At 53.0% G+C, this 230,686-nt stretch carries 211 protein-coding genes, 2 tRNA genes, 1 other RNA gene, 3 pseudogenes and 1 other annotated feature (2 of these 218 only partly in view); of the genes and pseudogenes, 120 read left to right on the top strand and 97 right to left on the bottom strand.

Going from position 1 to position 230,686, the window contains the following annotated elements; genetic code table 11:
• The 4 genes from C3432_RS06740 to yeaG form a co-directional block, all read right to left on the bottom strand.
• Positions 1–28, bottom strand: partial view of a YbaK/prolyl-tRNA synthetase associated domain-containing protein gene (locus C3432_RS06740; protein WP_103775885.1) — the 5' end (the start) only. Its footprint begins 476 nt before the window's first position; only the first 28 of its 504 coding nucleotides appear in the window; it begins with the start codon at positions 26–28; the stop codon falls past the left edge of the window.
• Between the two features lie 45 nt (positions 29–73).
• Positions 74–1,561 (bottom strand): diguanylate cyclase DgcJ, encoded by a 1,488-nt coding sequence (gene dgcJ / locus C3432_RS06735; protein ID WP_103775884.1) that lies wholly within the window; start codon positions 1,559–1,561, stop codon positions 74–76.
• Between the two features lie 161 nt (positions 1,562–1,722).
• On the bottom strand, positions 1,723–3,003 hold the full coding sequence (locus C3432_RS06730) for a YeaH/YhbH family protein (protein ID WP_103775883.1): 1,281 nt from the start codon (positions 3,001–3,003) through the stop codon (positions 1,723–1,725).
• 112 nt (positions 3,004–3,115) lie between these two features.
• Entirely contained in the window at positions 3,116–5,050 is a 1,935-nt protein-coding gene (gene yeaG / locus C3432_RS06725; protein WP_103775882.1) for a protein kinase YeaG, read from the bottom strand.
• Positions 5,051–5,496: 446 nt separating this feature from the next.
• Between yeaG and C3432_RS06720 the strand changes: the two genes are divergently transcribed.
• Positions 5,497–6,243, top strand: a complete 747-nt coding sequence (locus C3432_RS06720) for a MipA/OmpV family protein (protein ID WP_103775881.1) — start codon at positions 5,497–5,499, stop codon at positions 6,241–6,243.
• A gap of 90 nt (positions 6,244–6,333) precedes the next feature.
• A complete protein-coding gene (locus C3432_RS06715) occupies positions 6,334–7,188 on the top strand; it encodes an aldo/keto reductase (RefSeq protein ID WP_103775880.1) in 855 nt (284 codons plus the stop codon).
• A 42-nt stretch (positions 7,189–7,230) separates the two neighbouring features.
• On the opposite strand, the gene C3432_RS06710 is transcribed toward C3432_RS06715, so the two are convergent.
• On the bottom strand, positions 7,231–8,115 hold the full coding sequence (locus C3432_RS06710) for a D-hexose-6-phosphate mutarotase (RefSeq protein ID WP_103775879.1): 885 nt from the start codon (positions 8,113–8,115) through the stop codon (positions 7,231–7,233).
• A gap of 254 nt (positions 8,116–8,369) precedes the next feature.
• Positions 8,370–9,365, bottom strand: coding sequence for a glyceraldehyde-3-phosphate dehydrogenase (gene gapA / locus C3432_RS06705; RefSeq protein WP_012132666.1), 996 nt, complete (start codon positions 9,363–9,365; stop codon positions 8,370–8,372).
• 341 nt (positions 9,366–9,706) lie between these two features.
• On the opposite strand from gapA, the gene msrB reads away from it, so the two are divergent.
• The 10 genes from msrB to C3432_RS06655 all read left to right on the top strand — a co-directional run bounded on the left by msrB (position 9,707) and on the right by C3432_RS06655 (position 19,817).
• Complete coding sequence (gene msrB, locus C3432_RS06700; RefSeq protein WP_103776926.1) at positions 9,707–10,120, top strand: peptide-methionine (R)-S-oxide reductase MsrB; 414 nt, start codon at positions 9,707–9,709, stop codon at positions 10,118–10,120.
• A 41-nt stretch (positions 10,121–10,161) separates the two neighbouring features.
• A complete protein-coding gene (locus C3432_RS06695) occupies positions 10,162–10,440 on the top strand; it encodes a YeaC family protein (RefSeq protein ID WP_103775878.1) in 279 nt (92 codons plus the stop codon).
• Between the two features lie 460 nt (positions 10,441–10,900).
• Complete coding sequence (locus C3432_RS06690) at positions 10,901–11,977, top strand: zinc-binding dehydrogenase (RefSeq protein ID WP_103775877.1); 1,077 nt, start codon at positions 10,901–10,903, stop codon at positions 11,975–11,977.
• A 26-nt stretch (positions 11,978–12,003) separates the two neighbouring features.
• Positions 12,004–13,383 (top strand): MFS transporter, encoded by a 1,380-nt coding sequence (locus C3432_RS06685; protein WP_103775876.1) that lies wholly within the window; start codon positions 12,004–12,006, stop codon positions 13,381–13,383.
• A 10-nt stretch (positions 13,384–13,393) separates the two neighbouring features.
• Positions 13,394–14,437, top strand: coding sequence for an NAD(P)-dependent alcohol dehydrogenase (locus tag C3432_RS06680; RefSeq protein ID WP_103775875.1), 1,044 nt, complete (start codon positions 13,394–13,396; stop codon positions 14,435–14,437).
• A gap of 144 nt (positions 14,438–14,581) precedes the next feature.
• Positions 14,582–15,418: a ketose-bisphosphate aldolase gene (locus C3432_RS06675; RefSeq protein WP_103775874.1), complete on the top strand. Its 837-nt coding sequence runs from the start codon at positions 14,582–14,584 to the stop codon at positions 15,416–15,418.
• Between the two features lie 4 nt (positions 15,419–15,422).
• On the top strand, positions 15,423–16,370 hold the full coding sequence (locus tag C3432_RS06670) for a carbohydrate kinase family protein (RefSeq protein WP_103775873.1): 948 nt from the start codon (positions 15,423–15,425) through the stop codon (positions 16,368–16,370).
• Positions 16,371–16,379: 9 nt separating this feature from the next.
• Entirely contained in the window at positions 16,380–17,363 is a 984-nt protein-coding gene (gene ydjG, locus C3432_RS06665) for an NADH-dependent methylglyoxal reductase (protein WP_103775872.1), read from the top strand.
• Between the two features lie 135 nt (positions 17,364–17,498).
• Positions 17,499–18,257, top strand: coding sequence for a DeoR/GlpR family DNA-binding transcription regulator (locus C3432_RS06660; RefSeq protein ID WP_103775871.1), 759 nt, complete (start codon positions 17,499–17,501; stop codon positions 18,255–18,257).
• Between the two features lie 201 nt (positions 18,258–18,458).
• Positions 18,459–19,817: an MFS transporter gene (locus C3432_RS06655; RefSeq protein WP_103775870.1), complete on the top strand. Its 1,359-nt coding sequence runs from the start codon at positions 18,459–18,461 to the stop codon at positions 19,815–19,817.
• A 40-nt stretch (positions 19,818–19,857) separates the two neighbouring features.
• On the opposite strand, the gene pncA is transcribed toward C3432_RS06655, so the two are convergent.
• From pncA to sppA, 3 genes are read right to left on the bottom strand one after another with little or no spacing between them, the layout of a single operon-like run.
• Positions 19,858–20,499, bottom strand: a complete 642-nt coding sequence (gene pncA, locus C3432_RS06650) for a bifunctional nicotinamidase/pyrazinamidase (RefSeq protein WP_103775869.1) — start codon at positions 20,497–20,499, stop codon at positions 19,858–19,860.
• Between the two features lie 10 nt (positions 20,500–20,509).
• Positions 20,510–21,526 carry an asparaginase gene (ansA, locus tag C3432_RS06645; RefSeq protein ID WP_103775868.1) on the bottom strand — a complete coding sequence of 339 codons (1,017 nt, stop codon included), beginning with the start codon at positions 21,524–21,526 and terminating at the stop codon, positions 20,510–20,512.
• Positions 21,527–21,583: 57 nt separating this feature from the next.
• Positions 21,584–23,440 (bottom strand): signal peptide peptidase SppA, encoded by a 1,857-nt coding sequence (gene sppA / locus C3432_RS06640; protein WP_103775867.1) that lies wholly within the window; start codon positions 23,438–23,440, stop codon positions 21,584–21,586.
• Between the two features lie 164 nt (positions 23,441–23,604).
• Here sppA and C3432_RS06635 point away from each other — a divergent pair, with 164 nt between their 5' ends.
• The 3 genes from C3432_RS06635 (at position 23,605) to topB (ending at position 27,261) form a co-directional block, all read left to right on the top strand.
• The gene (locus C3432_RS06635; protein ID WP_103775866.1) at positions 23,605–24,156 is read left to right on the top strand and encodes an NAD(P)H nitroreductase; all 552 of its coding nucleotides are present in this window, start codon (positions 23,605–23,607) and stop codon (positions 24,154–24,156) included.
• A 116-nt stretch (positions 24,157–24,272) separates the two neighbouring features.
• The gene (gene selD, locus C3432_RS06630; RefSeq protein WP_103775865.1) at positions 24,273–25,316 is read left to right on the top strand and encodes a selenide, water dikinase SelD; all 1,044 of its coding nucleotides are present in this window, start codon (positions 24,273–24,275) and stop codon (positions 25,314–25,316) included.
• 4 nt (positions 25,317–25,320) lie between these two features.
• Positions 25,321–27,261, top strand: a complete 1,941-nt coding sequence (gene topB / locus C3432_RS06625) for a DNA topoisomerase III (protein ID WP_103775864.1) — start codon at positions 25,321–25,323, stop codon at positions 27,259–27,261.
• Between the two features lie 55 nt (positions 27,262–27,316).
• Here the strand turns inward: topB and gdhA are convergent, their stop codons facing one another.
• The gene (gene gdhA / locus C3432_RS06620; protein ID WP_103775863.1) at positions 27,317–28,660 is read right to left on the bottom strand and encodes an NADP-specific glutamate dehydrogenase; all 1,344 of its coding nucleotides are present in this window, start codon (positions 28,658–28,660) and stop codon (positions 27,317–27,319) included.
• 239 nt (positions 28,661–28,899) lie between these two features.
• Between gdhA and C3432_RS06615 the strand changes: the two genes are divergently transcribed.
• Positions 28,900–29,175 carry a YnjH family protein gene (locus tag C3432_RS06615; RefSeq protein WP_103775862.1) on the top strand — a complete coding sequence of 92 codons (276 nt, stop codon included), beginning with the start codon at positions 28,900–28,902 and terminating at the stop codon, positions 29,173–29,175.
• Here C3432_RS06615 and C3432_RS06610 read toward each other — a convergent pair.
• The gene (locus C3432_RS06610) at positions 29,150–29,548 is read right to left on the bottom strand and encodes a pyrimidine (deoxy)nucleoside triphosphate diphosphatase (protein WP_181012909.1); all 399 of its coding nucleotides are present in this window, start codon (positions 29,546–29,548) and stop codon (positions 29,150–29,152) included. The two genes, C3432_RS06615 and C3432_RS06610, sit on opposite strands and share 26 nt — an antisense overlap.
• A gap of 77 nt (positions 29,549–29,625) precedes the next feature.
• Here C3432_RS06610 and C3432_RS06605 point away from each other — a divergent pair, with 77 nt between their 5' ends.
• Both C3432_RS06605 and C3432_RS06600 read left to right on the top strand, forming a co-directional pair.
• The gene (locus C3432_RS06605) at positions 29,626–30,195 is read left to right on the top strand and encodes a carboxymuconolactone decarboxylase family protein (RefSeq protein ID WP_103775861.1); all 570 of its coding nucleotides are present in this window, start codon (positions 29,626–29,628) and stop codon (positions 30,193–30,195) included.
• Entirely contained in the window at positions 30,188–30,811 is a 624-nt protein-coding gene (locus tag C3432_RS06600) for a CDP-alcohol phosphatidyltransferase family protein (RefSeq protein WP_103775860.1), read from the top strand. Before C3432_RS06605 ends, C3432_RS06600 begins: the two co-directional genes overlap by 8 nt.
• A gap of 62 nt (positions 30,812–30,873) precedes the next feature.
• On the opposite strand, the gene C3432_RS06595 is transcribed toward C3432_RS06600, so the two are convergent.
• The 6 genes from C3432_RS06595 to xthA form a co-directional block, all read right to left on the bottom strand.
• Complete coding sequence (locus C3432_RS06595) at positions 30,874–32,181, bottom strand: rhodanese-like domain-containing protein (protein ID WP_103776924.1); 1,308 nt, start codon at positions 32,179–32,181, stop codon at positions 30,874–30,876.
• Positions 32,182–32,277: 96 nt separating this feature from the next.
• Entirely contained in the window at positions 32,278–32,901 is a 624-nt protein-coding gene (locus C3432_RS06590) for an ATP-binding cassette domain-containing protein (RefSeq protein ID WP_103775859.1), read from the bottom strand.
• Positions 32,901–34,436: an ABC transporter permease subunit gene (locus tag C3432_RS06585; RefSeq protein ID WP_103775858.1), complete on the bottom strand. Its 1,536-nt coding sequence runs from the start codon at positions 34,434–34,436 to the stop codon at positions 32,901–32,903. The genes C3432_RS06590 and C3432_RS06585 overlap by 1 nt, the downstream gene beginning before the upstream one ends.
• Complete coding sequence (locus C3432_RS06580) at positions 34,409–35,572, bottom strand: ABC transporter substrate-binding protein (RefSeq protein ID WP_103775857.1); 1,164 nt, start codon at positions 35,570–35,572, stop codon at positions 34,409–34,411. Before C3432_RS06580 ends, C3432_RS06585 begins: the two co-directional genes overlap by 28 nt.
• A gap of 2 nt (positions 35,573–35,574) precedes the next feature.
• Positions 35,575–36,249 carry a TVP38/TMEM64 family protein gene (locus tag C3432_RS06575; protein WP_103775856.1) on the bottom strand — a complete coding sequence of 225 codons (675 nt, stop codon included), beginning with the start codon at positions 36,247–36,249 and terminating at the stop codon, positions 35,575–35,577.
• A gap of 9 nt (positions 36,250–36,258) precedes the next feature.
• Positions 36,259–37,065: an exodeoxyribonuclease III gene (xthA, locus tag C3432_RS06570; RefSeq protein ID WP_103775855.1), complete on the bottom strand. Its 807-nt coding sequence runs from the start codon at positions 37,063–37,065 to the stop codon at positions 36,259–36,261.
• A gap of 57 nt (positions 37,066–37,122) precedes the next feature.
• Between xthA and C3432_RS06565 the strand changes: the two genes are divergently transcribed.
• The 8 genes from C3432_RS06565 (at position 37,123) to ves (ending at position 45,223) form a co-directional block, all read left to right on the top strand.
• Positions 37,123–37,380, top strand: a complete 258-nt coding sequence (locus C3432_RS06565) for a hypothetical protein (protein ID WP_146050875.1) — start codon at positions 37,123–37,125, stop codon at positions 37,378–37,380.
• A 130-nt stretch (positions 37,381–37,510) separates the two neighbouring features.
• Complete coding sequence (gene astC / locus C3432_RS06560) at positions 37,511–38,731, top strand: succinylornithine/acetylornithine transaminase (RefSeq protein ID WP_103775853.1); 1,221 nt, start codon at positions 37,511–37,513, stop codon at positions 38,729–38,731.
• The gene (gene astA / locus C3432_RS06555; protein ID WP_103775852.1) at positions 38,728–39,777 is read left to right on the top strand and encodes an arginine N-succinyltransferase; all 1,050 of its coding nucleotides are present in this window, start codon (positions 38,728–38,730) and stop codon (positions 39,775–39,777) included. The genes astC and astA overlap by 4 nt, the downstream gene beginning before the upstream one ends.
• Positions 39,774–41,252 carry a succinylglutamate-semialdehyde dehydrogenase gene (astD, locus tag C3432_RS06550; RefSeq protein ID WP_103775851.1) on the top strand — a complete coding sequence of 493 codons (1,479 nt, stop codon included), beginning with the start codon at positions 39,774–39,776 and terminating at the stop codon, positions 41,250–41,252. The genes astA and astD overlap by 4 nt, the downstream gene beginning before the upstream one ends.
• A complete protein-coding gene (gene astB, locus C3432_RS06545; protein WP_103775850.1) occupies positions 41,249–42,586 on the top strand; it encodes an N-succinylarginine dihydrolase in 1,338 nt (445 codons plus the stop codon). The genes astD and astB overlap by 4 nt, the downstream gene beginning before the upstream one ends.
• On the top strand, positions 42,586–43,554 hold the full coding sequence (gene astE / locus C3432_RS06540; RefSeq protein WP_103776923.1) for a succinylglutamate desuccinylase: 969 nt from the start codon (positions 42,586–42,588) through the stop codon (positions 43,552–43,554). The genes astB and astE overlap by 1 nt, the downstream gene beginning before the upstream one ends.
• Before the next feature lie 376 nt (positions 43,555–43,930).
• A complete protein-coding gene (gene spy / locus C3432_RS06535; protein ID WP_103775849.1) occupies positions 43,931–44,416 on the top strand; it encodes an ATP-independent periplasmic protein-refolding chaperone Spy in 486 nt (161 codons plus the stop codon).
• 231 nt (positions 44,417–44,647) lie between these two features.
• A complete protein-coding gene (ves, locus tag C3432_RS06530; protein ID WP_103775848.1) occupies positions 44,648–45,223 on the top strand; it encodes an environmental stress-induced protein Ves in 576 nt (191 codons plus the stop codon).
• Here the strand turns inward: ves and cho are convergent.
• Positions 45,183–46,070: an excinuclease Cho gene (cho, locus tag C3432_RS06525; RefSeq protein ID WP_181012882.1), complete on the bottom strand. Its 888-nt coding sequence runs from the start codon at positions 46,068–46,070 to the stop codon at positions 45,183–45,185. The two genes, ves and cho, sit on opposite strands and share 41 nt — an antisense overlap.
• Before the next feature lie 117 nt (positions 46,071–46,187).
• On the bottom strand, positions 46,188–47,015 hold the full coding sequence (nadE, locus tag C3432_RS06520; protein WP_103775846.1) for an ammonia-dependent NAD(+) synthetase: 828 nt from the start codon (positions 47,013–47,015) through the stop codon (positions 46,188–46,190).
• Positions 47,016–47,230: 215 nt separating this feature from the next.
• On the opposite strand from nadE, the gene osmE reads away from it, so the two are divergent.
• The 7 genes from osmE (at position 47,231) to chbG (ending at position 53,155) form a co-directional block, all read left to right on the top strand.
• Positions 47,231–47,569, top strand: coding sequence for an osmotically-inducible lipoprotein OsmE (gene osmE / locus C3432_RS06515; protein ID WP_103775845.1), 339 nt, complete (start codon positions 47,231–47,233; stop codon positions 47,567–47,569).
• 302 nt (positions 47,570–47,871) lie between these two features.
• Positions 47,872–48,192: a PTS N,N'-diacetylchitobiose transporter subunit IIB gene (chbB, locus tag C3432_RS06510; RefSeq protein WP_003030620.1), complete on the top strand. Its 321-nt coding sequence runs from the start codon at positions 47,872–47,874 to the stop codon at positions 48,190–48,192.
• 83 nt (positions 48,193–48,275) lie between these two features.
• A complete protein-coding gene (gene chbC / locus C3432_RS06505; RefSeq protein ID WP_103775844.1) occupies positions 48,276–49,634 on the top strand; it encodes a PTS N,N'-diacetylchitobiose transporter subunit IIC in 1,359 nt (452 codons plus the stop codon).
• Positions 49,635–49,686: 52 nt separating this feature from the next.
• On the top strand, positions 49,687–50,034 hold the full coding sequence (gene chbA, locus C3432_RS06500; RefSeq protein WP_103775843.1) for a PTS N,N'-diacetylchitobiose transporter subunit IIA: 348 nt from the start codon (positions 49,687–49,689) through the stop codon (positions 50,032–50,034).
• A gap of 10 nt (positions 50,035–50,044) precedes the next feature.
• Positions 50,045–50,887 carry a transcriptional regulator ChbR gene (chbR, locus tag C3432_RS06495; protein ID WP_103775842.1) on the top strand — a complete coding sequence of 281 codons (843 nt, stop codon included), beginning with the start codon at positions 50,045–50,047 and terminating at the stop codon, positions 50,885–50,887.
• Positions 50,888–51,028: 141 nt separating this feature from the next.
• Complete coding sequence (locus C3432_RS06490; protein ID WP_103775841.1) at positions 51,029–52,384, top strand: 6-phospho-beta-glucosidase; 1,356 nt, start codon at positions 51,029–51,031, stop codon at positions 52,382–52,384.
• A 12-nt stretch (positions 52,385–52,396) separates the two neighbouring features.
• Entirely contained in the window at positions 52,397–53,155 is a 759-nt protein-coding gene (gene chbG, locus C3432_RS06485; protein ID WP_103775840.1) for a chitin disaccharide deacetylase, read from the top strand.
• A 38-nt stretch (positions 53,156–53,193) separates the two neighbouring features.
• On the opposite strand, the gene katE is transcribed toward chbG, so the two are convergent.
• Complete coding sequence (gene katE, locus C3432_RS06480) at positions 53,194–55,449, bottom strand: catalase HPII (RefSeq protein ID WP_103775839.1); 2,256 nt, start codon at positions 55,447–55,449, stop codon at positions 53,194–53,196.
• A 192-nt stretch (positions 55,450–55,641) separates the two neighbouring features.
• On the opposite strand from katE, the gene cedA reads away from it, so the two are divergent.
• A complete protein-coding gene (gene cedA, locus C3432_RS06475; protein WP_103775838.1) occupies positions 55,642–55,896 on the top strand; it encodes a cell division activator CedA in 255 nt (84 codons plus the stop codon).
• A gap of 54 nt (positions 55,897–55,950) precedes the next feature.
• Here the strand turns inward: cedA and tcyP are convergent, their stop codons facing one another.
• The 4 genes from tcyP to hxpB form a co-directional block, all read right to left on the bottom strand.
• Complete coding sequence (gene tcyP, locus C3432_RS06470) at positions 55,951–57,342, bottom strand: cystine/sulfocysteine:cation symporter (RefSeq protein ID WP_103775837.1); 1,392 nt, start codon at positions 57,340–57,342, stop codon at positions 55,951–55,953.
• A 135-nt stretch (positions 57,343–57,477) separates the two neighbouring features.
• Complete coding sequence (locus C3432_RS06465; RefSeq protein ID WP_103775836.1) at positions 57,478–58,065, bottom strand: metal-dependent hydrolase; 588 nt, start codon at positions 58,063–58,065, stop codon at positions 57,478–57,480.
• Positions 58,066–58,160: 95 nt separating this feature from the next.
• Positions 58,161–58,922 carry a 2-dehydro-3-deoxy-D-gluconate 5-dehydrogenase KduD gene (kduD, locus tag C3432_RS06460; protein WP_103775835.1) on the bottom strand — a complete coding sequence of 254 codons (762 nt, stop codon included), beginning with the start codon at positions 58,920–58,922 and terminating at the stop codon, positions 58,161–58,163.
• Between the two features lie 148 nt (positions 58,923–59,070).
• Positions 59,071–59,739 carry a hexitol phosphatase HxpB gene (gene hxpB / locus C3432_RS06455; protein WP_103775834.1) on the bottom strand — a complete coding sequence of 223 codons (669 nt, stop codon included), beginning with the start codon at positions 59,737–59,739 and terminating at the stop codon, positions 59,071–59,073.
• A 148-nt stretch (positions 59,740–59,887) separates the two neighbouring features.
• Here hxpB and C3432_RS06450 point away from each other — a divergent pair, with 148 nt between their 5' ends.
• The gene (locus C3432_RS06450; protein ID WP_103775833.1) at positions 59,888–60,424 is read left to right on the top strand and encodes a YniB family protein; all 537 of its coding nucleotides are present in this window, start codon (positions 59,888–59,890) and stop codon (positions 60,422–60,424) included.
• Between the two features lie 101 nt (positions 60,425–60,525).
• On the opposite strand, the gene C3432_RS06445 is transcribed toward C3432_RS06450, so the two are convergent.
• The 3 genes from C3432_RS06445 to pfkB all read right to left on the bottom strand — a co-directional run bounded on the left by C3432_RS06445 (position 60,526) and on the right by pfkB (position 62,808).
• Positions 60,526–61,386, bottom strand: a complete 861-nt coding sequence (locus C3432_RS06445) for a fructosamine kinase family protein (RefSeq protein ID WP_103775832.1) — start codon at positions 61,384–61,386, stop codon at positions 60,526–60,528.
• Between the two features lie 105 nt (positions 61,387–61,491).
• Entirely contained in the window at positions 61,492–61,782 is a 291-nt protein-coding gene (gene ghoS / locus C3432_RS06440; protein ID WP_103775831.1) for a type V toxin-antitoxin system endoribonuclease antitoxin GhoS, read from the bottom strand.
• A 93-nt stretch (positions 61,783–61,875) separates the two neighbouring features.
• Entirely contained in the window at positions 61,876–62,808 is a 933-nt protein-coding gene (gene pfkB, locus C3432_RS06435) for a 6-phosphofructokinase II (RefSeq protein ID WP_103775830.1), read from the bottom strand.
• 435 nt (positions 62,809–63,243) lie between these two features.
• On the opposite strand from pfkB, the gene C3432_RS06430 reads away from it, so the two are divergent.
• Positions 63,244–64,002 carry a DUF481 domain-containing protein gene (locus C3432_RS06430; protein WP_103775829.1) on the top strand — a complete coding sequence of 253 codons (759 nt, stop codon included), beginning with the start codon at positions 63,244–63,246 and terminating at the stop codon, positions 64,000–64,002.
• Positions 64,003–64,265: 263 nt separating this feature from the next.
• The gene (locus C3432_RS06425; protein WP_103775828.1) at positions 64,266–64,487 is read left to right on the top strand and encodes a hypothetical protein; all 222 of its coding nucleotides are present in this window, start codon (positions 64,266–64,268) and stop codon (positions 64,485–64,487) included.
• A 156-nt stretch (positions 64,488–64,643) separates the two neighbouring features.
• Here C3432_RS06425 and yniD read toward each other — a convergent pair whose 3' ends face one another.
• Complete coding sequence (yniD, locus tag C3432_RS06420) at positions 64,644–64,751, bottom strand: small membrane protein YniD (RefSeq protein ID WP_103775827.1); 108 nt, start codon at positions 64,749–64,751, stop codon at positions 64,644–64,646.
• 330 nt (positions 64,752–65,081) lie between these two features.
• On the opposite strand from yniD, the gene C3432_RS06415 reads away from it, so the two are divergent.
• The 15 genes from C3432_RS06415 to selO all read left to right on the top strand — a co-directional run bounded on the left by C3432_RS06415 (position 65,082) and on the right by selO (position 78,550).
• Complete coding sequence (locus tag C3432_RS06415; protein WP_103775826.1) at positions 65,082–65,294, top strand: hypothetical protein; 213 nt, start codon at positions 65,082–65,084, stop codon at positions 65,292–65,294.
• A 248-nt stretch (positions 65,295–65,542) separates the two neighbouring features.
• Positions 65,543–67,471 (top strand): threonine--tRNA ligase, encoded by a 1,929-nt coding sequence (gene thrS, locus C3432_RS06410; protein WP_103775825.1) that lies wholly within the window; start codon positions 65,543–65,545, stop codon positions 67,469–67,471.
• Positions 67,472–67,474: 3 nt separating this feature from the next.
• The gene (gene infC / locus C3432_RS06405; RefSeq protein ID WP_103775824.1) at positions 67,475–68,017 is read left to right on the top strand and encodes a translation initiation factor IF-3; all 543 of its coding nucleotides are present in this window, start codon (positions 67,475–67,477) and stop codon (positions 68,015–68,017) included.
• A 95-nt stretch (positions 68,018–68,112) separates the two neighbouring features.
• Positions 68,113–68,310: a 50S ribosomal protein L35 gene (rpmI, locus tag C3432_RS06400; RefSeq protein WP_001124225.1), complete on the top strand. Its 198-nt coding sequence runs from the start codon at positions 68,113–68,115 to the stop codon at positions 68,308–68,310.
• Positions 68,311–68,430: 120 nt separating this feature from the next.
• A complete protein-coding gene (gene rplT / locus C3432_RS06395; RefSeq protein ID WP_000124850.1) occupies positions 68,431–68,787 on the top strand; it encodes a 50S ribosomal protein L20 in 357 nt (118 codons plus the stop codon).
• A gap of 118 nt (positions 68,788–68,905) precedes the next feature.
• Positions 68,906–69,029 (top strand) — a sequence feature (Phe leader region).
• Positions 68,911–68,955 carry a pheST operon leader peptide PheM gene (gene pheM / locus C3432_RS06390; RefSeq protein WP_001386830.1) on the top strand — a complete coding sequence of 15 codons (45 nt, stop codon included), beginning with the start codon at positions 68,911–68,913 and terminating at the stop codon, positions 68,953–68,955. (Overlaps the previous feature by 45 nt.)
• 62 nt (positions 69,030–69,091) lie before the next feature.
• Positions 69,092–70,075, top strand: a complete 984-nt coding sequence (gene pheS, locus C3432_RS06385) for a phenylalanine--tRNA ligase subunit alpha (protein ID WP_103775823.1) — start codon at positions 69,092–69,094, stop codon at positions 70,073–70,075.
• 15 nt (positions 70,076–70,090) lie between these two features.
• On the top strand, positions 70,091–72,478 hold the full coding sequence (gene pheT / locus C3432_RS06380; RefSeq protein ID WP_103775822.1) for a phenylalanine--tRNA ligase subunit beta: 2,388 nt from the start codon (positions 70,091–70,093) through the stop codon (positions 72,476–72,478).
• 4 nt (positions 72,479–72,482) lie between these two features.
• A complete protein-coding gene (gene ihfA, locus C3432_RS06375; RefSeq protein ID WP_001229266.1) occupies positions 72,483–72,782 on the top strand; it encodes an integration host factor subunit alpha in 300 nt (99 codons plus the stop codon).
• Positions 72,783–73,004: 222 nt separating this feature from the next.
• Positions 73,005–73,985, top strand: a complete 981-nt coding sequence (gene btuC / locus C3432_RS06370) for a vitamin B12 ABC transporter permease BtuC (RefSeq protein ID WP_103775821.1) — start codon at positions 73,005–73,007, stop codon at positions 73,983–73,985.
• A 63-nt stretch (positions 73,986–74,048) separates the two neighbouring features.
• Positions 74,049–74,600 carry a glutathione peroxidase gene (locus C3432_RS06365; protein WP_103775820.1) on the top strand — a complete coding sequence of 184 codons (552 nt, stop codon included), beginning with the start codon at positions 74,049–74,051 and terminating at the stop codon, positions 74,598–74,600.
• Positions 74,600–75,349, top strand: a complete 750-nt coding sequence (gene btuD, locus C3432_RS06360) for a vitamin B12 ABC transporter ATP-binding protein BtuD (protein ID WP_103775819.1) — start codon at positions 74,600–74,602, stop codon at positions 75,347–75,349. Before C3432_RS06365 ends, btuD begins: the two co-directional genes overlap by 1 nt.
• A gap of 78 nt (positions 75,350–75,427) precedes the next feature.
• Positions 75,428–75,892: a C40 family peptidase gene (locus C3432_RS06355; RefSeq protein ID WP_103775818.1), complete on the top strand. Its 465-nt coding sequence runs from the start codon at positions 75,428–75,430 to the stop codon at positions 75,890–75,892.
• A gap of 440 nt (positions 75,893–76,332) precedes the next feature.
• Positions 76,333–77,046, top strand: coding sequence for an EAL domain-containing protein (locus C3432_RS06350; RefSeq protein WP_103775817.1), 714 nt, complete (start codon positions 76,333–76,335; stop codon positions 77,044–77,046).
• Positions 77,047–77,107: 61 nt separating this feature from the next.
• Positions 77,108–78,550 carry a protein adenylyltransferase SelO gene (selO, locus tag C3432_RS06345; RefSeq protein WP_103775816.1) on the top strand — a complete coding sequence of 481 codons (1,443 nt, stop codon included), beginning with the start codon at positions 77,108–77,110 and terminating at the stop codon, positions 78,548–78,550.
• Between the two features lie 2 nt (positions 78,551–78,552).
• Here selO and hemP read toward each other — a convergent pair whose 3' ends face one another.
• From hemP to ppsR, 3 genes are all read right to left on the bottom strand, one after another.
• Positions 78,553–78,744: a hemin uptake protein HemP gene (gene hemP / locus C3432_RS06340; RefSeq protein ID WP_103775815.1), complete on the bottom strand. Its 192-nt coding sequence runs from the start codon at positions 78,742–78,744 to the stop codon at positions 78,553–78,555.
• 136 nt (positions 78,745–78,880) lie between these two features.
• Positions 78,881–79,927, bottom strand: a complete 1,047-nt coding sequence (gene aroH / locus C3432_RS06335; protein ID WP_103775814.1) for a 3-deoxy-7-phosphoheptulonate synthase AroH — start codon at positions 79,925–79,927, stop codon at positions 78,881–78,883.
• Positions 79,928–80,204: 277 nt separating this feature from the next.
• Positions 80,205–81,038: a posphoenolpyruvate synthetase regulatory kinase/phosphorylase PpsR gene (gene ppsR / locus C3432_RS06330; RefSeq protein ID WP_103775813.1), complete on the bottom strand. Its 834-nt coding sequence runs from the start codon at positions 81,036–81,038 to the stop codon at positions 80,205–80,207.
• A gap of 654 nt (positions 81,039–81,692) precedes the next feature.
• Here ppsR and ppsA point away from each other — a divergent pair.
• Entirely contained in the window at positions 81,693–84,071 is a 2,379-nt protein-coding gene (gene ppsA / locus C3432_RS06325; protein WP_103775812.1) for a phosphoenolpyruvate synthase, read from the top strand.
• 90 nt (positions 84,072–84,161) lie between these two features.
• On the opposite strand, the gene fadK is transcribed toward ppsA, so the two are convergent.
• The 5 genes from fadK to C3432_RS06300 form a co-directional block, all read right to left on the bottom strand.
• Positions 84,162–85,802 (bottom strand): medium-chain fatty-acid--CoA ligase, encoded by a 1,641-nt coding sequence (gene fadK, locus C3432_RS06320; protein ID WP_103775811.1) that lies wholly within the window; start codon positions 85,800–85,802, stop codon positions 84,162–84,164.
• A gap of 128 nt (positions 85,803–85,930) precedes the next feature.
• On the bottom strand, positions 85,931–86,224 hold the full coding sequence (locus C3432_RS06315; RefSeq protein WP_103775810.1) for a ferredoxin family protein: 294 nt from the start codon (positions 86,222–86,224) through the stop codon (positions 85,931–85,933).
• Positions 86,221–87,510, bottom strand: a complete 1,290-nt coding sequence (locus C3432_RS06310) for an FAD-dependent oxidoreductase (RefSeq protein ID WP_103775809.1) — start codon at positions 87,508–87,510, stop codon at positions 86,221–86,223. The genes C3432_RS06315 and C3432_RS06310 overlap by 4 nt, the downstream gene beginning before the upstream one ends.
• 56 nt (positions 87,511–87,566) lie before the next feature.
• Entirely contained in the window at positions 87,567–88,502 is a 936-nt protein-coding gene (locus tag C3432_RS06305; RefSeq protein ID WP_103775808.1) for an electron transfer flavoprotein subunit alpha, read from the bottom strand.
• Between the two features lie 19 nt (positions 88,503–88,521).
• Positions 88,522–89,286 carry an electron transfer flavoprotein gene (locus tag C3432_RS06300; protein WP_103775807.1) on the bottom strand — a complete coding sequence of 255 codons (765 nt, stop codon included), beginning with the start codon at positions 89,284–89,286 and terminating at the stop codon, positions 88,522–88,524.
• A gap of 330 nt (positions 89,287–89,616) precedes the next feature.
• Here C3432_RS06300 and C3432_RS06295 point away from each other — a divergent pair, with 330 nt between their 5' ends.
• Entirely contained in the window at positions 89,617–90,507 is an 891-nt protein-coding gene (locus C3432_RS06295) for an AraC family transcriptional regulator (protein WP_103775806.1), read from the top strand.
• Positions 90,508–90,616: 109 nt separating this feature from the next.
• On the opposite strand, the gene C3432_RS06290 is transcribed toward C3432_RS06295, so the two are convergent.
• The 9 genes from C3432_RS06290 to ydiK all read right to left on the bottom strand — a co-directional run bounded on the left by C3432_RS06290 (position 90,617) and on the right by ydiK (position 100,248).
• Positions 90,617–91,768, bottom strand: coding sequence for an acyl-CoA dehydrogenase (locus C3432_RS06290; RefSeq protein ID WP_103775805.1), 1,152 nt, complete (start codon positions 91,766–91,768; stop codon positions 90,617–90,619).
• A gap of 13 nt (positions 91,769–91,781) precedes the next feature.
• On the bottom strand, positions 91,782–93,377 hold the full coding sequence (locus C3432_RS06285; protein WP_103775804.1) for an acyl CoA:acetate/3-ketoacid CoA transferase: 1,596 nt from the start codon (positions 93,375–93,377) through the stop codon (positions 91,782–91,784).
• Positions 93,378–93,505: 128 nt separating this feature from the next.
• Positions 93,506–94,264, bottom strand: coding sequence for a type I 3-dehydroquinate dehydratase (gene aroD / locus C3432_RS06280; protein ID WP_103775803.1), 759 nt, complete (start codon positions 94,262–94,264; stop codon positions 93,506–93,508).
• A 42-nt stretch (positions 94,265–94,306) separates the two neighbouring features.
• A complete protein-coding gene (gene ydiB / locus C3432_RS06275) occupies positions 94,307–95,173 on the bottom strand; it encodes a quinate/shikimate dehydrogenase (protein WP_103775802.1) in 867 nt (288 codons plus the stop codon).
• Between the two features lie 55 nt (positions 95,174–95,228).
• Positions 95,229–96,464, bottom strand: coding sequence for an MFS transporter (locus tag C3432_RS06270; RefSeq protein ID WP_103775801.1), 1,236 nt, complete (start codon positions 96,462–96,464; stop codon positions 95,229–95,231).
• A gap of 312 nt (positions 96,465–96,776) precedes the next feature.
• Positions 96,777–97,994 (bottom strand): MFS transporter, encoded by a 1,218-nt coding sequence (locus C3432_RS06265; RefSeq protein ID WP_103775800.1) that lies wholly within the window; start codon positions 97,992–97,994, stop codon positions 96,777–96,779.
• A gap of 131 nt (positions 97,995–98,125) precedes the next feature.
• Positions 98,126–98,482, bottom strand: a complete 357-nt coding sequence (locus tag C3432_RS06260) for a YdiL family protein (protein ID WP_103776922.1) — start codon at positions 98,480–98,482, stop codon at positions 98,126–98,128.
• A gap of 362 nt (positions 98,483–98,844) precedes the next feature.
• Positions 98,845–98,952, bottom strand: an RNA gene (rprA, locus tag C3432_RS06255) — antisense sRNA RprA.
• Positions 98,953–99,135: 183 nt separating this feature from the next.
• The gene (gene ydiK, locus C3432_RS06250; RefSeq protein ID WP_103775799.1) at positions 99,136–100,248 is read right to left on the bottom strand and encodes an AI-2E family transporter YdiK; all 1,113 of its coding nucleotides are present in this window, start codon (positions 100,246–100,248) and stop codon (positions 99,136–99,138) included.
• 419 nt (positions 100,249–100,667) lie between these two features.
• Here ydiK and ydiJ point away from each other — a divergent pair, with 419 nt between their 5' ends.
• The 3 genes from ydiJ (at position 100,668) to C3432_RS06235 (ending at position 104,420) form a co-directional block, all read left to right on the top strand.
• Positions 100,668–103,724: a D-2-hydroxyglutarate dehydrogenase YdiJ gene (gene ydiJ, locus C3432_RS06245; RefSeq protein WP_103775798.1), complete on the top strand. Its 3,057-nt coding sequence runs from the start codon at positions 100,668–100,670 to the stop codon at positions 103,722–103,724.
• Positions 103,721–104,131: a 1,4-dihydroxy-2-naphthoyl-CoA hydrolase gene (gene menI / locus C3432_RS06240; RefSeq protein WP_103775797.1), complete on the top strand. Its 411-nt coding sequence runs from the start codon at positions 103,721–103,723 to the stop codon at positions 104,129–104,131. Before ydiJ ends, menI begins: the two co-directional genes overlap by 4 nt.
• 100 nt (positions 104,132–104,231) lie before the next feature.
• Positions 104,232–104,420 (top strand): YdiH family protein, encoded by a 189-nt coding sequence (locus C3432_RS06235; protein WP_103776921.1) that lies wholly within the window; start codon positions 104,232–104,234, stop codon positions 104,418–104,420.
• 69 nt (positions 104,421–104,489) lie between these two features.
• On the opposite strand, the gene C3432_RS06230 is transcribed toward C3432_RS06235, so the two are convergent.
• Positions 104,490–105,341, bottom strand: coding sequence for a Vmh family MBL fold metallo-hydrolase (locus C3432_RS06230; protein ID WP_103775796.1), 852 nt, complete (start codon positions 105,339–105,341; stop codon positions 104,490–104,492).
• An 87-nt stretch (positions 105,342–105,428) separates the two neighbouring features.
• On the opposite strand from C3432_RS06230, the pseudogene C3432_RS28305 reads away from it, so the two are divergent.
• The 9 genes and pseudogenes from C3432_RS28305 to ldtE all read left to right on the top strand — a co-directional run.
• A pseudogene (locus C3432_RS28305) lies at positions 105,429–105,641 on the top strand (helix-turn-helix domain-containing protein); the annotation flags it as partial.
• Positions 105,642–105,767: 126 nt separating this feature from the next.
• Positions 105,768–106,340 (top strand): substrate binding domain-containing protein, encoded by a 573-nt coding sequence (locus tag C3432_RS06225; RefSeq protein WP_374755465.1) that lies wholly within the window; start codon positions 105,768–105,770, stop codon positions 106,338–106,340.
• Positions 106,341–106,808: 468 nt separating this feature from the next.
• The gene (gene sufA / locus C3432_RS06220) at positions 106,809–107,177 is read left to right on the top strand and encodes a Fe-S cluster assembly scaffold SufA (RefSeq protein ID WP_103775795.1); all 369 of its coding nucleotides are present in this window, start codon (positions 106,809–106,811) and stop codon (positions 107,175–107,177) included.
• An 8-nt stretch (positions 107,178–107,185) separates the two neighbouring features.
• The gene (sufB, locus tag C3432_RS06215) at positions 107,186–108,673 is read left to right on the top strand and encodes a Fe-S cluster assembly protein SufB (RefSeq protein WP_103775794.1); all 1,488 of its coding nucleotides are present in this window, start codon (positions 107,186–107,188) and stop codon (positions 108,671–108,673) included.
• A gap of 159 nt (positions 108,674–108,832) precedes the next feature.
• Entirely contained in the window at positions 108,833–109,579 is a 747-nt protein-coding gene (gene sufC / locus C3432_RS06210; RefSeq protein WP_103776919.1) for a Fe-S cluster assembly ATPase SufC, read from the top strand.
• Complete coding sequence (gene sufD, locus C3432_RS06205) at positions 109,554–110,825, top strand: Fe-S cluster assembly protein SufD (protein WP_103775793.1); 1,272 nt, start codon at positions 109,554–109,556, stop codon at positions 110,823–110,825. Before sufC ends, sufD begins: the two co-directional genes overlap by 26 nt.
• Positions 110,822–112,042 carry a cysteine desulfurase SufS gene (gene sufS / locus C3432_RS06200; protein ID WP_103775792.1) on the top strand — a complete coding sequence of 407 codons (1,221 nt, stop codon included), beginning with the start codon at positions 110,822–110,824 and terminating at the stop codon, positions 112,040–112,042. Before sufD ends, sufS begins: the two co-directional genes overlap by 4 nt.
• Positions 112,043–112,054: 12 nt before the next feature.
• Entirely contained in the window at positions 112,055–112,471 is a 417-nt protein-coding gene (sufE, locus tag C3432_RS06195) for a cysteine desulfuration protein SufE (RefSeq protein WP_103775791.1), read from the top strand.
• 81 nt (positions 112,472–112,552) lie between these two features.
• Positions 112,553–113,548, top strand: coding sequence for a L,D-transpeptidase LdtE (ldtE, locus tag C3432_RS06190; RefSeq protein ID WP_103775790.1), 996 nt, complete (start codon positions 112,553–112,555; stop codon positions 113,546–113,548).
• Positions 113,549–113,615: 67 nt separating this feature from the next.
• Here ldtE and lpp read toward each other — a convergent pair whose 3' ends face one another.
• The 3 genes from lpp to ynhH all read right to left on the bottom strand — a co-directional run bounded on the left by lpp (position 113,616) and on the right by ynhH (position 115,815).
• Positions 113,616–113,852 carry a murein lipoprotein Lpp gene (lpp, locus tag C3432_RS06185; protein ID WP_001082307.1) on the bottom strand — a complete coding sequence of 79 codons (237 nt, stop codon included), beginning with the start codon at positions 113,850–113,852 and terminating at the stop codon, positions 113,616–113,618.
• 309 nt (positions 113,853–114,161) lie between these two features.
• Complete coding sequence (gene pykF / locus C3432_RS06180) at positions 114,162–115,574, bottom strand: pyruvate kinase PykF (protein WP_103775789.1); 1,413 nt, start codon at positions 115,572–115,574, stop codon at positions 114,162–114,164.
• Positions 115,575–115,581: 7 nt separating this feature from the next.
• A complete protein-coding gene (gene ynhH / locus C3432_RS28525) occupies positions 115,582–115,815 on the bottom strand; it encodes a protein YnhH (RefSeq protein ID WP_445432937.1) in 234 nt (77 codons plus the stop codon).
• Between the two features lie 335 nt (positions 115,816–116,150).
• Between ynhH and C3432_RS06175 the strand changes: the two genes are divergently transcribed.
• The 3 genes from C3432_RS06175 to C3432_RS06165 are packed head-to-tail and all read left to right on the top strand — an operon-like array spanning position 116,151 to position 118,668.
• Positions 116,151–117,173, top strand: a complete 1,023-nt coding sequence (locus C3432_RS06175) for a methionine ABC transporter ATP-binding protein (RefSeq protein WP_103775788.1) — start codon at positions 116,151–116,153, stop codon at positions 117,171–117,173.
• Positions 117,166–117,834 carry a methionine ABC transporter permease gene (locus C3432_RS06170; RefSeq protein ID WP_103775787.1) on the top strand — a complete coding sequence of 223 codons (669 nt, stop codon included), beginning with the start codon at positions 117,166–117,168 and terminating at the stop codon, positions 117,832–117,834. Before C3432_RS06175 ends, C3432_RS06170 begins: the two co-directional genes overlap by 8 nt.
• A 21-nt stretch (positions 117,835–117,855) precedes the next feature.
• Positions 117,856–118,668: a MetQ/NlpA family ABC transporter substrate-binding protein gene (locus C3432_RS06165; RefSeq protein ID WP_103775786.1), complete on the top strand. Its 813-nt coding sequence runs from the start codon at positions 117,856–117,858 to the stop codon at positions 118,666–118,668.
• A gap of 34 nt (positions 118,669–118,702) precedes the next feature.
• On the opposite strand, the gene ttrA is transcribed toward C3432_RS06165, so the two are convergent.
• The 3 genes from ttrA to ttrB are packed head-to-tail and all read right to left on the bottom strand — an operon-like array spanning position 118,703 to position 123,515.
• A complete protein-coding gene (gene ttrA, locus C3432_RS06160; protein WP_103775785.1) occupies positions 118,703–121,771 on the bottom strand; it encodes a tetrathionate reductase subunit TtrA in 3,069 nt (1,022 codons plus the stop codon).
• Positions 121,764–122,786 carry a tetrathionate reductase subunit TtrC gene (ttrC, locus tag C3432_RS06155; RefSeq protein ID WP_103775784.1) on the bottom strand — a complete coding sequence of 341 codons (1,023 nt, stop codon included), beginning with the start codon at positions 122,784–122,786 and terminating at the stop codon, positions 121,764–121,766. The genes ttrA and ttrC overlap by 8 nt, the downstream gene beginning before the upstream one ends.
• Entirely contained in the window at positions 122,787–123,515 is a 729-nt protein-coding gene (ttrB, locus tag C3432_RS06150) for a tetrathionate reductase subunit TtrB (RefSeq protein WP_103775783.1), read from the bottom strand.
• 176 nt (positions 123,516–123,691) lie between these two features.
• On the opposite strand from ttrB, the gene ttrS reads away from it, so the two are divergent.
• The 3 genes from ttrS (at position 123,692) to fumD (ending at position 126,344) form a co-directional block, all read left to right on the top strand.
• On the top strand, positions 123,692–125,461 hold the full coding sequence (gene ttrS, locus C3432_RS06145; RefSeq protein ID WP_103775782.1) for a tetrathionate respiration histidine kinase TtrS: 1,770 nt from the start codon (positions 123,692–123,694) through the stop codon (positions 125,459–125,461).
• Positions 125,439–126,023: a tetrathionate respiration response regulator TtrR gene (gene ttrR, locus C3432_RS06140; RefSeq protein WP_103775781.1), complete on the top strand. Its 585-nt coding sequence runs from the start codon at positions 125,439–125,441 to the stop codon at positions 126,021–126,023. Before ttrS ends, ttrR begins: the two co-directional genes overlap by 23 nt.
• Before the next feature lie 111 nt (positions 126,024–126,134).
• Positions 126,135–126,344, top strand: coding sequence for a fumarate hydratase FumD (gene fumD, locus C3432_RS06135; protein WP_103775780.1), 210 nt, complete (start codon positions 126,135–126,137; stop codon positions 126,342–126,344).
• Between the two features lie 52 nt (positions 126,345–126,396).
• On the opposite strand, the pseudogene C3432_RS06130 reads toward fumD, so the two are convergent.
• Positions 126,397–126,552 (bottom strand): annotated as a pseudogene (locus C3432_RS06130) (amino acid ABC transporter permease); the annotation flags it as partial.
• Between the two features lie 113 nt (positions 126,553–126,665).
• Here C3432_RS06130 and C3432_RS06125 point away from each other — a divergent pair.
• Positions 126,666–127,562, top strand: a complete 897-nt coding sequence (locus C3432_RS06125) for a LysR family transcriptional regulator (protein WP_103775779.1) — start codon at positions 126,666–126,668, stop codon at positions 127,560–127,562.
• Here the strand turns inward: C3432_RS06125 and C3432_RS06120 are convergent.
• The 3 genes from C3432_RS06120 to C3432_RS06110 all read right to left on the bottom strand — a co-directional run bounded on the left by C3432_RS06120 (position 127,559) and on the right by C3432_RS06110 (position 130,413).
• Positions 127,559–128,368 (bottom strand): MBL fold metallo-hydrolase, encoded by an 810-nt coding sequence (locus tag C3432_RS06120; RefSeq protein WP_103775778.1) that lies wholly within the window; start codon positions 128,366–128,368, stop codon positions 127,559–127,561. The genes C3432_RS06125 and C3432_RS06120 overlap by 4 nt on opposite strands.
• 207 nt (positions 128,369–128,575) lie before the next feature.
• Positions 128,576–128,716: a hypothetical protein gene (locus tag C3432_RS06115; protein WP_095281773.1), complete on the bottom strand. Its 141-nt coding sequence runs from the start codon at positions 128,714–128,716 to the stop codon at positions 128,576–128,578.
• An 89-nt stretch (positions 128,717–128,805) separates the two neighbouring features.
• On the bottom strand, positions 128,806–130,413 hold the full coding sequence (locus C3432_RS06110) for an FAD-NAD(P)-binding protein (protein ID WP_103775777.1): 1,608 nt from the start codon (positions 130,411–130,413) through the stop codon (positions 128,806–128,808).
• 678 nt (positions 130,414–131,091) lie between these two features.
• Between C3432_RS06110 and tssB the strand changes: the two genes are divergently transcribed.
• The 22 genes from tssB to C3432_RS06000 all read left to right on the top strand — a co-directional run bounded on the left by tssB (position 131,092) and on the right by C3432_RS06000 (position 160,551).
• A complete protein-coding gene (tssB, locus tag C3432_RS06105; protein ID WP_103775776.1) occupies positions 131,092–131,586 on the top strand; it encodes a type VI secretion system contractile sheath small subunit in 495 nt (164 codons plus the stop codon).
• A 39-nt stretch (positions 131,587–131,625) separates the two neighbouring features.
• On the top strand, positions 131,626–133,170 hold the full coding sequence (gene tssC, locus C3432_RS06100) for a type VI secretion system contractile sheath large subunit (protein ID WP_103776918.1): 1,545 nt from the start codon (positions 131,626–131,628) through the stop codon (positions 133,168–133,170).
• Positions 133,171–133,182: 12 nt separating this feature from the next.
• Positions 133,183–134,523: a type VI secretion system baseplate subunit TssK gene (gene tssK / locus C3432_RS06095; protein WP_103775775.1), complete on the top strand. Its 1,341-nt coding sequence runs from the start codon at positions 133,183–133,185 to the stop codon at positions 134,521–134,523.
• On the top strand, positions 134,520–135,185 hold the full coding sequence (tssL, locus tag C3432_RS06090; RefSeq protein WP_103775774.1) for a type VI secretion system protein TssL, short form: 666 nt from the start codon (positions 134,520–134,522) through the stop codon (positions 135,183–135,185). The genes tssK and tssL overlap by 4 nt, the downstream gene beginning before the upstream one ends.
• Positions 135,182–136,888, top strand: a complete 1,707-nt coding sequence (locus tag C3432_RS06085) for an OmpA family protein (RefSeq protein ID WP_103775773.1) — start codon at positions 135,182–135,184, stop codon at positions 136,886–136,888. Before tssL ends, C3432_RS06085 begins: the two co-directional genes overlap by 4 nt.
• Positions 136,889–136,892: 4 nt before the next feature.
• The gene (gene hcp / locus C3432_RS06080) at positions 136,893–137,384 is read left to right on the top strand and encodes a type VI secretion system effector Hcp (protein WP_103775772.1); all 492 of its coding nucleotides are present in this window, start codon (positions 136,893–136,895) and stop codon (positions 137,382–137,384) included.
• A 186-nt stretch (positions 137,385–137,570) separates the two neighbouring features.
• Entirely contained in the window at positions 137,571–140,204 is a 2,634-nt protein-coding gene (gene tssH / locus C3432_RS06075) for a type VI secretion system ATPase TssH (RefSeq protein WP_103776917.1), read from the top strand.
• On the top strand, positions 140,201–142,576 hold the full coding sequence (locus tag C3432_RS06070) for a type VI secretion system Vgr family protein (protein ID WP_103775771.1): 2,376 nt from the start codon (positions 140,201–140,203) through the stop codon (positions 142,574–142,576). Before tssH ends, C3432_RS06070 begins: the two co-directional genes overlap by 4 nt.
• A gap of 2 nt (positions 142,577–142,578) precedes the next feature.
• Positions 142,579–143,436 carry a hypothetical protein gene (locus C3432_RS06065; RefSeq protein ID WP_103775770.1) on the top strand — a complete coding sequence of 286 codons (858 nt, stop codon included), beginning with the start codon at positions 142,579–142,581 and terminating at the stop codon, positions 143,434–143,436.
• A gap of 1 nt (position 143,437) precedes the next feature.
• Positions 143,438–146,002: a T6SS effector BTH_I2691 family protein gene (locus C3432_RS06060; RefSeq protein ID WP_103775769.1), complete on the top strand. Its 2,565-nt coding sequence runs from the start codon at positions 143,438–143,440 to the stop codon at positions 146,000–146,002.
• 10 nt (positions 146,003–146,012) lie between these two features.
• Positions 146,013–146,951 carry a DUF6708 domain-containing protein gene (locus C3432_RS06055; protein ID WP_146050876.1) on the top strand — a complete coding sequence of 313 codons (939 nt, stop codon included), beginning with the start codon at positions 146,013–146,015 and terminating at the stop codon, positions 146,949–146,951.
• A 34-nt stretch (positions 146,952–146,985) separates the two neighbouring features.
• A complete protein-coding gene (locus C3432_RS06050) occupies positions 146,986–147,921 on the top strand; it encodes a DUF6708 domain-containing protein (RefSeq protein WP_103775767.1) in 936 nt (311 codons plus the stop codon).
• 34 nt (positions 147,922–147,955) lie between these two features.
• Complete coding sequence (locus C3432_RS06045) at positions 147,956–148,885, top strand: DUF6708 domain-containing protein (protein WP_103775766.1); 930 nt, start codon at positions 147,956–147,958, stop codon at positions 148,883–148,885.
• Between the two features lie 161 nt (positions 148,886–149,046).
• Positions 149,047–149,304, top strand: coding sequence for a PAAR domain-containing protein (locus C3432_RS06040; protein ID WP_103775765.1), 258 nt, complete (start codon positions 149,047–149,049; stop codon positions 149,302–149,304).
• Entirely contained in the window at positions 149,301–150,395 is a 1,095-nt protein-coding gene (locus tag C3432_RS06035) for a hypothetical protein (RefSeq protein WP_103775764.1), read from the top strand. The genes C3432_RS06040 and C3432_RS06035 overlap by 4 nt, the downstream gene beginning before the upstream one ends.
• A gap of 21 nt (positions 150,396–150,416) precedes the next feature.
• Positions 150,417–153,788 (top strand): ImcF-related family protein, encoded by a 3,372-nt coding sequence (locus C3432_RS06030; protein ID WP_103775763.1) that lies wholly within the window; start codon positions 150,417–150,419, stop codon positions 153,786–153,788.
• Positions 153,788–155,380, top strand: coding sequence for a type VI secretion system protein TssA (gene tssA, locus C3432_RS06025; protein ID WP_103775762.1), 1,593 nt, complete (start codon positions 153,788–153,790; stop codon positions 155,378–155,380). Before C3432_RS06030 ends, tssA begins: the two co-directional genes overlap by 1 nt.
• 33 nt (positions 155,381–155,413) lie before the next feature.
• Positions 155,414–157,168, top strand: a complete 1,755-nt coding sequence (gene tssF, locus C3432_RS06020) for a type VI secretion system baseplate subunit TssF (RefSeq protein ID WP_103775761.1) — start codon at positions 155,414–155,416, stop codon at positions 157,166–157,168.
• A complete protein-coding gene (gene tssG, locus C3432_RS06015) occupies positions 157,132–158,217 on the top strand; it encodes a type VI secretion system baseplate subunit TssG (protein ID WP_103775760.1) in 1,086 nt (361 codons plus the stop codon). Before tssF ends, tssG begins: the two co-directional genes overlap by 37 nt.
• Positions 158,195–158,734 carry a type VI secretion system lipoprotein TssJ gene (gene tssJ, locus C3432_RS06010; protein ID WP_103775759.1) on the top strand — a complete coding sequence of 180 codons (540 nt, stop codon included), beginning with the start codon at positions 158,195–158,197 and terminating at the stop codon, positions 158,732–158,734. Before tssG ends, tssJ begins: the two co-directional genes overlap by 23 nt.
• Complete coding sequence (gene tssE / locus C3432_RS06005) at positions 158,734–159,177, top strand: type VI secretion system baseplate subunit TssE (RefSeq protein ID WP_103775758.1); 444 nt, start codon at positions 158,734–158,736, stop codon at positions 159,175–159,177. The genes tssJ and tssE overlap by 1 nt, the downstream gene beginning before the upstream one ends.
• Positions 159,178–159,210: 33 nt before the next feature.
• Positions 159,211–160,551, top strand: a complete 1,341-nt coding sequence (locus C3432_RS06000) for a VasL domain-containing protein (RefSeq protein WP_103775757.1) — start codon at positions 159,211–159,213, stop codon at positions 160,549–160,551.
• 153 nt (positions 160,552–160,704) lie between these two features.
• Here C3432_RS06000 and C3432_RS05995 read toward each other — a convergent pair whose 3' ends face one another.
• The gene (locus tag C3432_RS05995; RefSeq protein ID WP_103775756.1) at positions 160,705–161,010 is read right to left on the bottom strand and encodes a monooxygenase; all 306 of its coding nucleotides are present in this window, start codon (positions 161,008–161,010) and stop codon (positions 160,705–160,707) included.
• Between the two features lie 165 nt (positions 161,011–161,175).
• Between C3432_RS05995 and fabV the strand changes: the two genes are divergently transcribed.
• The 4 genes from fabV (at position 161,176) to torA (ending at position 167,780) form a co-directional block, all read left to right on the top strand.
• On the top strand, positions 161,176–162,369 hold the full coding sequence (fabV, locus tag C3432_RS05990) for an enoyl-ACP reductase FabV (RefSeq protein ID WP_103775755.1): 1,194 nt from the start codon (positions 161,176–161,178) through the stop codon (positions 162,367–162,369).
• 161 nt (positions 162,370–162,530) lie between these two features.
• Positions 162,531–163,565, top strand: coding sequence for a DUF1176 domain-containing protein (locus tag C3432_RS05985; protein WP_103775754.1), 1,035 nt, complete (start codon positions 162,531–162,533; stop codon positions 163,563–163,565).
• A 522-nt stretch (positions 163,566–164,087) separates the two neighbouring features.
• Positions 164,088–165,251: a NapC/NirT family cytochrome c gene (locus C3432_RS05980; protein ID WP_103775753.1), complete on the top strand. Its 1,164-nt coding sequence runs from the start codon at positions 164,088–164,090 to the stop codon at positions 165,249–165,251.
• A 9-nt stretch (positions 165,252–165,260) separates the two neighbouring features.
• Entirely contained in the window at positions 165,261–167,780 is a 2,520-nt protein-coding gene (torA, locus tag C3432_RS05975) for a trimethylamine-N-oxide reductase TorA (RefSeq protein WP_103775752.1), read from the top strand.
• Between the two features lie 203 nt (positions 167,781–167,983).
• Here the strand turns inward: torA and C3432_RS05970 are convergent.
• From C3432_RS05970 to mdtK, 3 genes are all read right to left on the bottom strand, one after another.
• Positions 167,984–168,060: transfer RNA gene (locus tag C3432_RS05970), tRNA-Val, on the bottom strand.
• 4 nt (positions 168,061–168,064) lie between these two features.
• Positions 168,065–168,141, bottom strand: a tRNA-Val gene (locus C3432_RS05965).
• A 151-nt stretch (positions 168,142–168,292) separates the two neighbouring features.
• Positions 168,293–169,666 carry an MdtK family multidrug efflux MATE transporter gene (gene mdtK / locus C3432_RS05960; protein WP_103775751.1) on the bottom strand — a complete coding sequence of 458 codons (1,374 nt, stop codon included), beginning with the start codon at positions 169,664–169,666 and terminating at the stop codon, positions 168,293–168,295.
• Positions 169,667–169,882: 216 nt separating this feature from the next.
• Here mdtK and C3432_RS05955 point away from each other — a divergent pair, with 216 nt between their 5' ends.
• Complete coding sequence (locus C3432_RS05955; protein WP_103775750.1) at positions 169,883–170,524, top strand: riboflavin synthase subunit alpha; 642 nt, start codon at positions 169,883–169,885, stop codon at positions 170,522–170,524.
• A gap of 39 nt (positions 170,525–170,563) precedes the next feature.
• Here the strand turns inward: C3432_RS05955 and cfa are convergent, their stop codons facing one another.
• Together cfa and punC are read right to left on the bottom strand one after the other, a co-directional pair.
• On the bottom strand, positions 170,564–171,712 hold the full coding sequence (cfa, locus tag C3432_RS05950) for a cyclopropane fatty acyl phospholipid synthase (RefSeq protein WP_103775749.1): 1,149 nt from the start codon (positions 171,710–171,712) through the stop codon (positions 170,564–170,566).
• Positions 171,713–172,004: 292 nt separating this feature from the next.
• Complete coding sequence (punC, locus tag C3432_RS05945) at positions 172,005–173,210, bottom strand: purine nucleoside transporter PunC (protein ID WP_103775748.1); 1,206 nt, start codon at positions 173,208–173,210, stop codon at positions 172,005–172,007.
• A gap of 112 nt (positions 173,211–173,322) precedes the next feature.
• Here punC and punR point away from each other — a divergent pair, with 112 nt between their 5' ends.
• Positions 173,323–174,255 carry a DNA-binding transcriptional activator PunR gene (gene punR / locus C3432_RS05940; protein ID WP_103775747.1) on the top strand — a complete coding sequence of 311 codons (933 nt, stop codon included), beginning with the start codon at positions 173,323–173,325 and terminating at the stop codon, positions 174,253–174,255.
• Here punR and purR read toward each other — a convergent pair.
• Positions 174,252–175,277: an HTH-type transcriptional repressor PurR gene (purR, locus tag C3432_RS05935; RefSeq protein WP_103775746.1), complete on the bottom strand. Its 1,026-nt coding sequence runs from the start codon at positions 175,275–175,277 to the stop codon at positions 174,252–174,254. The two genes, punR and purR, sit on opposite strands and share 4 nt — an antisense overlap.
• A gap of 297 nt (positions 175,278–175,574) precedes the next feature.
• Here purR and cydH point away from each other — a divergent pair, with 297 nt between their 5' ends.
• Both cydH and C3432_RS05920 read left to right on the top strand, forming a co-directional pair.
• Positions 175,575–175,664: a cytochrome bd-I oxidase subunit CydH gene (gene cydH, locus C3432_RS05925; RefSeq protein ID WP_086512609.1), complete on the top strand. Its 90-nt coding sequence runs from the start codon at positions 175,575–175,577 to the stop codon at positions 175,662–175,664.
• A gap of 165 nt (positions 175,665–175,829) precedes the next feature.
• Positions 175,830–176,996, top strand: a complete 1,167-nt coding sequence (locus tag C3432_RS05920; protein WP_103775744.1) for an MFS transporter — start codon at positions 175,830–175,832, stop codon at positions 176,994–176,996.
• 45 nt (positions 176,997–177,041) lie between these two features.
• Here C3432_RS05920 and sodB read toward each other — a convergent pair whose 3' ends face one another.
• Together sodB and C3432_RS05910 are read right to left on the bottom strand one after the other, a co-directional pair.
• On the bottom strand, positions 177,042–177,623 hold the full coding sequence (gene sodB, locus C3432_RS05915; protein WP_103775743.1) for a superoxide dismutase [Fe]: 582 nt from the start codon (positions 177,621–177,623) through the stop codon (positions 177,042–177,044).
• A 127-nt stretch (positions 177,624–177,750) separates the two neighbouring features.
• A complete protein-coding gene (locus tag C3432_RS05910) occupies positions 177,751–178,596 on the bottom strand; it encodes a C40 family peptidase (protein ID WP_103775742.1) in 846 nt (281 codons plus the stop codon).
• A 324-nt stretch (positions 178,597–178,920) separates the two neighbouring features.
• Between C3432_RS05910 and grxD the strand changes: the two genes are divergently transcribed.
• The gene (gene grxD, locus C3432_RS05905; protein ID WP_103775741.1) at positions 178,921–179,268 is read left to right on the top strand and encodes a monothiol glutaredoxin 4; all 348 of its coding nucleotides are present in this window, start codon (positions 178,921–178,923) and stop codon (positions 179,266–179,268) included.
• Positions 179,269–179,330: 62 nt separating this feature from the next.
• Here the strand turns inward: grxD and C3432_RS05900 are convergent, their stop codons facing one another.
• From C3432_RS05900 to C3432_RS05880, 5 genes are all read right to left on the bottom strand, one after another.
• Entirely contained in the window at positions 179,331–184,010 is a 4,680-nt protein-coding gene (locus tag C3432_RS05900) for an ATP-dependent helicase (protein ID WP_103775740.1), read from the bottom strand.
• A gap of 146 nt (positions 184,011–184,156) precedes the next feature.
• Positions 184,157–184,804, bottom strand: coding sequence for a ribonuclease T (rnt, locus tag C3432_RS05895; RefSeq protein ID WP_103775739.1), 648 nt, complete (start codon positions 184,802–184,804; stop codon positions 184,157–184,159).
• 101 nt (positions 184,805–184,905) lie between these two features.
• Positions 184,906–185,313: a lactoylglutathione lyase gene (gene gloA / locus C3432_RS05890; protein WP_103775738.1), complete on the bottom strand. Its 408-nt coding sequence runs from the start codon at positions 185,311–185,313 to the stop codon at positions 184,906–184,908.
• Between the two features lie 144 nt (positions 185,314–185,457).
• Positions 185,458–186,555, bottom strand: coding sequence for an alkene reductase (locus tag C3432_RS05885; protein WP_103775737.1), 1,098 nt, complete (start codon positions 186,553–186,555; stop codon positions 185,458–185,460).
• 63 nt (positions 186,556–186,618) lie between these two features.
• A complete protein-coding gene (locus C3432_RS05880; protein WP_103775736.1) occupies positions 186,619–187,218 on the bottom strand; it encodes a TetR/AcrR family transcriptional regulator in 600 nt (199 codons plus the stop codon).
• Between the two features lie 101 nt (positions 187,219–187,319).
• On the opposite strand from C3432_RS05880, the gene C3432_RS05875 reads away from it, so the two are divergent.
• The 3 genes from C3432_RS05875 to sodC all read left to right on the top strand — a co-directional run bounded on the left by C3432_RS05875 (position 187,320) and on the right by sodC (position 189,106).
• Positions 187,320–187,559 (top strand): DUF1289 domain-containing protein, encoded by a 240-nt coding sequence (locus tag C3432_RS05875; RefSeq protein WP_103775735.1) that lies wholly within the window; start codon positions 187,320–187,322, stop codon positions 187,557–187,559.
• Between the two features lie 49 nt (positions 187,560–187,608).
• Positions 187,609–188,505, top strand: coding sequence for an aldo/keto reductase (locus C3432_RS05870; protein ID WP_103775734.1), 897 nt, complete (start codon positions 187,609–187,611; stop codon positions 188,503–188,505).
• 79 nt (positions 188,506–188,584) lie between these two features.
• A complete protein-coding gene (sodC, locus tag C3432_RS05865; RefSeq protein WP_103775733.1) occupies positions 188,585–189,106 on the top strand; it encodes a superoxide dismutase [Cu-Zn] SodC in 522 nt (173 codons plus the stop codon).
• Here the strand turns inward: sodC and C3432_RS05860 are convergent.
• The 3 genes and pseudogenes from C3432_RS05860 to C3432_RS05850 all read right to left on the bottom strand — a co-directional run bounded on the left by C3432_RS05860 (position 189,082) and on the right by C3432_RS05850 (position 192,223).
• A pseudogene (locus tag C3432_RS05860) lies at positions 189,082–191,122 on the bottom strand (FUSC family protein). The gene sodC and the pseudogene C3432_RS05860 sit on opposite strands and share 25 nt — an antisense overlap.
• Positions 191,123–191,126: 4 nt before the next feature.
• Positions 191,127–191,984: an efflux RND transporter periplasmic adaptor subunit gene (locus tag C3432_RS05855; RefSeq protein WP_103775731.1), complete on the bottom strand. Its 858-nt coding sequence runs from the start codon at positions 191,982–191,984 to the stop codon at positions 191,127–191,129.
• A gap of 2 nt (positions 191,985–191,986) precedes the next feature.
• A complete protein-coding gene (locus tag C3432_RS05850) occupies positions 191,987–192,223 on the bottom strand; it encodes a DUF1656 domain-containing protein (protein ID WP_103775730.1) in 237 nt (78 codons plus the stop codon).
• 195 nt (positions 192,224–192,418) lie between these two features.
• Here C3432_RS05850 and slyA point away from each other — a divergent pair, with 195 nt between their 5' ends.
• The gene (gene slyA, locus C3432_RS05845) at positions 192,419–192,859 is read left to right on the top strand and encodes a transcriptional regulator SlyA (protein ID WP_103775729.1); all 441 of its coding nucleotides are present in this window, start codon (positions 192,419–192,421) and stop codon (positions 192,857–192,859) included.
• A gap of 48 nt (positions 192,860–192,907) precedes the next feature.
• Here slyA and slyB read toward each other — a convergent pair whose 3' ends face one another.
• Complete coding sequence (slyB, locus tag C3432_RS05840; protein ID WP_103776916.1) at positions 192,908–193,375, bottom strand: outer membrane lipoprotein SlyB; 468 nt, start codon at positions 193,373–193,375, stop codon at positions 192,908–192,910.
• A gap of 274 nt (positions 193,376–193,649) precedes the next feature.
• On the opposite strand from slyB, the gene anmK reads away from it, so the two are divergent.
• The 5 genes from anmK to pdxY all read left to right on the top strand — a co-directional run bounded on the left by anmK (position 193,650) and on the right by pdxY (position 198,231).
• The gene (gene anmK / locus C3432_RS05835; protein ID WP_103775728.1) at positions 193,650–194,771 is read left to right on the top strand and encodes an anhydro-N-acetylmuramic acid kinase; all 1,122 of its coding nucleotides are present in this window, start codon (positions 193,650–193,652) and stop codon (positions 194,769–194,771) included.
• A 95-nt stretch (positions 194,772–194,866) separates the two neighbouring features.
• Positions 194,867–195,190: a C-type lysozyme inhibitor gene (gene mliC, locus C3432_RS05830; protein WP_103775727.1), complete on the top strand. Its 324-nt coding sequence runs from the start codon at positions 194,867–194,869 to the stop codon at positions 195,188–195,190.
• A gap of 58 nt (positions 195,191–195,248) precedes the next feature.
• Positions 195,249–195,908 (top strand): pyridoxamine 5'-phosphate oxidase, encoded by a 660-nt coding sequence (gene pdxH / locus C3432_RS05825; RefSeq protein WP_103775726.1) that lies wholly within the window; start codon positions 195,249–195,251, stop codon positions 195,906–195,908.
• A gap of 126 nt (positions 195,909–196,034) precedes the next feature.
• Positions 196,035–197,309, top strand: a complete 1,275-nt coding sequence (tyrS, locus tag C3432_RS05820) for a tyrosine--tRNA ligase (RefSeq protein WP_103775725.1) — start codon at positions 196,035–196,037, stop codon at positions 197,307–197,309.
• A 61-nt stretch (positions 197,310–197,370) separates the two neighbouring features.
• Complete coding sequence (gene pdxY, locus C3432_RS05815; protein WP_103776915.1) at positions 197,371–198,231, top strand: pyridoxal kinase PdxY; 861 nt, start codon at positions 197,371–197,373, stop codon at positions 198,229–198,231.
• 41 nt (positions 198,232–198,272) lie between these two features.
• Here the strand turns inward: pdxY and gstA are convergent, their stop codons facing one another.
• The 12 genes from gstA to blr all read right to left on the bottom strand — a co-directional run bounded on the left by gstA (position 198,273) and on the right by blr (position 208,648).
• On the bottom strand, positions 198,273–198,878 hold the full coding sequence (gene gstA, locus C3432_RS05810; RefSeq protein ID WP_103775724.1) for a glutathione transferase GstA: 606 nt from the start codon (positions 198,876–198,878) through the stop codon (positions 198,273–198,275).
• Positions 198,879–198,983: 105 nt separating this feature from the next.
• The gene (dtpA, locus tag C3432_RS05805; protein ID WP_103775723.1) at positions 198,984–200,489 is read right to left on the bottom strand and encodes a dipeptide/tripeptide permease DtpA; all 1,506 of its coding nucleotides are present in this window, start codon (positions 200,487–200,489) and stop codon (positions 198,984–198,986) included.
• 614 nt (positions 200,490–201,103) lie between these two features.
• Positions 201,104–201,739 carry an endonuclease III gene (gene nth, locus C3432_RS05800; protein WP_103775722.1) on the bottom strand — a complete coding sequence of 212 codons (636 nt, stop codon included), beginning with the start codon at positions 201,737–201,739 and terminating at the stop codon, positions 201,104–201,106.
• A complete protein-coding gene (rsxE, locus tag C3432_RS05795) occupies positions 201,736–202,431 on the bottom strand; it encodes an electron transport complex subunit RsxE (RefSeq protein ID WP_103775721.1) in 696 nt (231 codons plus the stop codon). Before rsxE ends, nth begins: the two co-directional genes overlap by 4 nt.
• Positions 202,432–202,433: 2 nt before the next feature.
• Positions 202,434–203,054 (bottom strand): electron transport complex subunit RsxG, encoded by a 621-nt coding sequence (gene rsxG, locus C3432_RS05790; protein ID WP_103775720.1) that lies wholly within the window; start codon positions 203,052–203,054, stop codon positions 202,434–202,436.
• Positions 203,055–203,057: 3 nt separating this feature from the next.
• Positions 203,058–204,116 carry an electron transport complex subunit RsxD gene (gene rsxD, locus C3432_RS05785; protein WP_103775719.1) on the bottom strand — a complete coding sequence of 353 codons (1,059 nt, stop codon included), beginning with the start codon at positions 204,114–204,116 and terminating at the stop codon, positions 203,058–203,060.
• Entirely contained in the window at positions 204,117–206,273 is a 2,157-nt protein-coding gene (rsxC, locus tag C3432_RS05780) for an electron transport complex subunit RsxC (protein ID WP_103775718.1), read from the bottom strand.
• Complete coding sequence (gene rsxB, locus C3432_RS05775) at positions 206,266–206,844, bottom strand: electron transport complex subunit RsxB (RefSeq protein WP_103775717.1); 579 nt, start codon at positions 206,842–206,844, stop codon at positions 206,266–206,268. The genes rsxC and rsxB overlap by 8 nt, the downstream gene beginning before the upstream one ends.
• Positions 206,844–207,425: an electron transport complex subunit RsxA gene (gene rsxA, locus C3432_RS05770; protein ID WP_103776914.1), complete on the bottom strand. Its 582-nt coding sequence runs from the start codon at positions 207,423–207,425 to the stop codon at positions 206,844–206,846. Before rsxA ends, rsxB begins: the two co-directional genes overlap by 1 nt.
• Positions 207,426–207,501: 76 nt before the next feature.
• Positions 207,502–207,942, bottom strand: a complete 441-nt coding sequence (locus tag C3432_RS05765) for a DUF2569 domain-containing protein (RefSeq protein WP_103775716.1) — start codon at positions 207,940–207,942, stop codon at positions 207,502–207,504.
• A gap of 83 nt (positions 207,943–208,025) precedes the next feature.
• The gene (gene ydgT / locus C3432_RS05760; RefSeq protein WP_103775715.1) at positions 208,026–208,241 is read right to left on the bottom strand and encodes a transcription modulator YdgT; all 216 of its coding nucleotides are present in this window, start codon (positions 208,239–208,241) and stop codon (positions 208,026–208,028) included.
• A gap of 281 nt (positions 208,242–208,522) precedes the next feature.
• Entirely contained in the window at positions 208,523–208,648 is a 126-nt protein-coding gene (gene blr / locus C3432_RS05755) for a division septum protein Blr (RefSeq protein WP_103775714.1), read from the bottom strand.
• 405 nt (positions 208,649–209,053) lie between these two features.
• Here blr and C3432_RS05750 point away from each other — a divergent pair, with 405 nt between their 5' ends.
• The gene (locus tag C3432_RS05750) at positions 209,054–210,097 is read left to right on the top strand and encodes an oxidoreductase (RefSeq protein WP_103775713.1); all 1,044 of its coding nucleotides are present in this window, start codon (positions 209,054–209,056) and stop codon (positions 210,095–210,097) included.
• 171 nt (positions 210,098–210,268) lie between these two features.
• On the opposite strand, the gene add is transcribed toward C3432_RS05750, so the two are convergent.
• The 3 genes from add to malX form a co-directional block, all read right to left on the bottom strand.
• The gene (gene add, locus C3432_RS05745; RefSeq protein WP_103775712.1) at positions 210,269–211,270 is read right to left on the bottom strand and encodes an adenosine deaminase; all 1,002 of its coding nucleotides are present in this window, start codon (positions 211,268–211,270) and stop codon (positions 210,269–210,271) included.
• A gap of 101 nt (positions 211,271–211,371) precedes the next feature.
• Entirely contained in the window at positions 211,372–212,544 is a 1,173-nt protein-coding gene (locus C3432_RS05740; protein WP_103775711.1) for a MalY/PatB family protein, read from the bottom strand.
• Positions 212,545–212,554: 10 nt separating this feature from the next.
• A complete protein-coding gene (gene malX / locus C3432_RS05735; protein WP_103775710.1) occupies positions 212,555–214,147 on the bottom strand; it encodes a PTS maltose transporter subunit IICB in 1,593 nt (530 codons plus the stop codon).
• 175 nt (positions 214,148–214,322) lie between these two features.
• On the opposite strand from malX, the gene C3432_RS05730 reads away from it, so the two are divergent.
• Complete coding sequence (locus tag C3432_RS05730) at positions 214,323–215,351, top strand: Mal regulon transcriptional regulator MalI (protein ID WP_103775709.1); 1,029 nt, start codon at positions 214,323–214,325, stop codon at positions 215,349–215,351.
• A 26-nt stretch (positions 215,352–215,377) separates the two neighbouring features.
• On the opposite strand, the gene C3432_RS05725 is transcribed toward C3432_RS05730, so the two are convergent.
• Together C3432_RS05725 and manA are read right to left on the bottom strand one after the other, a co-directional pair.
• Positions 215,378–216,886, bottom strand: a complete 1,509-nt coding sequence (locus C3432_RS05725) for a YdgA family protein (RefSeq protein WP_103775708.1) — start codon at positions 216,884–216,886, stop codon at positions 215,378–215,380.
• A 208-nt stretch (positions 216,887–217,094) separates the two neighbouring features.
• Positions 217,095–218,270, bottom strand: a complete 1,176-nt coding sequence (manA, locus tag C3432_RS05720) for a mannose-6-phosphate isomerase (RefSeq protein WP_103775707.1) — start codon at positions 218,268–218,270, stop codon at positions 217,095–217,097.
• 198 nt (positions 218,271–218,468) lie between these two features.
• Here manA and fumB point away from each other — a divergent pair, with 198 nt between their 5' ends.
• Positions 218,469–220,115 carry a class I fumarate hydratase gene (gene fumB / locus C3432_RS05715; RefSeq protein WP_103775706.1) on the top strand — a complete coding sequence of 549 codons (1,647 nt, stop codon included), beginning with the start codon at positions 218,469–218,471 and terminating at the stop codon, positions 220,113–220,115.
• Between the two features lie 141 nt (positions 220,116–220,256).
• Entirely contained in the window at positions 220,257–221,660 is a 1,404-nt protein-coding gene (gene fumC / locus C3432_RS05710; RefSeq protein WP_103775705.1) for a class II fumarate hydratase, read from the top strand.
• Here the strand turns inward: fumC and tus are convergent.
• The 3 genes from tus to rstA all read right to left on the bottom strand — a co-directional run bounded on the left by tus (position 221,657) and on the right by rstA (position 224,720).
• Entirely contained in the window at positions 221,657–222,586 is a 930-nt protein-coding gene (gene tus / locus C3432_RS05705) for a DNA replication terminus site-binding protein (protein WP_103775704.1), read from the bottom strand. The genes fumC and tus overlap by 4 nt on opposite strands.
• Positions 222,587–222,660: 74 nt before the next feature.
• On the bottom strand, positions 222,661–223,962 hold the full coding sequence (gene rstB, locus C3432_RS05700) for a two-component system sensor histidine kinase RstB (RefSeq protein WP_103775703.1): 1,302 nt from the start codon (positions 223,960–223,962) through the stop codon (positions 222,661–222,663).
• Between the two features lie 23 nt (positions 223,963–223,985).
• Positions 223,986–224,720: a two-component system response regulator RstA gene (gene rstA / locus C3432_RS05695; protein WP_103776913.1), complete on the bottom strand. Its 735-nt coding sequence runs from the start codon at positions 224,718–224,720 to the stop codon at positions 223,986–223,988.
• Between the two features lie 126 nt (positions 224,721–224,846).
• On the opposite strand from rstA, the gene C3432_RS05690 reads away from it, so the two are divergent.
• Positions 224,847–225,182 (top strand): GlpM family protein, encoded by a 336-nt coding sequence (locus C3432_RS05690; protein ID WP_103775702.1) that lies wholly within the window; start codon positions 224,847–224,849, stop codon positions 225,180–225,182.
• Here the strand turns inward: C3432_RS05690 and folM are convergent.
• The 3 genes from folM to ydgH all read right to left on the bottom strand — a co-directional run bounded on the left by folM (position 225,179) and on the right by ydgH (position 228,452).
• The gene (folM, locus tag C3432_RS05685; RefSeq protein WP_103775701.1) at positions 225,179–225,901 is read right to left on the bottom strand and encodes a dihydromonapterin reductase; all 723 of its coding nucleotides are present in this window, start codon (positions 225,899–225,901) and stop codon (positions 225,179–225,181) included. The two genes, C3432_RS05690 and folM, sit on opposite strands and share 4 nt — an antisense overlap.
• A gap of 36 nt (positions 225,902–225,937) precedes the next feature.
• Positions 225,938–227,320 carry an amino acid permease gene (locus tag C3432_RS05680; RefSeq protein ID WP_103775700.1) on the bottom strand — a complete coding sequence of 461 codons (1,383 nt, stop codon included), beginning with the start codon at positions 227,318–227,320 and terminating at the stop codon, positions 225,938–225,940.
• 187 nt (positions 227,321–227,507) lie between these two features.
• Complete coding sequence (ydgH, locus tag C3432_RS05675; RefSeq protein WP_103775699.1) at positions 227,508–228,452, bottom strand: DUF1471 family protein YdgH; 945 nt, start codon at positions 228,450–228,452, stop codon at positions 227,508–227,510.
• A gap of 525 nt (positions 228,453–228,977) precedes the next feature.
• Between ydgH and pntA the strand changes: the two genes are divergently transcribed.
• Positions 228,978–230,507 carry a Re/Si-specific NAD(P)(+) transhydrogenase subunit alpha gene (gene pntA / locus C3432_RS05665; RefSeq protein ID WP_103775697.1) on the top strand — a complete coding sequence of 510 codons (1,530 nt, stop codon included), beginning with the start codon at positions 228,978–228,980 and terminating at the stop codon, positions 230,505–230,507.
• 10 nt (positions 230,508–230,517) lie between these two features.
• On the top strand, positions 230,518–230,686 hold the 5' portion of the coding sequence (pntB, locus tag C3432_RS05660) for a Re/Si-specific NAD(P)(+) transhydrogenase subunit beta (protein WP_103775696.1). Its footprint extends 1,220 nt past the window's final position; 169 of the gene's 1,389 nt are visible here — the first part of the coding sequence; its start codon is at positions 230,518–230,520; its stop codon lies off the right edge, out of view.

Genomic DNA, 230,686 nt, shown 5'->3' with positions numbered 1-230,686 from the left:
TGGCGGTTCCCTTAGCGATGTCATTCATCATTCACTCCCATTATCGTGATGAAATTTCAACGGCAAAAGGGTATCACGAACGTGCGCCATTTTGTTGTTTGTTGAGATAGAGCTGCTCATCGGAGGCTTTGTAGGCATCCTGAAGCGTATCCTTTGATTGCATATGATAAAGCCCGGCGGAAAAGCTAATCGTCGTGTCCGGGGCGATAATCTGTAGATGTCGGGTAATACGTTCTGACAGGAAGGTTGCCTGCTTAGCGGAGTCGATAAGAATGACGCAGAATTCATCGCCTCCCAGTCTGATCGCATAATCGGTTTTACGCACTGAGGCCGCAATCGCTTTTGCCAGTAACGTAATTGTACGATCGCCTTCCTGATGACCCAGCGTGTCGTTAATGACTTTTAGCTTATCCAGATCGATGGCGATAAACGTTACGGAGGTGCCTGTGTTGACCAGTTGCTGTAAACGCTGTTCAAGCTGTGGGGTCAGGATTTTGCGGTTATAGAGGCCGGTCATCGCATCGCTGATATTTTCACGAGTGACATTATGGTAAAGGCGAAAATGCATTCTGACCATGTTCAGCAGGGCGGCGGTAACGAGCAGATAAAAGGCGAACAATTTCCACGATGAGACAATAAAATACAGGATATCGAGAGAAAGGATGACGCGCATGCCGCCAGGCAGGTCATGGACATAATTGACATAATAAAAGAGGTTATTTTCGCTCTGATGGACAATAATCTTTTTCCCTGAATCAATGTCGGTCAGCGTCGCCTCCAGATAGCGCCAGACCAGCGGGCGGTCCTGTGTATAAAAAATATTCTTCAGGTTATCCTGATTAATATCCACCATCACCACGCCTTTTAACTTTCCATGCAGATAAACGGGAGTTAAAAAACTCATCACATTTTTTTCAGTAAGATCGTCCTTATAAATGCTTGAGAGCACGGTTCGTCCTGTGAATTGACCATCAATATCTTTACGATCGACTCCCAGCGTTCCTTTTTGCAGAAAAGACCAGTGGTGCATGGCAAATTGTCGGGAGTCAATCAGGTCATAGAAATAGACGTAGGTTTTTTGAATATCCAGATAATAATGGAATTTCTCCTCCGCGGTGCCGAGTCCTTTTCCATAATCCGTCTGGTTACGATTGGCAGCCACGGCCTGATCAAAAGCGGACAACAGGTAGCCTTCGTCAGCAATGACCGCGCAGTTTGCCTCCGTGGTTTGCAACGTACCATGTAACGCAGGGTCGTTATGTGTGGTGAGATTGACTCCGTGGATATCGCTCACGGTCTCGAATGCACGACAAAACGTATTTTGTTGTTCATTTGAAGGCGGTATTTTGGGTTCGGTAAATGTGCGCATTAAATGAGCGGCAATGCTCTGGTTTTGATACTTATCATACAAAAATGAAGAGTCTGCTTTTTCTATGATATAGCGCATGTAGGCATTCATCGCCCTGTCACTGGCAATCAGCTCATAGACTAAAAAAGAGGATGTCAGTACGATGACGCTTGCGGAAATAAAGAGCCTGAGCGCTTTATGATGCAATTTCATGATGAATAACAATCCTCTGTGGGCGGAAATTCAGTTTATCACAGCGGGACTGTTCTCTCTAACAGTACCTCTGGTCACTCCATACGTTGAGTTTCAGAATAAAATCAGTGAAGGGGCGGAAAAATAAGCCAGAACGTGGGTTCCGGCTTATGGTGCATCACTTAATTGCTGGTGGCGCCTTGCTTATGAAACAGTTCACGGAAGACAGGATAGATATCGTCCTGATCGCGAATATGCTGCATGGCAAAGTTCTCAAAAGTTGACTGTAGATGCTCATATTCACGCCATAACGTCTGGTGTGCTCTGCGGGTGATTTCGATATAGCTGTAATAACGCACCACCGGCAGCAGTTTCTTCGCCAGAATCTCGTGACACAGCGGGGAATCATCCGCCCAGTTATCACCATCCGACGCCTGTGCCGCGTAGATATTCCACTGTGCCGTATCGTAACGCTCTTTCACCACCTCATCCATCAGCTTCAGCGCGCTGGAAACGATGGTGCCGCCCGTCTCCTGCGAGTAGAAGAACTCATGCTCATCCACCTCTTTCGCCTGCGTATGGTGACGGATATAGACCACCTCCACATTCTTATAGGTACGGCTTAAAAACAGATACAGCAGGATATAAAAACGCTTCGCCATATCTTTCGTGGACTGATCCATTGAACCAGAGACATCCATCAGGCAGAACATCACCGCCTGGCTGGAAGGATCGGGGCGTTTTTCATAATTTTTATAGCGTAAATCGAAAGTATCAATAAACGGTACGCGTTCGATTTTTGCCCGCAGTTCGGCAATTTCTTTACGTAGCCGCTCCTCCTCCAGCAGTTGCGCCGGTTCGCGCTTGCTGATGGTTTCCAGCTCCTCTTCCAGCCCCCGTAATTCACGCCGTTTCCCTGCCGTCATGGCCGTGCGTCGCGCCAGTGAATTTTGCAGCGATCGAACGACGCTGATATTGGCCGGAACGCCGTTCGAGGTATAACCCGCCCGGTGTGTCTTATACTCAGTGAGCTGACGCTGCTGATTTTGCTTGAGGTTAGGCAAGGCCAGATCTTCAAATAACAGGTCCAGATATTCATCTTTCGAGATCTGAAAGACAAACTCATCCTGGCCTTCACCATCCTGGCTGGCCTGGCCCTGACCGCTCCCTGAGCCACCGCCACCCCCCTGAGGACGCTCAATGCGGTCATTCTGGACAAAATGGTCGTTCCCCGGATGCACACGATGCCGCAGGCCGCCGCGTCCCTGGTGAAACATCGGTTCGCTGATATCTTCCGTGGGAATGGAAACGGATTCACCGCTGTCTACGTCGGTAACCGAACGCTTGTTAATGGCCTCGGAGATCGACTGTTTAATTTGCGCTTTATAACGACGCAAGAAGCGCTGGCGGTTAACCGTGCTCTTGTTTTTGCCGTTAAGACGCCGGTCAATAAACCAGGTCATATGCCCCCCGTACTGCATTTGCCAACTTTACGCTATATCAGTAATGCCGCGTATCCGGCCTACCGTTAGCTGTCGTTGTAGGCCCGGTAGCGAAACCGCCACCGGGCAGGTATTAAGACGATTTACGTACGCGCAGATACCATTCGCACAGTAAACGCACCTGTTTACGGGTATAGCCTTTCTCCATCATTCGATCGACAAAATCGTCGTGTTTTTTCTGCTCGTCGGTTGAGGTCTTGGCGTTGAACGAAATCACCGGCAGCAGCTCTTCGGTATTGGAGAACATTTTTTTCTCAATAACCGTGCGCAGTTTTTCGTAGCTGGTCCAGTTCGGATTTCGTCCGCTGTTATTCGCTCTGGCACGCAGTACGAAATTGACGATCTCATTACGGAAATCTTTTGGATTACTGATCCCCGCCGGTTTCTCAATTTTCTCCAGTTCGGCATTCAGCGACTCGCGGTCAAACAACTGACCGGTATCCGGGTCGCGATATTCCTGGTCCTGGATCCAGAAGTCCGCATACGTGACATAACGGTCAAAAATGTTTTGCCCGTATTCAGAGTAGGACTCCAGATAAGCTGTCTGAATCTCTTTGCCGATAAACTCAGCGTATTTGGGAATCAGATAACCTTTAAGGAACTCCAGATAGCGTTCTGCCTGCTCCTGAGGGAACTGCTCACGTTCGATTTGCTGCTCCAGTACATAGAACAAATGTACCGGGTTTGCTGCGACTTCAGCATGGTCAAAGTTAAACACGCGGGAGAGGATTTTAAACGCGAAGCGCGTAGACAGGCCGTTCATCCCTTCGTCCACTCCGGCGTAGTCCCGATACTCCTGATAAGATTTCGCTTTCGGATCGGTATCTTTCAGGCTCTCGCCATCATAGACGCGCATTTTTGAGTAGATACTTGAGTTTTCCGGCTCTTTCAGGCGGGAAAGGATCGAGAAGCGCGACAGCGTTTCCAGGGTGCCTGGTGCGCATGGCGCATGGGTCAGCTCACTGTGGTTAAGCAATTTCTCGTAGATTTTTATCTCTTCGGAAATGCGTAAGCAATAGGGCACCTTCACGATATACACGCGGTCGAGGAAGGCTTCGTTGTTTTTGTTGTTACGGAACGTCACCCATTCGGATTCGTTCGAGTGAGCAAGAATAATCCCGTTAAACGGCAGGGCAGAGATGCCTTCCGTCCCGTTGTAGTTTCCTTCCTGGGTGGCGGTCAGCAGAGGATGCAGCACCTTTATCGGTGCTTTAAACATCTCGACGAACTCCATGATCCCCTGGTTGGCCCGGCACAGTGCGCCAGAATACCCATAGGCATCCGGATCGTTCTGGGCGTGATTTTCAAGTTTGCGGATATCCACTTTCCCAACCAGCGCAGAGATATCCTGGTTGTTTTCATCGCCAGGCTCTGTTTTGGCGATGGCGATTTGTTCAAGAATCGACGGCCAGACTTTGACGACGCGGAATTTGGTAATATCCCCGCCGAACTCATGCAGACGCTTCGCCGCCCACGGTGACATGATCGTACCGAGATAGCGACGCGGAATGGCGTACTCTTTTTCGAGGATCTGGGCGTCTTCCTGCGGATTAAACAGGCATAATGGATGATCGTTAACCGGACTGCGTTCACCGTTGGCGCTCAGGACATAAACAGGTACACGCTGCATCAACGCTTTCAGTCGCTCGGCAAGCGATGATTTACCGCCCCCCACAGGTCCCAGCAGATACAGGATCTGTTTCTTCTCTTCCAGCCCCTGAGCCGCGTGCTTCAGATAAGAGACAATCTGTTCAATCGCGTCTTCCATGCCGTAAAACTCTTCAAATGCGGGGTAGCGAGCGATAACCCGGTTTGAAAAGAGTCGAGAAAGTCGAGGTTCCTGGGCAGTATCGACCATGACAGGCTCACCAATAGCCATCAATAGCCGCTCTGCCGCGTTGGCATAAGCACTGCGATCTTGCCGACAAGTGGTAAGAAACTCCTGCAGTGTGAACTCTTCGTCCTTGGCAGCTTCATAGCGCTGGCGATAGTGATCGAATATATTCATGGTATGCCGTCCTTTCGTTTTTTAGCACATGTTAAGAGCCGTTCATATGAATAGTAGAGGCTCCCGGAAGAGGTAAACTGAACGACGTCTCCAGCTGTCTCGTGTGTTAAAAAAACAGCAACTCTCGTGCCATTTTGCAAAGCGTGAGATCAACGTGCCCGGTGATACACCTTCTAAATTTAAGCGTAGATGGCATTTGCAAAACTTGCCTATGCTCACAAATGAATTTCAATGGCATATCAATAACTCATCCGCGAAAAATGCCTGGTTAATGTAAAGAAAATGCCTGCCGTTCACGCAAATTTCATTTGACTGCGGTCTGGATGTCATCTCTGGTAGTGAAATTAGACGGTTACATTCTGTAAGGAGTTAGTAAAATAGTTGGGTTGAAACGTATTGGCAGTTACACTTTATCCGCTAAACATTTGATTAAGGAATGATAGATTGTGACCAAACTCAAACTTCTGACTCTTGGCGTGCTTATCGCAACGTCTGCTACCGTCGCGCAAGCCGAAAGCAATCTGACGCTGGGCGCAGGCGTTGGTGTGGTTGAACACCCTTATAAAAATTATGATACCGATGTTTATCCGGTTCCGGTTATCAACTATGAAGGAGATAACTTCTGGTTCCGTGGTTTAGGTGGCGGTTATTACCTGTGGAATGACACGGCGGATAAGCTGTCGATTACCGCGTACTGGTCACCAATGTACTTCAAACCGGGTGACAGCGACGATCGCCAGCTGCGCCGACTCGACAGGCGTAAGAGCACCATGATGGCCGGTTTGTCTTACGTTCATCATACCCAGTATGGTTTCCTGAGGACGACGCTGGCGGGCGACACGCTGGATAACAGCAACGGTTTCGTCTGGGATCTGGCCTGGTTGTACCGTTACACTCAGGGTGCTCTGACCGTCACGCCGGGTATTGGTGTTGAGTGGAACAGCGAAAACCAGAACGAATACTACTACGGTGTTTCGCGTAAAGAGTCTTCCCGCAGTGGTCTGCGCGGTTACAATCCGAACGACAGCTGGAACCCGTATCTTGAGCTTAGCGCCAACTATAACTTCCTCGGGGACTGGAGTGTTTACGGTACGGCGCGTTATACCCGCCTGTCTGACGAAATTACCGACAGCCCAATGGTGGATAAATCCTGGACTGGGCTGATTTCTACCGGGATTACCTACAAATTCTGATTGTGCATTATCACAGTGCAATTTGTGCATCAAAACAGGGCGTTTACGCCCTGTTTTGCTTTACGGTGGTGCATAAACCTGGAGGGTGTGATGACAGATAAACAGATTGTATTTGCCAGAGATATTACCCTCCCTGCTATCGGGCAGGGAACGTGGTATATGGGCGAGAATGCCTCTCATCGTCGGACGGAAGTTGCTGCACTGCGCGCGGGCATTGAGCTGGGGTTAACGCTTATTGATACCGCCGAAATGTATGCAGACGGCGGGGCTGAAGAGGTGGTGGGGGAAGCATTGTCGGGGTTACGTGATAACGTCTTTCTGGTGTCCAAAGTCTATCCGTGGAATGCGGGCGGGCAAAAGGCCATCGCTGCCTGCGAGGGGAGTCTGCGCCGTCTGAACACCGATTATCTGGATCTCTATTTGTTGCACTGGTCGGGCAGTTATTCCTTTGAAGAAACCGTTGAGGCAATGGAAACGCTTATCGCGCAGGGGAAAATCCGCCGCTGGGGCGTTTCTAATCTTGATTACGACGATATGCAGGATTTGTGGCGGGTTGCTGGCGGCGAGCAGTGCGCCGCTAACCAGGTGCTTTACCATCTGGCATCCCGTGGTATTGAATACGATCTGCTCCCCTGGTGTCAGCAGCATAAGCTTCCGGTGATGGCTTACAGCCCGCTGGCACAGGCCGGACGGCTACGTAATGGTCTGCTGACGCATCCTGTGGTGAATGACATCGCCCGTACGCACAATGCCAGTACGGCACAGATTCTGCTGGCATGGGTGATTAGTCATCAGGGGGTGATGGCGATTCCGAAAGCGGCGAGCGTTGAACATGTAAAACAGAACGCGGCGGCGATGGCGTTGACTCTGACCGCAGAGGATTTAAAACGGCTGGATGCAGCTTATCCGGCGCCGAAGGGCAAAACGTCGCTGGATATGGTGTGATACAACATCACTCTCCCGTAGGGGGAGAGTGATTTCTGACGATTAACGTTTTGCAACGCGAATAGTTTGCGCCAGACGGGAAGGTTTCTCTTCGGTGGTCTTTTGCTGCGCGGTGGCGTACGCCGTTTCGACGCACACAAATGTCTTATAGCCGTCATCGGGCATGTCGCCCATGCTGATGGACAGCGCCGGACCAGGATTCCAGCCCACCACGTTCAGATGGTGATGATGGACAACGTCGATGTTGCGGCCCAGAGAATCATCATGGATAACGCTGCACGCTTCCGGGTTTACATACACACGGTCGGTGCGATCCGGGAACGTTTGTACGCCATCAGCCAGCACGCCTTCCTGGGCATCGTTAACCTTGTCAATATAACGGTCGCCCAGTCCGCTAACGCTGACCGCCGCAATATCGCCAACATTAAAGTAGGTATGCAGGGCAGAGGTGGTTGCGAATTCACCGTGCGCTTCCAGCTCGATCTCGCAGGTTTGAGCCACCTTAAAGCGTGCCAGCAGGGTGAAATCGTGTTCCCAGTATCGCCGGGTAGCGTCGCTGCTCTGCAATTCAAACGTCAGCACCACACCATTGTCATCTTCGTTGTGCGCTTTCAGCGTCCACGGAAGATTACGGGCAAAGCCGTGGGCCGGGAGGCCTTGCTGTGCCGCCGGACCAAACCACGGCCAGCAGATTGGTACGCCGCCGCGTATCGCAACGCCGGTTTTGAACGGCGTGTTGTTGCTTAACCACAACACGTCTTCGGCACCCGCCGGTTTCCAGGAAAGCAGATGCGCCCCCTGTAATGCAAAGGAAGCTTTCACCTGCGGATGATCGATGACGATGACGTCAAGGTCGTCGAGCTGGCGGCGGGAGAGGACAGGGGTAATTTGTTCGATGACCGGAAGTGCAAAAATTTTATTAATCATTACGCAATCCTTTTTTTACCCTAAATAATTCGAGTTGCAGGACGGCGGCAAGTGAACGACAAATTCGTCAGGAACGAATTTGAACAACCGAAGGTTGCCTTCGCTCAGGGACATCCCGATGAGCTTACTGTAGTAAGTGATTCGGGTGAGAGAGCGTAGCCAACACACCTGCAATTTGAAGTATGACGGGTATATCTTCAGACAAAAAAAAGAGCGACCTGAGTCGCTCTTACAGATTACTGTTTCATCTCAACTTATTTGGAGATGTGAGCAATCAGATCCAGAACTTTGTTGGAGTAACCAGTTTCGTTATCGTACCAGGAGACCAGTTTCACAAAGTTGTCGTTCAGTGCGATACCTGCTTTAGCATCGAACACGGAAGTGCAAACTTCGCCGTTGAAATCGGTGGATACAACGTCATCTTCGGTGTAACCCAGAACGCCTTTCATCGGGCCTTCGGAAGCAGCTTTGATTGCTTTCTTGATGTCTTCGTAAGAAGCAGCTTTTTCCAGACGAACGGTCAGGTCAACAACGGATACGTTCGGAGTCGGAACGCGGAACGCCATACCAGTCAGTTTGCCATTCAGTTCTGGCAGTACTTTACCTACAGCTTTAGCCGCACCGGTAGAGGATGGGATGATGTTCTGAGCCGCACCACGGCCGCCGCGCCAGTCTTTATGAGACGGGCCGTCAACGGTTTTCTGAGTTGCGGTGGTCGCGTGAACGGTAGTCATCAGACCTTCGATGATACCGAAGTTGTCGTTGATAACTTTAGCCAGCGGCGCCAGGCAGTTAGTGGTGCAGGAAGCGTTAGAAACGATGTCCTGGCCTTCGTATTTGTCAAAGTTAGCGCCTTTAACAAACATTGGGGTGTTGTCTTTGGACGGACCAGTCAGAACCACTTTTTTCGCACCCGCAGTGATGTGCTTACGAGCGGTTTCGTCGGTCAGGAAGATACCGGTAGCTTCAGCAACTACGTCAACACCAACTTCGTCCCATTTCAGGTTAGCCGGATCGCGCTCAGCGGTAACACGGATTTTTTTACCGTTAACGATCAGATGACCGTCTTTCACTTCAACGGTACCGTCGAAACGACCGTGAGTGGAGTCATATTTCAGCATGTAAGCCATGTATTCAGCGTCTAACAGATCGTTGATTGCAACAATCTCGATGTCAGAACGTTTCTGAGCAGCACGGAAAACAATGCGACCGATACGGCCAAAACCGTTGATACCTACTTTGATAGTCATATATTCCACCAGCTATTTGTTAGTGAATAAAAGGTTGCCTGTAAAATTACAAAAACCTTACGCAGCGTCAAGCGGAATCGTGTCAATCATTGCGACAAATCAATCCTCTGCACAAGCTTTGCGCGGCTGACTCGCCTCACTCTTCCTTTGGGCTTGAAACCACATGGGGGCGGCGCCCCGGATTTTAAAGGGCAATGGCGACAAAATTGTGATTAACATCACGATTTGCAGGCTGCCATTTCGTAAGGATCAAGTTTAGAACAAAAGTTGGTACTGTGTTGTTAATGTTTTGTTAGAATAAGTCACGCAATGTGAGTGTGTTTAAAGCGAGATGTATGCAAATGGCTAACAAACCTTCGGCAGAAGAGCTGAAAAAAAACTTGTCCGAAATGCAGTTCTACGTGACGCAGAATCACGGTACAGAACCGCCATTTACCGGACATTTGCTACATAACAAACGTGACGGAGTTTACCACTGTCTGATCTGCGATGCGCCACTGTTCAACGCCCAAACTAAGTATGATTCCGGCTGCGGCTGGCCCAGTTTTTATGAGCCTGTAAGCGAGGATTCTATCCATTATATCAAAGACTTCTCGCATGGCATGCAGCGTATTGAGATCCGTTGCGGCAACTGCGACGCCCATCTGGGGCACGTCTTTCCTGACGGTCCACAACCGACAGGTGAACGTTACTGCGTCAATTCAGCATCGTTAAGCTTTACCGATGAAGAAAGCGGTGAACAAACCAAAGGTTGAAAAAACGATTCAGCAAATTATTCCACGGGAGCGGATATATCATGAATCTGGATGAGATGATGAACAGTATGACGCCGGAAGTTTACCAGCGTTTGTCTACCGCCGTTGAACTGGGGAAATGGCCGGATGGTGTGCCGCTGACCCCGGAACAAAAAGAGAACAGCCTGCAGCTGGTGATGCTGTGGCAGGCTCGCCACAATACTGACGCTCAGCATATGACGATTGATACCAATGGTCAGATGGTAATGAAGAGCAAGCAGCAGTTAAAAGAGGATTTCGGCATTACGCCAAAGCCGATTGCGACGCTGAAAGTACAGTAAACTGTCAGAGGCCGGGTAGGGCGGAACTGCCACCCGGCGCTCTTTACGCATGAATGTTTAGTTCCCGGCAAATCCGTTAGTTGTTTTGCCCGCGGGTAGTTATCATCCGCACACCATTTCCCAGAACACCGTCCCTCCTGGCCCTCTCTTTTAGAGGTTATTCGCTTTAATACCACGGTATTTGTGCCTGGCTGACCCTCCCGCTTTTCGGACTTTCCCTGCGATTTCTGTACTGAACCGGTGAACACCGTCGTCAAGAGAGAACAGCGCAGGGGCACGCCACCTTTTGCGAAACTGCTTTCGCGTGCCTGTATTTTCCTGGCGCAGTTTCTTCGTATTTGTGATCTAAGTTGTGAAATGCAGATCATTATCTGTGTTTTAAAGATTCAATGTTGACCTCAAAGATTTTGTGGGTAAGTATGATGGACATTGATGCAAAACCAGACACAAAGGAAGAGCAATGAAAGCACTGGCAAGATTTGGTAAGGCTTTTGGCGGCTACAAGATGATTGACGTTCCGCAACCCGTGTGCGGCCCTGATGATGTGGTGATTGAAATTAAGGCAGCGGCGATCTGCGGCGCCGATATGAAACATTACAACGTCGATAGCGGTTCCGATCGGTTCAACTCCATCCGTGGCCATGAGTTTGCGGGGCGCATTGCGCAGGTCGGCGAGAACGTAAAAGACTGGAAGGTCGGCCAACGCGTGGTTTCCGACAACAGCGGGCATGTCTGCGGTGTCTGTCCCGCCTGTGAACAGGGTGATTTTCTGTGTTGTACAGAAAAAGTGAATCTGGGGCTGGATAATAATACCTGGGGAGGGGGTTTTTCGAAATACTGTCTGGTGCCAGGGGAAATTCTGAAAATTCATCGCCATGCGCTTTGGGAGATCCCGGAAAACGTCGATTACGAAGAGGCTGCGGTTTTAGACCCTATCTGCAACGCCTACAAATCCATCGCTCAGCAATCCAGATTCTTACCGGGTCAGGACGTCGTGGTGATCGGAACGGGTCCGCTGGGTCTGTTCTCCGTGCAGATGGCCCGCATTATGGGCGCGGTAAATATTGTCATGGTTGGTCTGGAAGAGGATGTTCCCGTTCGTTTCCCTGTTGCGAAAGAACTTGGCGCAACGGCGGTCGTTAATGGTTCCACGGAAGACGTTGTGGCGCGCTGTCAGGCCATTTGCGGGAAGGACAATCTTGGTCTGGTGATCGAATGTTCCGGCGCCAACATTGCACTTAAGCAATCTATTGAGATGCTGCGTCCTAACGGCGAAGTCGTGCGCGTGGGGATGGGCTTTAAGCCGCTCGATTTCTCTATTAACGACATCACCGCGTGGAACAAAAGCATTATTGGACATATGGCCTATGACTCCACCTCCTGGCGCAATTCAATCCGCCTGCTTGCCAGCGGCGCTATCAAAGTAAAACCGATGATTACCCATCGTATCGGCCTGTCGCAGTGGCGGGAAGGCTTTGATGCGATGGTTGATAAAACCGCGATCAAAGTGATTATGACCTACGACTTTGATGAATAACCCTTCTGGTAAAGGAACGTTATCGCATGGAACAGATAACAAAACCACACTGCGGCGCCCGGCTTGATCGACTACCGGACTGCCGCTGGCACGCATCAATGTTTGCGATGGTCGCCTTTGGGTTACTTGTCTGCTGGAGTAATGCCGTCGGCGGATTGATCCTCGCGCAGCTCAAAGAGTTAGGCTGGACTGATAATTCCACAACCGCGACCTTTTCCGCGATAACGACGGCGGGGATGTTTCTCGGTGCCCTGGTCGGGGGAATTATCGGTGATAAAACCGGGCGCAGAAATGCCTTTATCCTCTATGAAGCGATTCATATTGCCGCCATGGTCGTTGGTGCATTCTCGCCGAATATGGATTTCCTTATCGCCTGCCGTTTTGTTATGGGGACAGGGCTGGGGGCATTACTGGTCACCCTGTTTGCCGGATTTACAGAGTATATGCCAGGGAGAAATCGGGGAACCTGGTCAAGCCGGGTCTCTTTTATCGGCAACTGGTCATATCCATTGTGTTCACTGATTGCAATGGGGCTGACGCCGTTAATTAGCGCAGAGTGGAACTGGCGCGTGCAGTTGCTAATCCCGGCCGTATTATCACTCATTGCCACCGCATTTGCCTGGCGCTGGTTCCCGGAGTCTCCCCGTTGGCTGGAATCTCGCGGGCGCTACCAGGAAGCCGAAAAGGTGATGCAGGCAATTGAAGAGGGCGTGATGCGACAAACGGGTCAACCATTGCCGCCGGTTGTTATCGAAGACAATGGAAAACCGCCGCGTTCAGTTCCGTATTCCGCATTACTGACCGGTGTATTACTCAGGCGCGTTATTTTAGGTTCCTGCGTACTGATCGCCATGAACGTGGTGCAATACACCTTAATTAACTGGTTGCCGACCATATTCATGACCCAGGGAATCAACCTGAAAGATTCTATTGTTTTAAATACGATGAGTATGTTCGGCGCGCCGTTTGGTATTTTTATCGCCATGCTGGTGATGGATAAAATTCCACGTAAAACAATGGGCGTTGGTTTATTAATATTGATTGCCGTGCTGGGATATATCTATTCGCTACAAACCAGTATGCTGCTTATTACCTTAATTGGCTTTTTCCTGATTACCTTTGTCTATATGTACGTCTGCTACGCCTCGGCGGTTTATGTCCCGGAAATCTGGCCTACGGAAGCGAAGCTTCGTGGCTCTGGTCTGGCAAACGCCGTCGGCAGAATCAGCGGGATTGCAGCGCCCTATGCCGTTGCTGTGCTACTCAACGGATATGGCGTCACGGGTGTCTTCATCCTGCTGGGTGCCGTCTCGATAATTGTTGCCGTCGCCATTGCCACTATCGGAATAGAAACGAAAGGTGTCTCGGTCGAAAGTCTGGGGATTGATACGGTGACGAGTAAATAAAGGAATGAATATGCAAAACTCAAAAGCGATATTAAAAACACCGGGTACGATGAAAATTATAGCCGCTGATATTCCGGTGCCGAAAGAACATGAAGTCCTGATTAAAGTAGAGTATGTCGGTATTTGTGGTTCTGATGTGCACGGTTTTGAATCGGGGCCGTTTATTCCGCCAAAAGATCCGAATCAGGAGATTGGCCTGGGCCATGAGTGCGCCGGAACGGTGGTGGCTGTGGGTAACCGCGTAAGTCAATTTAAACCGGGCGATCGGGTGAATATTGAACCTGGCGTACCGTGCGGTCACTGTCGTTACTGCCGGGAAGGTAAATACAACATCTGCCCGGATGTCGATTTTATGGCGACCCAGCCAAATTACCGCGGCGCCTTAACGCACTACCTGTGCCATCCCGAGAGTTTCACTTATAAGCTTCCGGACAACATGGACACCCTGGAAGGTGCGCTGGTGGAACCCGCTGCTGTCGGGATGCATGCAGCAATGTTGGCGGACGTTAAGCCAGGCAAGAAGATTGTCATTCTCGGGGCGGGTTGCATTGGTTTGATGACATTGCAGGCCTGTAAATGCCTTGGCGCGACGGACATTGCGGTAGTTGATGTGCTGGAAAAACGGCTGGCAATGGCTGAACAGCTTGGCGCATCAATCGTCATCAATGGCGCAAAAGAGGACACCGTTGCACGTTGTCAGCAATTTTCCGGGGAGATGGGGGCTGACATTGTTTTTGAAACAGCGGGTTCCGCCGTCACCGTCAGGCAAACGCCCTGGTTGGTGATGCGCGGTGGGAAAATCATGATTGTCGGCACTGTACCAGGGGACTCCGCGATTAATTTTCTCAAAATTAACCGTGAAGTGACGATCCAGACCGTTTTCCGCTACGCCAACCGCTATCCGGTCACTATTGAAGCCATTTCCTCAGGTCGTTTCGATGTGAAATCGATGGTGACACATATTTATGATTATGAAGAGGTACAACGAGCATTTGATGAGTCGGTAAATAACAAACGCGACATTATTAAGGGTGTTATTAAGATTATCCCCTAAATAATTCGGGTTGCAGGAGGGCGGCAAGGGAGCAAATTCCCATGAGGGTATATAAGTATGTGACTGGGGGGAGTGACAAAACCAATCCATCTGCAACTTAAAATATGACGGGTGTAGTGATTAATTTAAACGGGAGAAACAACGATGCTGGCAGATATTAAATATTGGGAAAACGATGCGCAAAATAAACAGTATGCCATTGCCCATTTTAACGTATGGAACGCGGAAATGTTGATGGGCGTTATTGATGCGGCGGAAGAGACGAAATCGCCGGTCATTATCTCCTTTGGTACCGGGTTTGTTGGAAATACGTCATTTGAAGACTTTTCACATATGATGGTCTCGATGGCTGAAAAGGCATCGGTTCCGGTTATTACCCACTGGGATCATGGGCGCAGCATGGAGATTATCCATAACGCCTGGACGCACGGTATGAATTCGTTAATGCGTGACGCCTCCGCTTTTGATTTTGAAGAAAATATTCGTCTGACGAAAGAGGCCGTTGATTTCTTCCATCCGCTGGGTATTCCGGTTGAAGCTGAGTTGGGTCACGTGGGGAACGAAACGGTCTATGAAGAGGCGCTGGCGGGATACCACTATACCGACCCCGACCAGGCGGCAGAGTTTGTGGCGCGGACGGGCTGTGATTCGCTGGCCGTTGCCATCGGTAATCAGCATGGCGTCTATACCTCCGAACCAAAGCTGAACTTTGAGGTGGTGGAGCGTGTGCGTCAGGCGGTTTCTGTGCCGCTGGTATTACACGGGGCTTCCGGCATCAGCGACGCCGATATCAAAAAGGCCATTTCACTCGGTATTGCCAAGATCAATATCCATACTGAACTGTGCCAGGCGGCTATGGAGGCGGTGAAAGAGAATCAGGATCAGCCGTTCCTCCATCTGGAGCGCGAAGTGCGCAAAGCGGTAAAAGCGCGCGCGCTGGAAAAAATCAAACTGTTTGGTTCAGACGGCAAAGCGGAATGATGATATGGACGACATTGAGGTGCTTTGCATTGGTGCGGCAATCGTCGATATACCTTTGCAACCGGTCAGTAAAAATATTTTTGATGTAGATTCGTATCCTCTGGACCGAATAGCCATGACCACGGGGGGCGATGCCATAAATGAAGCCACGATTATTTCCCGCCTTGGGCATCGCACGGCGTTAATGAGTCGCGTTGGCGATGATGCGGCAGGTCATTTTATTCTCGAACATTGCCGTAAAGAGAATATTGATATTCAGAGTCTGAAACAGGACGCTGAAATTGATACCTCCATTAATGTTGGATTGGTTACCGCTGATGGTGAGCGGACTTTTGTCACCAATCGCAATGGCAGCCTGTGGAAATTGAATATTAACGATATCGATTTTGATCGATTTTCACAGGTCAAACTGCTGTCGCTGGCGAGTATTTTCAATAGCCCACTGCTGGATGGCAAAGCATTAACGGAGATCTTCACCCAGGCGAAGGCGCAGCAGCTAATTATTTGTGCTGACATGATCAAGCCCCGGCTGAACGAAACGCTGGAGGATATTCGTGAGGCGCTGAGCTTTGTCGATTATCTGTTCCCTAATGTTGACGAAGCTAAAAAGCTCACCGGGAAAGAGACGCTGGAGGAGATCGCGGAGACGTTTTTACAGTGCGGAGTGAAAACGGTGGTGATTAAAACCGGCAAGCAAGGCTGCTTTATCAAACGCGCGGATATGAAAATGGAGGTGCCTGCGGTCTCAGGGATTACCGCCATCGATACCATTGGGGCAGGCGATAATTTTGCCTCTGGATTTATCTCTGCGCTGCTTGAGGGAAAAACGCTGCGTGAATGTGCGCTGTTTGCCAATGCGACAGCCGCGATATCAGTACTGAGCGTGGGGGCGACAACGGGTGTGAAGAACAGAAAGCTGGTGGAACAACTCCTGGATGAATACGAAGGATAATAGCGGCAGATGAAAATGATACCTTTAGGCAGTACAGATATTAAGCTCTCGCGAATGGGATTAGGTACCTGGGCCATCGGCGGCGGCCCAGCGTGGAATGGCGATCTCGATTTACAAATCTGCATTGATACCATTGTCGAGGCGCATCGTTGTGGCATCAATTTGATTGATACCGCGCCAGGCTATAACTTTGGCAATAGCGAGGTGATTGTAGGTCAGGCGCTGAAGCAGTTGCCGCGTAGCGAAATCGTTGTTGAAACGAAATGTGGGATTGTCTGGGAGCGGGAAGGGAGCCTGTTCAATAAAGTTGGCGATCGCCAGTTGTATAAAAACCTTTCTCCGGAATCGATTCGGGAAGAGGTCGAGGCCAGTTTGCAACGCTTAGGGATCGATTGCATCGACATTTATATGACCCACTGGCAGTCGGTGCCGCCGTTTTTTACACCGATTGCAGAAACTGTTGCTGTTCTCAATGAGTTGAAGGCTGAAGGAAAAATCCGTTCTATCGGGGCCGCGAACGTGGACGCCAGCCATATCCGGGAATACCTGATACAAGGTGAGCTGGATATTGTGCAGGCAAAATACAGCATTCTGGATCGGACGCTGGAAACCGAGTTGTTGCCGCTATGTCGTGAGCACGGCATCGTTGTACAGGTTTACTCTCCGCTGGAGCAGGGATTACTCACCGGCACGATAACACGTGACTACATCCCCGGCGGTGCACGAGCGAACAAAGTCTGGTTCCAGCGTGAGAATATGTTACGCGTAATCGATATGCTGGATCGGTGGCGGCCGCTGTGCGACAAATACCGTTGCTCTATTCCAACGCTGGCGCTGGCCTGGATACTGAAACAAAGTGAGTTAATTTCAATACTCAGCGGCGCAACCTCCCCGGAGCAGGTTCGCGAGAACGTTGAAGCACTGGCTATCACATTAACGGATGATGATTCATTATTGATGAGGGAAATGGCCGAGTCGCTAAGTAATAAATAGATGCAACAAACGACACCTCTGTTTCTGTGTAAAAAATGTGAAAATCTGTGATTCGGACATGTTCTTTTGAAAATAAACATGGCCTGTGAGATACTAACTACTTATCATGACGTTGAAGGGAACAGAGGTGTAATTGTGGCGGCAAAAGACAGGATTCTGGCAATTAAGCAAATGGTTGCTAATGACAAGAAAGTGGTGGTTTCTAATTTAAGTACGCTATTTCAGGTTACCGAAGAGACGATACGCCGCGATCTGGAGAAACTCGAAGATGAAGGTTTTTTAACGCGAACTTATGGTGGTGCCGTATTAAATACGACGGCCTTATCCGACAATATTCACTTTTATAAACGTGCGAAATCGTTTTATGAAGAGAAGCAGGTTATTGCGCGTAATGCACTACCTTTTATTAAAAATAAGACCACGATGGCGGCAGACTCCAGCAGTACGGCAATGGAGTTGTTGAAACTGCTGAAGGAAAGAAATGATCTTACGCTATTAACCAATTCAGCAGAAGCTTTTCATGAGCTGGCGCAATCGGAGATTAACGTTGTTTCGACCGGTGGCGAATTAAATAAGAATACGCTCTCCTTACAGGGGCGGATCACTAAAGAGATCATCAGTCGCTATCACGTAGATATTATGGTGATGAGCTGTAAAGGTCTGGACATGGCTAGTGGCGCACTTGACTCCAACGAGGCTGAAGCGGAGATCAAGAAAACCATGATACGTCAGGCTACGGAGGTCGCGCTGTTGGTGGATCATTCAAAGTTTGATCGCAAAGCCTTTGTGCAGTTAGTTGATTTAAGCCATATCAATTACATTATAACGAATAAAGCACCAGGTGCGGAATGGATCGCATTTTGCATAAAAAATAACATTCAGCTGATCTATTAAGTGTGAATTTTTCACAGTCGGTATTATTTTGGTTTTCACCTGGTGAATGTTAAATAAAAAGTGATGATGAATGACGCGGCAACGTCAAACCTGCCGCGAGGGTCACGGTTTAATATACTCGTCGTATTCCGAGTGCAAAATACAGATTATGCTCTGCAAATTTCGGGCTACCGGAAAATAATGAGCATTTAAGGTACCCAGATGGAACAATATGATCATATCGGCGCAAGACTGGACCGCTTGCCTTTGGCCCGGTTTCATTTTCGCATCTTTGGCATTATCAGTTATAGCTTATTACTGACCGGTTTTCTTAGCTATTCCGGTAATGTGGTACTGGCAAAACTGGTGAGTAATGGTTGGTCAAATAATTTCCTCAACGCGGCATTTACCTCGGCGTTGATGTTCGGCTATTTTATCGGCTCCCTTACCGGCGGCTTTATTGGCGATTATCTCGGGCGCCGGAAAGCGTTTCGCATGAATTTGCTGATTGTGGGCGTCTCCGCAACCGCGGCCTCTTTTGTTCCCAACATGTACTGGCTTATCTTCTTTCGTTGTTTGATGGGAACAGGTATGGGGGCGCTTATCATGGTGGGGTATGCGTCTTTCACCGAGTTTATTCCGGCTACGGTCAGAGGAAAATGGTCTGCCAGACTCTCTTTTGTCGGTAACTGGTCACCGATGCTGTCTGCGGCCATTGGGGTGGTTGTCATTGCCTTTTTGAGCTGGCGAATGATGTTTTTAATCGGTGGAGCAGGCATGCTGCTGGCTTGGTATCTTTCAGGGAAATATTTCATTGAATCACCACGCTGGCTGGCAGGTAAAGGCCAGCAAAGCGCCGCGGAACGCCATCTGCGCGATGTTGAAATTCAGATAGAGAAAGAGAAGAACATCACGTTGCCAGCACCACCCGGCAAACCTGGAACGCATTCGGTCAATGAGGAACGCGGGTCATTCTGGCTGCTGTTTAAAGGACAGATGCTGCGCCGCACGCTGGTGGCGATTACCGTGCTTATCGCGATGAATATTTCGCTTTATACCATTACGGTATGGATCCCGACTATTTTTGTTAACTCAGGTATTGATGTCACCAAATCGATATTTATGACCGCAATTATTATGATTGGCGCGCCAGTGGGCATCTTTATTGCTGCGCTGATTATTGACCGTTATCCACGGCGGCTATTTGGTTCCTTGCTGCTGGTCATCATTGCGCTGCTGGGATACTTCTATTCAATTCAGACCGCTGAATGGGCCATTCTGAGCTATGGTCTGGCGATGATCTGTTTCCTGTATATGTACGTCTGTTTTGCCTCGGCGGTCTACGTACCGGAACTTTGGCCGACACATTTACGCCTGCGCGGTTCGGGGTTTGTGAATGCGGTAGGGCGCATTGTGGCGGTGTTTACGCCGTACGGCGTGGCGGTTTTACTGACGCAATATGGTTCAGTGACCGTGTTTATTGTGCTGGGGGCGATGCTGGTTGTCTGCGCGCTGATCCTGTTTTTCTTTGGTATCGAAACGCGGAAGGTATCGCTGGAGGAAATTTCCAGTCTGAGCTGAACGTGGAAGGATGGCGAGGGAAACGCCATCCTTTGGTGGGCTAGCTGTGCGTCTCTTCCCAGTCGGCGAGGGTGTAAAGCGTGGCGCCTGCCGCTGCCATCTCCATAAAGGCGTAGGTACTGTCCTGTGCCTGAATATTCACCCCGCGGCAGCCGTCGGTGATCACGTTCACGGTATAACCCAGTTGCAGGGCGTCCAGGACGGTAAACTTCACGCAATAATCGGTGGCTAACCCCATCACTATCAGCTCATTGACGCTCTGTGCGCGCAACCAGTCATCCAGCGCCGTTTTTTGACGACGTCCGTTATCGAAAAAAGCGCTGTAGCTATCCACTAAGGGGTTTTCCCCTTTGTGAAAAACGGCAGCAATGGCTTTTTGGTTCAGAAGAGGATGAAATGCAGCACCATCGCTATTTTGCACACAGTGATCGGGCCAGAAGGTTTGCGGCAGACCGTCAAGCTGGCCCTGACTGTACGGTTTTACATGATGCTGACTGGCAAAACTGCCATGATTAACGGGATGCCAGTCCAGACTGGCAATCACCGCATCACCGCGCGACTGGCACCCGGCGATCAAATGGTTGGCTACATCCACCGTCGAGTCGCCTTCCGGCACCGCCAGCGCGCCGCCAGCACAGAAATCGTTTTGAAGGTCGACAAGTAATAAAGCTCGCTGGGTCATCACATTCTCCTTAATCATCCGGCGTCAGTTCGCCACGCAGATTTTGCGTCATCGCGGTGCGAATCGCATCCGTATCCAGCCCCTGACTTAGCAGGTAGTGTAACTTGGTGAGCGTGGCCTCTACTGTCATATCCGCGCCGCCAATCACCCCGGCGTGCGCCAGCGCATTGCCGGTGGCGTAACCGCCCATATTGACTTTGCCCGACATGCACTGTGTCAGATTGACCACCACAATGCCGCGCGTGCTGGCCTCCGAAAGCTCTTTAAGGAACTCTTTATTCTGCGGGGCGTTGCCCACGCCGTAGGAGCGGAGAATCAGCGCCTTCACTGGCTGACGCAGGAAGTTTCGCACCACATCGGCGGAGATACCGGGATAAATGGTCACCACGCCAATCGGCTGGGGAGTGATCGGATGCACGATCAGCGGACCTTCCCCATGCGGTGCAGGCGGTGTCCCTAAGCGCCGAATATGGATCCCGGCCTCCAGCAGCGGCTGAAGGTTAGGGGAGGCAAAAGCATCAAAACCGTCGGCGTGTGCTTTGGTGGTGCGGTTGCCGCGAAAGAGTCGGTTATTAAAGAACAGAGTGACTTCGTTAATCGGGTAGTTTGCCGCGACATACAGCGCGTTGAGCAAATTGATTTGTCCGTCGGAACGCAGTTCGGCCAGCGGAATTTGTGACCCTGTCACAATGACGGGTTTACCCAGATTCTCCAGCATGAATGAGAGCGCTGAGGCGGTGAACGCCATCGTGTCGGTACCGTGCAGGATAACGAAGCCATCGTATTCGTCGTAATGCGCCCTGATATCGTCGGCGATATGCTGCCAGTCTTCTGGCGTCATATCTGAGGAGTCCATCAACGGGGCGTATTCATGAATGGTAAAATCTGGCATTTCGGGACGATGAAATTCGGGCATCAGCGCCAGCTGGCGTTGCAGGTGACCCGAAACCGGGATGTAACCCTGTTCTGAACGCTGCATACCGATAGTACCGCCGGTATAGGCAACGTAAATTGATTTTTTCTGCATGGCTGTAGTCTTGTAGCTCAACGAAAACCCCTCTTCAACATGAAGAGGGGCTGAGGATTAGCGAACGTTAGCGCAGGTCAGGCAGAACGCATAACGGTTTTGCGGATCGTTAAACGCCGCCAGTTTGTCGCTCTCGGCTTTTACGGCGCTGGCCGCAGAGGCCAAAGGCGCAGGCAACATCGCCTGGATAGCCTCTGGCAGCATGGCGCGCACAGAGCCGGAAATGTTGTTCATCACCATATCAAAGAATGATGGCTCATCCTGGTAATAGTCGATATGCCATTGCCGGAGTTTTGCCAGCTCTGCCGCTTTCGCTACCGCATCATCGAAATCGCCCAGGCTGTCGACCAGGCCATTGGCTTTTGCGTCCTGGCCGGTCCAGACGTGGCCCTGAGCGATTTTGTCAACCTGTTCAGGCGTTGACTTACGGGCATTTGCCACCAGCGTGATAAAGCGCTTGTAGCCATTTTCAATGCTCAGTTGCATGATCTGCTGAACTTCGGGCGGCAGAGATTTGGTGATGGAAATATCGGCCAGAGGAGATGTCGCCACGCCGTCGCTATGCACGCCGATAGCGTCCAGGCTGTTTTCAACGGTATTAATCACGCCAAAGATACCTATCGATCCCGTTAGTGTGCTGGGGTTGGCCACAATGTAATTGGCCGGGGTGGAGATCCAGTACCCGCCGGAGGCTGCCATCCCGCCCATCGACACCACCACCGGTTTACCGGCAGCTTTAGCCGCGGCCAGTTCCGAACGGATGACTTCCGAAGCGCTCACGCTGCCGCCGGGGCTGTTCACGCGCAGGACAATGGCTTTGACCGCCGGATCAAGACGCGCGTCGCGGATTTGTGAAGCGGTAGTGTCGCCACCCACGTTCCCCGGCGTTTCTTCACCGTCCATGATTGCACCGTTGGCAAAGATAACCGCGATGGCGTTGCCGGTATCCGCCGGTGTTTTCAGCGAATAATCATAGTAACTAATCGCCCGGTAATTATTCTCGGCTTTACTCCAGCCAAACTGTTTGGTCAGCGCCTTTTCAGCTTCGGCGCTGGAGAGCAGGGCATCAACCAGTTTATTGTTGAGCGCGTACTGTGCGGTATCGCCGCCCACTTTGGTCAAACCGTCCAGCATCCCCTGGGCACCAGGGAACACTTGCTGCGCCGGGATCTGACGGTTAGCGGCAACGGTGTTCAGATAGTTTTGCCACAGCTCGCCAATCCAGCGGCTGTCTGCTTCGCGTGCCGCCGGAGACATATCGTCACGAATAAACGGTTCAACCGCAGATTTATAGGTGCCAACGCGGAACACGTGGGTGGAGACCTTCAGCTTATCCAGCAGCGACTTATAGTACAGGCCATTGGTGGCGAAACCGTGGAGATCGACCGAACCCTGCGGAGTCAGCCAAATCTTGTTGGCGAAGCTGGCAAGATAGTACTGCCCCTGGCTGAAGTTATCGCCCACCGCATAGACGGGTTTGCCGCTGTCACGGAACTCACGCAGCGCTTTACCGACATATTGCATTGAGGGCTGATCCGCCCCGGCGAAATTCTTCAGATCCAACACGATGCCGGTAATGTTGTGGTCATCTTTGGCCTGGCGAATGGTATTGACGATGTCAAACAGGGAGTTTTCCTGCAGGCGATCGGAGTTTGCGCCAAACAGCTGGCGACTGAGGGCGCTCAGGCGGTTGGTGCTGGAGGGTTTATCGACAATCACGCCGGTAATATCCAGCTTTAGCGCGCCGCGCCCCGTCTGTTCGCTGGTGTTATTGCTGTTTACCTGCATCCAGATCCCCGTACCCGCCAGAACCAGGATAATAAAGAACAGGTTGAGTACCATCTCACGGACGAAATTCAGCAGTCGCCACGTCCATTTAAAAAATCCGGCAATAAATCGCCACAGGGTTCGCATGTATTCTCCCTTCCTGATAAACACGCCGCCAGAATCTGGCGTCTAAGATGTGGCTATCGTAATGACCCGGTCGCCACTTGTCAGCAGGAATCACCGTCTGCGCTGTAACAAATTCTGCTCTCGTGTTAATTTTGTGAATAAACACCATCACAGGAGTTAATCAAATGGATGCACTTGAATTACTTGTTAACCGTCGTAGCGCTTCCCGCCTGGCGGAGCCTGCACCAGCAGGTGAACAACTGCAAAATATCCTGCGAGCCGGGATGCGTGCGCCCGACCATAAGACATTGCAACCGTGGCATTTTTTTGTCATTGAAGGCGAAGGGCGCGAGCGTTTCAGCGCTATTCTGGAACAAGGCGCTATTCTCTCCGGAAGTGATGAGAAGGCGACAGAAAAGGCGCGAACAGCCCCGTTTCGCGCGCCGTTGATTATCACCGTTGTCGCAAAATGTGAAGAAAACCATAAAGTTCCCGTATGGGAACAGGAAATGTCCGCCGGATGCGCAGTGATGGCGATGCAGATGGCGGCCGTTGCGCAAGGTTTTGGCGGCATCTGGCGTAGCGGCGCATTAACCGAAAGCCCGGTAGTCCGTGAGGCATTTCGCTGCCGACCCCAGGACAAAATCGTCGGATTCCTCTATCTGGGAACGCCCCAGCTGAAAGCGTCTACGACAATCAGCGTGCCGGATACGGCGCCTTTCGTGACGAAATTTTAAATTATTCGGCAAAACTGTCTGGATTCTGAGCAAAGACGCCGGAATTCAGACACTCTCTCTTACCACATCAAGGAATGAGCGCTACCATAGCCCGATTGCAATGACAGGAGATGTCCATGAGCGAGCACAATATTCGTTTAACGCAATACAGCCACGGAGCGGGTTGCGGTTGTAAAATTTCCCCTAAGGTGCTGGAGACGATTCTGCACAGCGAGCAGGCGAAGTTTGTCGACCCGAACCTGCTTGTGGGAAATGAGACCCGCGATGACGCGGCAGTATATGATTTAGGCAATGGCACCAGCATTATCAGTACCACCGATTTCTTTATGCCGATTGTCGATAACCCGTTTGATTTTGGTCGTATTGCGGCGACCAACGCCATCAGCGATATCTACGCGATGGGCGRTAAACCCATTATGGCGATTGCGATTCTGGGCTGGCCAATTAATACACTGTCACCGGATATTGCCCGTGAAGTGACCGAGGGCGGGCGCTTTGCCTGTCGTCAGGCCGGTATCGCTCTGGCAGGCGGACACTCTATCGATGCGCCGGAACCGATCTTTGGCCTCGCCGTCACGGGCGTAGTACCGACAGACCGCGTAAAGAAAAACAGCACCGCGCAGGCCGGATGCCAACTCTTCCTGACCAAACCGTTGGGGATTGGCGTATTGACTACCGCCGGGAAAAAATCGCTGCTCAAACCGGAACATCAGGGGCTCGCGACAGAGGTGATGTGTCAGATGAATATTGCGGGCGCGGCGTTTGCCAACATCGACGGCGTGAGAGCGATGACCGACGTCACCGGATTTGGTCTGCTGGGCCACCTTAGCGAAATGTGTCAGGGGGCAGGCGTACAGGCGCAGATCCGCTATAACGACATTCCAAAACTGCCGGGCGTGGAAGAGTACATCAAACTTGGCGCAGTCCCGGGCGGTACGGCGCGTAACTTCGCCAGCTACGGTCATTTGATGGGCGAAATGCCGCGTGAGGTGCGTGATTTGCTGTGTGATCCGCAAACCTCCGGCGGTCTGCTGCTGGCGGTGACGCCGGAAGCGGAGGACGAAGTGAAAGCCACCGCTGCAGAGTTCGGTATCGAACTGACGGCGATTGGTGAACTGGTTGAAGCGCGTGGCGGTCGTGCCATGGTTGAGATCCGTTAATCCTATGCGGTTGTTTATTGCCGAAAAACCGAGTCTGGCCCGCGCCATTGCGGATGTGCTGCCAAAACCACATCGCAAAGGCGACGGCTTTATCGAGTGCGGGAACGGTCAGATGGTGACGTGGTGCATCGGTCACCTTCTTGAACAGGCGCAGCCCGACGCGTATGACAGTCGTTACGCCCGCTGGAGTCTCGCCGACCTGCCGATCGTGCCTGAAAAGTGGCAGTTACAGCCGCGTCCGTCCGTGACAAAACAGCTTAATGTCATTAAGCGCTTCTTACACGAAGCCAGTGAGGTGGTTCACGCGGGAGACCCCGATCGTGAAGGACAGCTTCTGGTGGACGAAGTCCTGGATTATCTGCAGCTGGCACCGGAGAAGCGTCAACAGGTAAAGCGTTGCCTGATCAACGACCTTAATCCGCAGGCGGTGGAGCGTGCCATTGATCGCTTGCGTTCGAACAATGAGTTCGTGCCGCTGTGCGTTTCGGCGCTGGCGCGGGCGCGTGCCGACTGGCTGTACGGCATCAATATGACCCGTGCGTATACCATTCTTGGACGCAATGCGGGCTATCAGGGGGTGCTTTCGGTTGGCCGTGTGCAAACGCCGGTTCTTGGGCTGGTGGTGCGGCGGGATGAAGAGATTGAGAACTTCGTCGCCAAAGACTTCTTTGAAGTGAAAGCGCATATCGTCACGCCTGCCGAGGAACGCTTTACCGCCATCTGGCAGCCGAGTGAGGCATGCGAACCGTATCAGGACGAAGAAGGGCGCTTGCTGCATCGCCCGCTGGCGGAACACGTCGTCAACCGCATTGCCGGACAGCCTGCTATTGTCACCAGCTATAACGATAAACGGGAATCAGAATCTGCCCCGTTACCGTTTTCGCTTTCGGCATTGCAGATTGAAGCGGCAAAGCGTTTTGGCCTGAGCGCGCAGAACGTGCTGGATATCTGTCAGAAGCTGTATGAAACACACAAACTCATTACCTATCCGCGTTCTGACTGCCGCTATCTGCCGGAGGAGCATTTTGCCGGACGCCATGCGGTGCTGAACGCGATCGGCGTCCATGCGCCAGATCTGCTGCCGCAACCCGTTGTGAACCCGGATACCCGCAACCGCTGCTGGGATGACAAAAAGGTGGATGCTCACCACGCTATCATTCCCACTGCACGGAGCTCGTCGATCAATCTGACCGATAACGAAGCAAAGGTCTACAGCCTTATCGCCCGGCAGTATCTGATGCAGTTCTGCCCGGATGCGGTGTTCCGCAAGTGCGTCATTGAGCTGGACATCGCCAAAGGTAAATTTGTGGCGAAGGCCCGGTTCCTGGCGGAGGCGGGGTGGCGCACGCTGCTTGGCAATAAAGAGCGCGATGAAGAAAACGACGGAACGCCGCTGCCGGTGGTGGCGAAAGATGACGAACTGCTGTGCGAAAAAGGTGAGGTGGTCGAGCGGCAGACCCAGCCGCCGCGCCACTTTACGGATGCGACGCTACTCTCAGCGATGACCGGTATCGCCCGTTTTGTGCAGGATAAAGATCTGAAAAAGATCCTGCGCGCAACCGACGGTCTGGGCACAGAAGCGACCCGTGCCGGGATCATCGAGCTGCTCTTTAAACGCGGCTTCCTGACCAAAAAAGGGCGTTATATTCACTCCACCGATGCCGGAAAAGCCTTGTTCCACTCACTGCCGGAGATGGCGACCCGTCCGGATATGACGGCGCACTGGGAGTCGATTCTGACGCAAATCAGTGAAAAAAAGTGTCGCTATCAGGACTTTATGCAACCGCTGGTCGGCACCCTGTATCAGCTGATCGATCAGGCGAAGAGCACCCCGGTACGGCGGTTTCGCGGGATTGTTGCTCCTGGCGACGGTGAGAAGAAAAAGAGCGCCCCACGGAAGCGAGCGGCGAAAAAAAGCCCGCCATCAGCAGAGGCGGGCGTTTAAACAGAGTTTGCAGGCCGGAGAGAGCATTTATGCTGCCATCCGGCCTGCCTGTAAATTAAACCACACCCTGACCAAACATCGCATCGGCGACTTTCACGAAGCCTGCGATGTTCGCGCCACGCACGTAGTTGGTATGTTTGTTTTCGCCGCCATATTCGACGCATGCCTGGTGAATATCCAGCATGATGTGGTGCAGACGCGCATCCACTTTTTCCGCTTTCCAGCTCAGGCGAGCCGCATTCTGCGCCATTTCCAGACCAGACGTCGCCACGCCGCCCGCGTTGGCCGCTTTGCCTGGGGCGAACAGCACGCCCGCTTCCAGGAACAGATCGGTCGCTTCGATGGTGGTCGGCATGTTTGCCCCTTCCGCAACGGCTTTCACACCGTTGGCAATCAGCACCCGCGCAGCATCAACGTCGAGTTCGTTCTGGGTGGCGCACGGCAGGGCGATATCGACCGGTACAGACCACGGCTGCTGGCCTTCCAGATAGGTTAAACCGAACTCGCGTGCGTAATCCGCCACGCGACCGTCGCGGCTGGCTTTGATTTCGCACAGGCGCGCCAGTTTCTCTTTACTGAAGCCGCTCTCATCCACCACCGTACCGCTGGAGTCGGAAGCGGTAACCACACGAGCGCCGAACTCCATGGCTTTTTCGATAGCAAACTGCGCCACGTTGCCAGAGCCGGAAATGGCGACACGCATCCCTTCAAAGCCCAGCCCGTGACGCTTGAGCATCGCTTCGGTGAAGTACACCAGCCCATAGCCTGTGGCTTCCGGACGAATCAGGCTGCCGCCGAAGGAGAGGCCTTTACCCGTAAAGACGCAGCCGCTATTGTTGGAGAGCTTGCGCATCATCCCGGCCATAAAGCCCACCTCGCGGCCCCCCACGCCGATATCTCCGGCCGGAACGTCGGTATCAGGACCTAAATGGCGGTACAGTTCGGTCATCAGCGCCTGGCAGAAGCGCATCACCTCGCCTTCACTCTTTCCTTTTGGATCGAAATCACTGCCGCCTTTACCGCCGCCCATAGGCAGGGTGGTCAGTGCGTTTTTAAAGGTTTGTTCGAAGCCGAGGAACTTCAGAATGGAAAGGTTTACCGAAGGGTGAAAACGCATCCCGCCTTTATACGGGCCGATGGCAGAGTTGAACTGTACGCGCCAGGCACGGTTAACCTGTACCTGATTACGGTCGTCCAGCCAGACGACACGGAACTGAATCACGCGCTCTGGTTCAACCAAACGTTCAAGCAACGACATTTGACGATAACGCGGGTTTTGTTCAAGAAATGGCCATAAGGTGGTCATGACTTCACGAACGGCCTGCGCGAACTCGGTCTGATTCGGGTCGCGCTTTTTAACATGGTTGAGGAACGATTCCAGAGAACATGTCTGATCCATAGATATAAAAACCTCTTATATATTAATGTGGTTGTATTTATGTTGTTTGTATAAAGCGTGTTTGCAGTTTTTGACTATACCACCAGGAATGTGACGGTAAGCAAGAAAAAAATAACGGTGCTAAGCAAATTAATAACGAAGCGGCGGTCATAACGAAAAACGATGACCGCCAGGGGCTTAAGTTTTCTCCGCGCACTACCGATATACTAAGAATAGACTCGGAAATTTAAGGAAATACTATGTCCCGCTTCCTCGTTGCCGTTGTGATGGCATCAATAACTTTTGTTGCGCAGGCGAACCAATATTATCGCCCGGACGTTCAGGTGAATGTCCCGCCAGAAGTCTTCACCTCCAGCGGCCAGCGTGCGCAGCCCTGCAATCAGTGCTGCGTGTACCAGGATCAAAACTATTCCGAAGGTGCGGTGATTAAAATGGAAGGTGTGCTGCTTCAGTGTCAGCGCGATGATAAGACGCTCAGCACGAATCCACTTATCTGGCGACGCGTGAAGCCATAAAGGCCTGTAAGAGCGGAATATCGGCAGGGGCGAGTGGGTAAGAGAGCGCCTCTTCAGGCGAACACCAGATAAGATTCTGGTGTTCGTGTGCGATCAATTCACCGTTGTACGCCGGAACGTGCCAGGCATGCAGATGAATCATCCGGTCAGAGACCTCTCGCTGGTGGCTGGCAATGTACCCGCCGATGGTTGCCGCAATGCCTAACTCTTCCCGCAGTTCGCGGATCAGCGCCTGCGGCTGCGTTTCTCCCGGCTCCACTTTCCCACCAGCGAACTCCCACAGTCCCGCCTGATCGGCATGTTCCGGCCGTTGGGCGAGCAAAATTTTGCCATCACGTTCAATGACGGCGGCAACTACGTCGAGGGTTTTCATCATATTCGTCAATGTTCAACAACGGAAAGTGACATACTATCCTCATCTTTATTTGATATGAAGTTCAGGAGTTTCCGTTGAACGATCCGCAACCGTGGGTAAGCCCGCTGTCCCGCATTCCTCTCAGCCTGAAACCGCTTATCGCCACGCAGAAAAAACATTATGGCGACGTTTTACATCCCACGCGCTGGTGGGGACGGATGCCGTTCTTGTTCTGGCTGGTCGCGCTATTTGTCGGTTTTCTGGAGCGCAGGCGTGCCCGACTGACGCCGGTAATGCGTGCATTGCTGATGACCCGGGTATCGCAGGTGTGCCACTGCGCCTTCTGTGTGGACGCCAACAGTTTGCGGCTGGCACAGCGCTGCGGCGCGATGGATAAAGTGCTGGAGGTCGCTACGTGGCAGGAATCGGTATTGTTTAACGAAGAAGAGCGCGTGGCCCTGGCGTATGCCGAAGCCGTAACGGCGACGCCTCCCTGCGTGGATGACGCATTAAAAGCCCGGATGAAGCACTTTTTCACTGACGATACGATCGCTGAAATGACCGCGCTGCTTGCGTTTCAGAATCTCTCTGCACGCTTTAACGCCGCGCTGGATATCCCTGCGCAGGGGCTGTGTGACCGCGTGCAAGGGGGGCCGCGTGCTTGATCGTCATCTTCATCCGCGGATTAAACCTCTGCTACACCGTTGCGCGGGTCTGCTTGACAGGCCGGGCGTCACGCCAGACGGGTTAACGCTCCTGGGGTTTGCTATTGGCGTACTGGCGCTGCCGTTTCTTGCCCTCGGCTGGTATCCGGCAGCGCTGATCGCTATCGTACTGAATCGGCTGTTGGATGGTCTGGATGGCGCGCTGGCACGACGCAGGGGGCTGAGCGATGCGGGTGGATTTCTTGATATTTCGCTCGATTTTCTCTTTTACGCGCTGGTGCCGTTCGGTTTTATCCTCGCGGATCCGCTACAGAACGCGCTTTCCGGAAGCTGGCTGCTGTTCGCTTTCATTGGCACAGGGAGCAGTTTCCTGGCTTTTGCCGCACTGGCGGCGAAACACCAGATTGATAACCCAGGCTACGCACACAAATCGTTTTATTATCTGGGGGGATTAACCGAGGGGACGGAGACGATTTTGCTGTTTGTCGTTAGCTGTCTGTTCCCGGCTTATTTTGCCTGGTTTGCGTGGATTTTCGGCGCCCTGTGCTGGATGACGACGCTGATCCGGGTCTGGAGTGGATACCTGACGCTGAAAAGGCTTCAGCGTCACAGGTAACATTTTGCCGGATGGCAGCGCTTGCTGCTTATCCGGCCTGCGGCATAGCGCTATCCGGTATTTTACTGACTGCTGTCAGGGCCGCGTTCGCCGGTGGATACCGGGTTTTTCGGATCGCTGCTCCATTCGTACCAGCCACCGTCATAGACCGAAACGTTCTGCCAGCCCATCGCCCTGGCGTACATAAATGTCTCTGACGCGCGCCAGCCGGTGCCGCAATAGAACGCGACCTGCTGATCGGGCAGGATGTTCCACTGTTTCCACATGGCGGCGATGTCATCCGCGCTGCGCATGGTACCGTCCGGGTTGTGGAAATCTTCCATATGCGTGGAGTCGCTGCCCGCGTGTCCCCAGCGTGCTCCGGCAATCTCACCCTTTGGCTTGATGTAGCTGTAGCCGCTGGTGGTGCCGATAAACTCCGGCCAGGAACGAATGCTGACCAGGGAGGCATCCTGGCGGTGCAGCAGGGCGCGGGCCTGTTCCGTATTCAGCATCAGCTGCGGCTGTGCCGGAATGGTCACCCCAAAATCCGGTTCCGGTTTGACCGTGGGGGGCGTACCGCGCTCAACCGGCAGACCCGCGTCAGACCAGGTCTGCCAGCCGCCGTCGAGCAGGCGAACGTCTTTCACTCCAGCGTAGAGCATAATTTGCGCCACCCGCGCGGCGGCGTAAACGTCGCGACCATAGAGGATCACCGTGGTGTCGTGGCGAATACCGTGTTTTGCCAGCATGGTTTTCAGCTGCGCATCCGACACGGTGTTCCACAACGGTTCGCTTTCGATCTCATTGGTATCGATATATCCGGCACCAGGAATGTGGCTGAGCAGATAAAACTTCGGCGCCCCCCAGCCTGCTTCAATAACCTTCCAGTCTCCGTCAGGTTTAGCGGTAACGTCATTACCTTGCCGGAGAGCGTGTAGCCACTGTGGGTAGACCAGTTGTTCAAAGTGCGGCAGTTTTTGCAAACGGGCCGGATCCTGAAGGGCATCGCTCAGGATGGAAACCTGTGTGAGTCCGGCTTTTTGCAGGCGGGATTTAACGGCCAGAATATCGTTTTCACTACCGTACAGCGCAACCGGTGATGAAGTCTTCAGCTGATGCTGCTGGATCCAGGCGGCGAGCTGCTCGTCGCTCATTTTATCGAGCCAGCCAGCGGAAAGGTTAAGTGCGGAAGGTTCGTGTCCGGAAGGGCCGTTAAGCGACTGCGGCCAGCCGTTGTAAAATGCGCTGGGACGCGTATCAATCGCGGTACCTTGCTGTTGCTGTAGCAGGTTGAAATTGAGCGTTTGCGCCATATCAGCCGCCTGGGTAGACGCGCAAGCCAGCCCTAAAGCCAGTGCCAGCGCGGTCATTTGAGAAACACGTTTCATCGAAAAGCCCGACATTGAAATAAGAGGGCGTCATTCTGTGCCTGGCGACCAGTAAAAACTTTGCGTTAACGCAGTTTGTCAGCACATTCACGTTCCTTACGCTATTTGCAAAAGCCTGCCGCCGGGGGGGACATCCTGCAAATCATGCGTGACCTGGAGAACCGGGATACCCTGACTGCGCACCTGCGTGAATACCCACTGGCGAAAGGTATCGCGCAATTCCGCATCGAGCCGACTAAACGGTTCATCCAGCAGCAGCGCCTGCGGCTGTGCCAGTAAAGCCCGAAGCAGGGCAACGCGCGCGCGCTGCCCACCGGAAAGCGATGCCGGGTCGCGATGATAAAACCCGGTTAACGCCGCACGTTCAAGCGCATGCTGAACGGCTTCCCGCCGGGCAGAGCCTTTCATGCTCGCAGGGAGTGCCAGCAGCAGGTTTTGCCCAACGCTGAAGTGGTCGAACAGCAAGGGATCCTGAAATAAGATGCCAGTCTGTCGCTCTGCGGTTGGCAGAGCGTCGATGCGTCTTTCATTGAGCCACAGTTCGCCAGAGGCGTGAAAATGCGGGGAGAGCGCGCCTGTGATCCATGATAGTAACGTGGATTTTCCGCTGCCGGACGGTCCCATTAAAGTGACAATGTCACCTTTATTAACACTGAAATTCATCTCACTGAAAAGTGGCGTTTGCCCCAGATGCAGCGAGAGCTGGCGAACGATGAGCATTAGCGTAGTCCTTGTCGTGAGTTGCCAATCCACTTCGAAATCAGCGCCGTCAGCGCGAAAACCAGCAGCGGCAAGAGCAACTGCCACAGCGCCTGGGCAGCGAGAATGCCGTTGCTGCCGCCGCTACTGAGCGCAACGGCTTCGGTGGTGAGTGTCGGATAGCGCCCGGCCCCCAGCCACAGCGTGGGCATATATTGGGCGATACTGACGGAAAACCCTACGGCGAAAGCCAACAGTATCGGGCGGACGATTAGCGGGCATTTCACAGCAAAAAAGATTTTGCCACGCCTCCAGCCAAGCGTTTGTGCGATGAGGATCAGACGAGGGTCAATGCGCCGCCAGGCGGGTTGAAGGACAAACAGCATCCACGGTATGACCCACAGCAGATGCCCCCAGATTAGGGTCGTGTACAGTCCGTCCTGTTCCAGTCGCAACGCGAGATCGTACTGGCCTGCCACCAGTGGCAGAGCAGGCAAAGCAATGGGCAGCCAGACCCAGCGATGTCCCCGCTCTGGTCCCCATTCCAGCCACAAAAGAATGATAATAAGTCCGGGAATACTGGAGGCCAGCCCCATCAGCAAACTGTTGGACAGCGCCTGAGCGTTCATTGATGAATAGTGGGCGGTGGCTGCCAGCAGCAGGCAGCACAGCACGCCCGCAAGGGGCAGCATGGCTGCGAACGTTTTACCGGGTAACGCAGGGGATGTCCGGCGACGCACGCCGCTGATGAGCGGGATGGTTCGTCGCCAGGCGCGCCACAGCAGCCAGCCTGTCAGAGCGTATGCGCCGGACAGTACCAGCAGCAACAGGCTTATCAGCGTGCCTTTTATCTGCTGATCGCTGTCGCCCTGGCTTAACCACTGCCAGCCCAGCACCGCCAGCGTCGGGGGATTGCCGGGGCCAAGGATAATCGCCACATCCACGGCGGAAATTGACCAGGCCACAATCGCCAGTAGTACCGCACCCAATGCGGGCGCAATAGCGGGCAGCAGCAATCCGTTCAGGCACTGCAAACGGCTGTAGCCCAGCGTATCCAGCACAATGACCTGTTGGGAAAGGCGCCTCTCACTGAGCAGCGCGGCAAGGATCCACAGTAAAAATGCGCTCTCTTTGACCGCCAGCACCAGGCCCAGCCCGATACCGTAACGATCAAATGGTGGAGACAAAAAAGGCAGCAAGCGATACAGCATTCCGCCTTCGGCAAAAAGCAACAGGGCACCCGTGGCAAACGCCACGTGGGGAATGGCCAGCAACCACGGCAGGCGCGCGCACAGGCGCGGCCACGCGGCTCCCGGCCAGAGCGCCACGATCACCGTCAGGGAGAGGAACAATGCTCCCACAACCGCCACGGTGACCGAAACCAGCGTTGCCAGCAGAGCCTGGGGAAGCTGGGGATCGGCAAACAGCGTCTGCCAGTGTTCAACGGACAGGGCGGGCATAATAAGAGAAAATGCGGCAGGCGCGAGCGGCGAATAGACTGCCGCCATGATGCACCAGACCAGCAGGATCAGTGCGTACCGTAGCGGCGTAGCCATTCTTGTTCCAGGGCGTTTACCCACGCGGCGTGGGGTTCAGGCAGCACAGGGGGTAACCCGCGAGGCATCCTTGCCAGCAACGCGTCGCGCTCAGGGGACAAAAGTTTTTGCGGATCGAGTACCGAAGGATCGCCCCAGTAAGCCGGATCGGCCTTGCGCAACTGCGCCTGCGGTGAGAGCAGGAAGTTGGCGACAACCTTCGCCCCGGCGCTGGCGCGAGCGTTGGCCGGGATCGTCACAAAATGGACGTTGCCAATCATCCCTTTGGAAAAACCAAAACTGTAGCTGGTCTTTGGGAGTTCACCTCTGGCCATCTTTTGTTGAGCATGGGCAGGATTGAACGTCAGCGACAGGCGCAGCGTACCGGCATTGAGCAGGGCATCCATCCGGGCCGGAGAGGGCGGAAAATCCTGCCCTTTACGCCACAAATAAGGGTGTAAGGCATCAAGGTAGCGCCACAGCGGTGCGGTGACATCGGTAAACGTTGCCGCATCCGGCGCGACGGTTAACGCTTTTGGCGCCGAAGTTAATGTGAGCAGTAACTGTTCCAGAAACGCCGTGCCGGTAAAGTCCGGCGGGCGTGGGTAGGACACGCTGCCCGGGTGGGCTTTGGCAAATTCCAGCAGCGCCTGCGGGCTTTGCGGCGGCACGGCCACGGTATTGCGGTTGGCGATAAAGGTGAGCTGCGCGCCGCCCCAGGGCGATTCCGCGCCTTCAGTCGGGATCGAAAAATCTTCCGTGACCGGCTGCGAGGTATCGACGAAACGCCAGTTAGGGAGCGTCTGCGCCCAGCCGGTTTGCAGCAGGCCAGCTTCTTTCAGGGTGCGGAAATTTTCACCGTTCACCCACAGTAAATCCACGGAGCCGCCTTGCTTACGCCCGGCAGAGGATTCCGTCTGGATCCGCTTAACCGCATCCGCAGCGTCGGCAAGACGGACGATTTTGAGATCGACGGCATAGTGGGTTTTCACCTCGCCGCTCACCCAGTCGAGATACTGGTTGACGGCATTATCACCGCCCCAGGCGTTGAACCAGACGGTCTGGCCTTTGGCCTCGTTTTTTACCGTCTGCCAGCTGTCGACCGCCTGCGCGTGTCCCGCCAGCAGCAGGCCCACCAGAAACAGATTACACCGCATAATTACTCCCGAAAGAATCGCTTAAACCACCAGCGCGAGGCCAGCGGTAATAGCCCCAATAGGGCGAAAGCCGCCAGCATAGCGGGCGAAATAATATCGCGCATTGATGTCAGCTGGCTGAGCTGGCGTCCGGCGTTAAGATAAATCACCGTTGCCGGAAACATTCCCGCCTGGCTGACCCACCAGTAGCGTCGTGTGCTGACAGATGTTAATCCTGCCAGCAGGTTAACGATAACAAAGGGAAACAGCGGCATTAAGCGCAGCGCAAACAGATAAAAGGCACCGTCACGGGCCATTCCCCGATCAACGGTCGCCATCTGGCGGGCAAAACGCCGGGAAACCCAGTCGCGGAGCAGATAACGGCTGGCCAGCATCGCCAGCGTCGCCCCGAACGTGGAGGCAAATGAGACGAGCAGGATGCCTTGCCAGAGGCCAAACAGAGCGCCGCCGAGCAGGGTGAGCAGTGCCGCCCCTGGAATCGACAGCGACGCTACCAGCGTGTAGACACAAAAATAGACCACCGCGCTGACAACCGGGGAGTGCTGTTGCCACTGTGCCATCGTCGCGTGATAGCGCCTCAGGGTTTCAAGAGCGAGAAAACCGGGAGGCATAGCCCATACCACCCCGGCAACAAACAGGATCAACAGGACGGAAAGCAGGATTTTCTTCGCGTTCACCGGCGTCAGTTATACCCTGAACTTCGCCCAGACTGGCGCATGGTCAGACGGCTTTTCCATGCTGCGGATTTCATAGTCAATACCGGTTTCTTCACAGCGTTCGGCCAGCGGGTTGCTTGCCAGCAGCAGGTCGATACGCAGGCCGCGGTTATCGTCGAAGCCCTTCGAGCGATAGTCAAACCATGAAAATTGATCGACCGTATCAGGATGCGCATGGCGGAAGGTATCGACCAGCCCCCAGCTCATCAGCCTTTCCATCCATTCGCGCTCTTCGGGCAGGAATGAACATTTCCCGGTGCGCAGCCAGCGCTTACGGTTCTCTTCGCCAATGCCGATATCCAGATCGGTCGGGCTGATATTCATATCCCCCATGATCAGCACCGGGTTTTCCCGCTTCAATTCAGTGGTCAGATAGTTTTGTAAGTTCTGATAAAACTGCTCTTTAGCCGGAAATTTCAGCGGATGGTCGCGGCTTTCACCCTGCGGGAAATAGCCGTTGATAACGGTAACATTGCCCAGCGGTGAAGGGATTTCGGCCATGATGATTCGGCGCTGCGCTTCTTCATCGTCGTTTGGGAAACCACGACGTACGGCAACGGGCGTCTCTTTGGTGAGCAACGCCACCCCGTAATGGCCTTTCTGCCCGTGGTAGAAGACGTTATAGCCGAGCTTCGCGACCTCTTCGAGAGGAAACATGTCGTCGTGAACTTTTGTCTCCTGCAGCCCAATCACGTCCGGCTGATGTTTATCGACGATGGCTTCAAGTTGATGTGGTCTGGCACGCAGGCCGTTGATATTAAAAGAGACAAATTTCATAGTCGCTGTCACTTTGCAAGGTGAATAGTGCAAGGATGGTAGCAGAAATTCCGTCAGGTGACTGCCATTCCTCGCCTGATTCCAGCAATGTTTACCAAAGGCGTTAACGATGGTGCAAAATTTGCTCTGTTGCAGGGCTGGTTGCGCCACAATGGTGCCGTTATTTCTTATAAATTTCGCAGACGATCACATTTCCAGAATTATATTTGGCGAATGAATAATATTGCGAATTTTTCTCTATTTCCTCACCTTGCCTGCGAAAATATTCACTTTTTATGCACTGACAGTGAATATCGCTGGGTTTTAACACCTTGATTTTTCGTTACCCACTGCCGTTTATGCATTTTTTCCCCTGGCTGGCACGAACCCTGCAATCTACATTTACAGCGTGATATTTACTGTTTATTAACATCAAGATAACTTTTTATTTACCGATGAGGTCGCTATGTCTCAGCCAGTTACGCGTGAAAATTTTGATGAATGGATGATGCCTGTTTACGCTCCGGCACCTTTTATTCCGGTTCGTGGCGAGGGTTCACGCTTGTGGGATCAGCAGGGTAAAGAGTATATCGACTTCGCCGGAGGGATTGCGGTTAACGCGCTGGGACATGCGCATCCCGCCCTGCGCGATGCGCTGAACGAGCAGGCGGGTAAGTTCTGGCATACCGGCAATGGTTATACCAACGAACCCGTGCTGCGTCTGGCAAAGAAACTGATTGATGCCACTTTTGCGCAACGTGTTTTCTTCTGTAACTCCGGGGCTGAGGCCAATGAAGCGGCGTTAAAACTGGCGCGCAAGTATGCGCATGACCGCTTCGGCTCCCACAAAAGCGGGATTGTCGCGTTTAAAAACGCGTTCCACGGACGCACGCTGTTTACCGTCAGTGCCGGTGGGCAGCCCGCCTATTCGCAGGATTTTGCGCCGCTGCCGCCGGATATTCGTCATGCGGTGTTTAACGATCTTAACTCCGCCAGCGAACTGATTGATGACACCACCTGTGCGGTGATCGTTGAGCCAGTACAGGGGGAAGGCGGCGTTGTGCCGGCAACCAACGCGTTTTTGCAGGGGCTGCGTGAACTCTGCGATCGCCACAATGCGTTGCTGATCTTTGATGAGGTGCAGACGGGCGTCGGGCGTACCGGGGAACTGTATGCCTATATGCACTATGGCGTGACGCCGGATCTCCTGACAACGGCGAAGGCGCTGGGCGGCGGTTTCCCCGTCGGGGCGCTGCTGGCGACGGAACATTGCGCCAGCGTGATGACCGTGGGCACCCACGGTACAACCTACGGCGGTAACCCGCTGGCTTCTGCGGTTGCCGGAGCGTTGCTGGATATCGTCAATACGCCGGAAACGCTGAACGGCGTGAAGCAACGCCACCGCGTGTTTGTGGAACGCCTTACCGCCCTTAATGAACGTTTTGCCCTGTTCAGTGAAATTCGTGGCCTGGGACTGCTGATCGGCTGCGTGCTGAAGGCAGAGTATGGCGGAACAGCCAAACAGATCGCCCAGGAAGCCGCCAAAGCTGGCGTGATGGTGCTGATTGCCGGGGCTAATGTGGTGCGCTTTGCCCCCGCGCTGAACGTCAGCGATGAAGAGGTGGCGACGGGGCTGGATCGCTTCGCGCTGGCTTGCGAAAACATCCAGACCGGAGGTTCATCATGATGGTGATTCGTCCCGTGGAGCGCGAGGATATCACGGCGCTGATGCATCTGGCGGGCAAGACCGGCGGCGGACTGACCTCGCTACCGGCGAATGAGGCCACGCTGGCTGCGCGTATCGAGCGCTCACTGAAAACCTGGCAGGGCGAACTGCCAAAGAGCGAGCAGGGGTTTGTTTTTATCCTGGAAGAGAGTGACAGCGGAACCGTCGCCGGGATCTGCGCCATTGAAGTGGCCGTTGGGCTGAACGATCCCTGGTACAACTACCGGGTCGGTACGCTGGTACATGCGTCAAAAGAGCTGAACGTCTACAACGCGCTGCCGACGCTGTTTCTCAGTAACGACCATACGGGCAGCAGCGAGCTGTGTACCTTATTCCTCGACCCGGACTGGCGTAAAGAGGGCAATGGCTACCTGCTCTCGAAGTCACGCTTTATGTTTATGGCGGCTTTTCGCGACAAGTTTAATGAAAAAGTGGTCGCAGAAATGCGTGGGGTGATTGACGAACACGGTTACTCCCCGTTCTGGCAAAGCCTGGGTAAGCGCTTTTTCTCAATGGAGTTTAGTCGGGCTGATTTCCTCTGCGGTACCGGACAGAAGGCGTTTATTGCTGAGCTGATGCCCAAGCATCCTATTTATACCCATTTCCTGTCAGAAGAGGCGCAGGCGGTCATTGGCGAGGTGCATTCGCAAACGGCGCCTGCCCGCGCGGTGCTGGAGAAAGAGGGATTTCGCTACCGCCACTATATCGACATTTTCGACGGCGGCCCGACGCTGGAATGTGATATCGACCGGGTGCGGGCGATCCGTAAAAGCCGTCTGGTGGAGGTGGCTGAGGGGCAACCTGCGGCCGGTGAATTCCCCGCCTGTCTGGTCGCCAATGAGAACTACCATCACTTTCGCGTCATGCTGGTGCGCGCTGATCCGGATACCTCACGGCTGGTGCTGACCGCGGCACAACTGGATGCGTTGAAATGTCATGCCGGGGATCGTGTCCGGATGGTTCGTCTTTGTGCAGAGGACAAACGTGAAGAGGAGAAAAAAGTATGACGCTATGGATAAACGGTGACTGGATAACCGGCTCGGGCGAGCGGCGGATTAAAACCAACCCGGTCAGCGGGGAGGTTCTCTGGCAGGGTAATGATGCCGATGCCGCTCAGGTTGCGCTGGCCTGTCAGGCGGCACGTGCCGCTTTTGCGAACTGGGCCAGACGGCCTTTTAGCGAGCGTCAGGCAATAGCTGAAAAGTTTGCCGGACTGCTGGGGGAGAACAAAGCAGAACTGACCGCGATCGTTGCCCGTGAAACCGGCAAGCCGCGCTGGGAGGCTGCAACCGAAATCGCTGCCATGATCAATAAAATTGCGATTTCGGTTAAAGCATACCACGCCCGTACCGGTGAGCAGCAGAGTGAACTCCCTGACGGCGCGGCCACGTTGCGTCATCGTCCCCACGGCGTACTGGCGGTTTTTGGCCCGTACAACTTCCCAGGCCACCTGCCGAACGGGCACATTGTTCCGGCCTTGCTGGCGGGGAACACGCTAATTTTTAAACCCAGTGAACTGACGCCCTGGACGGGCGAAGCTGTAATGAAGCTTTGGGAACAGGCCGGATTACCGCCGGGGGTGCTCAATCTGGTACAGGGGGGGCGTGAAACGGGACAGTCGCTCAGCGCGCAGGAGTCACTCGACGGGCTGCTCTTTACCGGCAGCGCGAATACCGGGTATCAGATACATCGCCAGCTTTCCGGTCAGCCAGAAAAAATACTCGCACTGGAGATGGGCGGCAACAATCCGCTGATTATTGAAGATCCGCTGGATATTGATGCCGCGGTGCACCTGACCATTCAGTCAGCGTTTGTCACCGCCGGTCAGCGCTGCACCTGCGCGCGCCGTCTGCTGGTGAAAAGAGGCGCCCAGGGCGATGCGTTTCTTGCGCGGCTGGTTAATGTCAGCCAGCGGTTGCAGCCTGGCCGCTGGGACGACGAACCACAGCCGTTTACAGGAGGGCTGATTTCAGAACATGCGGCCCGTCACGTGCATGACGCCTGGCGTCATCTGGAATTGTCAGGAGGACGGACCCTGCTTGTGCCGCGTCTGTTACAGGAGGGAACCTCGCTGCTGTCGCCGGGCATCATTGAGATGACAGGTATCGAAGGCGTGCCCGATGAAGAGGTGTTTGGCCCGCTGCTCAGGGTCTGGCGCTACGACAGTTTTGATGAGGCCATCGCGATGGCGAATAACACCCGTTTTGGTCTGTCGTGTGGGCTGGTTTCACCAAAGCGTGAACAGTTTGACCAGCTGTTGCTGGAGGCGCGTGCGGGGATTGTGAACTGGAACAAACCGCTCACCGGTGCTGCCAGTACCGCGCCGTTTGGCGGCGTGGGCGCGTCCGGAAACCATCGCGCCAGCGCGTGGTATGCCGCTGATTATTGCGCATGGCCAATGGCGAGTCTGGAATCTCCGGCATTAACCCTGCCGGATAACCTGAGTCCTGGCCTCGACTTTTCTCGTGAGGACAGGGTATGAAAGCGCGCGAGGTTAATTTCGACGGGCTGGTGGGGCTGACCCACCACTATGCGGGGCTGTCGTTTGGGAATGAGGCGTCAACTCGCCACCGCTTTCAGCTGTCGAATCCGCGACTGGCGGCAAAGCAGGGGTTACTGAAGATGAAATCGCTGGCTGACGCCGGATTTCCGCAGGCCGTGATCCCGCCCCATGAACGGCCATTTATTCCGGTTCTGCGCCAGCTGGGATTTAGCGGTAGCGATGAGCAGGTTATCGAAAAAGTGGCGCGTCAGTCGCCACACTGGCTCTCCAGCGTCAGCTCCGCTTCGCCGATGTGGGTCGCCAACGCGGCAACGGTGTGTCCCTCAGCCGATGCGCTGGATGGCAAAGTGCATCTGACCGTTGCAAATCTGAATAATAAATTTCATCGTTCGCTGGAGGCGCCGACCACAGAGGCGCTCCTGCGGGCGATTTTCCGCGATGAACACACTTTCTCTGTTCATGGCGCGCTGCCGCAGGTGGCGCTGCTGGGTGATGAGGGGGCCGCTAACCATAACCGGTTAGGGGGTGATTATGGCGAACCGGGGATGCAGCTTTTTGTCTACGGGCGTGAGGAGGGCGGGAATACGCGCCCGATGCGCTACCCGGCAAGACAAAGCCGGGAGGCCAGCGAAGCGGTGGCGCGGCTGAACCAGGTGAATTCACATCAGCTGATATTTGCGCAGCAGAACCCGGAGGTTATCGATCTCGGCGTGTTTCACAACGATGTGATCGCGGTGGCGAATCGTCAGGTGCTGTTTTGCCATCAGCAAGCCTTTGCCCGCCAGGATGTGCTTCTTGAGCAATTACGTAAGTGTGTTCCTGGGTTCATGGCTCTGGAGGTGCCGACCACCGCGGTTTCGGTGCCGGATGCGGTATCAACCTATCTGTTTAACAGCCAGCTGTTAAGCCGTGATGACGGTTCCATGATGCTGGTGCTGCCCCAGGAGTGTCGGGAACATGCCGGAGTCTGGCGTTATCTGAACGCTCTGCTGGCGGAGGATAATCCGCTAAGTGAGATGCAGGTGTTCGACCTGCGGGAAAGTATGTCTAATGGTGGCGGACCAGCCTGCCTGCGACTGCGGGTGGTGCTCACGCCGGAAGAGTTACTGGCGGTAAATCCGGCGGTGATAATGGATGACTTGCTGTTTAATACGCTGAATAAGTGGGTTGATCGTTATTATCGCGATCGGCTTACCGTTGCCGATCTCGCTGACCCGCAATTATTACGTGAAGGGCGCGAGGCGCTTGATACGTTAACCCAGTTGCTTGATCTCGGGTCGGTCTATCCGTTCCAGCAGGAAGGGGGATGTTAATGGATAACTTTCTGGCACTGACGTTAGCCGGGGGCTTCCCCTGTGTGAACAAGGGCAAAGCGAACGGCTTCGACTGGCGCTGGCGGGGCAACGGACTGCTCGAGCTTATTCCTGAGGGACCGGTTAAAGGGGCGATAGTGCTTTCTGCCGGCATTCATGGCAATGAAACCGCGCCGGTAGAGATGGTGGATACGCTGCTCACGAAGATATTCGACGCAACGATCCCGCTGCGCTGGCGGCTGCTGGTGATCCTCGGCAATCCGGCGGCGCTGGCCGCAGACAGACGCTATCTTCACAGTGATATGAACCGGATGTTTGGCGGGCGCTGGCAGACGTTTCCCGAAAGTGACGAGACGAGGCGAGCCAGAGAGCTTGAACAGGTTGTCGGGGACTTTTATTCGCGAGGCCAGGAATCGCGGCGCTGGCATCTGGATCTGCACACTGCGATTCGTGATTCATATCATCTGCGCTTCGGCGTGCTGCCGCAGCGTCCGATTCCCTGGGATGAGGCTTTCCTTGAATGGCTGGGGGGCGCAGGACTTGAAGCGCTCGTTTTTCACCAGACGCCTGGCGGAACCTTCACCCATTTTAGCGCTGAACATTTCGGAGCGCTTGCCTGCACGCTGGAGCTGGGAAAGGCGCTTCCCTTTGGGCAAAACGATCTCCATCAGTTTGCACCCACAGCAAAGGCGCTGCAGGCGTTGCTGAGTGGCGACGTGAACCGCCCGGCGCAGACCACCGTGGCTCGCTATCGCGTTGCCTCGCAAATCACGCGGCGCAGCGACGCGTTTGTGTTGCATATGGGCAAGCAGACGCTGAATTTTACCCCTTTTAAGGCGGGGACGTTGCTGGCGGAGGATGGCGACGAGCGTTTTGTCGCCACTCATGACGTTGAATATGTTCTGTTTCCCAATCCCGACGTGGCGATTGGTCTGCGCGCCGGTTTGATGCTGGAGAAGCTCGCGTAAATTATCTGTCCCGCAGACTCAGCTCTGCGGTTTTTATTTTTGACGTGCGAAAAGGTACAGATTCTAAATAATTCGCGTGGCGTCTTCCCGCCACGCGAATTATTTAGAGTATATTTATAAATATCGTTCAGGTATAGTTCTTCATATTCTCTGCAAATTCAGTCTGTTGAAAAACTTTCCTGCAACTCTCCTCTAAGTATTCTTTTTTTCTTCATAATTGATGGGAAAATGTTTTTTACACTTTCATTGTTTTACCATTGCTCTGAATAATTGACGATTAAGCCGGTAAAGTTAATCTCGTCAACACGGTATGATGTCTCAAAGTAAGCGAGACGAGAGCCGTTAAAATAAATAACTGAAAGGAAGGATAAAGATTATGCGTAAATTAACTGCACTGTTTGTTGCTTCTGGGCTGGCGCTGGGCGCTGCAAACCTGGCGCACGCTGCTGACACTTCCAGCGCAGCACCTGCAGACGCGAAGCCGATGATGCACCACAAAGGTAAGCCAGGCCCGCATCACGATATGATGTTTAAAGACCTGAACCTGACCGATGCGCAGAAACAGCAGATCCGTGACATCATGAAAGGCCAGCGCGACCAGATGAAACGTCCACCGCTGGAAGAACGCCGCGCAATGCACGATATCATTGCCAGCGACAGCTTCGACAAAGCGAAAGCAGAAGCGCAGATTGCGAAAATGGAAGAGCAGCGTAAAGCCAATATGCTGGCTCACATGGAAACTCAGAACAAGATCTACAACATTCTGACGCCGGAACAGAAAAAACAGTTTAATGCCAATTTTGAGAAGCGTCTGACAGAACGTCCGCGCGCAGAAGGTAAAATGGCCGCACCAGCCGAATAATTTTTCGGACTGTAAACTCTAAAGAATTCGAGTCACGCGGCAACGCACCAGCAACTTGAAGTATGACGAGTTTAGATGAAATCGAAGACCGCCGGTCTTGTCCATTACACGTTTTAACGGGATGGACAGGATCGGCGGTTTTTTCTTGCTAAAGGACTCATGTAAATCTTCACGCCTGCCGATAACCACCGTGTGCAATGTTATGCCAAATGGTGTTTCCTGGGAGGGATGATGGAGTACTTTGATATCCGCAAAATGCCGGTGAGCCTCTGGCGCAATGGGGCGGGGGAGACGCGCGAGATTTGCTGCTTTCCTCCGGCGACGCGGGATTTTCACTGGCGTGCCAGTATTGCTTCTATCGCCGGGAACGGCGAGTTTTCTCTTTTCCCGGGCGTTGAGCGTGTCATTACCCTGCTGGAAGGAGGGGAAGTGACGCTGGAAAGTGCAAATACATTCACCCACGTCTTAAAACGACACCAGCCGTTTACTTTTGCCGGGGATGACGTGGTAAAAGCAAAGCTGACGGAAGGGTTGATGTCGATGGATTTCAACATCATGACCCGGCGGGAATATTGTCGGGCAAACGTCAGGGTTGCCGAACGAACGTTTACCACGTTTGGTTCGCGCGGCGGGGTGGTCTTTGTGATAAGCGGTGCATGGCAGCTGGGCGATAAGCTCCTGACGACCGATCAGGGGGCCTGCTGGTCTGACGGCAAACATACGTTACGGCTGTTAAAATCAGAAGGCAGGCTGTTGTTCAGCGAGATTACCTGGCTTTCCGGACACTCTCCGGCGTCAGTTCAATGATTTCATGCTGACCAGAGATAATGGGTTTGCACAGAATTTTGTAACCATCGTGATCAAAACCGGCGGGTGTGCGCGCCAGCGTAACCGCGTCCGCAAGTGAAGAAACCGCGCCCAGCCACAGCCAGTTATTGATAATGTGATACCGGGTCATTGCTGCGCGGCTTTCTTTCAGGGCGATCGCATTTTTCCACGGCCAGCATACCACTCTCAGACGTTCCAGCGCCTCCAGTAGCCGCGACTGGTGTTCTTCAGGCGTCTCTTTACCGCAACAGGCCCCTGCGCAGCGTTTCAGCGCAGAGCGAAAACACGCGCGTCCACGGCTGAGCGGCTCCAGACCCAGCAGACCATAGCAAAGCTTCTGTTCATCGGCGATCGCCTGCAATGCCTGTAATGCGGCGCGACGGTTAGCAAACAGGCCGAACAGGTTTGGCTCGCGGGAGAAATCCACATCGCGGGCGTGGACGACATCAACTTTCTGACCGGTCAGCTGTAATGCGCAGAGTTGACGATTGCGTCGCAAGCGCTTATTGAACAGCGGCTGTTGCTCTTTGATGAGTCGGGCTTCCAGCAACAACGCGCCGATTTCGCCTGCTGTACAGATCCAACTGATGCGTCGGGATTGACGAAGCAAGGCCGCTTCGTCGACCATGCGCAGATGAGAAAGCACCCGGCTACGGATGTTAATGCTTTTCCCGATGTAGAGCGGCAGGGTGTCGCTTTCACTGTGGAACAGATAAACGCCTGGCTCCGTGGGAAGTGCGTCAATATACGGGCGCAAATGTTCGGGATATTCATAAATTGCTGCTGCTTCGAATTCTGGACGAGGGGCTGATTGACGCCGTACCACTGTGTGCTCCTGGTGCTGGTTATACATCCAGTATAGCAGCCGGGCGGTGATTAAAAAAGAGGCGGGAAAGGATGCTGCCCGGCAGGGATAGCACGCCGGGCACTGGAATAGCGTAGTTTATTTCTTCCAGAAATCGTCAAAGACGGTAATCGGCGGGCGACGCTTATGCTCTGTCTTCACGTACCAGCCCTCAATGATTTTTGCGATGCTGGCATCGAGCGTTTTACCTTCCAGATAATCATCAATGTTATCGTAGGTAACGCCCAGGGCCGCTTCATCCGGCAGAGAGGGACGATCGTCTTCGAGATCGGCCGTCGGCGCTTTCTTATATAAATGTTCCGGGCAGCCCAGGGTGGCGAGCAGCTGTTTACCCTGGCGCTTGTTCAGGCGAAAGAGTGGATTAATGTCGGTGCCGCCGTCGCCATATTTGGTGAAGAACCCGGTGATGGCCTCCGCGGCATGATCGGTGCCGACCACTACGCCGCTGGTCATTCCGGCGATACTGTACTGCGCTTTCATACGTTCGCGGGCTTTCTCATTACCGCGTATGAAATCGCTCAGTTCAATACCGGCTTCGCGGAGCGCCTGCTCGCTCGCCAGTACCGCACCTTTAATATTGACGGTCAGCACACGGTCAGGCTGGATAAATTCAATGGCGTCCTGACAATCTTGCTCATCGGCCTGGACACCGTAAGGCAGACGGACGGCGATAAACTGCAGCGCGTCGTTGCCGGTCTCTTTACGCAGCTCAGCGATGGCCATCTGACATAATTTTCCCGCCAGCGTGGAGTCCTGTCCGCCGCTGATCCCCAGAACCAGCGACTTCAGAAAGGGATATCTCTTCAGGTAGGATTTCAGAAATTCCACGCTACGGCGGATTTCCTCTTCTGCGTTGATCTGTGGCTTTGCACCCAGCGCCTGGATTATCTCTTGTTGCAGCGTCATTTCACCCCCTCCAAAAAAAACGAAAATTAGATTGTGTTAAAGCTAACGCGTTGACGCACAAACGACAAGGCTCACCAGGGTAAGTGCTGTTTAAAACGACATATTCCCGCTCATTCGGAATATGATGAAATATGTCACATGTTAATCGTCAGCTTGAAAAATGTCATATTGTGTTCCAGGCTTATCTAACACGCTGAAAAACAAGAGGACGGAAAATGAACAAGAATATAGCTGGAATTTTAAGCGCAGCGGCAGTATTGACGATGCTGGCAGGGTGTACGGCTTACGATCGTACGAAAGACCAATTTACGCAGCCTGTGGTTAAAGATGTTAAAAAGGGGATGACCCGGGCTCAGGTTGCGCAGATTGCAGGTAAACCGTCTTCCGAAGTAAGCATGATTCATGCGCGAGGCACCTGCCAGACCTACATCCTGGGTCAACGTGATGGTAAAGCTGAAACCTATTTTGTTGCACTCGATGACGCAGGCAGGGTGATCAACTCCGGCTACCAGACCTGCGCTGAGTATGATACCGACCCGCAGGCGGGCAAGTAGTCACTCCTGTATATTGCCTGAGCAGTACAAAAAACCGGCCATCGCGCCGGTTTTTTGTTTCCTGGGTTATCTTATTTATTGCCGCGAATTATTTGCCTGAAATGTGAGAGGGGTCATAACGCCAGGTCAATGAGAGACAATTTAGTTGGTCAAGGAAATACCATCCGCAGGTCCGATACCGTATACTCGTTTCAACCACTTAAAAAAGTTATTTCGGTTACGCAGGTCGCCCGGAACATGGATGAAGATGAAGACTTGCGGAGTGTCTGATTGACCGATAATCGCACATGAGGATCGTTTTTATGGAAAAGAAACACATTTATCTGTTTTGCTCTGCTGGCATGTCGACTTCTTTACTGGTATCAAAGATGCGCGCTCAGGCTGAAAAATATGAAGTGCCGGTTATTATTGAAGCATTCCCGGAAACACTTGCCGGGGAAAAAGGTCCGGCAGCCGATGTCGTATTGTTAGGCCCACAGATTGCTTATATGTTGCCCGAAATTCAGCGTTTGTTACCCAACAAACCTGTAGAAGTGATTGACTCGCTGCTGTATGGCAAAGTCGATGGTTTAGGCGTGCTTAAAGCTGCTGTAGCAGCAATTAAAAAAGCCGCTGCAAATTAATTATTTTTAAATTTTCCCGTCAAAGAGTTATTTCATTTACTTATACCGCAATATTTTATTGCGGTTTTAAAGGGTATTTTTCTATGAGTAACGTCATTGCTTCACTTGAAAAGGTACTCCTTCCTTTTGCTGTTAAAATAGGAAAACAGCCTCACGTTAATGCAATCAAAAACGGTTTTATCCGCTTAATGCCGTTAACCCTCGCAGGGGCCATGTTTGTATTAATTAATAACGTTTTTCTGAGCTTTGGGGAGGGGTCGTTTTTTTATTCCCTTGGTATTCGTCTTGATGCCTCAACGATTGAAAATCTCAATAGTCTGAAAGGCATCGGCGGAAATGTTTATAACGGTACATTAGGTATTATGTCGTTGATGGCGCCATTCTTCATCGGCATGGCGCTGGCGGAAGAGCGTAAAGTTGATGCTCTGGCGGCAGGACTTTTATCCATTGCGGCATTCATGACCGTGACACCTTACAGCGTTGGTGAAGCCTATGCGGTAGGGGCAAACTGGTTGGGCGGCGCCAATATTATCTCCGGGATCGTTATTGGCCTGGTGGTAGCAGAAATGTTCACCTTTGTTGTTCGCCGTAACTGGGTTATTAAATTACCCGACAGCGTGCCTGCATCGGTATCCCGCTCATTCTCGGCGCTGATCCCTGGCTTTATTATTCTTTCAATCATGGGGGTCATTGCCTGGGCTCTGAACACCTGGGGCACCAACTTCCACCAGCTCATTATGGATACCGTTTCCACGCCGCTGGCGTCGCTGGGTGGGGTAGTTGGTTGGGCATACACTATTTTTGTCCCGCTGCTGTGGTTCTTCGGTATTCATGGTTCCCTGGCGCTGACCGCGCTGGAGAGCGGCATCATGACGCCGTGGACGCTGGAAAACATCGCTACCTACCAGCAGTACGGCTCCGTAGAGGCGGCGCTCGCGGCCGGTAAGACCTTCCACGTCTGGGCTAAACCGATGCTGGACTCTTACGTATTCCTTGGCGGCAGCGGTGCCACTCTCGGCCTGCTTATCGCTATCTTTATTGCCTCCCGTCGTCCGGATTATCGTCAGGTTGCGAAGCTGGCGCTGCCATCAAGTATCTTCCAGATTAACGAGCCGATTCTGTTTGGTCTGCCGATCATCATGAACCCGGTGATGTTTATCCCGTTCATTCTGGTGCAACCGATTCTGGCCGCTATTGCGCTGACGGCGTATTATCTGGGCATTATCCCGCCGATCACCAACATCGCGCCGTGGACGATGCCAACCGGCCTGGGGGCCTTCTTTAACACCAACGGTAGTATTGCCGCTCTGCTGGTCGCCCTGTTCAACCTCGGTGTCGCCACGCTGATTTACCTGCCGTTCGTGGTTGTCGCTAACAAAGCGCAGAATGCGATTCAGGAAGAAGAGAGCGAAGAAGATATTGCTAACGCCCTGAAATTCTAAATATTCTCCGGCATGGGGTGACTCATGCCGGACTGTCAAAGAGGAATGATTTATGATGGATCTCGATAATATTACCGATTCCCAAACGGAAGCCGAAGAACTTGAAGAAGTGGTGATGGGGCTCATCATCAACTCCGGGCAGGCGCGCAGCCTGGCTTACGCGGCGCTAAAACAGGCTAAGCAGGGTGATTTTGACGCGGCGAAGGCGATGATGGAGCAGTCGCGTATGGCGCTGAACGAGGCACACCTGGTTCAAACCAAACTGATTGAAGGCGATCAGGGCGAAGGTAAAATGAAGGTTAGCCTGGTGCTGGTACATGCTCAGGATCACCTGATGACGTCAATGCTGGCGCGTGAGCTGGTGACAGAGCTAATTGAACTTCACGAAAAGCTGAAATAGTAAGGAACTGATGATGCAACTACAGATTAACGCACCGGAAATTCCCGTCGCACGTGAACAGCAGCTGTTCAACGGCAAAAATTTCCATGTGTTTATCTACAACAAAACTGAAAGTATCAGTGGGTTGCATCAACACGATTACTACGAGTTTACCCTGGTCTTAACGGGTCGCTATTACCAGGAGATCAACGGTAAACGAGTCCTGCTGGAACGCGGTGATTTTGTTTTTATCCCACTGGGCTCGCATCACCAGAGTTTCTACGAGTTTGGCGCCACGCGTATTTTGAACGTTGGCATCAGTAAACGCTTTTTTGAACAGCACTATCTGCCGTTATTACCGTTTTGTTTTGTCGCATCGCAGGTGTACCGGGCCAACAACGCCTTTTTGACCTATGTCGAAACGGTCATTGCCTCACTGAATTTTCGCGATACGGGACTGGAAGAATTTGTTGAAGTGGTCACCTTCTACATTATTAACCGGTTACGCCACTACCGCGAAGAGCAGGTCATCGATGATGTACCACAATGGCTGAAGGGCACCGTGGAAACGATGCATGATAAATCGCAGTTTAGTGAAAACGCGCTGGAAAATATGATCTCCCTGTCCGCAAAATCTCAGGAGTATCTGACCAGAGCAACCCAGCGTTATTATCGAAAAACACCGATGCAGATTATTAATGAAATCCGCATTAACTTTGCGAAAAAACAGCTGGAAATGACGAACTACTCGGTTACGGATATTGCGTATGAGGCAGGTTACAGTAGCCCAAGTCTGTTTATTAAAACGTTTAAAAAAATGACATCATTCACGCCTAATAGTTATAGAAAAAAACTAACGCAGTACAATCAGTAGATTATTTGCTAATAGCCTGACGGGTCAGGGTATTAATAACCAGATTGCCAGTTTTGCCCTTTAACGCCGGGAGAGCAGCGTTATATCTGAAGGTGGGCAATATAATATACACGTCAGTATCTTATACTGAAGGGAGAAATTATGAGCCAGAAATTAAAAGTCGTCACTATCGGTGGCGGGAGCAGCTATACCCCGGAATTACTGGAAGGGTTTATTAAGCGCTACCATGAATTGCCGGTTTCGGAATTGTGGCTGGTTGATGTTGAAGGTGGAAAAGAGAAACTGGATATTATTTTCGACCTGTGCCAGCGCATGATTGCTAAAGCTGGCGTCCCGATGAAGGTGTTCAAGAGCCTCGATCGTCGCGAAGCGTTAAAAGATGCTGACTTTGTTACCACCCAGCTACGCGTTGGCCAGCTTAAAGCCCGCGAGCTGGATGAGCGTATTCCACTGAGCCAGGGCTATCTTGGTCAGGAAACCAACGGCGCAGGCGGCCTGTTTAAAGGTTTACGTACCATACCGGTGATTTTTGACATCATTAAGGATGTGGAAGAACTTTGCCCGAACGCGTGGGTCATTAACTTTACTAACCCGGCCGGGATGGTGACGGAGGCGGTATACCGCCACACAAACTTCAGGCGTTTCATTGGGGTGTGCAATATCCCGGTTGGCATGAAGATGTTCATTCATGACGTGCTGGCGCTGAAAGAGAGTGATGACCTGTCCATCGATCTCTTTGGTCTTAACCACATGGTGTTTATCAAAGATGTCCTTGTCAACGGCGAATCACGGTTTGCTGAACTGCTGGACGGCGTGGCTTCCGGGGCGCTGAAAGCCTCCACCGTGAAAAATATTTTCGATCTGCCGTTTAGCGAGGGATTGATTCGTTCCCTGAATCTGCTGCCGTGCTCGTATTTGCTGTACTACTTTAAGCAAAAAGAGATGCTGGCGATTGAAATGGGCGAGTATTACAAAGGCGGCGCCCGTGCTCAGGTGGTGCAGAAGGTTGAAAAGCAGCTTTTTGACCTCTACAAAGATCCTGAGCTGAATGTAAAACCGAAAGAACTGGAGCAGCGCGGCGGCGCCTATTACTCCGATGCAGCATGCGAAGTGATCAACGCTATCTTCAATGACAAGCAGACCGAACACTACGTCAATATTCCGCATCATGGTCATGTTGATAATATTCCGGCTGACTGGGCGGTAGAAATGACCTGCACATTAGGTCGTCATGGGGCGACGCCGCATCCGCGTATTACCCATTTTGACGAGAAAGTGCTGGGCCTGATCTATACGATTAAGGGCTTCGAAGTGGCGGCAAGCTCGGCGGCGCTTAGCGGCGAGTTTAATGATGTGCTGTTGGCGCTGAACCTTAGCCCACTGGTGCACTCTGACCGCGATGCGGAGAGCCTCGCACGTGAGCTTATTCTGGCCCATGAAAAATGGTTGCCAAACTTCGCCGGGTGTATTGAGACGCTTAAGGGCGCAAAGAACTAGCAGGAGAAGGCTATGGAACGCTTATTGATAGTAAATGCGGATGACTTTGGCCTGAGCAAAGGGCAAAACTACGGCATTGTGGAGGCCTGTCGCAATGGGGTGGTCACCTCCACAACAGCGCTGGTCAATGGCGAAGCCATCGAACATGCCGCGCAGCTGTGCCGTGAAGTGCCAGACCTGGCGGTTGGGATGCACTTTGTCCTGACCTTAGGGAAGCCGCTGACGGCAATGCCGGGTCTGGTTCGGGAAGGGCGTCTGGGGAAATGGATCTGGCAGATGGCAGAAGAAGACACGCTGCCGCTGGATGAAATTGCCCACGAGCTGGAATGTCAGTATCAGCGTTTCATTGACCTGTTTGGGCGGGAGCCCGTGCATCTGGACAGCCATCACCACGTGCACATGTTCCCGCAAATTTTCCCCATCGTGGCGCAATTTGCGGTTAAGCGGGGCATTGCGTTGCGTGTTGACCGTCAGATAGTACTGAACGCCGCCGATTTGCCGATGGCGTTACGCAGCTCTCAGGGCTTCAGCAGCGAGTTTTACGGTGAGGAGATCTCTGAGACGCTGTTTCTGAAAGCACTGGAGTCTTCCGCGAGCCGCGGGGAGTCCTCCCTTGAAGTGATGTGTCATCCGGCTTTCGTCGACAATATTATTCGTCAGAGTGCCTACTGTTACCCCCGATTAACTGAACTGGATGTACTAACCTCTCCATCGCTGAAAAATGCGATTGCAGAACGAGGCTACCGACTGGGCAGTTTTCTTGATGTGTGACTCCTGAGTTTGCGGCGCGTGATTGCGCCGCATTTTTTTCAGGCCGGAATTGTCGCGACTTTGCCGCTGCGAGACCAGACGCGGTGAGCCGCCATCAGTCCAGACAGCTCATCCATAAAATGGCTATCCACATTCTCTGCTTCCACAACGCCTTCTTCACCCTGACTGTCGATATTGAGCACCGATTTGAAACGACGCGCATCACCCGCCAGCGCAACCGGTTTGAGATGCTTATAGGCTTCCAGCAGATAATATCTGGCGTCGCCGCTGTTTTCGATGTCCGCAATATTTCCACAAGGTACAATAACTGCGTCGACCGTGAGCGACGGTGAGCCCGCAAACGTCCCGGCAATGGTTAATTCTGAACCATCATCGGCCTTCACTTCACCCATTCGCGTGTAGAGCAGTTTGGCATGAACACCTTTGGCTTTAAGCGCCTTCAGAATGGCGAGCAGATCCGCTGATTTCACTTTATCATTGAGCAGAATGGCCACTATGCGGCCTTTAATGTCTCCGCCAGGAACCGCGTACAGGCTGAGTGACGGATCTTTCTTCAGGCCGTTGACATCAGGCGGCGGCGCGATCCGCGTCTGCTCATCGGTCAGTGTGATACCCAGATTCTTAGCCACGGATTGCGCCAGATTAACGTCAATATGCGCCAGCTGATCGACCACTCTTTCACGAATATAGGCGCGGACAACTTTACTTAACTCGAAGCTGAACGCCTCAACAATATGCAACTGCTCGACCGGGGTCTGGCTTAGCCAGAACAGGCGAGGCTGGGCATAATATTCGCCGAAGGAGGGGCTGCGCTCACGAATTTTATTCCCTTCGATGCGCTCCTGATATGACTCAAATCCTCCGCGCTTTGGTCCCGGCGGCGTTTCGCGCGGCCAGTTGTCATTAATTGAGTTGGGTTCGTAATTCGCCGGGTTAGTATCAATGTCCTGCCGGTGCATCCCATCGCGTTGAAAGTTATGGTACGGACAGGTCGGGCGGTTAATGGGGATTTCATGGAAGTTAGGCCCGCCCAGACGACTGATTTGCGTATCGGTATAAGAGAATAACCGCCCCTGTAACAGCGGGTCGTTGGTGAAATCGATGCCGGGGACGATGTGACCGGGATGGAATGCCACCTGCTCGTTTTCGGCAAAGAAATTGTCCGGGTTTCGGTTGAGCACCATCTTTCCGACGCGCTGTACGGGAACCAGTTCTTCCGGGATCAGCTTGGTTGGGTCAAGCAGGTCGAAATCGAATTTAAATTCATCCTCTTCCGGGATTAATTGCAGCCCCAGCTCATATTCCGGGAAGTCACCCGCTTCAATGGCTTCCCACAGATCCCGGCGGTGGAAATCCGGATCGCGTCCGGTGAGTTTTTGCGACTCATCCCAAACCAGGGAGGCTTTACCCGCCAGCGGCTTCCAGTGAAAGCGCACAAACGTCGCTTTGCCTTGCGCGTTAATCAGGCGGAAAGTGTGAATACCAAACCCTTCCATAGTGCGGTAGCTGCGCGGGATGCCGTGATCGGACATCGCCCACATCACATTGTGCAGCGTTTCGGGTTGCAGCGAGACGTAGTCCCAGAAGGTATCATGGGCGCTTTGCCCCTGCGGAATGGCCCAGTGAGGTTCGGGTTTTACGGCGTGAACGAAGTCGGGGAACTTATGCGCATCCTGGATAAAAAAGACCGGGGTGTTATTGCCCACAAGGTCAAATATCCCCTCCTCAGTATAGAATTTGGTGGCAAAACCACGGATATCGCGCACGGAGTCAGCGGAACCCGCGCCGCCCTGTACGGTAGAGAAACGAACAAAAACCGGAGTGATTTTATCAGGGTCGGTAAGAAAATCCGCTTTGGTGATGTCTTTCAAGCTTTTGTAGGGCTGGAAGTAACCGTGAGCGGCGGAACCACGCGCATGAACGATCCTCTCCGGAATACGTTCGTGGTCAAAGTGGGTGATTTTTTCCCGCAGAATAAAATCTTCCAGCAGCGTGGGTCCACGACTTCCGGCACGCAGAGAGTTTTGATCGTCAGCGATGCGCACGCCCTGATTGGTGGTGAGAGCGAAGTTTTCACCCCCTTTGCGCGCGCTTTCCAGGGCATTGAGCTTATCGTTATGCGTTTCCGGTGCTTTCAGGCTACCCGGCGCGGTAGGTTGCGCCCCGGGCGGCGTTGGCTCCGGGGAGGGACGATGAAAACCGTCTTCTGGCGCCAGTGAATCCAGGCCCGGTTTAGCTTCGTTGGTATCATGAACCGGTGACTGATGCTGATGGGACTTCTTATCTTGCGACATTGAACTCGTCTCCATTTTTCATTACTGAAAGGGTCGTTGTTTTTTTTGTCAAAACCCCCTAACTATAGACCACCACTGCATTCGTGCTGGCGTCACTGCTGGTAAACTCAGGCAAATCGCACTCGCGGGGCAGGACGAAAGGGGGGAAGATCGGCTAAGATAGGGGTTTTCTGATTTTTTGAATCTGTCTTAGTGAAGCCATTGATGATGAAACCTTTTCGCCAACAAAATCGCCCGGTTATTAGCTATGTTCCGCGTGTAGAACCAGCCCCGCCAGAGCATGCGATAAAAATGGACGCGTTTCGTGACGTATGGATACTGCGCGGGAAATATGTCGCCTTTGTCTTAATGGGGGAGTCATTTCAGCGGTCGCCCACGTTTACCGTGCCTGAATCGGCGCAGCGCTGGGCAAATCAGGTTCGGCAGGAAAACGAAATAGCGGATTAGCGGGGATAAAAAAACCGCCTTCATGAAGGCGGTATCTGTTTGCAACACATTCCGTTAGTGATGCGCCAGTTCGGCGTCGTCCTCACTGTCCAGAATGGTTTTATCGGTTTGTTTCAGCCACTGGCTGGTTAGCGTACCCGCAGTCATCGATCCGCTGACGTTCAGCGCGGTACGGCCCATGTCGATCAGCGGCTCTACGGAAATCAGCAGCGCCACGAGGGTCACCGGCAGGCCCATCGCAGGCAGCACAATCAGCGCGGCGAAAGTCGCACCCCCGCCGACGCCAGCCACCCCCGCCGAGCTTACGGTGACAATTCCCACCAGCGTGGCAATCCACATCGGATCCAGCGGGTTAATCCCGACGGTGGGGGCAACCATTACCGCCAGCATTGCCGGATAGAGGCCCGCACAACCGTTCTGACCGATCGTCGCGCCAAAAGAGGCGGAGAAGCTGGCGATGGATTCCGGTACGCCCAGGCGACGCGTTTGCGCTTCCACATTTAGCGGAATAGACGCTGCGCTGGAGCGGCTGGTGAAGGCGAAGGTCAGGACCGGCCACACTTTACGGAAATATTTCAGCGGGTTGACGCCGTTAACCCCCAGCAGAAAGCCGTGTACCACGAACATGATGACCAGGCCGAGATAGGAGGCGACCACGAAGCTGCCCAGCTTGATGATATCCTGCAGGTTAGAGCCGGCAACGACTTTGGTCATCAGTGCCAGAACACCATAAGGGGTCAGCTGCATCACCAGACGGACCAGCTTCATCACCCAGCTTTGCAGGGTATCAATAGCGGTCAATACGCGCTCGCCTTTTGGCGCATCATCTTTTAACAGCTTCAGCGCGGCCACGCCGAGGAAGGCAGCAAAGATGACAACGCTAATGATGGAGGTTGGGTTTGCGCCGGTCAGATCAGCAAATGGGTTTTTCGGCACGAACGACAGCACCAGCTGCGGTACGCTCAGATCGGCAACTTTACTGACATAATTCGTTTCGATCGCGTTCAGACGTGCGGTTTCCGCACCGCCCTGAACCAGACCTTCCGCCGTCAGACCGAACAGATTCGTCACCAGCACGCCGACCAGCGCGGCAATGAGCGTCGTAAACAGCAGCGTGCCGATAGTCAGGAAACTAATTTTACCCAACTGTGAGGCATTATGCAGACGTGCAACCGCGCTCAGGATAGAGGCGAAAACGAGCGGCATGACGATCATCTGCAGCAGCTGGACATAGCCGTTGCCGACAATGTTGAACCACTGCACCGAGTCTTTGAGCACCTGACTGTCAGAACCATAAATGGTATGCAGGGCCAGGCCAAACACGACGCCCATGACCAAACCCACCAATACTTTCTTTGCCAGACTCCACTGTTTATGGCGCGTTTGCGCCAGCACAAACAGCAGAGCGACGAACACCACAATGTTCGCGATTAATGGAAAATTCATCCCCGTTCTCCTGATTTTATTATCCGTCTCGCCATGTCAGAGCGATCCTGTTGGCGCAAGGTTAGCAGAACTGTGACCTGGGTCTTATATTCAAATGGAATTGTTTATACTCAAAATGAAATTTTTGCCGGTTTACTAATCAATCTGATGCTTTATAAAGCGATTGAACTGCATTTGCAGCGTATTGATCATATGCGATGACCAGCGCACTGCACTGTTTTCGGGCAGCGTCTGCGGCATCCATACGGCCCAGGCAAACAGCGCCATACAGAGAAAGCGTTCCAGTTGGTTACCTTTCTGTGGGACGAGAATGGGCACGCGAAACCGCCAGCGACAGGGCCACAGCAGAGGAACACCTGCCGGTGTCAGCATATCTGCCACAATGTGGCTCAGATAACCCAGAACCATACCCTGCAGGGCATCCGCGGGAATAATCCAGGTATCAGGAACTTTGAGATAGAAAGTGGTGAGCAGAGCAAAAACCGCCAGCAGGCTATGCGTAAATCCGCGGTGACCAAAGGCGCGGGCGATCGGTTTGGAAATCCACTTGAGTCGTTGACCGAGAAAGGATTTCGGGTGATCGATATCCGGCAACAGGCATGTCAGAATGGCGGAGGGAACAATATGCCACCAGTCACCCTGCGCGAGCACGGGCGTCAGCTCGGCGTTTTTGGCAAACACCGCGCAGGCAATGGAAAAGAGAAGGTGACCTTCCGCCGTCATGATAAAACCTAATGAACTGTGAATTCATACAGTATAGGTTTTTTATCCATCTGGCGGAAGTGGTGACGTTGTAACTCTTTGTCAAAATTGCACGATTAACGCGCCAGCCAACCGCCGTCGACTGCAATAGTGTAACCGTTGATGTAGTCAGAGGCGTCTGAGGCAAGGAAAACCACCGGCCCTTGCAGGTCTTCGGGGGTTCCCCAGCGACCTGCCGGGATGCGGTCTACAATCTCCTGATTGCGTTCGGCGTCTTCCCGTAGCTGCCGGGTATTATTGGTCGCCATATAGCCGGGGGCGATTGCGTTGACGTTAATCTGGTGCTGTGCCCATTCGTTTGCCAACAGGCGCGTAATCCCCATGACACCGCTTTTTGATGCAGTATAGGAGGGGACGCGAATTCCCCCCTGGAACGACAGCATTGAGGCGATATTGATAATCTTGCCGCCGCGCCCCTGCGCCTGAAACTGACGTGCGACGGCCTGGGATAAAAAGAAAACCGACTTCAGATTCAGGTTCATCACGTCATCCCAGTCTTTCTCGCTAAACGTGAGTGCGTCATCACGACGGATGGTGCCTGCGTTGTTAACCAGAATGTCTATCCGACCAAACTGTTCAACCGCTTGTGTCACAATCCCGGCGATGGCGTTTTGCTGACTGAGATCGGCCTGGATGGCGAAAAAACGCCGTCCCAATGCTTCAACTTTAGCAGCGGTTTCTTTGGGAATTTTACGGTTCACGCCGACGATATCACAACCTGCTTCGGCCAGCGCAACGGTCATCCCCTGGCCCAGTCCGGTGTCACAACCGGTCACGATTGCCACTTTTCCTGTAAGACAAAAAGCATCCAGAATCATATTTACCTCGGCGATCCATTTTTATCAGTTATTGACCCTGACTGAAGGATAGAAGAGGAGCGGAGAGAATACAATTAAAAATGAAACGATGTTTTAAAAATGAAGGATGCATAGCAAAATGGGCAATGAGGACATTGCCCCATCGCTATCAGCCGCATAAATCGGCAATGGTCAGCCCGGCGAGTGAGGCGCGTTTTACGTTGGCAAGAGCATAACGTGGATCGTTCAAATCCTCTGGCGCCGGAACGACAATCGAACGCATCCGTGCGGCCTTCGATGCCACCATGCCGTTGACGGAATCTTCCAGGGCGACGCAGCTTAGCGGATCAACGCCGAGCTTTGCGGCACAGTCCAGGTACACCTGCGGGTGCGGCTTGCTGTAAGGCAGTTTCTCCGCAGAGGCGAGGGCGTCGAAGCTATCGCGCAGACCAAACATCGTCAGCACCTGTTCCAGCATATGCAAAGGGGAAGCGGAGGCGAGACCGACTTTCAGCCCCTGTGCTTTGCATAATGCCACGGCTTCACGTACGCCAGGCATCAGTGGGCGGGTCTCTTCGACCAACGAGATAGCCCGGGTGATGACGCGATCGGTAACTTCCTGACGGGTCGGACCATTCCAGGGCTGGCGGGCATACCAGAGCTCTACCACCATATCGATACGCAGACCCAGCGTGTCGGGCAGTTCGTGGCGACGGGTGATATCAACCCCGATGTCAGCCAGTACTTCCAGTTCAGCCCGATCCCAGAGCGGTTCGGAATCAATCAGCAATCCGTCCATATCGAAAATTGCAGCCAGTATTTGACGCGGGGTTGACATTACAACCTCTCCTTGTGAGCTTTAAATGTAAGGTATTCAGTGTTCATTAAGGCGAAAAGGCTATCATACCGCCTTTAAAGATCGGGCGAAAACAGTTATCAACAGGTAGACTTAAGCGAAAACGACGCGTCTTTATCAAGGGGAACTCATGACGTATCAACAAGCTGGACGCATTGCTGTCTTAAAAAGGATCTTGGGATGGGTGATTTTCATTCCAGCGCTGGTCTCCACGCTGATTTCCGCGTTGAAATTTATGTATTCGCATAGCGAAAAGCAGGACGGGATTAACGCGGTTATGCTCGACTTCACGCATGTCATGATCGATATGATGCGAGTCAACACGCCGTTCCTGAATCTGTTCTGGTACAACTCACCGACGCCTGACTTTCAGAACAGCCTGAATATTATGTTCTGGGCGATCTTCATCCTGATTTTTGTCGGTCTGGCATTGCAGGATTCCGGCGCCAGAATGAGCCGTCAGGCGCGCTTTTTACGCGAAGGCGTTGAGGACCAGCTCATTCTGGAGAAGGCAAAGGGAAGCGAAGGGTTATCTCGCGAGCAGATTGAGTCGCGTATCATCGTGCCTCACCACACCATCTTTTTGCAATTTTTCCCGCTCTACATACTACCGGTGATTATTATCGTCCTCGGCTACGTGTTCTTTTCACTGCTTGGATTTATATAACAATGAAGAACGCCCAATAGCTCTCCGCTTATCGGGCCAACGGTTCAGGTTGCGTACATCTGCAGGCCGGATAAGGCATAAGCCGTCATCCGGCATACCCGTTATGCCGCCAGCAATCTGTCCATTGCTTTTTGCGCAATCACCAGATGCTGTCCACCGAACAGCCGTGCCCGGTTAAGCAGCGTGTAGAGCTGGTAGACAGGCTGCCGCTCGAGAAAATCCTGCGGCAGCGGAGATACCGACTGATAGCCGTCATAAATTTGCGGTGGCTGATCGGTGTGCAGAGGCAGCATCGCCAGATCGCACTCCCTGTCGCCCCAGTAGCAGGCCGGATCGAAAATATACGGTCCGTCAGGTCCGAGCGCGCAGTTTGCGGACCATAAGTCGCCATGCAGCAATGAGGGTTGTGGTTGATGGGAGGAGAGACGCTGCTGTACATGCTCCACAATGGCATCGATATTGCCAAAGGCAATGCCTTTCTCTGCGGCTAATTCAAGCTGCCAGCCGATACGCTGCTCTGCAAAGAAGGTTGACCACCGACGCTGCCAGGCGTTCGGCTGCGGGGTGGTGGAAAGCGCGTTATCAAAATCGAGCCCGAACTGCGGCTGATCGCTCCACTGGTGTAAATGAGCAAGCTGCTGGCCCAGAATAAAGGCGTTATGGGCATCCAGCGGACGGGGAGGGAGAAAATCCATCACCAGAAAGCTGTAATCCCTGTCTGCGCCCACGGCCCAGACTTTCGGCACGGTGACGGTTTTACTGCGGGAGAGCAGGTCCAGCTGGTCGGCTTCCGCGGTAAAACCCGGGAGCAGTTCCCGCTCATCACATTTAACGAAGAAATCGCGCCCTGCATAGCGTAGATGCCACGCGGCATGGATCTCTCCGCCAGGCAGTTCATTACGCAGTTCGATTTCGCCTTCACCTGTTTGCTCACTTAAAAGACGACTGATAGCCTGCCACATGATGTCTCTCCCCATGTTGTCTGCCAGATCATAAGGTTAGCGCAAAGATGCGGTTAAAAAACACGAACTAACGCACACAGTGGATGCGTTTCGCGTGAAAGGCACTTATTGCCTGCCGTTATTCCACTCTTCCCAGCTTGTTACCGTCACGTCCGGCGTTTTACCCAGCGCGCTCCGGGCAAGCCCGGCGGCAAGTGCTTTAACCTCTTCTTTATCCTGGGCGCTTATCAGGCCAAAAGTATTGGTCCCCAGCTCATGCACGTTACCCTCATCGTCAGTCAGGGTCAGTAAAAAACCACTGCGCGTAAGGTGGTTGTTGAGTTCGTTGATTTCGGTTAAGGAGTCCTCATGGAACATAACGGTTATGACATATCGGGTGATATCCCCACTGGCCATAATTCACCTCTTTGTAATCACATGAGTTTTTAGCATAGACGGTTATTTCGTATGCCAACAGGTGAGAACCCCCTCAGGAAGAGGGGGGCGGTGTTACTGCTGTGAAAGGTATGCGTAAATTTTCTGCGTATCAGCATCAGAACATAAACGAGTGCCTTGATTAATGGTCGCCGCGCTCCCGGCCGCAACGCCGAAGCGCACCATGTCCTCAAGAGAGGCGTCTTCCGCCAGTTTCAGCGTCATGGCACCGACCATACTGTCGCCAGCGCCGACGGTACTCTGGCTTTTGACCGGAGGAGGGACGACCTGCACACAGGATTCACTGTCCACCGCGAGCGCACCTTGCGGGCCAAGGGATACGACCACCCGTCGAGCTTTGCCGCTGTCAACGATCTCCTGTGCTGCTTTACGCACGTCATCGGGTTGCGTCAGCTCGCGATTAACCAGCGCACTCAGTTCCTTTTGGTTTGGCTTTACCAGTTCAATGTTACCGATAGTCAGCGCTGCGCTTAACGCTTCACCAGAACTGTCGATAATGCAGCGAATCCCCTGTTTTTGCGCGGCGGAAATCAGTTGGGTCAGTTTTTCGAGCTTCACGCCGGGAGGCAGGCTGCCGCTAATAACGAGAATTGCGCCTGACTCAATTTCAAGAACGTGTTCTTCCAGTTGGCGAAATTCATCTTCACTGAGCGCCGCACCCGGCATAACAAAGCGATATTGCTCGCCACTTGACTCGACGTGCACGTGCAGGTTCTGACGCGTCCAGTCTTTGGCTTCTACGGTGGATACAGGGACATTTTCATCGGCCAGCAGTGAGACCAGATGTTCTCCGGTGGCTCCGCCTGCGGGGAAGATAGCCGTTGCTTTGCCGCCCAGATGGGCGATGGCGCGGGCCACATTTATCCCGCCGCCGCCGGGTTCAAAAACCGGTGCAGCACAGCGGAGTTTTCCTTCCGGGTAGATCTGCGGAGTGACTGTTGCGCTATCAAGAGAGGGCGCAAGTGTTAACGTATAGATACGTACCATCTTTACCTCCTGTCAGGATGACTTTAGTCTGGCACCGATCGGCTGGAATGTGAAGCAATTAACAATATGATTTCTTGAGCGTTTATCTTTTTTTATCGATGTAAAAACAGATTATTTAGCAAACTGACGGCACACTTATTCAAAAAATTCTGCTTTAAGATCATGGTATTTATATGTGGCGTGTCATTTGGCCTGGCGTTTATCGTGGCTGTTCAGCGGCGTGAACACCGGGCGTCATCAATGCCAGTGCAGCAGTCAGAACCATCTCCTTCTTCACCATCACCTTATTCTTATTTAAGATTCTTTTACCGGCTTCTTAGACTATCTTATCAGTTGCCCGACAGGGGAAGGGCGATGTAAATTGCGCATCCCAACTCAACAATACTCTGAGGTCGCTTTGTACTGCCTTAGAAAGATGTCTAGCAAGAGATTGAAATGAAGCTTTTAAAGACAGTTCCCGCTGCAGTTTTGCTGGCGGGGGGCATGTTTGCATCGACGTATGCAACGGCCGATGATTCCGTTTTTACTGTCATGGACGATCCTTCCAGTGCGAAGAAACCCTTCGAAGGTAACCTTAACGCGGGATACCTTGCCCAGTCAGGCAATACGAAAAGTTCCTCACTGACGGCTGATACCACGATGACCTGGTACGGACAAACGACCGCCTGGTCTTTGTGGGGAAATGCCAGCAATACCTCTTCTAACGACGAACGTTCCTCGGAGAAATATGCCGTCGGCGGACGTAGCCGCTACAACATGACCGACTATGATTATCTCTTCGGGCAGGCGAGCTGGCTGACGGATCGTTACAACGGCTACCATGAGCGTGACGTACTGACCACAGGTTATGGTCGACAGTTTCTCAATGGCCCCGTGCACAGCATGCGTTTTGAATTTGGTCCGGGCGTTCGTTATGACAAACGCACGGATGACACTTCTGAAACCCAGCCGCTGGGCTATGCGTCAGGCGCTTATGCCTGGCAAATGACGGACAATGCTAAATTTAGCCAGGGTGTGTCTGTATTTGGCACTGAGGATACCACCCTCAACTCAGAAACCGCGCTCAATGTTGCCATTAATGAACATTTTGGTTTGAAAGTGGCTTACAACGTCACCTGGAACTCTGAGCCGCCGGCAACGGCACCGGAACACACCGACCGCCGCACAACGGTTTCCTTGGGCTATAAAATGTAATAGTGAGCCAGGCTGATTATCCGGCCTGGCTGTATTATTCGCTTTATGTGCTGTTATTTCTCGACCACAGTTTTATTTTTTTTAAAAGAACGATTCTTCATACTTTCTCCATAATTACTTTTTAATTGCTTTGTACAATTTATTTGACACGAATTGTTAATTAAACTGACTGGTCAAAAGTGTGATCTGGATCTACACTAAAAAACACAGGCAATTAAATGCCGCCTAAACAAAGCATTAATTCTAATAAGAGAAGAAAGACTATGAATAATATCAAAACTGCGGGTGCAGTCATCGTGCTTTCAGCACTCTCCTTCGGCGTATTCGCTGCTGAGCCGGTCTCTCAGACAACTGAGCAAGTGGGTATCACGCGTGCCTCAGACGTTGAAGCTGGCTCTAATATTGCTCCGGGTTCCCAGTCTACAGGCCAGAGCATGAGCGATGCGTTTAACGTGCACAAACTGGTTGCGGGTGAATGGTCATAATATTTGGCGACATTTTTAAATCAGATGACTGAATGAAAAAAACCGGATTTCGTTGTGCCGGTTTTTTATTTTGTCAGGCTGGGTAAAGTATTTTTTAATCAAAACGCCGTTTTGTAAATATTAATACGGAGGGGATTATGCTTAATTTCGCAAAGGCTATCCCCAAATCATCGCAGCCCAGCGCAGTAACAGCATTGCCCCGCAAATGATGATCAACACGACAACCATCTTCCAGTGCTTTTTGGCAAAACGGCTCGTTGGCATAATCCTGTTCCCTCAATAGTGAGACTAATGAACCTAGTTTAACAAAAATGACCGTATCCCGGTTAACTGATTTACGCCATCACGCCTCCAGTGATTTCAGCATTGCCGGTCGCACAGCATCGATGTTCGATCCAGCCGCTCAACAATAAAGGGATGCTACTTTTGAACAAAGAGCTCACGTGGCGAGAGCGTCAATAAAACGGTCAATGCCTTCCTCAACTTTCCTGATATCAGTAAAAACATATTGATTCTAAAAGGATTAAAATAAAATTCTGAGGGTCTGATTCCAGACAGCTACGCTTAAAAAGGCAACTTATATCGGGAGGGGTTATGTTGACTCATTCTGAAGCAAAAAGATGGGCTTCTTTGATGCTCAAGGCAGCCTTATGCGATGGCATGAAAACCGAAGAGATTTCCCGGCAGGTACATCTTGTCTGCGATCATCACGGTAAGGAATGTCTTGAAGAACTGATTGAAGAAATATTGATAGAGGCGGGGCGAATAGGGCCCAGGCACAGCGATGGGCAATTGACTCATCACTGATGTAACGTGTTCACCGCCTTCGGGCGGTTCTTTATTTGTGAAACAGAAAGATGCATTCTCCCTTTTTTTAGTGTTACCATCGTCTAACTGGATGAAGAGCAAGCGTAAAAGTTATTCATCTATGTAACGGATTGTGTGCCAATTTAGCAATTGTTGGTTAGATGGCTATGCAACCTATTATAAACAAACACATTTTCTCTTTGTATGTGATCTTGCGTATGGGTCACCACTGCAAATAAGGATATAACATGCCTGTTATTACTCTTCCTGATGGCAGCCAACGCCATTACGACCACGCTGTAAGCCCCATGGATGTTGCTCTGGACATTGGTCCTGGTTTGGCGAAAGCCACCATTGCGGGTCGTGTAAACGGTGAGCTGGTCGATGCTTCCGATCTGATTGAACATGACGCGAAGCTCTCCATCATCACCGCAAAAGATGAAGAAGGTCTGGAGATCATTCGTCACTCTTGCGCGCACCTCTTAGGGCACGCAATCAAGCAACTTTGGCCGAATACCAAAATGGCTATCGGTCCGGTTGTCGACAACGGTTTCTATTATGACGTTGATCTTGATCGTACGTTAACCCAGGAAGATGTCGATGCGCTCGAGAAGCGGATGCACGAGCTCGCTGAGAAAAACTACGACGTCATCAAGAAGAAAGTCAGCTGGCACGAAGCGCGTGAAACCTTCGTGAAGCGCGGCGAGACTTACAAAGTTTCTATTCTTGACGAAAATATTGCCCATGATGACAAGCCAGGCTTGTATCATCACGAAGAATATGTCGATATGTGCCGTGGTCCGCACGTGCCAAACATGCGTTTTTGCCATCACTTTAAACTGATGAAAACCGCAGGCGCGTACTGGCGTGGTGACAGCAACAACAAGATGCTGCAACGTATTTATGGTACGGCGTGGGCAGATAAAAAAGCCCTTAATGCCTATCTGCAACGTCTGGAAGAAGCGGCCAAGCGCGATCACCGTAAAATCGGTAAACAGCTCGACCTGTATCATATGCAGGAAGAGGCACCGGGTATGGTGTTCTGGCACAACGACGGCTGGACCATCTTCCGTGAGCTGGAAGTCTTTGTTCGTTCAAAACTCAAAGAATATCAGTATCAGGAAGTTAAAGGCCCGTTTATGATGGACCGTGTGCTGTGGGAAAAAACCGGCCACTGGGACAACTACAAAGATGCGATGTTCACGACTTCTTCAGAGAACCGTGAATACTGCATCAAGCCGATGAACTGTCCGGGTCACGTGCAGATCTTTAATCAGGGTCTGAAATCCTACCGCGATCTGCCGCTGCGTATGGCGGAATTCGGTAGCTGCCATCGTAACGAGCCGTCAGGCGCGCTGCATGGCCTGATGCGTGTTCGTGGCTTCACTCAGGATGATGCGCATATCTTCTGTACAGAAGAGCAGATCCGCGATGAAGTTAACGCCTGCATTCGTATGGTCTACGATATGTACAGCACCTTTGGCTTCGAGAAGATCGTCGTCAAGCTTTCCACTCGTCCGGAAAAACGTATCGGCAGTGACGAAATGTGGGATCGTGCTGAGGCGGACCTGGCTGTTGCGCTGGAAGAAAACAATATCCCATTTGAGTATCAATTGGGTGAAGGCGCATTCTACGGTCCGAAAATTGAATTTACCCTGTATGACTGCCTCGATCGCGCATGGCAGTGCGGTACTGTACAGCTGGACTTCTCCTTGCCGTCTCGTCTGAGCGCCTCCTATGTAGGCGAAGACAACGAGCGTAAGGTACCGGTAATGATTCACCGCGCAATTCTTGGGTCGATGGAACGTTTCATTGGTATCCTGACCGAAGAGTTTGCTGGTTTCTTCCCGACCTGGCTTGCGCCAGTTCAGGTAGTGATTATGAACATCACCGATTCTCAGTCTGAATATGTTAACGAATTGACGCAGAAACTACAAAATGCGGGCATTCGTGTAAAAGCAGACTTGAGAAATGAGAAGATTGGCTTTAAAATCCGCGAGCATACTTTACGTCGTGTCCCGTATATGCTGGTCTGTGGTGATAAAGAAGTGGAATCAGGCAAAGTTGCCGTTCGCACTCGCCGCGGGAAAGATCTGGGCAGTCTGGACGTAAGTGAAGTGATTGAGAAGCTGCAACAAGAGATTCGCAGCCGCAGTCTTCAACAACTGGAGGAATAAGGTATTAAAGGCGGAAAACGAGTTCAAACGGCGCGTCCGAATCGTATTAATGGCGAAATTCGCGCGCAAGAAGTTCGCTTAACAGGTCTGGAAGGCGAGCAGCTTGGTATTGTGAGTCTGAGAGAAGCTCTGGAAAAAGCTGAAGAAGCCGGAGTAGACTTAGTCGAAATCAGCCCTAACGCCGAGCCGCCGGTTTGTCGTATAATGGATTACGGCAAATTCCTCTATGAAAAGAGTAAGTCTTCTAAGGAACAGAAGAAAAAGCAAAAAGTTATCCAGGTTAAGGAAATTAAATTCCGCCCTGGTACCGACGATGGCGATTATCAGGTAAAACTCCGCAGCCTGATTCGCTTTCTGGAAGATGGCGATAAGGCCAAGATCACGCTGCGTTTTCGCGGTCGTGAGATGGCCCACCAACAGATTGGTATGGAAGTGCTTAACCGCGTCCGTGACGATCTGAGTGAACTGGCAGTAGTCGAATCCTTCCCTACGAAGATCGAAGGCCGCCAGATGATCATGGTGCTCGCTCCTAAGAAGAAACAGTAGGCCTTCAAGTAGCAATTCCTGTGGAGCCTTCAGGCTTCACAGGTTTTGTTCGCCTGGGTTTCGTTTATTAACAATGCGAAGTGGAAGTTATTAAAATGCCAAAAATTAAGACCGTACGCGGTGCTGCTAAGCGCTTCAAAAAAACCGGTAAAGGTGGTTTTAAGCACAAGCACGCTAACCTGCGTCACATTCTGACCAAAAAAGCGACTAAGCGTAAACGTCACCTGCGCCCGAAAGCCATGGTTTCTAAAGGCGATCTGGGTCTGGTTATCGCGTGCCTGCCGTACGCATAAGCCGTTAACGATTATTTTTAACTTTTTTATGCCCATGAGATTTTCTATTGTCGCAAGGCAGTTAATGCCGCGAGGATGTGAAAGGCGAGGGGCAAATCAGAATAGATACAGGAGAGCAATATGGCTCGCGTAAAACGTGGTGTAATTGCACGCGCACGTCACAAGAAAATTTTGAAACAAGCCAAAGGCTACTACGGTGCGCGTTCTCGCGTATACCGCGTTGCCTTCCAGGCAGTTATCAAAGCTGGTCAGTACGCTTATCGTGACCGTCGTCAGCGTAAGCGTCAGTTCCGTCAACTGTGGATTGCGCGTATCAACGCAGCAGCACGTCAGAACGGTATTTCTTACAGCAAATTCATCAATGGCCTGAAAAAAGCCTCTGTTGAAATCGACCGTAAGATCCTGGCTGATATCGCAGTATTCGACAAAGTAGCGTTCACCGCTCTGGTTGAAAAAGCGAAAGCAGCTCTGGCATAAGCCAGTGAAAAGAGGGAGCCTGGCTCCCTCTCTTTTATTTCTTGTCTGTCAATCAGTTGACAATTTATCCGTAAGCCTTTTCAATAAAGGTTCTCCGGTTTTACCACACAAGGTAACGCAAGCATGAATGCTGCTATTTTCCGCTTCTTTTTTTACTTTAGCACCTGAGTTCAGGAGGCTAGCGCGTGAAAGAAGAAACGAAAAACAGCGCGAAAAAGCCTCCTGATGGAGGCTTTTTTTGTACCTGAAATCGAGAGAATAAGTCCAACAAACCGGTGTCTTCACCGACACAATGAGGAAAACCATGTCACATCTCGCAGAGCTGGTTGCCAGTGCAGCGGCCGCCATTAACCAGGCGTCAGATGTTGTCGCGTTAGATAATGTACGCGTCGAATATTTGGGCAAGAAAGGGCATTTAACCCTTCAGATGACGACCCTGCGTGAGCTACCGCCGGAAGAACGTCCGGCAGCCGGTGCGGTTATTAACGAGGCAAAAGAGCAGGTACAGCAAGCGCTCAATGCACGGAAATCCGAACTGGAAAGTGCGGCGCTGAATGCGCGCCTGGCGGCAGAAACTCTCGACGTTTCTCTACCGGGGCGTCGTATTGAAAATGGTGGTCTGCATCCGGTCACCCGTACCATCGATCGTATTGAAAGTTTCTTCGGTGAGCTTGGTTTTACCGTGGCAACTGGCCCGGAAATCGAAGACGATTATCACAACTTCGATGCGCTGAACATTCCTGGCCATCACCCGGCACGCGCTGACCACGACACTTTCTGGTTTGATGCCACCCGTTTGCTGCGTACGCAGACGTCTGGCGTCCAGATCCGTACCATGAAAGAGCAGCAGCCGCCAATCCGTATTATCGCACCAGGTCGCGTGTACCGTAATGACTACGACCAGACGCACACGCCGATGTTCCACCAGATGGAAGGGCTGATCGTTGATACCAACATTAGCTTCACCAATCTGAAGGGTACGCTGCACGACTTTCTGCGTAACTTCTTTGAAGAAGATCTGCAGATTCGTTTCCGCCCATCTTATTTCCCATTCACTGAACCGTCCGCGGAAGTTGACGTTATGGGTAAAAACGGTAAATGGCTGGAAGTGCTGGGCTGCGGGATGGTACATCCAAACGTACTGCGCAACGTGGGGATCGATCCGGAAGTGTACTCCGGCTTTGCCTTCGGTATGGGCATGGAGCGTCTGACCATGCTGCGCTATGGCGTCACCGATCTGCGTTCATTCTTCGAAAACGATCTGCGTTTCCTCAAACAGTTTAAATAAAGGCAGGAACAAACAATGAAATTTAGTGAACTGTGGTTACGCGAATGGGTTAACCCGGCTATCGACAGTGAGGCGCTGTCGAATCAAATTACGATGGCGGGTCTGGAAGTAGACGGCGTTGATGCGGTCGCTGGCGAATTTAACGGCGTCGTTGTGGGTGAAGTGATGGAGTGCGCCCAGCACCCGAACGCGGACAAATTGCGCGTAACGAAAGTTAACGTCGGCGGCGAGCGTCTGCTTGATATCGTTTGCGGCGCGCCAAACTGCCGTCAGGGGCTGAAAGTTGCCGTGGCGACTATTGGCGCGGTTCTGCCGGGCGATTTCAAAATTAAAGCGGCTAAGCTGCGCGGTGAGCCGTCAGAAGGCATGCTGTGCTCTTTCTCCGAACTGGGTATTTCCGACGATCACAGCGGCATTATTGAACTCCCTGCGGATGCGCCGATCGGTACCGATATTCGCGAATACCTGAAGCTTAATGACAACACCATCGAAATCAGCGTGACGCCGAACCGTGCCGATTGCCTGGGTATCATCGGCGTTGCTCGCGATGTCGCGGTGCTGAATAAAGCGCCGCTGATTGAGCCAGAGATCGCACCGGTTGTCGCGACGGTCGGCGATGTGCTGCCAATCACGATTGAAGCACCGCAGGCCTGTCCGCGTTACCTGGGCCGTGTTGTCAAAGGCATCAATGTTAAGGCACCGACGCCGCTGTGGATGAAAGAGAAGCTGCGCCGCTGTGGTATTCGTTCTATCGATGCCGTGGTTGACGTCACTAACTATGTGCTGCTTGAGCTGGGCCAGCCGATGCACGCTTTCGACAAAGACCGTATTGACGGCGGGATCGTTGTGCGCATGGCGAAAGAAGGGGAAACACTGGTTCTGCTTGATGGCAGCGAAGCGAAGCTGAATGCCGATACGCTGGTGATTGCGGATCGTAACAAAGCGCTGGCGATGGCCGGTATATTTGGTGGTGAACACTCTGGTGTGAACGGTGAAACACAAAACGTTCTGCTGGAATCCGCTTTCTTCAGCCCGTTGTCTGTCACCGGTCGTGCCCGTCGCCACGGTCTGCATACTGACGCATCACATCGTTACGAGCGTGGTGTCGATCCTGCACTGCAATATAAAGCGATGGAACGAGCAACCCGTCTGCTGATCGATGTCTGCGGCGGCGAAGCTGGTCCGGTCATTGATATGACCAGTGAAGCAAACCTGCCGAAACGTGCCACCATCACTCTGCGTCGTAGCAAGCTGGATCGTCTGATTGGCCACCCTATTGCCGACGAGCAGGTAAGCGATATTTTGCGCCGTCTGGGCTGCGAAGTGACTGAAGGTCAGGACGAGTGGCAAGCGGTAGCGCCGAGCTGGCGTTTCGACATGGAAATCGAAGAAGATCTGGTCGAAGAAGTCGCGCGCGTTTATGGCTATAACAACATTCCTGACAAGCCGGTGCAGGCGGGGCTTATCATGGGGACTCACCGCGAAGCGAATCTGTCGCTCAAGCGCGTGAAGACCATGCTTAATGATAAAGGCTACCAGGAAGTCATCACCTATAGCTTTGTTGACCCGAAAGTGCAGCAGTTGATTCATCCGGGTGAAGAAGCCCTGCTGTTGCCAAACCCCATCTCCATTGAGATGTCGGCGATGCGTTTGTCCCTGTGGACGGGCTTACTGGCTACGGTGGTCTATAACCAGAACCGCCAACAGAATCGCGTACGTATCTTTGAGAGTGGCCTGCGCTTCGTGCCGGACACTCAGGCAAATCTGGGCATCCGTCAGGACCTGATGTTGGCTGGTGTGATCTGCGGTAACCGTTATGATGAGCACTGGAACCAGGCAAAAGAGACCGTTGATTTCTATGATCTGAAAGGCGATCTGGAGTCTGTGTTGGATCTGACTGGCAAACTGGGTGATATTCAGTTTAAAGCCGAAGCGAATCCTGCGCTGCATCCTGGGCAGTCCGCAGCGATTTATCTGAAAGGTGAACGCATTGGTTTTATTGGGGTTGTTCATCCTGAGCTGGAACGTAAACTGGATCTCAACGGTCGCACTCTGGTGTTTGAGCTGGAGTGGAACAAGCTCGCAGACCGCGTGGTGCCTCAGTCGCGTGAAATTTCCCGCTTCCCGGCGAACCGTCGTGACATCGCCGTCGTTGTTGCTGAAAACGTTCCCGCAGCGGATATTTTATCCGAATGTAAGAAAGTTGGCGTAAATCAGGTAGTTGGCGTAAACTTATTTGACGTGTACCGCGGTAAGGGTGTTGCGGAGGGGTATAAGAGCCTCGCCATTAGCCTGATCCTTCAGGATACCAACCGTACACTCGAAGAAGAGGAGATTGCCGCTACCGTCGCCAGATGTGTAGAGGCATTAAAAGAGCGATTCCAGGCATCATTGAGGGATTGAACCTATGGCGCTTACAAAAGCTGAAATGTCAGAATATCTGTTTGATAAGCTTGGGCTTAGCAAGCGGGATGCCAAAGAACTGGTCGAGCTGTTTTTCGAAGAGATCCGTCGTGCTCTGGAAAACGGTGAGCAGGTAAAACTCTCTGGTTTTGGTAACTTCGATCTGCGTGATAAGAATCAACGTCCGGGACGTAACCCGAAAACGGGTGAAGATATTCCCATTACAGCACGGCGCGTGGTGACCTTCAGACCCGGTCAGAAGTTGAAGAGCCGGGTTGAAAACGCTTCGCCCAAAGAAGAGTAATCAGATCTATACTCTGAACCATTCAGGTTGCGGGAAGGCGGCAACACAGCGAGTCCCAGGAGCGTACACGAGTACGTGACTGGGGTGAGCGAATGCCGCTAATTCAGAGGCAGCCTGGACGATAAAATGTGTAATTAAAAAGGCCGCTTGCGGCCTTTTTCCTTTCCTGCAAGAGTGACTGACCGTAAAATCACGCAATTACTCTTCAGCTGAATGGAAAACATGCTGACTTATGCCCGTCAACAACAGCGACAACATGTACGCTGGATCCTGAGTCTGTCGGCGCTGATGCTACTGGCGTTACTCTTAAGTTTATGCGCCGGAGATCAATGGCTCCCGCCTGGCGACTGGTTTAGCCCGCGCGGCGAACTGTTTGTCTGGCAAATTCGACTTCCCCGCACGCTTGCCGTGTTGCTGGTGGGGGCCGCGCTGGCGCTTTCCGGTGCGGTAATGCAGGCGCTGTTTGAAAATCCGCTGGCGGAGCCGGGGCTGCTTGGCGTCTCTAACGGTGCTGGCGTTGGGCTGATTGCCGCCGTTCTGCTGGGGCAAGGCCAGCTTCCTGGTTGGGCGTTGGGGCTTTGCGCCATTGTCGGGGCGCTGGTTATTACCCTTATCCTATTGCGCTTTGCTCGGCGTCATCTCTCTACCAGTCGTTTACTGCTTGCCGGTGTTGCGCTGGGGATCATCTGTAGCGCCCTGATGACCTGGGCTATCTATTTCTCCACCTCTTTTGACCTGCGCCAGTTGATGTACTGGATGATGGGGGGATTTGGCGGGGTGGACTGGCATCAATCCTGGCTGATGGTGGCGCTGATCCCGGTCCTGGTGTGGATCTGTTTTCAGTCCCAGGCGATGAACATGCTGGCGTTGGGGGAAACCTCGGCCCGCCAGTTAGGACTACCTCTGTGGTTCTGGCGCAATCTGCTGGTGGTGGCGACCGGCTGGATGGTTGGCGTGAGCGTAGCGCTGGCTGGTGCCATCGGCTTCATTGGTCTGGTCATCCCGCATATTCTGCGTTTGTGCGGATTGACCGATCACCGCGTGTTGTTGCCAGGCTGTGCGCTTGCCGGAGCGGTGGCGTTATTGCTGGCCGACGTTGTCGCGCGACTGGCGCTGGCATCTGCGGAACTCCCGATTGGCGTGGTGACCGCCACGCTGGGGGCGCCTGTCTTTATCTGGCTGCTGTTAAAAGCAGGACGTTAGCAGGACAAAGTCGGTCTATGATTAAAAGCTGGCATTAATATGACTCACAATCCGGGAGACGCTATGCAAGATTCAATCCTTAATACTGAAGTGACAACGATTGATGGGGACATGGTCACGCTTGAAAAGTACGCCGGAAACGTACTGTTGATCGTAAATGTCGCCTCTAAATGTGGACTGACACCGCAGTACGAGCAGCTGGAGAATATCCAGAAGGCGTGGGCTGACCGTGGTTTTTTGGTACTGGGATTTCCCTGCAATCAGTTTCTTGGGCAGGAACCCGGCAGTGAAGAAGAGATCAAAACGTACTGTGCCACGACCTGGGGCGTGACGTTCCCGATGTTCAGCAAAATTGACGTCAACGGCGAGGAGCGCCATCCGCTATATCAAAAACTGATCGACGCAGCGCCGACGGCCGTCGCGCCTGAAGAGAGTGGTTTCTATGAGCGTATGGCAAGTAAAGGCCGCGCGCCGCTCTATCCGGATGATATTTTGTGGAACTTCGAGAAGTTTTTAGTGGGGCGAGACGGCCGGGTGATCCAGCGTTTTTCACCAGATATGACGCCTGAAGATCCGATCGTCATGGAAAGTATCAAAGTCGCGTTGGCAAAATAATGTCTCAATTGATGCAGCTACAGGATATTGTTGAATCTACCCGTCTGGGGCCACTCTCTGGTGAAATTCGCGCGGGTGAGATCCTCCACCTTGTCGGACCTAACGGTGCCGGAAAAAGCACGCTGCTGGCACGTATGGCAGGGCTGACATCCGGTGAGGGGAGCATTACCCTGAATGGAACCCGGTTAGAGGAGTGGCCTGCGGGAAAGCTCGCCCGGCATCGGGCTTATCTGGCTCAGCAGCAGAATCCGCCTTTTGCCATGCCGGTCTGGCATTTTCTGACGCTGCATCAGCCTGATAAAACGCGCACCGACCAGCTTTATGAGGTGGCCGATGCGCTGGCGTTGGGTGACAAGCTTGGGCGAAATACCCGCCAGCTATCAGGCGGAGAGTGGCAGCGCGTGCGCCTTGCGGCGGTGGTGCTGCAAATTTCGGTGCAAGGGAATCCGCAGGGGCAACTGCTGCTGCTGGATGAACCCATGAATAGCCTCGATGTCGCACAGCAAAATGCGCTCGATACTATTTTGAGCCGACTCTGTGCCGAAGGAGTTTCTGTGGTGATGAGTAGTCACGATCTTAACCACACGCTGCGGCACGCGCACCGAGCCTGGTTACTGAAGCAGGGCCAGTTGCTCTCCAGCGGCCCACGTGATGAGGTGCTGACTCCGCCTAATCTGGCCCGCGCGTATGGGCTGAACTTTCGCCGCCTTGACATAGAAGGCCACAGAATGCTCATATCAACCACTTAAGTGAAATGGTTTCTTGAAAATTGGGTAATATCAACGCTAAATTGATACAAGAATACAAAAACAGAGGATTCGTCCTGAATGCGTTGCTGGTTTCTTCTTTTCACAGCGTTGTTGTTGGCAGGGTGCAGCAGCCATCGTGCGCCGCCGCCGAATGCCCGTCTTTCGGATTCCATTACTGTGATTGCTGGTCTTAACGATCAGCTGCAATCCTGGCGTGGTACGCCATATCGTTACGGTGGTATGAGCCGTAGCGGCGTGGATTGTTCCGGTTTTGTCGCCATGACGATGCGTGACCAGTTTGATTTGCAGTTGCCGCGCGATACGCGTGGTCAGGCAAAGCTGGGTACCGAAATCGATAAAGGCGATCTGCTTCCTGGCGATCTGGTTTTCTTCAAAACGGGGTCAGGAGAAAGCGGTCTGCACGTCGGTATTTACGATACCAATAATCAATTTATTCATGCTTCAACCAGTCGCGGAGTGATGCGTTCATCACTGGATAATGTCTACTGGCGGAAAAATTTCTGGCAGGCGAGACGAATTTAATGGGGCGGTGAGAAAAAGATCGCCCCATCATGATAAAGGCGTGGATATCGGGCTGTAACCTGACTAAAGATATGGAAAACATACTTTACATACTGGGTTCTGTTTTCTGCCAACCATTGTGAGCCTGGCTTTATTACAATAAAAAGGATAAAACCACATTACGGTTTATATACTCTAAATAACTCGAGTTGCAGGACAAAACGGCGTCGTCGTTTTGAACAGCGCTTGCGCTGGCCCCGAAGGGGCGAGGCCGGGTAACAAAGCCAACACACATGCAACCTGAAGTATGACGAGTATAATCAGGCCAGACCTGAAAACGGACCCGGATCCCCGATTAATAAGGATAAAATGAACGCTCCTCCATTAGTATTAAAAATGACGTGTGTCTACGTCCTTTGCTACAGAATCCCGGATTATTCCCTTACTGTGGGGCCGGCGCGATGAATATTTCACTGGATAATCTTTACCATTCCGAACTCTGTTTTCTCCCGGCGCGGAATGAGCAACATAAACTGATAGGACTGGAGATTGTCGCTAACTTTGTCAGTGACGATGGCACTGTTCGCATCCCAACAGAACTGATTATGCCGCGTCTTTCTGCCGGGCAACATGGTCAACTGTTTGAAGAAAAGCTGACGTTGCTCGAAACCTGCCAGCACTTTTTTATTCAGCATAAACTCATCGCCTGGATTTATTTAGCCCCTGAAGTTGTTGATTATTTATTAACGAATGATAAATACGCTTCGCGTATCAACAGGTTCCCATTTCTTGAGCTGATGATTAATGAAGATTTCCCTGAATTAAGTAAGGGAAAAGAAAATCAAACGTTAAAAATTTTAACAACAAAGTTTCCTCTTATCCTCTCTAATTTTGGCGCCGGTGACAGTTCCGGCAGGGCTGTTTTTGACAGGATGTTTAAACGGGTCGCGCTGGATAAAAATTTCATCCAACAGCGTGCAGGTAAACCCTCCTTTGAACCCTTTATGCGGGCTATTTTTGCGCAAATATCGCCTTGTTGTGAATCCATCATGATCGCTGGCATTGACAGTGAAGAGATGTTAGCCCGCGTTGCGCCGTTTGGATTCAGCTCGATGCAGGGCAGCCTGTGGCCTGTTGTTCCTGCCGGTAAAATAACGACCCTGGCGCCGCGATAACCTTTCTGTTTGCTGGTGTTTAAGCAATAAATTAGCGGCTACACTACAGGCAGGAGGCTCTATGACCCTGTCTTTTTCCGCTCGCTGGCGCGATGAATTACCAGCAACATATACCGCTCTTTCACCCACTCCCCTGAAAAATGCGCGTCTAATTTGGCATAACGACGAACTGGCAAAACAGTTGGGTGTACCTTCTGCGCTATTTGACGTTAAAAATGGCCCAGGCGTGTGGGGTGGAGAGACCTTATTGCCCGGCATGTCGCCTCTGGCCCAGGTGTACAGCGGGCATCAGTTCGGCGTCTGGGCGGGGCAGCTTGGCGACGGGCGCGGTATTCTCCTCGGCGAACAGCAGCTTGCGGACGGCAGCACGCTGGACTGGCATCTGAAAGGCGCCGGGTTAACGCCTTATTCACGAATGGGAGACGGGCGTGCGGTGCTCCGTTCCACGATCCGCGAAAGTCTGGCCAGCGAAGCGATGCATGCCCTTGGTATCCCCACGACACGTGCGTTAGCGATGGTGACCAGCGACACGCCGGTATACCGGGAAACCGTGGAATCCGGAGCCATGCTGATGCGGCTGGCGCAAAGTCATATGCGCTTTGGTCACTTTGAACATTTTTACTACCGCCGGGAGCCGGAGAAAGTTCGTGCGCTTGCGGATTTTGCCATCCGGCATTACTGGCCCCATTTGCAGGATGAAGAGGACCAATATACGCCGTGGTTCCAGGATGTTGTGACGCGGTCGGCTTCACTGATTGCGGACTGGCAAACTGTGGGTTTCGCCCACGGCGTCATGAACACGGATAATATGTCGATCCTTGGGTTGACGATGGATTACGGCCCGTTCGGCTTCCTGGATGATTATGTTCCCGGATTTATCTGCAACCACTCCGACCATCAGGGGCGCTATCGCTTTGATAATCAACCTGCGGTAGCGTTGTGGAACTTACAGCGTCTGGCGCAAACGCTGTCACCGTTAATGACGGTTGAAACGCTCAATGACGCGCTTGATGGTTATCAGAGGACGTTGCTTACCCGTTATGGTCAGCGGATGCGGCAGAAGCTGGGTTTCTTCACTGAGCAAAAAGATGATAACGACATTCTGAGCTCATTGTTCAGCCTGATGGCACGTGAAGGTAGCGACTATACCCGAACGTTCCGAATGCTCAGCCTGACGGAGCAGCAGAGTTCGGCCTCGCCTCTGCGCGATGAATTTATCGATCGTGCGGCATTTGACGGCTGGTTTACCCGTTACAGAGCGCGTCTGCAGCTTGAACATGTTGATGATGAGCAGCGTCAGTCGCTGATGCAGAGCGTGAATCCCGCGGTGGTGTTGCGCAACTGGCTGGCCCAGCGGGCAATCGAGGCCGCAGAGCAGGGGGATATGAGTGAACTGCATCGCCTGCATGAGGTGCTGCGTAATCCTTTCAGCGAACGGAGTGATGACTACATCCATCGTCCGCCGGACTGGGGCAGGCGTCTGGAAGTGAGCTGTTCCAGCTAGGCTTATTTGGTCAACAAGAGTTTACCTGCCTGCGTTTTTCGCAGCAGGTACTGCTGGCCATCATGATCGATAATAACCTTTCCCTCCTGGCCCAAAAGCGTCTGGCTGGAGATCCGCCGGGTGATGTCCGGAGGAGGGGCTATTTTTTCTCTTTCCTTAGGTTGAAGTGACCCGGTGTTATCCCTGCGTGGCATAGTTATTAATAATAATTGGTTTAACAATGATTATTATTATCAATAATATGCATTTACAGGGCAAGCGTTAATTCAGGCGGGTAAAGAATAAAAAAGGGATGAGAGACGGCCCATCCCCGCAGGAATGGGCAGGCGATTAGAAACGACTGTCTACTGCACTGGCAAGCTTGTTCAACAGCAACCCGGTATCTTCCCAGTTCAGGCAAGGGTCGGTGATCGACTGACCGTAGACCAGCGGCTGCCCGCTGACAATTTTCTGCGTACCTTCACGCAGAAAACTTTCGGCCATGATACCTGCGATCGCCGTTGACCCATTGCGGATCTGCTGGCAGATGTCATCACAGACGTCCAGCTGACGTCGATGCTGCTTCTGGCAGTTGCCATGGCTGAAATCGACCACCAGATGTTCGGGTAAATCAAACTCATGCAGCGTGTCGCAGGCTGCCGCAATATCTTCCGCGTGGTAGTTCGGTTTCTTACCGCCGCGCATGATGATATGACCGTACGGATTGCCGCTGGTTTGATAAATGGTCATTTGCCCGGTTTTATCCGGTGAGAGGAACATGTGGCTGGCGCGGGAGGCACGAATGGCATCAACGGCAATTCGCGTGTTGCCATCGGTACCATTTTTAAAGCCTACCGGGCAGGAGAGCGCTGACGCCATTTCCCGGTGGATCTGACTTTCCGTCGTGCGGGCGCCAATAGCACCCCAGCTGATCAGGTCTGCAATAAACTGGCCGGTCACCATATCAAGGAATTCAGTGGCCGTAGGGACACCAAGCTCATTCACCTGCAACAGCAGCTTACGCGCCAGTTCAATACCGTAATTGACGCGGTAGCTGCCGTTCAGGTCCGGATCAGAAATTAGACCTTTCCAGCCCACAACGGTGCGCGGTTTTTCAAAATAGGTGCGCATGACAATTTCCAGACGCGCCTGGTGTTTGATGCGCAGCGTCTGCAACCGCGTCGCATATTCCATCGCAGCGTCGAGATCGTGAATCGAGCAAGGGCCTACAATCACCAACAGGCGGCGATCTTCACCATTCAGTATTTTTTCAATGCGGCGTCGGGAGTCGGTAACGTGGCTGGCGACGGAGGAGGTTACGGGATGCCGTAGCGCCAGTTCTGCGGGCGTGACCAGACTGTCTATACGCGCAGTACGGAGTTCGTCGGTTCTGTTCATTACAAGTCTCAGAAATTTGTTGCTTCAACGGCAGGGGTTGCCGGGAAGTGATGGGCATAACCTTAACACACTTCATCTTTCAAGCTTTGGCATTGTTGGCTGCGATTATTCACCCCGGTTGCATAGCAAACTATGCGACCGGGGTGGCAGTTTCCGCCACGATACAACTTGACTGAGGCTGTGTTCACACCAATCCCTGCTGGTTCAAGTGCGAGGTGTATCACATCTCGCAGGTTGAGCGCATCATAACAAAAAAACGAACCATTACACTAGTTTTCTAGTACATCCTGCGGTTAAGCCCCATGATATCGAGCATCTTGGTGGCGATCTCTTCTACCGAATAGTTGGTGCTGTTCAGCCACGGGATCTGATTTTTACGATACAAAGCTTCAACCTCCGCGACCTCCATCCGGCACTGACGCAGGGAGGCATAGCGGCTGTTTTCCCGACGTTCTTCACGAATGGCCGCCAGACGCTCCGGGTCGATGGTCAGGCCAAACAGCTTATGCTGCAAGGGTTTCAGCGACGCGGGCAGCACCAGATTATCCATATCGTCAGCAATAAAGGGGTAGTTAGCCGCACGAATGCCAAACTGCATCGCCAGATAAAGACTGGTAGGGGTTTTTCCACAGCGGGAGACGCCAAGCAGGATCACCTGTGCCTGATCGAGGTTGCGCAACGAGATCCCATCGTCGTGCGCAAGCGTGTAATCAATAGCCGCAATACGCGCGTCATATTTGTTGAGATTGCCGGGATTAAGACCGTGAGTTCGGTGCGCAATCGGCGTAGGGTCCAGCTTCATCTCCTGCTGCAGCGGGGCAACCAGCGCCTGGACAATATCCTGGCAGAACCCTTCGCTTTGCAGAATGATGGCGCGGATTTCCGGCAGCACAATGGAATAGAACACCAGCGGACGCACGCCGGTTTGTTGGTAAATTGCGTCAATCTGGTCTTTAACGGCGCGGGCACGGCTCTCATTTTCAACAAACGGCAGCGTAATACTGCTAATGGCGACAGGGAATTGCGACATCACCGCATGGCCCAGAACCTCGGCGGTAATCGCCGTTCCATCGGAGATATAAAAAACATGACGATCAACAGCATTATCCATTTTTTTTATCCTGGCAGCTTTCATAATTCTCTTAAAGCATATACCCGTCATACTTCGCAGGTGCGTTGGCTTTGTTACCCGGCCCTGTCACGTACTTGTGTATGCTCCCGGGGATGAATAAGTGACATTATACCCCCCACCGAAGGCAGCTCTTTGGCCTCGCTCCTTCAGGGCCAGCGCAGGCGCTGTTCAAAACGACGACGCCGTTTTGTCCTGTAACCCGAATTATTGAGGGTATAATAAAAGCTATCCTAACGCGTAGAAAATAGCGCTTATTTTTTAAAGTGAAATGGTATTTTTATATTTTGTGAAAAGTACATTTCATTTTATGGAACGGATGTTTATACCGACACTTTTTGTGGGGATCGCCCGTCGCCTGTGGGTTTGCGCAAGTAGGGAATCTATCCGAAAAATTAAAAAATATATTTGCTTGAACGATTCACCGTTTTTTTAAGCGGGTTAAATATGCAAAGATAAATACGCAATAATGTATTTCCTTTACCCTAAATAATTCGAGTTGCAGGAAGGCGAAAGGGAGTAAACCTCCAGGCGCTTACTTAAGTCCGTGACAGGGCCGGGTAACAAAGCCAATCCATCTGCAATTTGAAGTATGGCGGGTATAAACTCGTTCATTTATCACAAAAGGATTGTTCGATGTCCAACAATGGCTCGTCACCGCTGGTGCTTTGGTATAACCAACTCGGCATGAATGATGTAGACAGAGTTGGGGGCAAAAATGCCTCCCTGGGTGAAATGATTACTAACCTTTCCGGTATGGGCGTTTCCGTACCGAATGGTTTTGCAACAACCGCCGATGCGTTTAACCAGTTTCTGGACCAAAGCGGTGTAAACCAGCGCATTTATGAACTGCTGGATCAAACGGATATTGATGATGTTTCTGCACTGGCTAAGGCCGGCGCGCAGATCCGCCAGTGGATTATCGACACTCCTTTCCAGCCGGAGCTGGAAAATGCTATCCGCGATGCCTACGCGCAGCTTTCTGCGGATGATGAAAATGCCTCTTTTGCCGTCCGCTCTTCGGCAACGGCAGAAGATATGCCGGATGCCTCCTTCGCGGGTCAACAGGAAACTTTCCTGAACGTGCAGGGCTTCGACGCGGTGCTGGTGGCGGTCAAACACGTATTTGCCTCGCTGTTTAATGACCGGGCCATTTCTTACCGTGTTCACCAGGGTTACGATCACCGGGGCGTGGCGCTCTCCGCTGGGGTTCAGCGGATGGTGCGTTCCGATCTCGCGTCGTCAGGGGTGATGTTCTCCATCGACACCGAATCCGGCTTCGACCAGGTGGTGTTCATCACCTCTGCGTGGGGTCTGGGCGAAATGGTAGTGCAGGGGGCGGTTAACCCCGATGAATTCTACGTTCACAAACCGACGCTGGCCGCGAACCGCCCGTCTATTGTGCGTCGCACGATGGGATCTAAAAAGATCCGCATGGTGTACGCGTCGACCCAGGAGCACGGTAAGCAGGTCAAAATTGAAGATGTGGCGCAGGAACAACGCGATATTTTCTCGCTGACCAACGAAGAAGTACAGGAGCTGGCGAAGCAGGCGGTCCAGATCGAGAAACACTACGGTCGTCCCATGGACATCGAGTGGGCAAAAGACGGTCATACCGGCAAGCTGTTTATCGTTCAGGCGCGTCCGGAAACGGTGCGTTCTCGTGGTCAGGTGATGGAGCGTTATACGCTGCACGCGCAGGGTAAAATCATTGCGGAAGGCCGTGCTATCGGTCACCGCATTGGCGCGGGTCCGGTGAAGGTCATCCATGATATCAGCGAGATGAACCGCATTCAGCCAGGCGATGTGCTGGTTACCGACATGACCGACCCGGACTGGGAACCGATCATGAAGAAAGCGGCGGCGATCGTCACCAACCGTGGCGGGCGTACCTGTCATGCGGCGATTATCGCCCGTGAGCTGGGGATCCCGGCGGTAGTGGGCTGTGGCGATGCCACCGAACGCATGAAGGATGACGATAAGGTCACCGTCTCCTGTGCTGAAGGCGATACCGGCTATGTGTATGCCGAAATGCTGGATTTCAGCGTGAAAAGTTCCAGCGTGGATACCATGCCGGATCTGCCGCTGAAGATAATGATGAACGTCGGTAACCCGGATCGCGCCTTTGACTTCGCCTGCCTGCCGAATGAAGGTGTGGGTCTGGCACGTCTGGAATTTATCATCAACCGCATGATTGGCGTCCACCCGCGGGCGTTGCTGGAGTTCGATGACCAGGATGTAAAACTGCAAAACGAAATCCGCGAAATGATGAAAGGCTTCGACTCTCCGCGTGAATTCTACGTTGGTCGTCTGACGGAAGGGATCGCCACGCTGGGTGCGGCATTCTGGCCGAAGCGCGTTATCGTTCGCCTGTCGGACTTTAAGTCCAACGAATATGCCAATCTGGTGGGCGGTGAGCGCTATGAGCCGGATGAAGAAAACCCGATGCTGGGCTTCCGCGGTGCCGGTCGCTATGTCGCCGACAGCTTCCGCGATTGCTTCGCGCTGGAATGTGACGCGGTTAAACGCGTGCGTAACGAAATGGGTCTGACCAACGTCGAAATTATGATCCCGTTTGTGCGCACCGTTGAGCAGGCAAAAGCGGTGGTGGAAGAACTGGCGCGTCAGGGACTCAAACGCGGTGAGAATGGGTTGAAGATCATCATGATGTGTGAGATCCCATCCAACGCGCTGCTGGCGGAGCAGTTCCTTGAATACTTCGACGGCTTCTCGATTGGTTCTAACGACATGACGCAGCTGACGCTGGGGCTGGATCGTGACTCCGGCGTGGTTTCTGAACTGTTTGACGAGCGTAACGACGCGGTGAAAGCGCTGCTGTCGATGGCCATTCGCGCCGCGAAGAAACAGGGTAAATATGTGGGGATCTGCGGTCAGGGTCCATCTGACCATGAAGACTTCGCCGCCTGGCTGATGGAAGAGGGGATCGACAGCCTGTCGCTGAATCCGGATACCGTTGTGCAGACCTGGCTGAGCCTGGCCGAACTGAAGAAATAACCGATTGCCCGGTGGCGCGATGCTTACCGGGCTTGCTGGTTCTGTGCTGTGGTAAGCCGGATAAGGCGACAGCTCACCTTATTCGGCGCTTTATGCCTCTACGCATTCCTGACGCAAACGCTGAAGAATATCCTGACGTAACAGGAACTTTTGTATCTTACCTGATGCGGTTCTCGGCAGCTTTTCGACAACCACGATATGCTCCGGGTATTTGTATTTCGCCACCCGCTTGCGGCTAAAGAAGGCAACCACCTCTTCCAGCGACAGCGAATGATACGGTGCTTTCAGGACCAAATATGCGCACGAGCGCTCCCCTAACCGTTCATCCGGCATGGCAACCACGCAGGCGTCATGAATCCTGGGATGTTGCAGCAGAATATCTTCCACCTCACGGCTGCTGATATTCTCACCCCCGCGCACGATAATGTCCTTTTTGCGTCCGGTTATTTTAATGTAGCCTGACTCGTCCATGCGACAGAGATCGCCGCTGTAGTACCAGCCTTCGTCATCCAGCGCCCGGGCGGTCAGTTCGGGTTCATCGAGATAACCCATAAAGACGTTCGGCCCGCGTGAAGCTTCTTCACCTTCAACGCCCGGCGGCAGAGTATTCCGCGCTTCATCAACGACTTTAATTTCCACGCCTGCTGCGGCATAACCGTCGGTATTCATGATGCGTGAAAGCGGATCGTCCAGATCCACAACCGCATGTGGCGAACTTTCGGTGGAACCATACACGCTAAGTAACTTAATGCCCAACTGCTGGCAATCGCGTGCCACCGTCTTCGGTATGGTTGTGCCACCGCATAAAAAGAAACGTAGCGAAGAGAGGTCAGCGGGCTGCTGTTCCACAGTGCAAAGCAGGTCGTAGATAAACGGTGTTGCCCCTAACACACAGGTACAGCGCTGCTGTTCAAGCAGGGTGAGGCACGCCGCTGGCGTAAAAATGTCTAACAGTACGCTACGTGCCCCGATTAAAAACGGGGCGGTTACGCCATGTAAAAAACCGGTGGCGTGGCCCAGTGGCGCAGGCATTAAAAACACATCCAGCCAGGTCAGGTTCAGGCGAGCGCAGTAAGCGCGTTCGCTGGCGAGAATATTGTTGTGGGTGAGCATCACCCCCTTTGGCATCCCCTCAGTGCCGGAGGTAAACAGCACCGCCGCCAGTTCGTCGCCGTGTACTTTGACAGGACAGGCGAGCGGATCGTTGTCAGCGATAAGCTGGCTCAGGGCGAGGGACGTGGTGGCAGGAGCCAGTTTATCAACGCCGACAATCTGCCGCAGATGGGGGAGCTGGTTTTGCAGAGGAAGAATCAAATCGACCGGGCGGGTTTGCTTAAAGACGGTTGGGGCAAAGAACATTTTGGCCTGGCATTTATTCAATACCCACACCAGCTCGGCTTCCCGCCAGGCGGGGAGCAGCGGCACGCTGACGGCACCGGTTTTCAGACAGGCCAGATAGATAACCGTGAACTCACACCAGCCGGGGAGCTGAAATGCAATGCGGTCCCCGGCCTGGATTCCGTTGCTCAAAAACCAACTTGCCAGACAGCTTGCGGCGCGATCGAGTGCGGCATAGGTGTATGACGTTCCGTGATTATCAACGACGGCGATTTTGTCCGGCACCGACAGCGCAGTTTGCTGCCAGTAGTCTCCCAGCGAGGCATCGCCCCAAAAACCAAGCTCACGGTATGCTTTCCGGCGCCCGGCGTTAAACGCGAATGTAACACTCATTGGCGATTCTCAGTAAATCATAGAGGAATATCTTGCCGGATGGCGACAATACCTTATCCGGCCTTGAGGTTGTGTTGTTTGCAGGCCGGATAAGAGGTGCTCAGGCCGCTATCCGGCATGACAGCTCATCAGCCATAGCGGAAGTCGACGCCAAACGTGCCCGCCGGATACTCCCATTTTTCAAGGAGGGTATCGCCGCACAGCACCCGGCAGGTTCCGCACTCAAGGCAGCCGGCAGAATCGAAGTGAATATTGCCAGCGTCGTCCTGCTTATAGAGTCCAGCGGGACAGGCGTTCAGTAATTTTTGAAATTCCTTACTGTCCGGGTTAGCCGCCAGAATGATATGCGGATGACCTTCATCGACATGAAATTTGTTGACGCCCAGCTTGACGTCGACGTTTACACGATTCTCCTGACTCATAGCGCCGTCGCTCCTTTAATGCCGTCTTTTAACAGATTTATCAGGCCGATCCGTTTGGCGTGTGACATGATCATCTTGCGAACGGGCTGATTCGGGCTGCCGTCAACGGTGAACATATCGTTCATGATGTCCGCCACCATCTGCGGGTATTGTGTGAACAGACGAGGATTTTCCATTAACGCCGGGATTTTGCGGAAGTGCTGCATATCGCGCATCACGCAGCTTTGCGCCAGCGCGTTTTTGTATGCCGACAGCGTGCTGGCGGAGAAGTCCTTGCGTTCTTTTGCCGCAATGGCCGTGTTTGCTGCGGCCTCGGCAGAGGCGATGGCTAAATCCATACCACGAACCGTGAAACCGAGGTTCAGGCAGAACCCGGCGGCATCGCCGACAATCATCACACCGTCGTTCACCAGCTCTGGCACCATTGCCAGCCCACCTTCCGGCACCATATGTGCCGAATACTCCAGCAATTTGCCTCCCTGAATCAGTGGTCGAATGGAGGGGTGCTGCTTGAAATCCTCCAGCATCTGCGGCACGCTTTTTTGTGCGTGAGCCATATCACCGAGTCCACAAACCAGACCGAGTGAGACAGAATCCCGGTTGGTATAGAGAAAGCCACCGCCCATCAGGCCGTTCGAAGGCGAACCGGCGAACAGCCAGGCCGCGCCTTCGTTGCCAGCAAGATTAAAGCGATCTTCAATTTGGGCGGGGGAGAGTGAAATTAACTCTTTCACGCCCACGGCGTAATGATGAGCGGATGATGCAGGCACCATCCCCAGCGAACGACCAAGCATCGAATTGACGCCGTCGGCCAGGATCACCACGTTAGCGTCGAGAATATCGTCACCAGCCTGTACCCCGGTGACCTGGTTGCCTTCGCGAATTAATGCATCCACGCGAACACCCGGAATAAACTGTGCGCCAGCGGCTTCTGCTTGCTCCATCAGCCAGGGATCGAGGCGGTTGCGCAACACGGTATACGAGGACCGGTCCGGGGCGTCAGGTTGTTCACGATGATAATCGAGGGTGACCGCGCTTTCCCCGGTTATAAACGAGATCTTTTCGCGGGTGACTTTGCGTTCAACAGGAGCCTGCTGTGCGAATCCGGGCATGATCCGTTCAATCGTGTGGGCGTAAAGTCGGCCACCGGTCATGTTTTTACTGCCCGCACTGTTTCCACGCTCAATGACCAGAACATCAAGCCCCGCTTTCGCCATCACATACGCCGCCACCGATCCTGCAACGCCAGCGCCAACCACAATGGCATCAAATTTTTCATCCGACATGCTTTATGCTCCCATCCCGCTGTGTGTACAGCGGGAAATGTGGTTCAGGGTGAACGTTAGCGTAGCTGCTCGATCAGGGCAGGGACCACTTTGTAGATATCTCCCACCAGCCCGTAATCGGCATAGTTAAAAATCGGCGCGTTTTTATCTTTGTTGATGGCGACAATCACCCTGGCGCCGTTCCCGCCAACCATATGCTGGATCTGTCCGGAAATCCCCAGCGTGAGATACAAATCGGATTTCAGCAGTACGCCAGAAACGCCGATATAACGCTCGCGTTCCATCCAGTTTTCCCCTTCGGCAATCGGACGTGAACAACCCACCTCCGCACCCAGTACGGCGGCCAGCTCTCGTACCATGCTGAGATCGTCCTGCGCCACCAGACCACGGCCCACGCCGACCACGCGCTTCGCTTTGCTGAGATCGACGCTGCTGAGCGATTTGGCGCGACGCTCCTGGCAGAGAATTTCATGCTGCGGTCGAAGATACGACGCGCTAACCACAGGGCAGCCGTGCGCCGGATTTGTCGCAGCAGGTTCCAGTACGCCAGGCGCAAGCGTGACAATGGTGAATGCGCTGTTCAGTTTCTCTTTGCCAAACGCCAGCCCGCCGTACATGCGGTGTTCGGCATATACCGTACCTGCATCAATGCAGACCGAGATAGCATCGTTAACCATGGCGGCATCCAGTTGCACGCTGAGACGTGCGCCCAGGGCTTTACAGCGCCTGGTGGCCGCCATCAACAACAGCCCGCCATTTTTCTCCTTGATTTGCGCGGCAATGGTTTCTGCGTAGTTTTCAATTCGTTGCAGTGGGGTATTTTTTTCCAGCATGATGATGCTGTCTGCACCGAGTTGCTTAACGTGCTCTGCCTGTTCTGCGTCCTGCACAATGGCGTCCACCCGCTGGCCCCACTGACGTGCGCCGGTCATCAGCTCTGCGTAGCGTTCAACGTTATCGCTAAATACCCAGACGTTCGTTAATTGACTCATAATGATTTCTCCGTTGGGTTTAGTTCAGGGCTTTTTTCAGATGTTCTGCCAGTTCAGCGATCGCCTCCGGCGAATCGTTGTCCAGAATGAGGTGTTTACGCTCCGTTTGCGGCGGCACGGTAATGGCAATCAGCTCTGCCTGTGGAGTGGCGTGGCTCCAGCCAATATCGCTTGCCTGCCACTGGGTAACCGGCTTTTTACCTGCCCCCAGAATCGCCTTCATCGAAGGAATTCGCGGGGTGTTAATATCGGACGTGACGCAGAGGATTGCGGGAAGAGACAGTTCGATAACCTCGATCTCTTCTTCCAGCGTGCGTTCTACCACCAGACGATCGCCATGACGTTGGATGTTGCTTACCGCATTCACTACCGGTAATTGCAGTAGCTCGCCAACCAGCAGACCCACCTGCTGCGCGTAGAGATCGCCAGAGCCTTCGCCAAACAGCATCAGATCAAAGCCTGTCTTCCGCGCTGTGGCGGCGAGCGCCCGTGCGGTGTCTTTCGGCAGGGCGTGCTCCAGCTGGGCATCCTGCACCATGTAGAGTGCATGCGGTCCCCGGGAGAGGACATCTTTGCGTACTTTCGAGTTTTGCAGCAGTGAACCGCCGATGGTCAGTGCGGCAATCTCATCATCATCCGTGGCCAACTGTGCAGCCGCTTCAATGGCGTTGAGATCGAACTGGCTGATTTTGGCATCGGCATTATCAAAGCTGAGGGTATGTTCGGGAGTCACAACAATATCCTGTTCCTCCGGCACCAGCTTAAAGCAGGTTATTATTTTCATGGTATCTCCTGTGAGTCGCGTGCTAACGATGGCAATGGTCGCCACCCTTGGCGGAAAATGGAATTTGACTGGAAATAGTGTGCGATAGCGGCGGGTATTTTTTCGATGGGGAAAACTGTTTTCGTTGCCAATAATCTTGCAAAAAAATTGGGATCGGCAAAGCAAAAGAAAAGTCGGCAAAATCATTTTTGCACAATGGTCGTATTATCTTGCATGTGGAGTAAATAATCTTGTTTTACCCACACTAAATGCAGTTGTATAACCGCCTCGCTCGCATTATTTTATCCTCATTATATTGTTCAGGATTACTATCTGCTTGTGGAGGTTGTCATGTATCAACGATGTTTTGATAATGTCATGGAGACCCTTTTTGAACAGGGTAAAACCCCGCGATTTTCTCGATTTGTCATCAGCGATGATCCAAAGTGGGAGTCCGGGCATCATGTTCATGATAATGAAACGGAACTGATTTATGTCAAAAAAGGCGTTGCCCGATTAATTATCGATTCTTCTCTTTATGTGGCACACGAAGACGACATTGTGGTGATTGAACGCGGGCGGCTGCATGCGGTGACCTCGGATATCAACTCACCGGCGACAACCTATACCTGTGCGCTCTATGGCTTTCGCTTTCAGGAGTGGGAAGAAAATCAGCTGCTGCAACCGCATTCCTGCCCGGTGGTTGCCGTGGGACAGGGGAAAGAGGTTCTTAAAAGCATTTTTAATGAACTCAGCGTCATGTTACCGCAAAGTAAAAATGGGCTGACGTCCTCCGTGTGCGATGCTTTCGCTTATGCGCTGACCGTTTTATTTTATGAAAACTTTAAAAATGCTTACCGTTCCGAGCAGGGATATATTAAAAAAGATATCCTGATAAAAGACATTCTGGTTTATCTCAATAATAATTTTCGCGAGAAAATTACTCTCGATCAGTTATCTAAAAAATTTCGGGCCAGCGTCAGTTACATCTGTCATGAATTTACAAAAGAGTACCATATTTCACCCATTAACTATGTTATCCAGCGCCGAATGACCGAGGCTAAATTTGCCCTGACCAATACGGACTTTTCACTGGCGGAAATATCCTGGCGGGTAGGGTATGAAAATGTCGACCATTTTGCCAAACTCTTTCTGCGCCATGTCGGTTGTTCGCCCAGTGATTATCGTAAGCAGTTTAAAAATAGCTTAGTCGAGCAAGAGTATCTGATGTCGAATGCCTGACTTTCAGTAGCCGTTATTCCCTGATTTACCGTAAGCCCGGAGGCGTAATGCTTCCGGGCACATTGCCGGATGGCGGCGCAGGCGCCTCATCCGGCCTGGAAACAGCGCGTTATTTGTTCTGATAGTCTTTCAGGATCTGACGGCCCGCCACGTAAATCATGATTTCATCGGTGCCACCGCCGATACGCTCACAGCGTACATCGCGCCAGAAGCGGGAGACGCGTGCTTCATCGGTGTAACCCAGACCGCCCATGATTTGAATGGCGTCGTCGATCACTTCCATTGCGGTACGAGCGCAATACAGTTTCGCCAGCGCCGCGCTGGTACGCAGAGACTGCTCCTGGTCAGCCTGCCATGCAACCTTCAGTACCATATTGCGCATGTTGTCGATTTTGATCGCCATCAGCGCCAGCTTTTCCTGGATCATCTGGTTATGACCAATCGGCTTGCCAAAGGCGATTCGCTGGTTGGCGTAGCGGGCGGCATCTTCAAAGGCGCATTCAGCAAAACCGGTGCTGCGGGCGGCGTTGATCAGACGCTCCATCTCAAAGTTGTACATCACATTGAGGAAGCCCATCCCTTCTTCGCCAACCATATCGCTTTCATCGACCTCAACATTGTCGAGATAAACTTCGCAGGTACTCAGCATGTGCCAGCCGATTTTGTGCAGCGGATTGATTTTTATCCCCGGCTTGCTGGACTCCACCCACCAGAGAGTGAAGGCCTTTTTCGGATCTTTTGGCTCCGGATCGCGCGCCAGTACCAGCATATACGGATACTCTTTCGCCCCGGTAATGAACGTTTTCTGTCCATTAAGATAAACTTTGCCATCTTTACGGGTGTAGCTGGTGGTGGCGCTGTTATTGTCAGAGCCCGCACCGGGTTCAGTCAGCGCCAGTGCGTAGGCCGGGTCGCCGGTTGCCAGCGTGCTTTCCGCTGTTTTGCGTAACTGCTCCGGCGAGCCGAACCGGCGCATACTGTGAATGCACTGACCATTGGTGATCAGAAAGGCGGGGGCGCCGCACTTAGAGACTTCCATCAGCGCCAGCATCTGGGTGACATAATCTGCCGGAATGCCGCCGAACTCTTCCGGGACGCCCAGCAGAGAAATGCCGTTATCGGCAAGCGCCCGCATAAACTCTTTCGGGTAGGTCGCCGTCTGATCGCAGGTGCGGAAATACTCTTCCGGAAATTGGGTGGTGATCAGTTCGCGAATACTGGCAAGCAGCAGCTCTTGTTCTTCGGTTAAAGAAAAGTCCATCATCCTGGTCCTTTTAATGGGTGGCTTCGGGCAACATAAAGCCCATGGTGGCATCGATAAATAATCTTTCGTCCATCAGTTTCAACTCGGGCGAAATAACCGGTGAGAAATCCATTTTGGCAAGAATGTCTTTTTCCAGATCGACGCCTGGGGCAATCTCGATTAAATGCAGGCCGTCCTCTTTCAGCGTGAATACGGCGCGCTCGGTGATGTAACGCACATCAAGTCCGCGTTCGAGAGCAATTTTTCCGCTGAAGGTAATTTCCGGCAGTTCGTTAATAAATTTCTTAACCCGGCCTTCCTGAACGATATTTAATTTACCGTCAGCAATCTCTGTTTTCAGACTGCCAGCGGTTAACGTACCGCAGAAGACAATTTTCTTTGAGGTGGCGCTGATATCAATAAAGCCGCCGGTGCCCATAATTTTACCGTTGAATTTATGCACGCCGACGTTACCGTGACGATCCACTTCGGCAAAACTCAGATAGCAGACATCCAGACCACCGCCGTGATAGAAATCAAACTGAGAGGTCATATCGAGAATGGCGCGGGTATTGACGTTAGCGCCAAAGGCGACGCCCTGAGACGTGATCCCGCCAACCGGACCGGTTTCTACGGTCAGGACAAAGTCATCCGCACAGCCTTCCTCACGCGCGACCAGACCGATACCATCGGCGATCCCGACGCCAACGTTACCCACGGCACCTTTTCGCATCTCATACAGTGCGCGTCGCGCCACCAGTTTGCGCTGATTCAGGGGCAGGGCGAGCTGGGCGCTGTCATCGAGGATGAAATCACCGGAGATAAAGCGGTTCACCGGCGCCCCGCCGTACAGCTGCGTTTGCCCGGGATCCACAACCACAATATCGACCAGATACCCCGGAATGCGCACAGATTTCGGGTGCAGCGTGGCTTTCTTCACCATTTTCTGCACCTGCATCATCACGATGCCGCCGTTGTTGTGTACTGCCTGAGCCAGAACCAGCGCATCCAGGTACATTACCTCGTCTTCAAAAGAGGCATACCCTTCGCTGTCACACGTGGTGGCGCGGATAAACGCCACGCTGGGGGCGATGGCTTTGTAATAGAGGTACTCTTTGTTATCAATTTCAACGAGCTTGATCAGATCGTCTTGGGTGATCTCATTGAGCTTGCCGCCCTGTTGGCGTGGATCCACAAAAGTACCAAGACCAATGTCGCTCAGAATACCGGGCTGATGGGCCGCCGCCGCACGCAGCGTCTGAGTCAACACGCCCTGCGGATAGTTATAGGCAACAATCTTATTCTGCTCTGCTAATTCAGAAATACGCGGAGACTGCCCCCAGTGGCCGCATAATGCCCATTTTACCAGCCCCTCCTGCGCCAGCGGGCTAATACCACGATCGGCACGGTCACCCAGGCCGGTAGGGCTGATTATCGATAAATTACGTGGCGTCTGCGTTTGTTTATATTTATCGGCGAGGGCAGTAATTAAGCTGGTGGCTTCGAGTATGCCGCCACCGGCACCTAATATACACAGGGTGTCTTCATCTTTAATATAATTCACCGCTTCCTGCGCAGAAAGTACGGGGACGCGGCCATTTACGCGTAATGGTTTTTCAGGTTTCATATTTACTCCAGACATGACCCGGCAGAACCGAGACGTACAGGTCCGCTGAATATTCGCGAAGAATATTCATTTCAGATCATTATTGTTATTTATGGCGGAAGGTTTCTCTCCCGCCCTTAATAAATTAATTAAGCCTGATGGAGAATCGTTAATACCGTTCGCAGGTCACTGACGGAAATTTGTCCCGGCGCAGAGGCTTTTTTAACTGCGCCAAAGGTTGCTGCTGAGCCAAAGACTTCCCCCGCCAGACGTGAGATCACTCCCGTTTTTGACATCGACATGGTGATGAGCGGACGGTCAGCGTACTGCTCCTGCATCTCCAGCGTGGCGGCAAGCAGCGTCAACACGTCGCTCCGACTCTGCGGCATCAGGGCAATTTTGGGGATATCGGCACCCAGATCCTGCATTTTGCGCAGACGCAGAACAATCTCTTGTGCCGCAGGGGTTTTGTGGAAATCATGGTTAGACATGATGACCTTAACGTTTTTGCTGTGCGCATATGCAACCGTCGCTTTGACCTGTTCATCGCCCGTGAACAGTTCAAGATCGATCATATCAACCAGTCCGCTGTCGACTGCCGCACGATTAAGCGCGATATAGGCCTCTGCTGAGATCATCTGCTCGCCGCCTTCCTTCGCGCTGCGGAAGGTAAACAGCAGGGGAGTCTGCGGCATAATGTCTCTGATGGCGCGAGTTGCTTGCACAACAGCGTCAGCGGAAGCCACATCGGCGAAGTGGTCAACGCGCCATTCCAGAATGTCAAAATCAGCGTCGCGGTAGGCCAGCGCTTCCGATTTGACGCTGGCGATATCTTTTCCCATGAGCGACACGATAATTTTTGGTGCCCCTTCGCCAATGACGAGGTCTTTTACGGTTACGGTTTTCATTTAATACCTTTTCTTATTTACCAGATTTACAGATCCTGGCCATCAGGCCGCAAACCCCATCACCTGTTTAACATATTCCAGCGGAAAATCTTTGCCGGTCCACAGTTTGAACTGTTCGGCACCTTGCCACAACAACATGCCGTAACCGTCTATGGTTTTGCAACCCGCCTGTTGCGCCTGTTGCAGCAATTTCGTCATATGCGGGTTGTACACGCATTCGGTCACCAGCAGTTCCGGGCGCAGTAAGCTGACATCGCTGACGATAGATTCGTTATCCAGCGGCTTCATGCCAACTTTTGTGCCATTCGTCAGGATGTCTGCACTGGCCAGCGCCGCGGCGAATGCCTTTTGATCTTCAAGGTCGGTGACGGTCACGACGCAATCCGTGTTTTCATTAACGCGTTGAGCAAAATCAAGCGCCTTCTGGAAAAACTCGTCTTTGCGGTTAAAGAGTTTAATCTCTTTGATGCCTTCAATGGCCGCCTGTGCGCCGATAGCGGTGGATGCCCCGCCTGCGCCCAGTAATACCATCGTTTTGCCTTTAATATCAAAGCCACTCTCTTTTATCGCCCGAATGTGGCCTGTGCCATCGGTATTGTAGCCTCGCAGATAGCCATCATCATTCACGATGGTATTAATGGCCCCGACCAGTTTTGCGGCAGGGGTCAGTTCGTCAACGAACTCGCAGGCCAGCTGTTTATTAGGCATCGAAACGCCGGTTCCGCGCATTTTCAGCGCCTTCAGCCCTTCAATCGCGCCCGCAAAAGTGGTGTTGTCAACTTCAAAGGCCATGTACGTATACGGCAACCCTGCTTTTTCTAAGGCTTTATTTTGCATTTCAGGTGACAGACTGTGTCTGATGGGGTAGGCCATAAGACCAATCAATTCATATTTAGCGGTTACATCCATAACATTACTCCTTAAAATATTGGCTGACCTGATTAAGAGTCTGGTCCCCAGGCTCTTATTGAAAATAGCGCTCGCCCAGGCGGACATCGTTTTGCGGAATATTAAATACGCGGTAGTAGCGGACGAAGACGATAATGGCGGTAATGAAGGCCAGCAGTGCGAAGCCGAAATCCAGTAAAATGATGTACTGCAGGCCGATTGTGGAGAGATACCCGGTAATCAGCGGGATAATAAAGTTGGCAACGCCGCCCATCATCATATAAATGCTGGTGACTTTGGCTTTGCTCTTCGGAAAGAACTCTGACATCACCGAAACGCCCAGTTGCAAAATTCCTCCGGCGGCGGAGAAGCCGATAACAAAGGATCCGGCGTTACACACCAGCGGTGACGGATAGAGATAAATGACGGCCGCCGTAATGGTCGCCAGACCTGCGTTAAAAACGTTAGCCCAGATGGGGCGAACCATTTTCTTCAGCAGGACGGCAAAGATAAAGACGCAGACCAGCGACCCCATGCTGTAGTAAGAGATGGTTTTCAGCGCATCGGCTTCGGCCATTCCGGCGAAGGCTATTGCGTACTTCGGCATCCAGACCACAATGACATAAAAGGTTGAGAACGCAGCGACGCCAAAGAGCACGGAGGCCACACCTTCCAGCCAGACAAGCGGCTTGCTGTTCATCTGCGGGAGTTCTTTCGCGACGCTGGCGTCCACCAGCTGGCTGGGGAATTTACTCTTAAGCAGCATCAGGGTGATCAGCACAAACAAAATGCCGGGAATAATAACCCCGTAGCCGTACCAGATATTGTTGAGCAGCATATAGCTGACAATCATCGGGTACAGCATCTGCCCAAACGAAACCATTGCTTTGACCAGAATAACCGCAGAGCCTGACGCTTTCGGGAAACACTCCATTAATGCCGGATAGCCGCCCGTATCGAGCGCCGAGTTGGCGATGCCGACGCAAACAGCAAGACCAAACGCGATCATCAGATTAGGACTGGCGGGAATGCCGAAGAAAAAGAGGATATATAACAACACGCCTAACAGAATGATTGCGCGACGACCAAATTTATCCGACAGCACGCCAAAAAACAGAATACTGACCAATCGACCCAGACCAATGCCGGAAATTAAATAGGCGATCCCCGCATTATCCGTGGAAAACTTTTCGGCAAGCGAAGTCATGTTTTGCGCCAGTGTAATGACGCTAATACCGTGAAGAAAATAGCTGAGGTAAATACATATAACAGCCAGGATAAAAGGGGTGCTGAAAGCCTTGTTCTGAGACATTTTCACAGCTCCATGCTGGTTAAAATTATTCTGTTATCGTCGCCATACACCCTGAACCATTCGGGATGCAGAAATGTCAATCCACCTGCCGCCAGGAATCTCACGGGGATAATCTGTACTACGGCGATTATGTTATTAATATACGTGGTGACAGGTAATGAACCTACATAGCATGGCGTTTTTGTTACCAGGTATATTGCATATTAAAATGTGAATCGTCATTCTTCCCGCTGCCGTTTTGCTGATGTTTTAATAGTTGTCCAGATTATTTTGCACAGGGGGGTAACAATATTGCATCTGAATGAATATGCGTTATTCCACGAGCGGATCCAGCGCCACCTGACGTCGGGATTCCATCCGGCTGCGATAGCCAATAAACAACGCCAGCAGGAATCCCACGGCGGCAATACCAGTATCAAACCACATAATATCGGCGATGCTTCTTTCCGACAGATGGGCGGTGACTAACGGTATGGTGAAAGTGGCAATGCTGCCTGCGCTGTAATAAATACCGGTGGCTTTGCCTTTCTCGAGTGGGAAACGCGCCGCCATCAGCGTCAGGCCGATCTGCACGACACCGCCCGCGGAAGAGAATCCGATGACAAATGCGAAGACAATCACCACGTACACATTGGGATAGAGGCATACCGTCAACAGCGCGACAAAGGAGATAAAGGTATACAGCATTAACAATGTGGTGGAGCGTACCGTTTTGCGCACCAGCGGTGCGGTAATAAACACACAGAGCAGCGAACCGCAGGTATAAATGCTTAACAGTTTGATCGACAACGTATAAGACATTCCCGCGACGAACTGCCCGTATTGCGCAAGCCATTGACTGATCAGGTAAAACGTCGCCATAGAGATATAGCCGTACAGGGTATAACTGACCAGGTCGATAAGCAAACAGCGATGTTTTTCCGCCGGTTTGCGGGAGGGCTTAATCTGAGCCGGGGGCAATTTACGTCCCGGATGAGGCGGAAAGGTACAGCGAAATAAAAACAGCCCGTTCAGGATCATAATGGCTGCCGCAATAATAAAGGACCAGCCAAACCAAAGCTCCGCCCAGACCAGCAGGCTGATTATCATTGGCAGCAAAAACTGCCCGCCGGAGACAAACGCTTTTATCAGTATATTCGCGGTACCTGGCGACGCAGGAAAGGCCTCCATCAGGCTGGGATAGGTGCCTGCGTCAAGAAAGCTGTTTGCCATTCCGGCCAGAAAGCCAAATGCGTAGGCGATAATAATATTGTGGGTGTTCAGAATGCCGAAGAAGAACGCCAGATAACACAGCATTCCCAGAATGATAAAAGGTCTGCGTCCAAATCTGTCGGACAGTAATCCCGCGCAGAATAAGACGCTTAGCCGACCGATGCCGAGTGAGGAGATAACAACAGAGACGCCAGCGGCGTTGGTTTGCCATTGTTGTTCAAGCGATGACATGTTGAGGCTCATCAAAATGACCCCCATCCCATGCACCAGGTAATTGAGATACAGCCCCGCCGCGGTGGGGAGATAGCTATTTTTCATGATGTGTGCTCAGCGAATTCGCTAAAAGATGTTCCCTGGTACAGGCAAAAGCGCCTGCGCCATAAAATTGCAATGTGTCTGATTATTTGATGCTCTTCAGAGATTCGCCATGTCGTTCGGGATAAACCCAATTAGCACAGACGTTCCAGATCGTGGGCATAAAGTTCGGCGGCAACCGACTGATAAATTTTCCACTCCAGAAAATCGCCGTCACGATAAACTTTCTGAAAATCGGTCAAATCGCTGAAGAAACGCATGGTGTTATTGCCGATACGGTTATTAATTTTCTCAATAATAGCATTGATGCGTAATTTTCTTTTTCTGCGCATCTCCAGTAGCTTTTCGACAATGGCCGACGGAATTTCGCATTCGCCATTTTCCCACTGTCGCCAGCGGGCGGAATTATAATCGGGCGCAATCCATCTTACGCACTCCTCCACGCTGAGTGCAAAAATATGACGCAAAGCCTGTAGTTCATACGCGTTCATCATTTAATGACTTCATATTAAAAAACGATAAAGCATAAATAACACTATTAACCTGTTTTCGGCTTGAAGAGAGTCACAGTATCTTGTGCAATATTATTTGTTATCGACGTGTAAAAATAAAAAGTCTTAATGCTCCTGTCTTTTTTTCAGCGCATCCGGGCGGTGTGCGATCACAATTATGAAAAACATCATTGCCTGGATTGATTCCGACCTTGTCCCCCTGTCATGGCCTGGAGTGCGAAGAGACAGGTGTGGTCTGTGAATCGCCATGACGTGGATGCGACGGAAAAAGGGGAGGAGGCAAATCATGACCGTGAACGGGTGAATGATGCGTCGGAGCAGGGTAAGGCATGGGTCAAACGTTAAAAAAAAGCCCATCGTGGGAGATGGGCAAAGACTACACACAGCAATTCGTTGTTTCACTCAGGGGATTTCCATGCTTATAAATCAATGTGTTGATCTATAACCGTGAGCTAATAGTAGGCATGACGATTTTTTGCGTCGATCAGATTCGTCTCAATAGTTTAAAAACTGTAAAGAATTTGCGGCACGAATAAGTGTTTACAGGCGCGGACAGGGGGCTGGGAAACGCAGGGGAATTTGATTGATAAGCCGTGCTAAACAATCAGGCGGCCATGCCGCCTGATTGCAGATCACTTTTTACTGTCTTCGATTTCGGCGATTTCTTCGAGGATCTCGTCAGGGTCGCTGCCAGGCGCAGGGGCTTCGTTCACCCAGGCAGAGAACAGGCGCCAGCTGACCGCCAGCAGAACGGGACCAATGAACAAACCGATCATCCCGAAGGCAATCAGGCCGCCGATAACCCCGGAGAGGATCAAAATCAGCGGCAGATCGGCCCCCATACGGATTAGCATCGGACGGATAACGTTATCCAGCGTGCCGACGACACAGCTCCACACCAGCAGCACCGTGCCCCAGGTGGTATCTCCGGTCCAGTAGAGCCAGATAATCGCCGGAACCAGCACCGGCAGCGGACCCAGCTGTACCAGGCAGGAGAGCATCATGACCACCGTCAACAGCGTGGCGTAATGAACGCCGGAAATCGCCAGACCAATCCCGCCAAGTATGGCCTGCACCAGGGCGGTCACCACTACGCCCAGCGCCACTGCGCGGGTCGCCTGCGCCGCCAGCAGTACCGCCGCATCACCGCGCTTAGAGGCCAGACGGCAGGCGAAATGGCGGATGCCCATCGCGACGGTTTCACCGCGCCAGTACAGCAGGGCGCTGAACAGCAGCATCAGACCACAATGCATCATAAAACGACCAATGTGCGCAGCCTGGCCGACAAACCAGGTGGTGGTGGTGCCAATATAAGGGCGAACTTTCGCCATAATGGCCGTACCGCCCATATCCAGCAGGCTGTGCCAGGCGGCATACAGCTTCGAGCCAATCAGCGGAATGGTGTTCAGCCACGCCAGATCCGGCAGCGTCATCTCACCACCGGAGATGGCATGGATCAACGGGCCGCTACCATCCACGATGCTGTTGACCAGCAACGCGATGGGGATGACAAACAGCAGCACCAATAACAGCGTCATCACCAGAACCGCCAGAGAGCGGCGGCCCCAGAGCAATTTTTGCAAGCGTAATAAAACGGGCCAGGTAGCAATGACAATGGTACCTGCCCAGGCAAAACCCAGGATAAAGGGCTGAACAATCCACAAACACGCCACAATCATGATGGCTAAAAACAGCACCGACAGCAGAATTTGTGCGATATCCCTGGGCTGACGAAGATTTACCATAAACACTTTTCACCTTTTTTGTGCGTCAAACCGTCGACGCGACGTAAACACGCGAAACCGACGTCATAATGATGAGCAATTTCAGCGGTTTTTGACAGACGGATTCTGCCAGTAATTGTGCCGGGCGCATAAGAAAAAAATGTGATACAACAATATACACTTCATCCTTCAGGCTGCATCTTTGTTGGCTGCGGATTACCCGGCCCGTTCCCGGTTCTCCCCCCTTAAGGGGCCGCTGCGGGCAGTGTTTAAATCTGCTCCCGGCAGATTTGTCAGAAACCCCGGTCACATAGTGGCCTATGCTTCTGGGGATTTCGTCATCTGCCGTCCCGATGCAACCAGAATGATTTTGTGTACAGGTATCTACAAAAAGGCAAACGATAAACTCACAACGCAGACCGCAGGAAAGGGTCACTATAATGATTCCACAAATTTCTCAGGCACCTGGCGTCGTTCAACTGGTGCTCAATTTTTTGCATGAGCTGGAGCAACAGGGTTTTACAGGCGATACGGCAACGAGTTACGCCGACCGTCTGACGATGTCGACAGATAACAGTATCTATCAGCTTCTTCCCGATGCTGTCGTTTTCCCCCGTTCTACTGCTGATGTGGCGCTGATTGCCAGACTGGCGGCGGAGCCCCGATTCACCGCGCTGATTTTCACTCCTCGCGGCGGCGGCACCGGCACTAACGGCCAGGCGCTGAACCAGGGGATTATCGTTGATATGTCCCGCTATATGAGCCGCATCATCGAAATTAATCCCGAAGAGGGATGGGTTCGGGTTGAAGCGGGGGTCATCAAAGATCAGCTTAACCAATATCTGCAGCCGTATGGGTATTTCTTTGCCCCGGAACTTTCCACCAGCAACCGCGCGACGCTTGGCGGGATGATCAATACCGATGCGTCCGGGCAGGGCTCGCTGGTGTACGGCAAAACCTCCGACCACGTGCTGGGCGTGCGTGCGGTGCTGCTGGGGGGGGATATTCTGGATACCCAACCGCTGCCCGTTACGCTGGCCGAAACGCTCGGCAAGAGCAACACCACCACCGGACGAATTTATAACACCGTGTTGCAGCGCTGCCGTGAAAAACGTCAGCTGATTGTCGATAGCTTCCCCAAACTGAACCGCTTTCTGACCGGCTACGATCTCCGGCATGTCTTTAACGATGAGATGACCGAGTTTGATTTGACCCGCATTCTTACCGGCTCAGAAGGGACTCTGGCTTTTATTACCGAGGCGCGGCTGGATATTACGCCGCTACCGAAAGTTCGCCGCCTGGTGAATGTGAAGTATGACTCCTTCGACTCCGCTTTGCGCAACGCGCCATTTATGGTGGACGCGCGAGCGCTGTCCGTCGAGACGGTGGATTCCAAAGTGCTGAATCTGGCGCGGGAAGACATTGTCTGGCATTCGGTCAGCAAGCTCATCACCGACGTGCCGGATAAAGAGATGCTTGGCCTGAACATCGTTGAATTTGCCGGGGATGACGAAGCGTTAATTGATGACCAGATTAATGCGCTGTGTGAGCGGCTGGACGGATTAATTGCGCGTCAGGAGGCTGGCGTTATCGGCTGGCAACTGTGTACGGAACTGGCCGGAGTGGAACGTATCTATGCGATGCGTAAAAAAGCGGTGGGTCTGCTGGGGAATGCCAAAGGCCCGGCGAAGCCGATTCCGTTTGCGGAGGATACCTGTGTTCCGCCGGAGCATCTTGCCGACTACATAGCCGAATTCCGCGCGTTGCTTGATAGCCACGGGCTGAGCTACGGGATGTTTGGGCATGTTGACGCCGGGGTGCTGCACGTACGTCCGGCGCTGGATATGTGCGATCCGCAGCAGGAGATGCTGATGAAGCAGATCTCCGATGCGGTCGTCGCCCTGACGGCGAAATATGGCGGTCTGCTGTGGGGGGAACATGGCAAAGGTTTCCGGGCGGAGTACAGTCCGGCATTCTTCGGGGCGGAACTCTATGGCGAACTGAGGAAAGTGAAAGCGGCGTTTGATCCGCTAAACCGACTAAACCCCGGTAAAATTTGCCCGCCGGAGGGGATTGACGCGCCGATGATGAAAGTTGATTCGGTAAAACGCGGTACGTACGACCGGCAGATCCCGCTGGCGGTGCGGCAAGAGTGGCGCGGAGCGATGGAGTGCAACGGTAACGGGTTGTGCTTCAATTTTGATGCCAAAAGCCCGATGTGTCCGTCGATGAAAATCAGCCTTAATCGTATTCATTCACCTAAAGGCCGCGCCACGCTGGTGCGCGAATGGCTGCGCCTGCTGGCCGATCGCGGGATCGATCCGGTTACGCTGGAAAAAGACCTGTCGGAAAAGCGCGTCAGCCTGCGTACATTGATTGCACGTACCCGTAACAGCTGGCATGCGCGTAAGGGGGAGTATGACTTCTCGCATGAAGTGAAAGAGGCAATGTCCGGCTGTCTGGCGTGTAAAGCGTGTTCCACCCAGTGTCCAATCAAGATTGACGTACCGGAATTCCGTTCGCGCTTCCTCCAGCTGTACCACACCCGCTATTTGCGCCCGCTGCGCGATCATCTGGTGGCGACGGTGGAAACCTATGCGCCGTTAATGGCGCGTGCCCCGAAAACCTTTAACTTCTTCATTAACCAGCCTGTGGTTCGCAGGCTGTCGGCAAAACATATCGGGATGGTGGATCTCCCGCTGCTGTCGGCCCCTTCGCTGCAACAGCAGATGGCAGGACACCGATCGGCGAATATGACGCTTGAGCAGCTTGAAACGCTGAGCGAAGAGCAGAAAGCCCGTACGGTGCTGGTTGTGCAGGATCCTTTCACCAGCTATTACGATGCGCAGGTGGTGGCCGACTTTGTTCGCCTGGTGGAGAAACTGGGACTACAGCCGGTGTTGCTGCCATTCTCGCCCAACGGCAAGGCGCAACATATTAAAGGTTTCCTGAACCGTTTTGCGAAGACAGCAAAGAAAACCTCTGAGTTTCTGAACCGGATAGCCCTGCTGGGGATGCCGATGGTGGGAGTCGATCCGGCGCTGGTGCTTTGCTATCGCGATGAATACAAACTGGCGCTGGGCGAGCAGCGCGGTGATTTCCACGTTCAGCTGGTGAATGAATGGCTGTCTAAAGTGCTGGAGACGAATGAACCCCAGGCGGTCAGCGGGGAAGCGTGGTACTTCTTTGGTCACTGCACTGAAGTGACGGCATTGCCGGGGGCACCGGCCCAGTGGGCATCTATTTTCGCCCGCTTAGGGGCGAAGCTTGAAAACGTCAGCGTGGGGTGCTGCGGGATGGCGGGAACCTACGGACATGAAATAAAAAACCGCGACAATTCCCTTGGGATTTACGAGCTATCCTGGCATCAGGCGATGCAACGACTGCCGCGCAATCGTTGCCTGGCGACCGGTTATTCCTGCCGCAGCCAGGTTAAGCGCGTCGAGGGGACGGGGGTTCGTCATCCATTACAGGCATTACTGGAGATTATCGGATGATCTGGAAACGTGAGGTGACTCTCGACGCGCTCAATGCGATGGGCGAGGGGAATATGGTTGGCTTACTGGATATTCGCTTTGAACGTATCGGTGACGATACGCTCGAGGCGACAATGCCAGTGGACCATCGCACAAAGCAGCCGTTTGGTTTGCTGCACGGTGGCGCGTCGGTGGTGCTGGCGGAAAGCATCGGTTCCGTGGCGGGTTATCTCTGTACTCAGGGGGAGCAGAAAGTGGTCGGGCTGGAAATTAATGCCAATCATATCCGTTCCGCACGGGAAGGGCGCGTCAGAGGCGTTTGCCGCGCTTTGCATACCGGCTCCCGGCATCAGGTCTGGCAAATCGAGATTTTCGATGAGCAGGACCGGCTGTGCTGCACTTCGCGTCTCACGACCGCCGTTGTGTGACGTTGTCACGCAAAAAAATGTGATCTATATAGCTTTTGGTCATAATCTGCACAGCAAAAGGTGATACACTGTGCAGGTTTTGAACACAAGCGAGGATGATATGTCTACCCAATTAGATCCGGCCCAACTGGCAATCGAATTTTTACGTCGTGATAAAACCGAAATCTCTCCGGCTCAGTATCTCAAACGCCTGAAACAATTAGAGCTGGAGTTTGCCGACCTCCTGACGCTCTCTTCGACCGAACTGAAAGAAGAGATCTATTTTGCCTGGCGCCTGGGCGTGCATTGATGCCGACATATTTATTGTGATGAAACCCCGACATGTCTGCCGGGGTTTTTTTTCAACGCGACGGCGTGGTTACCACTTCATTTCACCCGTATTGACTCTGGCACTCAGTTCCAGTGAACTTTCATCTGCCAGACCCGGCCAGGCCGCGCTCATCGTCTTGATCACCCAGTCTGAGCCTTTTTTCGCTGTCAGCGCCTGCTCAAAGGATTGCAGGTAATCCTGAGTGAAGCGAATCGCCGCATCCCCGGCAGGACGTTTACCAATATAGTGACCGGGTATCACCTGAGTCGGTTGCAGGCTTTGCATTTCGCTGAGTACATTACGCCAGCTTTCGCGCTGCGCACGGGACTGGGTATCCGCCGTCCAGACATGAATGCCGGAAGCGATACCCGTTCCGCCAAGAATAGCGCGATTAGCCGGGATCCAAATATAAGCGGCGTAATCGTTGGGATGACGCAGCTCAACGGTTTCCCCATCAATGGTAAAGTGCGTCTGTGTGGTGGCCTGCGGTACCGTAAGCGCCGCTGGCGCGCCCTCTTTCATCTGCGGTCCCCAGTACAGTAACTTCGCCTCTTTGGTCGCACGAATATGCTCTGCCACTTTTGGTGTCGCCAGCACCTGCACATCCGGGAAGGCCTTCACAATCGGCTCCAGGCCAAAATAGAAATCCGGATCGCCAGAAGTAATGATGATCGCTTTCAGGGATTTACCACTGGCCTTAATCCTCTCCACCAGCTTCTCACCCTCTTTGGTGCTGAACTGCGCATCAAACAAAATCGCCTCTTTCGGGCCAGACACCAGCGTTGAAGAGACCGGGAATAGTGCTTTTTCCTGCGGGTTAAAAACGTCAAGGTGTAGCGGTGCGGCAAAGACGGGTGAGGTGAACAGCGGCAGCAGCAGCGTCAGTGCTTTAATTTTCATGGGAAATACCTTTGGCAGATGAAATTGTCTTGTGGGTGGCCGGTAGTTTAAGGCAATTCGGATCTGTTAGAATTCCTGAATCAGGACATGCTGAGTTTCTTAAAACGATCGGATGGGGATGAAATGGACAGAGTGATGGCGGCAACGGTGTTTAATCATATCTGTGATTTAGGCAGCCTGAGCGCCGCCGCACGAGCGCTGGGGCTGTCCCGACCGATGGTGAGCCGGTATCTCGACGAGATGGAAAAGTGGGCTGGAGCGCGACTGATCCACCGCTCATCACGCAAACTGACCATTACCCCGGCAGGAGAGGAGGCGCTGGTGAGGACGAGAACGCTCGCGCAACTCTCGCAGGATATTGGTGCAGCGTCTGCGGCGGAAATCCCCTCCGGCACGCTACGCGTTGCCTGTGCGCATTTTACCGCAATGCATATTCTTGCCCCTGTGCTGCCAGATTTTCTGGCTCGTTATCCTGAATTGCGCGTTGAGGTCGAAATCAATAATCAGCCTGTAAGCCTGGTCGGGGAACGTATCGATGTTGCCATTCGCATCACTGATAATCCGGAACCCGGCACGATCGCCCGTCGGCTGGGGGATTGTGAGTCGATACTGTGCGCGTCCCCGGAGTATCTGCGGCAGCATGGGACGCCCCATTCGCCCGATGACCTTACGCAGCACAACTGTCTTTACTACAGCGGCTTTGCCGGAAAATCCTGGCATTTTCTGGATACGCAGGGGGAGACGGTTTCGGTGGCGATAAAAGGCAACCTAAGCGCCGGGATCTCTTCGTTACTGTGTGAAGCCGCGCTGGCAGGAATGGGCATTGCGCTGGTGCCAGAAAAAGAAGCCAGGGAGGGGCTGGAGCATGGGCGGCTGGTGAGTTTGTTACCTCATCTGCAACCCCGGCGACTGGCGGTATATGGCCTGTATTTATCGCGCGACCACCAGCCTGCCGGGATGCGCCTGCTGCTGGATACCCTTCAGCAGGCGATGCCATAAACGCAGTGAATTGATCTTGCTCAGAATAATGACAAAGCGCAATTTGTGTTAAAAATGCCCTGCGTCATTATGGGATTATTCTTATCGCCCCTTCAAGAGCTAAGCCATCATGAGTGCCGGAGATAAGCGCCGGATGGGGCGGGAACCCTTAAGACTGCATCCCGGCAGCCTTAAGGGTTTTTTTCTGCCTGCGACTCTTTGTCTTTTCTATCTCAGAAATAGTCATTTTCTATACATCTTTTCCTTTTCGACCTGTCCGGCTGATTAGCTGTTCTTAATCCATTATCAATCAATGGATTGAAGAAAATAATCGTTCCCTGTGAACCCTCCGTGCAGGGTCTATGCTTAATAAAAGTAGCCAAATAAGGGCGGCGTAGCCGAAAGCCCCTGCTCTCGAGGGGTTGAAGTGAGAATCATTATCACTAACATGGTGTTATAGCTCAATGGCTAATGACGCGAGGTGACTCTATGGAATTGCATTCAGGAACATTTGATCCCGACGATTTTGCGTGGCGTGGATTAACGCTAACCCCGGCGGCCGCGACGCATATTCGCGAACTGGTGGCAAAACAGCCTGGTATGCTGGGGGTGCGTCTGGGCGTGAAGCAGACCGGATGCGCCGGTTTTGGTTACGTACTGGACACCGTTAGCGAGCCGGACAAAGACTGTCTTCTGTTCGAAACGGACGGTGCGAAGCTGTATGTCCCGCTACAGGCCATGCCCTTCATCGACGGAACGGAAGTCGATTATGTGCGCGAAGGATTAAACCAGATATTTAAATTTCATAACCCGAAAGCCCAGAACGAATGTGGCTGTGGCGAAAGCTTTGGGGTATAGGCGGTACTATGTCTCGTAATACTGAAGCTACTGACGATGTCAAAACCTGGACCGGCGGCCCGCTGAATTATAAAGAAGGTTTTTTCACCCGGTTACAGACCGATGAGCTGGCGAAGGGCATCAATGAAGAGGTCGTGCGCGCTATCTCGGCAAAGCGTAACGAGCCTGAGTGGATGCTGGCGTTTCGTCTCAACGCCTGGAAAGCATGGGTTGAAATGGAAGAACCGCACTGGCTGAAGGCGCACTACGATAAGCTGAACTATCAGGATTACAGCTATTACTCTGCGCCATCGTGCGGTAACTGTGATGACGCCTGTGCCTCAGAACCGGGTGCAGTGCAGCAAACCGGGGCGAATGCCTTTTTAAGCAAAGAGGTGGAAGCGGCGTTCGACCAGCTCGGCGTGCCGGTTCGTGAAGGCAGAGAGGTGGCGGTGGACGCCATTTTCGACTCTGTTTCGGTGGCTACCACCTATCGCGAAAAGCTGGCGGAGCAGGGCATTATTTTCTGTTCCTTTGGCGAGGCGATTCACGATCACCCTGACCTGGTGAAGAAATATCTTGGGACCGTGGTTCCCGGCAATGATAACTTCTTTGCCGCGCTGAACGCCGCCGTTGCCTCTGACGGCACGTTTATTTATGTGCCAAAAGGCGTGCGTTGTCCGATGGAACTCTCGACCTATTTCCGCATTAACGCTGAAAAAACCGGACAGTTTGAGCGCACGATCCTTGTTGCGGACGAAGGCAGCTATGTCAGCTATATCGAAGGGTGCTCCGCGCCGGTTCGCGACAGTTATCAGCTGCACGCGGCAGTGGTGGAGGTCATCATCCATAAAGATGCCGAAGTGAAATACTCCACCGTACAAAACTGGTTCCCTGGCGATAACAACACCGGCGGGATCCTTAACTTTGTCACCAAGCGTGCGCTGTGCGAAGGCGAAAACAGCAAAATGTCCTGGACGCAGTCCGAAACCGGTTCGGCTATCACCTGGAAATACCCGAGCTGCATTTTGCGCGGTGACAACTCTATCGGTGAATTCTATTCGGTCGCATTAACCAGCGGGCATCAGCAGGCGGATACCGGCACCAAGATGATCCACATCGGCAAGAACACGAAATCGACCATCATTTCAAAAGGGATCTCTGCCGGACACAGCCAGAACAGCTATCGCGGGTTAGTGAAAATCATGCCGACGGCCACCAATGCGCGAAACTTTACCCAGTGTGACTCGATGCTGATTGGCGCGGACTGCGGGGCGCATACCTTCCCGTACGTCGAGTGCCGCAACAACAGCGCCCAGCTGGAGCACGAGGCGACTACCTCGCGGATCGGGGAAGATCAGCTGTTCTACTGCCTGCAGCGCGGTATCAGCGAAGAAGATGCCATCTCAATGATTGTGAACGGGTTTTGTAAGGATGTGTTTTCGGAGCTGCCGCTGGAGTTTGCCGTTGAAGCACAAAAATTATTGGCTATTAGCCTTGAACACAGCGTCGGATAAGAATCTGGCCCATAAGGCTATCTTATTTGCCATTTTGGGTTTGGGCAGTGCCCGAAATCCTCACGTGCTGCATGTACGCTCCGGTTTCTCCGCGCTGACGCACCCAAACTGGCTGCAACGATTACGCCTTCTGGGGCAGATTCTATGCAAGGATATTATATGTTAAATATTAAAGAGTTACAGGTCAGTGTGGAAGATAAGGCGATCCTGCGCGGGTTGAGTCTTGAGGTTCGTCCCGGCGAAGTCCACGCGATTATGGGGCCTAACGGTTCCGGGAAAAGTACGCTTTCCGCCACGCTTGCCGGGCGAGAAGATTATGCCGTGACCGGCGGATCCGTGGAATTTAAAGGCAAAGATTTACTGGAGCTGTCGCCGGAAGATCGTGCGGGCGAAGGGATATTTATGGCCTTCCAGTATCCGGTTGAGATCCCCGGCGTCAGCAACCAGTTTTTCCTGCAAACGGCGCTGAATGCGGTGCGCACATACCGTGGGCTGGAATCGCTCGATCGCTTCGACTTTCAGGATTTAATGGAAGAGAAAATCGCACTGCTGAAGATGCCAGAAGATTTGCTGACGCGTTCAGTGAACGTGGGGTTCTCCGGCGGGGAAAAGAAGCGCAATGACATCCTGCAAATGGCGGTACTCGAGCCAGAGTTATGCATTCTCGATGAGTCAGATTCCGGGCTGGATATTGATGCGTTGAAAATTGTCGCCGAAGGGGTGAACTCGCTGCGTGATGGCAAGCGTTCGTTCATCATCGTAACTCACTACCAGCGTATCCTTGATTACATCAAACCTGACTATGTTCATGTCCTGTATCAGGGGCGCATTGTGAAGTCCGGTGATTTCACTCTGGTCAAACAACTGGAGGAGCAGGGATATGGCTGGCTTACCGAACAGCAGTAATGCGTTACAGCAGTGGCATCATCTGTTTGAAGCCCTGGGAGAATCGCGCTCTGAACAGGCGCAGCAGCACCTGCAACAGATGCTGCGTCTGGGACTCCCGACACGTAAGCATGAGAACTGGAAATACACGCCGCTGGAAGGGTTAACCCACAGCCAGTTTGTCAGCCGCTTCGTCGACGTCAGCCCGGCACAGCGCGACGCGCTGGCGCTGGGCATCGATTCCTTACGCCTGGTGTTTGTGAACGGTCAGTTCAGCCCGACGCTCAGCGACGCGACAGATAATAGCGGTTTTGAGATACAGATTAATGATGAACGCCAGATGCTGCCAGCGCCGGTGCAGCCGGAGGTATTTCTGCACCTGACCGAAAGTCTGGCGCATCGTGTGACGCATATCCGCGTTAAGCATCATTCGCGCCCACCGAAACCCCTGCTGCTGCTGCACATCACCCAGGGCGTGGCGGGAGAAGAGGTGAACACGGCGCATTATCGCCATCACCTGGCGCTGGAAGAGGGGGCGGAAGCGACGGTAATTGAACACTTTGTCAGTCTTAATGACGCGCGGCATTTCACCGGTGCGCGATTGACGATGGATGTGGCAGCGAATGCCCATTTGCACCACATCAAACTGGCGTTTGAAAATCCGTTCAGCCATCACTTTGCCCATAACGACATTTTACTGGCGGCAGACGCTTCGGCGCACAGCCACAGCTTCCTGCTGGGCGATGCGGTGCTGCGGCACAACACCAGCACTCAGCTAAACGGCGAGAACACGACGCTGCGGCTCAACAGCCTGGCGATGCCGGTGAAAAATGAAATCTGCGACACCCGCACCTGGCTGGAGCACAACAAGGGCTACTGCAACAGCCGACAACTGCATAAAACCATCGTCAGCGATAAAGGCCGGGCGGTATTCAATGGCCTGATCAACGTCGCTCAGCACGCCATTAAAACCGACGGGCAGATGACCAACAATAATTTGCTGCTCGGAAAACTGGCTGAAGTGGATACCAAACCGCAGCTTGAGATCTACGCTGATGATGTGAAATGCAGCCACGGTGCGACGATTGGCCGCATTGACGATGAGCAGATGTTCTATCTGCGCTCACGCGGGATCGGCCAGCAGGATGCGCGGCAAATGATACTCTATGCCTTTGCCGCTGAGCTGACGGAAGCGCCTGGCATCGAAATTTTGAAGCAACAGGTGCTGGCGCGAATCGGCCAACGCCTGCCGGGAGGTGGAGCATGACTTTTCCCATTGAGAACGTGCGCGGGGATTTTCCGGTTCTCACCCGCGAAGTTAACGGCTTACCGCTGGCGTATCTGGACAGTGCGGCCAGCGCACAGAAACCCAACCAGGTCATTGATGCTGAAGCGGAATTTTACCGGCATGGGTATGCCGCGGTGCATCGCGGTATTCACACCCTGAGCGCCCAGGCCACCGAAAAGATGGAGAACGTACGCAAGCAGGCCTCGCTGTTTATCAACGCCCGCTCTGCGGAAGAACTGGTATTTGTCCGCGGCACGACGGAAGGGATTAACCTTGTTGCTAACAGCTGGGGAAATCGCAATGTGCAGGCAGGCGACAACATTATCATCAGCGAGATGGAGCACCACGCCAACATTGTCCCGTGGCAGATGCTCTGTGCCCGCGTTGGCGCCGAGCTGCGGGTTATACCGCTGAATGCAGAGGGGACGCTCCGGCTGGACGTTCTTCCCGGACTGTTTGATGACAGAACCCGACTGCTGGCTATTACTCAGGTATCCAACGTACTGGGAACAGAGAATCCGGTCGCAGAGATGGTGGCGCTGGCGCATCAGCACGGTGCGAAGGTGCTGGTGGATGGCGCACAGGCGGTGATGCACCACAAGGTGGACGTGCAGGCGCTGGACTGTGATTTTTACGTTTTCTCCGGTCACAAGCTGTATGGCCCTACCGGTATCGGCGTCCTGTACGTGAAAGAGTCGCTGTTACAGGCGATGCCGCCCTGGGAGGGCGGAGGATCAATGATCGCTACCGTCAGCCTGAGCGAGGGAACCACCTGGGCAAAAGCGCCCTGGCGTTTTGAGGCGGGTACGCCGAACACCGGGGGGATTATCGGGCTGGGCGCCGCGCTGGAATATGTCGCCGCACTGGGACTCAACAATATTGCGGAATATGAGCAAAACCTGATGCATTATGCGCTGGAACAGCTGGCAGAGGTCCCGGACCTTACCTTATATGGCCCGGCGAATCGACTTGGCGTTATCGCCTTTAATCTCGGGAAACACCACGCCTATGACGTCGGCAGTTTCCTTGATAATTATGGGATCGCTGTACGTACGGGTCATCACTGCGCGATGCCATTGATGGCGTTTTACCACGTTCCGGCGATGTGTCGGGCGTCGCTGGCGATGTACAACACTCATGAAGAAGTGGATCGGCTGGTGACCGGTTTACAACGTATTCACCGTTTATTGGGATAACAGGGAGGCATTATGGCTGCGCTGCCGGATAAAGAAAAATTATTGCGTAATTTTCTGCGTTGCGCTAATTGGGAAGAGAAATATTTGTACATTATTGAGCTGGGACAGCGCCTGCCGGAATTAAATGGCCAGGATCGTAATCCGGAAAACAGTATTCAGGGATGTCAGAGCCAGGTATGGATCGTTATGCGCCAGAATACGGATGGCATTATTGAATTACAGGGCGATAGCGATGCGGCCATTGTGAAAGGATTGATTGCCGTCGTATTCATTTTGTACCAGCAGATGACAGCCCAGGATATTGTTAATTTTGATGTGCGGCCGTGGTTTGAAAAAATGGCGCTGACGCAGCACCTCACCCCCTCCCGTTCACAGGGGCTGGAGGCGATGATTCGCGCTATTCGTGCTAAGGTTGGCACTCTTAGCTAGAATTAATGAGTGCATCCAGAAATGCCTCGTCGACCGGGTAAGGCGTACGCCGTATCCGGCAAAACGCCAGGGGGGTGGAAAATGAAACGCGCGTCTCTTATTACTCTTATGCTTATCGGCGCATACAGCGCTTTACAGGTTGCCTGGGCGGTGGATTATCCATTACCTCCGCAGGGCAGTCGTCTTGTGGGACAAAATCAAACGTATACGGTGCAGGAGGGGGATAAGAACCTTCAGGCGATAGCGCGGCGTTTTGATACGGCCGCGATGTTAATTCTGGAAGCAAACAACACCATTGCTCCCGTTCCCAAACCGGGGACGTTAATCACTATCCCGTCGCAGCTCCTGCTGCCGGATGCTCCGCGGGAAGGGATCATCGTCAATCTGGCGGAGCTTCGTCTTTATTACTACCCGCCGGGAGAAAATATTGTCCAGGTATTCCCGATTGGCATTGGTCAGCAGGGGCTGGAGACGCCGGTGATGGAAACCCGGGTTGGGCAAAAAATACCCAATCCAACCTGGACGCCAACCGCAGGGATTCGCAAGCGCTCTCTTGAACGTGGGATAACGCTCCCGCCGGTGGTACCGGCAGGGCCGAATAACCCGTTAGGGCTCTTTGCGCTACGTCTGGCGCACGGTAACGGTGAATATCTGATCCATGGCACCAGCCAGCCTGACAGCGTGGGTCTGCGCGTCAGCTCGGGCTGTATCCGCATGAATGCGCCGGACATTAAAGCGCTGTTTGCCCAGGTCAGAACAGGCACGCCGGTGAGGGTCATTAATGAGCCGGTGAAATATTCCGTAGAGCCGAACGGGATGCGCTATGTCGAAGTTCACCGTCCACTGTCACCGGAAGAGGAGCAAAATGTGCAGACGATGCCGTATATCCTGCCTGCCGGGTTTATGCAGTTCAAAGAGGCAAAAGAGGTGGATAACGGCATGGTGGATAAAGCGCTGTATCGTCGTGCGGGTTATCCGGTTGCCGTTTCTGCGGGGGTGATACCTGTAGCATCGAATACGCCAGCCGTTGAGTCGGCACAGAATGGGTCAGTACGGGAAGACAGACAAACGCAGTAAAAGGGCAGGGAAATTTGAAGCAAAAAAATGGCGCACAATGTGCGCCATTTCTATTACACAGGTACTATTACTTACGGTATTTAGTAGCCTGGTTGTCCAGACGCTGGTTAGCGCGAGCTGCGTCGTCTTTAGCAGCCTGAACGTCGGAACGCATTGCGTTCACGTCGTTGCTCAGCTGGTCAACTTTAGCGTTCAGAGTCTGAACGTCAGAAGACAGCTGATCGATTTTAGCGTTGCTGGAGCAACCAGCCAGCAGAGTAGAACCCAGGATTACCGCGCCCAGTACCAGTTTAGTACGATTCATTATTAATACCCTCTAGATTGAGTTAATCTCCATGTAGCGTTACAAGTATTACACAAAGTTTTTTAGGTTGAGAATATTTTTTTGATGCGAAGGCGCTTATTTTTGATCGTTCGCTCAAAGAAGCATCGAAATCAACAAAAATGCTTAAAAAAACGAGTGAAAACAGAATCCTTCCATCGGATTCATCTTAGATAATCGGTAATTAGATAGTGAAATCCGATTTGCTTTTTTATTAATTGGGACTATTGATAAATAAAAAAAAGCGCCACGAGGGCGCTTTTTTAAAGGAATTAATTCACAAAGGAATTATTACAGTACGTGAACAGATGCCGTATTGGTGGTGCCACTCGGTACCAGCGCGCCGGAAACCATAACAACAACGTCACCTTTCTGGCCCAGACCGCTCTGCAGGGCAACTTCTTTACCCAGACGGTAGAAATCATCCGTAGAGTTGATCTCTTTGACCAGCTGCGCCACAACGCCTTTGCTCAGCACTAACTGACGAGCAGTTACTTCGTTGGTGGTCAGCGCCAGGATAGTCGCGTCCGGGAAGTATTTACGCACCGCACGCGCAGATTTACCGCCCTGGGTTGCCACGACGATAACCGGAGCGTCCAGTTTTTCTGCAGTTTCAACCGCGCCACGGCAAACTGCTTCAGTGATGCGCAGTTTACGGCTGTCGTTGTTGAATTCCAGACGGCTGGTCATCACGCGATCGGTACGCTCACAGATGGTTGCCATGATTGATACCGCTTCCAGCGGGTATTTCCCTTTTGCGGATTCGCCAGACAGCATCACTGCGTCAGTACCGTCGAGGATGGCGTTTGCCACGTCACCAGCTTCAGCGCGGGTCGGACGCGGGTTCTTGATCATGGAGTCCAGCATCTGGGTCGCAGTGATAACGACTTTACGCGCACGGATACATTTTTCGATCATCATCTTCTGCGCGAAGATCACTTCTTCTACCGGGATTTCTACGCCCAGGTCGCCACGCGCAACCATGATGCCGTCAGAAGCTTCGAGGATTTCGTCGAAGTTGTTCAGGCCTTCCTGGTTTTCGATTTTGGAGATGATCTGAATCTTCTCACCGCCGTGGGCTTTCAGATGCTCACGGATCTCAACCACGTCAGAACGTTTACGGATAAAGGAAGCCGCAACAAAGTCAACGCCTTGCTCGCAACCGAAGATCAGGTCCTGTTTGTCTTTTTCAGCCAGCGCCGGCAGGGCAATGGATACGCCTGGCAGGTTAACGCCTTTGTTTTCGCCCAGGTCGCCGTTGTTCAGGACTTTACAGATAACCTTGTTGCCTTCGATCGCCGTTACTTCCATGCCGATCAAACCATCGTCAACCAGTACGGTATTGCCGACGGCCAGGTCAGACGTGAAGCCTTCATAAGTCACGGCAACGATTTCGCTGTTACCAACAACGGATTTGTCGGTGGTAAAGGTGAAGGTCTGGCCCGCTTTCAGAGAAACGTCGTTACCGCCTTCCAGTTTAATGGTACGGATTTCCGGACCTTTGGTATCCAGCAAAATCGCGGCTTTCTTGCCGGTTTTGCTCATGACGTTGCGCAGATTCTGGATGCGCTGACCGTGTTCTGCATAGTCACCGTGAGAGAAGTTCAGACGCATAACGTTCATGCCTGCGTCCAGCATTTTGGATAACATCTCTTCAGATTCGGTTTTCGGACCGATGGTGCAAACAATTTTCGTCTTTTTCATGACAGTCTTAGTCTTTAAGTTGAGAAGGATATGGGAAGCTGGCTTCATGAGCGCACGGCCAGGAAGCTAAACCAGTAGTATTACGAAAGTTGTGATGCCTCACTCTAAGGATAGGAGACATCGAAAGAGCGTGCAGAGGAATGTGTGCTCGCGTTTCAGCCCAACGGGAAGGTGTGATTTTTAGTCGCTGAGTCTTACAGTACAATGTGCTGAAACCATTCAAGTGACAATTGTCGCGCATTATACGCAGAAATTGATGCAAAAGGAAAATGAAAACAGCGTTTCAAAAAACATATAGGCACATTCACAACAAATTGTTATTAAACAGTTAATTTTGCCCAAATCTCGCCACGCAAAAAACCGGATACGTTGCGCAACGAAACCCCTTTGCTCTCAGCGCCGTAACTTATCGGCGAATCCCGCCGTTTTCTTTTTATTTCTCCAGGTTATATAAAATTCTTTTTTAGTCATTTAAAAGCTAAAAATTCCTGATTACACTCTTTTGGACATCCATACTGCTAAACAGCTAAAAGCAACGGCAGGATCACCCTAAGCGGCAGCGGATACCAGAACGATATGATTGAACTTAGAAATATTACGAAAGTCTTTTCGCCAGGCAGGCTCGCGATTACCGCCGTCGATAACGTTAATTTAACGGTTGAACAGGGACAGGTTTACGGCATTATCGGCTACAGCGGCGCAGGGAAAAGCACCTTGATTCGCCTGCTTAACGGTCTGGAGAAACCGACCACCGGCAGCGTCACCATAAACGGCTATGCCATCTCAGCCGCACGCGGAGAATCCCTGCGTCAGGCACGGCTGAAAATAAGCATGGTCTTTCAGCACTTCAACTTGCTGTGGTCGCGTACCGTCAGTGAAAACATTGCATTTTCTATGCAGATCGCCGGAGCGCCGAAAGCGAGAATTAAAACGCGGGTCGCGGAATTGATTGCGCTGGTGGGGCTGAAAGGACGGGAAAATGCGTATCCGTCGCAGCTGAGTGGCGGCCAGAAACAGCGCGTAGGGATTGCCCGGGCGCTCGCCAACAGTCCGGACGTGCTGCTCTGTGATGAAGCCACTTCGGCACTCGACCCGCAAACCACCGATCAGATTCTGGATTTACTGCTTGATATCAACCGTCGTTTCAGACTGACGATCGTTCTTATTACCCACGAAATGCACGTGGTCCGCAAAATCTGCGACCGGGTGGCGGTCATGGAAAACGGCAGAGTGGTGGAGGAAGGGGATGTGCTTAGCGTCTTTACCCATCCACAGCAGCCGATAACCCGTCAGTTTGTCCGCCAGGTGGGGCAGTATTCCGATGAGGAAGACTTCAACCCGCAACGGGTAAGTGAACGGGAAGGTGCGGTTTTGAAACTCACCTTCACCGGGCACAGCACGCATCAGCCGATTGTCGGTGAGTTAACCCTGCGCTACGGTCTGCCTTTCAATATTCTGCACGGCAAAATGACGCAAACGGCGCACGGCGTGTTTGGTCAACTGTGGCTGCATGTCCTTGCAAACGAGGAGCAGCTCGCCAGTATTCTGGCCGATCTACAGCGCAGCGGCATTGCCTGCGAGGTGGTGAAACATGGCTGAGGATCTGTTTCCCCATCTGCACTGGGATCGGGTGTTCGCGGCGACGCAGGAGACGCTTTACATGACGGCGCTGTCCGGCGTGGCGACTTTTATTCTTGGGATCGCGTTGGGACTGGCGCTGTTTTTAACCGCGCGCGGCGGACTGTTTCAGAACCGTATCCTGTACAGCGTTATCTCGCTGGTGGTGAATATCTTCCGTTCAATCCCGTTCATTATTCTGATTGTTTTGCTGATCCCGTTCACCAAAGCGCTGGTTGGCACCATTCTGGGCGCTAACGCGGCGTTACCGGCGCTGATTGTGGGGGCGGCGCCGTTCTATGCGCGCCTGGTAGAAATTGCCTTGCGTGAAGTGGACAAAGGCGTAATTGAGGCCACGCGCTCAATGGGGGCTCGCCTGAGTACGCTTATTTTTCGGGTTTTACTGCCTGAATCATCACCCGCTCTGGTCTCCGGTATCACCGTGACGCTGATTGCGCTGGTTAGCTACAGCGCAATGGCCGGGGTGATTGGTGCTGGCGGTTTAGGGAATCTTGCCTATCTGGAAGGTTTTCAGCGCAACCACAACGACGTCACGCTGGTGGCGACGGTGACGATACTTGTCATTGTCTTCATTATCCAGTTTTGCGGCGATGTGATCACTTCTCTGTTAGATAAACGCTAATAAAAGACGGAAACCATTATCATGAAAAAATCACTGACACTCCTCGCTGCAGCAACCCTGAGCGCCCTGAGCTTCGCCGCCTGGGCAGATACGCTGACCGTTGGCGCATCGAACGTACCGCATGCGGAAATTCTGGAGCAGGCGAAGCCGATTCTGGCGAAGCAGGGTATCGATCTCGAAATTAAGCCATTCCAGGATTACATTCTGCCAAATACGGCGCTGGCGGGACGTGAGATTGATGCCAACTACTTCCAGCATATACCGTACCTGAACAGCGTCCTGAAAGATCATGCGGGGGATAAAACCTATGATTTTGTGAGCGCGGGTGCGATTCATATTGAGCCGATTGGCATCTACTCGAAGAAATACAAATCCCTGAAGGCGCTGCCGGAAGGCGGTAAGATCATCATGCGTGATGCGGTTTCGGAAGAGGGGCGTATTCTGTCAATTTTTGAAAAAGAGGGGGTTATCAGGCTCAGGCCGGGGGTGGATAAGGTCAGCGCCCGGATCGGCGATATCGTTGATAATCCCAAAAACCTGAAGTTCCTGCCGAACGTCGAGGCGGCGCTGTTACCGCAAATGTACAACAATGATGAAGGCGACGCGGTGGTGATTAACGCCAACTACGCTATTGATGCCGGGCTGGATCCGGTACACGATCCGATTGCCGTTGAAAGTGGGGAAAATAACCCGTATGCCAATATCATTACCGTGCACCGCGGCGATGAGAAGAAAAAGGATATTGTGGCGCTGGTGGATGTACTGCATTCAAAAGAGATTCAGGACTGGATCCGCACCAAATATAAAGGTGCCGTGATCCCGGTGAATAACTGATCATTTGTTAAAAGGGGCTGAACAGCCCCTTATCTCACGCTATCCGCTCAATTCTGGCCGGAAGCCCCTGACGTACCGACGCGCCCGATACCCAGTCCAGCCAGGTATTGCTCACTTGTCGCGTTGGATCCGCGAATCCCAGATCGTTAAGATTGATTCCCGATTTGATCTGCGCGTCAAACGGCATTGGCTCGCCGTCGAGCGTATGCTGCGCGGCGCCCATTTCCCGATGTCCGTAGCCATGTTCGACAGCAATCACTCCGGGCATCACGCCGCTTAACAAGCTGATCGCGGCCTCCACCTCTCCGCCGGGGGTGGTTATCCGGACTCTGTCACCCTGCGCCAGTCCATAACGTTTACCATCCAGCGGGTTCAGCGCCACCAGATTTGTCGGCCTGAGGTGATGCAAACGTGGGATCACCGTCGATGCACTGGCCATCGTATTGGACTTAAACGAGATAAGCTTCAGCGGCCACTGTTGCACAGGGAACAGTTCATCGACAGAACGTCCATCCGACAGCCTGGCCGGATACCACGCCGGACAGCCGCTGTAGCGCTCGCCCGTGATGGCATGGCGATGCGCCGCCACATCCGCATTCCAGATTTGCAGCGGTTTCTCCCACGCTGCGCCAACCTGATTTCCGACCCGACCGCTTTTGTCCGGGGCGAAGCGTCCGCCGCGCGAATAGATAAAGGCGACGCGGCGGGCTTCATCGGCTTTCAGCGTCTGCGTGATAAGGGGCACAATACGGCTTACGCCCGTTAGCGCAACATCCTCCTGCGTGGCTTCAGCGACGGCTGTTTTGCCCATAAAGGCGATATTGGCGGCAATGCGCAGGTAATAGTCCTCGGCGCGATTCAGCGGGTGGCGGTGACCTTCGGCGTCGGAAATGGCGTTCTCACCAAATCCGGGCAAATTCAGACGCTTCGCCACGGCGATACAAAACGACTCCATCGATACCGGTTGCCCGTCAGCGGTTTGCGACGTGGCGGCAGGGACGACAGGCCAGCGGGCGGTGGTCGCCTTGCTGGCAACACCTGCCCAGGGGGCGCTGAATCCCCAGCTTTCAAAATTGTGCGTATCCGGAACAATATAATCGGCCAGCGCGGTCGTCTCGTTCATAAAGGCGTCGATGGCAATAAACAGGGGCAGACGCTGCGGATCCTTGAGCTTTTCCTCGGCCACGGCGCGTAAGCCGGGAATGCCGTAGAACGGATTGGTCATGTTAGAGATCCACGCTTTCAGCGGGTATGGATATCCTTCCAGCGCAGAGCTTAGCAACTCGGTCAGCTGCCCGGCGACGAACGGATACCACGGTGCTTTGGCCGGGAAAGGGGAAACGCCAGCCGCCACTTTCTGGCGATACTCTTCAGAGGATTCATACGCTGTTTTACTGCGCGCAATGCTCAGCCCCTTAGGTTTCACTTTGCCAGGAAAGCTCTCCATGTTATAGCGCGGGCCGTCGGTCGCGCCGTTGAACTTGCCGCCGCCAACAAATACTCCGCCCTCCAGACTGAGATTGCCGATGAGCGCATTGAGCATCATCACCGCCCACGCATTGTAAAAGCCGTTTCCGGCCATCATCCCGCCGTGAGAAATGACGGCTGACTTGCGCCCGTGGCGGGTAAACGCCTGCGCCAGCGCCACGATTTTGTCTTCCGGTACGCCGCACTGCTGGCTGTACTGCCGCAGGGTGAGTTTTCCGGCGGACTCTTTCAGCAGCAGGAAGCCGCTTTTGACCGTCACGGAACGACCGTCAGCGAGGGTCACCTGTCGGGAGACAAACAGCTGCGCATGTGAACAGCTACCGGCAGCGACTAATTCCTGGCTCTCATCAATGACAACCGGCTCGTTCGCACCGTCGGCACGCAGGTGAGCCAGGGTTAAATGCTGCCCGGCCAGCTCCGGTAGCTCATCGGTAATCACCAGGTGCGTGGCGTTGGTCCAGCTTTTTTCGCCCGCCTGCCGCATAGCCTGCGCACCGGGTATCGCCAGATAACCGGCGTTATAACGCTGGTTTTCGATTATCCAGCGAATCATCGCCATCGCCAGAGCCGAATCGCTGCCGGGGATGACCGGGAGCCAGTGGCCCCGGTCGTCGGCCATCACGGTGGTGAGGGGCAGTGCCGGAGCGACGACCACATACTGAAAATCGTTGCGCAGCCGGGCGCTGGCAAGCTGTCGGGCCTGACGCTTAAACGGGTTGCCCGACTGAGCGGGTGATGTCCCCATAAACAGCGCGAATTCGACGTTATCCCAGTCGGGCTTCACGTGCGGGTTTTTATCCAGATCGCCCATCAACGCGCCGGAACCGGCACGATACGCCAGTCCGCAGTACGCGCCGTGCGCGCCGAAGTTTTTGCTACCAAAACTGTTCAGCGCGAAGCGACGCAGAAAGCTATCACGCCCGTCATCGCTGGTATTGGTGACCAGTAACTGATTGGATTTTGGACCAAACCCCGGATGTTCGGGATCAAGGGGCGTTGTCGGATCGTGAATGGCGCGCAGGCCGTCAACGTGTCCTTCACCAAACAGATCGCCGCCTTCTGTCACCTCATTGATCAACTGCTCAAAACTGATGCGCTGCCATTTACCTTCGCCACGCCTGCCCACGCGCTTCATTGGTTCAAGAATGCGCAGCGGGCTGTACAATCCCTCCAGTAGCGTGGCGCCGCGGGCGCAGGCGGTAGAGCGGGCATCCAGTCCGCTCTCGCCGGTCAGCTGTTCCATTGCGGTTGAAAACGGAACTGAAGAATCGACAGGGTGTTCATGCGAAAGCGGATGATAGGGATTACCCGCAATTCGCAAGACTTTCTGCGTCTCACTCTCCACCCGCACCCGAATGCCGCACTGCGTCCAGCAGCCAAAGCACTGGGTCATCGAAATCACCTGCTGCGGATCCTGCTGCCAGCCTGACTGTGCTTGCGCCTCCGGAATCAGCGCATTGCCAAAGATACGGTCGCGGGTAATTTTACCAGAGGTGCCATTGCGCAGGCCGTCAATGGCCCGCTTTGCCACATCCCGGTAGCTGAGGGCAAACGTTGCCATACCGCCAACGGCCAGACCCACTTTAAGCCACTGACGACGGGTTAAATTAGCCATGTTGCATTCTCCTTGCGAGTTCACTCACGGTTTCGCGAACAATAATGAGCAGCGCTATCCACAGACCAAAGGTGCCGAGGATGGCGAGCCAGCCGTCAGTCCCGGCGGGTAAGGTATACGGGTTAAACTGGGCGTTGAATTTGGGGATCGTCTGCACCTGGATAAGCAGCGTCCAGCGCATCAGCCAGCACAGCGTCATCGCACTGCAGGCCAGCACAATACGCACTGGCAGTCTCAGCGGATAGCGCAGTGCCAGCAGGCAAAAAATGAGCGCAATCAGCCAAAAAGCCAGCCAGCCGATCGCGTAGTGGCGGGCAGAAGATGACAACGCCAGCCACTGTCGAATCGCAGAGCCTGAAAGCGTATCGCCACTGACCCAAATCGCCACCACTACCGCCAGGATCGCCAGCGCAGAGAGTTGCCACCGCGCCAGCTGTCGCTGCAGGCGAAAGTCATCGCGTATCCCCAGGATCAGCAAGGCGAAAAAGGTTTGCAGCGCGCTAAAGAACATCACTACCGGGAAGGCATAGCTGAACCAGATCGGACGCGCCTGGACGACAGACACTTCGCGCCCGGTATAGACCAGTAAACCGACAGCGGAAAGCGCACTGGCAAGAGCCAGCCACCGTGTGACATTGTCACTTTTTCCGGTCAGCCGCTTTATCATTTGCGCCAGAAACCAGAGTCCCAGAAACAGAGTGAACAGCGGTAAAAAGAGCGCCCCCCAGGGCATCCACGACCAGGGCGTTGGATAAGCGTAAAAGTGCCAGACGCGGGCGGTCTGATGCAGATCCGCCGTGAGTGCCAGCGGTGCGGTAATGGCGCAGGTCAGGGCTATCAGCAGCGTCAGGTTTTGCAGGGCGTCGTTCTGGTTTTTACGCCAGTGGAGAACGCAGGCAAACAGCGTGGCACAGGCGGCAATACCAATGAAAAAGAAATATTGCACCGCCCACGGCAGCCAGCTCACCTCCTGCGGACGGGTCAGCACCTCTTCGATAATCAGTGAATGTGTCATTCAGACCTCCTGCCAGAGTGCGGGTTGGGCATGTCCCATCAGTGGGGTGACAAAGGCTTCATCCAGACCCAGATAGAAAACGTGGGGAGATGTACCGCTTTCGGGTTTCAGAACCCTGATGGCGTCATGGTGTGCGTGGAGCATTTGCGAGAGATGACTTTGCGGATCGTGCATATCGCCGATGATGCGCGCCCCGCCAACGCAGGATTCGACGCAGGCGGGGAGCAGCCCGGCCTCCAGACGATGAACGCAGAAGGTACATTTGTCCGCGGTTTGGGTTTCGTGATTGATAAAGCGCGCGTCATAAGGACAGGCCTGGACGCAGTAGGCGCAGCCGACGCAGCGTGTGTTATCAACCACCACGATACCGTCTTCACGCTGAAAGGTGGCCTGTACCGGGCAGACCGGCACGCAGGGGGGATTATCACAGTGGTTACAGAGGCGAGGTAACAGGACGTTAGTCACCTCATCAGCCAGCTGCACCTGGTACTGGTTAACGTGGGTGCGAAACGCCCCCTGCGGCGTCTGGTTTTCAATCGCACAGCTGACGGTGCAGGCCTGACAGCCGATGCAGCGGCGCAGATCGATAAGCATCGCGTAACGATGACGAGCGGAACCTTCATGGCGTTCCGGTGAAAAGGGAAATTTTGCCTGCGCCAGCGGTACCAGAGAGGCACCTGCGGTCAGGACGCCCAGCTGCTGGAGAAACTGTCGTTTACTGCTGTCCATATATTCTCCCGTCACGAGGCAACAACGAAACATTTGTCACGTCATTGATTTGCTTGTGATGAATAAAGAATGTCGATGATTTACAGTGTAAAAATGGTGGAGGGGCGCCTCTATTGTGGTTAACCACATACCCGGCGGGTTGTTGATCTAAAACAACATAATCAATAAGGATAAGGGTGAGAGAGAGAACAATACGCCGCCTGGTGGTACTGGCATCGCTCCTGATGCTGTGTCGCGCGGCATGGGCGGAGTCGTGGAATATCGGTATTCTGGCTATGCGCGGGGAGGTTTCCACGCGCAGCTACTGGCAACCGCTGGAGACGTTGCTCAACAAGCAGTTGCCTGGTGAACAGTTCCATATTCAGCCGCTGGATTTGCATCAGATGCAGGAAGCGGTGAATAACGGCACCGTCCAGTTTGTGGTAACCAACCCGGCGCAGTTTGTGCAGTTAAACAGCCATTCGCCGCTACGCTGGCTGGCCTCATTACGTTCTGCCCGTGGGACGGGGAACGTGATCGGCAGTGCTATTCTCGCCAGGCGGGACAGCGGTATCACCAGCCCTCATGATTTGATCGGTAAAACGGTGGGCGCCATCGATCCGCAGGCGTTTGGTGGGTATCTGCTGGGCTATAAGGCGCTGAACGATGCCGGATTGCGTCCGGCGCGCGACCTCCATCTGCGTTTTACCGGCTTCCCGGCGGACGCGCTCATCTACCTGCTGCGCGAACAGACGGTACAGGCGGCAATCGTTCCGGTTTGTCTTCTGGAGAAAATGGACGAAGAAGGGCTGATCAATAAAGCAGATTTTGTGGCGGTGGTGAGCCATCCTGCGTCGATCCCCTGCCTGACCAGCACGCCGCTGTACCCCGACTGGTCATTTGCCGCGCTGCCCGCCGTCAGTGATGCGCTGGCTGACCGCGTGACCCGCGTGTTGTTCAACGCCCCGGAAGCGGCGTCGTTTCACTGGGGGGCGCCAGCCTCCACGCGCCAGGTGGAAGCACTCCTGCGAGAGGTACAGCAGCATCCGCAACAGCGACAGCTGTGGCTGGATGTGAAAAGCTGGCTTATTCAGCACCGGCTGGTGATGGGCGCATCAGCGCTGGCGTTGTTGCTGCTGACGCTCAACTATATCTGGGTGATGCTGCTGGTACGTCGGCGCGGCAGGCAGCTTGAACGCAATGGCATACGGTTACGCGAGCAGGAGCGGGCGCTGGAAACGGCCAGACAGATGAGCGTACTGGGTGAAATGACCTCCGGGTTTGCCCATGAGCTGAACCAGCCGCTTTCGGCCATTCGCCATTATGCCCAGGGATGCCAGATCCGTTTACAGTCCCAGGATGCACAACACCCTTTGCTGCCCGCGCTGGAACAGATCGATCATCAGGCGCAGCGCGGTGCCGATACCCTGCGCAATCTGCGTCATTGGGTCAGCCAGGCGCAGGGGGATCCTGTACTGACGGATGATTGGGAACAGATCGGTATTCGTGACGCCGTTCATCATGTCTGGCAATGGCTGCGAATGCAGCAACAATTTCCGTCGCTGTCGCTTAACAGCGATATAAATCGCACGCTGACCGTCAACCTGCCGCCGGTTCTTCTCGAGCAGGTACTGGCAAATCTGATCCTCAATGCGGCGCAGGCAGGGGCGAAAACGCTCTGGATTGATGCTGTTCAGGAAGCCGACGGCGTGCGCATCACCTTGCAGGACAACGGGGGCGGTATCGACGATGCCTTGTTACAACAGGCATTTCAGCCGTTTATGACCAGCCGTAAAGAGGGCATGGGGCTGGGACTGGTGATCTGCCAGCGACTGGTGCGCTATGGTCGGGGGGAGATCAGCATGGTGAACCGGACCGCGCCCGACGGCCAGCCGGGCGTCGCGGTGATTCTGGCGTTTACACAAAAAGAGGAGCAGAGCGGAAATGGCGTTAATTCACCTGCTTGATGATGATGTGGCGGTCACCCTGGCGGGCGCCTTTTTGCTGGAAAGTCTGGGTTATGAGGTCGAGTGCTGGGAGGAGGGAGAAACATTTCTGGCGCAGGCCGATTTATATCAGACTGGCGTCTTGCTGCTGGATATGCGCATGCCGGTCATGGACGGACAGGGGGTTCACGAGGCGTTACGCCAGCGTGACAGTACCCTGGCAGTGGTATTTCTGACCGGACATGGTGATGTGCCGATGGCCGTTGAGCAAATGAAACGGGGGGCGGTGGATTTCCTGCAAAAACCGGTCCCGGCAGACGCCTTGAAAGCGGCGCTGGAACATGCGCTGGCGGTGTCGGCTACCGCGGTTTCCCGGCAAAAGATCGTCGCCTGCTATCAGCAGCTCACGCCTAAGGAGCGCGAGCTGGCGAAGCTGGTGGTGAAGGGGCTGATGAATCGGGAGATTGCGGATGTGATGAACATTGCCGTTCGTACCGTGGAGGTTCATCGGGCGCGGGTGATGGAAAAGATGCAGGTGGGGAGTCTGGCTGAACTGGTGAGCCGGTTGCAAAGTGTGATGTAAACGAAGTTAGCTAAATAGTTTTCTGCGTTATTTGTTTGATTTTATTTGAGTTTTGTCTTATCGGGCAGAGTGATATATGCTGTTTGTTTGTGCTGGCGAAGAGAGACAATAATGGGAAACCTGACAAAAGATGATGAACTGTACCGCGAGATGTGCAGAGTGGTTGGCAAAGTGGTGCTGGAGATGCGCGATTTGGGACAAGAACCTAAGCACATCGTGATTGCTGGCGTGTTAAGAACCGCGCAGGCAAATCAGCGGATCCAGCGTAGCGAGCTTGAAAAGCAGGCGATGGAAACGGTCATCAAAGCCCTGGCCGGATAGCCCCTTCAGGGCATGGTCTCATTGCGCATCAGTTTGTCGAGTGCTGAGTCAGCTATTGGATAGCGAAGCGCCGCCGGGTGAACCTCTCCAGTCCGTAGCACAACAGATAATAGACCAGCCCGGTAAAGATAAAGAGGGCCACCGGATAAATCTGCACCCGGTTATTGACCTGTCCCGCGACGGTGGTCAGTTCCGGTACGTTGAACACCGCCAGACCCGCGAAGCGTACTGGAATGAAATCTGCCTCAGCGCAGAAAGAGTGTTGGCATGTCGTTGTGAAGCTGTACCATACGTAACAACGATGGCGAGTTGGGGAACGGTATGCTGCGCGAAAATTTTAACGACCTCTGGTATCTCATTGTGGTGGCGCGCGAACGTAGTTTTACGCGGGCGGCGGCAAAGCTCGGCGTATCGCAGTCGGCGCTGAGCCATGCTATCAAAGGGCTGGAAGAGCGTCTTGATGTCCGCTTGTTGACTCGAACCACCCGCAGCGTTGCGCCGACAGAAGCCGGTGAGATGCTGATCAACAGCATCAGTCCACGCCTGGAAGAGATTGAGTCTGAACTGCTGGCGCTGACGGAGATGCGACAACGTGTTGCCGGGAATATTCGTCTGACGCTGGGGGAACACGCCCTGCACTCGACCGTCTGGCCCGCACTACAGCCTTTCTTGCAGGAATACCCGGATGTGAAGGTGGAGATGGCCATCGACAATAGTCTGACCGATATTGTTGAAGGTCGCTACGATGCGGGCGTCAGGTTGGGCGAGCAGGTCGCGAAAGATATGGTGGCGGTCCGGATTGGTCCGGACTGGCGAATGGTGGTGGTGGGAGCTCCTGACTATTTTGCCCGCTATGGTAAGCCACAAACGCCGCATGAACTGCAAAACCATAACTGCATTAACATGCGAATGCCGACTTTAGGCGGGTTGTATGCCTGGGAATTTTGTCGCGACGGGCAGGCGTTACGGGTGCGGGTGGATGGACAGCTCATCTTTAACAACCTGACATCGCGTATTGCGGCGGCTACCGCCGCAATGGGGCTGGCTTTAGTACCGGAAGATACGGTAGCGAAGGCCGTGGAGGAAGGTCAACTGGTCACGGTGCTGGAAGCCTGGTGCGAGCCGTTTCCGGGATATTATCTCTATTATCCCAGCCGTAAGCAGCACACGGCGGCCTTTGCCTGCCTGATTGAGGCGCTGCGCTATACCCCTGATTAGTCTTCAAGCAGGAGCGTATCGCCGGTTGCCGCCTGACGCAGCTGCGGTAACCATCTTTTCCCCCACCAGCCCGTGCAGTGGCAGGCAAAGATGTGTGCCGGATTTAACTCCCGCAGGTAACGCCGGGTTTTCCACAGCGTAAAGGGTGATGCGCTGCGTAAATGCAGTCCGCCAACGATGGCATAAACGCGATCAATGCCCGTGATAGTCTGGCAGTGGCGAACGATGTTAATAATCCCTTTATGACCGCAGCCGGTGACGATCACCAGGCCGCGAGAAGATTTGTAGATCAGCACCCCTTCGTCAACGATGTAATCTGCCGATTGACGGGCATTATCAAGCGTGCCGTAGATCTTCGGCTGCGCAGTGACTATCTCACCCGACCAGAGAAAACGTTGGCCAATCGGTACAGGCGTTCGGGTTGGTGACAGTTTCAGGCGTGAATAATCAACCTCGACTGACAGCTTTTTAAATTTGCGGGTGAATCCTGCAAACGTGAGAGAGGCAAAGCGACGCTGGCTGATGTCCGGATGGCAGACAACAGGCGTTCCCTCCGCCAGCCACGGCACTCCACCGCAATGATCGTAATGTCCGTGGGATAACAGCACGGCAGTAATGTCGCTGAGATCGGCCCCCATGCGCCGCGCATTTTGCGCGAAGGTTCCGTCAGGCCCCGTATCGAACAGTAACTTAGCGTGTTCATCTTCGATGAGCAGGCTTAATCCTGGTTTTGCCTGTAGCGGGAGTGAACAGGATGGTTTTTTGCTCAGATGATTTTCAAGCAAAACGTGGATTTTAAGCGTCATGGTAAATCCCTCTACCCGGGTATACTCTAAATAATTCGAGGTGCGGGACAAAACGGCGTGGTCGTTTTGAACCGCGCTTGCGCGGGTCCCGAAGGTCGGGTAACAAAGCCAACGCGCCAGCAACCTGAAGCATAACGGTCTGATTTCCCGTCACCGCAGACTCCGGAGACGTGATAAAAAAACCGGCTTTGCGCCGGTTTTACTGTTTCAGATTTTGCAGGCGTCACCGCAGTCATCGTCGGCAACAACCGCCTGCGCTTTCTTGTCTGCATCTTCCAGACGTTCGGCGTTACGTTCCTGCGCTTCTTCCAGTCCGTTAAAGACCAGATTATCAAGATCAATTTCCATGGTTACCTGTATTCATTCATTTTTGACATCGGTTAAGTATATTGCATAAACGCAGGTTGTGGCAGGGGGAAACGGCGTCGCCTGGCCTTTTACTCACGATAAAACGGCAATTTTCTGCGCGTGCGGGATGCGGGACGTGCGATAGCCTTTGCCATGGCTTCAGCGATCTCTGCACAGACGGTAAGCCCCTGAACAAAGGGGCGGTCGTGCATCAGCCAGGGGAGCGCGCCAAAAGCAATGCGACCACGAACAATGTCTGGCTGTTGGAGGGTGTAGTCCTCGCCAACGTCGGGAAGCGATTCGCCGCAGGATAGCAGCTGTTCACGTAAGGCCGGAAACGGCAGATCCTTTATCCTGAGCGGTTTTTGCCCTCGTGCATCGATAAAAACATCAAATTCGTGGCTGCTGGTTTGAGTGGTGATGATGGTCTTATTCTCTCTGACGACGCGCTGATAATCCTGCCCCAGCGTAAGAATGTCGATAATTCCCGCTTCGCGCAACGCCAGCAATCGACGGATCGACTGTGAAGGAATCGCCGCATAGTTGTCGATAAATACCCTTGCCAGACCCGCTCTGAATCTCTCCCTGTCATCGTCATTTAGCGCAGGAACAATGTCCTCGATAACCTCATGCATACGAAGAATGGCATAACGCCATGCAACGGTTCGTTTGTCACGTTTGTTGCGCTCAACCTCTTTAAGATTCTCTTCAGCCCAGTGAAAGGGATCGCGTTTTTTCCTTTCGGCAAACCAGGCCTCAGCAAAAGTGTCAACGTTTAGCTTATCCAGCGCCATCTCCTGGTACCATGCCGGATCGGCTTGCCTGACTTCTTCGACCAGTAGCGCGAAAACCCGATCGAGAAGACCGTCTGAACCGGCGTTGATTTCAGCATGGATGGCCTGTTCAGTCGCAATGCTCAGAGGTTCATAAGGGAGGGGACAATAGAAATCCGCCTCTGGCAGAACGCCGGTACGGGACATCAACGCGATCTTAAGACCTTCGCTGCCCTTATTAAGAGTGAACCGTAACGATCCGTCGTCTTCCTCGATGAATCGGCCATGCTGAATGGCAACCGCCATCGCAGCATCAAGGCCGCTTAAGGAGGTTCCCAGGATCCCAACGTTGCACGCCTCAATATTCGCTTCCATCAACCCTGACCAGGGGCTGGGGAAATAGTTTTTTGTCGATTCCTTCTCATCCGGCCAAACGTGTCCGGTCGCCACGACCACGTAATCGACGCTCTCCATTTCGTTGCCCTCACTCCACAGCCTGACGCCATCGCCTTCCGCTTTAAGATCGGTAACCTGGCAGGATTCATGAACGGTCACCGCAAAACCCTGCTGCTTTGCCTGCTTAACCAGGCTCATAAACTGATCGCGGAAAAATTCGCCAAGAAGAATACGCGGCAGAAACTGGCGGACATGCAGTGATGCAAGGGCCACGCCGTATCGGGCAAGATGCGCCTCGCTTTGCTGTTTTAACCAGTCGATGTAGGTGGAACACAGGGGCGGGATTTCGATACTTGCGATGTTTGCCAGCATCACTTTCGAGTTTTCTTCGTTGCTGTAGGGCATCCCCACCCCTGCCTTTGTACTCTGCTCATAAAGGGATATGTTCAGCGGCTCACCCTGTTTTAGAAGAGAAAAAAAGGTGTAGATTCCCGTTGGACCCGTACCTACGATTGCAATTTTTTTCATTCGCTTTCATCCCCTCGGTTCTTGTTCTCATCAGGTCAACGGCTAAATGCCTCCCAAATAGTGTAGGTGGAAAAGAGAACAACGAGAAATAGTCAAATTTGGGGCATTAAAGAAACAAATGGGATAATACTGGCTCTGACCTTAAACCGTTAAGTATTGTACCTGTTGCTAAAGGTTTTTGTAGTAACACTTAATAAGTCAGGAAAAGGGAAGGGCTGAAATTAAGAATTTACCTAAAAATTAAGATATTTCTGTAATTAAAGTGAAAATATTTCAAGAAAAGGTTTTTTTATAGAACCAATCAATACCTGATAATGGAAGGTATTGTATGTTTTCTTATTATTCGAAATGATAAGGATTAGATTTTATAAATATGAAATCATTATTCAGGTATTGATTCAGATCAATTTTATAGATTTTGATGATTAATCATTCAGTATTTCGCTGCCCGGCGATATAAATCACTACCTTATGACGTAAAGTTGATTTTTTAAACCTGTAATCTGAACCATTTCAAGATTATGAAACACTGTTTCTTAGCGTAAAATTCTTAAGGTTATGCATTGAACAGATCAAAGATCTGTTAAGTTGATCTGTATTAGAGGTTTGTTCTATGATGCCTTGCATCAATAAAGCGTCGTTCAACCACTAAACCATCCATAAAGGCAAGGAATATCTATGGCCGATACATTCCAGAACGAGGTGCCCAAAGCACGCGTTAATATACGTCTTGATTTACACACAGGCGGTGCGCAGAAGAAAGTTGAGTTACCGTTGAAGATATTAACCGTTGGTGATTTTAGTAATGGTAAAGAGACCAGACCATTATCTGAAAGAGAGAAGATTGACATCAACAAAAATAATTTCAATAGCGTACTATCAGAATTCACACCTGAAGTTAACCTCACCGTGCAAAACACACTTGCTGACGATGGCTCTGAAGAAAACATCAGGCTGCAGTTTACGGAAATGAAAGATTTTGAGCCTGAACAGGTTGCTCGTCAGATTCCACAACTGCGCGCCATGTTAGCAATGCGTAATTTATTACGCGACCTCAAGTCAAATCTTCTCGATAACGTAACGTTCAGAAAAGAGCTTGAGAAAATTCTTAAAGATCCGACGTTGTCGCAGGAATTACGCGACGAAATGAATGCACTTGCGCCGAAAGAATAAGCCGGTGTGTCTTTTAATGGACTAATCGAGAGAATGCTGATGTCTGTGAATACCGAAACAAGCCCTGCACAGGGACAAACAAACGTGCTGGAAAAGAGCGCAGGCGAGAGCGTGTATGCTTCCCTGTTTGAAAAAATCAATCTGGCTCCGGCGTCACGCCTGGGGGATATCAACGCGTTTCTCGACGACGCAGCCCTGGCCGATGCCACCGCTGGCGAGCGTCTGACCGCTGCGATGCAGGTTTTTATGGATTGCATACGTCAGTCCGGGCAGCAGGTTGAAAAGCTCGACAAAACGCTGATTGATCATCATATCGCGAAGCTGGATTCTCAAATCAGCCGCCAGCTTGATGCCGTCATGCATCACAAGGAATTCCAGAAAGTAGAGTCGCTGTGGCGCGGTCTGAAACATCTGGTTGATCGTACCGATTACCGCCAGAATGTGCGCACGGAGATTCTTGACCTTTCAAAAGATGCGCTGCGCCAGGATTTCGAGGATGCGCCGGAGCTTATCCAGAGCGGTCTCTACTGGCACACCTATACCAGTGAATATGACACTCCCGGCGGTGAGCCAATTGGCGCGGTGATCTCATCATATGAGTTCGACGCCAGCCCGCAGGATGTGGCGCTGCTGCGCAACGTTTCCAAAGTCTCTGCCGCTGCGCACATGCCATTCATCGGTTCTGTCGGCCCCAAATTCTTCCTGAAAGACGCGATGGAAGAGGTCGCGGCGATCAAAGATATTGGTAACTATTTTGATCGCGCGGAATACATTAAGTGGAAATCGTTCCGTGATACCGACGATTCGCGCTATATCGGCCTGACAATGCCTCGCGTGCTGGGACGTTTGCCGTATGGCCCGGATACCGTTCCGGTACGCAGCTTCAACTATGTGGAAGAGGTAAAAGGACCGGACCACGAGAAGTATCTGTGGACCAACGCCTCGTTTGCTTTTGCCGCTAATATGGTGCGCAGTTTCATCAACAACGGTTGGTGCGTGCAGATCCGCGGCCCGCAGGCGGGTGGCGCAGTAAAAGACCTGCCAATCCATCTGTACGACCTCGGCACCGGTAATCAGGTGAAAATTCCATCAGAGGTTATGATCCCGGAAACCCGTGAGTTCGAATTCGCCAACCTCGGCTTTATTCCACTGTCTTATTACAAGAACCGTGATTACGCCTGCTTCTTCTCGGCGAACTCTGCGCAGAAACCGGCGCTGTACGATACCGCTGATGCCACCGCAAACAGCCGCATCAATGCGCGTTTGCCGTATATCTTCCTGCTGTCGCGTATTGCGCATTACCTGAAACTGATCCAGCGCGAAAATATCGGTACCACGAAAGATCGCCGCTTGCTGGAGCTGGAGCTGAATACCTGGGTGCGCGGTCTGGTAACGGAAATGACCGATCCGGGCGATGAGCTACAGGCTTCCCATCCGCTGCGCGACGCGAAAGTGATCGTCGAAGATATCGAGGATAACCCGGGTTTCTTCCGCGTGAAGCTTTACGCCGTGCCGCACTTCCAGGTGGAAGGAATGGACGTCAACCTGTCGCTGGTTTCCCAGATGCCGAAGGCGAAAGCATAAGGCAGGTGCGCATTGAAGACGGAACAACCGTTATGGGGCCGAGGGATCATGGTTTCGCCCCAGCATTTTCAGCAACAGGTCGCGTATGCGGCCTGGTCTGCCGAATGTATTGCGCGGATGGGGCTCAACCATCCCTGGGGCGTTATTGAGACGGCGTTTGAAACCGAAGCGCTGAAGCTGGGACGTTTGCAGGCCCGCCGTCTGCATGTTCGCTTCCAGGATGGCACCCTCATCGATACAGATAATGCCGATGCTTTGCCGCCCGTCCTGGCGCTTGCCGGTGAACAGCGCGAGACCATTGTGGTATTAGCGCTGCCGCTGCTTCGTGCCAATGGCGGCAACTGTCTCCAGCCGGATGAAATTGCGGAGCGTCCGGTACGTTATCGTCAGCGCTGGCGCGATGTGCGTAATCAGTTCGGCGACGATAACCGCCAGATCGCCGTAATGCAACCGGAGCTGACGCTGCGTTTTGCGCATCAGAACAACAGTGATTACCTCACCTGTCCTGTTGCCCGCCTGCAACAGGATCCGCAGGGAAACTGGGTGGTGGATGACACTTTTCTTCCGCCGCTCCTCACCGTTGGCAGCAGCCGATGGCTGACGACGCAGCTGGAACAGCTGATGACGCAGCTACGTGCGCGTCTGAGTCGCCTGATGGGAATGCGCCGCGAGAGTAACGAGCGGATGGCGGATTTCGCCGTCGCTGATGTCTCACTGTTCTGGCTGCTCAATGCGCTAAACAGTGCCGCACCGGTATTGGGCCAGTTTCAGCGTTATCCGCAAAGTCCAGTGGAACGGCTGTACCCGGAACTGGCGCGCCTGGCGGGCAGCCTGCTGACGTTCTCGCTGGAACATCAGATCAGCGCGATCCCGACCTGGCAGCATGAAAATCTTAACGCCGTTTTCCCGCCGCTGTTCGATCTGCTCAACGAGCTGCTGGAAGCCAGTCTGCCTTCGCGCGTGGTGGCAATCGATCTCACTCACGATAAACGGATGCGTCAGTGGCTGGCGCGCCTGGACGATCCGCGTCTGCGCGAAGAGGTCGATTTTTACCTTTCTGTCCGCTCAAAAATTCCGGTCGCGCAGCTTCAGGAACTTTTCCCGCGCCAGTGCAAGGTAGGTAGCCCGGATTACGTCACCAGTCTGGTGAATTCCTCCCGTCAGGGGATCCCGCTGAAACCGCTGCGTCATGTCCCGGCCGCTATCCCGCTGCGTCTGGAAAATCAGTATTTCGCCCTCGATCTGTCTCATCCGGCGGCGGGAGAAATGCTCGAGAGCGGTAACTGTATGTTCTACACCCCGGGAACCCTGGGTGAGCCTGAACTGGAACTTTATGCGGTACTAAGAACATGAGTAATAACGATATCGATGCGCTGTTGCAGGACACGTGGTTACAGGTCATCAGTTTGCATCACGGCCCCGTCTTTAATGACGGCGAGGGGCGCGTGCTGTGGGAGCGCTGCGTCGCTGATGTGGAACGTGTGCAGCATGCCCTGAAAGACACAGGCATGGATGAGCCTCATCGCCGACACATTCTTACCGCGCAATGCGCGCTACTGGATGAAGCGGTGAAAAGCCGTGGAGTGCAGGATGACGCCTGTGTTCAGTGGTATGACGTGCCGTTGCAGGGGCATTTTTTGGGCACGATGGAGGCCGGGGATAATTTGTGCGATCTGATGCGCGAAGTTTTACGTGAAGCGGCGCCAGATCAAGCCGTGCTGATCTGTTTCCACCGGGTCATGCTGCTGGGATTTCTTGGCAGTTACCGGACGCTAAACGATCCCGACCGTGAAAAACTGGTGAAGGCGCTGGGCGAGCACGTGCCGCCGTTCGGTTTTCCGCAAGCGCATCCGCTGCTGGCGCAGGCGAAAAGCGGGCGCATGGTGGGTGGGGGATTTGACTCATGGCCCGCACGTATTGGGATTGGTCTGGTCGTGCTGATCGCGCTCTGGTGGGGGTTAGATCAGTGGCTTGACCATACGTTGTTAACCCTGTTGCCAGAGGCTGTGAAATGAATCCTGCACAACGCCGACTATTGGCGCTGTGGTCGCTGTTGCTGACCGGGATCGTCTGCATCGGTTTTTTGCCACTTTCAGGCACCGCATCAGTGCTGCTGATGCTGGCTCTGTGGCTGGGAATTGCCGTTATCCGGGCGCTGGGCAGACGTCGTGAAGTACCGCAGACCACGCTGCGTCTGGATAATTTACCGGATGCCGGTTACCGCCAGCCGGTAGTCCTGGTATGCGGTGATTTGCCGCAGGCGTGGCCGGAAGAGACATCGGTACTGACGGTGACTCAGGGGTGTTGGATCCGCGTTGATCCGCATGAAGACGCAGAGCAGGTTGCACGTCAACTGCTGTGGCTGCGTCCTGAATGGGGACGTCAGCTGTCGGTGATGGTGTCCGTTTGTCCGCAGCAGCATGTCGGGACGGAAACACTCACCCGCTATTTGCTGGCGCTACGCTGGCAAATCAGCAAATTGCGACGTGATACCGGCTACAGCATCCCGCTGGTGCTCAACGGCCTGGTGGGTAGCGCCATGGTGCCGGATCAGCTCTGGCAGGCGGCGTTGCCGGGAGAAGCCGTCAGCGTCTGGCGGGAAAGTTTGGCGCCGTGCTCTGTTTGCTCATGGGTGACCACCGGCGGAGCAATGGTGATGCAGCAGCAGGTGTTGATGAACAACCTGCGGAACGGGTTCCTGCAAAACGTAAAGTCCGTCTTTATGGATGAAAATCCGGATATACCGCGCGTTCTGCCAGTGGCTGTGCTGTGGGGGATGGGACCGTCACTGGAAGGCGCTCTCAGGGAATCGCTCTGGACGACATGGTTACAGCGCCAGACTGCGATACCCGACGTTGCAGGGTGGCATCCGCGTGATCCCGCGATTTCCGACATCTCGTCGTTACCCGATTTTGTGCTGCCGCTGTTACCGGAAGGTCAGGGACTGACGCCGCGTCAGCGCACCTGGCGCCGTGGCCTGACGATATTCATCTGCGCCGCTGTCGTCGCGTTGTGCAGTAGCGGCTGGAACAACCGTCAGCTGTTGCAGCGGTTGAGCTTCGATATTGCGCATTATGACCGTATCTCAATGGACGACTATACCCCCAAGGCCCAGGCCGTGAAGGTGCTCCGCGATGATGCCAGCCAGTTAGATTTGTGGGCGCGTAACGGTGAGCCGCTCCGTCTGAGCCTCGGGTTGTATCAGGGCGAGCGCTTGCGCTTGCCGGTTCTCAATGCAATGCGTTCATACGTGCCGCCGCCACCGCCGCCAAAGCTGGAGCCAAAGCCCGTAGCGAAAATTGTTCGTCTCGACAGCATGTCGCTGTTTGATTCCGGCAAAGCGGAGCTGAAACCCGGCTCAACAAAGATGCTGGTCAACTCGCTGGTCGGGATCAAAGCCAGACCGGGCTGGCTGATTGTCGTGGCCGGACATACGGACAATACCGGCAATCCGCAACTCAATCAGACGCTGTCTCTGAAACGGGCCGAAGCCGTACGCAACTGGATGCGTGATACCGGCGATGTGCCGGAAAGCTGTTTTGCAGTGCAGGGCTATGGTGAAAACCGCCCGCTCGCAACAAACGATACGCCGGCAGGCAGAACGCTGAACCGTCGTGTCGAAATCAGTCTGGTTCCGCAGGCCAATGCCTGTCAGATACCGGATAACACCAGCGCGTCATCGCAGGATGATGACGTATCAAAAAATGAAATGGAGTAAATCGATGGCAATTCCTGTTTATCTTTGGCTGAAAGACGATGGCGGTGCGGACATTAAAGGGTCTGTGGACGTGAAAGATCGCGAAGGCAGTATCGAGGTGGTCGCTCAGGAACATAACCTGTACATCCCGACTGACAATAACACCGGTAAGCTGACCGGTACGCGTATCCACACGCCGTTCCAGTTCACTAAAGAGATCGACTCTTCCAGCCCGTATCTCTACAAGGCGGTCACCACCGGCCAGACGTTGAAATCCGCAGAATTCAAGTGGTTCAAAATCAATGACGCCGGTCAGGAAGTGGAATACTTCAACACCAAACTGGAAAACGTGAAGGTGGTGAAGGTTAACCCGCTGATGCATGACATCCAAGATCCGTCTAAAGAGAAGCATAACCATCTCGAGCAGATTGAACTGCGCTACGAAAAAATCACCTGGACCTACAAAGACGGCAACATCATTCATTCCGATTCCTGGAATGAACGCGCTACTGCCTGATTTTAATTCCCTGACCCGTGCGGACAGTTATGCCTGTCCGCCGTTTTTCTGAGTATCTGCCTGTCGGGTACTGAGTAAAGCACCCCACAATCGAAGAAACCTGACCTGATGCGCCTGGGTTCCTTTTGAAAAGGAATGGCGATGGGCGGTAGCGTCCCTGAAGGTCCTGAGAGCGAGTTAACGAACATGGAAAATCCGGCAATTCTGCTACGTCGTCTTAACCCTTACTGTGCCCGCGCGATGGAAGGCGCAGCCTCTTTATGCCAGACCCGGGCGCATGCGGAGATCCTGCCGGAGCACTGGCTGCTGAAGCTGCTGGAGCTGGGCGAAGGGGATATCACGGTGATCGCGCGTCGTTATGAGTGGGACATGGAAGCCCTCTGGCAGGATTTGCTGGCTCATCTGGAGCAGCTCCCGCGCTCGGTGCGCAGCCGCCCGCAGCTCTCTGCAGGTATTGAAAGTCTGATGAAGCAGGCGTGGCTGTACGCGTCTCTGGAAGAGAAGCCGCTGATTCGCGGCATACATCTGCTGATGGCCGTAGCAGAAAAACCGTCACTGCTGAAATGCGACGGGCTCTGGCCGCTCACCAGTCTCGGACTGGCACAGCTGGCGCGTCTGCGTCCGATGCTCGATCACCAGTCGGATGAAAACGACGCGGAAAAGAGCGGCGCTGAGGTGGCGTTTGTCGGGCGGGCGGTGGAGCCAAACGGAGAAACTGTAAATGCAGAAAGCCCGGAGCTGGCCGTGCTTAACCGCTTTACGCAGGATGTGACCGCCCGCGCTCGTGAAGGGAAAATCGACCCGGTGTTTGGCCGCGATAACGAAATCCGTCAGATGGTGGATATCCTCTCCAGACGACGTAAAAACAACCCGATTCTGGTGGGGGAACCGGGGGTGGGTAAGACCGCGCTGGTGGAAGGTCTGGCGCTGCGCATTGCGGAGGGGAACGTGCCGGACAGCCTGAAACCGGTGAGCGTGCGAACCCTGGATCTCGGTCTGCTACAGGCGGGCGCGGGTGTGAAAGGGGAATTTGAACAGCGCCTGAAGAACATTATCGAAGCGGTACAGCGCTCGGAAAATCCGGTGCTGCTGTTTATCGACGAGGCGCATACCATTATCGGCGCGGGCAACCAGGCCGGAGGCGCGGATGCCGCCAACCTGCTGAAACCAGCGCTGGCCCGCGGGGAACTGCGAACCATCGCGGCCACCACCTGGAGCGAATACAAGCAGTACTTTGAGCGCGATGCGGCGCTGGAGCGCCGTTTCCAGCGGGTGTTAGTGGATGAACCCGATGACGATACTGCCTGCCTGATGCTGCGCGGCCTCAAATCCCGCTATGCGGAGCATCATGGAGTGCATATCACCGATGAGGCGGTCCGGGCAGCGGTGACATTGTCTCGTCGCTACCTTACCGGACGCCAGTTACCGGATAAAGCGGTGGATCTGCTGGATACCGCTTCGGCTCGCGTGCGTATGGGACTCGATACATTACCTGAAGTCCTGACCCACCTGAAAGCGGCTATCACCGCGTTGGATATGGAGAAACAGGCGTTGCTGGAGGACATCGCGGTGGGTAACCCAACCCACGGCGAGCGACTGGCGGCGATCGAGCTGGAAGAAGGCACTCTGCACAGCCAACTGGTCGAGCAGGAAAATCAGTATGCCCGGGAGCTGGAGCTGACAAAGCAGCTGCTCGCCTGTCGGCGCGACATCTCCCGTCAGGCTGAAATCGCTGATTTGCAGACCCGGCTTAGCGTCATTCAGCAATCGAATCCGCTGCTGGGACTGGACGTCGACGCCCGCACCGTGGCGACGGTAATCGCTGACTGGACTGGCGTGCCGCTCTCCTCATTGATGAAAGATGAGCAGACGGAGTTGCTGAGCCTGGAGCATAACCTGGCAAAACGCGTTGTTGGTCAGGACACGGCGCTGACGGCCATCGCCCAACGCCTGCGCGCCTCGAAAACCGGACTTGCGCCGGAGAACGGCCCGCAGGGCGTCTTCCTGCTGGTGGGACCGAGCGGGACCGGGAAAACCGAAACCGCCCTGGCGCTGGCCGATGAGCTGTTTGGCGGCGATAAATCGCTTATCACTATCAACCTCTCCGAGTATCAGGAGCCGCATACCGTTTCCCAGCTGAAAGGTTCCCCCCCGGGCTACGTAGGTTACGGACAGGGGGGGATCCTCACCGAGGCGGTGCGTAAACGCCCCTACAGCGTGGTGCTGCTTGATGAAGTGGAAAAAGCCCACCGCGACGTAATGAACCTGTTTTATCAGGTGTTTGATCGCGGTTTTATGCGTGACGGTGAAGGACGAGAAATTGACTTCCGTAACACCGTGATCCTGATGACTTCCAATCTTGGCAGCGATCGTCTGATGCAGCAGCTGGATGAGCAGCCGGAGTCAACCGATGGCGACCTGCACGAACGTTTGCGTCCGATTCTGCGTGACCACTTTCAGCCAGCGCTGCTGGCACGCTTCCAGACGGTGATTTATCGACCACTGGATCAGAGGGCGATGCGCACCATTGTCGGCATGAAGCTGGATCAGGTGAGCAAACGACTGGCGCGTCACTACGGTATGAAAACAGAAATAGCCGGGAGCCTGTACGATGCGCTGACCGATGCCTGCCTGCTGCCGGACACCGGGGCGCGTAACGTCGACAGCCTGCTCAATCAGCAGATCCTGCCGGTTCTGAGCCAGCAGTTGCTCATATATATGGCGGCAAAGCAAAAGCCGTACACTCTGACGCTTGACTGGGACGAGGAGACCGGCGTTGCGATGACGTTTGATGGACTCAAAGAGGAAGACAAGGCATGACCACCATTCCATTTTCCCTGCGTTTCAGCCACAGCCATCATCTGCTGGCGGTCAGGGACTGCGCGTCGTCACTCGACGTGCTGGCCTTTGAAGGCGAGGAAGCGCTAAGCCAGCCGTTCAGCTACCGGATTGAGTTCACCAGCGGCGACCACGCCATCAGCCGGGAGATGATGCTGATGAAATCCGCCTCGCTGACCCTGCAGGCACCGGTGGACCAGGGCTTCGGCATCAAGGTCCAGCAGCCGGTGCGGGTGATTCAGGGGGTGGTCTGCGGCTTTGAGCGCCTCGGCAGCTCGAAAGATGAAACGCATTACGCCCTGACCCTGAGGCCCCGTCTGGCGCTGCTTGATCGGTCGCATCAGAACGCCATTTACCAGGACATGTCGGTGCCGCAGATTGTGGAGAAGATCCTCCGCGAGCGGCACAACCTGCGCGGTCAGGATTTTGTCTTCACGTTGTCGCAGGAGTACCCGCGCCGGGAACAGGTGATGCAGTACGGGGAGGACGATCTGCATTTCATCACCCGCCTGCTGGGGGAGGTGGGGATCTGGTTTCGCTTCACCACCGACACGCGCCTGAATATTGACGTGGTGGAGTTTTACGACAGCCAGCAGGGGTATGAAAAAGGGCCGACGCTGCCGTCGGTGGCGCCGTCCGGGCAGGTTGATCTCGGGGTGGAATCGGTCTGGGGGATGGAGAGCCACCACAATGTGGTGCAGAAACAGGTCAGCACCCGCGACTATAACTATCGCCAGGCGACGCAGGAGATGAATGTCCAGGTGGACGCTTCACGCGGGGATGAAACCACCTACGGCGACGCCTATCACTATGCGGACAACTATCTCACTCAGGGCAGCACGTATGAGCGTAACCCCGCGCCGGAGAGCGGGGCGTTTTATGCCCGTCTTCGCCACGAACGTTACCTGAACGGGCAGACCCGCCTGTCGGGGCTAACCAGCAGCGCCACGCTGGCGCCCGGTCAGGTGCTGAAGGTCACCGGGGGGTATGAAGTGACGGAGACCTTTGCCAGAGGTGTGGCGATCGCGGGGATGACAAGCCGCGCGAAGCGTGACAGGAGCTTCGAGATTGCCTTTGAGGCCATTCCCGATAACAACGATTACGGCTTCCGGCCGGAGCCGGGCCGGCGTCCGGTGATGGCGGGAACGCTGCCCGCGCGGGTGACCAGCACCACGGAAAACGACACCTACGGGCACATTGATAAAGACGGGCGCTACCGTGTCAACATGCTGTTTGACCGCGACAGCTGGGAGACCGGTTTTGAAAGCCTGTGGGTGCGCCAGTCGCGCCCCTACGCCGGGGACACCTACGGTTTGCACCTGCCGCTGCTGGCGGGCACCGAAGTGGCGATTGGCTTTGAGGACGGCAATCCGGACCGGCCGTACATTGCCGGGGTGCTGCATGACTCGGCGCATCCGGACCATGTGACCATCCGCAATTACAAACGCAACGTGCTGCGCACCCCGTCGAACAACAAGATCCGCCTCGATGACAACCGGGGTCAGGAGCACATCAAGGTCTCGACGGAGTACGGCGGGAAAAGCCAGCTGAACCTGGGGCATCTGGTGGACAGCGAAAGACAGCAGCGGGGCGAGGGTTTTGAACTGCGCACCGACAGCTGGGGCGCGATACGGGCGCAGAAGGGTATTTTCATCAGCGCAGATGGCCAGGCGAAAGCCCAGGGGCAGGTGCTGGAGATGGAACAAACCATTGACCAGTTAAATAATGCTCTTGAGATGGCACAATCAATAATGAATCAGGCATTGAAATCTAAGGTGCCTGTCACTGATCATGAACCTTATCAGAAACAATTGAAAAATGGTTTCGATGTACTAAGGCAACCAGTAATAGTCGGCTCCGCTCCTGAAGGCATTGCACTAAGTACCCCAGGTCTTATGCAACATAGCACTGATAGTGATTTAGTTCTGACCGCAGGAAAAAATGGTTCAATTACAGTTTTGCAGCGGATGACCATTGCAGCAAAAAGAGCGCTTTCTATTTTTGTTCATGAAATGGGAATGAAACTCGTTGCTGCCGCCGGCAAGGTTGAGATTGAAGCGCAACATGATGAAATGGCGTTATTCTCTCAAAAGAAAATGAGCATTAGCAGCAATGATGATGAAGTTGTAATTACTGCCAGGAAGAAAATTACGTTAACGTGCAATGGTTCTTCTATTGTTCTCGATAGTGATAAAATTACGATATCGACACTGGGCACTGTAGAAATTAAATCAGCGAGTTTATTAATGGAAGGGCCTGAAGTTGCTGCTGCACCAGTAACAGGTTATACACTCTGTGAATCTTTAGCCAGTAGTAGCGCGCTGAATAATGATGCTCTGGTGAAAATGGAATAAGTATGGATATTTTACGTTATTTACATCATCCCTATGCGTTGACTAAACATACGCATGTGATTATTGACAGAATATATTATCCATCACCACCCGAGGAATGGAAAGCCAGACCGATTGTTTCTGCAATACTTTCCCCACAGGAAAAACTGTATCCATGGCTGGTAACTTTAAACAAGTTAAATACTGAAGGCATATCACAGTTATCCAGCTTAATCAATGAAACGACACAGCAACCCTTCGTCATGGCAATATCAAGCCAATATCCAGATGATGCATTAATTCTTCGTCTTGCTGATGCTTTTATATTTTATGAACCAGAAGTCGGAGAGCGTTATTTACTCCGTTACTATGATTGCCTTGTGTATTTTCAACTATTAAGGATTTTAACACCACTGCAATTGCAAAACTTAAACAGAATGGCTGGCATTGATTATTGTACATGGTTTGATAATTCTGGTGGGCTTACCTTTGATTGTGAGAAAATTGTTTTTTCAGGATGGGGTGGGTATAGCGAAGAGAGTGTTTATCGTTTGCGGAATATTGGTCTGATTAATCAAGTTCTTCAACAATATGAGGCGTTGATTAGCGTTGAAAGTAAAATTTCTCTGAGTAATGAGATAGAAAGATATATTAATGTTGCCAGAAAAAAGTTTGGTTTAACTCATCATGATGATATCAAGATATTTGCTTTGTCTGGGTTAGAACTTCATCCATTGTTTTGGCAGTCTGCTCGTGTAGCTAAAATTTTGTATAAGACATCATCAACCCCTGGAGCATTTAGCGATGAAATTACCTTGCTGGATGACTCTGAACGAAGGCTCATCGTTACTGAGTGTCAGTCTAAGAATAAGGAAAATTAAGATGTCATGTAATTTTTGCGAACGTAGAGGACTCGCATTATTGCCTGTTCGGGCAGCTGTTGTAAATTCTGCGGCAAGGGCGCCGGGTTTGCCTGATGAGATAAAAACAGATATCCCCGCAAAAGGTGATGTAAATTATACTTGTCGTCAGTTACGAGAGGGCTATCTTTATGTATATGATGAGAGAAGAAATAAATGGACAGACTATTTTGTTACTGAGGATGGATATTTCTGGAAGATGAATAATAGCAGTTCAGTATTGGCACCGCAGAGTGGTCAAAAACCCTGTGCAGGAAAAGTTCTGGAGGTGGCTAAATCGACATTTATTGCATTGCCACTGTCACCTGATATCAGTGAGAACGGATGTTTCTGGCTGGGTTGGTCGGAACATCCCTGGACCGAGAATATCAGAAAACAACACCTGAAAGTAGACTGGCGCGAAGCCCACATGCAGCGCTTTGATTTGCAGGAATGGTTAAGTACTAAAAAAGCCGGACAGGCATTATCCTTGACGCATCTGACAGACGTTGTGGCCGAGTTTTCTTCACTGCGTGTGGATGATAAAAAGTTGCAGTTCCTTTCGGCAAAATGGCGAAGAAAATCGCAGGAAGATGCCCAGTATATACAGCAGGCGGCATTATCATTAACCATGCCTCCGGCAAAACCCGATCCAACTCTCTCTGTGATTTTGGCCATTCCTGATCCCATCGGTATTGTCCGCGATCTTGCAGAGTTAGCATCGCGTATCACCGAAGATTTTCTTGCGCAGCAACGCTTAGCAGAAAATAATAAGGATTTTGACAGAAAGTTTGCATTAAATACCATGATTGATGGGATGGAATATAATGTTAAAGAAAGTGCAAAAATACGTAATCTTCAACTTACAGCAGAAGAAGAGAAAAAGTTAGAGCTTGGTATGGTCAGCATGGGGGGCTTTACCTATAATCAACGTCTTGGAAAGAAAATGGCTCAGGATCTTCATGATATAACAGATAAGAAATTAAGAGGATGGTCTGATGAAGAATGGGATAAATATAAAAAATACTATCGAGTGAGCGATAAGGAAACATTCGTTGAATCATTAGATGTAGCCCGTAAAAAATTTGAAGAAGAATACTGTCAGCCATTGGTGGATATGTATTTGCAGATGTTAAAACATACTGCATTCTGTAATTACTTTTACTACAACTATGATTCAAGTGATGCCTCAAGTGGTGGATACTATGCTCTAACGCTAGCGATGTGTGTACTGGGTGGACAAGATAAAGGTCCTTGTTTTGATTACTATCGAACTAAATTGCAGGGCGATGTAAATGACACTAGAAATCCGATAATACGTGCCTTCGTGCTTAATCAGGATAAGTTGTCTCAATTGATGAGCAAAAATATACCCACAACGGTTCCTGCCGAAAACTTATTAGGACTACCATGGAATTACTTATTTTCAGGCGTCGCTGCTTGTCTGGACAAACTGGCGGATGCGAAAGATATAATTAGTACACTGAATGTTACTCTTGCTGGAGCGTTAATATCTTTATTTGGTCGGACTGTCCAGGGAAATGTTGAACGATTGCCCGTGATGCTGGCGGTGTATTCTGGCAATCCGCTTGCATATTTTGAAAAGTCGGGAGAAAAAATGGCATTATCCCGGGAATTATCCCGAAAGGTCATTAATGAAACGTTTGACAGAGCAGGACTTACTCCAGCCCAACGGATAACCGAAAAACAGCGCTATGCGAATCAGGTTAAAAGTCGACTGGATACGAAAGAAGTCATAACGTTGCTTGAGAAAGAGATGCGCCTGAAGGCTATTGATGGTATCCAGTTACAAGGGACGGATAAATACGGCTTTGTGGCGTTGTTAACTGAAGATATGGATGAGATGTTTAAAGGTAAGTCGGTAGACGAAAAAATAGAATTGATTCGCCAGCGTATGGTGACGGGAGAACAGGCATATGATCACTATATGAAACGCAGTCTATCGAAAACAGCGCTAAAGGGAAATTTGATATCAATACTTTTTCAGTGTTACGCTATTAATAATATGATTGAAAAAGAAAAACATTGGTATGGTGGTGTCAATAGCCAGTCTTCTATTCGGCTATCGGCATGCTGGGGGGGCGTCAGCGGGGGGGCGATTGAGCTAAGTGCCGGAACTATTAAGTATGGCATGCTGAGAATGACAGGGGTAGTGAGTTCCTGGGTAAATGTTTTAGCTAACTTGGGTAGATATATTGGTATTATCGGTGGTGTGGTCCTGGCTTTCTGTGATGGATATGAAGCATGGCAACAAAAAAAACAAGAGCATATGCTTTTGTTTAGATTGTATTCAGTATCTGCTATATTAGGAATAGCTGGCATCGCAGCAATAATGGGGGGGTGGGTTGTATTTGGTTTAGTTGTGGCAGTCGCTATAATAGCTGTCGCTTTCCTAATCGAATATTATAAACCCAATGATTTGCAGAAATGGCTGGAAAAAAATCTATGGGGGAAACTTCCTGAGGGAAACTACACGTCGGCCGAGGAAGAGGCTGTAGAATATGGTAAACTCTGGGCAATCGAATAGCTAAGGATTAATGATGAGAAAGCTACAAGAGTTTTTTTTAAAATTTAACGTTGATCGCCTAATCACTCGAGCAGAGCTTTATGAGCATCGACATGTCACCTCAAGCTTTCGTCACCCCTTTGAAACGCATGAGTTACGCGATGAAAAGGGGGTTATCAGCATTAATTCAGTATATTTGGAAGTCACGGATGCTAATTATAAAGGAAGAGGTTTTTTTACTGTATTTTTGATTGTTTTTTTAATCATATTCTCTGGTGCTGCAAGCTTATTTACCTGGGACTTGCTAAGTAGAGGGCTTATCTATGATGCGGTGCTGACATTTTCTATTTTCTCTCCGGCATTTATTATGATATATATTGGGCTGAAAACAGAGTGCTTTAAACTCACCCACTATCCTATTCGTTTTAATCGTAAAGAGCGAAAAGTACATCTCTTTCGAATGGATGGTACAGTAAGTACCTATAACTGGGATGATATTTTCTTCACGTTGGTTCAGCGTAAGCCTGATGGATTTACCGCCAGACACTGGTACCTTTGTGGACTGATTCTGGATGAGGATGGTCTGACGGTGAAGGATATGTTCACACTGGGGATGTATGACCTTTTCCAGCATGAAGTGTTGCCTTTCTGGGAACTGATTAGACGCTATATGGAGGATGAGGATGGCGTGCAGGATGCTGTAAACAGCATTCAATATTATCTGCCCATTGCCCGTACAAAAGAGACCTATAAAACAGGACTGGAAATATTAACGTATAAATATCGTTACAGACTGGCGAAAGTTATCCTGTTCCCCTTGTCATTACTGGAGTCACTGGGGCGATGGGTTTCAATGCGTACCAGTAAAACTCCACAATGGCCAGTTGAAATTGAAGCACAATGTCAGATAGCCGATAATGATCCTTATCGTTTTGATAGCAGTACTGCTGAGATGAATAAAAATATATAATGCTTCGCTGATATGAAATGACTGAGGATTGATAATGAGGAAACTGAATGAGTTTTTGCTCAAATTTACCGTTGACCGTCTGATCACTCGACCAGAGCTTTATGAACATCGACATGTCACTTCGAGTTTTCGTCACCCCTTTGAAACGTATGAGTTACGCGATGAAAAAGGCGTTATCAGCATTAATTCAAGATATCTGGAAGTTGCGGATGTTCATTATAAGGGCAGAGGCTTTCTTACTGTCTTTATTATTGTTTTTTTAATTCTTTTATTGAGTGGGCTTGGCTTCTTTACTTGGGGATTGCTGGCGGAAGGGGATGTTTGGGATACGGTTTTTATTTATTTTGTATCTTCTCCTGTATTTATAATGTTCTACCTTTTAATAAAGGAGGAATGTTTTATTCTCACCCATTATCCCATTCGTTTTAATCGTAAAGAGCGAAAAGTACATCTTTTTCGAATGGATGGTACAGTAAGTACCTATAACTGGGATGATATTTTCTTCACGTTAGTACAGCGTAAGCCTGATGGACTTACCGCCAGACACTGGTATCTTTGTGGACTGATTCTGGATGAGGATGGCCTGACGGTGAAGGATATGTTCACACTGGGGATGTATGACCTTTTCCAGCATGAAGTGTTGCCTTTCTGGGAGCTGATTAGACGCTATATGGAGGATGAGGATGGCGTGCAGGATGCTGTAAACAGCATTCAATATTATCTGCCCATTGCCAGTACAAAAGAAACCTATACAACAGGACTGGAAATATTAACGTATAAATATCGTTACAGACTGGCGAAAGTTATCCTGTTCCCCTTGTCATTACTGGAGTCACTGGGGCGATGGGTTTCAATGCGTACCAGTAAAATTCCACAATGGCCAGTTGAAATTGAAGCACAATGTCAGATAGCCGATAATGATCCTTATCGTTTTGATAGCAGTACTGCTGAGATGAATAAAAATATATAATGCTTCGCTGATATGAAATGACTGAGGATTGATAATGAGGAAACTGAATGAGTTTTTGCTCAAATTTACCGTTGACCGTCTGATCACTAGACCAGAGCTTTATGAACATCGACATGTCACTTCGAGTTTTCGTCACCCCTTTAAAACGCATGAGTTACGCGATGAAAAAGGGGTTATCAGCATTAATTCAACATATCTGGAAGTTGCGGATGTCCATTATAAAGAAAGAGGTTTTCTTACTGTATTTTTGATTGTTTTCTTAATTTTATTTTCTGGTGTTTTAGGTCTGTTTACCTGGGGGTTGCTGAGAAAAGGGTTAATATGGGATCTGGTGCAGATATATTTTATCTTCTCCCTGGCATTTATAATAATATATATTGGGATGAAAACAGAGTGCTTTAAACTCACACACTATCCCATTCGTTTTAATCGTAAAGAGCGAAAAGTACATCTTTTTAGAATGGATGGTACAGTAAGTACCTATAACTGGGATGATATTTTCTTCACGTTAGTTCAGCGTAAGCCTGACGGAGTTACCGCCAGACACTGGTACCTTTGTGGACTGATTCTGGATGAGGATGGTCTGACGGTGAAGGATATGTTCACACTGGGGATGTATGACCTTTTCCAGCATGAAGTGTTGCCTTTCTGGGAACTGATTAGACGCTATATGGAGGATGAGGATGGCGTGCAGAATGCTGTAAACAGCATTCAATATTATCTGCCCATTGCCCGTACAAAAGAAACCTATACAACAGGACTGGAAATATTAACGTATAAATATCGTTACAGACTGGCGAAAGTTATCCTGTTCCCCTTGTCATTACTGGAGTCACTGGGGCGATGGGTTTCAATGCGTACCAGTAAAATTCCGCAATGGCCAGTTGAAATTGAAGCACAATGTCAGATAGCAGATAACGATCCTTATCATTTTGATAGTAATAATTTTGCTATAAAAAGCTAATAACCAGTCGGATATTAATTTCGATGTATTAAATTGATTTGGTTCTTATTGACTGTTATTGAAGGTAGTACAATCATAAGTATCTTAATAGTTTAAAATATCTATTGAGAAAATTCATGCAAAATATACGAATGGCTGGCTTTAAAATACAGGAGAAATAAATGCGAGGTATCATTCGGTTAGGGGACAAAACCACCTGCGGTGGAACAGTATTAACCGCCTCTGAAAAACGTATAATAATGGGGAAAGGTATTGCCAGAGTGGGAGACTCCGTCTCTTGCCCAAAACATGGTAATAGCAAAATTGTGGAAGGAGATTCGTCGATTACAGAGCAGGGTATACCAGTTGCTTTTAATGGACATAGAACAAATTGTGGATGCACATTGATAAGTTCTCTTTCTAATGTAGGGGTAAAATGAAGAGATTTAGTAAGTTTTTTTCTCCCCCTGAAGAAATTAGCATACCGGCCAAACCACGTTTTTGGTTGTGGGGAGGGATCTCCCTTTTCATATCCTTTGTTTTTATCTCAATCTTTATTTTTATGAAGCTAAGTTTTTTAGAATTTTCAAAATGGAATGTATTTGTAGTTTTCTTGTTTTTATTTAGCGTTGTTTTGGTAGGTAGATTTACTTTATATGAAAGAAAAAAGCTACATGCTAAAACATGGAATAAAGAAAGAGAACTATGCATTGCCGAGTTTGATGAGTATATGAAAAAAGGATTGTACCTTACTCATTTTGTTTTATTAACCGAAAATGGAACGGAGACTAATGCGCAACTTGTATGGCGAGGGGAGTCAGCATTATTAAATAAAAACGATGAAGCTATCCCTCCTGATATAGAGAAGATCCTGGCCAGGACTAAAGATGCTTTTTATAAATTCACCTCAGCATGTAAGGATGTATTGAGTAATTCCCGAATATTCATATTATCAAATTTAGAAAAAGAAGAACTTTCTTTTTTTGTTTGTGGTTTTTCTGTATTCCTTGAAGGTTTTAATTTGAGTAAAAATGTCAATATCATTGATACTAATAATGAACCTGATTTTTTTGACAAGTGGGTGGATGAATGGAGCGAAACAAGTACACCAGTGCTCTTATTCGTGGTTGAACACTCCTCACGGACAGGGTCAGAGTCCGTAATGATTTTTTTGTTTAACGGTAACAATGAAAAACAAGTAAGTATTAAGGTGCACAGGTCTTTAAAATATTCAGGTGTGAATAGCTTGCGAGATGCGGTTAAATGGAGCGATTCGGAAGTAATAGAGGCCATATGGTATAGTGGTTCAGAAGAGTTTTTATCTATGGGGATAGGCAGCTTTATAGAAAATGATATATTGGAAGATAAACCGAGAGTAATTAATGTTGACGAATATTTTGGACATGCACATAAATTTTCGGAATGGTATTTGTTAGCATTAGCTTCAGAGTGGGGAAGAAATAGCAAAAAGAAACAGTTAGTAATAAGCAATGGTGGTAATCCTATAGTTCAGGCTATTTCTGTTTGCTAACATAATCATGTGGCGGTTTTTATGATTGGGTTAATTCTGTTTATATTTTCATTTTTAATGCTATCAATTACATATATTTGGAATAATGCTGGATATTATTCAGTGCCAGCTGAGTATCGGGTTATAGCAACTGCAGGTATAGTCATTTTATTACTTGTTGTTATTATACTGCGTGATGTCTGGCGTTTTTCTTATATTCAATTGATTAGATTTTTGTTTCGTAGGGAAACGTATTTTCATGATAAAAAAGAAGATAATCATAAAATTGATATACATCCAGTCGCATTCAAATTTCAAAGCCATCTTCGTAGCCGCTACGCTTTCTTTTGGCGCTACAAAGTCCGTCTGTTGCTGGTTACCGGCAATGAGGCTGACATCTCGCAACTGCTTCCAGACCTGAAACATAGCCTCTGGCTTGAAGGCAACCGCACCGTCCTGATCTATGGCGGCGCACTCACCGATGAACCCGATAGCGACAAATTTAAAGCCCTGCGCAAGCTGCGCCGTAGCCGTCCGCTGGATGGCATTATTCGCGTTATCGGCTCTGAACAAACGCTGACGCCGCAGATGAGCGACAACGATTTACGTGGTCTGGAGAAAACAGGGGAACGGCTGGGCTACCAGCCGCCCGTCTATCTGTGGCAGCTGTGCGACAGCGCCTGGTCGCAGGCGGGCAGAACAGAACAGGCGGTGGGGATAACGCTTCCGGCGCGCGCCACGGCACAGGAGGTGCTGACGCAGTTTACCCGCCTGCTGCCGCAACTGCGGGAGCAGGGGATTGCCCAGATTGCTGACAATCCGTCATACGATTTTCTCCTGCGCCTGGCACAGCAGCTTGAGCAGGGCGGCAGCGAACAGTGGAAATCGCGCCTGATGCCGTGGCTGTACGCTTCACAACAGCGCGTCCCGCTGCGCGGCGTGATGTTCAGCCTTCCGCAGGAGCCGCAGACAAAGGAGGACCGGTTACCCGCATTACCGCATGCGCTGACCATCCCCACCGTGTGGCAGGGGGTGACTGACGACTGTACCCGCGTTCGCGGGCACCGTGTCGGAATGGCCCGGGAAAGAACCCTGGCGCTGGCGGTCATCGCGCTTATGGGGCTGTGGGGGGCCGGTTTACTGATCTCCTTTATGGTTAACCGCGCACAAATTGTGTCAGTGGCGGAAAAAGCCCGAACGCTGGTGCAACAGCCGGCAGTCTCCGATGCCCAGCTCACTGCTCTGCATGAGTTACGTAACGATGCCGGACGCCTGCAGCACCGGATCCGGGAAGGGGCGCCGTGGTATCAGCGCTTTGGTCTGGACCATAATTCGCCCTTGCTGAGCGCGATGCTCCCCTGGTACGGCGTGGCGAACAACCGGCTGATCCGCGATCCGGCGAACGCCGCGCTGACACAGACGCTCAGCATTCTGGTCAACTCGCCGGCGGACAGCGCCCGCCGCACAGAACTGGCAAAGGCGGGTTACGATCGGCTGAAAGCCTGGCTGATGATGGCGCATCCGGACAAAGTGGACGGGGCGTTTTACGCCCGCACAATGCAGACGGTGCAGCCGACGCGGCAGGGGATCTCCACCGGGCTCTGGCAGAGTCTGTCTCCGGACCTCTGGCGCTTTTACCTCAACGAGCTTGCGCATCAGCCACAGTGGAAAATCACCCCGGACGCCACGCTGGTGGCCCAGGGGCGTCAGGTACTGCTCCAGCAAATCGGTCGTCGCAACGCGGAAAGCACGCTGTACGAAAATATGCTCATCTCGGTACGACGTAATTTTGCCGATGTGACGCTGGAAGATATGACCAGCGGTACCGACGCCCGCCGCCTGTTTACCACCGAAGAGGTGGTGCCGGGAATGTTCACCCGTCAGGCGTGGGAAGGGGAAATTCAGCAGGCGATTGAGAAGGCCGTCAGTTCCCGGCGGGATGAGATTGACTGGGTGCTGAGCGACAGCCGTAAATCAGTCCCGGATGAGATGTCTCCGGAAGCGCTGAAGGCGCGCCTGACCGAACGTTATTTTACCGATTTCGCCGGCAGCTGGCTCAGTTTCCTGAACAGCCTGCACTGGGAACCGGTGAATAATATTGCGGATGTGACCGACCAGCTGACGCTAATGAGCGACGTGCGCCAGTCCCCGGTGATTGCACTGATGAACACCCTCGCGTGGCAGGGGCAGACCGGTCAGCAACACGAGGGGATTTCGGATTCTCTCCTCCGATCCGCGAAAGATCTGATTGAAAACAAAGAGAAACCGGCTATCGATCAGCGTGCCGCCGGACCGCAGGGCCCGCTTGATGAAACCTTCGGGCCTCTGCTTCAGCTTCTGGGAAAAAACAAAGCCAGTAACGTGATGACGGCAGACAACTCACTGAGCCTGCAAACGTACCTGACCCGCATTACCCGCGTGCGTCTGCGCCTGCAACAGGTGGCAGGCAGCAACGACCCGCGGGAGATGATGCAGACGCTGGCGCAGACGGTGTTCCAGGGTAAAAGCATTGATCTCACGGACACCCAGCAATATGGCAGCCTGGTGGCGGCAAGCCTGGGGGAAGAGTGGAGCAGCTTTGGACGCACGATGTTTGTCCGGCCGCTGACCCAGGCCTGGGAAAGGGTGCTGCAACCTTCGGCTGCCAGCCTGAACGACCGCTGGAGCCGGGTGGTGGTTGCCAGCTGGCATACGGCGTTTGATGGCCGTTACCCGTTTGCGGCGGGCAAAAGCGATGCGTCGCTGCCGATGCTGGCGGAGTTTATCCGCAGGGACAGCGGGCGGATTGAGCGTTTTCTGACGACGGAGCTGAACGGCGTGCTGCATAAAGAGGGCAGCCGGTGGGTGCCGGATAGCGCACACAGCCAGGGACTGACCTTCAGCCCGGCCTTCCTGCGGGCGGTGAATCAGCTGAGTCAGCTGTCAGATATTCTGTTCACCGACGGCAGCCAGGGGATCAGCTTTGAGCTTCAGGCGCGCCCGGTTCCGGAGGTGGCGGATACCCGGCTGACGATTGACGGGCAGACACTGCACTACTTTAACCAGATGCCCGACTGGCAGACCTTCCGCTGGCCGGGAGAGACATACAAGCCAGGCACCATGCTGACCTGGACATCAACCAGCGCCGGGGCGCAGCTGTTCGGTGATTACAGCGGAACCTGGGGATTTATTCGCTGGCTGGAGCAAAGTCAGCGCCGGCAGCTCGATCGCAGCCAGTGGATGATGACTTTCAGCGCACCAGACGGGCGCAGACTGGAGTGGGTGCTGCGGTCACAGTTAGGCGACGGACCGCTGGCGCTGCTGGATCTGCGCGGGTTCAGTCTGCCGGATAAAATTTTCAGCGTTGATGCGGCGGCAGATGACGCGTTACTGAACAGCCACGGTGAGTTCACCAATATGGACGGAGCGGAATAATGACAAGCCTGGACAGTTTACTCCGCGCCTGTGCGGTGGATGAAAACGCGTTACTGAATCAGACGCAGGGACATGTCAGCGACTGGGATCGCTGGCTTGCGCCGCTGAGTGAGGCCCATCCCTGCGGGAACGATGCAGGATACGACGACGATTTTCAGCAAATCCGCGAAGAGGTAAATAAGCTCAGCGGTATTGATACCGATCTCATTTGTACGCTGGCGGAAAAATTACTCACCACGGTGAGTAAAGATGTAAGAGTCGTGACTTTTTATGCCTGGGCGCGACTGCACCGCGACGGGGAACGCGGGCTGGCAGAAGGACTGGAACTGCTGGCGGGTATGCTCCGGCACTTTGGCGTACAGCTCTGGCCGCAGCGCGATCGCAGTCGGAAATCGGCGCTGGAGTGGCTGGGCAGCAGCCGCTTTCTCGACAGCCTGTCGCTGTATCCTGAGGTTGACCTGTCTGTTATGCAGCGGATCGCTGGCGCGCTGATGCTGACCGAACAGGCAATACAGCGTTTTGATGAAGATGCCCGGCCGCAGTTTTCCGCGCTGTATCAGGCACTGGAAAATCGGCTGGTGCAAAGCGGCGGGGCAGGCAGCCTGGTACCGCAAACCAGCCGCGAAGAACATCTTCCCGGTGCGCCATTAACCGCCTCCGCGCCGGTGATGAACGCCGTCAGTTCGGGGCGAGATTTGCTGGATCAGGCGAAGGTACTGGCGAAATACCTGCGCGATCAGGAAGGCGGCTGGCTTGCCGGACATCACCTGATGAAAAGCGTGCGCTGGGATACCCTGACTGAATTGCCGCCGCTGGACGCCAGTGGCCGAACGCGTCTGGTGCCGCCAAAACCGGATCACCGGGCGCATCTTAAACGCCTGTACCTGCAACAGAGCTGGTCGGAACTGCTGGAGCAGACGGATACGCTGATGGCCCAGGGGGTGAACCATCTCTGGCTGGATGTGCAGTGGTATACCTGGCAGGCGCTGGTGAAACTGGACAGCGACGGTGTGCGCGCAGACATCATCTGTCGGGATCTGCAGGGACTGCTGGCGCGTTTGCCGGGGCTGGAGGCGCTGGCGTTTAACGACGGGACGCCGTTTGCTGATGAAGTGACACAGAGCTGGATCGTGGAGAAAGTTCAGCAATCGCAGGCAGGCTGGCAGCAGGAGCCGGTAGCGGCGGTGCCGGATGCCGACGGTATTCTGACGCTTGAGCCGGAAGTGCTGGCGCTGGCCGACAGCGAAGGTTTTGAAGCGGCGCTGAACTGGCTACAGACACGACCAGGGTTGACCTCACCGCGGGAACAGTGGCTGATGCGGCTGCTGATGGCCCGCGTTGCGGAGCAGTACGGTAAAAACGAAATGGCGCTGCATCTGCTGGGTGAACTCGACAGCCGTTCGCAAAGCCTTACGCTACAGCAGTGGACGCCGGAGCTGATGTTTGAGGTCAAAGCGCGCCGTCTGAAATTGTTGCGCACCAGAGCGGTTCGCAGCGAGGCGGATAAAAAACGCCTCCAGCCGGAGCTGGATGCGCTTCTCTCCGGTCTTATCTCCCTCGACCCGGCGCGTGCCGCGGTACTGTGCAACTGAACATTCTGAATTCTCAAACGAAAACATAATATTATGGACGACTTAACCCTGCGTTATTACGACGCCGAAATGCGCTACCTGCTTGAAGCCGGTGAAGAGTTTGCCCGGGCCCATCCGGACAGGGCGGCGATGCTGAACCTCGATAAAGCCGGGGCGCGGGACCCTTACGTTGAGCGCCTGTTTGAAGGTTTTGCCTTTCTGATGGGGCGACTCCGCGAAAAGCTGGATGACGATTTGCCGGAGCTGACCGAAGGGCTGGTCAGTCTGCTGTGGCCACACTATCTGCGGACTATCCCGTCAATGTCGATAGTGGAGTTCTCCCCGCAGTGGCGTGAGCTGAAAGAGCAGATGACCATCGCGAAGGGCTTTGAGGTGCTGTCGCGTCCCATTGGAGAAAAAGCCACGCGCTGCCGTTACACCACAACGCGCGATATTCAATTGCAGCCGCTGGCACTGGAAGAGGCGCGGCTCACCACCGATCCGGATGGCCGTTCGGTGGTGAATTTGCGCTTTGCCTGCAGCAATCTGGCCGACTGGAGTCGTCTGGATCTCAGCCTTCTGCCATTCTATTTTAACGCCGACGCGCCGCTGGCCTGCGCGATGCATGAAGCCTTTACCACCAACGTTGCCCGGCTGTGGCTGCGTCTGCCAGGGGAGGTGGATCGCCAGCCGCTGGAGGGCTGGTTTACCGCAGAGGGCTTTGGTGAGGATGATGAGCTGTGGCCGAAGGGGACCAGCAGCTTCAGCGGTTATCAACTGTTGCTGGAATACTTTACCTTTCGGGAAAAGTTTATGTTCACCGGGCTGCGTGGTCTGGAAAAGGTCCGTTTCCCGGCTGCGCTGGCGTGGTTTGAAATTGATATCGTGCTGGCAGAACGCTGGGAACACGATTTCAGCTTCACAGAAAAACATCTGCGCCTGAACTGCGTGCCGGTGATTAACCTGTTCCCACTGGAATCTGATCCGCTGACGCTCGATTCCCTGCAAACGGAGTATATGCTCCGCCCGATGCGCATCCAGGATGGGCATACCGAAATTTACTCTGTGGATTCGGTACTCTCTTCCAGTGGTCACACCTATATTCCGTTTTCCAGCTTTCGTCATAAAGGCGGCATGCTGCGCCACGATGCCCCGGAATACTACTACCATACCCGCGTACGCCGCGGACCGTCCGGGTTGCACAGTACGTGGCTCATTCTTGGCGGCGAGGCGTTTGACAACCATACCGTACCGGAGGATGAGAGCCTGTCGTTGACGTTAACCGGTACTAACGGGCAGCTGCCTCGCCGGGCGCTGCAAAGTACGGTGCTGGATACGGTGATGAAAACAACATCGGTCAGCATCGGCGTGCGTAACCTCTGTGCGCCCACGCTGCCCTGTTATCCGCCGGACCGCGACCGCTTCCACTGGCGGGTGCTGAGCCATCTCGGGAGCGGTTTTTTGTCAATGATGGATAACGCGGAGGTGTTGCGCGGTACCCTGGCGTTATACGAATGGACAAACAGCGAAATGAACCGCCGTCGGCTGGAGGCGATTATTGATGTACGGCACAGTGAAATCGAACGTTTTGAGCAGGGCTATCTGGTGCGCGGTGTGCAGATCGATGTCACCCTCGACAGCCACGGTTTTGCCGGGACCGGCGATATCGGCCTGTTTGGTGAGATGCTAAGCCGTTTCTTTGCCCTCTATACCGATATCTACCTGTTTAATCGTCTGATTATCACCCTGCAACCCACCGGAGAACGCATGGAATGGGAAGAAAAACACAACCGCCGCATTCCCGGCTGAGTCCCCGTCTGGAGTCTGAACTGACGCGGATAAACTTCTACCGTTTTTGCCAGCTGCTCGAAAAGCGACAGAAAGATAAACCGCTGCTGGGGAGTGGCATCCATCCGGTGGACGATCCGGTGCGCTTTTGTCCCCATCCGGGGATGGGATTTCCTGCCGGTGAGCTGAAAAGTGTGGAGTACGATCAGGATAACACCGGAATGCCACCCGTTGTTCGCACGACGTTTATGGGGATGTACGGGGTGGATTCTCCGCTGCCAACGACATACCTGGACGATATTACCCAGCGCAGAGAAGGGCATGAAGCGCTACAGGGGTTTCTCGATATCTTCAGCCATCGCATCCTCACCCAGTTTTATCGTATCTGGCGGAAATACTCGTACCCGGCGACGTTTGAAGCCGGAGGCAGTGACACCATTTCTCAGTCACTCCTGGGGCTGGTGGGGCTGGGGATCCCCGGTACGGCAAATCATATTGCCACGCCGGTATCACGTTTTCTGGCGCTGCTGGGCGTACTGCGCCAGCCGGGGAAAACCCAGGAGGGGATGCAGGCAATGGTACAACTGCTTGCCCCACAGACCCGGGTTAAAGTAAGCCCGTACTGCCTGCGCCCGGTGGCGGTCAGCCAGCCGCTGGGGTTTGATGGCGATGAGGACTTTCTGCTTGACGGCAATACGCCGCTCGGCGACGAGGCGATGGATGCCAACAGCCAGTTATTGATAGCGCTTGCAACTGACAACGAGCAGGAAGCGCAGGGCTGGAAGCCGGATGGGCAGCTGTACCAGGATTTCCTGGTTATGTTGCGGGTTTACCTCGGCTGGCGCTTCAGGGCGAGGATCACGCTAACCGTTGGAACAGCGCTGCTGGCTGTTCCTCCGCTGGGAGATGCACCGTTCTGGCTGGGAATGAACGGTGTGCTGGGCGTTGAAGATAACGTTGTTCCGCCCGATGTCCCGCAGACATTCACCACCGAACTGGGTTACTACAGCGGACTGCAACCCGCAACACAGACAAAAGGAAATCGCCGTGTTACGTACAAATTCAACTAAAACTGTGGTCTGGGCGTTGCTGGCACTCAGTCTGGGCGGCTGCGGTTTAACGCAGAGCGTCAGCGAGAGCACAAAATCGGCGTTCAGCGCTGTTTTTTATAAAAAAATAAAGGTGCTGCATCTCGATATTACCGCGCGTGAAGCGCTGAATACTGACGCCAGAGAAAGCAATTCGCTCTCGGTACCGATGGTGGTGCGGGTTTACCAGCTTAAAGATCGTAAGGTGTTCGATAAAATCACCTACCCGCAGCTGCTGAATGAAGGAGACACTCTGCTGAAGGAGGATCGGCTCGCAAGTCGCGATCTGGTCATCAAGCCTGGCGGTGATGCCTCTCTGGATATGCCAATGGAGGCGGAGACTAAATTTGTGGCCGTTGTCGGGTTATTTCGTTCTCCGGATGTGACAAATGAGAGCTGGAAACAGGTGCTTGAACGCGAGGAACTGGACCCCGATAAACCGCGAGTGCTGGAGGCCGGGAGCAACAGCCTGACGCTGATTCCGCTGGAGGATAAATAATGTCGCGTCCTTCTCTGCATGAAATGTTGTACGGCAATTTCAGCGGTGGTCTGGCGCTTTCGCAGGTGAGTGAAGAGAACCAGCTTATTCTGTCGGTGCTCGACAACATGCAGCGTATCCTTAACAGTCGGGCAGGGAGTATCAAACATCTTCCCGATTACGGTTTGCCGGATATGACCCGCATCCTGCAAGGTATGCCCGGAACCTCGCACCAGCTAATAGCGACGTTTTCAGCCGTACTGCTGAAATACGAGCCGCGCCTCAAACGCGTCGATGTTGTGATTCTTCCCCAGACTCAGCCCGGAGAATTACGCTATGCCATTGATGCTGAACTGTATGAGGCAGGCCTGGTTCGCTACGGCACGGAATTTATGCCTGAAGGGAAAATTATGCTGCGCCATCTGAAACAGCAGCAGTTTCTTGATACCCGCTCTCCCCGGTAACCCAATCACTCTTTTCTGATAGTGACATACTCTATGACCTGGATAACTGAACGACACCTCCGTACAGGCGGTGACCCGCGCACGCTTGCCGATTACGCCTCACTGCGTGATGAGCTGAATAAACTGACCCATCCTGCGCGTCCGGACGTTAACTGGCGGTACGCAGAAAAACTCTGCCTGTCGCTGTTTGAACAAAACGGCGTGGAGTTACAAACCGTCGCCTGGTACACGCTGGCGCGCACGCAGCTGGCCGGTCTGCACGGGATGAATGAGGGGCTGGCACTGCTGGAGGCGCTGATATCCCGCCAGTGGGGAAACCTCTGGCCCCCCCAGGTGCACGCACGCATGGAGATCCTCAGCGCCCTGAGTAAACGGCTGCAACAGGTGATACGGACCCTGACGCTCAGTTATGCCGACCTCAGTCAGCTCTATCAGGCAGAAAAGCACCTGACGCAACTGGGGGAGGTATTGCAGCGGCTGGAACTGAAACATTTGAGCCAGTTCGACACCTTACGCACGCTGATGCATACCTCAGCGGTCAGGCTGGAAAACGGTGAGGGTATAACGGAAAACGTTCAGTTGCCCCACATCGGGATCACCCAGCCAGCCGCCGCGTCCGTTGCTGAACCGACAGAAAGCGTGCGCTGGATATACGTGGCACAGCCAGAATTCCAGCCAAATGTGGAGGTAATGACCGAACTCCCTCAACCAGCAAAACCCTGGAAGCCATTTCTTGCCGGCGCGTTGTCTGTGCTGGTGGTGGGCAGTACGGCGCTGTGGGGCTGGCAAATGCTGAATCAGCCCGATCCGGCATTGCAGCAGTTGACGGCGTCGCTGAGTCCGTTACCTCCGACGCTGACGGCTGAACAGTTGCATAGCTTACAGCCGCCGCCGCTGTCGCCGGAAGCCGGGATTCGGGATACCCGCCATCAGCTTGAGTGGCTGGCTCAGCTGCCGCCGGACTGGACCATTCGCTATGGCGAGCAACTTATTCAGCAGGCGCAGGCGCTCTGGCCTGAACAGGCATTGCCTCTCGCCACGCAATGGCGTCAGCAGCAGAATGCGTCGGTACTGCCAGCTGAAAAGCTCAACGGCTGGCATCAGGGAATGGCTCAACTTCAGCAGCTCACTCAGCGATTAAATGCGCTTGATGAGAAGCGCGGCAAGTACATGACGGTAAGCGAGCTGAAGTCTGAGGTTTTTGCGATTACACAGTCTTTTAATCGTGCTGTTCCGGCGGAAGAACAGCTGCGGCAATTATCTGTCATACCGGAAGGACAACCCTGGTCTGTAGCGCAGCAGAGTCAGGCAGAACAACATCTGCAACAGCAGATTGCGCTGTATGCTCTGTTGAAACAAAAAATGGCGGAATAAACCGACTCTGTTCGGGAGGTAATTAATGTTACCTGTAAAATATTGCGATTAAGGAATGTGCAGGACGCATAATTGATAATTATCGTGTTTTCCGGGGAATTGCCTGAATTCGCAACTTATTATCTGAGGGGGGACGCCCCTCAGATCATGTTATTACCCAACATTAGCCTTATTAATCTGACTTAACGGCGTATTGACGTCGAAAATCTTGTAAATCACCTCTTCGACGCCGAGTGTTTTTAAGCGTGCAGTATGTTTTGCCAGGTAAGCGAGGGCGGTGTCTTCGTTTTCAAACAGATAGATCCCCCCGGCTTCTTGATTTTGTTCACTCTCTGTCCAGACTTTCCACAGAAAACCCGGTTCCTGGTTGATGGACTCCGCCAGCCCCTGAAGTTGCTCCGACATATCGTGACCAAATGGACCCTGAAAAGCGAAATGAAGTTGTAATAGTTTGACCATCACTGTTTTCCTTTAGCGTCTCATAACTCTGGCAGTGTAAGGCTTTTCAGGTGGTGAGAACAGTTGCGCGCGCAGGTCTTACCATTAATCATTTTTACAGAGCGGGAAAAGACGGTATCATTGCGCCACGTGACAGCAAATATGCAAACTTAATTAGCCATCATTATGATAATCAAACCTAAAATTCGTGGATTCATCTGTACGACAACGCATCCGGTTGGCTGTAAAGCTAATGTGGAAAGGCAAATCGACTACGTAAAGAAAAACGGGAAAATGGCTAACGGTCCTTCCCGTGTGCTGGTCATTGGTGCATCTACAGGTTATGGCCTTGCATCCAGAATATCTGCGGCATTCGGTAGCGGCGCGGCCACCATCGGTGTGTTTTTCGAGAAGCCGGGAACGGAATCTAAACCAGGTTCTGCAGGCTGGTACAACTCTGCGGCTTTTGACGAAGCGGCCAAACGTGAAGGTCTGTACGCGAAAAGCATCAACGGCGATGCGTTCTCCGATGAATGTCGCGATGAAGTTATCAGGCTCATCAAAGAAGATCTGGGCCAGATTGATTTAGTGGTTTATTCCCTTGCGTCTCCGGTCAGAAAAATGCCGAAGACCGGTGAAGTGGTTCGCTCAGCGCTGAAGCCAATTGGCGAGGTTTATACCTCTAAGGCGATTGATACCAATAAAGATCAAATCACCACAGCCAGCATTGAGCCTGCAACTGAAGAAGAAGTTCGCAATACCGTTACCGTAATGGGTGGCGAAGACTGGGAACTGTGGATGGATGCGCTGAACAACGCTGGCGTGCTGGCGGATGGCGTGAAAACCGTCGCATATTCTTACATCGGCACCGATTTGACCTGGCCTATCTACTGGCACGGCGCGCTGGGTAAGGCGAAAGAAGATCTCGATCGCGCCGCGAACGCGCTTCGCGGTCGGCTGGCTCCTGTCAATGGGACGGCAAATGTTGCGGTTCTGAAATCGGTCGTCACGCAGGCCTCTTCCGCTATTCCTGTTATGCCTCTGTATATCTCAATGGTCTTTAAGCTGATGAAAGAGCAGGGGATCCATGAGGGCTGTATTGAGCAGATCAATCGCCTGATGACAACCAGCCTGTACGGCGATAATCATGCGCTTGATGACAATCAGCGCATCCGTATGGATGACTGGGAGCTGCGTGACGATATTCAGCAGGCGTGTCGCGACCTGTGGCCGCTGATCACCACCGAAAACCTGGCGCAGGAAACTGATTATGCCGGTTACAAGCAGGAGTTCCTCAGCCTGTTTGGTTTCGGTTTTGCAGAAGTTGATTACGATGCAGATGTGAATCCGGAAGTTGAGTTCGACGTAATCACGTTGTAACTGGCGGGTGTAATTCAAATCAAAAGGGGCTTTAGCCCCTTTTTTCATGCATTTAAAAAGCGATTAGCGTGGTTTCGTAACGAATGCCTGGTTGGACACTCCGCTAACCTGGAGTAAATTCTGTTCTGACTGAAACGCGTTGCCCATGATGGAGAGAGAGGATGAAAAACGGAGTCCGGACAGGATTGCTGACGCTGGTGATGGTGAGCACGCCGGTGATGGCGGAACGGAGCGGCGTTTCATTCAGCTACAAGGACTGGGAAGTGGTTTGTGATAATACGCTGACCTGTCGTGCCGCAGGCTACAGCCATGAAGAAGGATCCGGTGGTTCAGTCCTGTTAACGCGCAAAGCGGGGAGTGGCACCGCGGTTACCGCAGAGGTGAGACTGGCGGAAATTGAATCTGACAGCAATCCTCCTGAACTGAGCCTCTGGATAAATGACCAGTCGGCAGGTGAGGTGAAACCCGCCAAAGACGATACCTGGCAATTAGCGGAAAAACAGACGCAAAATCTGATTAATGCGGTGAAAGGCTCAGGGAAAGTCGAGTTCAGAGGTGGGTCTGAGACGTTCCTGCTTTCTGGTGAAGGGGCTTATGCCGTACTGTTAAAAATGGATGAGGCACAGGGGCGAATCGGGACGTCGGGCGCGTTAACCCAAAAAGGCGACAGGCCAGAAAGCAGCGTGAAGGCCGCAATTCCTGCACCGGTTATTCAAAGAATGAAAACGCAAAAAGGGGAAGAGAGAGCGTTGACCGCACCGGAGCTTGCCGTGCTGAAGCCTAAACTCCTGGCAACGTTAACAGAGAATGACGGGTGTGACCGTATTCAGCCTTCAGAGGGGCAGGAACCTGAAACGATCGGCCTGATGCCGATTGATAGCAAACACGTCTTGATCTCCGCGCTATGCTGGCGGGCTGCGTATAACGAGGGATATGGTTACTGGGTGGCTGACAGTAAACTTCAGGGTCAGCCCGTTCTTATTACCGCTTCAGGCACCTATTATCATGATGGCGAAATTATCATGGGGCAGAAGGGACGTGGTCATGGTGATTGCTGGGGGATGGCCAGCTGGATATGGGATGGAGAGACTTTTCGTATGAGTAAAGAATCGACTACCGGGATGTGCCGTTATATCCGCCTGGGAGGGACCTGGGATTTACCAGGCTGGGTGACGGACGTCAAATCCGCGAAATAATATGAGTCTTGTTCGTACAATGGACGGATACCCACTTAAAAAATAGACCCTCGCGGCCACCTGACGTGGTGGACCGCCAGAAAATAACGTTGTGGAAAAGTATGACGGGTTGATTATTTCCGGGGGAGATTATTGGGAAATTTTCCTGAGTAGCTAAAAATAAAAAAACAAAAATATTTTTGTATGAATATCCTCAGAGTTATTATACTTACCGCATTATGCGTAGGGGTATTTATTCGAAGGTGTCATTTTTTGATATCGACTGGATAAAAACAGACCAATCCCTTCCTGAGATAATCCGAATATCTTAACAATTGCGCGAAGGTTTATTCGATTTGCAATGTGTTACAGCTCAAAAACCATCCGTCCATAATGGTCTTATTATGTGCGGAACTATAAAAATTTCCAAAGAATTTATTGGGTTAGAAAATGACGGCAATCGTTGTAAATTCATTTATATGACGATGATCATCTGGCAAGGTCTGGTGCTTTTTATACATACAAGAAGGGTCAAATAATAAAATGAGCAAAATTTCATCAAATCGTTCTGGCAGACGGAAACTTATATTATTTACACTATTGATTGGCATCGTCATTGGGGGCGCACTGTTGGCGGGCACCGCAACAATTATGCATAAAACAAGTGATACCGAATTTTGTGTATCTTGCCATACGATGCAGCAGCCGCTGGCAGAATATCAGGGCAGCGTGCATTTCCAGAATAATAAAGGTATTCGCGCGGAGTGCGCAGATTGCCACGTACCGCACCAACCTGTCGATTATATGTTGACCAAAATTGGCGCATTGAAAGATGTGTGGGGCGAAATGAGCGGGAAAATCGACACCCCGGAAAAATACGAAGCGCACAAGCTGGCGATGGCGCAAAGTGTCTGGTCCGATCTGAAAAAGAATGACTCGGCGACCTGTCGGTCCTGCCACGATTATAAAGCGATGGATATACTCGCACAGACGCCGGAAGCCCGTAAGCAACACCCGGTAGCGATCAAAGAAGGACAAACCTGTATCGATTGCCACAAAGGGGTAGCGCATATTCTGCCGAATATGAGCGGCCTGGCTGCGGCTGGCGCCAGCGAACTGGCTAACGCGGCGGTGAAAACCCCGGCAACGGCGACAACGCTGTACACCATTGCGACCCAACCGTTCTGGCTGAGTGAGAAGGCGGGTGACCATAATGATGGCAACCTGATGGCCTCAACCGAAGTGAAAGTGGTTAAGCGCGAGGGTGACATGGTGCTGGCGAATGTTCAGGGATGGCAGCAGGATGGCGTAACGGAGGCGTTCTACGCTGCACGCGGTAAACGTATTATGAGCGCGCTGCTGGGTGAAGAGGCCCGTAAGGCGCTGAAAGTCAATAGTACGGTAACCGACGAAGAGACCAGACAGGTCTGGCATGAAGTGGATTTGCAGGTCTGGCTGCCAGCGAAGAACCTGATTGGCGATCAGCAGAAAATCTGGAGCTATGCGTCCGATCTTATGGCTAACAACTGCACAGGATGCCACGGTTTAACCGAGTTGAATCGCTTTAATGCCAACCAGTGGATCGGGGTGGTTAAAGGGATGTCCGGTCGTACGTCGCTCACTCAGGAACAGGTACGCCTCCTGACGCAGTATGTACAAAAACACGCCAGTGACATGCCAGCAGCGGTTGAACAGGATAAAAAATAAGGAGCCATGATGAAAAAGAACAATGATTACGACATGGCGGAGAAGAGCCAGCAATCAGGAACAGAACTGACTCGCCGCCGTTTTCTGGCAGGAGCTGGCGCGCTAATGGCTGCACCGCTGCTGGCGGGACTGTGGCCGCGCTCGGCGCTGGCAGAAGCGATAAGCCAGGCGTTGCCTCAGTTTGTCGCACTGCGTCAGGCCGAAAGCGGTATTCTCACCGGTGCCCACTGGGGGGCGTTTGAAGCGATTATCCGTGATGGGAAAATGGTTGATGTCCGTCCGATAAAAGACGATCCGTACCCGAACGAACTGATTACGATGGCGCCTCATCAGGTGTATGCAAAGAACCGCATTAAATACCCGATGGTGCGTAAAAGCTGGCTGGAAGGGGGCGCGCAAAACGGTAAGCCAGAGCTGCGCGGACGCGATGAATGGGTGCGGGTGAGCTGGGACAAAGCCTTGCACCTGGTGGCCGGTGAAATTAGTCGCCTGCAAAAAGAGCATGGACCTTCGTCGATCTACGCGGGCTCCTACGGCTGGAAGAGCGTGGGAATGTTCCATAATCCGCGCACATTGTTACAGCGCATGATGAACCTTGCCGGTGGTTTCGTCGGCTATTCTGGTGACTACTCGACCGGCGCGGCGCAGGTGATCATGCCGCATGTCGTCGGCTCAGTTGAAGTTTACGAACAACAGACCGCATGGCCAAACGTTATTGAGAATACCGAACTGGTGGTTATGATTGGCTGTAATCCTATGATTACACTGAAAAATAGCTGGAACTTACCGGATCACGTAAGCCAGACTGGTTTTGAAGCGCTGAAGAAAAAAGGCACCCGGATGATCTGTATCGATCCGGTACATAGCGACAGCGCCAGAATGCTGGGGGCTGAGTGGATTGGTCCGCATAGTTATACCGACTGCGCACTGATGGCGGGCGTTGCCCATACGCTGCTGGCAGAAAAGCTCCACAATGTGGATTTCCTGAATACCTATACCGTGGGTTTTGATAAGTTCGAAGCGTACCTGACCGGTAAAGAAGACGGCGTGGTGAAAGACGCGGACTGGGCGGCGGATATCAGCGGTGTGGATGCTGAGGTTATTAAACAACTTGCGCGTGATATGGCGAAACATCGCACCATGATCATGGGCGGTTGGGGGATTCAGCGTCAGCACCACGGTGAACAGGCTCACTGGATGATGGTGACGCTGGCCTCAATGTTGGGCCAGATTGGTTTACCCGGCGGTGGTTTTGGCTTTAGTTACCATTACTCCTCTGGCGGCAGTCCGACTGCCCGCGGCGGTATCCTGGCCGGGATCTCGGCGGGTAGCCCGACGTCTCCCGCAGCGAAAGACATTACGCCATTCCCGGTGGCGCGGATTGCTGACGCGCTTGCCAATCCGGGTAAGACTATCGACTACAACGGTACGAAGGTCACTTATCCGGATATCAGGATGGTCTATGTGGCGGGTGGGAATACGTTCCATCAGCATCAGGATACCAATAATCTGGTGAAAGCCTGGCAGAATCCGGAAACCATCGTGGTTAATGAACCCTACTGGACGGCCACCGCAAAACATGCCGATATTGTGTTGCCGGTCACCACGACCTACGAGCGCAACGATCTGGATATGGGCGGCGATTATTCACAGCTCTATGTCTTCCCGTTGCATCAGTGTGTGCCGCCGCAGAATGAAGCCAAAAACGACTTTGACGTGTTTGCGGGGATTGCTGAGATTCTCGGCGTGCATGACGCCTTTACCGAAGGTAAAGATGAGATGCTGTGGTTAAAAGGCATGTATGACGAGATGAAAACCCAGGCGCGTAACGCACGCGTGGCGCTACCGCCGTTTGATATGTTCTGGGCCTCCAATAACTACATTCGTTTCCCAATTCCGGAAGAGAATAAGCAATGGATTCGTTTTGCCGATTTCCGTGAAAACCCACTGCTCAATCCGCTGGGGACGCCATCCGGTAAAATTGAGATCTATTCGGATGCGATTGCCAAAATGGGCTATGAGGACTGTAAAGCGATCCCAACCTGGATGCCGCCACACGAATGGTATCGCGGGGAGGAAGCGGCAAAATATCCGCTCTCACTCAATACCGGACACCCAATCAATCGCCTGCACTCCCAGCTCGACAATACGCCACTGCGTGAGAAATATGCCGTAGCGGATCGTGAAGCGATCTGGATTAATCCGGTGGATGCGTCTGCCCGCAATATCAAAGATGGCGATCTGGTTCGCGCCTTCAACGATCGCGGCCAGATACTGGTCGGTGCGGTTGTTACCGACCGTGTCCGCGACGGGGTGGTGCGTATCAGCGAAGGGGCGTGGTTTGATCCGGCAGACCCGGCGCAGCCTGGTTCGTTGTGTAAGAATGGCAACGTCAACTGCCTGACCTTTGATATCGGTTCCTCAAGTCTGGCGCAGGGAAACTGCGGTCAAATGTCGCAGTTGCAGATTGAGAAGTACACGGGGCCAGTTCTGCAAAATACCGCACATGCCGTGCCGCAAGGCGCGTAATTCACTCTGACAGAGAGCGCTCCGAAAGGGGGGCTCTCTGTTTTCTTAGTCCTGATACAGCGTTGTTCATCGATACGTTTCGCTTACGGCAAAAAACGTGTTTTATTTTGAATAAACGCTCAATGGGTACAGGTGATTTTTCAGGAAAACTTGGGAAACAGAAGAGGGATGAAACTGAGCACCAGATCACCAGGACAGTGAAATGGTGCGTCCGAGTGGACTCGAACCACCGACCCCCACCATGTCAAGGTGGTGCTCTAACCAACTGAGCTACGGACGCAAAATGGTGCGTTCAATTGGACTCGAACCAACGACCCCCACCATGTCAAGGTGGTGCTCTAACCAACTGAGCTATGAACGCAACGTTGTAGGTGACAACGGGGACGAATATTAGCGGCAGAGGCGGGAGGAGGCAAGAGGGAAATGGTAATTTTCTTCCTGATTTCACTCGATTGCGGAGGAAATACGCAAAATGTTGAGAGAATAGCCGCCATCAGGCGGCTATTGTTGGTTTATCGGGCAGCGCGCTGCAAAATAACGGCAGAGGGCTGACGTTGCAGGAAGCGCATTCGCAACATTATCATTATCGCGGCAGACGTCAGGCCGATAATAAAGCCCATCCAGAAGCCAGCCGGTCCCATACGATCCACGACCAAATCGGTGAGCGCGAGAACGTACCCGCTCGGTAACCCCAGGACCCAGTAGGCTGTAAAGGTAATAAAGAAGATTGAACGCGTATCTTTATAACCACGTAAGATCCCGCTACCGATAACCTGAATGGAATCAGAAATCTGGTACACCGCCGCCAGGAGCATCAGATGCGCCGCCAGCGTGACCACTTCAGGATTATCGTTATAGAGCAGGGCGATGTGCTCGCGCAGTGAGACGGTGAAGATCGCCGTCAGGCACGCCATACAGACCCCCACGCCAAGACCGGTACGCGCTGCGGTTTGTGCATCCAGCGTCGAACCTTGCCCCAGACGGTAGCCAACGCGGATAGTCACTGCCGCCGCCAGTGACATCGGCAAAACAAACATCAGCGAGCTGAAGTTGAGGGCGATCTGGTGACCTGCAACATCAACAATTCCCAGCGGGGAGACCAGCAGGGCTACGACGGCAAACAGCGTCACTTCAAAGAACAGCGCCAGCGCAATCGGCAGGCCTAGCTGCACCAGACGCTTCATCACGTTGGTATCCGGTCTACTAAAACCTTTCGCATTGCGAATATCACGCATTGAACGTGCGTGCTTAACGTACCAGAGCATGGCAAAGAGCATCACCCAGTAGACCGTAGCGGTAGCGACACCGCAGCCAACGCCGCCAAGCTCAGGCATGCCAAAGTGACCATAAATGAAGATGTAGTTCACGGGAATGTTAACTAACAGGCCAAGAAAGCCTATCACCATGCCCGGTTTGGTTTTGGCCAGACCTTCGCACTGGTTACGCGCAACCTGGAAGAAAAGATATCCTGGCGCCCCCCACTGCAGGGCGCGCAAATAACCTACCGCTTTATCAGCAAGCGCAGGATCGATATTGTGCATTGCGTGGATGATGTGTCCGGCATTCCACAACACCAGCATGATTAACACAGAGACTGAGCCGGCCAGCCAGAATCCCTGGCGAACCTGGTGCGCAATGCGATCGCGGCGTCCGGATCCGTTAAGCTGGGCGATAACCGGGGTCAGTGCCAGTAGCAGCCCATGTCCGAACAGAATCGCAGGCAGCCAGATGGAGGTACCGATAGCCACCGCCGCCATGTCGGTGGCGCTATAGCCACCCGCCATTACAGTATCGACAAATCCCATTGCTGTTTGCGCAACCTGCGCGAGGATCACGGGTATTGCCAGCGCTAATAACTGACGGGCTTCACTTACATACTTTTGCACGTATACACCACAATATTGTTGTTTTTTGCGAGACTAAAAAAGCCGCCTTAAGTGGCAGCAAGAAGAATAAGCAGAGGAAATATCAGTCTATTGTAGCGAGGAATAAGTAATTCTCCAGTGAAAAAACAGCGCAGAGTGGCGCATCGCTGGCAACCTCAATTTTCACCTGCTATTGTGCTGGGCAGAATGTTTTAACTGAGTTCAGGAGTTACAGGTATGTTTACGGGTATTGTGCAGGGCACCGCGAAGCTGGTGTCGATTGATGAAAAACCTAATTTTCGCACTCATGTAGTGGCGTTACCTGAATACATGCTGGACGGGCTGGAGACCGGCGCCTCCGTTGCGCACAATGGCTGCTGCCTGACCGTGACAGAAATAAACGGGAATCACATCAGTTTTGATCTGATGAAAGAGACGCTGCGCATTACAAATCTGGGTGATTTAGTGGTCGGCGATCTCGTCAACGTCGAGCGGGCGGCAAAATTTAGCGATGAAATTGGCGGACACCTGATGTCGGGCCATATTATGACGACCGCTGACGTTTCCAAAATTTTGACCTCAGAAAATAACCGCCAAATCTGGTTCAAAGTGCATGAGCCTGAGCTGATGAAATATATCCTCTATAAGGGATTCATTGGCATTGATGGTATTAGCCTGACGGTCGGGGAAGTCACCCCAACGCGTTTCTGTGTGCACCTGATTCCGGAAACCCTGGAGCGAACGACGCTTGGCAAGAAAAAGCTGGGGGCGAGGGTGAATATTGAAATCGATCCGCAGACGCAGGCGGTGGTTGATACCGTTGAACGGGTACTGGCTGCGCGTGAGAGCGCAATGAGTAAAATGTCTGACGACGTATAACGTGGATAAAAGCCCCCGATGCGTCGGGGGCCAGGGGAATTAGCGAGGGACGCGCAGGCCGTGTTCAACGCCGCGAGTGAAAACCACCTGCCAGAGTTGAATATCGCGTGCGCGGAATGCACCTGCGCAGGCGTTCAGATAGTAACTGAACATCCGCCTGAATCGTTCGGAATAGTTATCGGCAATTTCCGGCCACGCCGCGAGAAACCGCTCATACCATGCCATTAGCGTGGTATCGTAATCTGCGCCAAAGTTGTGCCAGTCTTCCATCACAAAGTGCGGTTCGCTGGCACTGGCGATCTGACGAACGGAAGGCAGGCAACCGTTCGGGAAAATGTATTTATTGATCCACGGGTCAACATTGTTATCTGTCTTTTTGGAACCGATCGTGTGCAGCAGAAAAAGACCGTCCGACGTTAAATTGCGATCTACCACGTCAAAATAGGTATGGTAGTTCTTCGGACCCACGTGCTCAAACATCCCAACGGATACAATGCGGTCAAACTGATCGTTTAAATCACGATAGTCCTGCAACAGAATGGTGACATCCAGACCGGCACAACGCTCCTGCGCCATTTTTTGCTGTTCTGCTGAGATAGTGACGCCCACGACGCTGACGCCATAATTAGACGCCATATACTGAGACAGTCCCCCCCAGCCGCAGCCAATATCCAGCACGCGCATACCTGGCTTCAGCGCCATCTTCTCGCAAATCAGCTTCAGCTTCGCTTGCTGGGCAGACTCCAGCGTATCGGCGTCTTTCCAGTAAGCGCAGGAATATTGCATGAACGGGTCGAGCATACGGCTGAACAGATCGTTGCCGAGGTCGTAGTGTTCTTTACCGACAATCCATGCGCGCTTTTTGCTTTGCAGATTGAACAACCGGGCGCCGAGGATCCGCAGGGTGTCTTTGAAATGGTGTGGGATTTGATTTTCGAGACCGGCACGTAACACTTTGCTAAAAAACATATCCAGATGGTCGCAATCCCACCAGCCGTCCATATAACTCTCACCTAAACCCAGCGACCCTTCCCGCAATACGCGTTTAAAAAAATCGGGATTTTTGACGCGAATATCTGCCGGGGCGGGGCCGTTGATCGTAATCCCCGCGCGGCTTAATAATTCGTTGGTGATACGGTACCAGTTATCATCCGGTACACTGACTTCTTCTATACACGATGAACTCATAGCTTCTCCATCACTGGTCGGTGATCAGAACCTTAAAACAGCGTAGACGCTTTTTGGGCTTTGTGAGAAATCTCGCAGATTAATTCTGTGAGTCTATTATCCGACGTAGAACAGAGGAAGGGAGGAACCCTTACCGAAACGGCCATCCGTGGTGAATCGGGAACGCTCTCGTTCCCGTTAGCACATCATAATTATCGTAATATTTAACAACTGGAATTGAGTATAGGCCTCAATTTTCGATGATTCAACAGAAAATTGTTAGCGAGCTAACTATCCATTGTTGATATATATATCAATGGGATTCGCCCTGGGCAACCTCAACGCTTTCACTGTGCTGATGGGCGTCACGGGGTTGCGATTGCAGTTTGTATCCCAAAGCGGCTAACAAAATGGTTACCAACATAACACTGGTGGTTGTCATCAGCGGGGTGCTGATTAACCAGGAGACCACCAGGCTTGCGAGGAAACAAAGCCCCAGTTGCAGGGTATTCTGCAGGGCGGCGGCGCGACCGGTCGCCTGTGGGAACGGACGTAATGCCTGAGCGACAACAATGGGGTAGATGGCACCATTGGCAATCGCCATCACACAGAATGGGATCAAAATTTCTGTCAGCGAGGCATGGGGAATAAAACCGGCTGCCCAGGTGCCAATAACGCTGAGCGCATACATCACCAGCAACCACGGCAACAGCTGCTGGCCCTGCCATTTCTGCAACGCTGCCCGGCAGCCGTAGCCACCGATCAGAAAGGCAATTGTCTGCGGAACATAGCTCAGACCAATTACCGCCGGGCTGTAACCCATTTCACTCAGAATAAAGGGGGAGCCAGTAAGCCATGCGAAAAAGCTTGCGGAACAGGCGGCATAAATCAGCACGTTGCCGCGGTACGTTTTTGAACGTAGCAGGGTGGCAAACGTCAGCTTATCCTGACGGTCATTGCGCGCTTTGGCTGTCGGTTTTAAACGTAGCGCTGGCAGCATCAGAATCAGGGTAATAACGAAAAGCGTGGCAAAAATGGCCTGCCAGGAGAAATGCGTCAGGATCCAACTGCCCAACAGTGGCGCAAGGGCGGGCGATAATCCGACCAGCGGCATAATGGTGGCAAAGATGCGATTAATTTTTTGCGAGGGATAATAATCGGTCACCAGCGCCTGCCAGATCACCGTCGCAGCGCAAACGCCAACAGCCTGGACAAAACGTAATACCAGCAAACCGGTGGCACTTTCGACCCAGAGCATACCGAGGCTCCCCAGGGCGAAAACAGAAAGTCCCAGCAAAAGTATTGGCTTGCGGCCGTAGCGGTCAGATAACGGTCCCCAGAGAAGTTGCGCGATGGCAAAACCGGCTAAAAACAGGCTGAGACTTGCGCTGACGGCAGACGCTGGCGTTTGCAGGTCAGCCTGGATTGTCGCGAAAGCGGGCAAATACATATCCGTTGCCAGAAAACCCAGCACGCTAAGGCCAGCCAGCCAGACCAAAAACCCTTTTCCTGGTTGCATAAATCATTCTCTTCGTAAGCAATAATGTCCTGCCGCAGAGTGTAGGGAGTGAAATTCCCGTTGTGAAACGGTAATATTTGGTGACTGGATTCAAAAAAATTGCAGGCAAGATATGTGGTCTGAATATTCACTTGAAGTTGTTGATGCCGTGGCACGTAACGGCAGCTTCAGCGCCGCAGCGCAGGAGTTACACCGCGTGCCCTCTGCGGTGAGCTATACCGTACGCCAGCTGGAAGAGTGGCTCGCTGTGCCACTTTTTGAACGCCGTCATCGCGATGTGGAATTAACGCCTGCTGGGGCATGGTTTTTAAAAGAGGGGCGTTCTGTTATCAAAAAAATGCAGATCACCCGTCAACAGTGCCAGCAAATTGCCAACGGCTGGCGCGGACAGCTGGCGATTGCGGTGGATATCATCGTCAGACCCGAGCGTACACGGCAAATGATCGTCGATTTCTATCGCCACTTTGATGACGTTGAACTGCTGGTTTTTCAGGAGGTGTTCAATGGCGTCTGGGATGCGCTGTCTGATGGCCGCGTTGAGCTGGCGATTGGCGCGACGCAGGCTATTCCTGTCGGGGGGCGTTACACTTTTCGCGATATGGGAATGCTGAGCTGGTGTTGCGTGGTGGCAAGCCATCATCCACTGGCGTCAGAGCCTGGGCCACTCAGTGACGATACGTTGCGCAACTGGCCGTCACTGGTGCGCGAGGACACATCACGCACGCTGCCAAAGCGCATTACCTGGCTGCTGGATAACCAAAAGCGGGTGGTGGTGCCGGACTGGGCCTCCGCGGCGACCTGTATTTCTGCGGGGCTGTGCATCGGTATGGTCCCCACGCATTTTGCCAAGCCCTGGCTGGATAATGGCCGCTGGGTCGCGCTGCGGTTAGAGAATCCGTTTCCCGATGCGGCTTGCTGCCTGACATGGCAACAAAACGACATGTCTCCGGCGCTGGCATGGCTGCTGGACTATCTGGGGGACAGCGAAACGCTGAACAAGGAGTGGTTGCGGGAACCTGAACAGGCTCCCGTGGAGGAGAATTAACGACGATAATCGCGGAAGGGACCGTCAGCCACGGAGCGGCGCTCCACCAGTCGTGGATGAACCTCAATCGACTGCGACTCCTCGCGCTTATTCACAATACGATCTAACAGCATGTTGAATGCCGTTTCCCCCAGCGAATCTTTCGGCTGGTGGATGGTGGTCAGCGCTGGCGTAAAGAAACGGGCGTTACGCACGTTGTCATAGCCGATCAGCGAGACATCCTGCGGCACGCGCAGCCCCATCTCGTCTGCCGCACACAATGCCCCCATTGCCATGATATCTCCGCCGCAGAAGACTGCCGTCGGTCGGTGGTGCTGGGAGAGGATCTGCTGCATGGCGCGGTATCCGGATTCCGGCTCAAAATCACCCTGTACGATCCAGTTTTCCGGAACCTTGATCAGCGCTTCTTCCATTGCTTTCATAAATCCGGCAAGACGACCCGCGCCGGTGTTGCGCTCCATCGGCCCCGGAATGACGCCGATTTCACGATGGCCGCGTTCCACCAGATAACGGCCTGCCATGTAGCCGCCTTCAAAAGCGTTATCAATCACCGTATCGGTAAAGTCAGCTTTGGCCTCGCCCCAGTCCATCACCACCATAGGGATATGGCGATATTCCTCCAGCATGGAGAGAAGGGGCTCAGGGTATTCTGAACACATCACCAGCAGGCCATCCACGCGCTTTTGCGCCATCATAGAGAGGTATGCGCGCTGCTTCTCAAGGTTATTCCAGGCGTTGCCAAGGATCAGCGTATAGCCTTTCTGGAAACAGTTTTTCTCAACCGCTTCGATAATTTCTGCAAAGTAGGCGGCCTCACTGCTGGTTGCGACCAGGCCAATGGACTTGGTGTGGTTAACCTTCAGACTACGGGCCACTGCGCTGGGGGAATAGTGTAACTCCTTTATCGCCGCCCACACTGCATTACGCGTCTCCTCGGCGACGAAACGCGTTTTGTTGATTACATGTGATACGGTTGTAGTGGAAACGTTTGCTCGCTTCGCTACGTCTTTAATTGTTGCCATTACATCTCACTCCAGACCATATCCTGAACTCCTGAAAAATATGCAAGTAAACGTTTGCCTTCACACACCCCGAGCGCAACATCAGGGTTGCGGTACGCCGGATAAAAGACACGGAACGTCAGGAGGGGGTCAATGGCCGGTACGCTAAACAAGTAAGCGTGGAATTTTGTCTGATCTTGATGAAAAGGGGAAGCGCTAAAAACGGTTATCACTCTAAATCATGGGAGATTTTTGCATTCAAGTGTGTAAAAATGCGCAATATCACTTTTTGTGTGGGAATAAAAAGGAGAAAACTTGATGAGTACCGATCTTAAATTTTCGTTAGTGACCACCTTTATTGTGCTGGCTTTGATTGTAGCGGGTGGTTTGACCGCCGCTCTGCACTGATTTACCCTGAGGGAGAGCTCTCTCCCTCATCGCTTTCCCGCAATTGTTATCAAATAAGCAAAAGTCTTTTGTAATTCTGTTAACTTTATTATTTCTGTGATTGATGTCATGCTTTTCGCTCTTATTTGAGTGTCGCGTTGCAACGCGAAGACGTGGAATTGAAGCATGAAAATCAATTATCCTTTACTGGCGCTGGCTATCGGCGCATTCGGTATTGGAACAACCGAATTCTCTCCTATGGGCTTACTGCCTGTCATTGCTCGCGGCATGGATGTTTCAATTCCGGCAGCGGGTATGCTGATTAGCGCCTACGCGGTTGGAGTGATGATCGGCGCACCGTTAATGACGCTGCTGCTTTCGCACCGTGCCCGACGCAACGCGCTCATTTTCCTGATGGCAATCTTCACTCTCGGCAACGTGTTTTCGGCGATTTCCCCGGATTACACCACCTTAATGCTGTCGCGCATTCTGACCAGCCTGAACCACGGCGCATTCTTTGGTCTCGGTTCGGTCGTCGCCGCAAGCGTGGTCCCCAAACATAAACAAGCCAGCGCAGTGGCAACCATGTTTATGGGACTGACTATCGCCAATATCGGCGGCGTTCCTGCAGCAACCTGGCTGGGTGAAACCATCGGCTGGCGGATGTCATTTATGGCGACCGCCGTGCTGGGAGTGATCTCAATGGTCAGTTTGTACTTTTCCTTACCAAAAGGCGTGGCAGGCACGCGTCCGGAAGTGAAGAAAGAGCTGGCGGTTCTTCTGCGTCCGCAGGTTATCTCTGCATTACTGACAACCGTGTTGGGGGCAGGGGCGATGTTCACGCTCTACACCTATATCTCTCCGGTTCTGCATAGCATCACCCATGCCACTCCCGCTTTTATTACGGGGATGCTGGTGCTGATCGGCGTGGGTTTCTCCATCGGAAACTATTTGGGGGGTAAATTTGCTGACCGTTCGGTAAACGGTACGCTGAAAGGTTTTTTACTCTTGCTCATGGTCATCATGCTGGCGATCCCCTTTCTGGCACGTAATGAACTGGGGGCCGCGATTAGCATGGTGGTTTGGGGGGCGGCGACTTTTGCTGTCGTACCGCCTTTGCAGATGCGCGTAATGCGAGTGGCTCATGAAGCGCCGGGGCTTTCTTCATCGGTGAATATCGGGGCGTTTAACCTGGGGAATGCGCTGGGGGCGGCGGCCGGTGGTGCGGTTATCTCGGGTGGGCTGGGCTACAGTTTTGTCCCGGTGATGGGGGCTATTGTGGCAGGCGTCGCGCTGCTTCTGGTCTTTATCTCGGCACGCAAGCAGTCTGAACAGAGGTATGCTGCAAACTAATCAAGATACTAAAACGCAGAAGGGAGACCTTCTGCGTTATCACATTTACGCTGCAAAGTTCTTCGCAACAAACTCCCAGTTAACCAGCGCCCAGAAGTGCTCCAGGTAGCCCGGACGCGCATTGCGGTAGTCGATGTAATAGGCGTGTTCCCATACGTCAACGGTCATCAACGGCGTGGCGTCAGTGGTCAGCGGTGTCCCAGCATTGGATGTGGAAACGATAGCCAGCTTGCCATCTTTACCTTTTACCAGCCAGGTCCAGCCGGAGCCGAAGTTTTTGATCGCGGCATCGGTGAACTGCGCTTTGAAGTCAGCGAAGCTGCCAAAAGACGCGACAATGGCCTCTGCCAGTTTACCGGCTGGTTCGCCACCCGCATTCGGCGCCAGGCAGTTCCAGTAGAAGGTATGGTTCCAGACCTGTGCGGCGTTGTTAAACACGCCACCTTCAGAGCTGCGAACGATCTCTTCAAGTGATTTGCCTTCGAACGCAGTGCCTTTGATCAGATTATTCAGATTAGTAACATACGTCTGGTGGTGTTTGCCGTAGTGGTATTCCAGCGTCTCAGCAGAAATGTGCGGGGCAAGTGCGTCTTTGGCATACGGTAGTGCAGGTAATTCGAACGACATTGCTTCTCTCCTTATTATTAATATGAGTACACACAATAACCTTATTGCGTGTAAGGATAGGGTAGCAAATTGAAAGGTGATACAAAAGAAGAACTTACCCCTGCAGCACTAACTGCAGGGGAAGATTTTAGCGAATGGTTTTCGGCGTCATCACCCGGCGGGCGCCGACGTAGTGGCGTTGCCAGTAATCTTCACTGAGAGAGGTGATTTGAATTTCCTGACCGCTTCGTGGTGACTGGATAAATTTACCGTTACCCACATACACGCCGACGTGATCGGCAGTGCCGCGACCCTGCGTGCGGAAGAAGACCAGATCGCCATTTTTCAGCTCTCCACGCTCGATCGGTGCCGCATCGCGGAGGTGGTACATTTCATTTGCGGTACGCGGAATACGGAATTTAACCAGATCTTTATAGGCATAATAAACCAGACCGCTGCAATCGAAGCCGGTACGTGGAGAAGTGCCACCCCAGCGATACGGTTTGCCAATCTGGTTCATTAATTTATTCATGGCTGTACTGGTGGCTTTCTGCATCTTTACTTTATGCGCGTCGGCGATAGTGGCAGGCGCGGCACCTTTAACCTTCACACAGTGCGGCTTACGCCCTTTGCGTGGGGTGCATTTTTCAGTCCAGATAACCGCAGCCGTTTGTGCGGGAGCAGATTTGCTGCGGCGGGTGGCAGGGGTTTTATTGGCTTTTGCGACTGAGCTAGTGGTGCGTTTTTTTGACGTTGAAGCGATGGTTTTGTTACTGGCCTTACTGGTGACTTTTTTAGCGGTTTTCTTGCTGGCTGTCGTCTTCTTTTTAGCCGTTGCTGTGCTTTTCTTTTTATCTGCCGTTTTCGTTTTGGTGATGTGGGAATCGGCAACGGTAGCCCTGGCCTGCCTGGAAGCATGAGCCATTGACGTAAAGGGGAGTGTGGTAAAAAGTAAAGCACAGAGCGTGATCGAGATTCGGTTTATCCGCGCCACTGAGCAATCCTCTGTTAAGGCAGGTCTATAGTGCCTGCGTGTGATTTACAAAACCTGATGATTCTAATCTATAGAAACAGAGAAAGTTAATAGCTTTTATTGTTAAAAATTGCGTTTCGCGGTCGACTGCAAAAAAAAACAGCATCGAAAGCTCAATCAGCCCGCCTGTCGTTTCAATTCACTGAATAAACGTCATTTAGAATGCAACTTATTCCCTCAGACGATAAAATAGTGAAAGGTGATGAAAATGTTATTTTCCGATGCCAGCCTGACCCGCTACAATGTCAGACTACTGCCGTAAAAGAAGTTTAAGGAAGCAAGACAATGAGCACTACTATCGAAAAAATCCAGCGCCAGATCGCTGAAAACCCGATTCTCCTGTATATGAAGGGTTCACCAAAACTGCCAAGCTGCGGTTTCTCCGCGCAGGCCGTTCAGGCGCTTTCCGCATGCGGCGAGCGTTTTGCCTATGTTGATATTCTGCAAAATCCGGACATTCGCGCTGAATTACCGAAATATGCAAACTGGCCGACCTTCCCACAGCTGTGGGTTGATGGCGAGCTGGTTGGCGGCTGCGACATTGTAATCGAGATGTATCAGCGCGGTGAGTTGCAGCAGCTGATCAAAGAAACTGCGGCAAAATACAAGACCGAAGAGCCAGACGCTGAATAATTTGTAACCTGCCGGAGGAGCTTTTCTCACCCTGGGGAAAGCTCCTTTCAAGTTTGTCCTCATTATCCCCAGTCCAGCCCCTGCGGTGAGCTTGAAAATCCTGCCTCACGTAAAAGCGTAAACAGACGGGTTTGTCTTACCGGCTTGTCGTTAATCTCTGAGAGCGTAAACCGCAGCTTTGGCTCACGACGCAATGCGGTCGTCAGCGCTCTGAAAACGTCAGGCGGAGGCATAACATCGTTGTCCGTCCAGACAATCATCTTCTTCCCCCCCTGAGCGAGATACAACACCAATTCTCCCCCGGAGATCACGACAAATGCGCCGCTACGCCGCGTTGGAATAAGGGACGCCGGATGGGGTGGCCAGGGCAGTAACTGGCCCCAGGCATTTGCCGGATCGATTGCAGACAGGGCAACTGCGGTAAAGGCCTGACTATCTGCAACCGGTGCGGCGAGATCGCGAAGGCGATCGATCGTCAGCCGTTCCGCAAACTGGGCACCGCCCATCCCTTCGACAAAACGCCCGCGTAATATGCGACCCGAATCTTCCATGCCCCGGCAGAGAGTTTGCATGGCAGGAAATCCCCCCGGCACATTCTCCGCAACCACGGCCTGGCGACTAATTATGCCGTAGCGATCGAGCATATTCTCAGCACAGGCCAGCATCCGTTCGGTATCGTTCAGCGTCTCACTTCGCAGAAGCGACCAGCGCCCTGCAAGGGCCGGCGTGTTATAAGAAACCGACGCAGCGACGAAAGCTGAACGGGAGGTGAATACAGGCCGTCCGCGACGCATTCTGGACGATCGCCGCGGCTGTTGGCGCGTTGCCGCGGAGCGCGACAGACCACGCAATGGCGCCCAGATGTCGGTTGTGATGTAACCCTTCCAGACCAGCCCCCAAAGCGCGTCCTGCAGGGCCGCTGGCGATACCAATTCGTCATCGACAGACTCTGTCCCCGGAGAGACGAGCAATGCGCTGAGTTGCTGCGCGAACCAGGCGCCGCCGTTAGAGAGGACAGACAAGATTTTGCGCTGAGTTTCTGAAAGTGCAGTGTCGTCGTCTTCCGCCGGGGAGAGCGTCTCCGCCAGGTACTCCCGCAGATGCAGGGCAACGAGCCCGTCATCATCCCCCCGTTTTTTCTGTCCGGACCAGATAACCTCACCCGTCGCCAGAAGCTCGTCAAGCATCTCCGGTGAATAATCCCGGACGCGGGCGGGAAAGATCTGGCTTTCCCAGAGTGAGGCCGGCAGGCTCAGTCCGGCAAGTTGCTCAATGATTCGCGTGACACCGTCATTTCCTTCAAGCGCACCTCCCGGTGAGGCTACTACGTACAGTGCCGGGCTGCCATCGCTTGCAGAGATTAACCCCTGACGCTCCAGAAGCAGGCGTGCGTAGAGGGTTGCGCTAACCGGTTGGGTCGCCGCTCTGGCAGCCTGTAGCGAGCGGATCCGGAGCCGATGGAAAACCTCTTCACTCACCCAGCTTGCGGATTGCGCTTCCTCCTCAATGGAAGGGGATCCCGATCGCAACAGAAGCAGTAAGCCTTGTTCCCGTAACGTGTGGAGCTGTTCTTTTGCCACCGCCACACCCAACCCGAATGTCTGCGCTATTTGCGCAGCGGTAAAAAGGGTGTGTGTACGGCTATAGCGAAGGAAAAGATCGCGCAGCGGGGTACTCACTGGATTCAGCCACGCCTCAGGGAGTGCTGGTGGTAGCTGCACACCCAGCGCATCACGCAGTCTGGCGGCATCGTCCATGCCGGCCATGTGCGTAGAACCCGCGATAATGACAGAAAAAACGCGCTTCTCGAGCGTAAGTTTATGAAGGAAAACGTCAATGTCGTTCAGGCTCCCCTCATGTCTTGCGGCAATATCCGCCACGGTCATTGGCCCCAGTTCCCGAAGCAGATCGAATACGCCTTCCATTCCCTGCGCTTTTCTACCGGGAGCCTGACGCTGAAGCTCATCCTCAACCTGACGAATAATATCCGGGTCAAGCAGTTCGGCCGGATCGCCCTGGCCCAGCAGGTTGCCCAGTAATTCACTGTCCAGCGCCAGTACTGAGGCACGACGCTCTGCCAGCGGTGCGTCGGTGGCATACATAAACTCAGCGACGTAGCCGAACAGCAGATCCGTGGCAAAAGGGGAAGGTGATGGGGTTGTGACCTCTGAAATCTGGATCTCTCCCGTCATTAATCGGCGCATAACCCGATCAAGGGCTTCCAGATCGTAGACATCCTGGAGGCATTCCCGCGCTGTCTCCAGGATAATGGGGAAATCCGGATACCCGGCGGCGATCTCCAGAAGTTGGCCTGCCCGTAAACGCTGCTGCCAGAGGGGGGAACGACGCCCCGGCGTACGTCCCGGCATTAACAGAGCGCGGGCTGCGCATTCCCTGAAGCGGGCAGCAAACAGTGCGGTACTGCTCACGGCTTGCCTGACAATACGCCGCAGTTTTTCTGGCTCAAAGAGGAAAACAGCAGCATCAGGCAGTTTGCCCTCGGTGTCCGGAATGCGGGCGACGATCCCATCATCACTGGCGACAATCGACGCATCCACTCCCCACATGGCGTGGAGACGTCCGGCGATCGCCAGTGCCCACGGGGCATGCACTCGCCGACCATAAGGTGAATGCAGAATAACGCGCCAGTCGCCCATTTCGTCACGGCAACGTTCCAGCACCAGATGGCGGCTCCAGGGCAGAATGCCCGTGGCCGTTTTCTGATCCTCAATCAGCCCTTTAATATTGATGAGAACATTGTCGCCTGTCAGCGTCTGAGAACGTGGCTGTTCGGTGGGGTTATCTTCCATCGCATGGATGAAATCGCCAATACGTTCTCCCAGTTCCGCCGGACGACCAACGCCTTCTCCTCGCCAGAACGGAAGTCTGGCAGACCGTCCCGGCGCGGGCGTGACGATAACCTGATCGCGGGTGATTTGCTGAATACGCCATGAACTGGCGCCAAGAGTGATGATGTCGTTAACACGGGACTCGTACACCATCTCTTCGTCCAGCTCTCCTACGCGTCGGGAACCCGCCTGTTCTTCGCCTTCCGGTAGCAGGACGCTGAACATCCCGCGATCGGGGATGGTACCGCCGCTGGTGACCGCAATAAGCTGCGCCCCAGGTCGGGCCGTTAGCAGCCCGGTTTCACGGTTCCACACGAGACGCGGACGGAAAACGGCAAAATCACCGGAGGGGTAACGCCCCGCCAGCATGTCCAGCGTGGCGTCAAAAACGTTTCTCGGCAGCGTCTTCCAGGGGGCTGCGCGGCGAACGATGTCATACCAGCTGTCAACGTTCAGGGCCTCCATAGACACTGCGGCGACGGTTTGTTGCGCCAGAATGTCCAGCGGATTGCGGGGCAGCGTCAGCGTCTCAAGCTGTCCTGCGGCCATACACTCAACAATGACGGCTGAATCAATGAGATCCCGCCGGGTTCTGGGATAGAACAGACCTTTTGATACGCCACCGACCTGATGCCCGGCACGACCAATTCGCTGTAGCCCGCTGGCGACGGAAAGCGGGGTGGCGACCTGGATGACCAGGTCTACGGCTCCCATATCGATTCCCAGCTCCAGGCTTGACGTGGCCACCACGCAGCGAAGTTCACCGGATTTCAGCGCGTTTTCCGTTACCGCGCGCTGTTCTTTGGAAACCGAACCATGATGTGACCGGGCGATAAACACATCCGTGTCCAGCCCGCGGTTGCTGGTGGAGCCGGTTAAGGAGCCATAGTGCACGGGTGCGGCTGGGACGGTCGGGGAGTGCTGCTGGCGTGAGAGATAAAGTTCGTTCAGCCTGGCCGTCAACTTTTCCGCCAGTCCGCGAGAGTTTGTGAACACAATAGTGGAACGATGGCTAAGCACCTGATCGAGAATGCCAGATTCGATGCGCGGCCAGATTGAACCTTCTCTTCCGCTGTGGATGAGATCCTCCGTGCCGGTACTGTCAGAGAGTACGTCATCGAGATTGGTGACTGGCGCAATTATACGGATGTCGGGATGACGGGCTGAGGGGGGATTCACGACGGTGACCTTGCGATCGCCGCCAAGAAACGCCGCGACTTCATCTACGGAACGAACCGTTGCCGACAGGCCGATGCGCTGTGCAGAACGCCCAAGAAGGGCATCCAGTCGTTCAAGACTGAGCGCGAGATGCGCGCCACGCTTTGTCCCTGCCACCGCATGGACTTCGTCGATGATAACCGTTTCAACGCCTCGTAGCGTCTCTCTGGCGCGAGAGGTGAGCATCAGGTAAAGCGACTCCGGTGTTGTGATCAGGATATCCGGGGGATTACGGCTGAGCTTTGTCCGTTCCTGGGTGGGGGTATCGCCCGTACGAATACCGGCCTGGAGAGCCACATCGGGGGCACCCTGTTTTTTCCGTTCTTCGCTTATCCCTTGCAGGGGAATTTGCAGGTTGCGTTGTACGTCGGTGCCCAGCGCTTTTATCGGCGAAATATAGAGGATCCGCGTGACTTTCTTCTCTTTTGCGGCTGGCGTTGTCTCGTTTCTCTGCTCGCCTTCGCGAAACAGTCGATCCAGCGCGTAAAGAAAGGCGGCCAGCGTTTTACCGGAGCCGGTTGGCGCAATAACCAAAGCATGTTGACCAGCTCCGGTAACGGCCCATGTTTGCGACTGAACCTGCGTTGGTTGCTTAAATGCGGACGTAAACCAGTCGCGCGTGGCCCGGGAGAAAATATCTGGCAGGTGAGGTGACGGTGCGTTTTTTTCTGACATTCTCCCTGTCCTTTGTAACGTTGGCGGCGCAAACCCTTTTTACAGAATAGCGGGAAATCAGCCGTCCGCATTGATACTGGTCAAATATACAGTGTCGGGGGAGGGGGGAACGGATGCCTGATAAGCGTGCGTTATCAGGCAATCAATCAGGCTTGTTCAGGCAGGGGTAAGGGCCAGCCGCCCAGACGTTTCCAGCGATTGACGATTTCACAAAACAGCACGGCCGTACGCTCGGTATCATAGAGTGCTGAATGGGCCTGTGTGCCATCAAACTCCATTCCCGCCGCCAGACATGCCTTCGATAACACCGTCTGTCCCAGTGCCAGGCCGCTTAATGCCGCGGTATCAAAGGTTACAAACGGGTGGAAAGGGTTGCGCTTGAGCGAGGCGCGCTCTGCGGCAGCCATCATAAAGCTGTGATCGAATGTGGCGTTATGCGCGACCATAATCGCGCGGCTACAGCCGGTATCTTTAATGCCTTTACGCACCATTTTGAAAATCGCGTGCAGGGCTTCATACTCGCTAACCGCCCCGCGCAGGGGATTCGTGGGGTCAATACCGTTAAAGGCGAGCGCCTCAGGTTGAAGGTTTGCGCCTTCAAATGGTTCAACGTGAAATTGCAGCGTCGTATCCGGCATCAGCCAGCCTTGCTCATCCATTTTCACTGTGATGGCGGCGATCTCAAGCAGCGCATCGGTTTTGGCATTAAATCCAGCCGTTTCAACATCAATGACAACAGGATAAAAACCACGAAAACGGTCGCACAGACCGGTAAGTTGAGCGTTATCGGACATCTGAGTCTCTTAATACGGGAAAATTGCTGCGCGCATTATGCCAAAAATCAGGCCGGGATGCAGTAAAACAACGGGCGCAGAGAGACTGCGCCCGGCAGGGATCAATTACCAAGACCGCGACCGGCGTCTTTTTCTTCAATCAGTTCGATTTTATAGCCATCGGGATCTTCGACAAAGGCGATAACCGTAGTGCCGCCTTTAACCGGACCGGCTTCACGGGTGACGTTGCCACCGTTCTGACGGATACGTTCGCAGGCTTGTGCCGCGTTATCAACGCTCAGTGCGATATGGCCGTAAGCGGTGCCCGGTTCATATTTATCGACGCCCCAGTTGTAGGTCAGCTCGATCACCGCTTCATCGCTTTCCGCGCCGTAACCAACAAAAGCCAGAGAATACTTATATTCCGGGTTTTCACTGGTACGCAGCAGCTTCATGCCCAGCACGTTGGTGTAGAATTCAACAGAACGTTGCAGGTCGCCAACGCGCAGCATGGTATGGAGTAGACGCATCATTTTCCCCTTAAAAATGGCTAATACACCCGTCATATTTCAGGTTGCTGGTGTGTTGATTTTCCGGCAACTGAATTATTTTGGGTGTACATTCAAAATGTTGTTTTAGTATAGCGGCGTTTTCACGCCGCCATCAATGCGCGATTATAAGGTAGGGTAGTCGGTATAGCCTTCCGCGCCACCGCCATAGAAGCTTTCAGCACGCTGCGGATTCAGTTCCGCTTTGCTTTTCAGCCGCGCCACGAGGTCCGGGTTAGCAATGAAATCGCGCCCAAACGCGACGGCATCAATCAGACCTTTTTCAATCAGCGATTCTGCTTTTTCTGGCGTGTAAGCGCCAGCACCGATAATCGGGCCGTGGAAGCGCGCACGCACTTTTTCGCGGAAGGCGTCGCTGTACGGTTCGCCGCCAGCCCAGTCAGGTTCAGACATGTGGAGGTAGGCAATACCGCGTTTGCCCAACTCTTCGATCAGGTACAGCGCATCGGCTTCTTCATTCGGGCCGTTATCGACATTCTGGAACGTGCCGATTGGGGAGACGCGAATACCAATACGCTCTGCGCCCCACTCTTTAATACCGGCATCCACGACTTCAAGAACCAGGCGTGCGCGGTTTTCAACGCTACCGCCGTACCGATCGGTGCGCTGGTTGGAAGACGGAGAGAGGAACTGATGCAGCAGGTAACCGTGCGCAGAGTGCAGTTCTACCAGGTCAAAACCGGCTTCACGCGCGTTGGCGATAGCCTGACGGAAATCGTTGACAATCCCCGGGATTTCGTCCGTTTCCAGCGCGCGCGGCATGGAAGTATCGACGCGGGTGGCGTGGCCGTTTTCATCGCGCAGAGAGGTGCGTGTACCGGCGCTGAGCGCAGAGGCGGAAACAGGAGCCTGACCACCAGGTTGCAGGCTGGTATGAGAGATGCGCCCGGTGTGCCACAGTTGCACGGCCATATGACCGTTTTCGGCATGAACGCCGGCAGTAATTTTTTTCCACGCTGCGATCTGCTCATCGCTATGCAGCCCCGGTGCGCCAGCGTAGCCCTTCGCCTGTGCGGAAATTTGCGTTGCTTCACTGATGATCAGACCCGCGCTGGCGCGCTGGCGATAGTATTCCGCCATTAATGGCGTCGGGATATCGCCAGGTTCAATGCTGCGCAGACGCGTCAGCGGCGCCATAAAAACACGGTTTGGTGTGGTGATCGCCCCCACTTTCAGGGGGGTAAACAATTTTTCAGATGACATAATGGGTTCCGTATAAGTATAAATAGACCGGTCGTCTAGTCATGAGTGAAATAAAAACGCCCGTCAAACGTCAGGCGCTGCAATGATACTTTTTACGTGCGCCAGCGCATTTTCGAGCGGTGTGGCACTACGGGAAATCTTGGCCTGCAGGTTTGCACCCAGCCACAGGGCATAAAGAATTTGCGCCTGCTGTAGCGGTTCACCTGTAAATGTTAAACACTGTTCGTCGCGGCCTTTATCCAGCGCCTGCGCCAGTATGGACATAATTTTCCTGGCACCGTTGTCCATTGCCGTGCGCATATCTTCCGAAAGATCGCACACTTCGGCGGACAGCTTTACCGTCAGGCAACCGCTGATAATTCCTTGCTGGCAAAACTGATTCAGGGTTTCCTGATAGTAAGCCAGGATGCGGTCGCGATAGTTTCCGGCACCGGCCGCAAAATGGTTCGCCAGACGCTGATGGTAACCGGCGAAATGCCGTTCAAGCATCGCCACGCCAAAGGCTTCTTTAGAGCGAAAGTAGTGATAAAACGATCCCTTAGGAACCTCGGCGGTTTTGAGCAGTTCACTTAGCCCCATGCCGGTGAAACCTCTCTGCATACAGAGTCGCTCGCCGGTAGCCAGTAAGTGTTCGCGGGTATCGTGTTCAGTTTGCTTGTTCATGGGATGGAGTGTAATAGACCAGTCGGTCTAATGCAAGATGGCTTGTCAGAAATCATGTTTACGTCTTCAATAGAACTATGAATTCAGCATCAGGAGGGGACGTGGCAGAACAGCTTGAGTTTTTTCCCGTCCAGAGTCCGTGTCGGGGAATCTGTCAGTCTGATGAGCGTGGCTTTTGTCGCGGGTGCTACCGTAGCCGCGATGAGCGCTTTAACTGGCAAAAAATGAGCGATGCGCAAAAACAAGAGGTGTTGCGGTTATGCCGCCAACGCCTGCAGCGTAAATTACGCGCAGGTAAGCCTGCCGGGCCGGAAGAACCTCAACAACCCTCACTCTTTTAGCCTGCTAATTGTATATACTCGGTGCAGTTTACTTCACGAGGAAGCAGTTATGGTTCAGCGTATTACTATTGCGCCGCAAGGCCCGGAGTTTTCCCGCTTTGTGATGGGCTACTGGCGACTGATGGACTGGAATATGTCCGCCAGGCAGTTGGTGAGTTTTATTGAGGAACATCTGGAACTCGGTGTAACTACCGTCGACCACGCGGATATTTATGGGGGTTACCAGTGTGAGGCGGCGTTTGGCGAAGCGTTAAGACAGGCTCCTCATCTGCGTGATCGGATGCAGATCGTCACTAAATGCGGTATTGCGACGACCGCTCGCCCGGAAAACGTGCTGGGGCATTACATTACCGATCGCGACCATATCGTGAAAAGCGCCGAACAGTCGCTTATGAATCTCGCCACTGACCATCTGGATCTGCTGCTTATCCACCGTCCGGACCCGTTGATGGATGCCGATGAGGTGGCTGAAGCGTTTACACATCTTCACCAGAGCGGCAAAGTGCGTCATTTTGGCGTGTCCAACTTTACCCCGGCACAGTTCACGCTCCTGCAATCCCGGGTGCCGTTTACGCTGGCGACCAATCAGGTTGAAATCTCCCCGGTACATCAGCCGTTGCTGCTGGACGGCACGCTCGATCAGTTGCAACAGTTACGAATCCGACCCATGGCCTGGTCCTGCCTCGGCGGCGGACGTTTGTTTAACGATGATGCGTTTGCGCCGCTGCGTAATGAACTGGAGACCATTGCCGAAGAGTTAAACGCCTCAGGCATTGAGCAGGTGGTATATGCGTGGATTTTACGTCTGCCGTCCCAGCCGTTGCCGATTATTGGCTCGGGCAAAATCGAGCGCGTGCGAGCGGCTATTGAAGCGGAATCGCTGATGATGTCGCGCCAGCAATGGTTCCGTATTCGTAAAGCGGCGCTGGGCTACGATGTGCCGTAAAAGCTGAATCCGGGATCTGCCGTCCAAAGTGGCGTCACTGCGTTACACTTAAGCGGTACACATATTCGACGGAGGTCCTATGAAGCGATTAAGTCTGGCAATGTTAACTCTGCTGGCCTGTGCCGGCGCACAGGCTGCCAGTGAAAAAGTTGAGATGAACCTGGTGACTTCGCAAGGCGTGGGTCAGTCAATAGGGTCGATTAATATTACACAAACTGATAAAGGTTTGACGTTTACACCAGATCTGAAGGCTCTCCCGCCGGGCGAACATGGATTTCATATTCATGCCAACGGCAGCTGTCAGCCCGCCATTAAGGACGGTAAAGCCTCCGCGGCCGAAGCGGCAGGTGGGCATCTTGATCCTCACAATACCGGTAAACATGAAGGTCCGGAAGGGACCGGGCATCTTGGCGACCTGCCTGCGCTGGTGGTTAATAACGACGGAAAGGCGACAGACGCCGTGACGGCACCGCGTCTGAAGTCTCTTGCCGAAATTAAAGATAAAGCGCTGATGATCCATATCGGTGGCGATAATATGTCCGATCAGCCAAAACCACTTGGCGGCGGCGGGGCGCGTTATGCCTGTGGGGTCATCAAGTAGTTAATGCGTCAATGTTCCTTCTGGCGGCGCTTGTTCAAGCTGAGACAATGAGCAGTGCAGTCGCCAGATGATTGCGGCCAGTTCTTGTGCGGCACCCAGATGGTGATGCGCCAGCGTGTCACAAATCCTTTGCAGCTCCTGCAACGTGGTGGCCAGCGGACGCTGCTGAACCCCACGTTCGCTCATCACGTCACGCAACAGCGAAATACAGACGTCCCGAACCCTGGAAAGGGGATCGGAGCGTGATTCCCAGGCGCGAAGCTGCCACACCACATGGGAGCAGTTCAGTAGTACCACCCCCCAGCGCAACAGCCAGCGTCGTGCCAAAGCATCCTGACTATTACTGAGCTGGCTGACGTGATGATAGGTCAGCGATTCAAATTCGCTTTCGCTGTGTGATGGATGGCGGCTGAGCTGATCGACAAAATCCCGGCGCAGGGCGCGAATATGCCGACGACTTTTTCGCGCATCGGAACCCGGACGTAAAATAGCAAATGCCAGCCAGGACAGCCCGACGCCGACAATTTTCGCCGTATTGTCATTGAGAAAGTCAGCAAAATCGTAAACCGGGGGGTTGGTGACCGCGATAAACGATCCCATAAAGACAATCAGTTGTCCCCACAACCCCGCCAGTTTGGGCATTTGAAGCTTTAACAGTTGCATGGTTGTCAGCAGCGGGAACAGAAATAGCAGGAACTGCCAGAGGTCGCTAATCTGCACCATCAAACCAAACTTCACTACGAAACTGAACAATGAAAGGAAGATCAGCGTGCGCATCAGCAAGGTCAGGGATTTAAACGGCGTGGCGACGACGGAATAGAGGACGCTACTGATTGCCGCCAGCGTCAATGCCCCGGAGCCTGACTCCCATTGCGAGCCGATGCTCCATGCGCCAATCAGCATCAATGTGGTGAAGGTACGTAACCCGCTCCAGAGCGCCTCGGCGTTGTCTGTATGACGAGCCAGTCCGGGGCCGCGAGATACTTTCATTTGCTGTGGCTGAGCGCCATTTTCAATTAATTGTAGCTGGCGGCTGCTGTCCAGATAGACGCGGCAAAAGTAGCGCAGGCGATGCCAGAAGGCGGCATGGCGATAATCACGCCCGTCCTGAGGACGAAGTGGGGCAATAATTCGCGCCACCGTGTAGCTATCCATTTGTGGTTTTGTCAGCGCGGTCAGAAGTTGTTCAATGATTTCCCGGGTATGTTCCGGTGGCGTCGGCCAGTTTAATAACATTCTGCGCAGGCTGGAGATCACGCTGGTAAGACGCAATTGCTTATGCAGCAGGGAGTTCAACAGCGCATTCTGCCGACGAAAGCGATAATGGCTCCAGAAGGCCTGTATCCGCAGCAGGTTCATTGTCAGGATCTGCCCAATGACGCCTTCATGAGCGGAGCGGATTGCATCGGTGGTTTCCGGTTGCCAGAGCAGGCTGGCGTGTTCCAGCAGTCTGGCGTGCATGTTTTTTAATGCGCTCAGCAGCGCCGTGCCATCGGAGGTGCTGGGCAAGATCATCATCATTATGCCGCCGCACAGGATGCCGACGATAACTTCACAGACGCGGGCCTGAGCAATATCCCACAGCTGGGTGACTTCAATGGTATTGACCATCGGGAAGGCAATAATCGCAGCCGTATATCCTGCCAGTTGAAAGGCATAGGCAACGTTGTTGGTAAAGTGCGCGCAGGCCCAGGTACAAAATCCGATCCAGGCCGACATGCTGAGCAAAAACAGCCAGGGCTCATTCAGCGTGTGGCCGGCGATAATTAACGCCGCGGTTGCACCAAGCAGGCTTCCGGCGATTCGTCCCAGGCTTTTACTGATGACGCCGCCAACGGTAGGAAAGCTAACCACGGCAGCGGACGTCATGGCCCAGTAGGGTTCATCAAGATTGAGATAGTAGGCGAAGGTCAGCGCCAGACACATGGCGATCGTATTGCGTAACGCGTAACGCCATTGTCCTGATGTTGCCTTGAACCAGGGCGTGTTGTGTAAGGACAGACGCGGAAGCTTCATTAGCTTACTGACCAACAGCGACGCTGCAGGTGGTTCCGGAGACCAGCGTAACGTTATGGGGGAGATCGTTAAACTCAATGCGGACCGGCACGCGTTGCGCCAGACGCACCCAGGGGACGTTAGGCTTGATATCCGGAACCAGGCCGGAATCGCTTTCTACACTCTGATCGTAAATGGCGCGTCCGATACTGGAGACGTGACCCTGTAACTTTACGTTGCCGCTGTAGAGGGTTATTTGTGCTGGCGCTCCTTCATGAATGTGTCGAAGTTTGGTCTCTTCGAAATATCCCATTACATAAAAAGAGTGGCTGTCGACCAGGGCGAACAGGGGTTTACCCGTCGTGGCGTAGTCTCCGCTTCGCGTTGAGAGGTTTGTGATCCATCCCGCAACGGGCGCACGAACTTCAGTCTGTGCCAGTTGCCAACGCGCCTGTTTTAAGGTCGCTTCGGCAACCTCCACGCTGGCCTGCATGGCTTTAACATTCAAATTTGCGGTGTCCATCTCTTCGGCAGAGATGAAATCCCGGGACAAATGATGGCGACGATTTGCTTCATTATTGGCTTTCGCCAGATCGGACTGCGCTTTCGCTAACTGCGCCTGCGCATTCAGCTCCGCAATATGGAAGGGCGTTTTGTCGATAACGAAGAGTACGTCACCCGCGTTGACGAATTGGTTGTCTTTGATGTTGAGTGCGGTAATGCTGCCAGAGACCTGAGGTGAAATGCTGACCTGCTCGGCGCGTACCTTGCCGTCGCGCGTCCAGGGGGACTGCATGTAATAATTCCACAACCACCATCCCGCGAGAACGGCGATGACAGCAATCAGAATAGTTGAAAAGTATTTTATGGTTTTCAGCGACATAATTACCACACAATCAATAAGAGCAGAGCCAGACAGACGCAAAGTGCAAAGATGGAAAGATCCATCAGCAGGGGATGCCAGATTTCACCGGAGTAGATCCGGTCGCGCAGCAGACGATGGATGCACAGCCAGATGACAAATCCAAGCGCAAATGCTTTAAAAAAGGGAGGAAAGTAGACAGATGCGCCAATCACCAAATCTTGTAAGGGCAATCCCATTGCGTTGAACATAAACGTCACAAGCCGTATTCCTTTGCGTCAGATAGCGATGCTTTAGTTTTAACAAAAACCAATGCGGAGTGCGCTCATTTCGCATAATTTCTTAAAAATATGTCTGAGGGTAACCAAATGCAGCAATACATTTGTTTTAGCAATACAAATGCTGCACACTATTCTAAAATCAGTATAATATCTTAGCAAGCTAATTATAAGGAGATGAAATTGGAATCGCCATTAGGTTCTGATCTGGCACGGTTGGTGCGCATTTGGCGTGCTTTGATAGACCATCGCCTGAAACCTCTGGAGTTGACGCAGACACACTGGGTAACGCTGCATAACATCCACCAACTGCCGCCGGATCAATCACAGATACAGCTGGCTAAAGCCATCGGTATCGAACAACCGTCGCTGGTACGTACGCTCGATCAGCTTGAAGATAAAGGGCTGATATCGCGGCAAACCTGCGCGAGCGATCGTCGTGCGAAACGCATTAAGCTAACGGAAAAGGCTGAACCGTTAATCGCAGACATGGAAGCGGTGATCAACAAAACGCGGGGAGAGATTCTGGAAGGGATTTCAGCGCAGGAAATTGAGCTGTTGATCAAGCTGATTGCCAGACTTGAACACAATATTATTGAGTTGCAGTCTCAGAACTAAAAAGAGAAGGGAGACGTGTGGTCATGGTACGACCACACGTGAATTTACTTAGCGCGGAGAAACGGTCACCTGACTGCCGTTGCTGGCCATCACGACACGCTGACCCGCCGAGAAACGGGTATTCCCCTGTTTCTGAACAACCATAATGGTGTTGCCGTCATCCTTACGGATTTCCAGTTCCACACCCTGCGTTTTGTTCATCGCACCCTGCACACCCTGACCGGCTACGCCACCCGCAACCGCACCCGCAGCGGTCGCCAGAGAACGACCCGTACCGCCGCCTACCGTGTTCCCGAGGAAGCCACCCAGTACGGCACCACCGATCGCGCCAATGACGTTAGAGTCATCACCGCCCTGGATTTGTACCGGACGTACGTTAACGATAGTACCGTAAGTGACGCTCTGAACCTGTTTGGCTTCTGATGCGGTGTAGACGTCGCCAGAGAGGCTGTCATTATTCGCACATCCCGCTAAGGATAAGCCTGCCAGAGAAACGATCAGCACACGTTTAATCATTGAATAAATCTCCTGTTCACCATGAAACGCCACCCGGCATCCTTCATGGTCAAATTATATGGCAATTGTGCGTTAAGAGCACATACTCACCCTGAACAATGTGCAAAAAATAATAACAAACAGCTTAACCAGAAATAAACAAACTATTTATTGTGATTATCAATACCGATGCTATGACTGCTGAAATCGACAAAAATTCAGCAATGAAACGTGGAACTGGGTAAAACTTTATGGTTGAGTGTACGGGCTAAGTCATGCTTAAAAAGGAAGATGTATGAAATCGGGCCGCTTTATTGGCGTAATGTCTGGAACCAGTCTTGATGGCGTTGATGTTGTACTGGCAACGATTGATGAGTCAATGGTCGCTCAGCAGGCCAGTCTGAGCTGGCCTATCCCTCTTTCGCTCAGGCAGGCGGTGCTGGATATTTGCCAGGGGCAGCAGCTCACGCTTTCTCAGTTTGGTCAGCTCGATACCCGGCTGGGTCGTCTTTTTGCCGATGCGGTTAACGCGCTGCTGGCCGAACAAAAGCTTCGCCCGCAGGATATCGTCGCCATTGGCTGTCATGGGCAGACGGTCTGGCATGAACCCACCGGCGACGCCCCGCATACCTTACAAATTGGTGATAATAACCAAATCGCGGCGCATACCGGTATCACCGTTGTAGGCGATTTTCGCCGACGCGATATTGCACTGGGCGGGCAGGGCGCGCCGCTGGTGCCCGCATTTCATCAGGCGCTGCTGGCGCATCCTGGCGAGCGGAGAATGGTGCTCAATATTGGCGGCATTGCCAATCTGTCGCTGCTGATTCCCGGACTTCCCGTACGCGGCTATGACACGGGGCCGGGTAATATGCTGATGGATGCCTGGATCTGGCGTCAGTGCGGTAAGCCTTATGATAAAGATGCCTTGTGGGCCAGCGAGGGCACCGTCATAGTTCCTTTACTGCAAAACATGCTCAGCGATCCCTATTTTTCTGCGCCAGCGCCGAAAAGCACAGGCCGCGAATATTTTAACTATGGTTGGGTGGAGCGTCACCTCGCGGCGTTCCCGGGGATTTCCGCGCGTGATGTACAACGTACGCTGGCTGAACTGACGGCGGTCGCTATCGCTGAACAAGTATTACTGAGCGGCGGCTGCGATCGGCTAATGGTCTGCGGCGGCGGTAGCCGCAATCCGCTGCTGATGACCCGCCTGGCCGGTTTGTTGCCAGGAACCGAGGTGACCACCACCGACGAAGCCGGGATCAGCGGTGATGATATGGAGGCGCTGGCGTTTGCCTGGCTGGCGTGGCGAACGCTTGCCGGTTTACCGGGTAATCTGCCATCGGTAACGGGCGCCTCGGAACTCAGCGTATTAGGCGCTATTTTCCCTGCAAATCCGCGAACTCAGAGTTAACTGAATTTTTCTTCGTCTTTCTGCCGTTACACTCAGGACGTCAGGGAGGGTGGATTTTCGCCCTCCGGCACCAGGAGAGTCGTCAGGAAACGTCTATGAAAAAACACTTACTTATCTGCTTGCCGCTGTTACTTTCCGGTTGTAGCGTTTACAACCAGTTTGTTGATCGCATGCAAACGGATGCGCTGGAATATCAGTGTGATGAAAAACCGCTGACCGTTAACATCAACAATACCCGACAAGAGGCGAGTTTTGTCTATGATAATACCCTGCTGAATCTGAAGCAGGGTGTCTCCGCCTCTGGCGCTCGCTATACCGATGGCATCTATGTTTTCTGGTCAAAAGGTGAGAGTGCGACGGTTTACAAACGTGACCGTATCGTACTGAATAACTGTCAGTTACAAAATCCGCGGCGTTGAGATTTTCATCAGGGCGGCGCACAATAGCGCCACCCACTGACAATCCGTAGCGAATACCATGTCTTCTGATAATGACGAATTGCAGCAAATCGCGCACCTCCGCCGCGAATACACCAAAGGCGGCCTGCGTCGCCGCGATCTTCCCGCCGAACCTTTAACGCTGTTTGAACGTTGGCTGGGTCAGGCATGTGATGCCAGACTGGCAGATCCGACGGCGATGGTGGTGGCGACCGTGGATGAGAATGGTCAACCGTATCAGCGTATCGTTTTGCTTAAACACTATGACGAAAAAGGGCTGGTCTTTTATACCAACCTGGGCAGTCGCAAGGCGCATCAGATCGAAAAAAATCCGCGCATCAGCCTGCTGTTCCCATGGCATATGTTAGAACGGCAGGTGATGGTAACGGGCAAAGCGGAACGTCTGTCCACCCTCGAGGTCGTGAAATATTTCCACAGTCGCCCACGCGACAGCCAGATTGGCGCATGGGTTTCCAGACAATCCAGCCGGATTTCCGCGCGCGGTATTCTTGAAAGCAAGTTCCTTGAACTCAAGCAGAAGTTCCAACAGGGTGAAGTGCCGTTACCCAGCTTCTGGGGCGGGTTCCGCGTCAGCATCGAACAAATGGAGTTCTGGCAGGGCGGCGAGCACCGTTTACATGACCGTTTTTTATACCTGCGCGAAAACAACGCGTGGAAAATTGACCGCCTCGCCCCTTAAACCCCGAAATTTGTTGTGTTAAGCGCTAGCGCTGTGTGCGCTGGCGCTTTATTCTATAGGCCTTTCGCGTCTGGCGAAAAGTCGTGTACCGGCAAAGGTGCAGTCGTTTTATACATGGAGATTTTGATGGCAAGCAGTAACTTGATTAAACAATTGCAAGAGCGGGGGCTGGTGGCCCAGGTGACGGACGAGGAAGCGTTAGCAGAGCGACTGGCGCAAGGCCCGATCGCGCTCTATTGCGGCTTCGATCCTACCGCTGACAGCTTGCATTTGGGGCATCTGGTTCCATTGTTATGCCTGAAACGCTTCCAGCAGGCAGGCCACAAGCCTGTGGCGCTGGTCGGTGGCGCAACCGGTCTGATTGGCGATCCGAGTTTCAAAGCCGCTGAGCGTAAATTGAACACCGAAGATACCGTTCAGGAGTGGGTGGCAAAAATCCGTAAGCAGGTTGCCCCGTTCCTGGATTTCGACTGCGGCGAAAACTCCGCCATCGCGGCTAACAACTACGACTGGTTCGGCGGCATGAATGTGCTGACCTTCCTGCGCGATATCGGTAAGCACTTCTCCGTTAATCAGATGATCAACAAAGAGGCGGTGAAGCAGCGTCTCAACCGTGACGATCAGGGGATCTCCTTCACCGAATTCTCCTACAACCTGTTGCAGGGCTATGATTTTGCGTGCCTGAACAAACTGCACGGCGTTGCGTTGCAGATTGGCGGTTCTGACCAGTGGGGGAATATTACCTCCGGCATCGATCTGACCCGTCGTCTGCACCAGAATCAGGTCTTCGGTCTGACCGTCCCGCTGATCACGAAAGCCGATGGTACCAAGTTCGGCAAAACCGAAGGCGGCGCGGTATGGCTGGATCCGAAGAAAACCAGCCCGTACAAATTCTACCAGTTCTGGATCAACACGGCGGATGCCGATGTTTACCGCTTCCTGAAGTTCTTCACCTTTATGGACATTGAAGAGATCAATGCGCTGGAAGAGGAAGATAAGAACAGCGGTAAAGCCCCGCGTGCCCAGTATGTGCTGGCGGAACAGGTGACGCGTCTGGTTCACGGAGAGGAAGGTCTGGTTGCGGCGAAACGCATCACCGAAAGCCTGTTCAACGGTAACCTGGGCTCCCTGAGCGAAGCGGATTTCGAACAGCTGGCGCAGGACGGCGTGCCGATGATCGAGATGGAGAAGGGCGCGGATCTGATGCAGGCGCTTGTGGACTCTGAACTTCAGCCTTCCCGTGGGCAGGCGCGCAAAACGATTGCCTCTAACGCGGTCACTATCAACGGTGAAAAACAATCTGATCCGGAATATTTCTTCCAGGACAGTGACATTTTGTTTGGTCGTTACACGCTGTTGCGTCGTGGTAAAAAGAACTATTGCCTGATTTGCTGGAAATAATAAAAAGTCATCAGGGGCGTGGGAAACCACGCCCCTTTATTTTTTTAGGGTTATGGTAAAAATGAAGAATATCCTCGCCATCCAGTCCCATGTTGTTTTTGGTCATGCTGGCAACAGCGCGGCTGAATTTCCGATGCGTCGTCTTGGGGCAAACGTCTGGCCGCTCAACACCGTTCAGTTTTCTAACCATACGCAGTATGGCAAATGGACCGGCTGTGTGATGCCGCCCAGCCATCTGACCGAAATTGTTCAGGGCATTGCGGATATTAACAAGCTTCAGGAGTGCGATGCTGTATTGAGTGGATACCTCGGCTCCGCTGAACAGGGCGAGCATATTCTGGGGATCGTGCGTCAGATAAAAGCGGCAAACCCACAGGCGAAATATTTCTGTGACCCGGTGATGGGTCATCCGGAAAAAGGCTGCATCGTCGCGCCCGGCGTTGCGGAATTCCACGTGCGACATGCGCTGCCAGCCAGCGATATCATCGCGCCTAACCTGGTGGAGCTGGAAATTCTTTGCGAGCATCCGGTGAACGGCGTGGCTGATGCCGTGCTCGCCGCCCGTGAGCTGATTTCTCAGGGGCCGGAAATTGTGCTGGTTAAGCATCTTGCCCGTGCGGGTTACAGTATGGATCGTTTTGAGATGCTGCTGGTGACGGCGGATGAGGCGTGGCACATCAGCCGTCCGCTGGTGGATTTTGGCGCACGCCAGCCGGTGGGCGTTGGCGATGTGACCAGTGGACTGCTGCTGGTGAAACTGTTGCAGGGGGCAACGCTACAGCAGGCGCTGGAGCACGTTACCGCGGCAGTGTATGAGATAATGATTGCGACCAAAGAGATGCAGGAATATGAACTGCAGGTGGTGGCGGCACAGGATCGCATTGCTAAGCCTGAACACTATTTTAGTGCGACGCAGCTTTGACTTTTGCCGGATGGCGCTAACCTCGTCATCCGGCAAAACCGTTAATTTATCCCTTCTGCTTTCAGCGCCGCCACCACGGACGGACGCTCCGCCATCCGTTTCATATAAGCCGCAATGTGGCTTAACCCTTCCATATTGAGTTTCACCGGCTGTGCCCAACGCAGCACGGTGAACAGATATGCATCCGCAATAGTAAAACGCTGACCGCAAATCCACTGATCGTCCTTCAGTGACTCATTAACGTACTGCAATTTCTTTTCTAACTGGGCGCGTGCGGTTGGTTTGTACTCCTCAGGCGTATCAGGACGAAAGAGCGGGGTGAAACCTTTGTGTAGCTCTGTGGCGATATAATTAAGCCACTCCAGCGTTTTGTAGCGCGAAATACTGCCGGTTGGCGCCAGTAGCTGGCGATCCGCAACGGCATCTGCGAGATATTGCATAATTGCTACGCCTTCGGTCAGAAGCGTACCCTCATCGAGTAGCAGGGCCGGAACCTGTCCTTTTGGGTTTATCGCGAAAAAATCATCGCCATTTTCCAGACGCTTTTTCATCAGATCGACGCTAACCAGCGTGAAATCTTTGCCACTCTCACGAAGGGTAATATGGGAAGCAAGAGAACAGGCGCCCGGCTTATAGAACAGTTTCATCGGTAACTCCTTTGTGCTGAGGTTTAAAACAGGGTAGTGCGACTTAAGGTAAAAAAAAAGCCGCTAACGCACAGTTAGCGGCCTGAAAATCAGTTTCCCGGAAATTTATGCTGTCGCGGCCCTGGAGCCATCTTCGCTGGGGGCGTCGTCCTGAGTCATACGATTCAGTTTCGGCGCTGTCAGCAGCATCAGTACGGCAATTACCGCGGTGGCGACGCCAATCTGCAGGAATACGCGACCGTAGACTTCCAGAGACATCAGCGGGTCAGTCACGTTCTCTGGTACAGCCATCATGTTGGCAACATAGCCACCAATAATGTTTGCGCCAGCAGTGGTCAGGAACCAGCTACCCATGATGAAGCCCATCAGACGCTGTGGTACCAGTTGTGCAACCATCGCCAGACCCAGACCAGAAATCATCAGCTCACCGATACTCTGCAGGCCGTAGCTCATGATCAGCCAGTTAACGGAAACGATACCTGCGTCAGTAGCGAATTTCGTACCCAGAGGCAGGATCAGGAACGCACCCGAGCACAGCACCATACCGATAGCAAACTTGGTCGGCATCGGCAGAGTATCGCCCATCTTGTTATAGATGGCGGCCAGAATAGGGCTGCCGATGATGATCCAGAACGGGTTCAGAGCCTGATACTGTTCCGGTTCAAAAGCGATCCCCAGAATTGAGTGCTCAACGTTGCGAATGGCGAAGAAGTTCAGAGAGGTTGGCATCTGGCTGTACAGTACGAAGAAGATGATCGCCTCAAGCATCAGGATGAATGCCACGATCATTTTACGCCGCGCCGCGCCCTGCATGGAAAACGCTTCTTTACCGAAGATGAAGACGATACCCAGAGCGATAACGCCCAGCGCCATGCGCGCGATCTGCTGGTTGTGCAGCAGCCAGGTTGCGATGGCGATCAGCACCACCACGCCCACAATGGTCAGCAGCAGATTGCGGAAGTTGATGGGTTCAAAGTCAGGTTTGGAACCGTACTGCTTAACCCAGCGCTGACAGAATGCGAAGTTAACAACGGTAATCAGCATACCGACAACGCTTAACGCAAACGCGGTGCTCCAGCCATAATGTGCAGCCAGCCACGGTGTTGCCAGCATGGAGAAGAATGAGCCGATGTTGACGGACATGTAATACATGGTAAATGCGCCATCAAGACGCGGGTCATCTTTCGCATAGCAGGTAGAAAGCAGGGAGGAGGGGTTCGCTTTGAACAGGCCATTACCCACGGCGATGGCCGCCATCCCCATATAAACAATACCGGCATCGTGGCCTGACCATGCCACCAGGGCATAACCAATAGCCAGCACCACAGCACCCAGCATAATGACACGTTTGGTGCCCAGTACTTTATCGCCTAACCAGCCGCCAATGGCGACCAGACCATAAACCAGGGCGCTAAAGGAGGAGAACAGGGTGATTGAATCCGCTTCAGACATACCCAGTTGTTTAACAAGGTAAACGGCCATGATCCCTTGCAGGCCGTAATAACCGAAACGTTCCCACAGCTCAATCGAGAATATGAGATAGAACGCTTTTGGTTGTTTGAAAGCGTTAAGACTGACGCTTTCCGTTGGTTTATTGTTTGCAGTAGACACTTTTACCTCTTTTTTTACATCCCATATTAACGGGGGTGTTCTGTCACGTGTTGCATTTGCGCAACCGTGCAATTGTTATAGTGGGAGGGGAAACGGCAGGTAATGTTCACTATCTTTCACTTCCAGACAAGTCCTTTGTAATAATCTGTTACATATATCCTGAATGGGAGAATAAACGGGTTCCGTAAATGTTATCCAGCGTTAAATTTCTTTAATTGAAGAAAGGCAGTTTTTTACGCTGTTGGATGGCGGGAAAATTCGGTGTATGGCGATATGTTCTGCTATTTGCGCTTGTATCCAGTGATATAGGCCATTATCTGAAAAATAGACAGTGTAATGTTTTGTAGCAAAAAGCCATCATCAGGTCATTTGATTGTAAATTTAACCAGGAGATGAAAAATAATTAACATCAGGTTATCAAGTTGATCTCGATCACATATGGATAGAAAATTTAGCTATAAAAAAAACGATTAACCTGGGCAGCTGATTAATTTCAAGCATAATCCATTAGAGATACCTGATGATGCGGCATCATCATCGGCAAGAGGGGCGGTTTTGAGTGGATAACAAAAAGTTATGAGTTGAGCGGGATAAGCGGTCTTATCCCGGGTGCTTCAGATATCGACTTTTTCTTTGTATTCGCACAGATCTTCAATAATGCAGGAGCCGCAGCGCGGCTTGCGGGCGATACAGGTATAGCGACCATGCAGAATCAGCCAGTGGTGGCAGTCGACCTTGAACTCTGCGGGCACGACTTTGAGCAGTTTCTCTTCGACCTGCTCAACGTTCTTCCCTGGCGCAAACTGGGTTCGGTTACACACGCGAAAGATATGCGTGTCGACGGCAATGGTTGGCCAGCCAAAGGCGGTATTCAGCACCACATTAGCCGTTTTTCGCCCGACGCCGGGAAGCGCTTCCAGTGCGGCGCGATCTTCCGGAACTTCGCCATTATGCTGCTCGAGTAAAATCCGGCAGGTTTTAATGACATTTTCCGCTTTACTGTTAAACAGGCCAATCGTCCTGATATAAGACTTCACCCCTTCGACGCCCAGGGCCAGCATGGCAGCAGGGGTATTGGCGACCGGGTAAAGCTTTGCGGTGGCTTTATTAACGCTAACGTCAGTCGCCTGCGCGGAGAGCAGAACGGCAATCAGCAGTTCAAATGGCGACGTAAAGTTCAGTTCGGTTGTTGGGTGGGGATTGTTATCACGCAGACGTGTGAGGATCTCCAGCCGCTTTATTTTGTTCATGACGCTTTCCCTGTTTCACCAGCCGGAACGTCGGCTGTTGCCGCTTCGGCGCGACGCTTTTTCATTTTCTCGTCAATAAGATACTTCATCGCCAGCATCAGGCCCAGACCAATAAACGCTCCGGGGGGGAGCATCGCTAACAGGAACGGTGAATCGGTGTGGAATATTTCCACGCGCAGGACTTTTGCCCAGCTGCCTAACAGCCCGTCAGCGCCGTCAAATAACGTACCGTTCCCGATAATTTCGCGCAGCGAACCCAGAACAAACATGGCGCACGTTGCCCCCATGCCGATAGAAAAACCATCCAGAGCAGAGAGCGCGGGGCCTTTTTTTGCGGCAAAGGCTTCGGCTCGTCCCACAACGATGCAGTTGGTCACGATCAGCGGAATGAAAATCCCCAGCGATTGATACAGACCAAAGGCATAGGCATTGATAAGCATCTGTACCGCGCTGACCACCGAAGCAATGATCATCACATAAACAGGGATGCGAATTTCCGCCGGGGTCCAGCGGCGCAGTGCTGAGATGGTCAGGTTGGTCAGGGTTAACACAAGGGTCGTGGCAAGCCCAAGACCCAGCGCATTGGTGGCCGTGGAGGTTACCGCCAGCAGGGGGCACATCCCCAGTAGCTGAACCAGCGCTGAGTTATTTTTCCACAATCCCTGAACAATGACGTCTTTAATTTCGCTCATGGTTATTCTCCACAGACGGCAAGTTGGGGAAGCTGCGCCGGTAATGTCTGCGCATACAGGCCCGCGCGTTTAACCGCGTTGACCACGGCGCGGGGGGTGATGGTCGCACCGGTAAACTGATCGAAATCGCCACCGTCTTTCTTCACCGCCCAGTGGTCGTCACTTTCACCACTGATTTTTTTACCGCTAAAGTGGGTTATCCAGTCCGATAGCCGCAGTTCGATTTTATCACCCAGCCCTGGCGTTTCGTGGTGCTCCGTTACGCGGGTGCCTAAGATGGTGCCGCTGAAATCGGCACCGACCAGCAGCTGGATCGCCCCGGAATAACCGTCCGGGGCCGTCGCTTCCAGCACCGCCGCAACCGGTATGCCGTCCCGTTCGGCAATATAAACGCGATGTTCGCCTTTACCCAGCTCTGGCGCATTAACCCAGTAGCAGCTGTTCTGGAGCTGATTGTTATAACGATCGGCCGGCAGAACCTGATCGAACAATGCTTTTTGCTGTATCGCGGCCTGCTCAGCAATAGTGGTTTTGGTCATCAAATTGATAGCGGCGGTCAACCCAGTGGAGCCTGCCGCAAACAGTGCCAGCGTGATACCGTGTTTACGAATGGTTTTCAGCATGGTTTATCCCTTCCGGTGTCCGTACACCCGAGGACGCGTGTAATAGTCAATCAGGGGAACCGTGATATTAGCCAGTAGAACGGCAAATGCCACACCATCCGGGTAGCCGCCGAAGCTGCGGATCAGCCAGACGAGCAGGCCCGCCAGAGCACCGAAAATCAGACGACCGCGATGGGTTGTTGAGGCGGTCACCGGATCGGTCAAAATAAAGAATGCACCGAGCATCGTTGCCCCGGAAAGCAGGTGGATCTGTGGAGACGCCAGCGATTGCGGAGAGAACAGCCAGCCCAGCGTCGCGCAGACTGCCAGCGACAGCAGAAAACTGAACGGGATATGCCAGCGAATCGCTTTCACCCACAGCAGCCATATCCCGCCGACCAGCCACGCCAGGTTTACCCACTGCCATCCGGCACCTGCCAGTACGCCGCTGTAGATCGGGTATTGCATGATCTGCTCAACAGAGTGGCCTGCATGAAGTGAGGTTTTAAAGGTATCAAGTGGCGTCGCCTGGCTTATGCCATCAATACCCATCCGCAGAGTGTTTATATCGCCACCGCCAGCGGTGTGCCCGGTGAAGATCACCTGCAACACATCAAACAGATCCGGGGGAGTTGCGGCGATTTCATGCGGAGGTAGCCAGCTCGTCATTTGCACCGGGAAAGAGATCAGCAGTACCACATAGCCAATCATGGCCGGGTTGAACGGATTTTGCCCCAGCCCGCCGTACAACTGTTTGGCAATGATTACGGCGAAGACGCTGCCCAGCACCACCATCCACCATGGAGCCAGCGGCGGAATACTCACCGCGAGTAACAGTCCGGTAAGGAGCGCTGAGTTATCTTTTAAAATAGCGACGACTGACTGCTTACGCAGCCTTAGCACGGCGGCTTCCGCCAGAACGGCACTGACGCCAGCCAGCACGATCTGCACCAGCGTCCCCCAGCCGAAGAACCACAGCTGCGCGGCAATGCCGGGCAACGCGGCAATTAACACCAGAAGCATAATGCGTGATGTCTGACGCTGGTTATGGGTATAAGGGGAGCTTGCGATTCTGAATACCATTTAATCCTCGTTTACAACCTGCTGTCGGGCTGCTTTTTTAGCCTGCGCACGTGCAATCGCCGCAGCGACCGCGGCCTTGTGCGGATCGACAGGTTCAGCGGTTTCGGCGGGTGCCTGCTGCTCCTGCTTGCGCGGATCGACGGGTTCAGCGGTTTCGGCGGATGCCTGCTGCTCCTGCTTGCGCGCTTTGGCGCGGGCGATAGCGGCTTCTACCGCGGCCTTGCGCGGATCGACGGGTTCAGCGGTTTCGGCGGGTGCCTGCGGTTCCTGTTTGCGCGCTTTGGCGCGGGCGATAGCGGCTTCTACCGCGGCCTTGCGCGGATCGACGGGTTCAGCGGTTTCGGCGGGTGACTGCTGTTCCTGCTTGCGCGCTTTGGCGCGGGCGATAGCGGCCTCTACCGCGGCCTTGCGCGGATCGACGGGTTCAGCGATTTCGGCGGGTGCCTGCGGTTCCTGCTTACGCGCTTTGGCGCGGGCGATAGCGGCCTCTACCGCGGCCTTGCGCGGATCGACGGACTCACTCACCGACTGCGTTTCAGCTTGTTTTGCCCGCGCCTGGGCTTTACGCGCCTCGCGGGCGGCAATAACCGCACTGTTATCCGGTTTCGCTCCGGCCGTAATCACCACTGGCTGAAGCGTTTGTGCCTGTTTCTCTTTTACGCGAGCCAGCGCAGCGGCGATGGCATCGTGATCTTTGGCGGCAGGCTGGGCGGCGGCGCTTTTGTGTCTTTCAAGACGCGCTGCTTTTTCCCGTTCGAGACGAGCCTGACGTGCTTCAAAACGTGCTTTCGCTTCTGCTGCGCGTTTTTCTTCCTGGCTGATAGCATAAATCTCTGCTTTTTCCTGACGGAAATACTGCACCAGTGGAATATTGCTGGGGCAAACCCAGGCACAGGCGCCACATTCAATGCAATCCGCGATATTGTGCGCGATCGCTTTGTCATGCTGCTGGCCTTTACTGAACCAGTACAGTTGCTGCGGTAAAAGATCCGCCGGGCAGGCATCGGCACAGGCGCTACAGCGAATACAGCCTTTTTCTTCCTGTGGCTCCCCCATTTCGCTGGCTGAGGGGGCCAGCAAACAGTTGGTTATCTTCACCACCGGCACGTCCAGCCAGGGCAGGGTAAAGCCCATCAGCGGGCCGCCCATGATCACCATCTGATCGGCGGAAGGACAAAACCCTGCATCGTTGAGCAGATGGCGCACTGGCGTCCCCAGTCTGGCCCAGACATTACCTGGCCGGGCGATGGCCTCACCGGTGAGGGTGACGACACGTTCGGTAATGGGTTCGCCGTCAATCACTGCGCGTTTCACGGCATACGCAGTGCCAACGTTTTGCATCAGGACGCCAATATCCGATGAACGACCGCCGTGCGGCACCTGCTTGCCCGTCAGGATTTGGGTAAGCTGTTTTGCCCCGCCGGAAGGGTATTTGGTGGGGATCACCCGCAGCGAAATATCGTGAGAATCGGCCAGGATGGCGCGCAGCATTGAAATTGCCTGCGGTTTGTTATCTTCAATACCGATCAGGATTTCACGTGGTTGCAGGATATGCCCAAGGATGCGAATTCCCTCGACGATCTGCGCGGCGCAGTCCTGCATCAGACGGTCATCTGCGGTGATATACGGTTCACACTCTGCGGCGTTGACGATCAGCGTTTCAATCTTGTCGCTACCGCCTTGCAATTTGACGCCGGTTGGAAAACCGGCGCCGCCCAGTCCGGCCACGCCAGACTGATGAATACGGGTAATCAACTCTTCGCGGCTGTGGCTGCGATAATCGGCCCAGCCATCACGCTCAATCCACCGGTCCTCTCCATCCGCATCAAGAATGACGCTCAGTTCAGCTAAAGCAGACGGATGCGCCGTGGAATGGGGGGCGATGGCGGTAATGGTGCCAGAAGTGGGAGCATGAACCGGCAGCATTCGACCGCGTCCACGGGTGAGCGGTTGGCCACGCAAAACGTGCTCGCCGACGCTGACGCACAGCTCACCCTCAGCGCCGATGTGCTGCTTAAGTGGAATAACAAAACGGGTCGCCAGCGGCACCTGACGCAGCGGCGTTCCGTTTGACTGGGATTTCATTTCCGGCGGATGAATCCCGCCGTTAAAATCCCAAATCTTATTTTTTCTGAAGGCAGAGAATAGCTTAAGCATGTTGTTCCACGGGAATGATGCGAACGGGGATAGTGTTCAAATCCCACTTCCAACTGTCGGGTGTCTCGGCGACCGGACGCAATTCAATGCATCCGGTCGGGCAGGGATCCACGCACAGGTTACAGCCGGTACAGAGATCGCTCATCACCGTGTGCATCGCTCTCGTCGCGCCGACGATGGCATCGACCGGACACGCCTGAATACATTTCGTGCAGCCAATGCAGTTGTTTTCATCAATTACTGCCAGCATGCGGATGGGGGTCACATCCTGTTCATCGCCATCAATGGGCTGCGGTTCGACGTTCAGTAATTCCGCAATTTTGAGCATCACGGCTTCACCGCCCGGCGCACAGCGATTTATTTTTTCACCCTGGCTGCCGATGGCCTCGGCGTAAGGGCGACAGCCAGGATAACCGCATTGCCCACACTGGCTCTGCGGCAGAATTTCGTCAATCTTCTCAACAACCGGATCATCTTCAACCGCGAAACGGCGGGAGGCATAACCCAGAATGGCGCCAAACGCCAGACCCAGCAGGCTCACGGCGGCAACGGCAATCCAGATAGCGTTCATTACAACTTCACCAAACCACTAAAGCCCATAAAGGCCAGAGACATTAAACCTGCGGTAATCAGCGCAATCGCATTACCGCGGAAGGGGGCTGGAACATCTGCCACCGCGAGGCGTTCACGAATAGCGGCGAACAGTACCATTACCAGCGAGAAGCCGACGGCGGCAGAAAAGCCGTAAAGCGCCGACTGCAAAAAATTATGGCCGAGATTGATGTTTAACAACGCCACGCCCAGTACCGCACAGTTAGTCGTAATCAGCGGTAAAAAAATACCCAGCAGGCGATAAAGCGCGGGGCTGGTTTTACGTACTACCATTTCTGTAAATTGTACCACCACGGCAATGACCAGAATAAAGGCCAGCGTACGGAGGTAAACGAGATCGAGCGGGATCAGGATCCAGGTATCAATCAGCCAGGCGCAGACAGATGCGAGCGTCATAACAAAAGTCGTCGCGAGCCCCATCCCCATTGCGGTTTCTAGCTTTTTGGAAACCCCCATAAACGGACAGAGGCCCAGAAACTTAACCAGTACAAAGTTATTGACCAGTACAGTCCCGACAAACAGTAGCAAGTAATCAGTCATTTTTCGGCCTGAAATAAAAAAGCCGCCCATTATCTGTCAATATGCAGCAGGCGACAACAGGTTAACTGTAAGGTTATTACGGGTTCACAAACGTCGATTTTACGCGCGCTGAGCGTTTGAAATAGGGCACCATCAGCGCAGCGGCCAGTAGTGGAAACAGCAGCTGGCGTACGGCCAACGCATCCGGTACAGGGGAAAAGGCGAACGCTTTAACGGCCAGCAGCACCGACACCAGTAGCCAGATAACATAGTGTTTAGGGACGCAGCGTCTGCGTTTAAAGAAAGCGATAGTCAGCCACAGAGTGTAATACCACATCGCGATCGCAGTGATAAAGGAGACGCCCCACAAGAGAAGATTGCCCGTACTTTGTTCTCCGAGCGTTCTGAGTGTCTGCGGTGTAGCGAGTGCAGTGGCATACAGGAATAATGCCAAAGAGGCGCTCAAGAATGCGACTAACAGCCAGGCTAACGGGCCAAGCAACCAGCCTCCAATGCGCTCTGCTGGTGTTACGGTCATATGTTCTCCTGAATTAGCTTACAGATACACTCTTCTTTTTGGGGCAATTATTATAAAGATTTTAATGTTGATCGCTACTGCCTTTATTGGACATAGTGCCAGACAGACTTAGGAACCTGCCCAATATTAAACAAACGGCCACCAGAGACCAGCTCCGCACGCCGATGGTCTGCGGCGCGGTACATATTGATAATGTCGCTGTCGTCGGTCAGAGAGTAGTGCAGGTGGTCAAAGAGTTTTTCCAGACTTTCGAGTGAATTGATTTTGCGAAATTTTAATAAATAATCCTGAACGGTCATAAACAGGGATCCATGGTATCGAAATAATATTAACGGAGTTATGAACTTAAAAAATACCTTAATTTTACTGGCAAAATTTGACAGTAAGTAATGGCAAAATGAGAGAGTTCTTACGTAATAATACAGGCGTCAGACAACGCCTGAGGAAAGGTTAGCGCGCTTCATCGACACTGGCAACAGGCGAAAGCTAAGGATCTGGCGGATTTGTCTTTTTCAGATAAAATTGTATGCTTTTTCTGAAAAATTCCGATGTTTAAACCTGTCCTTTTAAGCCATAAGGCTTATTTCTTTTGCACTGAGGCCGTTGGCTCCGGCGGCTGATAATTGTCGATGTGGTTGGCCACACCCAAAAGAACGACGGATACTGCAAGTACAACCCAACCTGTTAGCTCAATAATACGGTTCATCACTGACGTCTTTTCTTTGATTTATCCATATACTCGTCATACTTCAAGTTACAGGTGCTGGTTTCCCTGGCATCACCCCTTCGGGGCCAGCGCAAGCGCTGTTCAAAACGACCACGCCGTTTTGTCCTGCAACCCGAATTATTTAGAGTATAAACACAGAGCGTAAATGTTACTGAGCAATAAATAAGACGGCAAGTCCAACGGGAACGATTTCGGGGATTTTTTTACCTAAAACCCGGAAAAAGTGGCATTTAGTTGACTTAGAGCCTGACCCATTAGGCTATTTTGCTTGCCATTTTGAAGCTGGGCAGTGCGTACGCTGAGTCGCCGGCAGGGGATTAAACTATTGTGACTTGTTTGTTGATGGTGTGAAATGGTTTGCAGACTGCAACGAGAGGCAAAGACATGAGTGACAACATCCGGGTAGGACTAATTGGTTACGGTTATGCCAGCAAAACTTTCCATGCGCCCTTAATTGTGGGGACGCCAGGTATGGAACTGGCCGCTGTCTCCAGCAGTGACGAAACAAAGGTGAAGACGGACTGGCCTTCTGTGAAGGTTGTCTCTGAACCTAAGCACCTTTTTAACGCTCCTGATATCGACCTGATCGTTATCCCCACACCGAATGACACGCACTTCCCGCTGGCAAAGGCCGCGCTGGAAGCGGGTAAGCACGTGGTGGTTGATAAACCTTTCACCGTGACACTGTCACAAGCCCGCGAACTGGATGCGCTGGCGAGAACGCTGGGACGCGTGCTTTCGGTATTCCATAATCGCCGCTGGGACAGTGATTTCCTGACGCTTAAAGGATTACTTGCCGAGGGTAAGCTTGGCGAGGTGGCGTATTTTGAGTCTCACTTCGACCGCTTTCGTCCGCAGGTTCGCGATCGCTGGCGGGAACAGGGTGGGCCTGGCAGCGGCATCTGGTACGATCTCGCGCCGCATCTGCTTGACCAGGCGATTAACCTGTTTGGCTTGCCAGTCAGTATGACGGTGGATTTAGCGCAGCTGCGTCCAGGCGCGCAGTCAACCGATTACTTCCACGCCATTCTCGCCTATCCCCAGCGCCGGATTGTGCTGCACGGCACGATGCTGGCCGCTGCGGAATCTGCGCGTTACATTGTTCATGGTTCACGTGGCAGCTATGTGAAATATGGGCTCGACCCGCAGGAAGAACGACTGAAAAATGGGGAACGCCTGCCGCAGGAGGACTGGGGCTATGACATGCGCGATGGTGTTTTAACGCGCGTGGAAGGCGAAGAACGGGTGGAAGAGACGTTACTGACCGTACCAGGAAATTATCCGGCCTACTACGCCGGGATCCGGGATGCGCTCAACGGCAACGGAGAAAATCCGGTACCGGCAAGTCAGGCGATTCAAATTATGGAGCTTATTGAACTGGGTATTGAATCGGCGAAACACCGCGCGACGCTGTGCCTTGCCTCCTGAGCTAAAAACTGAAATGCCCGATGGCGCAGGCTTTTCAGGGACACGGTGAATTGCATTATATGCTGAAAACAGTGATTTCCCTGGCCGGATAAGCCGCAAGCGACGTCATCCGGCAAAACAGGCGCGATGCCTGTCAGTCATCTGGGCCGCTCCCGGGAGCGGCTCATTGCATTACGCCGCGGCAACTTTCTCACGTAGCGCCCGTTTTTCGCGATCGCTCAGGAAGGCGATTTCCAGTCCGTTGATCTGCGCCTGGCGAATCTGTTGGCGGGTTAATCCTGCCGCCGGTGCCGCAATATTATACTCATGAATGATATCTACGCCCTGGACCGCCGGATCGTCGGTATTCAGGCTGGCAAGAACGCCATGCTCAAGGAAGATTTTCAGAGGATGCACATCCAGTGAAGGTACGGTACTGGTCTGAATATTTGACGTCAGGCAGGATTCAATTCCGATACGCTGTTCCGCCAGGAAGTCCATCAGCGCCCGATCTTCTACCGCTTTCACGCCGTGTCCAATACGCTCAGCACCCAGCTCGCGGATAGCCTGCCAGATGCTTTCCGGTCCGGCGGCTTCGCCCGCATGAACGGTAATATGCCAGCCCGCATCGCGCGCGCGGTTGAAGTGAGAAAGGAACAGGCTACCAGGAAAGCCCAGTTCGTCGCCGGCGAGATCGAGAGCGGTAATCTGGTCACGGTGTGCCAGCAATGCGTCCAGTTCCTGCAGGCAGGCGGCTTCGCCGAAGGTGCGGCTCATAATCCCGATTAAGCGCGCTTCGACGCCAAAAGCCTGACAGCCTTCACGCACGCCAGTAATCACGGCCTCCACGACGCCCGCGATCGGCAACTGGTGGGTCATGGCCATATAGCCTGGCGAAAAGCGCAGTTCGACATAATGCAGGCCATTGCGCGCCGCATCTTCAATATTCTCATATGCCACGCGACGGCAGGCATCCAGTGAGGCTAACACTTTGACTCCCCAGTCCAGCTTGGAGAGAAAACTCACCAGATCGGGTTCAGTGGCCGTAACCTGAACATGGGGGATGAGCGTTTCAAGAGTCTGCGCGGGGAGGGGTAAATTGAACTGGCGGCCAAGATCCAGAATTGTCTGGGCTCGAATATTGCCATCAAGATGGCGGTGAATGTCAGTTAACGGAAGGGAGATATCAATCATGGTCGCACTCTTTTTTTAATATAAAAGTGCGCACCATTATAAAAACAAAACAGGGATAAAAGCTATGTTGCGCAATGAAATTAATCATTGCGCAACCTGTATTAACGTATCGAACGGATGGCGTTAATGAGCCCGTTAACGCCTTTTTCAAGCTTGGCACGCGGGCAACCGGCGTTGAGCCGTACGAAACCACGGCCTTCCTCTCCGTAGGTATACCCCGGCATAATGGCGACTTTCTCCTGCTGGATCAGCGTCTCCTGCAACGCGTTGTCGTCAATATTCAGCGTCCGCAGATCAAGCCAGGCAAGATATGTGGATTGTGGAACCTGCCAGTTCAGTTCCGGGAACGCGCTGTTAAGGGCATCCGCGGTATAACGCATATTTTCCCGGAGGTAATCGCGCAATGCGTCCAGCCACGGCGCGCCTTGCTCGTAGGCCGCGATATGGGCGGTCAGCGCGAGCACGGCGGGAGAGGATAATCCGTCGCGTCCTTTCAGCGCCCCCAGATAGCTATTCCGGCTGGCTTCATCTTCAATCAAGCCATACGCACCGGTCAGCGCAGGAATGTTGAAGCTCTTTGAACCGGAGGTGAGCAACGCCCAGTGACCGCGCGCGACGTTGCTCCAGGGAATATGCGGTAGATCACCCCACACCATATCCATGTGAATTTCATCGGAAATAACCCGCACGCCGTGACGCTCGCAAAGCGCGGCCATCGTCTCCAGCTCCTGGCGAGTCCAGACCTTACCGGTTGGGTTTTGCGGGCTGCACAGCAGCAGAATCTTACTGTCCGCACGGGCCAGTTCGGCTTCCAGTTTCGCCATATCGCAGTGCCAGCCGTCAGCCCGTTTGTCCAGGGCAACGGGCCGAACGGTGCGCTGGTTACCCTCAATAGCTTTATAAAACGCATCGTATGCCGGAGTATGCACCACCACACCATCGCCAACCGAGGACCACTGGCGAATAAGTTCTGAAACCATATAGATCACGGAAGGGCCGTATACCAGCGACTCTGCGTCAATCATGGTGTTATGGCGGGAGGCAAACCAGTGGGCGACAGCACCCAGGAATTCATCGTTCTTCCAGCGGCTGTAGCCCAGCACACCGTGATTCAGGCGCTGATTCAGCGCCTCAAGAATGCATGGGGCAGTGGCAAAATCCATATCTGAAATGGTGAACGGCAGCAGGTCTGCCGTACCAAAGCGGTCAGCGACATAATCCCACTGGGTACACCACGTACCGTGTCTGTCCACAACCTTTGAAAAATCGAACATACTCTTGTCCTTATGCCTCAACGGTGTTCATCAGACCTGCCATTTCATCCTTCACGGACTGCACTTGCGGACCAATAACCACCTGCAGGTTATGCTGATTCAGTTGTACAACGCCAATCGCGCGATTGTCCTTCAGCGCCTGCACATTAACAAGTGACATATCTTTAACTGACAGACGCAGACGCGTGATGCAGTTATCCAGACTGACGATGTTATCAGCGCCACCCAGTGCGGCCAGGATTGCCGGAACGTTGTAACCCGATTTACCCGGAGTACCGGCAACCGCTTTTTCGATGGAGCTGGCAACTTCGACATCGCGCCCCGGGGTTTTCAGATTAAAGCGGGTGATAGCGAAGCGGAAGATAACGTAGTAGACCGCGAACCAGATAGCCGCAACGACGGGTACCAGATACCACTTCGTGGACAGACCGTGCAGGATGCCGAAGACCACAAAATCGATGATGTTACCGTCGGTGTTTCCGATGGTGACGCCAAGAACAGACATTGCGGTGAAGCCCAGACCGGTCAGCAGAGCATGGATAACATACAGAACCGGGGCGACGAACAGGAACAGGAACTCCAGCGGTTCCGTGGTGCCGCCGACGACGCAGGCGATCAGACCAGAAATCAGCAGGCCCTTAATCTTGTGACGATTCTCCGGACGGGCACAGTGGTACATCGCTAACGCCGCACCGGGTAAGCCGCCGAGGAAGGCAGGCATTTTCCCCTGAGAGAGGAAGCGGGTAGCGGTTTCAGAGAAGCCCTGGGTGGTCGGGCAGCTCAGCTGCGCCTGGAAAATGGTTAAGGCGCCGCTTACCGTATGCCCACAGACTTCCTGGGTACCACCGGCATCAGTAAAGCGGATCAGCGCAACCAGAATATGGTGCAAACCAAACGGCAGCAGCAGACGTTCGCCGGTACCGAACAGCATCGGACCGAAATCACCTGCGCTATTGATCATATGACCCAGACCACTGATCCCCATGGCAAATACCGGCCATACCAGCGGAATAACCAGACCAACCAGACCCATCACCACGGAGGAGACAATAGGTACAAAACGGGTACCGCCAAAGAAGGCCAGCGCATCCGGCAGACGGATATTGTGGAAACGCTCGTGCAGCATCCAGACAATAATACCGGCAATAACTGCGCCGAGGATCCCGGTGTCAATGGACTGGATCCCCAGAACGCTTTGCACGTTATTGGCTTTCAGAATGGCTGCGTCGGTGGTGGGAAGAATACCTTTCGCCGTTAACCAGAAGTTAACGGCCAGGTTCATTACCGCATAGCCGACAAAGCCTGCGAAAGCGGCGACGCCTTTGTTTTCGCGCGCCAGTCCAAGAGGAATGGCGATACAGAACATGACAGGCAGGAAGCTAAAAGCGAAGGAGCCGACTTTGCTCATCCAGGTAAAAATGGCCTGCAGCACGGGGTTACCCAGCGCCGGAAGGAGGGTGAGAACGTCGTGGCTACTCAGGGAGCTACCAATTCCCAGCATGATCCCGCAAAACGAAAGCAGTGCCACGGGCAGCATGAAGGTTTTACCTAACTGCTGGAAGAATTCCCACAGCGTGATTTTTTGTGTTGTTTTCGCCGTCATCTAACGACTCCTTATGAAGAGAAATCCGTAATCAGTAATTTGAGAGAGAAGATAAAACGTTTTACCTCATTTTAGTGCGGTGCGGATCACATTATGGAACGATAATTCGGCGTATAAATATAAGTGATTGATAAAACGTTTTATCCGTCACGTTATCAGGGAGTTTTTTGTTTCCATGGCTACAGCCAAAAAAATAACGATCCATGACGTTGCGTTGGCTGCGGGTGTGTCTGTCAGTACGGTGTCACTGGTACTGAGCGGCAAAGGCCGGATCTCAACGGCAACCGGAGAACGGGTCAATGCGGCAATAGAGCAGCTGGGCTTTGTGCGTAATCGCCAGGCGTCAGCGCTGCGCGGTGGGCAGAGCAGGGTGATTGGGCTTATCGTGCGCGATTTATCTTCGCCGTTTTATGCCGAACTGACTGCCGGGTTGACGGAGGCGCTGGAAACGCAGGGCAGAATGGTCTTTTTGCTGCATGGCGGACAGGATGGTGAACAGCTGACGCAGCGGTTTTCGATGTTGCTCAACCAGGGCGTGGATGGCGTAGTGATTGCGGGAGCGGCCGGAAGCAGTGACGCATTGCGTTTACTGGCGGAGGACCAAGGGATCCCCGTGGTGTTCGCTTCGCGCGCCAGTTATCTTGATGAGGTTGACACCGTTCGGCCTGACAACATGCAGGCAGCGCAATTATTGACGGAACATCTTATTCGTCACGGGCATCAACGGATTGCCTGGCTGGGTGGACAGAGTTCGTCCCTGACCCGCGCTGAACGTGTGGGCGGCTACTGCGCGACATTACTCAAATTTGGTTTACCTTTTCATAGTGATTGGGTGATCGAGTGTGCTTCCAGCCAGAAGCTGGCAGCAGAAGCGATCACCGCTTTGCTGCGCCATAATCCAACCATCAGCGCGGTGGTGTGTTACAACGAAACCATTGCGATGGGGGCCTGGTTTGGCTTGCTGAGAGCGGGGCGTCAGAGTGGAGAAACGGGTGTCGATCGCTACTTTGAACAACAGATTTCGTTGGCCGCTTTTGCCGATGTGGCGGAATCCGCGCTCGACGACCTGCCCATTATCTGGGCCAGCACGCCGGCGCGCGAAATCGGCTATACCCTGGCGGAACGGATGCTACAGCGGATAGGGCACGATGAGAGTCATTTGCGTAGTCAGGCTATTTCGGCCCGACTGGTGGTGCAAAAATAACCCCCTCAGCGAGGGGGTTATGGTGATTACGGCTGCGGCATTACTGGCGCATCCGGCATCGGGAGTGACGGCATACCAAACATGCCGACAAATTCATCCAGAGGCATTTGCTGACCATTCAACGTCACCTGACCGTTGGCGTACTGCAAACTTGTCGCAATCGTGTTGTCTTCCAGGGTGGTGATGCGGAACATCTGTCCCATCGCCGCCAGACCTTTCACCTGCTGATTGGCCAGTTTGGCCGCTTCATCCTGCTGGTAGCCTTCCAGTTTCGCAATCTGGGTCATGAATTCGACCGCCATATCCACCGGGATAGTCAGCTTCCCGTCCAGTGATTTCACCGAACGATCAACTTCCTGCGCCAGCGTTTGCGGCTCCTCTTTATTCGTTGCCGGATCTTTCAGAAACAGCGATACATTAAGCGCCGTTTCGCCTTTGGCATTTTTCCAGCTCAGCGGCGCGAGGGTAATCACCGGCTCGCCTTTCAGCAGTAGCGGCAGCGCACCGAAGAATGCCTCAGTCACTTTCTGTTGATAGAGCTCCGGGTTCTCCGTTATATCCGGTTGTGTCATCAGCGCCCGGGTTTGCGCATTGTACTGCTGGCTGAACTGATGGAAGGCTGCCCCGTCAATCTGGCCAACTTTCAGCGTCAGTTTACCGCTACCCAGATCCTGGTTTTGCACCTTCAGGCTGTTCAGGGTGTAGTCCAGTTGGCTGTTGATGGTTTTACCGTCATTGACGAGATCGGATTTTCCGGTAATTTCCATGCCTTCCAGCAACGCCAGCTCTTTGCCTTCGACGGAAATCGTTAGTTTTTCCAGCGACAGCTTTTGATCGCCGACGCGTTCACCAAAGCTTGCCAGCGTGCTGGAACCATCGGTTTTGAGGTTATTAAAGGTGATCTGAACCTTTTGATTATATTCGTTAACGGCATCAATCAGACCACTTTGTGCTTCACCGGAAAGTGAGATGCTCTTTCCATCCTTATCGGCATTGAGGATAAATTCACCGCCGCTAAAGGCGACTTTTTCCGCCTCTTTTTCGTAATTCAGCGGTTTTAAAGAGATGGCAGAACGGCTGTCGCCGCTGTAACCAATGCGTGAGTTGATTTCAAAAGGCGTTTCGCCTTTGGCCAGATCAAACAGCGGCTTGCTCACTTCATTATTGGCCAGTGTGGTTTTCACCGAGGCCATCGACGGCACAAGGTTAAACGATTTCAACTGGGCGAATGGGAAGGGGCCATGATCGACCGATTCGTTGAAGACCACGCTCTGACCCGCTTTCAGCCACGGATTTTCTTTCCCGGCGATGGGCTTGAGCACTAACTGCAACTGGCTGCTGAAGACGCCACGCTGATAGTCCTGATAGCTCAGCTCCACGTTAGCTTCAGGGGCGGTGAGCTTAATCTGTTCGTTTGCCTGCTTTACCATCTCAGCAAGATGGGTTTCCAGTTTCTTACCTGTGTACCAGGCGCCGCCTGTCCAGACGATACCGAGCGCAATTACCACACTCGCAGCTACCAGCGATTTTTTCATGTTGTTTGTCCATAAAATGAAACCAGGCGGAGCAACCGCCAGGCAAAGTCATAAGCCTTCTATACTCGTCATACTTCAAATTGCAGATGCGCTGGCTTTGTTACCCGGCCCATCCCTGGGCCTCGCCCCTGCGTCGCCGCCTTCCCGCAACTCGAATTATTGAGAGTCTATAAGCTTAGCAAGTGTTGTTATAAAATTCAGTATCTTGTTAAAGCTTGTTGTAAACGCGGGCCAAACGTCCGACGCCGCTGACGCTGATTGGGGATTCATCGGCGCTGATAAACGCCGATTCACCGGGTTTAAGCACCAGCTTCTGTTCGCCTTTACGCAACCGGGCTTCACCTTCAACACAGAACAGAATTGCCGCGCTTGACTGGCTAACCGTTGTTTCCTCGTTCGAGAGGTCATGCAAAGAGAACGCGAAATCGTCGACCGGGATAGGGAAGTCCAGCTCCGCACCCTTTTTCACCGGCGTGGTCAGCAGTTGATTTGCGGGCTTCGCTTCGAACTTCACGTTGGCAACCAGCTCCGGGATGTCGATATATTTTGGCGTCAATCCGGCACGCAGAACGTTATCGGAATTTGCCATTACCTCCAGCGCCACACCCTGAAGATAAGCATGGGGCGTTTCAGCAAACAGGAACATCGCTTCGCCTGGATTCAGCTTCACCACGTTCAGCAACAGCGGAGAGAAGAGGCCGCTGTCATCCGGGTAAAACTCGGAAATCACGCGGATAGTTTGCCAGGGTTCACCCTGCTGGCTGTTCAGTGCGGCTTTCAGTACCGCCAGCGCGCGGGATTTCTCTTCCCCTTGCATATTCAGCAGGCTGGCAAACAGCTGGCTGAGGCGTTCGCCATTCGGGTCCTGCAGGAAGTGGGCGATTGCGGTATGTGCGCCGGAGACGGGTTGCAGCAAAGAGACGATCTCTGAGAACTCACGAAACGCGTTCATGGCGAGGAACGGGGTCAGGGCAAAGACCAGTTCCGGCTTGTGGTTAGGATCTTTGTAATTGCGTTGCGCAGCGTCCATCGGAATACCTGCCGCATTCTCTTTGGCAAAACCGATTTCCGAATTGCGTTTATTCGGATGAACCTGGATGGAGAGCGGCTGAGCGGCACACAGGACTTTGAACAGGAACGGCAGTTCGCCGAAACGCCTGGCGACAGCATCGCCAAGCAGCGCGGGTTTATCGTGGTCAATCACCTCACGTAGCGAGACGGTCTGACCGTTGGCGTCTGCTATCTGCGAACTGCTTTTCGGATGCGCGCCCATCCACAGCTCAGCCATTGGTAACTGCTGCGGATTTGCGATGCCATAGAGTTCCGTTAACGCAGTTTTACTTCCCCAGGCGTAGTTTTGCACTGAGTTGATGAGTTTTTGCATTATCAAGCCCTGTTTCAATGTGGAGATTTATCCGGGTATTAAAGCAAGAAACCCGCGGGAAGTAACCTCTGCGTGCAAAAAGTCGTACTAGTCTCAGTTTTTGTTAAAAAATTGTGTAGGATAGTGTAACTCGCTTTTTACAGGGCATCGGGACATCGGCCCAGAAAATAACCAGACCGAGCAGTAAGTGAGAGAACAATGTCAAATAAACCCTTTTATTATCAGGATCCTTTTCCCCTCCAAAAGGATGATACCGAATACTATTTACTGACCAGTGAGCACGTCCGTGTCACTGAGTTTGAAGGGCAGGAGATCCTCAAAGTCGCTCCGGAAGCGCTCACGCTCCTCGCCCATCAGGCATTCCATGACGCGTCCTTTATGCTGCGCCCCGCGCATCAGCAGCAGGTTGCCGATATCCTGCATGACCCCGATGCCAGCGAAAACGATAAGTACGTGGCGCTGCAATTCCTGCGAAACTCTGACATTGCCGCAAAGGGGATTCTGCCAACCTGTCAGGATACCGGCACGGCAATCATCGTGGGTAAGAAAGGTCAGCGCGTGTGGACCGGCGGTGGCGACGAGGCTGCGCTGGCCCGCGGTGTCTATGACACCTATATCGAAGATAACCTGCGCTATTCGCAAAACGCGGCGCTGGATATGTACCAGGAGGTCAATACCGGCACCAACCTGCCCGCGCAGATCGATCTCTATACCGTGGATGGCGACGAATACAAATTTCTGTGTATCGCAAAAGGGGGCGGCTCTGCCAACAAAACCTATCTGTACCAGGAAACTAAGGCGCTGTTAACGCCAGGCAAACTGAAAAATTATCTGGTGGAGAAGATGCGCACCCTGGGGACGGCGGCTTGCCCACCGTACCATATCGCCTTCGTTATCGGCGGCACGTCGGCTGAAGCAACGCTGAAAACCGTCAAGCTGGCTTCGGCGAAATATTATGATGAGCTGCCCACCGTGGGCAACGAACATGGTCAGGCCTTCCGCGACGTAGAACTGGAAAAAGAGCTGCTGACTGAAGCGCAGAATCTGGGATTAGGCGCGCAGTTCGGCGGCAAATATTTTGCTCACGATATCCGGGTGATCCGCCTGCCGCGGCATGGCGCGTCCTGTCCAGTCGGGATGGGGGTTTCCTGCTCTGCGGATCGCAACATCAAAGCGAAGATTAATCGAAAAGGTATCTGGATCGAGCGGCTGGAACATAATCCGGGTAAATATATCCCGGAAGCACTGCGTAAAGCCGGTGAGGGTGAGGCGGTGCGCGTGGATCTCAACCGACCGATGAAAGAGATCCTCGCACAGCTCTCGCAGTATCCGGTCTCTACACGTCTGTCACTGAACGGCACCATTATCGTGGGACGCGATATTGCGCACGCCAGACTCAAAGAGCGCATGGATAACGGTGAAGGGCTGCCACAGTATGTGAAAGATCACCCGATCTATTACGCCGGTCCGGCAAAAACGCCGGAAGGATATGCCTCGGGATCGCTGGGGCCGACGACTGCCGGACGTATGGATTCGTACGTCGATCAGCTTCAGTCTGAGGGGGGAAGCATGATTATGCTGGCAAAAGGCAACCGCAGCCAGCAGGTGACCGATGCCTGCCATAAACACGGTGGCTTCTATCTGGGCAGCATTGGGGGACCCGCAGCCGTGCTGGCGCAGGGGAGTATCAAGAGTCTTGAGTGTGTGGAGTACCCCGAGCTGGGAATGGAGGCAATCTGGAAGATTGAAGTGGAAGATTTCCCGGCCTTTATTCTCGTTGACGATAAAGGTAACGACTTCTTCCAGCAGATTCAGACGTCGCAGTGCGCACGCTGCGTTAAATAACGTCAGCCGCCCTTCGGGGCGGTTTTTTTTACCGCACAAACAACCAAATGGTTGTCCTGCCATCGTTGATACTCATAAGACCGCAGGCAGGTGGCAATGTCGAAACATAACCTAATCAAAAAGTTGAATAAGGAGCAGGTAATGGAAACGGTACGCCGTGAGAAAGATTCGATGGGCGCAATTGATGTCCCGGCTGACAAGCTATGGGGCGCGCAAACTCAGCGCTCGCTGGAGCATTTTCGTATCTCTACGGAGAAAATGCCCGTTTCACTGATCCATGCGCTGGCGCTGACCAAGCGTGCAGCAGCAAAGGTAAACGCGGATCTGGGACTGCTGACGGAGGAGAAAGCCTCTGCCATTATGCGGGCCGCAGATGAAGTGCTGGCAGATCAACATCCCGATGAATTCCCGTTGGCTATCTGGCAGACAGGGTCGGGCACCCAAAGCAATATGAATATGAACGAAGTGCTGGCAAATCGTGCAAGTGAACTGCTCGGCGGCGTCCGCGGCATGGATCGCAAAGTGCATCCCAATGATGACGTAAATAAAAGTCAAAGCTCCAATGACGTTTTCCCGACAGCGATGCACGTTGCCGCGTTGCAGGCACTGCGTATCCAGCTTATCCCTCAGCTGAAAGTGTTAACCCAAACGCTCAGTGAGAAATCCCACGCGTTTGCGGATATCGTCAAAATTGGTCGTACGCACCTGCAGGATGCCACCCCGCTTACGCTCGGGCAGGAGATTTCCGGCTGGGTGGCGATGCTCGGGCACAACCTCAGACACATTGAAAACAGCCTGCAGCATGTGGCGGAACTGGCTCTGGGAGGGACTGCTGTAGGAACCGGGCTGAATACCCATCCTGAATATGCCCGCCGGGTAGCGGATGAGCTGGCGGCAATCACCCGTGCGCCATTTGTGACCGCGCCGAACAAGTTTGAAGCGCTGGCGACCTGTGATGCGCTGGTACACGCGCATGGTGCGCTGAAAGGGCTGGCGGCATCGCTAATGAAGATTGCCAACGACGTTCGCTGGCTGGCCTCGGGGCCGCGCTGCGGGATTGGCGAGATTGCGATCCCGGAAAATGAGCCTGGCAGCTCGATTATGCCCGGAAAAGTCAACCCGACCCAGTGTGAAGCCGTGACCATGCTCTGCTGTCAGGTGATGGGGAATGACGTGGCGATTAATATGGGCGGGGCGTCGGGTAATTTCGAACTGAACGTCTATCGTCCGATGGTGATCCACAATTTTCTGCAATCTGTTCGTCTGCTGGCCGATGGCATGGAGAGTTTTAATGAGCACTGTGCGTCGGGCATTGAGCCGAACCGCGAGCGGATCAACCAATTGCTCAATGAATCGCTGATGCTGGTGACCGCACTCAACACGCACATTGGCTACGATAAAGCGGCAGAAATCGCCAAAAAAGCGCACAAAGAGGGGCTGACGCTGAAAGCTTCTGCCCTGGCGCTTGGCTATCTGACAGACGCTGAATTCGACAGCTGGGTGCGTCCGGAACAGATGGTCGGCAGCATGAAGTCAGGACGCTAATCCGCAACATACAGGTGCAGCCGGGGAATAATTAGCCTCAATGGCTGCGCCTGAGGCTTATAACGGTGCTGGACATTTTCGGCGTTGTAGTTAAGCAGTTCCCCAATATCTGGCACGTTTGCGCCGTTATCGCTGTTGATTAACGCGATAAGCGGAGTCGGGCAGGCGTGTTGCACCTGTTTCTGCTGCCCTTTGTACCAGACGCGGGCAATCGGCTGGACTTTCACCGGACGTTTTATTTTCAGGCGGGCCTGCTGCGGCAGGGCGGCAATGTCCTGATATTCGCGCTCCAGCTTTGCCTGCCACTCTTCCCGCGTCCATGGATGCACGCTGCGCGGGGTTGTCAGGCTTTTTTTAAGCTGTGCGAGCACCTCATCACGATGTAAGTTTTTGATAAAATGCTTGTTTGCCCAGCCAAAACGCAGCGTTGCCGGATCGTGAATCACCGTCAGCGTGCGATAAGCATTAAGCGTGATTAGCCCCGGCAGATGGCGATGCACCCATTCGAAACGCGCAGCGGAGGCTAATCCGGACTCGACAGCAACAATATGCTCGAAGGTGGTTTTGAGCCGATTGATCTGCTGTACCTGATTCTCCAGCGCGGCCATACTGGCACGATCAACCTGGAAGCACAGCACGCCAGGCAGGCGAACGGCGGCTTTGCTGCTGCGGTTTTCTGACTGCTGTTGGATAAACAGGTGACGATAGTGGCGTAATGCCAGCGTCCTGGCATCTTCCCCCAGATGTTGCTTAACCGCGATATTGTCCAGTGGGCTATGCTCATCCTCTTTGCTAACCTCCGGCAAAGAGAAGACCCGGGCAATAAGCATGGGCTGTTGCTCAAGGTTTTCTGTCAGAGCCGCCAGCGCCTGTTCCATCTGGCGAAAAGTACCATTGAGTCGGTCGACGAGATCGTAACGCGCCATATGTTCACCATATTAGTTACAACATACTCGTTGTATAGCACATTCCACCGCATCTGACTACTGTGCGATAGCGGTCAGGCAGGGGAAAATTGCGGAATATGATGCCAGAGTGGCCAGCTAAAGCTGAAGCGTGCGCCGCCAGACTCGCTCTCGCTGCACATGACCGTGCCGCCCATCGCCTGAGCGATAGAATGGACGATGGCAAGGCCCAGCCCACAGCCGCCCGTGGCGCGATCGCGACTGGGATCGAGACGCACAAAAGGCTCAAATACCTTCTCCCTGGCGTCGGGTTCAATACCCGGACCATCATCATCGACAACCAGCGTTGCACGGTTACCGTCAAGCAACAGGCTGACCTGCACGGTTGAATGGCAGTAACGCAGTGCGTTATTGAGGAGATTATCCAGGACGCGTTCCATCAGTCGCATATCCAGCGCGCCGTAATTGCCCACGGTAAGCGGATGGAGGGTGACCGTTTTCTCCGGGGTCACGCTCTGTACATCTTCTATATGCGCTGTCAGCCATGCCGGAAGATCCGGTTCGCTAAGATGCAGCTCATTTTGCGGGCGATCGAGCCGTGCGTAGGTCAGCAACTCTTCAATCAGTCCCTCAAGTTGGCCGATGTCCCGGTTCAGCCCCAGCGACTCCTGTTCGGTGAGGTTGTCACTCATTTCCAGTCGGTAACGAAGACGTACCAGCGGCGTGCGCAGCTCATGGGCAATACCATCAATCAGCTGCTTTTTGCTGGCAATGAGCGCGTTAATGTTATCCGCCATCTGATTAAATGCGATGCCGAGACGTTCAAAACTGGAGCCGTTGTCAAAATGCAGTCGCTCAGTCAAATGGCCCTCGCCAAATCGCTGGGCAGCCGCTTCCAGTCTGAGCATTTCTTGCCAGTGGGGCCGCATCCAGATAAATACCGGAAAGGCGAGGGAGATGGCGATAAATGCCATCAGCGAAACATCCAGCAGACGCATCTGGTGGAGAAAATAGAGATAGGGAACCGGGCCTACAGCCAGTACGTAATGACTGCGTGGAATGCGTTGAATAAAAGTGTACTGATCGTCAAGGGCAACGATATCGCCTTCCCGCAATCGCTGCATGGTTTGCGCATCCAGCGTGTATTTATTCAGCGGCTCTACGCGGAGGTCAAAAGAGAGATTCAGATCCATCTCTTTCAACGTTTTCCCCCAGTCACGAGGCGGGATTTCACGTAATTCGCTACGCATCAGATAGAGCGAACTTTTCATCAAATCATCGAGTGACTGCCTGCCTGCGCGCTCTGCGGTAAATTTGTACACCAGACCAACCAGCAGGGTCATGACCAGAAAACAGACAAACAGCAGGAGATAAAACTGCACAAACAGCTTTTTCATTCACTCACCCGAAACGGATTCAGTTAAATCTTATCTTCATCATCCCATGCGTGTGGGGCGAACAGATAGCCTTTATTGCGCACCGTTTTGATTCGGTAAGGTTCGGTTGCGTTATCAAGCAGTTTTTTGCGCAGGCGTGAAATAGCGACATCCACGCTGCGATCCATACCATCATAGCTGACGCCGCGCAGGTTTTTTAACAGGGCATCACGATCCATAATTTGTCCGGCATGGGTGGCGAGCTCCCAGAGCAGTTCAAAGTCTGCGGTGGAAAGCGAGATTTCTTTGCCGGAGAGCATCACGGTACGATTGACCGGATCAACATTCAGCGCACCAAAGCGCAACGTTTTGTGCGGTGTGGCGGTGCTCTCCTGGATGCCTTTGGTTTGTGTCGATTGTTCGCTCTGGCGGAGGTGCAGACGCAGGCGAGCCAGCAGCACGGCGGGCGGGGTGGTTTTCAGAATGTAATCACACGCCCCCATTTCCAGCGCCAGGATGTGGTTCATATCGCTATCCAGCGACGTGAGCAGCACAATCGGTCCCTGCCATTTACCTTGTAAATCACGGCAAATGGTCATGCCATCTTTACCGGGAAGCATTATGTCGAGCAATACCAGGTCCGGCCGGACGCGCAAAATGGCCTCTTCAGCCATGTCACCGCGGGGTTCCACGATAACCTCAATGTCATGCTTTGCCAGATAAGCGGCAATCAGCGAGCCGACTTCCGGATCGTCTTCTACAAATACGATGGTGTTCATATCATTCATTACAAATACAAAACGTCAACATACACCGCCGCCGTTTTCCCTGCCATTACTCTTTTCTAAACGAGGGCGCTTCCGTTATGCTACAGGTTATTGTTATTAAGGTGTTAAGGCAAAGTGATGGGACTTGTGATTAAGGCGGCCCTGGGTGCACTGGTCGTGGTATTGATTGGTTTGCTGGCAAAAACAAAGAACTATTATATCGCAGGATTAATTCCGCTTTTCCCGACGTTCGCGCTTATTGCCCACTATATTGTGGCCAGTGAGCGAGGAATCGAAGCGCTGCGCACGACCATCGTATTCAGTATGTGGTCGATCATTCCCTATTTTGTTTATCTCGTTTCGCTGTGGTATTTCACCGGTTTCATGCGGCTACCTGTCGCGCTCGGCGGGTCGGTTATCTGCTGGGGGCTGAGCGCGTGGCTGCTGATTTTCTGCTGGATCAAGCTGCACTAACGCAGATGACGACCGCCGTCTACGGCGAAACTGCGCCCCGTCACAAAACAGCTGGTGAGAAGATAGTCGATGAGATCGATTATCTCTTTTTCGCCGGGCGCGGTTTTCATGAGTGATTTATTCAGCGCCTTCTGGCGGTACCCGGCGTCATCACCCTCATTAAACAGAATGAGAGAGGGCGCGATGGCGTTAACCTTTACCTCCGGAGCCAGCTTGCGGGCAAACGAGCGGGTCATGTTGTCCAGCGCGGCTTTGCTGGCGGCATAGGCAATATGCTTATCGCTGCCTTTTTCGACCACGTAGTCGGTGAAGTGGATGATATCGCTCGCCGCATGTCCGTGACCACGCAGCATACTCTCCAGCGCATGGTTAAGCAGATAAGGGGCATTCACATGGACTTGCATCATGCAGGCCAGAACGTCAGAGAGCGGGGTTCCGGGTTTTTCTGCCATCCATGCGCTGGCGTTATGGATTATCGCGCGCAGGCCGTGGGTGCTCTCCTTGACCTTATCGGCGAAGGCCAGAATACCGTCGTCCGATGAAAAATCAGCCTGAATGCAGAGCGCGCCCGCACGGGTCAAACCGTCAATTGCGGGGTAATGCGTGCGATAGCTGACAATTACCGGCTGCTTTTGGTTAATCAAGTGCCATGCAATGGCGAGGCCGATGCGACGGCCACCACCGGTGATGAGGATTGGCAGAGGGCGGTTGTTATTCATCGTAATCTCCTTCAGAGCCAAACGATGGGATAACGGTTATCCCACCAACATCCAGGTCGCCGGTACGGCGGCAACCAATAACAAACCAATCAGCACCATTTCGCGCCGGTTCAGTACATTATCATGCGTATGTGTTTTGCGTGCGTACAGGAACACCAGCAGCCCGGGTGCATACAGTACAACGGAAAGCAGCAGGTGCATTGGACCAGACGCATACAATAACCATAAGCCATAAATACATGCTCCGACACCCACCGCCTGGTGGAGAGGGCGGGTTGCGATTTTCAACAAAAACGCGCCAACCAGGAAATAGGGTACCAGAATCATCTCTGAGGCAATGGTCAGTAGCGTGTTGTAATCCGAACCGGTAAGCCAGATAAGGACCAGGCAGACCTGTACGCAGATGTTTGTCAGCCAAAGAGAGGAGGACGGCGCCCCCTGCGCGTTCTGCCGGGCGAAAATGCGCGGAAATGCTTTATGCGTGGAAGCGAGAAACGGAACCTCTGCTGCCATGATAGTCCAGCTCAAATACGCCCCACAGACAGAAACAATCAGCCCTGCGGCAATGATGATTTCGCCCCAGGGGCCCATCATTTTCACCATCAGTCCGGCCATCGAGGGGTTACGGATCCCGGCCAGTTCCGGACGGGCAAGTACGCCCAGCGAGAGCAGGGTGACCAGCAGATACACACCCAGCGCCGCGATGACTGCCAGCAGCGTGGCACGTCCAACGTCATGCTTGTTTTTGGCGCGGGCAGAAACCACTACCGCACCCTCCACGCCGATAAATACCCACAGCGTAATCAGCATGGTGTTTTTGACCTGTTCCCAGACGGGGACGCCCAGCTCGATACCGGTGAAATCCAGGCTAAAGATATCGAGTTTAAACGCCATCATGGCCAGCACGATAAACAGGCCGAGCGGCAGCAGTTTTGCCAGCGTCGCCACAAGGTTAATGCTGGCCGCGGTCTGCACCCCACGCAGAACCAGAAAATGCACGACCCACAGCAGAACCGATGCGCCAACGATCGACTGCCACGTATTTCCGTCGCCAAACAGGCGCAGTTCAGGCGTGTCAGTAAAGAAACTCAGGGCTGAAAAGACGATAACCAGGTAAGAGACGTTGGCAATCACCGCGCACAGCCAGTAGCCCCAGGCGGAGCAAAAGCCGATGAGCTCGCCAAAACCCTCGCGGGCATAGGTAAAAATCCCACCATCCAGCTCCGGGCGAATGCGCGTCAGGATCAGCATAGCGAAAGCCAGTAACAGTATGCCTGCACCGGTTATGGTCCAGCCAATCAGTAAGGCTGCCGGACTTGCAACGGCGGCCATGTTCTGCGGCAGACTGAATACACCTGCGCCAAGCATTGAGCTTAAAACCAGCGCGGTAAGTGCGCTCAATCCCAGTTTCTTTTCCATGCTAATCCAGTGACAAAAACGAAGGTTGGAGAATAATTATTATGACAAAACGCATAAAAATGGTGAAAGCGACTCAAGGCGCGGGATTTTACGGAGAGAAGAGGCTGCTTGCAACGATCGCGGAAAGATTTGTGACCAAAAATACTAAAGGCGGCATATAGCCGCCTTATTTTGCTATACGTGTTGCTTATTTATACAGGTCTGCGCTGACGGTAAGGTTGTTACCACGTTCCTGCCACTGGCGGGTAATGTGGTAGTACTTAGCGCCTTTCTTCGCAGCACGTTTTGCAACCTGATAGGAAATCTCAGTCATGTTGCTGTAGTTGCCGGTGAATTTGATGCTGTCAAATGGCACCATCATCGCCGCAGTGGCTTTGTTTACTTCTTCAACCTTAGTGCCGTCAGGCAGCGTGACGGTGTAACGCCCGCCTTTGGTTGACTGCGTTTCGAAGAAGCGACCGACGTCTGCACTTGGTGAAGCCGTGGTGGCAACGCCCGGGATTTCAACTTTCTTAGCGGTTTCTCCGCCGGCTGCCAGCGCCGCACGACCCGCATCAGAATCGGCCGGAATGGCATCCGGGCTCTGCACAACGCGTTTTTTCGCATCTTCTTTGTAGATAAATGCAGTAATACGCTGGTTGCCGCCCTGGTTGGCATCGACCTGGCGCACGATATAGAAGGAATAAGCCCCTTTCTCTTTCGCCGCTTTGGTGATGGCGTCGTTCACTTCCGGTTGGCTGCGGAAGAAACCCTGTACCGTCACGGTGTCAAACGGTTCAATCAAAACAGCCTGATCCTTCGGTAATTCAACGACGCCATTGATGACGCGATTTTTCGTGGCTTCCGCTTTTTCGGCATCGGCTTTATACAAGTCAGCAACAACACGCCAGTTACCACTGTTGCCAAAATCGGATGTATCAACAACATAAAATGAGGCGGCACCGTCTTTATCTGCACGGCGAGAGACGGCTTTAACCGCATCGCCAATAGCATTAAAACGTCCGGTGACCGTCACGCGGTCATAAGGTTTCAGTGCTGCCGCTTGCTCCGGCGTCAATTCTGTCGCTGCGTTTACGGAAAAAGCAGTCGCAGAAAGAAGTGCGGACGCCAGGAGAGTGTTCTTAAGCTTCATAAAAATAATCCTTCGCCTTGCGCAAACCAGGTACTGGTATTGTTATTGACTAGAAACGTGGCTGATTATTGCATTTAAATCCGGTGAATGTCTGCGTGATTTTTCATTCATCATAATGTATGAGGTCACAAGGTCGATAACAATTCGTGATATGTCCAAAAAACAGGCGCCCGGAGGCTAAAACTGATGAAACAGTTGAATTTCATAAGTTAATTTAATGTTAATTAGTTGATCCGTTATGGCGCTAAATCATGTTTTGCCGCTTCGCCTGAGCGAATTATCGGCCCTCCGTCACGAATTCAAGACCATTATTCCGCTTTGCAGGCTGAATCGTTCCTGTTTTGCAGATTTACTGATAAATACTTTTTTTGGCGCTAGATCGCAGGCGCTATTTTCAGTAGGTTATAGAGAGTTTGTTACTGTTTTATTTTTCTGAGGTAACGTTGACCTCTCCCGTGAGATTGCGCAGGCAATTCCACGATTGTTGACAAACCATCATCAAAAATACCGATGGAAGGGAACATTATGCGAATTGGCATACCAAAAGAACGGTTTACCAATGAAACCCGCGTAGCCGCCACGCCGAAGACGGTTGAGCAGCTGCTGAAACTGGGTTTCACCGTCGCGGTCGAAAGCGGCGCGGGTATTCTGGCAAGTTTTGACGATAACGCGTTTGTGCAAGCCGGCGCGGAAATTGTAGACGGCAATGCCATCTGGCAGTCGGAAATTATCCTGAAGGTTAATGCACCGGAAGACCACGAAATTCCATTGCTGAATGCGGGTACAACGCTGGTCAGCTTTATCTGGCCTGCGCAGAATCCAGAGTTAATGCAAAAGCTCGCTGAACGCAGTGTAACGGTGATGGCGATGGATTCTGTACCGCGTATCTCGCGTGCGCAGTCGCTGGATGCCCTGAGTTCAATGGCCAACATCGCGGGTTATCGCGCGATTGTCGAAGCTGCGCATGAATTTGGCCGTTTCTTTACCGGACAAATCACGGCGGCAGGTAAAGTTCCGCCCGCAAAAGTAATGGTGATCGGGGCAGGCGTTGCCGGTCTTGCCGCTATCGGAGCGGCTAACAGTCTTGGGGCAATCGTTCGCGCTTTTGACACCCGTCCGGAAGTTAAGGAACAGATCCAGAGTATGGGCGCTGAGTTCCTTGAACTGGATTTCAAGGAGGAAGCGGGTAGCGGCGACGGCTATGCCAAAGTCATGTCTGAGGCGTTCATTAAAGCCGAGATGGCACTCTTTGCCGCCCAGGCAAAAGAGGTCGACATTATTGTGACCACTGCGCTTATCCCGGGTAAACCCGCGCCGAAGCTTATAACGCGTGAGATGGTTGATTCCATGAAGGCGGGGAGCGTCATTGTCGATCTGGCGGCGCAAAACGGCGGTAACTGCGAATATACCGTTGCGGGGCAGGTCACCACGACGGCGAACGGGGTGAAAGTCATCGGCTATACCGATCTGCCGGGTCGTCTGCCGACGCAGTCCTCTCAGCTTTATGGGACTAACCTCGTCAACCTGCTCAAGCTGCTGTGCAAGGAAAAAGACGGCAATATCTCCGTGGATTTTGACGACGTGGTCATCCGTGGCGTGACGGTCGTGCGTGAGGGGGAGATTACCTGGCCCGCGCCTCCCATTCAGGTTTCTGCTCAGCCACAGGCGGCGCCTAAAGCGGCTCCTGCACCGAAAGAAGCGGAACAACCGGCATCGCCGTGGCGCAAATACGCGCTGATGGCGCTGGCCATTATTCTTTTTGGCTGGCTGGCAGATGTGGCGCCGAAGGAGTTTCTTGGCCACTTCACCGTATTCGCACTCTCCTGTGTTGTAGGGTACTACGTGGTGTGGAACGTTTCTCACGCGCTGCATACGCCGCTAATGTCCGTAACCAACGCCATCTCAGGGATTATTGTTGTCGGGGCGTTGTTGCAAATTGGTCAGGGCGGCTGGGTGAGCTTCCTGAGCTTTATCGCGGTCCTGATTGCCAGCATTAATATTTTCGGTGGCTTCACCGTGACTCAGCGCATGCTGAAAATGTTCCGGAAAAACTAAGGGGTAACACATGTCTGGAGGATTAGTTACAGCTGCATACATTGTTGCCGCGATCCTGTTTATTTTCAGTCTGGCGGGGCTTTCAAAACATGAAACCTCGCAGCGGGGTAACAACTACGGTATCGCCGGGATGGCGATTGCGCTGATTGCCACGATTTTTGGTCCGGATACCGGCAACG

It is taken from the genome of Citrobacter amalonaticus (assembly GCF_002918555.1).
GTDB classification, from domain to species: domain Bacteria; phylum Pseudomonadota; class Gammaproteobacteria; order Enterobacterales; family Enterobacteriaceae; genus Citrobacter_C; species Citrobacter_C amalonaticus_A.
The sequence above is the reverse complement of the archived record's forward strand: the minus strand, read 5'-3'. Positions and strand labels throughout refer to the sequence as shown.

What these genes read in the sequence shown, in the direction of transcription:
- dgcJ (WP_103775884.1), bottom strand. Translation starts at nt 1,561, where the DNA reads ATGAAATTGCATCATAAAGCGCTCAGGCTCTTTATTTCCGCAAGCGTC.
- C3432_RS06730 (WP_103775883.1), bottom strand. Translation starts at nt 3,003, where the DNA reads ATGACCTGGTTTATTGACCGGCGTCTTAACGGCAAAAACAAGAGCACG.
- yeaG (WP_103775882.1), bottom strand. Translation starts at nt 5,050, where the DNA reads ATGAATATATTCGATCACTATCGCCAGCGCTATGAAGCTGCCAAGGAC.
- C3432_RS06715 (WP_103775880.1), top strand. Translation starts at nt 6,334, where the DNA reads ATGACAGATAAACAGATTGTATTTGCCAGAGATATTACCCTCCCTGCT.
- C3432_RS06710 (WP_103775879.1), bottom strand. Translation starts at nt 8,115, where the DNA reads ATGATTAATAAAATTTTTGCACTTCCGGTCATCGAACAAATTACCCCT.
- gapA (WP_012132666.1), bottom strand. Translation starts at nt 9,365, where the DNA reads ATGACTATCAAAGTAGGTATCAACGGTTTTGGCCGTATCGGTCGCATT.
- msrB (WP_103776926.1), top strand. Translation starts at nt 9,707, where the DNA reads ATGGCTAACAAACCTTCGGCAGAAGAGCTGAAAAAAAACTTGTCCGAA.
- C3432_RS06695 (WP_103775878.1), top strand. Translation starts at nt 10,162, where the DNA reads ATGAATCTGGATGAGATGATGAACAGTATGACGCCGGAAGTTTACCAG.
- C3432_RS06690 (WP_103775877.1), top strand. Translation starts at nt 10,901, where the DNA reads ATGAAAGCACTGGCAAGATTTGGTAAGGCTTTTGGCGGCTACAAGATG.
- C3432_RS06685 (WP_103775876.1), top strand. Translation starts at nt 12,004, where the DNA reads ATGGAACAGATAACAAAACCACACTGCGGCGCCCGGCTTGATCGACTA.
- C3432_RS06680 (WP_103775875.1), top strand. Translation starts at nt 13,394, where the DNA reads ATGCAAAACTCAAAAGCGATATTAAAAACACCGGGTACGATGAAAATT.
- C3432_RS06675 (WP_103775874.1), top strand. Translation starts at nt 14,582, where the DNA reads ATGCTGGCAGATATTAAATATTGGGAAAACGATGCGCAAAATAAACAG.
- C3432_RS06670 (WP_103775873.1), top strand. Translation starts at nt 15,423, where the DNA reads ATGGACGACATTGAGGTGCTTTGCATTGGTGCGGCAATCGTCGATATA.
- ydjG (WP_103775872.1), top strand. Translation starts at nt 16,380, where the DNA reads ATGAAAATGATACCTTTAGGCAGTACAGATATTAAGCTCTCGCGAATG.
- C3432_RS06655 (WP_103775870.1), top strand. Translation starts at nt 18,459, where the DNA reads ATGGAACAATATGATCATATCGGCGCAAGACTGGACCGCTTGCCTTTG.
- pncA (WP_103775869.1), bottom strand. Translation starts at nt 20,499, where the DNA reads ATGACCCAGCGAGCTTTATTACTTGTCGACCTTCAAAACGATTTCTGT.
- ansA (WP_103775868.1), bottom strand. Translation starts at nt 21,526, where the DNA reads ATGCAGAAAAAATCAATTTACGTTGCCTATACCGGCGGTACTATCGGT.
- sppA (WP_103775867.1), bottom strand. Translation starts at nt 23,440, where the DNA reads ATGCGAACCCTGTGGCGATTTATTGCCGGATTTTTTAAATGGACGTGG.
- C3432_RS06635 (WP_103775866.1), top strand. Translation starts at nt 23,605, where the DNA reads ATGGATGCACTTGAATTACTTGTTAACCGTCGTAGCGCTTCCCGCCTG.
- topB (WP_103775864.1), top strand. Translation starts at nt 25,321, where the DNA reads ATGCGGTTGTTTATTGCCGAAAAACCGAGTCTGGCCCGCGCCATTGCG.
- gdhA (WP_103775863.1), bottom strand. Translation starts at nt 28,660, where the DNA reads ATGGATCAGACATGTTCTCTGGAATCGTTCCTCAACCATGTTAAAAAG.
- C3432_RS06615 (WP_103775862.1), top strand. Translation starts at nt 28,900, where the DNA reads ATGTCCCGCTTCCTCGTTGCCGTTGTGATGGCATCAATAACTTTTGTT.
- C3432_RS06610 (WP_181012909.1), bottom strand. Translation starts at nt 29,548, where the DNA reads ATGAAAACCCTCGACGTAGTTGCCGCCGTCATTGAACGTGATGGCAAA.
- C3432_RS06595 (WP_103776924.1), bottom strand. Translation starts at nt 32,181, where the DNA reads ATGAAACGTGTTTCTCAAATGACCGCGCTGGCACTGGCTTTAGGGCTG.
- C3432_RS06590 (WP_103775859.1), bottom strand. Translation starts at nt 32,901, where the DNA reads ATGCTCATCGTTCGCCAGCTCTCGCTGCATCTGGGGCAAACGCCACTT.
- C3432_RS06585 (WP_103775858.1), bottom strand. Translation starts at nt 34,436, where the DNA reads ATGGCTACGCCGCTACGGTACGCACTGATCCTGCTGGTCTGGTGCATC.
- C3432_RS06580 (WP_103775857.1), bottom strand. Translation starts at nt 35,572, where the DNA reads ATGCGGTGTAATCTGTTTCTGGTGGGCCTGCTGCTGGCGGGACACGCG.
- xthA (WP_103775855.1), bottom strand. Translation starts at nt 37,065, where the DNA reads ATGAAATTTGTCTCTTTTAATATCAACGGCCTGCGTGCCAGACCACAT.
- astC (WP_103775853.1), top strand. Translation starts at nt 37,511, where the DNA reads ATGTCTCAGCCAGTTACGCGTGAAAATTTTGATGAATGGATGATGCCT.
- astA (WP_103775852.1), top strand. Translation starts at nt 38,728, where the DNA reads ATGATGGTGATTCGTCCCGTGGAGCGCGAGGATATCACGGCGCTGATG.
- astD (WP_103775851.1), top strand. Translation starts at nt 39,774, where the DNA reads ATGACGCTATGGATAAACGGTGACTGGATAACCGGCTCGGGCGAGCGG.
- astB (WP_103775850.1), top strand. Translation starts at nt 41,249, where the DNA reads ATGAAAGCGCGCGAGGTTAATTTCGACGGGCTGGTGGGGCTGACCCAC.
- astE (WP_103776923.1), top strand. Translation starts at nt 42,586, where the DNA reads ATGGATAACTTTCTGGCACTGACGTTAGCCGGGGGCTTCCCCTGTGTG.
- spy (WP_103775849.1), top strand. Translation starts at nt 43,931, where the DNA reads ATGCGTAAATTAACTGCACTGTTTGTTGCTTCTGGGCTGGCGCTGGGC.
- ves (WP_103775848.1), top strand. Translation starts at nt 44,648, where the DNA reads ATGGAGTACTTTGATATCCGCAAAATGCCGGTGAGCCTCTGGCGCAAT.
- nadE (WP_103775846.1), bottom strand. Translation starts at nt 47,015, where the DNA reads ATGACGCTGCAACAAGAGATAATCCAGGCGCTGGGTGCAAAGCCACAG.
- osmE (WP_103775845.1), top strand. Translation starts at nt 47,231, where the DNA reads ATGAACAAGAATATAGCTGGAATTTTAAGCGCAGCGGCAGTATTGACG.
- chbB (WP_003030620.1), top strand. Translation starts at nt 47,872, where the DNA reads ATGGAAAAGAAACACATTTATCTGTTTTGCTCTGCTGGCATGTCGACT.
- chbC (WP_103775844.1), top strand. Translation starts at nt 48,276, where the DNA reads ATGAGTAACGTCATTGCTTCACTTGAAAAGGTACTCCTTCCTTTTGCT.
- chbA (WP_103775843.1), top strand. Translation starts at nt 49,687, where the DNA reads ATGATGGATCTCGATAATATTACCGATTCCCAAACGGAAGCCGAAGAA.
- chbR (WP_103775842.1), top strand. Translation starts at nt 50,045, where the DNA reads ATGATGCAACTACAGATTAACGCACCGGAAATTCCCGTCGCACGTGAA.
- C3432_RS06490 (WP_103775841.1), top strand. Translation starts at nt 51,029, where the DNA reads ATGAGCCAGAAATTAAAAGTCGTCACTATCGGTGGCGGGAGCAGCTAT.
- chbG (WP_103775840.1), top strand. Translation starts at nt 52,397, where the DNA reads ATGGAACGCTTATTGATAGTAAATGCGGATGACTTTGGCCTGAGCAAA.
- katE (WP_103775839.1), bottom strand. Translation starts at nt 55,449, where the DNA reads ATGTCGCAAGATAAGAAGTCCCATCAGCATCAGTCACCGGTTCATGAT.
- tcyP (WP_103775837.1), bottom strand. Translation starts at nt 57,342, where the DNA reads ATGAATTTTCCATTAATCGCGAACATTGTGGTGTTCGTCGCTCTGCTG.
- C3432_RS06465 (WP_103775836.1), bottom strand. Translation starts at nt 58,065, where the DNA reads ATGACGGCGGAAGGTCACCTTCTCTTTTCCATTGCCTGCGCGGTGTTT.
- kduD (WP_103775835.1), bottom strand. Translation starts at nt 58,922, where the DNA reads ATGATTCTGGATGCTTTTTGTCTTACAGGAAAAGTGGCAATCGTGACC.
- hxpB (WP_103775834.1), bottom strand. Translation starts at nt 59,739, where the DNA reads ATGTCAACCCCGCGTCAAATACTGGCTGCAATTTTCGATATGGACGGA.
- C3432_RS06450 (WP_103775833.1), top strand. Translation starts at nt 59,888, where the DNA reads ATGACGTATCAACAAGCTGGACGCATTGCTGTCTTAAAAAGGATCTTG.
- C3432_RS06445 (WP_103775832.1), bottom strand. Translation starts at nt 61,386, where the DNA reads ATGTGGCAGGCTATCAGTCGTCTTTTAAGTGAGCAAACAGGTGAAGGC.
- ghoS (WP_103775831.1), bottom strand. Translation starts at nt 61,782, where the DNA reads ATGGCCAGTGGGGATATCACCCGATATGTCATAACCGTTATGTTCCAT.
- pfkB (WP_103775830.1), bottom strand. Translation starts at nt 62,808, where the DNA reads ATGGTACGTATCTATACGTTAACACTTGCGCCCTCTCTTGATAGCGCA.
- C3432_RS06430 (WP_103775829.1), top strand. Translation starts at nt 63,244, where the DNA reads ATGAAGCTTTTAAAGACAGTTCCCGCTGCAGTTTTGCTGGCGGGGGGC.
- C3432_RS06425 (WP_103775828.1), top strand. Translation starts at nt 64,266, where the DNA reads ATGAATAATATCAAAACTGCGGGTGCAGTCATCGTGCTTTCAGCACTC.
- yniD (WP_103775827.1), bottom strand. Translation starts at nt 64,751, where the DNA reads ATGCCAACGAGCCGTTTTGCCAAAAAGCACTGGAAGATGGTTGTCGTG.
- C3432_RS06415 (WP_103775826.1), top strand. Translation starts at nt 65,082, where the DNA reads ATGTTGACTCATTCTGAAGCAAAAAGATGGGCTTCTTTGATGCTCAAG.
- thrS (WP_103775825.1), top strand. Translation starts at nt 65,543, where the DNA reads ATGCCTGTTATTACTCTTCCTGATGGCAGCCAACGCCATTACGACCAC.
- rpmI (WP_001124225.1), top strand. Translation starts at nt 68,113, where the DNA reads ATGCCAAAAATTAAGACCGTACGCGGTGCTGCTAAGCGCTTCAAAAAA.
- rplT (WP_000124850.1), top strand. Translation starts at nt 68,431, where the DNA reads ATGGCTCGCGTAAAACGTGGTGTAATTGCACGCGCACGTCACAAGAAA.
- pheS (WP_103775823.1), top strand. Translation starts at nt 69,092, where the DNA reads ATGTCACATCTCGCAGAGCTGGTTGCCAGTGCAGCGGCCGCCATTAAC.
- pheT (WP_103775822.1), top strand. Translation starts at nt 70,091, where the DNA reads ATGAAATTTAGTGAACTGTGGTTACGCGAATGGGTTAACCCGGCTATC.
- ihfA (WP_001229266.1), top strand. Translation starts at nt 72,483, where the DNA reads ATGGCGCTTACAAAAGCTGAAATGTCAGAATATCTGTTTGATAAGCTT.
- btuC (WP_103775821.1), top strand. Translation starts at nt 73,005, where the DNA reads ATGCTGACTTATGCCCGTCAACAACAGCGACAACATGTACGCTGGATC.
- C3432_RS06365 (WP_103775820.1), top strand. Translation starts at nt 74,049, where the DNA reads ATGCAAGATTCAATCCTTAATACTGAAGTGACAACGATTGATGGGGAC.
- btuD (WP_103775819.1), top strand. Translation starts at nt 74,600, where the DNA reads ATGTCTCAATTGATGCAGCTACAGGATATTGTTGAATCTACCCGTCTG.
- C3432_RS06355 (WP_103775818.1), top strand. Translation starts at nt 75,428, where the DNA reads ATGCGTTGCTGGTTTCTTCTTTTCACAGCGTTGTTGTTGGCAGGGTGC.
- C3432_RS06350 (WP_103775817.1), top strand. Translation starts at nt 76,333, where the DNA reads ATGAATATTTCACTGGATAATCTTTACCATTCCGAACTCTGTTTTCTC.
- selO (WP_103775816.1), top strand. Translation starts at nt 77,108, where the DNA reads ATGACCCTGTCTTTTTCCGCTCGCTGGCGCGATGAATTACCAGCAACA.
- hemP (WP_103775815.1), bottom strand. Translation starts at nt 78,744, where the DNA reads ATGCCACGCAGGGATAACACCGGGTCACTTCAACCTAAGGAAAGAGAA.
- aroH (WP_103775814.1), bottom strand. Translation starts at nt 79,927, where the DNA reads ATGAACAGAACCGACGAACTCCGTACTGCGCGTATAGACAGTCTGGTC.
- ppsR (WP_103775813.1), bottom strand. Translation starts at nt 81,038, where the DNA reads ATGGATAATGCTGTTGATCGTCATGTTTTTTATATCTCCGATGGAACG.
- ppsA (WP_103775812.1), top strand. Translation starts at nt 81,693, where the DNA reads ATGTCCAACAATGGCTCGTCACCGCTGGTGCTTTGGTATAACCAACTC.
- fadK (WP_103775811.1), bottom strand. Translation starts at nt 85,802, where the DNA reads ATGAGTGTTACATTCGCGTTTAACGCCGGGCGCCGGAAAGCATACCGT.
- C3432_RS06315 (WP_103775810.1), bottom strand. Translation starts at nt 86,224, where the DNA reads ATGAGTCAGGAGAATCGTGTAAACGTCGACGTCAAGCTGGGCGTCAAC.
- C3432_RS06310 (WP_103775809.1), bottom strand. Translation starts at nt 87,510, where the DNA reads ATGTCGGATGAAAAATTTGATGCCATTGTGGTTGGCGCTGGCGTTGCA.
- C3432_RS06305 (WP_103775808.1), bottom strand. Translation starts at nt 88,502, where the DNA reads ATGAGTCAATTAACGAACGTCTGGGTATTTAGCGATAACGTTGAACGC.
- C3432_RS06300 (WP_103775807.1), bottom strand. Translation starts at nt 89,286, where the DNA reads ATGAAAATAATAACCTGCTTTAAGCTGGTGCCGGAGGAACAGGATATT.
- C3432_RS06295 (WP_103775806.1), top strand. Translation starts at nt 89,617, where the DNA reads ATGTATCAACGATGTTTTGATAATGTCATGGAGACCCTTTTTGAACAG.
- C3432_RS06290 (WP_103775805.1), bottom strand. Translation starts at nt 91,768, where the DNA reads ATGGACTTTTCTTTAACCGAAGAACAAGAGCTGCTGCTTGCCAGTATT.
- C3432_RS06285 (WP_103775804.1), bottom strand. Translation starts at nt 93,377, where the DNA reads ATGAAACCTGAAAAACCATTACGCGTAAATGGCCGCGTCCCCGTACTT.
- aroD (WP_103775803.1), bottom strand. Translation starts at nt 94,264, where the DNA reads ATGAAAACCGTAACCGTAAAAGACCTCGTCATTGGCGAAGGGGCACCA.
- ydiB (WP_103775802.1), bottom strand. Translation starts at nt 95,173, where the DNA reads ATGGATGTAACCGCTAAATATGAATTGATTGGTCTTATGGCCTACCCC.
- C3432_RS06270 (WP_103775801.1), bottom strand. Translation starts at nt 96,464, where the DNA reads ATGTCTCAGAACAAGGCTTTCAGCACCCCTTTTATCCTGGCTGTTATA.
- C3432_RS06265 (WP_103775800.1), bottom strand. Translation starts at nt 97,994, where the DNA reads ATGAAAAATAGCTATCTCCCCACCGCGGCGGGGCTGTATCTCAATTAC.
- C3432_RS06260 (WP_103776922.1), bottom strand. Translation starts at nt 98,482, where the DNA reads ATGAACGCGTATGAACTACAGGCTTTGCGTCATATTTTTGCACTCAGC.
- ydiK (WP_103775799.1), bottom strand. Translation starts at nt 100,248, where the DNA reads ATGGTAAATCTTCGTCAGCCCAGGGATATCGCACAAATTCTGCTGTCG.
- ydiJ (WP_103775798.1), top strand. Translation starts at nt 100,668, where the DNA reads ATGATTCCACAAATTTCTCAGGCACCTGGCGTCGTTCAACTGGTGCTC.
- menI (WP_103775797.1), top strand. Translation starts at nt 103,721, where the DNA reads ATGATCTGGAAACGTGAGGTGACTCTCGACGCGCTCAATGCGATGGGC.
- C3432_RS06235 (WP_103776921.1), top strand. Translation starts at nt 104,232, where the DNA reads ATGTCTACCCAATTAGATCCGGCCCAACTGGCAATCGAATTTTTACGT.
- C3432_RS06230 (WP_103775796.1), bottom strand. Translation starts at nt 105,341, where the DNA reads ATGAAAATTAAAGCACTGACGCTGCTGCTGCCGCTGTTCACCTCACCC.
- C3432_RS06225 (WP_374755465.1), top strand. Translation starts at nt 105,768, where the DNA reads ATGCATATTCTTGCCCCTGTGCTGCCAGATTTTCTGGCTCGTTATCCT.
- sufA (WP_103775795.1), top strand. Translation starts at nt 106,809, where the DNA reads ATGGAATTGCATTCAGGAACATTTGATCCCGACGATTTTGCGTGGCGT.
- sufB (WP_103775794.1), top strand. Translation starts at nt 107,186, where the DNA reads ATGTCTCGTAATACTGAAGCTACTGACGATGTCAAAACCTGGACCGGC.
- sufC (WP_103776919.1), top strand. Translation starts at nt 108,833, where the DNA reads ATGTTAAATATTAAAGAGTTACAGGTCAGTGTGGAAGATAAGGCGATC.
- sufD (WP_103775793.1), top strand. Translation starts at nt 109,554, where the DNA reads ATGGCTGGCTTACCGAACAGCAGTAATGCGTTACAGCAGTGGCATCAT.
- sufS (WP_103775792.1), top strand. Translation starts at nt 110,822, where the DNA reads ATGACTTTTCCCATTGAGAACGTGCGCGGGGATTTTCCGGTTCTCACC.
- sufE (WP_103775791.1), top strand. Translation starts at nt 112,055, where the DNA reads ATGGCTGCGCTGCCGGATAAAGAAAAATTATTGCGTAATTTTCTGCGT.
- ldtE (WP_103775790.1), top strand. Translation starts at nt 112,553, where the DNA reads ATGAAACGCGCGTCTCTTATTACTCTTATGCTTATCGGCGCATACAGC.
- lpp (WP_001082307.1), bottom strand. Translation starts at nt 113,852, where the DNA reads ATGAATCGTACTAAACTGGTACTGGGCGCGGTAATCCTGGGTTCTACT.
- pykF (WP_103775789.1), bottom strand. Translation starts at nt 115,574, where the DNA reads ATGAAAAAGACGAAAATTGTTTGCACCATCGGTCCGAAAACCGAATCT.
- ynhH (WP_445432937.1), bottom strand. Translation starts at nt 115,815, where the DNA reads ATGCGCGACAATTGTCACTTGAATGGTTTCAGCACATTGTACTGTAAG.
- C3432_RS06175 (WP_103775788.1), top strand. Translation starts at nt 116,151, where the DNA reads ATGATTGAACTTAGAAATATTACGAAAGTCTTTTCGCCAGGCAGGCTC.
- C3432_RS06170 (WP_103775787.1), top strand. Translation starts at nt 117,166, where the DNA reads ATGGCTGAGGATCTGTTTCCCCATCTGCACTGGGATCGGGTGTTCGCG.
- C3432_RS06165 (WP_103775786.1), top strand. Translation starts at nt 117,856, where the DNA reads ATGAAAAAATCACTGACACTCCTCGCTGCAGCAACCCTGAGCGCCCTG.
- ttrA (WP_103775785.1), bottom strand. Translation starts at nt 121,771, where the DNA reads ATGGCTAATTTAACCCGTCGTCAGTGGCTTAAAGTGGGTCTGGCCGTT.
- ttrC (WP_103775784.1), bottom strand. Translation starts at nt 122,786, where the DNA reads ATGACACATTCACTGATTATCGAAGAGGTGCTGACCCGTCCGCAGGAG.
- ttrB (WP_103775783.1), bottom strand. Translation starts at nt 123,515, where the DNA reads ATGGACAGCAGTAAACGACAGTTTCTCCAGCAGCTGGGCGTCCTGACC.
- ttrR (WP_103775781.1), top strand. Translation starts at nt 125,439, where the DNA reads ATGGCGTTAATTCACCTGCTTGATGATGATGTGGCGGTCACCCTGGCG.
- fumD (WP_103775780.1), top strand. Translation starts at nt 126,135, where the DNA reads ATGGGAAACCTGACAAAAGATGATGAACTGTACCGCGAGATGTGCAGA.
- C3432_RS06125 (WP_103775779.1), top strand. Translation starts at nt 126,666, where the DNA reads ATGCTGCGCGAAAATTTTAACGACCTCTGGTATCTCATTGTGGTGGCG.
- C3432_RS06120 (WP_103775778.1), bottom strand. Translation starts at nt 128,368, where the DNA reads ATGACGCTTAAAATCCACGTTTTGCTTGAAAATCATCTGAGCAAAAAA.
- C3432_RS06115 (WP_095281773.1), bottom strand. Translation starts at nt 128,716, where the DNA reads ATGGAAATTGATCTTGATAATCTGGTCTTTAACGGACTGGAAGAAGCG.
- C3432_RS06110 (WP_103775777.1), bottom strand. Translation starts at nt 130,413, where the DNA reads ATGAAAAAAATTGCAATCGTAGGTACGGGTCCAACGGGAATCTACACC.
- tssB (WP_103775776.1), top strand. Translation starts at nt 131,092, where the DNA reads ATGGCCGATACATTCCAGAACGAGGTGCCCAAAGCACGCGTTAATATA.
- tssC (WP_103776918.1), top strand. Translation starts at nt 131,626, where the DNA reads ATGTCTGTGAATACCGAAACAAGCCCTGCACAGGGACAAACAAACGTG.
- tssL (WP_103775774.1), top strand. Translation starts at nt 134,520, where the DNA reads ATGAGTAATAACGATATCGATGCGCTGTTGCAGGACACGTGGTTACAG.
- C3432_RS06085 (WP_103775773.1), top strand. Translation starts at nt 135,182, where the DNA reads ATGAATCCTGCACAACGCCGACTATTGGCGCTGTGGTCGCTGTTGCTG.
- hcp (WP_103775772.1), top strand. Translation starts at nt 136,893, where the DNA reads ATGGCAATTCCTGTTTATCTTTGGCTGAAAGACGATGGCGGTGCGGAC.
- tssH (WP_103776917.1), top strand. Translation starts at nt 137,571, where the DNA reads ATGGAAAATCCGGCAATTCTGCTACGTCGTCTTAACCCTTACTGTGCC.
- C3432_RS06070 (WP_103775771.1), top strand. Translation starts at nt 140,201, where the DNA reads ATGACCACCATTCCATTTTCCCTGCGTTTCAGCCACAGCCATCATCTG.
- C3432_RS06065 (WP_103775770.1), top strand. Translation starts at nt 142,579, where the DNA reads ATGGATATTTTACGTTATTTACATCATCCCTATGCGTTGACTAAACAT.
- C3432_RS06060 (WP_103775769.1), top strand. Translation starts at nt 143,438, where the DNA reads ATGTCATGTAATTTTTGCGAACGTAGAGGACTCGCATTATTGCCTGTT.
- C3432_RS06055 (WP_146050876.1), top strand. Translation starts at nt 146,013, where the DNA reads ATGATGAGAAAGCTACAAGAGTTTTTTTTAAAATTTAACGTTGATCGC.
- C3432_RS06050 (WP_103775767.1), top strand. Translation starts at nt 146,986, where the DNA reads ATGAGGAAACTGAATGAGTTTTTGCTCAAATTTACCGTTGACCGTCTG.
- C3432_RS06045 (WP_103775766.1), top strand. Translation starts at nt 147,956, where the DNA reads ATGAGGAAACTGAATGAGTTTTTGCTCAAATTTACCGTTGACCGTCTG.
- C3432_RS06040 (WP_103775765.1), top strand. Translation starts at nt 149,047, where the DNA reads ATGCGAGGTATCATTCGGTTAGGGGACAAAACCACCTGCGGTGGAACA.
- C3432_RS06035 (WP_103775764.1), top strand. Translation starts at nt 149,301, where the DNA reads ATGAAGAGATTTAGTAAGTTTTTTTCTCCCCCTGAAGAAATTAGCATA.
- C3432_RS06030 (WP_103775763.1), top strand. Translation starts at nt 150,417, where the DNA reads ATGATTGGGTTAATTCTGTTTATATTTTCATTTTTAATGCTATCAATT.
- tssA (WP_103775762.1), top strand. Translation starts at nt 153,788, where the DNA reads ATGACAAGCCTGGACAGTTTACTCCGCGCCTGTGCGGTGGATGAAAAC.
- tssF (WP_103775761.1), top strand. Translation starts at nt 155,414, where the DNA reads ATGGACGACTTAACCCTGCGTTATTACGACGCCGAAATGCGCTACCTG.
- tssG (WP_103775760.1), top strand. Translation starts at nt 157,132, where the DNA reads ATGGGAAGAAAAACACAACCGCCGCATTCCCGGCTGAGTCCCCGTCTG.
- tssE (WP_103775758.1), top strand. Translation starts at nt 158,734, where the DNA reads ATGTCGCGTCCTTCTCTGCATGAAATGTTGTACGGCAATTTCAGCGGT.
- C3432_RS06000 (WP_103775757.1), top strand. Translation starts at nt 159,211, where the DNA reads ATGACCTGGATAACTGAACGACACCTCCGTACAGGCGGTGACCCGCGC.
- C3432_RS05995 (WP_103775756.1), bottom strand. Translation starts at nt 161,010, where the DNA reads ATGGTCAAACTATTACAACTTCATTTCGCTTTTCAGGGTCCATTTGGT.
- fabV (WP_103775755.1), top strand. Translation starts at nt 161,176, where the DNA reads ATGATAATCAAACCTAAAATTCGTGGATTCATCTGTACGACAACGCAT.
- C3432_RS05985 (WP_103775754.1), top strand. Translation starts at nt 162,531, where the DNA reads ATGAAAAACGGAGTCCGGACAGGATTGCTGACGCTGGTGATGGTGAGC.
- C3432_RS05980 (WP_103775753.1), top strand. Translation starts at nt 164,088, where the DNA reads ATGAGCAAAATTTCATCAAATCGTTCTGGCAGACGGAAACTTATATTA.
- torA (WP_103775752.1), top strand. Translation starts at nt 165,261, where the DNA reads ATGAAAAAGAACAATGATTACGACATGGCGGAGAAGAGCCAGCAATCA.
- C3432_RS05955 (WP_103775750.1), top strand. Translation starts at nt 169,883, where the DNA reads ATGTTTACGGGTATTGTGCAGGGCACCGCGAAGCTGGTGTCGATTGAT.
- cfa (WP_103775749.1), bottom strand. Translation starts at nt 171,712, where the DNA reads ATGAGTTCATCGTGTATAGAAGAAGTCAGTGTACCGGATGATAACTGG.
- punC (WP_103775748.1), bottom strand. Translation starts at nt 173,210, where the DNA reads ATGCAACCAGGAAAAGGGTTTTTGGTCTGGCTGGCTGGCCTTAGCGTG.
- punR (WP_103775747.1), top strand. Translation starts at nt 173,323, where the DNA reads ATGTGGTCTGAATATTCACTTGAAGTTGTTGATGCCGTGGCACGTAAC.
- purR (WP_103775746.1), bottom strand. Translation starts at nt 175,277, where the DNA reads ATGGCAACAATTAAAGACGTAGCGAAGCGAGCAAACGTTTCCACTACA.
- cydH (WP_086512609.1), top strand. Translation starts at nt 175,575, where the DNA reads ATGAGTACCGATCTTAAATTTTCGTTAGTGACCACCTTTATTGTGCTG.
- C3432_RS05920 (WP_103775744.1), top strand. Translation starts at nt 175,830, where the DNA reads ATGAAAATCAATTATCCTTTACTGGCGCTGGCTATCGGCGCATTCGGT.
- sodB (WP_103775743.1), bottom strand. Translation starts at nt 177,623, where the DNA reads ATGTCGTTCGAATTACCTGCACTACCGTATGCCAAAGACGCACTTGCC.
- grxD (WP_103775741.1), top strand. Translation starts at nt 178,921, where the DNA reads ATGAGCACTACTATCGAAAAAATCCAGCGCCAGATCGCTGAAAACCCG.
- C3432_RS05900 (WP_103775740.1), bottom strand. Translation starts at nt 184,010, where the DNA reads ATGTCAGAAAAAAACGCACCGTCACCTCACCTGCCAGATATTTTCTCC.
- rnt (WP_103775739.1), bottom strand. Translation starts at nt 184,804, where the DNA reads ATGTCCGATAACGCTCAACTTACCGGTCTGTGCGACCGTTTTCGTGGT.
- gloA (WP_103775738.1), bottom strand. Translation starts at nt 185,313, where the DNA reads ATGCGTCTACTCCATACCATGCTGCGCGTTGGCGACCTGCAACGTTCT.
- C3432_RS05885 (WP_103775737.1), bottom strand. Translation starts at nt 186,555, where the DNA reads ATGTCATCTGAAAAATTGTTTACCCCCCTGAAAGTGGGGGCGATCACC.
- C3432_RS05880 (WP_103775736.1), bottom strand. Translation starts at nt 187,218, where the DNA reads ATGAACAAGCAAACTGAACACGATACCCGCGAACACTTACTGGCTACC.
- C3432_RS05870 (WP_103775734.1), top strand. Translation starts at nt 187,609, where the DNA reads ATGGTTCAGCGTATTACTATTGCGCCGCAAGGCCCGGAGTTTTCCCGC.
- sodC (WP_103775733.1), top strand. Translation starts at nt 188,585, where the DNA reads ATGAAGCGATTAAGTCTGGCAATGTTAACTCTGCTGGCCTGTGCCGGC.
- C3432_RS05855 (WP_103775731.1), bottom strand. Translation starts at nt 191,984, where the DNA reads ATGTCGCTGAAAACCATAAAATACTTTTCAACTATTCTGATTGCTGTC.
- slyA (WP_103775729.1), top strand. Translation starts at nt 192,419, where the DNA reads ATGAAATTGGAATCGCCATTAGGTTCTGATCTGGCACGGTTGGTGCGC.
- slyB (WP_103776916.1), bottom strand. Translation starts at nt 193,375, where the DNA reads ATGATTAAACGTGTGCTGATCGTTTCTCTGGCAGGCTTATCCTTAGCG.
- anmK (WP_103775728.1), top strand. Translation starts at nt 193,650, where the DNA reads ATGAAATCGGGCCGCTTTATTGGCGTAATGTCTGGAACCAGTCTTGAT.
- mliC (WP_103775727.1), top strand. Translation starts at nt 194,867, where the DNA reads ATGAAAAAACACTTACTTATCTGCTTGCCGCTGTTACTTTCCGGTTGT.
- pdxH (WP_103775726.1), top strand. Translation starts at nt 195,249, where the DNA reads ATGTCTTCTGATAATGACGAATTGCAGCAAATCGCGCACCTCCGCCGC.
- tyrS (WP_103775725.1), top strand. Translation starts at nt 196,035, where the DNA reads ATGGCAAGCAGTAACTTGATTAAACAATTGCAAGAGCGGGGGCTGGTG.
- pdxY (WP_103776915.1), top strand. Translation starts at nt 197,371, where the DNA reads ATGAAGAATATCCTCGCCATCCAGTCCCATGTTGTTTTTGGTCATGCT.
- gstA (WP_103775724.1), bottom strand. Translation starts at nt 198,878, where the DNA reads ATGAAACTGTTCTATAAGCCGGGCGCCTGTTCTCTTGCTTCCCATATT.
- nth (WP_103775722.1), bottom strand. Translation starts at nt 201,739, where the DNA reads ATGAACAAAATAAAGCGGCTGGAGATCCTCACACGTCTGCGTGATAAC.
- rsxE (WP_103775721.1), bottom strand. Translation starts at nt 202,431, where the DNA reads ATGAGCGAAATTAAAGACGTCATTGTTCAGGGATTGTGGAAAAATAAC.
- rsxG (WP_103775720.1), bottom strand. Translation starts at nt 203,054, where the DNA reads ATGCTGAAAACCATTCGTAAACACGGTATCACGCTGGCACTGTTTGCG.
- rsxD (WP_103775719.1), bottom strand. Translation starts at nt 204,116, where the DNA reads ATGGTATTCAGAATCGCAAGCTCCCCTTATACCCATAACCAGCGTCAG.
- rsxC (WP_103775718.1), bottom strand. Translation starts at nt 206,273, where the DNA reads ATGCTTAAGCTATTCTCTGCCTTCAGAAAAAATAAGATTTGGGATTTT.
- rsxB (WP_103775717.1), bottom strand. Translation starts at nt 206,844, where the DNA reads ATGAACGCTATCTGGATTGCCGTTGCCGCCGTGAGCCTGCTGGGTCTG.
- rsxA (WP_103776914.1), bottom strand. Translation starts at nt 207,425, where the DNA reads ATGACTGATTACTTGCTACTGTTTGTCGGGACTGTACTGGTCAATAAC.
- C3432_RS05765 (WP_103775716.1), bottom strand. Translation starts at nt 207,942, where the DNA reads ATGACCGTAACACCAGCAGAGCGCATTGGAGGCTGGTTGCTTGGCCCG.
- ydgT (WP_103775715.1), bottom strand. Translation starts at nt 208,241, where the DNA reads ATGACCGTTCAGGATTATTTATTAAAATTTCGCAAAATCAATTCACTC.
- blr (WP_103775714.1), bottom strand. Translation starts at nt 208,648, where the DNA reads ATGAACCGTATTATTGAGCTAACAGGTTGGGTTGTACTTGCAGTATCC.
- C3432_RS05750 (WP_103775713.1), top strand. Translation starts at nt 209,054, where the DNA reads ATGAGTGACAACATCCGGGTAGGACTAATTGGTTACGGTTATGCCAGC.
- add (WP_103775712.1), bottom strand. Translation starts at nt 211,270, where the DNA reads ATGATTGATATCTCCCTTCCGTTAACTGACATTCACCGCCATCTTGAT.
- C3432_RS05740 (WP_103775711.1), bottom strand. Translation starts at nt 212,544, where the DNA reads ATGTTCGATTTTTCAAAGGTTGTGGACAGACACGGTACGTGGTGTACC.
- malX (WP_103775710.1), bottom strand. Translation starts at nt 214,147, where the DNA reads ATGACGGCGAAAACAACACAAAAAATCACGCTGTGGGAATTCTTCCAG.
- C3432_RS05730 (WP_103775709.1), top strand. Translation starts at nt 214,323, where the DNA reads ATGGCTACAGCCAAAAAAATAACGATCCATGACGTTGCGTTGGCTGCG.
- C3432_RS05725 (WP_103775708.1), bottom strand. Translation starts at nt 216,886, where the DNA reads ATGAAAAAATCGCTGGTAGCTGCGAGTGTGGTAATTGCGCTCGGTATC.
- manA (WP_103775707.1), bottom strand. Translation starts at nt 218,270, where the DNA reads ATGCAAAAACTCATCAACTCAGTGCAAAACTACGCCTGGGGAAGTAAA.
- fumB (WP_103775706.1), top strand. Translation starts at nt 218,469, where the DNA reads ATGTCAAATAAACCCTTTTATTATCAGGATCCTTTTCCCCTCCAAAAG.
- fumC (WP_103775705.1), top strand. Translation starts at nt 220,257, where the DNA reads ATGGAAACGGTACGCCGTGAGAAAGATTCGATGGGCGCAATTGATGTC.
- tus (WP_103775704.1), bottom strand. Translation starts at nt 222,586, where the DNA reads ATGGCGCGTTACGATCTCGTCGACCGACTCAATGGTACTTTTCGCCAG.
- rstB (WP_103775703.1), bottom strand. Translation starts at nt 223,962, where the DNA reads ATGAAAAAGCTGTTTGTGCAGTTTTATCTCCTGCTGTTTGTCTGTTTT.
- rstA (WP_103776913.1), bottom strand. Translation starts at nt 224,720, where the DNA reads ATGAACACCATCGTATTTGTAGAAGACGATCCGGAAGTCGGCTCGCTG.
- C3432_RS05690 (WP_103775702.1), top strand. Translation starts at nt 224,847, where the DNA reads ATGGGACTTGTGATTAAGGCGGCCCTGGGTGCACTGGTCGTGGTATTG.
- folM (WP_103775701.1), bottom strand. Translation starts at nt 225,901, where the DNA reads ATGAATAACAACCGCCCTCTGCCAATCCTCATCACCGGTGGTGGCCGT.
- C3432_RS05680 (WP_103775700.1), bottom strand. Translation starts at nt 227,320, where the DNA reads ATGGAAAAGAAACTGGGATTGAGCGCACTTACCGCGCTGGTTTTAAGC.
- ydgH (WP_103775699.1), bottom strand. Translation starts at nt 228,452, where the DNA reads ATGAAGCTTAAGAACACTCTCCTGGCGTCCGCACTTCTTTCTGCGACT.
- pntA (WP_103775697.1), top strand. Translation starts at nt 228,978, where the DNA reads ATGCGAATTGGCATACCAAAAGAACGGTTTACCAATGAAACCCGCGTA.